The following is a 225,824-nucleotide window of genomic DNA, read 5'->3' on the forward strand; positions in this document are numbered from 1 at the left end:
CGGGCGCGCCCGGATCGCGCCAGCCCAGGAAGTCCAGGTCGTCCCAGGGGCGTTCGGCCAGGTCGCGGGGGACGGCCAGCCGCTTGGCGTCGCCCTTGGAGCAGTTGACGAAGGAGGCGCGGATGTCCTGCTCGGTGAGGGGTCGCATCGGGAATGTCCTTCTGTTGTAGCCATGAGCCTAGGGGGTCTAGGTTTACGAGGGTATAGAGCGCCGCCGTGCCGGGCCAAGCGGTTTTCGGCGCCCCGTTCCTACTCCGCCTCGGCACCCCGTACCCGAGGCGGCCACACACCGGGCGCGAGCACCCCCAGGGCGTAGGCGCGCGCGACCAGTTCGGTGCGGTTGGCCGCGTGCCAGCGGGCGGACAGGCGGCGCAGGTGATACGCGACACCGTCCCGGCTCAGGCCCAGCTCGCGGGCGGCCCGGCCGGTGGTGGCGCCCCGGGCCAGCAGCGCCAGCACAGCGCCCTCGACCGGGGTGACGGACGCGGGCTCGGCGGCGGGCTCCGGCTCGCTCTGTCCGAGCACCCGGAGCATCACCAGCAGCGCCGGGGTCTCGTTGGTGGAGTCGCTCACCGGGTCGGCGGTCAGCTCGCCGTACCGCTCCGTGCCGCCGGGCGCGCTCCAGCTCACCGACACCTGGTAGCGGGAGCGGTGCCGCAGCCGCAGCGCCTGGGCGATCCGCTCGACCTGGCCGGCCTCCTCGGGGCGGAACAGCTCCAGCACGTCACGGCCGCGGAGCTGCCCGGGTGACGTACCGCACTCGGCGGCCATCGCCGGGTTGGCCAGCACCACCTTGCCGTACACGTCGCAGACCGCGACCGGCACCGCGACCCGGTCGAAGAGCATCAGGGCCCGGTTGCGCCACACCACGGCATCCGCCGGCCCCCACTCCACGCCAGCCTCCCAAGGTGCCGAACCGTCCCCACCATCCAAGACGAAAACCCAGGTCAGCGGCAACTTACGGGGAATCCCGGAGCCGGTGCGCAAGGGGCCGCGCCCACTTTCCACTGCACGTTCGTGTAGTGGCCCGGTACGGACTCGCCCCGCCGCTGGAGCACGCTGGAAGACGCCAGCCCCCCACGCGAAACGCCAGTTCCCGCCCCGCGAAACGCCAGTTCCCGCCCCGCGAAAGGCAGTTGCCGCCGCCATGCCCCCCACCGCACCGCACCCCGAGCCCCCCGCACTCACCGGCGTGCCGGTCGTCGACATCTCCGCCACCGGGCCGACCCGCACCCCCATCCAGCAGGTCATGGAGCTGATGCGGACCCACGGGCCGGTCCTGGTGCGCCGACTGCACGGGCGCGACGCCCTCTTCGTCGCCGACGCCGACCTGATCGCCGACCTCGCCGACGAGGACCGGTTCGCCAAGCACATCGGTCCCGCGCTGGAGAACGTGCGCGCCTTCGCCGCCGACGGCCTGTTCACCGCGTACAACGACGAGCCGAACTGGGCCAAGGCGCACGACATCCTGATGCCCGCCTTCGCGCTCGGCTCCATGCGCGCCTACCACCCGGTGATGCTGAAGGTGGCCCGGCGGCTCATCGAGGCATGGGACCGCTCCGCCCGCGCCGGGCAGCCGGTCGACGTACCCGGCGACATGACCCGGATGACGCTCGACACCATCGGCCTCGCCGGGTTCGACTACGACTTCGGCTCCTTCGAGCGGGCCGAGCCCCACCCCTTCGTCGAGTCGATGGTGCGCTGCCTGGAGTGGAGCATGACCCGCCTGGCCCGTGTGCCGGGCGGCGACCACACCGCGGCCGACGCCGCCTTCCGCAAGGACGCCGACTACCTCGCCGGGGTCGTGGACGAGGTCATCGCCGCCCGCACCGGCACCGACCAGAGCGAGGCCGCCGACCTGCTCGGGCTGATGCTCACCGCCCGGCACCCCGCCGACGGCACCACCCTGGACACCGCGAACATCCGCAACCAGGTCATCACCTTCCTCATCGCCGGCCACGAGACCACCTCCGGCGCGATGTCCTTCGCCCTGTACTACCTGGCCAAGCACCCCGCCGTGCTCCGGCTGGTCCAGCGCGAGGCCGACGCCCTGTGGGGCGACACCGCCGATCCCGAGCCGTCGTACGACGACATCGGCAGGCTCACCTACACCCGCCAGGTGCTCAACGAGGCGCTCCGGCTGTGGCCGACCGCCGCCGCCTTCAGCCGGGAGGCCCGCGAGGACACGCTGCTCGGCGGGCGGGTGCCGCTGCGCGCCGGGCAGGCGGTCAGCGTGCTGGTGCCGATGCTGCACCGCCAGCCCGTCTGGGGTGACAACCCCGGGCTGTTCGACCCCGACCGCTTCACCGCCGAGGCCGAGGCGGCCCGTCCGGTACACGCCTTCAAGCCCTTCGGTACCGGTGAACGCGCCTGCATCGGACGGCAGTTCGCGCTGCACGAGGCGACCATGCTGCTTGCCATGCTGGTCCACCGCTACCGGCTGCACGACCACGCCGACTACACGCTGGACATCAAGGAGACCCTCACCCTCAAGCCCGAGGGCTTCACCCTCACCCTGACCCCGCGCACCGACGCCGACCGCGTCCACGCCCCGCTGCCCGGCGCCGCCGCCGTGACTGCCTCCGAGGACACCGACGCCCGGGCGCTCCCCGCCCGTGTCCGCCCCGGCACCGCCGCACTGTTCCTGCACGGCAGCAACTACGGCACCTGCCGCGAGTTCGCCGGACAGCTCGCGGACGAGGCCGCCGCGCTCGGCTGCGCCACCGAGGTGGCCCCCCTGGACGCGTACGCCGACGGCCTGCCCACCGACCGGCCCGTCGTCATCACCGCCGCCTCCTACAACGGCCGCCCCACCGACGACGCGATCGCCTTCGCCGCCTGGCTGGAGGGCGAGCACGACCTCACCGGCGTCACCTTCACCGTGCTCGGCGTCGGCGACCGCAACTGGGCCGCCACCTACCAGCACATGCCGACCCGCGTCGACGCCCGCCTCGCCGAGCTGGGCGCCACCCGGCTCACCCCGCGCGCGGCCGCCGACGCCTCCGGCGACCTCACCGGAGCCGTCCGGGACTACACCGCCGCGCTGCGCACCGCCCTGCTCACCGAGTACGGCGACCCCGACGCCACCGCCCCGGCCGACGAGCCCGACACCGCCTACGAGGTCCGCGCCCTGACCGGCGGCCCGCTGGACGCCCTCGCCGAGCGGCACGAGCTGGTCCCCATGACCGTCACCGAGGCGTACGACCTCACCGCGCCCGGACACCCGCGCGTCAAGCGGTTCCTGCGCGTCGCCCTGCCCGACGGCGTCACCTACCGCACCGCCGACCACCTCACCGTGCTGCCGGTCAACGCCCCCGAGACCGTGCAGCGGGCCCTCACCGCGCTCGGCGCCGACCCCGACACCGTGCTCGACATCCGCGCCACCCGTCCGCGCCGCGACGGCCTGGCCGTGGACCGCCCGCTCACCGTGCACGAACTCCTCACCCGGTACGTCGAGTTGCAGGAGAGGCCCACCGCGCGCCAGCGCGAACTCCTCGCCGCCGCCAACCCCTGCCCGCCCGAGCGAGCCGCCCTCGCCGCCCTCACCGGCGACGACCCGCGCACCCTCCTCGAACTCCTGGAGGACCACCCCGCCCTGCGCGAGGCCCTCGACTGGCCCCGCCTGCTCGACCTGCTCACCCCGCTGCGCCCGCGCCACTACTCCATCTCCTCCTCCCCGGCCGCCGACCCGCGCCACGCCGACCTCATGGTCTCCGTGCTCGACGCCCCCGCCCGCTCGGGCAAGGGCCGCTACCGGGGCACCGGTTCGGGACACCTGGCGGGCGTGCGGCCCGGCGACACGGTGTACGCCCGCGTCCAGCCCTGCCGGGAGGCGTTCCGCACCGACACCTCCGCCCCCGTCGTGCTGATCGCGGCCGGCACCGGCCTCGCCCCGTTCCGCGGCGTGGTCATGGACCGGGCCGCCGCCCGCACCCGGGGCGCCGAACTCCCGCCCGCACTGCTCTACTTCGGCTGCGACGACCCCGACGCCGACTATCTGCACGCGGCCGAACTGGGCGCCGCCGAGAGCGCCGGAGCCGTCTCGCTCCGCCCCGCCTTCAGCGCGGCCCCGGTCGACGGCGCACAGTTCGTCCAGCACCGGATCGCCGCCGAGGCCGACGAGGTCTGGGAGCTGCTCGGTGCCGGGGCGCGGGTGTACGTCTGCGGCGACGGCGCCCGCATGGCACCCGGCGTCCGCGAGGCGTTCCGCACCCTGTACCGCGAGCGCACCCCCGGCGCGGACGAGGCGGCGGCGACGCGCTGGCTGGACGAGCTGGTGGGCGCCGGCCGCTATGTGGAGGATGTGTACGCGGCCGGCTGAGCCGCACTCCGCCCCTCCGGCGCCCCCAGGAAATCTCACAGCATGAAATAAGGGCGCGCGCGAAGTCGTGTCCGGCCTGTCACGAAGGGTATGTTGCAGGTCGGGCACGGGTCGGAAGGGGCCACATGGCGGGGCGGAACGGGCGCACGGTACGCGATCTGAGGCGGGGCAACCGCACGGCCGTGCTGCACAGGCTGTACTTCGACGGCCCCCTCAGCCGCTTCGAACTGGGCCCGGCCACCGGACTCAGCTCCGGTTCGGTCAGCAACGTCGTGGCGGACCTGATCGCGGACGGACTGGTGGAGGAGGCAGGCAGCGTCGACTCCGACGGCGGCCGCCCCCGCACCCTGCTCCGGGTCGCCCCGCACAGCGGCCAGATGATCGGCGTGGACGTCGGCGAGACCCGCGTCCGCGTCGAGCTGTTCGACCTCGCCCTCACCGAACTCGCCCGCGCCGAGCGCCCGTTGACCCGCCCCGGCTACGACGTGGACGACATCACCGGCCACATCCGGGACGGCGTCGCCGAGGTGCTGGCCGCCGAGGGCGCGCGACCCGAGCGGCTGCTCGGTGTCGGGGTGGGCGTGCCCGGCATCGTGGAGCACACCACCGACCGGGGTGCCGTGGTGCACGGCCAGACCATCGGCTGGGACGCCGTCCCGCTGGAGCGGCTGCTCCGGGCGACCTCCGGGCTCCCCGAGAGCGTGCCGTACTTCATCGACAACGGCGCCAAGACGCTCGGCCAGGCCGAGATGTGGTTCGGCGCCGGGCGCGGCGCCCGCAACGCCCTGGTGGTCCTCTTCGGCTCCGGTGTCGGCGCCTGCCTGGTCACTCCCGAGGTTGAGCACGGCCGCGCGGTGGAGTGGGGGCATCTGACGGTACGGGTGCGCGGGCGCCGCTGCCGCTGCGGGGCGCCGGGCTGCCTGGAGGCGTACGCGGGCGCCGAGTCGCTGCTGGCCCGGTGGCGCGAGGAGGGCGGACGCCCTCCCGAGGGCACCGACGAGGAGACCGCGCTCACCGCGATGCTCGCCGCCGCCTACCCGGCCGGGGACGCTGAGCCCGACCCGGTCGCGCTCGCGGTGCTGGAGGAGACCGCCGAGTACCTGGGCGCGGGTCTCTCCGACCTGATCAACCTCTTCCAGCCCGAGCGCATCCTCATCGGCGGCTGGGCCGGACTCCAGCTCGGCACCCGCTTCCTGCCCGCCGTACGCCGGCACGCGGCCACCTACGCGCTCAGGCACCCGGCGGACCGGGTCACCATCGACCTGGGGCGGCTCGGTCCGGACGCGGTCACCGTGGGCGCGGCCATCCTGCCCCTGGCCGACTTCTTCAGCCGGGGCGGCCGCCGCGCCGAACCGGTGCCCGAGGACCGTTCCCCCGCCTGGCGGGCCGCACTGGACGAGCGCGCCCCGCGCTGACCCCGGACACGAAGATGCCCCGGCCGTGACGGGGGAATCACGACCGGGGCGGTCCATCAGCGGACGGGGTCCAGGTCAGGTCGGGCCCGCGTCCACGTGTGGTTCAACGGACAACGAGGCGGTGGCGTTCCCGCCCGGCGGGGTGATCCGGGTCACGCGAAGGAACGGCTGGTCAGGACGCCGGTACCCGCCCCTCGCGGGTCCAGTCCAGCAGCTCGTCCGCCGTCCACGTGTTCACCACCCGCCCGGCGGGCACCCCGCACTCCTCGGCGCGGGCGCAGCCGAGGATCTGCCAGTCCAGCTGGCCCGGCGCGTGCGCGTCGGTGTCGATCGAGAACAGTGTCCCGGCGTCCACCGCCTCCCGCAGCAGGCGTCTGGGCGGGTCCAGCCGCTCCGGACGGCTGTTGATCTCCACCGCGGTGCCCGCCTCGGCGCACGCGGCGAACACCTCGGCCGCGTCGAAGGCCGACTCGGGCCGCCCGCGCCCGGTGAGCAGCCGGCCGGTGCAGTGGCCCAGCACGTCCGCGTGCGGATCGGACACGGCGGCCACCATCCGGCGGGTCATCGCGGCCGCGTCCATCTTCAGCTTGGAGTGCACCGACACCACCACGACGTCCAGCCGGTCCAGCAGCTCCGGCTCCTGGTCCAGCGAGCCGTCGTCCAGGATGTCGCACTCGATGCCGGTGAGCAGCCGGAACGGCGCCCAGCGCTCGTTCAGCGCCTCGACGAGGCCGAGCTGCTCGCGCAGCCGCTCGGGGGAGAGGCCGCGGGCCACGGTGAGGCGGGGGGAGTGGTCGGTGAGCGCGGTCCACTCGTGGCCCAGCCCGGCCGCCGCCCAGCCCATCTCCTCGATGGGGCTGCCGCCGTCCGACCAGTCCGAGTGGGTGTGGCAGTCGCCGCGCAGCAGCGCCCGCAGCTCCTCGCCGCCGTCCGCCGTCAGCGGGCCCCCGGCGTCCTCCTCCAGCGAGCGCAGATAGGCGGGCGTCTCCCCGGCCACCGCCTCCTCGACCACCTTCGCGGTCTTCGGGCCGATCCCCTTCAGCGTCTGGAGCGTCCCCGTGGAGACCCGCCGGGCGATCTCGTCCTCGGGAAGGTCCTTCAGTACGCGCGCGGCCGTACGGAACGCCCGCACCCGGTAGGTGGGCGCGAGCGAGCGCTCCAGCAGAAAGGCGATCCGGTCCAGCGCCGCGACGGGTTCCATGTCCACCTCCCGGCTCCGCACGGACCTCCAGGGTTGCCCACCGGGGCGGTCCGCGCACGGTGGCGGCCCGGACGGCCCGTGCGGACGCGCCTTCCCCGCGCCTCGCGTTCTACGCTCGGATGTATGACCGAACAATCAGCTCCGTACATGTCCAATCCGCGCATCCGGGTGCTCGGGGTGTGTGAGGGCGGGCCGGGTTCGCCGCCCTTCCGGGTCATGGAGATCGACGGTGAGGTGATCGGCGAGGTCACGTCCATCACGGGAGTGCTGGAGGCCGCCGCCGCCCGCGGCATCGTCATCCACGACCTGGACGACCCGGACGTGGTCCGCTGGGTCGGCGGCGACAAGTTCACCTGGCGGGTGCGCGGCGGCACCCGCCGAGGCAAGGGGTAGCTAGCCCACCGTCCACTTCTGGGCGGCGGTGCCGTTGCAGGTCCAGAGCTGGAGCCGGGTGCCGTTGGCCGAGTTGGCACCCGTCACGTCCAGGCACTTGTCGGCCTGCGGGTTGACGATGTCGTTGGCCGAGGACACCACCCACTTCTGGTTGGGGCTGCCCGCGCAGTCCCACAGTTGCAGGGGCGTACCGTCCGCCGTGCCGTTGTCCTTCAGGTCCAGGCACTTGCCGAGCGCGCGGATCGTGCCGTCCGAGCCGACCGTCCACTGCTGGGCCGCAGAGCCGTTGCAGTCGTAGAGCTGTACGGGGGTGCCGTTGGCGGAGTTCGCCGCCGCCACGTCCACGCACTTGCCGGCCAGGCCCCGGATGGCCTTGCCGCCCGTCGAGCCGCCGCTGGTGGTTACCGACACCGAGTCCACGACGAGCTGCGCCGGGAACTGGGTCGAGCCGTCCGGGTCGCCGGGCCAGTAGCCGCCGACCGCGAGGTTCAGGATCAGGAAGAACGGCTTGTTGAACACCCAGGTCTTGCCGCCCAGGTCGGCCGGGGTGCGCCGCTGGTAGACATTGCCGTCCACCGTCCAGGTGATGGAGTCCGGCGCCCAGTCGACGGCGTAGGTGTGGAAGGCATCGGCGAAGGCCTGCCCGTTCGGCAGCGAGTAGCCCGCGCCGATGCCGCCCGAGCCCGAGTAGCCGGGGCCGTGGATGGTGCCGTGCACGGTGGAGGGCTCGAAGCCGACGTTCTCCATCACGTCGATCTCGCCCGAGTCCGGCCAGTTCACCGGCGTGCCCAGCATCCAGAACGCGGGCCACATGCCCTGCCCGCGCGGGATCTTCATCCGGGCCTCGACGTGCCCGTACTGCGCGTTGAACTTGCCCGAGGTGTTCAGCCGGGCCGAGGTGTACTGGCAACTGCCGTACCAGCACTGGTAGTTCGCCGGGTTCTCCCGCTTCGCGGTGATGACCAGATGGCCCTGGCCGTCCAGCGCCGCGTTCTTGGTGCCCGAGGTGTAGTACTGCCGCTCGTGGTTGTTGACGTTGTCTCCAGTCTCCAGCGTCCACTTGGAGCCGTCGACGGCGGAGCCCGCCGGGCCGTCGAAGGAGTCCGAGAACGTCGCAGCCGCGACGGCCGGGGCGGCGGCCGTTTCGGCCCTCGCGGGACCGACGGCCGCCGCGCCGACCAGCGCGGCGGAGAGAGCGGCAAGGAGGCATCTGCGGAGCAGGCGTGGGGATGCCATGACTCTCCGTTTCACATGGGGGGAGTGACGCCTCTTGTTGTAGAGACCGGGACCGGGGCCAGTCAATAGGTTGGTACAGACCAGTGAGCGGCCGGCCGGACAAACCGGTGGAGGACGCTCAGTCCTGCACGACCTTGGGCCGCCGGGCATGCACCGCCCGCCCCAGCCGGCGTCCCAGCAGCAGCCAGCCCAGCAGCGCACCCGCGGTGTTGAGGATGACGTCGTCGATGTCGAAGGCCCGCCCGGTGATCAGCGCGCCCTGGGTCAGCTCCACCATCAGCATCACCAGTGCGGTCAGGAACAGGACTTGCAGGATGCCCCGCGCGCGGGGAGCCAGCACCGGTACCAGCACGCCGAACGGCAGGCCCAGCAGCACGTTGCCGCCGATCTGCTTCAGGGCGTCGTGCACCGTCCCGTAATCGAAGTACGCCTTCAGGGAGTTGCCCGGCCGCAAGTTGCTGTGCGTCAGTGCCTCCGAGGCGGGCGACGGCTCCAGCGTGACCTTGGCCAGCGCGATGGCGAAGGCCACCATGAACACGAACGCGATCAGCATGATCGGCAGCCGGATCGGCAGCGGCAGCGGCTTGCGCTCCGCCACCACCGGCTCCGTCACCACCGGCTCCGGCTCGGCGACCGGCTCGGTCTTCTCCACGCGCCCCCGCCGCAAAGGGGTGCGCAGTACGGTCGGCAGGCGTAGGGCGGTACGGGCCATGCGGTGGTCCTCCAGTCGTGAACATCCCCGTGAGAAGCAGCGAGTGCCCGGTAAGCGGCCGGTGATGCCTGACCGGGCAAGACAAGACGTCAGGGGCCGTACGAGACGCGTACGTCCGTGAAGCCGAGGGAGCGCAGCAGGCCCTGGAGCATGCCGGTGGTGTTGGACTCGGCGCGTGCGGTCAGCTCGCTGTCCCGGGCTGCCTCGCCGATGTGCTTGACGGCCAGCTTCTGCACCGCCTGCTCGCCGTTGGGGTTGTCCGAGAACAGATCGCCCAGCCGGTCCAGCAGGCCGCGCTGCTTGGAGACGGCGTAGGAGCGGTCCGGGTCCAGCGCGGGCTTGCCGAGCTGCGCGTGCGGCAGCCTCAGCACGGCGGAGGTGCGGTCCTCGTTGACCGTCACGTCCTTGTCGCCGACCTTGCCGAGGTCCACGTAGGAGTCCACGGTGCCCGCGCCGACGTACAGGGTGCGGGTGCCGCGCAGCGCGTCGGGCAGGTACTTGGCGTTCTTCTCCAGGTCCACGACGACCTGGAAGTTGCCCGAGGCGGCCTGGTAGCGGCTCATGTCCTGGATGGACTGCAGCAGCGCCGGGCCCGAGCGGTCGCGGGACTCGGTGCCGAACAGGTCCTTGATGCCGGGCAGCACGGCCAGTCGTATCCCGGCGAACAGCAGCACCAGCACCAGGGCGATGGCCGCCAGCACCTTGACCCAGAGCGGCGTCCGCCGGGGCCGCTCCTGGACCGGAGCCGTCCTGCCGGCCGTAGTCGTCTTGTCCACGGTTCTCCCTTCCCCCTCCTCGGATGCCCGCCAACAAAGCGAACAGGCAATCGAGTTGACCATCCCCCACCGCTGACGTACGTACCCCTGCCGCTCCCGTACGAGACCCGCCACGCCCGGCGTCCGGGCCGGGGGAGGGGCGGCCGGTAGCATGGCCGCCCAGCCCGTACCGATCATGCGAGGAGCGGATCGTGCGAGACATCGCCGTCTTCAGCGGCAGCGCCCACCCCCGGCTGGCCGAGGAGGTGTGTGCGCACCTGGGCGTCACGCTCAGCCCGGCACGGGTCAGCAGGTTCGCCAACGACTGCCTGGAGGTCCAGCTGCGGGCCAACTGCCGGGAGCGGGACGTGTTCCTGATCCAGCCTCTGGTACGGCCGGTGCAGGAGCACCTGGTGGAGCTGCTGATGATGTGCGACGCGGCCCGCGGCGCCTCGGCGGCCCGGATCACCGTCGTCATGCCGCACTACTCCTACGCCCGCTCGGACAAGAAGGACACGCCCCGCATCTCGCTCGGCGGCCGTCTGGTGGCGGATCTGCTGGTGGCGGCGGGCGCCAGCCGGGTGCTCACCATGACCCTGCACGCGCCGCAGGTGCACGGCTTCTTCTCGGTGCCGGTCGACCATCTGCACGCACTGCGCGAGCTCGCCGCGCACTTCCGGCAGTACGACCTCTCGCGCACCACGGTCGTCTCCCCGGACCTCGGCAACGCCAAGGAGGCCGCCGCCTTCGCCCGGCGGCTGGGCGCCCGGGTCGCGGCCGGCGCCAAGCAGCGGTTCGCGGACGACCGGGTCAGCATCAGCTCGGTGATCGGCGACATCGCCGGACGGGACGTGATCGTGCTGGACGACGAGATCGCCAAGGGCAGCACGGTGCTCGAACTTCTGGACCGTCTGAGGGAGTTGGGTCCACGCTCGATCCGGGTCGCCTGCACCCACGGTCTGTTCGCGGCGGGAGCGCTGAAGCGGCTGGGGGAGCAGCCGGACGTGCTGGAGATCGTCTGCACCAACACCGTGCCGGTCCCGGAGGACGAGCGCACCGACAAGCTCCGGGTGCTGTCCATCGCCCCGGCGCTGGCGGAGGCGATGCGGCGCATCCACGACGGGGAATCGGTGAGCGCGCTGTTCGAACAGCCGGCGGAAGCCTAGGGGGTGTCTCCTAGGGGTTGTCCGGGACCCGCAGCGCGGACTCCACCGTGGGGTGCGGGGGCAGGACGCGGCTCAGGCCCGTGACCCGGAGGACGCGCAGGGTCAGTGGGTGCACGCAGACCAGATGGAGACGGCCGCCGCGCTCCAGGACGCGGCGCCGGGCCCGGCTGACCAGGCGCAGGCCCGAGCAGTCGAAGAACTCCACGGGGCGCAGATCCAGCACCACTTGGACGCGCTCGCGGCCGGTGAGCCGGTCCAGCAGGGGTGAGATCTCCGCCGCCGAGGCGATGTCGATCTCACCCCGTAACTCCAGCACGGTGTGCCCGTGCTCCTCGCGCACCCGCAGATGCCGGCTGAGCGGGGCGGGTTCCTCCCGCACGACGGCACCACCTCCCACCCGTCCCACCCGCGCCCGCGACGGACCGCGCCGCGTGGCGACCAGCTCCACAGGAGGAATTTGAGCATGTTCGCTTGACATATGTCTTCGGGTTTGACGGAGCCGGTTCGAATTTGTGTGTTTGTGATCGGCTCGTTGCCCTGACTCTCTTGGCGGCCGGGTGGTTCAGCGCTTGCCCGGAGCCGCGTTCGGGTGCGGCCAGGTACCCGTGGAGCGGGCGACCGCCTTGGCGCGCGTACGGTCCACCACGCTGCGCGCCACCGCAAAGATCGCGCCCTGCACCGCGGCCGCCAGCAGGATCTCGCCCCAGCCGCGGTCCGGGTCCAGCGGGTCGGGTGCCTCCTCCTCGTGCCGGATCACCATCCACGCCTTCCGGAAGGCCAGCCCGGCCAGCGCGCCGCCGGCCCAGCTCAGCGCGAAGCCCACCGGTTTGTGCAGGAGGGGCGCCTTGATCTTGCTCATGTTCTTGCTCTTCCTCGCCATGTGACACTCCTTCCTCACCGGGCCCGCGTCCTCCCCGGACAGCCCCCGACCTCCCCCGTCCGGGCCCGTGTGATCCTCCCCGCCGGGGGCAGTCGCCGACAGGTGAGCGCTACTTCGGAAAAGCAGCCGGACACGACGACCGGCCACAGCGACGGCCAGGAGGCCACCAAGTCCGACGGACACACCCGCGTCACCGTCCTCGTGGCACTCGCCGCGAACCTGGTGATCGCGGTGGCCAAGGCCGTCGGGGGGATCTTCGCGGGCTCGCCCGCCCTGCTGTCGGAGGCCGCGCACTCCGTGGCCGACAGCCTGAACGAGGTGTTCCTGCTGGCCGCCCTGAGCCGCAGCCGGCGGCCGCCGGACGCCCGCCATCCCTTCGGCTACGGCAAGGAACGGTTCTTCTGGTCCCTGCTCGCGGCGGTCGGCATCTTCGTGATGGGCGGCTGCTTCTCCTTCTTCCAGGGCTTCGAGGCGATCAGGAGCGGAGCCGAGGAGAAGCTCAGCGGCTACATAGCGGGCCTCGTCGTGCTCGGCGTCGCCTTCGTCGCCGAGGGGGTGTCCCTGATCCGGGCGGTACGCCAGGCGCACCGGCAGGGCGAGGGCGTCGGTGACGTCCAGGACCCCGCGCTGCGCACCGTGCTCGCCGAGGACGGCACCGCGGTGCTCGGGGTGACCTTCGCCGCCATCGGCATGGTGCTGCACATGCTCACCGGTCAGGCCGTCTGGGAGGGCTGCGCGTCGATCCTGATCGGCGGCCTGCTGGTCTACGTCGCCTACCGGCTCGGCCGCGACGCCCGCGACCAGCTCATCGGCGAGGCAGCCGACCCCGAGCTGACCGGGCGGATACGGGAACTGCTGCGCGCCCAGCCGGAGATCGACAGCGTGGAGGCGCTGTTCACCATGAAGACCGGCATCGACTCCGCCCTCGTGGCCGCGCGCATCGACCTGGTGCCGGGAATGGACAGCGAGGAGGTCGAGGAGGTCGCCGTCCGGATCAAGCGGTCCGTCGCCGAGATGTTCCCGGAGGCCGGGCAGATCTTCCTCGACGTCACCGACCGCGACCACACGGGCCACGACCACACCGACCGCGCCGCACATGAAAGCCCCGCCGCGACGGGGGAGCGCGGCGGGGCCTGACCTACGCGTGCCCTCCGGGGGACGGTTCACACCCGCCGTACGCGGAAGGTGCGTGAACCGTCCCCCGGCGGCCGTTCAGCTCGCGTCGGCCGGCTCCAGCACGAAGACCGGGATCTCCCGGTCGGTCTTCTCCTGGTACTCGGCATAGGGCGGGAAGGCCGCGACGGCCCGCTCCCACCACTGCGCCTTCTCGTCGCCCTTCACCTCGCGGGCGCGCATCTCCCGCTTCTGAGGGCCGTCCTGGAGTTCGACCGCCGGGTCGGCCTTGACGTTGAAGTACCAGACCGGGTGCTTCGGGGCGCCGCCCACGGAGGCGACCACCGCGTACTTCCCGTCGTGCTCCACCCGCATCAGCGGCGTCTTGCGGAGCTTGCCGCTGCGGTTGCCGCGCGTGGTCAGGATGATCACCGGCAGCCCGGTGTCGAGCAGCGTGTTCCCCTCCCTCCCGCCGGAGCTCTCGTACAGCTCGACCTGATCGCGTACCCATTGCTCCGGGCTCGGCTCGTACTCGCCCTCGAGAGACATGGCTTCTCCCCTTCGTCGTGTTCCGTTCTGCCGACGGCTTCGCGCCTGCGGTCCACCGCAACACCGGGGGCCGCCGGAATCATCCGTACCGCGCATCCTCTGGGCCACGCGGGTGAATAGCCGGATCTCTCGGCCGGTCTTTGGCCGCGGGTGGCCGAAAAGGGGCGTACGTGACGACACTGGGAGGACCGATGTGCGTCGGACGACCGGATTCCGCTGCCCGGACACCTCCGGCGGCCGCGCTTCTTCGGCCAGATCCGACGGGTCGCTGATCTGGCCGAACTTGCCGTCGCCCCATGGGTGCCCCGGGCATCTAATGAAGATCGGTTCGAGGTACTTCTTCGTCTGCGAGGTCCATCCATGACGGAACTGACGGACACCACCGGCCCGGCGAAGGCGGCCGATCCCGTCGCCTTCCCGCAGGACCGCACCTGTCCCTACCACCCGCCCACCGGGTACGGCCCGCTGCGCGAGGGCCGGCCCGTGTCCCGCGTCACCCTGTACGACGGCCGCGAGGTCTGGGCCGTCAGCGGGCACTCCGCGGCCCGCGCGCTGCTCGCCGACCCCCGGCTCTCCAGCGACCGGCGCCGCCCCGAGTTCCCCATCCCCACCGCCCGGTTCGCGGGCGTACGGGACCGCCGGGTCGCCCTGCTGGGCCTGGACGACCCGGAGCACCAGATCCAGCGGCGGATGATGATCCCGTCGTTCACGGTCAAACGTGCCGCAGCCCTCCGGCCCGCCATCCAGAAAATCGTCGACGACCTCCTGGACGCGATGATCGAGCAAGGGCCCGGCGCCGAGCTGGTGTCGGCCTTCGCCCTGCCCGTGCCGTCCATGGTCATCTGCGACCTGCTCGGGGTGCCGTACGCCGACCACGAGTTCTTCGAGGAGCAGTCCCGCAAGCTGCTGCGCGGACCGACGGCCGACGACAGCCAGAACGCCCGCAAGGAGCTGGAGACCTACCTCGGCGGCCTCATCGACGCCAAGGCCGGCCACCCCGAGCCCGGTGAGGGGGTACTGGACGACCTGGTCCACAAGCAGCTCAGCGAGGGCGCGCTGGACCGGGCCGAGGTCGTCTCGCTCGCCGTCATCCTGCTGGTCGCCGGGCACGAGACCACCGCCAACATGATCTCGCTGGGCACCTACACCCTGCTCCAGCACCCCGACCGGCTGGCCGAGCTGCGCGCCGACCCCGCGCTGCTGCCCACGGCCGTCGAGGAGCTGATGCGGATGCTGTCCATCGCCGACGGCCTGCTCCGGGTGGCCGTGGACGACATCGAGATCGAGGGGGTCACCATCCGGGCCGGGGAGGGCGTGATGTTCTCCACCTCGGTGATCAACCGCGACGACTCCGTGTACCCCGACCCCGACGCCCTCGACTTCGGCCGCTCCGCCCGCCATCACGTCGCCTTCGGGTTCGGCATCCACCAGTGCCTCGGCCAGAACCTGGCGCGCGCGGAACTGGAGATCGCCCTCGGGAGCCTCTTCGCCCGGCTGCCCGGCCTGCGACTCGCGGTCCCGGCCGAAGAGATCCCCTTCAAGCCGGGCGACACGATCCAGGGGATGCTGGAACTCCCCGTGACCTGGTAAGAGGCTTCTCCCATGCACACCGACATCGAGATCGACAAGGACCTCTGCATCGGCGCGGGCCAGTGCACCCTGGCTGCCCCGAGCGTCTTCACCCAGGACGACGACGGCTACAGCATGCTGCTGCCCGGCGCCGAGGACGGGGCGGGCAGCCCCATGCTCCGGGAGGCGGCCCGTGCCTGCCCGGTGGGGGCGATCACCGTCACCGAGAGCTGACCGCCGCTCAGTTGGACTTATAGGGTTTCCCGGTGACCGAACTCGCCGGGAAACCCTTTCTCTACGTCGTCGTCTGCGCGGCCGGGGTCGCCTCCGGCGTCGGCACGCTGATCGCCGAGGCCCAGGAGCGGGGCTGGGAGGTGGGCGTGATCGCCACCCCGGCGGCGATGAACGGCTACTTCGACGCGCCCGGCACCGAGTCCCGCACCGGGCGTCCCGTGCGCTCCGCCTGGCGCTCCCCGGCCGACCCCCGCCCCTTCCCGCCGCCGGACGCGGTCGTGGTGGCCCCGGCGACCTTCAACACCGTCAACAAGTGGGCCGCGGGCATCGCGGACACCCTGGCCGTCGGCACCCTGTGCGAGGCGCTGGGGCTCGGCGTGCCGATCGCGGTCCTGCCCAGCGTGGGCGAGGCGCTGGCCGCCCACCCCGCCTACCAGGAGAGCCTGACCCGGCTGCGCGGGCTCGGCGTCCGCTTCGGCGAGGGACGGGTGCCGGAGGGGTTCGCGTGGACACGCGCGCTGGAGCTGCTGGACCGGCCCTGAGGGCATCAGCCCGTCCGGCGTACGTACCCCGCCTCGCCCGGTGTGGAGACGTCCAGGTCGCGGCGGACGATGCTGAGCCGCGAGCCCCAGCCGGCCAGGGCCTTGCGCAGGCCGCTGTCGGTGTACTCGACGTCCAGCACCCGGTCGTCAAAGGCGCGGGCGTAGGTCTCGCACTCGTCGTACTGGCCGCACTCCTCGGCCACCGCGAAGTCGAGACCGGCGCTTTTGCGGTGGCCGGCCAGCTCCGGAGTGTTCTTCTGGCCGACGGCCAGGTGGCGGGCGTGCGCGTGTCGGGTGAGCAGGCGCATGAAAGCGGTCGCGTCGGCGGCGGTGAGCAGGCGGTGGGAGCGGGTGTAGCTGTCGTAGTTGTCGGGCTCGATCGCGTCGTAGCCCTTCTCGGCGCAGCCGTCGGTCCAGCGGTTCACCCGGTCGGCGATGCGTTTCCGCTTGGCCGGAGTGCCGATGTCGAGCAGGGGCTCGTCCCAGTCCTCGTCGATGACGACCTCGCCCGCGCGGTCACGCAGCAGCAGGTCGGCCGGCCAGTCGGCGCGCTCCTGCGGCTGGGCCTGGAAGGCATTGACGTAGCAGACGTTGTACAGCCCCTTGGCGGGGGAGTCGGCGCGGTCCCGGGTGACGACACGCACGCCTGCGGGCGGGGGGTAGGCACCGCCGATCTGGTAGTCGAACCCGGCGTGCCCGGGCGGTAGTCGGGGGCCCGCGGGTGCGGGGCTCCCGGTGGCGCACCCGGTGAGGAGCAGCACGAGTGCGAGGAGGACGGCTCGGCTCCCGTCGCGCGGGCTCGTCTCGGTCGGCACCCGGATGATCCAACCCGGCGGCCCGGAGCACGTCAACTTGGTACCCGGACCGTGCCCGGAAATGCCCGTCCAAGCCTTCTTTGTGCGTCAACGATTTCGCCTCTGCTGAATACGAGTCAAAGATCTCCCGTGAACCCGTTCTCCGACGGGAGATCCCTTGTTCCGCCCTGTCGCCCTGTGCGAAAGTGTGCGTCTTCGTGACGGAGGCGATCGCCCTTCCCCGAAAGGGAGTTGACATCACCTCGTCCGCCATCCTGCCGACTGGTACAGACCTGATTCCGTGTGGATTCTGGAGGAACAGCGCGTGAAGGGCGAAGGGCCGTCGAATTCCCGGAATTCCGTCGGGCCGTTCGGTATATCCGACGGCGAACTCAGTGCGGAACTCCAGAAGTGGACGGGATCGGCGTCCGCCCTCCACCCCGTCGGCGAACTCCTCGACCGGCACTGGGCCGCCGCCTTCGCCTACGCCCGGCTGTGCGCCGACGGGCCCCGCGCGGCCGGCATGCTGACCACGGCCGCGTTCACCCGGCTGTTCGGCGAGTCGCTGCACCAGGCCGGCCCTTCCGCCGCCTGGCGGCCCCAACTGCTGGTCACCGTACGGCGCATCGCCGCCGAGTGGGACACCGACGGCCGCCAGGAACTCCTGCACCCCGCGCTGCGGCCCGACCCGGCGAGCGGGGAGCGCGTCGCCGGCCGGCTGCTCCCGCCGCCGGGCCGACGGCTGCTGGCCCGCGCCTTCCAGCGGCTGCCCCAGCCCTCCCGCGCGGTGCTCTGGCACACCGAGGTCGAGGGCGAACCCCTTGCCGTGCCCGCCGCGCTGCTCGGGCTGGACGAGGAGAGCACGGCCGTCGAACTCGTCCGCGCACGCGAACGGTTGCGCGAGGAGTGCCTGCAGACCCACCGCGAACTCGCCCCCGACGCCGAGTGCGGACGCTATTTGCGGATGCTGGACGTCACCTTCCGGCGCGGCGGCGGACTCGCCATGGACCCGGACCTGCGCGGTCACCTGGACGGCTGCGGCCACTGCGCCCGCACCGCCGACCAGCTCGCCCGCTTCCACGACGGACTCCCCCTCGCGCTCGCCGAGGCCGTGCTCGGCTGGGGCGCCGCCGCCTACCTCGCCGCCCGTGCCGACGACAGCGCCGCACCGCCCGCACCGGCGCCGCCCCTGCCCGCCGGCGGCGAGGAGTTCGTCCCCCCGCCGGCACCCGCCGAGGCGGACCGGGCTCCCGTGAGCCGTACCGCCCACCGCGCGGCCCGGCGGGTCCGGCGCCGCAATGTCTCGCTGGCCGTCGCCACCGTCGGCGCCCTCGTCGCGCTGCCCCTGGTGCTGTGGTCGGTGCTCGGCTCCGACGACGGCCCCACCACCGCCCACGACGCCACCCCCTCCCCGGCGCCGGACACCTCCGGGCCCGCGCCGCAGCCGTCCTGGGCGGGCGCGGACGGCAACCGGCCGACCGTCCGGGGCCGGCTGCACAACGTCGCCTCCGGGCGCTGCGTCGGCATCGTCGGGAAGAAGGCCGTCGAGGGCGCCGAGACCGAGGTCGTCACCTGCTCCACGGCACCCGGCCAGCGCTGGCGGTACGAGGCGGACGGCCGCCTGCGCAGCGACGCGGCGCCCGCCCTCTGCCTGGACTCCCGCCTCGGCTACTCGGTCCGGCTCGCCCCCTGTTCGGCCACCGGCACCGACGGCCGCTTCATCCGCTACGACTTCACCCTCCAGGGCACCCTCGTGCCCCGCTGGAACCAGAACCTCGCCCTCACCCCGGCCGCCACCGACGGCTCCGGCGCGCTGGTGCTGAAGAACCGCGCCGAGACCGCCGTCCAGCGCTGGGTCGTGGACACCGCCCGCAACGACCCGCAGATGGAGGTCGTCAACTGGGACAAGGGCAGCCCGACGGCCTCCGCTCACCGCACTCCGGCCAAGCCGGCCCCCACCACGAACTCCGCGAGCCCGACGTCGAGCCCGACGCCCACGGCCACGCCCTCCGCCAGTCCCACGCCCGGCGCGTCGGCCGACGACACCTGCCCCCCGTACCGGGACCGCTGCGGCTGGGACGGCGGGGGAGACGGGCGCCGGTACGAGGGCGGCGGCTACGGCGGCGGGGGCTACGGGGGCCGGCACCGCTGAACCGTCACCTCAGCGGTGGTGCGGCGGGGGTGGGATCGTGCCCAGGCCGGGAGCCTGTCCGGGCCAGACCAGCAGGACCGGGCACGGCGCGTGGTCGACGACGAAGCGCGCGGCGGGGCCCAGGCTGTGGGGGCCGAGGCGGGAACGGTCGCCGTCGCGGGCGAGGACGAGGAGGCCCGCGCCCTCGGCCGCCGCGACCACCTCGCGCTCCGGGCGGCCCGCGCGCTCCTCGCGCACACAGGGGCGGCCAAGGCGTTCGGCGGCCGCGTCCAGCAGCTCCGCCGCGGAGCCGTCGCCGAGGGCCTCGACACGGTCGCCCGGATCGGTCTCCCAGGCCCGCCCGCGCCCCATCAGCCCCGCGAACGCGCCGTGCGCCACACCGGGCACCTCTGGCCCCGACACATGCAGCAGCACCACCTCACGGGCGTGCGGGGCGTGCACGCGCACGGCGTCCACACAGGCGGGCCAGGTGCCCTCGACGAGCCAGACGACCGCACGCATCCCATGTCCTCCTCGGTCCACGCCACCCGTCAGATGAGCCGCAGCGCCCCCCACAGTGCCACCACCGACACCGCCAGCGCCGAGGGCACGGCGATCAGGCCCAGCCGGGTGAACTCCCCGAGGTCCACGCCCTCGTCGTGCTGGTGCACGATCCGCCGCCACAGCAGGGTGGCCAGCGAACCGGCGTAGGTGAGGTTCGGGCCGATGTTCACGCCCAGCAGCACCGCCAGCACCGCACCCGCCCCGCCGGGGGCGGCCAGCGGCAGCAGCACCAGCACGGCGGGCAGGTTGTTGATCAGGTTGGCCAGTACGGCGGCCAGCGCGGCGATCCCCAGCAGCGCGAGCAGCCCGCTCCCGGACGGCAGCAGATGCCCGAGCGCGTCCGAGAGGCCGTTGTCCACGACCGCCCGCACCACCACGCCCAGCGCCAGCACGAACGCCAGGAACGGCGGCGCGGCCGCCCGCACCACGGACAGCGGGGTCGCCTGCCGCCGCACCACCGCCCGCCCGGCCATGACCAGCGCGCCCGCCGCCGCCGCCCACGCCGGATCGACGCCGAACGCCGACGTCACCACGAATCCGGCCAGGGTGCAGCCGACGGTCACCAGCGCGAACACCGGCATCGGTGGCTCCTCGCCGGTGTCCCGCGCGGCCGGCGCCGCCGCCGACAGATCGCGGCGGAAGAAGCGCCGGAACACCACGTACTCCACGCCGATCGCGGCCAGCCAGGGCAGTGCCATCAGCGCGGCGAACCGGGTGAAGGACAGCCCGCTCGCCGTAAAGGCCAGCAGGTTCGTCAGATTGGACACCGGCAGCAGCAGTGACGCCGTGTTCGACAGATGCGTGCACGCGTAGACGTGCGGCTTGGGGCGGACGCCGGAGCGGGCGGCCGTGGCGAACACCACCGGGGTGAGCAGCACGATCGTCGCGTCCAGGCTCAGTACGGCCGTGATCACCGAGGCCAGCGCGAACACCGCCGTCAGCAGCCGTACCGGCCGCCCCCGCGACCAGCGGGCCATCCACGCCCCGCAGGCCCGGAACAGGCCCTCCACGTCGCAGAAGTGGGCCAGTACGAGCACCGCGGCCAGGAATCCGACCACCGGGCCCAGCCGGGCCACCTCGTCGCGGGCGTGGTCCAGGGAGATGGCGCCGGTGAGGATGGCGATCCCGGCGGCGGGCACCGCGAGGACGGCCTCGGTCCAGCCGAAGGGCCGTACCACCGCCCAGGCGAGCACGGCGACGAGCAGGACGGCCGACAGAGCCTCGGCGAGCGGGGTGTTCAGGGGGATCCTCCGGATCGGTGGTGATGTGCCCGCTCATGAAAACAGACCCCGGTGCGCCGGGCCGACCGGGACCCGGCGCCGTCCGGCCCGGTCAGGCGCCCGAACCGGGGGCGAAGACGGTCAGGCGCACCGAGGAGGAGTTCCCGGAGACCGGTACCGGACCGCCCGTCCAGGTCACCTTCAGCGGGTCCCGCTCATCGGGCGGGGTGACCACCAGCGAGGTCGGCTTCTGCGACTTCGCGCCGCTGACCTGCGGGTTGGAGAAGGTCAGCCCGGCCCAGGCGCTCTGGCCGGGGCGGAGGGTGACCGTCACCGGGGAGCCCGGGGTGCGCTCGGGGTCGCGGCCGAGCTGGGTGCCGGAGGCGTTCACGAAGGCCGCGCCCGGATAGCCGCGCAGGGTGCAGGTGCGGGGCGACCTGTTGGTGAGGACGACGGGGAAGTTCTCCTGCCCGGCGCCCGGATCGTTCCGGCCCACGGCGGCCCGTAGCTCCGAGGTGTGGCAGCGGGTGCTCCTGGCGCTGTCGGGCCTGACGGTCTTCGTCGCCGTGTCCGGCGCCGAGCTGGGGGTCGTGGTGCCGCCGCTCTGGGTCACCGGCGAGGGGGTGCCGGCCGCGTCGGGCGAGCCGGTGGACTCGGCCGGGGCCGACGTCTCGGTCGCGGGGGCCGCCGAGCCGGACACCGTCTTCGCCGGGGCCGCGCCCACGTCACCGTTGCCGCAGGCGGTCAGGAGGCCCAGTACGGCGGCGGAGCCCACGAGCAGGGTCCCGCACCGCCTGGCCGGGGATGAGTTCGCCATGTCGCACAAGCCTCCCTGTAATCCACGGCGCGCGAGGTCCGCGTGCCGTCGGCGCCGGATGCGCCGTCACAGCTTCCGATGCGCCGTGCGGCGGAAAAGTTCGGGACGAGGCAGAAAAACTTCCGCGCCTGAAGAAGTCTCCGCTCAACGGGGCCTCCCCGCCACGCCGGACGAGGGTTCCCCCCGATCAGGTGACCCGGAGCGAGCGGAGTATGCCGTCGGTGGCGTCCGGGCCGCCGTGCTGGCGCACCTGCACGTACACCTGCGGGCCGTGCGCGCCGTCCGAGGGGCGCAGCGCGGACTCGGTGACCGAGCCCCCGCCCGCGCAGCCGCTCCACACCCGGACCGTGCCCCGCCATCCCGGCCCGGTGAACGCGTGCCGGTCCGCGCCCCGGCAGCCGGAGTGCGCCAGGGCGCCCACCCGGCCGGTGAGATCCCCCTCGCCCACGCCGACGAAGACCCCGTTCACCGGCTCCCCGAGGTCGGACCAGCGGGACAGGTCGTCGGCGACCACCAGCCCCGGCTCCTTGCCGCCGGACAGCCCGAGGACGCGCGGGTCCCACCCGGAGTCGCGCAGCTCCCGGTCCCAGCCCGCGGGCACCTCGACGGCGATACGGCCGGAGGCGTCCCGTACCCGCGCCGCGCCGGCGCCCCCGGCGGGCCGGTGCGGGAACAGCGCCGCCACGCTCCCGGCCGCCACGAGGGCAAGCGCGGCCGCCATGACGAGGACCGCGCGCCTGCCCCGCACCGCGCCGGACCACCTGGGCCGGGCAGGGGCCGCCGCCAGCCGGTCCAGCTCGTCGGCGAACGCCCGCGCGGAGGGCCAGCGCCGCTCGCGGTCCGGCTCCAGCGCCCGCAGCACCGCCCGCTCCACTGCGGGGTCCAGGTCCGGCCGCAGACGGCTCGGCGGCAGCACCCTGCCCGGCGGGCCCGGCACGGTCCCGGTCAGCAGCTCGTAGCCCACCGCGCCCAGGCCGTAGACGTCGGCGCGTTCGTCGATGCCGGCGCCCGGCTCGGCCTGCTCCGGGGGCTGGTAGCCCGCCGAACCCGCCGCGAGGGTCAGCGCCGACGCCTGCGCCAGGCACTTGGCCAGCCCCAGGTCGGCCAGCAACAGCCGGCGCCCGCCGTCCGGGGCGGTGCGCAGCAGCAGGTTGGTCGGCTTGATGTCCCGGTGCACGATCCCCGCCTCGTGCAGCGCGGCGGCGCCCCGCGCGGCCAGCGCCGTCAGCTCCAGCGCCTCGGACACCGGCGGGGGACCGTCGACGCACAGGTCGGCGAGGGTGCCTCCGTCGGCGTACTCCATGACGAAGTACGGCCTGCCGTCGTCCAGTTCGCCGATGTCGTAGACCTGCACCACCCGGCTGGACCCCGCCCGGCGCAGCAGCCGCGCCTCGGCGAGGAAGCGCTCGCGCACATCGAGGCGGTGGGACCAGTTGTCGGCGAGCACCTTGACCGCCACCAGGGCGTCCAGTTCGTCGTCGTGGGCGAGCCACACCGTGGCGAACGCCCCGCTGCCCAGGCGATGTTGAAGGCGGTACCGGCCGATCCGCTCCGGGGGGTGCATACGACTATCATGCCTGGCCCGAGATCGACTCCGAGAGGAGAGCCGACGTGCCGGACGCCGCGACGGCCGAGGAGCTGGCCCGCCTGGCGGCCGCGGGCGACCGGGCTGCCCTGGACCGGCTGCTGGCCGGGCTGCGGCCGGAAGTGGTGCGCCGCTGCGGGCGCTTCCTGCCCTGCCGGGAGGACGCCGAGGAGGCCGCCCAGGACGTACTGCTCCAGGTGGCCCGGCACATCGGTGGCTTCGAGGGTCGCAGCCGTTTCAGCACCTGGCTCTACACGGTCGTCGCCAACTGCTGCCGGCAGAAGTACCGCGAGCTGAAGCGGCGGGCCGCCGAACAGCCGGCCCCCGCCGAGGTGCCGGAGGCCGCCGACCCGCGCACCACCAGCGTCATCGCGGGCTCCCGGGTCGATCTGCTGGAGGCGCTTGACCGGCTGGAGCGCGAGCACCCGCACCTGGTCGCCCCGCTGGTCTACCGCGACCTGTGCCAACTGGAGTACGCCGAGGCCGCCGAACGCGCGGGCATTCCGCTGGGCACGCTGAAGTCCCGGCTGCACGAGGCCCGTAGGCTGGTACGGCCCTGGCTGCGCGCCCAGTGACCCGCCACCGGGGCGGGTCGGGGGAGGCTCACTTCTTGTAGCCGAGCACCGTCATCATGCCGCTCTCCGAGTGGTACTGGTTGTGGCAGTGCAGCATCCACAGACCGGGGTTGTCGGCGTCGAAGTCGATGACCAGCTTGCGGTGGGGGAGCACCACGGCGGTGTCCTTGCGGGCGCCCACCGCGTCGAGGCCGGTCAGTGCGAAGGTGTGGCCGTGCAGATGCAGCGGGTGCCACATGTCGGTGGCGTTGATCAGGGTCATCCGCACCCGCTCCCCGGCCCGCACCGCGTGCCGTTCACGCACGTCGTACTGCTTGTGGTCGAAGCCCCAGTCGTACCTCGCCATGGTGCCGGTGACCTTGATGCGCATCTTGCGGTCCGGCTCGCGGTGGTCAAGGGCGACGGAGTCGGCGGGCACCAGACGGCGCGCCGGAAGCACCTCGCCGTCCAGCTCCGGCACCTTCACACCCGCAGGTGGAACGGTTCTGCCGTTGTCCGTACGGAGCACCGCGAGCGCCTGCCCGCTCTTGCCCTCGGCCAGCGCGACCAGCGGGAACACCCCGTCCTTGGCGGTGATCAGCACGTCGTACCGCTCCGCCATGCCGACCAGCAGCGCGTCCGTCTCCCGGTGCTGGACCGGGTAGCCGTCGGTGTGCGTCACCGTCAGCCTGTGGCCGCCGAGCGCCACCCGGAAGGCGGTGTCCGAGCCCGCGTTGATGATGCGCAGCCGCACCCGCTCGCCGGGACGGCACTTGAACGAGGTCGGCGCGCCCGGCCGGCGCCCGTTGATCAGGTAGATCGGGTACGAGACATTGCCGCCGACCCCGTCCAGGATGCGGCTCCGGGACCCGTGCAGCATCCGGTTGGGGCCGGTGTTCTTCGGCGGGCTGGGCATGGCCGACATCGGGGGCTCGTGCGGGTGGGCGGTCGGGCGCCGCTCGGGGCCCATCATCGCCATGCCGCCCCCCGGCTTGAGCTGCTGCAGCACCTTCTCCGGGGTGGAGCCGTCGACGCCGTCCACCCAGTCGTCGAGGACGACCACCCACTCCTTGTCGTACTTCAGCGGCTCCCTGGGGTCGTCCACCACGAGCGGCGCGTACAGGCCCCGGTCCGGCTGCATGCCGACGTGGCTGTGCAGCAGGTAGGTGCCGGGATGGGCGACGGTGAAGCGGTAGTTGAAGTCCATCCCGGACGGGATGGAGTCCTGGGTGAGGCCCGGTGTGCCGTCCATGTCGCAGCGCAGCCGGACGCCGTGCGAGTGGAGCGTGGTGGTCTCTGGCAGCCGGTTGGCGAGCGTGATGCTCAGCACGTCCCCGGCGGTCGCCCGCACCAGCGGTCCGGGCAGCGCGTCCTGGTAGGCCCAGGTGCGCACCGACCGGCCGCCCAGGTCCAGCGTGGTCGCACCGGCCGTGAGCGTGACCATGCGTACCCGGCCCGACCCGCGCCGCCGCTCGGCCGCACGGACCTCCGGACCCGAGGGTTCGACGTAACCCGCGGGCCCCGGCGGTACGAAGTTCCCCGCCGCCATCATCGTGCCGCGCGGTCCCGGCCGGGGCCGGGGGCCCGAGTCGGAGCAGGCGGCCAGGAGTCCCGCGCCCGCGGCAGCGAGCGGGACGCGGAGGAGAGTACGCCGCGAAGGTGTATGCATGTAGGAAATAAGACACTTTTTGTGCTCATATGTGATGGATCTGAGGGCGGCGCGTCTGCTGGTGTCGGCCCGGCGAAGTGTCCGGGGCGCCGGGTACCGGGGGAGTGCGCGGCTGATCTGGCTCGATTTACGGGTGAGTACCCTCGCGGTACCGTGAGGGCATGCCAGCTCTCAACGTGGAGTTCAGCGAGCGCGAACTAGCGGACTTGCGGGCGATCGCCAAGGAACGCGGTACGTCGATGAAGGCCCTGGTGCGGGAGGCGGCCGCGGCGGACATCGCCCGGCACCGGGCGCTGAAGGAGGGTGCGGAGACCTTCCGGGCCTTCTTCACCGCGCACGCCGAGGAGTTCGCCGCCGCCTTCCCCGACGACGAGGCCGTTCCGGCCAGGGGCGAGGCCGCCTGACCGGCGATGGCCCCCCTCATCCACATCGACGTCCCCTGGCTGCTCCAGCGTCATGAGGACGTCCTGCCCGAACAGCCCTCGGTGGACGACTTCTCCGCCCTGGTCGCCGCCGTCGCCCGGCACCGCGTCGACCCGCCCCGGCTCGGCGTCGACTCCGACCCCGCCTGGCGGGCTGCCGCCCTGCTGCACACCCTCGCCGTGCTCCGCCCGCTCCCCGCGGCCAACGCCCGCTTCGCCTGCGCCACCGCCGTCGCCTACCTGCACATCAGCGGCGCCGGCATCGACCCGCCGTACGGTGCCCTGGTGGACCTCGTCCGCGACCTGACCGACGGCCGCGCCGACGTGTACGGCGCGGCCGAACGGCTGAGGTCCTGGCGGATCTGACACCGCCCCGGCGGACGGGGGAAGCCGTACGGCGATCGGCCGGGGGGGCCTTCGCGAGGGCCGGGCACAGTCCACACCGGGCCGGCGTGGCGGGAGAAGGGTGCGCGCCGGGCCGTCCTGTGCGCGAGTTTCACACGGGGCGCACAGAACCCGACTTCCCTGCAAATCCGGTGATGTGGGACGCGCTCCTTGTTGCGTGTGGAGAAGTTGTGCGAGGGTTGACACTCCCGCGCGGGGGGTGAAGTCCGGAACCGATTCGGCGGTTGGGCCACCGGGCCGGGGGACGCCGGGGCGGAGCCGTGGGTCCCGTTCACTCCGTGCGCACCCCGGAGGACCGCTCCCACGCTCCGCACGCGCCAAAGGAAACCGCTCAGTGACCACCCCTCAGCCTCCCCTTCCCCCCTACCTGCCCGGCACGGCGGCGGGGGAGTCCGACGAGTCCACGGCCGCGCCGCTGCGCGCCGGTTCGGACACGGAGGCGTCCCGGTCCGCCGCCCTGCTGATGGCCCGGCACTGGCAGCCCGCCGCCGACTACGCCGTGATCTGCCTCGCCGGCCCGGGACCGCTGGCCCACATGGTCACCGCCGCCGTCTTCCACCAGGCCCTGGACCGGCTCGCTCTCGGCGAGCCCGCGGAGGCGCTGCGGCCCCGGCTGCTGGTGGCGGTACGGGACACCGTCCTCGACTGGGCGGCCACCGACCGCCTCACCGCCGCCCTGCCCGGCCTCGCCAAGCCCGCCGGGGGACGCGGGATGCGCGCCGCGAACTCCCTCACCCCGGAGAACCGCACCCTCGCCGAGCGCGCCTTCCACCAGCTGCCCCGGCTGGAACAGAGCCTCCTGTGGCACACCGAGGTCGAGGCCGAGCCCGTCACCGTGCCCGCCGCGCTGCTCGGCGTCGACCCGGTGGGCGCGGCCGCCGCGCTCGAACAGAGCCGGGAGAAGCTGCGCGCGGGTGTGCTGCGCGCACACCGCGAGCTGGCGCCCAGTGGGGAGTGCCGCCACTACAACCGGCTGCTCGATGTGCCGGTGCGCCGGGGCGGGGGCGTACTGCCCGATGTCCGCCAGCACTTGGACGCCTGCTCCTACTGCCGGTACGCCGCCGAACAGCTCGGCCAGATCGACAGCGGGGCCGGGCTGCTGCTCGCGGAGGCGGTCCTCGGCTGGGGCGCCCGCCGCTACCTCGACTCCCGGCCGGGGCGGGGCCAGGCCGCCGCCGCTCCGAGCGGCGTGCCGCGTTCCGGCGGACGGCGGCGGGCGGGCAAGCGGGCCGCGGGGCAGCGCGGTACCGGGTGGTCGCTGCGTACCGGGGCGGGTGTCGTCTCGGCCGGGCTGCTGGCGACCGGGCTGGCCTTCGCCGTCTGGCCCGAGGCGGAGGGCGGCCGCACCCCGGTGGCCTCCGCCGGGGCCGCCCCCGCCGCCGACCCCCGGACCGCCGAGCCGTCGGCGACCGCCTCGGCCACCCTGCCCGTGGCCGGCCGGCCGATCCGGCTGCGCAACGCGGGGGCCGCGCTGTGCCTGGGCATCAAGGGCGAGCCGGAGCGTGGCGGGCTGGTGACACTGGCCCTGTGCTCGGACGCCGTCACCCAGCAGTGGACGTACGACGCGGACGGCCTCCTGCACAGCCAGGCGGACCCCGAGCTGTGCCTCGACTCCCACGCCGACGCCGCCGTCGTCATCCTCGGCACCTGCGACGACGCGGGCACCGAGCGGGGGGAGGACGTGCGCTACGACCTCACGGTGCGGGGCGAGCTGCTGCCCCGCTGGGACGAGACCCTCGCGCTGGCCGCGGCGGACGCGCGTCCCGGCGCCGACATCGTGGTCTCGCTCCGCGATCGCTCCCCCGCCCAGCACTGGCTGACCGACACCCCGTCGGCCACCCCCGGCTCGCTGTCGGCGGCGGAGACCTCCGAGAGGCCGGCCTGATCGACGAGTACCGGCAACTCTTCGGCCGGGACCCCGAGTTCATCGACGCGCACAGCATCCGCGAGGACAGCGGATGCGTGCTGCGCCACGAGCGCACCTTCATGCGCCCCGCCGCGTTGTCGCCGGTTGCCTTGGCTTCGTCATGACGCCTTCCGAGCCGGGAGGGTCCGTCGCACAGGCGGCTCAGACGTCCTGGGCCGCCCGGTCCGGCACCGCCGCGGCGGGTACCGCCGCCGGGCCGGCTGCGACATGGCTCAGATCACGGCCACGGGTCTCCTTCAGGACCGCCACGGTGATCGTGGTGACCACGGCCGCCCCGGACACGTAGAGCGCGATCGGCGTGGAGCTGCCGAAATCCTTGAGCAGCTCGACCGCGATGATCGGAGCCAGCGCTCCGGCGACGATGGAGGCGAGCTGGGAACCCATCGAGGCGCCGGAATAGCGGACCTTGGTGTCGAACATCTCCGAGATGAACGCGGCCTGCGGCCCGTACATAGCGCCGTGCAGCAGCAGTCCCACGGTGACCGCCAGCGTGATCACTCCGAATGACTTCGTGTCCACCAGCCCGAAGAAGGCGAACGCCCACACGGCCATGCCCGCCGAGCCGATCAGGGTCACCGGCCTGCGGCCGATGCGGTCCGACAGCGCCCCCCACAGCGGGATGGCGAAGAAGTGCACGGCCGAACCGATCAGGACCGCGTTCAGCGCGACGCTCTTGGACAGGTCCAGGTGCTGCGTCACGTAGACGAGGACGAAGGAGGTGATGACGTAGTAGGAGATGTTCTCCCCGAAGCGGGTGCCGATGGCTCCGAGGACTCCGCGCCAGCTCCTGCGGAACACCTCCACGACGGGGGGCTGTTCCTTGACGCCTCGCGCCGCCTCCGCTTCCGCTTTGGCCTGCGCCTCCAGGAAGACCGGGGACTCGCTGACCGAGACGCGGATCCACAGCCCGATCATCACCAGGACACCGGAGAGCAGGAAGGGAACACGCCAGCCCCAGGACCGGAACGCCTCGTCGGACTGGACGGCTGCCAGCAGCGCCAGGACGCCAGTGGCCAGCAGGTTGCCGCCGGGGGCCCCGGACTGCGGCCAGGAGGCCCAGAAGCCGCGGTGCTTGTCGCCGCCGTGCTCGGAGACCAGCAGCACCGCGCCGCCCCACTCGCCGCCCAGCGCGAAGCCCTGGACCAGACGCAGCAGGGTGAGCAGGACCGGCGCGCCGACGCCGATCGCGTCATAGGTGGGCAGCAGGCCCATGGCGAACGTGGCGCCCCCCATCATCAGCAGGCTGACCACGAGCAGCTTCCTGCGTCCGACCTTGTCGCCGAAGTGCCCGAAGACGACGCCGCCCAGCGGCCGGGCGGCGAAACCGATCGCGTAGGTGATGAAGGCGATCAGCGTCCCCACGAGCGGGTCGCTCGTGGGGAAGAAGAGCGTGTTGAACACCAGCGCGGCCGCCGAGCCGTAGAGGAAGAAGTCGTACCACTCGATGGTGGTGCCGATCAGGCTCGCGCCGACGATCCGGGCTATGCCGCCGGAGCTGCCGCGGTCGGCCCGTCCGGCGGTCTGGGTGTCGTTCATCAGGGTCACCAGTTTCACTTGCGGGGACGTGTCGATCGGTGCCGAGTGCCGTCTTCCGAGGTGGCCTGCGCGGCGGGAGGCGCGCAGGCCACCGGTCGGAGAAGCAGAACGGCACGTCGGCCGACACGCGTGATGGCCGGAAACATAGAGTCCGTGTGCCATGAACATCTATGTGTGAGCCCACTACACCGATGGCCGTATGTGTGGGCTCTCGGACCACGTCGTGTGGTCAGGTGCCGTGCGTGGCCGTGGACGAGTCCACCGGACCAGGCGGGAGGACACAGCGGCGACCGTGCCGTTCAGCTTCGCTTCTCGCGGTCCAGCGGACAGGCGGTGAGCAGGGTCGCGCGATCCGCTCCCGCCGGACGGGTCACGGTGTGGTCCCCCGGGGGAAGGTGACTTCCGGTCAGCCAGCCCTCCAGCGCCGTGAAGGCGGAACGGTGACACGGCACCATAGGACGGAGCTTGTCCGGGAAGGTGTCCACCAGAGCGTCGGTGTGGGTGCCGTCCTCGATGCGGTAGTAGCGCAGCAGGGCGCCCCGTCCGGCCCGGTGGACCATACGGGCGTAGACGTCGGAGTCCTGACTGATCGGCAGCAGCACGTCCAGGGTGCCCTGAAGGGTGATGAGGGGTTTGCCGATGCGGCCGGTCAGGGCGATGCGGTCGACGGCACGGTGCACGGCCTGCGGCCGCGTCGTCCAGTCGTAGTCGGCGTCGCACGCCGGGGTGCCCGGCGCGCAGAACGGCGTTCCCGCCTCGGTCGCGCCGTCGTAGCCGGGGTCGATCTCCTCCCGGTAGACGCGCTGCGTCAGATCCCAGTAGACCGCGTGGTGAGAGGGCCACAGGAACTCCGAGCCGGCCGGATAGCCGGCCTTGTGCATGGCATCGAGGGCTGTCTGCGCGCCGGGTCCTCCGGCGGCGTACCGGGGGTAGTTCCGCAGGGCGGACGGCAGGAAGGTGAGCAGGTGCGGTCCCTCGGCACGCCAGAGGGTGCCTTCCCAGTCGACGCCGCCGTCGTAGAGCTCGGGGTGGTTCTCCAGCTGCCAGCGCACGAGGTAGCCGCCGTTGGACAGTCCGGTGGCGATGGTGCGGACCGGCGGCCGGTGGTAGCGCTCCGCGACGACCCGCCGTGCGGCCCGCGTGAGCTGGGTGAGGCGCGTGTTCCACTCGGCGATGGCGTCGCCGGGCCGGCGGCCGTCGCGGTGGAAGGCGGGGCCGGTGTTGCCCTTGTCGGTGGCGGCGTAGGCGTAGCCGCGCGCGAGCACCCAGTCGGAGACGGCCTTGTCGTTGGCGTACTGCTCCCGGTTGCCGGGGCTGCCGGCGACCACGAGTCCGCCGTTCCAGTGGTCGGGAAGGCGGATGACGAACTGGGAGTCGTGGTTCCAGCCGTGGCTGGCGTTGGTGGTCGAGGTGTCGGGGAAGTAGCCGTCGATCTGGATGCCGGGCACGCCCGTGGGTGTTGGCAGGTCCCTGGGGGTCAGTCCGGCGTAGTCGGCGGGGTCGGTGTAGCCGGAGGCCGCGGTCGTGGCCGTGGTCAGCCCGTCGAGGCAGACGGCCCGCTGGCGGGCGGCACCCGGTACGCGCAGCAGGGCGCTGCCCGCGCAGTGACCCACCGGTGCGCCGTCCCCCGTGGCTGAAGCCGCCGCGGTGGCCGGCACCGGAAGAAGCGAGGCGGAGGCCGCGAGCGACAGCGCAGCCAGGAGCCCTCGGCGTCGTGCGGGCCGGCCGCGGAGGGAGAGGACGGTGGTGCGGGAGGGGGGCATGCGAGACCTCCGGTGTGGAGTCGGATACGGCCGAGCCGGGTGGTGGGGCGCGGTCGTGATGGGCCGGGGTTGATCCGGGGCCGGGCGCGTCCGGAGGGACGGCGCGGGAGGCGCTCGCGTCACACCGGCCTCTCACGGCCGCGTCGCGGTCCGCCGGGCGGGTCCCCCGGGTTGGTGCGTGGTGAGGGACGTGTGCCGGCGGGCCCCGGCGGTGCTTCGCAGGACGGCACCGGCCACGGGGGCGGGACGTCGTCACGGATGCGGGGTGGCGGTTCCGCCCGGGGTCAGGGACAACCGCCGTCGGCGACGGTGAAGTAGCCCGTCGGCGACTCCTTCAGGGTGTGCGTGACGAAGGTGTTGTACAGGCCCATGTTCTGGTTCGACCCCTTGGCGTAGGTGTAGCCGCCGCCGGTCGTGGCCCGTCCCGCCTGGACGTGAGCGTAGTTGCTGCCCGTCCAGCAGGAGGCCGCCGTGCCGGTGGTGGCCGCGGTGACCGTCCCCGAGGGACTTCCGGCCACGCCGTGGGCGTCGCGCGCGGCGACGGTGTAGCTGTGCGAAGTGCCCGGCGCCAGACCGGTGTCCGTGTACGAGGTGCCGCTCGCCGTGCCGACCGGGCCTCCGTCACGCTGGACGACGTAGTCCGTGGCGCCGCTGACCGCGTTCCAGCTCAGGCCGATGCTGGTGGTGGTGGCCCCGGTCACCGCCAGCCCGGTGGGCGCCGGCAGCGATCCGGGCACCGTGCCCGAGCCGGCCAGGCCGAAGAATGCGGCGATCCAGTAGCTGGAGCAGATCGAGTCGAGGAAGTACGGCGCGCCGGTGCTGCCGCACTGCTGGGCGCCGGAGCCAGGGTCGACCGGGGTGCCGTGGTTGATGCCGGGTACACGGTTGACCTCGACCGCGACCGTGCCGTCGGCGGCCACGTACTCGTCGTGCTGGGTGGAGTCGGGACCGATGGCGGAGGTGCGGGTGGGCGTCTGGGACAGGCCGTGCACCGCGGTCCACTGGTCGCGCAGTTCCGTGGCGTTGCGCGGCACGACCGTCGTGTCCTGGTCGCCGTACCAGACGGCCACCCGCGGCCACGGCCCCGCGTACGTCGGGAAGGCGTCCCGCACGCGCTTCGCCCACTCACCCGGACTGAGGTCCACGCCGGGGTTCATGCAGGTGTAGGGGCTGTTGTCCTTCGTGCAGTCGTGGGGCAGACCCGCGACGACCGCACCCGCCGAGAAGACGTCCGGATAGGTGGCCAGCATGACCGCGGTCATGGCCCCGCCTGCGGACAGACCTGTCACGTAGACCCGCGAGGGGTCGGCGCCCAGGGCGGATACGGCATGGCCGGCCATCTGCCGGAGGGACAGGGCCTCACCCTGGCCGCGCTGGTTGTCGGTGCTCTGGAACCAGTTGAAGCACTTGTTCGGGTTGTTCGCCGACGTGGTCTCCGCGAGCACCAGCAGGAACTTGTCGCGGTCGGCGAGCTGGGGCAGTCCGGAGTTGTCCGCGTAGACCTGTGCGCTCTGTGTGCAGCCGTGCAGCGCGAGCACGACGGGTGCCCCGGCCGGCAGTCCCGCGGGACGGTAGGTGTACATGGTCAGCGCGCCGGGATTCGACCCGAAGGCGGTCACCCGGGTGAGCGAGACGGACGCCTGGGCGGTCGGGGCGGGACCGGCCAGGGCGGCGCCCAGGACGAGGAGGACGACGGCGACGAGGCGGAACACGCCACGGCGCCGCGGAGCCCGAGGCGGAGTCTTTCCCGAGGATGGTGTCATGTGCGGCTCCTTCGTGGGGCGTCCGGTGCACCGGCGGCGCCTCACGCAGCGCCAACCCACCGGGCGTGCCGGAACCGTAAGGTCGGGCCGGTGCGGACACCATGGCGCGGGACACCACAGTGGGGCCCGGGCGAGTCGGCACCGGGGGGATTGCGCCGTCCCCGGCCGTTCTGCTAGCCCGGCTGCCACGGTGACCGTCGTCCGCCCGGCCCGGTGGGCGCCGGACGGTGCACGGAGACGCCGGGGCGTCCGACGCCGTCCGCGCGGCGCACGACTGGACGGCGGTGCGCCCTCCACCCGTGACGGCGTCCGGCGGGCGGCACTTCAGCGGGCTGTTCCGCAACGAGGCTTTGCGGGCGGGCCGTTGTTCGGGGGGCGTGCGACGGCGCGAACGTTCCCGCCGAGCGGTCCCGGCCGCCCCGGCGGCCGTTCCGTCGACAGCGGTGCCCGTGCGTCCACCCGGTGTTCCCGGTCAGCGCAACCGCGCCCCTGCGTCGGCCAGCCGGGTGTGCCAGTCACGCATCAGCGCCAGGGCGCCGTCGTTGAGCAGCGTGTCCATCAACCCGCCGGCCGCGGCTGTTCCGGGTCCGGCCTGCTCCAGGACCCGGTGCTGCTCGGCGCTCGGCGAGGGCGACACGGAGGCGCCCCGCCCTACGAGGGCCCAGCGCCGTCCGTCGACGGCCAGCAAGAGGGTGCCGAGCCGGGTGAGACGGCCCGTCACCGTGCGCGGGTCCACCCGCAGGACGCTGCCGAGGGAACGGTCCCGCAGGTGCAGCTCGCCGGGGCGCAGAGTGGCCAGTACGGGCTGGCACCGGGTGCCGTTCCAGATGCTGCGCCGCCAGTGGACGATCCCCGCGTGGCCGGTCTCCGTGCTCATGCCGAAAATCATGGCATGGACACACGGAGCCTGGACGGAAGCGGCCTACGACTCCTCCGTCAGGACGGACGGGTTCAGGGTGGCGGGGGAGGCGTGGCCGGAGAGGGCCAGGGTCAGGTCGAGTTCCGCGAGGATGCCGCGGACGACGTGCTCGACGCCCGCCTGGCCGTCCAGCCCGAGCCCGTACGCGTAGGGGCGGCCGAGCAGGACCGCGCGGGCGCCCAGGGCGAGCGCCTTGGCGATGTCGTCGCCGGTGCGGATGCCGCTGTCGAACAGCACGTCGAGCCGGTCGCCGACGGCACCCACGACACCCGGCAGGGCGTCGGCGGCGGCGACGGAGCCGGCGACCTGGCGGCCGCCGTGGTTGGAGACCACGACCCCGTCCATTCCGGCGTCGGCGGCCGCGCGGGCGTCGTCCGGGTGCAGGATGCCCTTGAGGACGATGGGGCCGTCCCAGTGCTCCCGCAGGAACGCCAGGTCCGGCCAGGTGTGCCCGGCGTCCCCGAAGAGGCCGAGGAAGCGGAGTACGGCCGCGTTCGGGTCCTCCTCCACCGGCTTGGCGAGCCCTGCCCGGAAGGCGGGGTCGGTGAAGTAGTTGGCGGTGCCGACGCCGTGCAGGAACGGCAGGTACGCCCGGTCCAGATCGCGCGGGCGCCAGGACAGCAGCGGGGTGTCCAGGGTGACGACCAGCACCGAGAACCCGGCCGCCCGCGCCCGGCCCAGGAAGCTCCGGGTCACCTCGCGGTCGCTGCCCCAGTAGAGCTGGAACCACCGCTCGGCGTCCCCCATCGCCTCCGCGACGGTCTCCATCGGCGTGCTCGACGCCGACGACAGGATGAACGGCACGCCCTGCGCGGCGGCGGCCCGCGCGGCCCCGCACTCCGCGTCCGGGTGCATGATCGACAGCACGCCGACGGGCGCGAGGGCCAGCGGCGCGGGCAGCGTACGGCCCAATACCCTTACGGAGAGGTCGCGTTCCTCGACGTCCCGCAGCATGCGCGGTACGATCCTGCGGCGCTCCAGCGCGGTGCGATTGGCCCGCTCGGTGCTGCCGTTCCCGGCGCTCCCCGCGACGTACCCGACCGGGCCCGGCCCGAGCCGGTGCTCCGCCAGCTCCTCGAGCCGGGTCAGATCGGTGGGCAGCCGGGGGACTGTCCCGTTCATCCCGTTCAGATAGATCTCGTACTGAAAGTCGGCCCACCGAGCACCCACGCCGCCGCTCCTTTTCGCTGGGGTGTCATGCTCAGTTCAGTGTGCCTCAGGGGGTGGGTGTAGCCGCAGCCCGGTCGGTGGTGTGCACCTGGGCGCGGGGGAGTTCGCGCAGAGTGCGCAGGGGCGAGAGGAGCGCGGGCAGCAGGCTCAGGGTCATCCCGGCCGCGCCCACGCAGAGGGTGAGCCGGGCGCCGAGGAGCGACCCGGCGGCGCCGCCCAGCACACCACCCAGGGCGAGGCCGCCCCACGAGACGAACCTGGCGGTCGCGCTCATCCGGCCCATGAGCCGGTCCGGCGTCAGCGCCTGCTGGAAACTCGCCTGCGCCACCATCCGAACGACCCCGCCCAGCGACAGCGCGGCCAGCCCGAGCGCCGCCACCCAAACGCTCCAGCCGGGCTGCGCCAGAGCCATCAGGGCGGTCAACGGGCAGGTCACGAGCGGTGCGAGCCAGATGACCGGCCCCTGCCCGAGCCACCCCGACACCCTGGCCGCCAGCAGCGCGCCCAGCAGACTCCCGCATCCCATGCCCGACAGGACGAGGCCGATCCCGAAGGACCCGAGGTGGATCTCCCGCGCCAGGAACACCATCAGCATGGTCTGATACATCACCAGGAAGGTGTTGAACACCCCGTCCGTCAGTACGGTCGCGCGGAGCACCGGCCGGTGCAGGACGAATCTCAGCCCCTCCTTGATGTCCCGCCCCAGCCGGAGACGCTCGCCGCGCTCGGGTTGGGGTTCCCGCTTGCGGATGCCCGCGGCGAGCACCCCGGAGGCGGCCATCCCCGCCGAACTCACCAGCACCGCGACAGGTGCCCCGAGCCACCCGACCAACGGCCCCGCCACCGCCGGCCCACTGATACTCGTCACCGAACGGACCGCCGACAGCCGCGAGTTCCCCTCCAGGAGATGCTCGCGCCCCACCAGATGCGGCAGATAACTCACGTACGCCACATCGAAGAACACGGTCAGCACCCCGTGCGCCAACGCCACGGCATACAGCCACCAGACCGTCAGCACCCCCGCCCACCAGGCGAGCGGCAACGACAGCAGCACCGACCCCCGCAGCAGATCGGTACTCACCAACACCGACCGCTTCCGCACCCGATCGACCCAGGCCCCGGCCGGCAACCCCACCAACAGCGACCCCGCCACGGACGTCGTACTGAGCAGCCCCACCTGTAACTCCCCGACGTCCAACGCGACGATCGCGATCAACGGCAAGGTCAGGAAGACGACCCGATCCCCCAACTGTCCGAGCGCGGTAGCCACGAACAGCCGCCGGAAGTCGGGTTGACGGAGCAGACCGGAACGGTGGGACGAGAGCATGCGCACGACCTCGGGTGCGGGGGGAAGGACCGGTCAAGCCAACAGTGGGAGGGGCCAGGAGGGCAACGCTCAGGACGGGTTGTCCCGCAGCCAGGCCAGTCGTTCCGCTGTGGTGCGGGTCAGGGGGTGGTGGGGGCCGAAGGTGCGGGTGTAGTCCGTATGGCAGCGGGTGAGGAGGATGATGGCCTCCTCGTGGTCGCCGTTGTCGATCAGGACGTTGGCGAGGTTGTCGCGGGCGTGGAGGGTGTCGGGGTGGGATTCGCCCTTGTGGTGGGTGGTGAGGGTGAGGACTTCGCGGAGGGTGCGGGCCGCTTCGGCGTAGTGCTCGCGGGCGTGGAGGACGGCGGCGAGGTTGTTGCGGCTGGTGAGGGTGTCGGGGTGGGATTCGCCCTTGGTGCGCTGCTGGGTGGTGAGGACCGAGCGCATCACCGCCTCCGCCTCGTCCAGGCGGTCCAGTCGGCACAGGGCCGCGCCCAGGTTGGCGCGGGCGGCCAGGCCGGTGTCCTCGTCCTGGAGGCCCCGGCGCTCCAGCCTGGCGACGAGGGAGCGTAGTTCGCGTTCCGCCTCCGCCCAGTGGCCGGCCTTGACCAGGGCCGCCGCGTGGCTGCTGGTGGCGGAGAGGACCACCGGGTCGTCCGGACCGAGCAGGCGCTTGCGGCGTTCGAGCACGTCCCGGCGCAGGGCGGCCGCCTCCGGCTCGCGGCGCAGGTCCTCCAGCACCGAGGCCAGGCAGGACGCGCTGTCCAGGGTGTGCGGGTGGTCCGGCCCGAGGAGTTCGGCCCGGCTCGTCCACACGCTGCGCCACACCTCCTCCGACTTGCCCAGCTCGCCCGTCACATGCATCAGTCCGGCCAGGTCGGCGGCGGTCGTCAGGGTGTCCTCGTGGACGTAGCCGAGGGTCCGGGACTGGGTGTACACCAGGGACATCAGCCGCTCGCGCGCCTCCTCCTGGCGACCCTCCATGTGGGTCAGCACACGGGCGTAGTCGCGGAACGCCCGCAGTGTTTCCGGGTGTTCGGGGCCGAGCCGCTGACGGGCCGAGTTGGCGCGCATGCCGTAGAACTCGTGCGGGGGCAGGCCGACGCGGCTGATCTCCTCCTCGGTGCCGTCGTCGTTCAGCAGTGTGAAGACCAGGTCCGCAGCCGGGGGCAGTTCCGGTCCGGGGGTCTCCCGGCGACCGTCGTCCCCGCGTTTCCTGCGCCGTCCGAGGGTCATGTCCTGACCCCCTCCTCTTCTCGTCCGGCTCCTGAGGCCCTACGCCCCGGAGTGCACATGGGCGGCCCACAGGCTGGGGCTGCCGGGGAAGGCCGCCCGGCACTCCCGTACGGCGTGGTGCAGGGCGAGGGCCGCGTCCAGCTCCGCCGAGGCGGAGAGGGCGCCGCGCATCCCGCCGTACAGGGTCCGGGTCACGCGTACCGCGACGGCGTCGTGCACCGGCCAGAGGGTGCCGATCGCGTGCGGGTACCCGGCGGTCTGGAAGGCCGAGGTGATGTGGATCGACTCGTCCGCCAGCCGCTCGGAGCCCCGCGCCGTCTCGCAGGCGGACAGCACGGCGAGCCGGGCGTCCGGCAGCTCCAGCCGCGAGATGTGACGTACCGTCAGGGGGTTTTCCTGGTGGTCGTGCACCAGAAGCCGGGCCCCGGACGGGTCGTCCGGCTCGCTCACCCCGTGGCAGGCGAAGTGGACGTACGGATGGGCGGGCAGCGCCGCCATCACCCCGGCGAACGTGGCACGCGGGCCCGCGATCACCTCCGTCGGCAGCAGTGCGCTCAGCTCCCGCACCTCCCGGCGCACCCCACCGAGCCGGCGGGCGCCGGGCGCGTCGGGCACGACCACCGCGAGCACGCGCCCGGCAGGAGGCGGGCCGGCCGCACGGGCGCGGGCGTACGCCAGGGCACGGACGGTCGGCGTGTAGGAGGAGACCGCCCGGTCCAGCACCGTACGGGACGGGTCGCCGTGGTGACCGGACGCGTGCAGCGGCAGCGCGGCCAGCGGGCCGCCCGGCGACCACCACAGCCTCGGCCAGACACCGTCCGTCGGCGGGGCGGACAGCCTCAGCGCGTCGAGGACCGGCCCGGTGACGTGGTCCCACGTCCAGGCGAGCACCTCCGCGACCGTCTCCTGCGCGGCCCGCTCCCCGTCCGGTACGGCCGCGTCGGCGAGCGCGGTGCCGAGCCGGCGCGCCTGTGCCTCCACGGCGGCAGGTCCGGCGCCGGGCAGCGGGACCGGCAGCACCCGGCCCGGCAGCAGGACCAAGGCGTCGCTGCGATAGGGGCTCGCGTACACCAGGACCACCGGCCCCCGCCCGGCACACGCCCGCACCTCGGCGGTCGTCGGACCGTCCAGGAAGTCGCCGAAGCCCGGCAGGGTGCGGATCTCGGTGACCAGGTCCTGCCAGCGGGCCGCGAGCACGTGCCGCTCGTCGGTGTCCCGCTCGGCGGGGTCCAGCGCGTCGATGAGATCCCGCAGCTCCATGAAACGGTCGGCGGCTTCCGGATACGCCTCACGCAACCGCTCCAGCTCGGCGCGGGCCGAGATGGTCCGCCCGAGCAGCACCCCGCGCCCCTGCTCCAGCAGCAGCACCGCCTGGTCGAGCCGGCCCAGGTGCACCGCGCACGCGGCGGCGTCCGCGGCGAGCCCCTGCACACTGGTCAGCCCGTGCTCCTGGTCGTCGCGGGTGAGGCGTCTGCCGATGCTGAACGGCAGCAGGGCGAGGGCGAGTTCGAACCCGTCGAGCGCCTGCTCCCACCGGCCCGCGTCCGCCGCCGCGATGCCCCAGGAGTACGCGGCCCGCACGCGCTGCGCGGCGGGCAGCGCCGTGATCCCGGCGACCTGCCGGTAGGCGTCCTCCGCCGCGAGCAGCACCGCCGGGTCCTCGGTCATCGCGTGCAGGGCGCGCAGCGCGGAAGCGTACGACTGGAGCCGGTTGGCGGTGGGGGCCGCGCCGGGGGCCGACGCCCACACGGACCGGCCGAGCGTGGTCACCGCCTGGTTCAGCAGCGTCGGGTCCCCGGCCGCGCGGGCGCCCGTGAGCTGGGACAGGCCCAGGTTGTGCAGATAGTCGGCGTGCGCCGAGGTGCCGTACGCCGTCCGCTCCACGGCCTCGGTCAGCATGGCGGCCGACTCGGCGAGGTCGGCCGGGTCGCCGCCGGACCGGTACCGCTGGAAGAGGGCGTTGCCGAGGTGGTTCAGTCGCATGGCCCGCTCCGCGCCGCCCGGTGGAGTGCGGGCCAGCACGCGCCGGGCGGCCTCGACGGCCTCGGCGGCGGCGTCCGCGTCGCCGGTGCGGTCGTACCACGTCTGGAGGACCACGCCGAGGTTGGCGAGCTGGGTGTCGGAGTCCCTGGCCGTTCGGGGGGCGTTCAGCGCCGGCCGGGCCAGGTGGGCCGCCTCGCGCAGGGTCTCCAGGTCGCCGGTCTGGTGGTAGCGCTCGCGCAGGGCCAGGGCGAGGTTCGCCACCCGGCCCAGGTGGCCCTCCTCCTGCGGCGACGGCTCCGCGACGGCGGCGCGCAGAACGCGTACGGACTCGTCCAGCAGAGTCGCGTCGCCGGTGCGCTGGCCCAGCCGGTGCAGGGCGTTGCCGAGGCTGTTGAGCCGGTGCGGGCGGGCCCGGCTGCCCTCCGGTGTCTCCCCCACGGCCTCGCCGAGCAGGGCCACGGCCGCGCGCAGCGGCTCGGTGTCGTCGGTGTGCTCGGCCGCCAGCCGGAGGGCCACGCCCAGCCCGCTGAGGGCGGGCGCCCGTAGGGGATGACCCCTCGGGGCCGCGGCGAGGGCGGCGTCGTGGGCGGCGACCATGGCTTCGACGTCGGCCGGGGCGCCGGTGAGTTCGGCCTTCGTCCGGCAGGCCGTGGCCAGGTGGAGCAGGGCTTGTGGGCGGTGGGGCGCCGGGGTGTCCGCGAGGGCCGCGTTCAGCAGCTCGACGGCCTCGCGGGCCCGGGCGGGGTCCCGGTGCAGCTCGGCGGCGTGGCGGAGGCTCGCCGCCAGGTTGTTGCGTACGGTCGGCAGCTCCGGGGAGTCCTCGGGCAGCAGGGCCAGGGCCACCCGGCGCAGGTGCTCCGCCTCCGCGAGGTCGGCGGGGTCGCCCGTAGCCTCGCCGCGCTCGGCCAGCAGGCCGCCGAGGGTGTCGAGGATGAAGGGCCGGTTGTCCCAGCCGTGCATGGGCAGCTCGGCGGCACGGCGCAGGGCGGTGATGCCCGCCGCCAGGTCGGCCGGATCGCGGGTGAGCTCATGGCGGTCGGCCAGCATGCGGCCCAGGAGGCGGAAGTCCTGCTCGTCGGGAGCGGGGCCTGCCGTGAGCGCCTGTCCCTCGGTGATCGACTCGTCCAGGTCTCGCCGGTCGCGGAACGCCGACCAGCGCAGCACGAGGGTGCTGCGCAGTGCCGCCCGGCACGCGGTGGGGACGGCTCCCTCGGGGGGCGCCGCGCGCAGGGCCGCCCGGCAGATCCCGACCGCGCTGTCCAGCGGACGGCGGTCACCCGACCTGTTGAACTCGTCGACGAGCGCCGCCACTTGGCGGAGCGCGCGCCCAGCCGCTCCGTGCGCGTCCGACATGACCGGCCCCCGTGTGTGACGCCATGGACTCTCGAGTCCCGAGCCCGATTTTACCCAAGTGGTCCCTCCCGTGCCCTCGTTATGCTGAGTCGCCGGTCGGCTGGTCCAGGGAGGTACGACGATGAGCGGGCTCGACGACGACGGGGACGGCGGCCCCGGCCACGAGCGGCTGGCGGCCCTCTGTCACCGGTTGGCCGGGCGGGCGCCCGGACTCGGCCCCGAGGGGCGCCGGTTGATCGACCACATCACCACCGAGGTGCGCGGCGGACGCCCGCCGGAGGAACTGGAGGACTCCTTCGACGAGTTGGAGGACCTCCTGCTGGCCGCCGGCTTCACCGCGGGTCTCGGCTCGTACCGCACCGACACCCCGCCCGTCTATCAGCGGTTCCCCGGCGCCGGGCACCCGCTGCTGCGCGTACTGGCGTGTCCGGGCGGCGGCTGCGCCCGCGTCGAGGCACCCGAGCCCGAAAGCCCGGCCCAGTGCCGGATCTTCGGGCGGCCGCTGCGGGAGATCAGGCTGCGTCCGTGACCGCCTTCCTCAACGCGCTCAGCGGCAAGCTGGCCGAACGGTGGCTCGCCCTGCTGGCCGTTCCCGGCCTGGTGTACCTCGTCGCGCTGGCCACCGCCGTCACCCTCGGCCAGCGGCACTGGCGGGACACCGGGCGGCTGCGCGAGCGCCTCGACGCCCTCGCCGCCGCACCGGGCGCGCACAGCGCGGGTGTGCTCGCGGTGTGCGCCGTCGCCGTGCTGGCCGGGGCCGCGCTGACAGGAACCGGTGCCCAGGCGGTGGGCGCGCTGGTGGAGCGGGTCTGGCTCACGGGTCCGCGCGGGCCGGTGACCCGGTGGCTGACGGAGCGCCGGGTGCGCGCATGGCGGGCCGCCGACGGTGCCTACCGTACGGCCCTGGTGGCGGCCGGCCGGGCGCGGCTGGGCGGTGCGGCCGACGCGGACGCCCTGGTGGAGGAGGCGGAGGCGCGGTACGCCCGGCGCAACGAGGTCGGGCTCGTGGCGCCGCGGCACCCCTTCTGGACCGGAGACCGGGTCACGGCCCCGGACCGGCGCGTGTGGCGGGCGTACCGCCTGGACCTGACCGTCGCCTGGCCCCACCTCTGGCTCCTCGCCCCCGACAGCACCCGCGCCGAACTCGGCGCCGCGCGTACCGCCTTGAGTACCGCCGCCCGGCTCACGGCCTGGGGCCTGGCCTACCTGCTGCCTGCCGTGTGGTGGTGGCCCGCCGCGCTGGTCGGCGCGGCCACCGTGGCGACGGGTGTCGTCCGCGGCCGTACGGCGGCGGCGTCCTTCGCGGAGCTGGCGGAGGCCCTGGCCGATCTCCAGGGCGCGGACCTGGCCCGCACTCTCGGCCTGCAGTGCGAGGGCCGCCTCACCCCGGAAACGGGGGAGGAGGTGACCCGGCTGCTGAGCAAGCCCGACTGAGCCCGTCGGCGGAGTCACACGGCGGCGGGCACCGGTGCCTCCGTGATCGCCGGCACCGGGATGTCGTCCCTGGTCCGCACCCAGTGCGCGCCCTCCGGCCCGTAGGCGGCCCGCGGTTCCGGGAACAGCCAGAGCAGGGCGAGGTACAGCACTGCCGCCACGGCCAGCGACAGCGGCAGGCTGATGTCGACCCCGTCGGCCAGGTCGCCCAGCGGGCCGACGAACTGGCCGGGGATGTCGGTGCAGAGGATGCCCAGGGCCGCCGACACCCACCACGCGGTCGTCCCGCGCCAGTTCCATCCGCGGGTCAACCAGTAACGACCGCCCCGCTGACGGCGGTTGAAGACCTGGAGGGCGTCCGGCAGCTCGGGGAGACCGCCGGTAGCCCGCCCACGAAGTCGGGCGCGGCCGGGTCGACGTACCTCGGGGCCTTGGTGGCGATGATGCTCGCCGTCGCCAGGCCGAACACGAAGGGGAGCAGGGTGGCGAGCTGGAGAGGAACGCGGCGCCGACCACCCGCCGGCGCGAGGCGTCCGCCGGGATCTACGACCCCGGGTTGGACAGCACGATCAGGGCCGCGCCGATGAAGGACGGCCAGAACGTCGCCCGCGTCGCGGCGTCCGCCGAGGCGGGGAACGAGCCCGCGTACGACGGGTCGAAGTCACCGGCGAAGGTGACCGCCCCCAGCAACGGTGCGCTCCGCGTCGGGGATGCGCTCGACTCCGTAGGGCTCGACCTCGGTGAGCGAGGGCGCCGGGGCGGAGGAGTCGGGGTGCTGTGAGGTCAACTGGGGCTCCTGAGACGGGGTTCGCCGACCGTACGGCCGGATCGGCACGGCGGCCCGGGGGACGTTTCATCCATCCTCGGCCGCTCCGGTGGATGGTTCGGCCATCAGGAGGGCCCGGAGAAACCCGCGCGAACGCGAGGAATCGTGAAGGTGTCACGGGCGGATCGTGAAAGAGGCCCCGGCGCGGGCGAGCGGAATGTTTCAGGCCGATTGCACAGGTGGTGAGTTCCGGCCATCGGGCCGGTCCCCGTGCGGGGAAAGCCCGGCGTTGAGGGGCCGACGTGTTCGAATTCCGTGACTTCGCGCCACTGCTTCAATACGCAATGTTACTGAAAGTCATGGGTGGGATGTGTGTTCCGGCTGCGGACTCGGCAGAGTGGCGCTCGCCGTCGCGGCGCCCCACCGGGCAACGGGCGGCGCACCCTCAAAATCGAGCGGAAGGATGCACACCATGCGGAACACCGCGCGCTGGGCCGCGGCCCTCGGCCTCACCGCCGCCGCCGTCTGCGGACCCCTGACCGGTTCCGCCGTAGCCGCGCCTGCCTCCCTGTACGCGCCCTCGGCACTGGTCCTCACCACCGGCCACGGCGACAGCGCGACCACGGTCACCCCGGAGCGCGCCGTCACCCTGAGCTGCGCTCCGACGGCCACCGGCACCCACCCGGCCGCGGCGGAAGCCTGTGCCGAACTGCGCGGCATAGGCGGCGACTTCACCGCCCTCAAGGCCCGCGCCGACGTCCACTGCACCCGGCTGTACGACCCCGTGGTCGTCACCGTCCAGGGTGTCTGGCAGGGCCAACGGGTCGCCTACGAGCGCACGTTCGGCAACGCTTGTGCGAAGGACGCGCTCGGCAGCAGCGTCTTCGCGTTCTAGACCGGGATCGCACGGACTCCGTGCCGCAGGGTCGGTTTCGCAACTGGGGAGTGCGGCCCCTGGGGCGGAGCGACCGGCGGTCCCGTGCCGGGAGGCTGAGGCGGAGTGGGGCCGCCGCCTTCCGGACCCACAGCCGCTTCCCGGCCAGGCCCGTGGGGGGCCTTGCCGGGAAGCGGCACTTCCATCCCTACGCGAGCTGCCTGCGCACCAGTTCGTGCAGCCGGCCGCCGGTGTCGGCGAGGAGCTCGGCGGGAGTGCCCTGCTGGATCACCTTGCCGTCCTCCATCACCACCACCCGGTCCGCGTCCATCACGGTGGACAGCCGGTGGGCGATCACCACCCGGGTGGCGTTCAGCTTGCGGGTGGACTCGATGACCGTGCGCTGGGTGTCGTTGTCCAGGGCGCTGGTCGCCTCGTCGAAGAAGAGGATGCGCGGCCGGCGGATCAAGGCCTGGGCGATCATCAGCCGCTGGCGCTGCCCGCCGGAGACCGCGCCGCTCCCGGCGACGATCGTGTGCAGCCCCATCGGCATCCGCCGCACGTCCTCCGCCAGGCCCGCCAGCTCGATCGCCGCCATGACCTCCTCCGGCGAGTACGGCTCGGTGCCGCAGACCACGTCCATGATGGAACCGTTGAACGGCTGCGCGTGCTGGAGCACCACCCCGCACTGCCGCCGCACCGCGGACTGGTCCAGCGCGCCGAGATCCTGGCCGTCGTACAGCACACTGCCGGAGACCGGCTTGTCGAAGCCGATCAGCAGGCGCAGCAGGGTGGACTTGCCGCAGCCGCTCGGGCCGACCACCGCGACGAACTCGCCCGGCCGCACCGCGAAGGACACGTCGTCCAGGACCAGCGGGCCGTCGTCGGAGTACCGGAAGGACAGTCGCCGGGCCTCCAGCGCGCCGGTCAGCGGGCCCGGCCGGGTGCTGCCCGCCCGCACCTCCGGGGTGGCGTCCAGTACCGGGCGCAGCTCCTCGAACAGCGGGAGGGCCGCCACCGCCGACACGAAGGCGCCGGTCAACTGGGTGACCGAGGTCAGCACCATCGTCACCGCCGTGCTGAAGGTGAGGAACGACGCCGCCGACATCGCGCCCTTCGCCGGGCCCGCCAGCAGCATGAACATCACCAGCGTGCACACCGGCAGATACACCGCGCCCAGCACCGAGCTGAGGTTCTTGATCCGGCCGACCTTCTGCTGGAGCTCCCGGCTGCGCGCGAACTCACCGGCCCAGGCGGCGTAGGCGTAGTTCTCGGCCGACGCCACCCGCAGCTTGGGCAGCCCGCGCAGGGTCTGGAACGCCTGGTTGTTCAGCTTGTTGCCGAGCGTCACAAGACGCCGCTGCCAGCGCACCTGCCACAGCCCGAGCCCCGTGAAGACGGCGCCGATCACCAGGAGCATCGCGATCGCGGCCATCGCCATCGGCACGCTGTAGTAGAGCAGCAGGCCGACGTTCATCGCGCCGATCGTCACCGACTGCGCCACCACCGGGCCGACGCCCGCCAGCAGCCGCCGGATCGAGCTGATGCCCATCGCGGCACTCGCCAGCTCACCGGTGGAGCGCCCGCTGAAGAACCGGGTCGGTAGCCGCAGCAGCCGGTCCCAGACCGCCGGCTGGAGCGAGCCCTCTATCCGCCCCTCCAGCCGCAGGATGGTGAGGTTCTCCAGCAGCGTGAACGCCGCCGACACCACCCCGCTGAGCATCACCGCGAGACACACCTGCGCGATCAGGTTCTCCCGTGCCTGCGGTACGTACTCGCCGAGCACCTTGCCCGTGGCGACGGGCACCAGCGCGCCGATCGCCACCGTGACCAGCCCCGCGAGCAGCAGGTTCAGCAGGTCGTTCCGCGTCCCGCCCAGGCTGAACCGGAGCAGGCCCAGCGGGCCGAGCCGCTTATCGGGCAGCGGCCGGTAGAACATCACCGCACGCGGCTCGAACTCCTCCGCGTTCGCCTTCTCCACCGGCGTCTCCCGGCCGGTCGCAGGCTGTACGGCCACATAGCCGCCCCGGCGCCACAGCAGCGCCACCGGCGCGCCGGACAGCGCCCGGTGACCGACCAGCGGGCCCACGTTCTCCCGCCACCAGCGGCCCTCCAGCCGTACCGCCCTGACCCGGACCCGCGAGGCCAGCGCCACCCGCTCCACCGGGTCCAGCCGCTCGCTCTCGCCGATTCCGCGCGCCGGGTCGGCCAGGGTGATCCCGGCCGCCTGCGCGACCAGCTTGCAGGCCGCGTACCCGGCGTCCGCGTCGGCCGCCGTCGTCCGCCGGTCCGAGCGCTTGCCGATGGAGGCGAGCAAGGTCTGGTCGGCCTGGGCGCGTACCGCCTCCCCGGCCTTGATACCGGCCGCCGCACGCGTCTCGTGGGTGCGCTCGAGCTGCTCGATCCAGCGGTCCAGCGCGGTCAGCAGCCGGTACTGCTGGTCGACCAGGCTCTGCCACAGCCCCGGGTCCATCAGCAGGTCGGCCGCCGCCTCCGCGCCGTACACCGAGCCGTACTGGACGCTGCCCGGCGGCACCTGCATCCAGAACACGTCGTCGTCCGAGGGCGCCACCGACCGGTCCTCGGCGAGCGGCGCCTGGAACAGCACCGACAGACCCCGGCCGACGCCGAGCGCGAGGGCGTACTCGAGTGGGCTGGAGGACGGCGGTACGTACTGCGGGTTGCCGTACTCGTCGTAGGACCAGGTCTCGGTCTGCGCGCCCTGGTACAGCTCCCGCAGGTCGACCCGGTGCACCACACAGTCCCGCACCGGGCGGGCCACCAGGGTGTGCTGGGGACCGGCGACCGGGCCGAGCAGCAGCGTGCCCGCCTCCACCCGGCCCAGGTGGTGCCAGTGGCCCTGCTCGGCGGCGTCCACCGCGAACAGGTCGAGCGCGCCGGCCGCCACCAGCCAGAGCACCTGCGGTCCCTCGAGATCCAGCCGGTTCAGCCCGGCGCAGTCGACCCGCCTGCCCAGCGAGCCGAGGGCGCCCAGCACCAGATCACCGTCGTGCGTGGACGTCATCTCACCGCTCCCTGACCAGCGCCGCGTACGCGCCACCGCGCGCCACCAGCTCCTCGTGCCTGCCCCGCTCCACGACCGTGCCGTGCTGGAGCACCACGATCTCGTCGCTGTCGCGGACCGTGGACAGCCGGTGGGCGATCACCACGCAGGCGCAGCCGCGCCGGCGCAGGTTGTCCATCACGGTCAGCTCCGTCTCCGCGTCCAGCGCGCTGGTCACCTCGTCCAGCACCAGGATGCTGGGGCGGCGCACCAGCGCCCGCGCGATCTCCAGCCGCTGGCGCTGGCCGCCGGAGAAGTTGCGGCCGTCCTGCTCGACCTTGCTGTGCACCCCGCCGGGCCTGCGGGCCACCACGTCGTACAGCGCCGCGTCCCGCAGCGCCTCCTCCACGGCCTCGTCCCGGATCGAGGGGTCCCACAGCGCGACGTTGTCGCGGACGGAGCCCTCGAAGAGGAACACGTCCTGGTCGACGAAGGACACCGAGGCGGCGAGCGCGCCGCGCGGGATGTCCTCCAGCCTGCGGCCGTCGATCCGGATCACGCCCTCCCAGGGCGAGTACAGACCCGAGATCAGCCGGGACACCGTCGACTTGCCGCTGCCCGACCCGCCCACCAGCGCCACCTGCTGCCCCGGCCCCACCGTGAGGCCGAAGTCCGTCAGCAGCGGCTTGTCCAGCGGGCTGTAGCCGAAGGTGACGCCCTCCAGCTCCACGTGCCCGCGCAGCCTGCGGGTGGAATCGGCGCCGCCGGGACGCGCGTACAGCGGGTCGGCCTGGAAGTTCTCCACGTCCTTCAGCCGGGCCACGTCGGCCGCGAAGTCCTGGATGCGGCCCGCCACCCCGTTGAGCCGGGTGAGCGGCGCGGTGAAGCGGGCCACCAGCGCCTGGAACGCCACCAGCAGACCGACCGAGATGTGCCCCTCGACCGCCCTGAGACCGCCGATCCACAGGATCAGCGCGCTGTTGAAGGTGGCCAGTGTGGGCGCGACGACGCCCAGCCAGGCGCTCGGCACCCCGAGCTTCTGCTGCTCCTCCAGCGTCGCCGCGTGCTGCCCCGCCCACTTGCGGAAGTAGCCGTCCTCCCCGCCGGTCGCCTTCATCGTCTCGATGAGCTGGAGCCCGGTGTAGGAGGTGTTCGTCAGCCGCGCGGTGTCCGCCCGCAGCTTCGCGGTACGGGTCGCGCGCAGCCGGATCACCAGCCGCATCGCCACGATGTTCAGCAGCGCCACGCCGATGCCGACGAAGGTGAGCTGCGGGTCGTAGGTGTACAGCAGGACCGCGTACAGCACGACCACGATCGCGTCCACGCCCGCCGCCGCGAGGTCGCGGGCCAGGGTCTCGGCGACCTGGTCGTTCGACTGCAGGCGCTGTACCAGGTCGGCGGGGGAGCGCTGGGAGAAGAAGGTGACCGGCAGCCGCAGCAGATGGCGCAGGAAGCGGGCGCTGGACAGGGTGGAGGAGATGATCCGGCCGTGCAGCAGGTTGGCCTGCTGGAGCCAGGTCAGCACCAGGGTCAGCGCCACACAGGTCGCCATCGACGCGAACAGCACGCCGAGCAGCGAGGTCTGGCCGCCGATCAGGAACATGTCGATGTAGGTGCGGCTCAGCGCCGGCACCGCCGCGCCCACCGCGACCAGCAGCAGGCTCGCCAGCACCGCCGCGGGCAGGGTGCCCGCCGTGCCGCGCAGCCGGGCGGGCATCGCGCCGAGCACACCGGGCTTGCGGCCGCCCCTGCTGAAGCCGTCGCCCGGCTCCAGCACCAGCACCACACCGGTGAAGCTGCCGTCGAACTCCTCCATGGGCACGAACCGGCGGCCCTTGGCGGGGTCGTTGATGTACACCCCGCGCCGTCCGAAACGGCGGCCCATGCCGTCGTAGACGACGTAGTGGTTGAACTCCCAGAACAGGATGGCCGGGGCGCGTACCTCGGCGAGCGCCGCGAGGTCCATCTGCATGCCCTTGGCGGTCAGCCCGTAACTCCGTGCGGCCTTCAGCAGGTTGCTCGCGCGCGAGCCGTCACGGGAGACACCGCAGGCGATGCGGAGCTCCTCCAGCGGGACATGGCGGCCGTAGTGGCCGAGCACCATGGCGAGGGAGGCGGCGCCGCACTCGACGGCCTCCATCTGGAGCACGGTGGGCGTACGGACCGTGCCGCCACGGGGTTTGGGTACCGGGCGGCGGGCCGGGGCGGCCCGTCTGCGGCCGCGGTTCTCCTGCGCGGTGTCGGTCGGGGCGGTCACGGAAGCAGCCAATCGATCGGGCGCTGGTCGCTCAGATGGACCGCACCGGAGGCCAGGGTCATGGAGTCGAGCCCGAACGGCGGCCCTCCCGCCGACGACCAGCGGTAACCGCTCCTCGTGGAGGCCGACTTGTCGAGCGTGACGAGCACGGCGACCGGGCGGCCCTTGCTGGTGAACTGCCGGCCGAGCTGGCTGTCGCCGAGGAACGCGCCGATCGACTGCGCGCTCTGCGCCGTACGGTCCACCGACTTCACCCTGCCGCGCAGCACGCCGTAACGCTCGGCCGGTACGGAGGACACGGTCAGGTCCACGGTGGCGTGCGCGGGGATCGAGGCCGCGTTCTCGGCGGGGACGTACACCGTCGCGTACAGCGGGTCGGAGTCGTGCGCGACCTTCTCCACGGCGGCCACGTCGGCGCCGGTCTGCACGATCTGCCCGATGGTCGCGGCCAGCGCGGTGATCCGGCCCGCGGCGACGGTACGGATAACCGAATCGCCCTGCGCGGTACGGACCTTGAGCACGGGGGCGTCGGCGGGCAGCCGTTGTCCCTGCTTGGCGAGCACACCGGTGACCTGACCGGCCACGGGGCTCTGGAGGACGTAACTGCCCTGCCCGTGCGTGAGGATGGCCGGGGCGCTCACGGTGGAGGCGACCGAACCGGTCACCGCCCACACCGAGGCGGCCGCCATCACGACGACGGTGATGCCCAGTACGAGCCACCCCTGCGGGCGTGCCAGCCGCACCGGGAGGTCGAGATCCTCCGGCGACTGGAGCTTGGCGAGGGCCTGTTGGCGGAACTGCACGGAACTTCCCTCACCCGAGGAGAGACGACGGCACGGAAGAGTTTCGGGACGCCCGAGAGTCCCGGACCCGCGAGGGGGTCCGGGACTCTCGGTGACACCGAGGTGCGGTCAGAGACCGGCGACCAGGCCGGTGACCGGGGCCGTGTTGAGGCCGGTGACACCCTCGACGGTGCCGACGACCGTGTCCACCAGGCCGGAAACCGGGGCGATGCCGTTGACGGCGCCGGTCACGGTGGAGAGGGCGTTCACGGACAGGCCGCCGGAAACGTTGTCCAGCTCGGCGTCCGAGATCTCGACGGTCTCGACACGGGGGGTGGAGTTCATGATGGAACTTCCCTTCGTATGGGTCTTCACAAGGGGGGAGCGGCCCCCTCTGGGGGACAGATGACGGCCGCGACCGCGAGGAGTTCCAGACCTTCCGGCCGCCGTCTCCGGCAGCCCTGGGGCGGTTCCTGCGCTGTGATGGATCAAAGCACGCACGCCGCGTCCGATTCCACTTACTCAGCGCTCTCACCAGCGAGTTCGGCGCAGGGTGGGGTTCATTCGTGCAGGGGAGCGCACGCCGTGAGCGGTTCTCCTTCACATTCCCCGCGCCGTCGTCGCACCGTCTCCACTACCGCCGGTAACGCGAATCCGGCACACCTCTCCAAAGGCGTGTCCGGGACACCCGGACCGGTGCGCAAACCTCGTGGTCCGTGCTCTGACTGGGTGCGGGATGTGCAGATTCCCTGAAGCGGGGATTCCGCCAGCGGTGTTGGACGCAGGGCGACTTCCCCGTGACAAGGGGTGACCGAGGTGTCGGTGTGTCAGATGAGGCACGGGCGTGGCTGATTCCCCACCCGCACAACGAAGTTGGCAATCGGGATTGAACGCGCCGGGCGGACCGCCCGTACCTGTAGCCAGCCGGCACCCCCTACGAACTGCCCGACAGCGGCAGGCCCCCGCACCCAGGAGGTCGAGAAGTTGAGTCACAAGCGCATGCCCAAGAGGAAGGCCGCGATAGCGGTCGGCGGTGTCGCGGCGCTCGGAGCGGCGGCCCTGCTGCTGCCCAACGCCAATGCGTCCCAGGACAAGGACACGGCCGCGACGGGCACCGCGAGGACCCTCAAGGCCACCGACGCGACCACGCTCGCCGCCCAGTTGAAGCAGTCCCTCGGCGGCCAGTTCGCCGGCTCCTACTACGACAGCGCCAAGCAGCAGCTCGTCGTCAACGCCGTCGGTGACGGAGCGGCCGTCGCACGTGCGAAGAGTGCCGGCGCCGTCGTACGGCAGGTGGAGAACAGCACCGCCGACCTCCAGTCCGCCGCGAAGACGCTGCGGACCAAGGCGGCCATCCCCGGTACCGCCTGGGCCGTCGACCCGCGCACCAACAAGGTGATCGTCAGCGCCGACTCCACGGTGACCGGCGCCAAGTGGGACCGGCTGGAGTCCACCGTCGCCGGTCTCGGGTCCGGCACGGCCACGCTGAAGAAGACCGCCGGCACCTTCAAGACCTTCGTCTCCGGCGGCGACGCGATCTTCTCCCAGGTGCAGGGCGGCGGCGTCCGCTGCTCCCTCGGCTTCAACGTCACCGCCTCCGACGGCAGCCCCGCCTTCCTGACCGCCGGTCACTGCGGGGTCGCGGCCAAGCAGTGGTCCGACTCGCAGACCGGGCAGCCCATCGCCACCGTCGACCAGGCCACCTTCCCCGGCGAGGGCGACTTCTCCCTCGTCAAGTACGACGACCCGGCGACCGAGGCGCCCAGCGAGGTCAACGCGGGCAACGGCCAGGTCGTGGCGATCACCCAGGCCGCCGAGGCCACCGTCGGTTCGACCGTGTTCCGGATGGGCTCCACCACCGGGCTCCACGACGGCCAGGTCACCGGCCTCGACGCCACCGTCAACTTCCAGAGCGAGACCGACCCCAACGGGGTCGACACCGTCACCGGTCTCATCCAGACCGACGTGTGCGCCGAGCCCGGCGACAGCGGCGGCTCGCTGTTCACCCAGGAGGGCGCGGCGATCGGCCTGACCTCCGGCGGCAGCGGCGACTGCACCAGCGGCGGCGAGACCTTCTTCCAGCCGGTCACCACCGCCCTCGCGGCCACGGGCGCCACCCTCGGCGACGGGGGCGCGGGTGCGGGTGCCGGTGCCGGTGGCGACCAGGCGGGCGCGGGCGACCAGGCGGGCGCCGGGGATCAGGCCGGTGCCGGGGACCAGGCGGGCGCCGGGGACCAGGCCGGTGCCGGAGACCAGGCCGGTGCCGGGGACCAGGCCGGTGCCGGGGACCAGGCGGGCGGCGACCAGATCGGCGGCGCCGACGACCAGGCCGGCGCGGGTGCGGGAGCCGCCCAGGAGCAGGGCGCCAAGCACCCCCACCGCAACCGTCAGCAGGGCGGAACCTCCTCCAACTGACCCAGCGGGTCCGGCCCTTCGGCGGAAGGGCCGGACCCTCTGCGCGCCGGACGCTCAACCCCTGTCCTGCGCCCGGAGCAACAGCACCGCCACGTCGTCCACCCGGTCCCGCCCCGCCGTGCCGTGCCGGACCAGCGCGTCCGCCAGCTCCTCCAGCGGACCGTCGCCCGCCTCGGAGAACAGCGCGCCCAGGTCGATCAGCGCGTCCTCGATGTCCACACCCGGCGACTCCACCAGTCCGTCCGTATAAAGGGCGAGCACCGAGCCCGGCGCCAGCGGCACCTCCGTCGTCGGGTACGCCGCCTCCGAGTCGATGCCGAGCAGTGGGCCCCCGGCCAGGTCCAGCACCCGTACCCGCCCGTCCGGACGTCTGAGCAGCGGCGGCGGATGACCGGCCCGCGCCATCACGGCCCGGCCGTGCGCGGGGTCGAGGCGGAGATAGAGGCAACTGGCGAACAGCTCGGTACCGAGGTCGATCAGCAGCCGGTTGATGCTGCCCATCACCTCGCCCGGTGCCTGCCCCACCGTGCTGTACGCGCGGACACCGGTGCGGATCTGGCCCATCAGCGCCGCTGCCGTCACGTTGTGCCCCTGGACGTCACCGATCACCGCGGACGCCCGTGGCCGGGTCGGCACCAGGTCGTAGAAGTCGCCGCCGATGTCCATGCCCCGCGTCGCCGGGAGATAGCGCGCGGCCGCCTCGATGCCGGGCGGCGGGGACAGCGAGTGCGGCAGCAGCGCCTCCTGGAGCCCGTGCGCCAGCCGGTGCTTGGCGTCGTACAGCATCGTCCGCTCCAGCGCCTGGGCGATCAGCCCGCCCAGGCTGGTCAGCACCGCCCGCTCCTCGGCGGGGAAGGAGCGCGGCTCCGCGTACGCCAGCACACACGTCCCCACCCGGCGCCCGGACGCGACCAGCGGCAGGAAAGCCCAGGCCGCGAAGCCGTCACGGGACTCCCGTCGCACGGGATACAGCCGCTCCAACTGCTCCAGCGACTCGAAGAACGCGGGCACTCCACTGCTCAACGCCTGGGTGCCCGGCGTGCGTTCGCTCAGCGGCATTCCGTCGAACCACCCGGCCACCCGCTCGTCCGGATAGCCGCGGTGCCCGAGCACCCGCATCCGCCCCTCCTCGGCGGCGAGCAGCATCAGCGCGTGACTGCCGACCGCCGGACCCACCTCGTCCGCGACCAGGTGGACCAGATCGTCCACCGCCACCGCCTCGGTCAGCGCCCCCGTCAGGCTCAGCAGCCGCGAGATCGTCACCAGCCGGTGCGGCCGTGCCCCGGCCGGCACACCCGTGCGCTCGGTCAGCACCCGGACGCGCGTGATGCGCACGCTCACCCCGGTGCTGCCCGGATAGAGCCGAAAGGACAGCCAGTGGCCGGGCGGCCGCAGCGCCACGAAGGAGGCCGGACGGCGACTGATCAGCGCGGCCCGGTAACGGTCCTCGTACAGGGGGTCGTTGAGCCACGGCACCGACACCCAGGGCAGTGTGCCGAGCAGTTCGGCGGCGGGACGGCCGAGGAGTTCGGCGGCGGCCGCGTTGACGTGCCCGATCCGGCCGTGGAGGTCGAGCGACACCAGCCCGTACGGCAGCCGGGCCACCATCCGCGCCGCCTCCACCGGCTCCAGCGTGTCCACGACGGCCGCGTCCGGTGTCGCCACCAGATCCCGCTCGGAGCCCAGCGGCAGATTCTCGGCCGACGCCCGCGCCAGCACCCGGGTCAGCCGCTCACACCCCGCCGCCAGCAGCGTCCGCTCCCGCTCGGTCAGCTCCGGGCCGTGCCCGGCCGGCCAGGTCACGAACACCGAGCCGAGCACGACGTCGTCCGTGGCCAGCGGCAGCGCCGCCAGTGCGAAGGGGTACGGCAGCACCACCGCGATGCGCGGGAAACGGCGCGCCATCTCCTCGCCGCCGCCCACCCACACCAGCCGCCGCTGCCGCACGGCCTGCGCGACCGGGATCGGCGCGCTCACCCCGACCCGCTCCCACGGCGCGGCGAACGCCCTGGGCAGGCCCGCCATCACCGCCATCTCCAGCACCGGCACATCGGGCCGCAGCAGGTAGACCGCGCCCGAGTGCGCGCCCACGTCCTCCATCATCGCGGCCAGGGCGACCGACAGCGGCGGCTGCCCCGCCCCCGGGATCTCCCGCGGGGGGTCCGGCGTGTCCGACACGCCGACCACCTCCTCGTACGGCCCTCGCGCCCCGGACCGCGGACGGGTCCCACTTCTGCGAGTACGCCGAGTACCCCCTCCGGACACCGCTCATGCCGGGCGGCGGAAAAGGCTGGTACGCGTGCCCACGAGGCTTTCGGGCCAATCGCGCGGTAGGGAAAAACCGCGCGTGGTCGGTGCACAGGGGCTGCGCCACGCGCCCGCACGCGCTGTAATGGCCAACGTGGCGAGTGAGGGTGCTGCGGTGCGCAGGACGGGAGCCGGGCGTGCCGAGCACGTCCTCGCCACACTCATGGCCGCGCCCGCCTCCTCCGACCGGCTCCGCCGCGTCCTGGAACAGGCCCTCGTGCTCGCCGGTGCCTCGTTCGCCGGCGTGTACGCCCCCGGTGACGACCCCGCCGTGCTGTGCCTGGCCGAGTCCGTCGGACTGCCCGGCTCGCTGTACGGCCTGCGCGACGGCTACCCCGCCGACGGCGGTGCCCCGGTCGCCGAGGCCCACCGCACCGGCCGCCCCCTCTGGCTCGGCCCCCGCGAAGTGGCCGCCCGCGCCGAGGGCCGCCGCACCCCGGCACCCGACTTCTCCCTCGCAGCCCTGCCCCTCGCCGGGCCGGGCGGCGGCTCGCTGCTGGCGGTCGCGGAACGGCCCGAGGGGTTCGACGCGGGGGAGAGGGCCGCGCTGGAACTCATCGTCCGCGCCGTCGCCGTCCCGGAGCCCGGCCCGGCCGACTCCCACTAACCGGCCCCGGACGCCTTCAGCCTCGCCATGGACACCGGGCGGGTGGAGGTCGGCGACGAGATACTGCGGCTCTTCGGGATAGGGCGCGACGAATTCGACGGCAAGGTGGAGACGCTCCTCGGGCTCACGGTGCCCGAGGACCTGCCCGCGCTGATGTCGGTGGTGGAGCCCGACCACATGTCGCTGGACGAGCGCGAATTGGAGTTCCGCGTCCGGCAGCCGTCCGGGGCGCTCCGCTGGCTCCGGCTGCGCGGACGGCTGCTGCCCGGCGGGGAGGGCAGGCCCGCCCGGCTGGCCGGCACCGTCGCGGACGCCACCAAGCTGCGCTCCGGCGTCACCGACGTGGCGCGCGTCCAGCGCCTCGCCGCCGACCTCGCCACGGCGGGCACCGTCAAGGACGTGGGGCACGCCGTCGTCGACGCCCTGCGCAAGCCCCTGCGCGCCGACCGCATCGCCCTGGCGGAACTGGAGAACGACCGCCTCGTCGTCACGGTCCTCGACCCGCCCGAACCCGAGGCGTGGCCCGAACTCTGGCGGAGCGAGTGGCGCGGGGAGTGGCCCGACGCCCCCGTACGCGCCATGCCCGCCCTCGCCGCCGCCCTGCGCGACGGCCGCGCCCATATCTGGCCCGCCGGCTCCGCCCTGGAGCCGAGCCTCGCCGGAGTCGGCCCCGGCGGCCTCGCGGTGCTGCCGCTGCCCGCGGGCGGCCGGATGGCCGGGGCCTGCCTGATCGGCTGGGACCGCCCGCACGAGTTCGCCCCCGACGAACGCGCCCTGCTCACCGCCTGCGCCGCCCTCGCCGGGCAGGCCCTGCGCCGCGCCCACGCCTTCGACGCCGAGCACGAACTCGTCGGCATGCTCCAGCGCACCCTGCTGCCCCACCGGCTGCCCCGGCTGCCCGGCGCCAAGGCCGTCGCCCGGTACCTGCCCGCCACCGAGGGCCTGGAGGTCGGCGGTGACTGGTACGACGTGATCCCGCTCGCCGACAACCACGTGGCCTTCGTCATCGGCGACGTCCAGGGCCACAACGCGGGCGCGGCCACCCTGATGGGCCAGATGCGCACCGCCCTGCGCGCCTACGCCGCCGAGGGCCACCCTCCTGACGTGGTCGTGGCCCACGCCAACCGGCTGCTCCTGGACATGGAGACCGACCTCTTCGCCACCTGCGTCTACGTCGACATCGACATGGAGCAGGGCACCGCCCTCTGCGCACGCGCCGGGCACCCGCAGCCGGTGCTGCGCCACCCGGACGGCAGCACCGAGATCGTGGAGGCCGAGGGCGGACCGCCGCTGGGGGTCCTCACCCGGGCGGAGTACCCGATGACACCGCTGAAACTCAAGCCCGGCACGGTCCTCGCGCTCACCACCGACGGCCTGGTCGAGTCGTCCGGCACCGACCTCGACACCGGCATGGACCGGCTCGCCCGCGACCTCGCCGCCGCCGACCCCGCCCACCTCGGCCGGACCGCCGACGCCCTGCTCGCGGGCGCCCACCGGGGCGACGACGTGGCACTGCTGCTGGTCCGCTACGACGGCATGGCCGTGCGCCCGCGCCGCGAGAGCTGGAGCGTGTGGCGGGTCCCGGAGGCGGTACGGCACGCCCGGCGCTTCGTCCGCCGCACCCTGCGCGCCTGGGAGCTGCCGAGGGACACCGCCGACACCGCCCTGCTGGTGGTGTCCGAGCTGGTCACCAACGCCCTCGTGCACACCGAGGGGCAGGTACGGCTCGACCTGAGCCTGGTCGGGCACCGGCTGCGCATCGCGGTCACCGACTCCTCGCCGCGCGGACCCCTCAAGCCGACCAGCGTCGGCTGGGAGGCCACCGGCGGCCGGGGCATCCTGCTGGTCGAGGCGGTCTCGCACGCCTGGGGGACCGTCCCGGTCAGCGGCGGCAAGCAGGTGTGGGCGGAGCTGGTGACGAACGAGGCGTGAGGGGCGAGTGGGGGATGAGAGACCTCGACGAGGCGGGCGACGACGCCGGGAGACGGGACCCGGCGGACGGCGCGGACGGCGGCCCCGAGTGGCGGGTTCGCCCGGCGTGCCTAGGGTCGGTTGGTGTGGCACACACCTTCGAAGAACTGGTTCAGAAGCAGCGCGCGGCGGCCGCGGCACACGCCACCGTGAACGGACTGCGGGACACCTACGGCCCCCCGGCCGAGCGGGCGATGACCGGCGCGCAGTCCGGGACGTACGAGACCGCCCTGCGCGCCTGGCGCGACCTGGCCCGCGACGTGCAGACCGCGCTCAGCGAGTACGCCCGTGACACCGGGCGGTCCCGCGCCGAGGTCGAGGCCGAGGTGGAACGCGCCGCGGCCGCCGGGGACTGACCGGACGGCGGCGAGCGAAAGGCCCGGCACCCCCGTGGGTGCCGGGCCCGCCGGGCGTGCTCAGGCGTGGGTCTTGGCGAGCAGTTCGAGGATCTCCGCCGTCGTACCGCTCTCACCGAGACGGGGGAAGATCCGCTCGACGCTGTTGGTGTGCGCGTCCGCGTCGGCGTCGGCCATGGCGTCGGTGGCCAGAGTGACGTTGTAGCCGGCCGCGTACGCGTCACGGGCGGTGGACTCCACGCCGATGCTGGTGGCGATGCCGGTGAGCACGATCTGCGTGATGCCCCGGCGGCGGAGCTGCACCTCCAGGTCGGTGCCGAACAGGGCGCTCCAGTTGTGCTTGGTGACCAGAATGTCCCCGGCGTGCCCGGTCAGCTCGTCCACGATCACGTCCCAGCCGTCGGGGAAGGACAGGCCCCGGGCCTGGCGCTCGGTGCGGCCGGGCACCGCGTCCGCGCCGTCGGCGGCGAAGGAGACCCGGACCAGCACCACGGGCAGATCACGGGCGCGGAAGGCGTCGGCGAGCTCGGCGCTGCGGGCCACCACGTCGGCGGCGCTGTGCGGCTGGACGGGCATCGCGGTGATGCCGGCCTGGAGGTCGATCACGACGAGGGCGGTACGGGGGTCGAGCGTGGTGACGGACATGCGTCGGCCTTTCGAAAAGGGTGGGGGGCCGGGGGAGGAGCCCGGTGTTCAGGGGCGGGACAGCCGCTCCAGCAGCTCCAGCGCGGTCAGCACCGTCTCCCGCTCCTCCTCGGTGAACCGGTCCTGGAAGGCGCGGGCGAGCCACTCCTCGCGCAGTTGCCGGTTGCCCTCCACGCGGGCCCGGCCCGCCTCGGTGAGGGTGACGAGCTGACGGCGGCCGTCGTCCGGGTCGGGGGCGCGGCGGATGAGCCCCTGTTGGTCCAGCGCGGCGAGCGTGGCCGCCATGGACTGCGGACGGACGCCCTCGGCCGCCGCGAGCGCGCTCGCCGTGGCCGCGCCGTGCTTGCCGACCAGGGAGAGCGCGGACTCCTGCGGGGGCGTGAGATCGGCGTCCCGCGCCACCTCACGGATACGGCGCCGCAGCCGGCTGAACACCACCCGCAGCTCGCGTGCCGCGCGGGCGGCCGAACCGGAGATGTGGACCATGCCCGCCACCGTAAGGAGCTTCAGCCCAGCCTGTCCAGTTCGAACTGTTCAGTTTTACCTGTCCATTGCGCTTCCCTACGCTGAGCACGTGCGCCTTCTTCTCATGTCCGACACCCACCTCCCGAAGCGGGCCAAGCGGCTCCCGGACCGTCTCCTCGCCGAACTCCCGCACGCGGACGTGGTGTTCCACGCCGGCGACTGGGTGGACACCGCCACCCTCGACCTGCTGGAGTCCCAGAGCCGCCGCCTGATCGGCGTGTACGGCAACAACGACGGCGACGGCCTGCGCGCCCGGCTGCCCGAGGTGGCGTACGCCGAGCTGGGCGGCCTGCGCTTCGGCGTGGTCCACGAGACCGGGCCCGCCCGAGGCCGCGAGGCCCGCTGCGCCGAGCGCTTCCCCGGCCTGGACGTCCTCGTCTTCGGGCACAGCCACATTCCCTGGGACACCACCGCCCCCGGCGGCCTCCGCCTGCTCAACCCCGGCTCCCCGACCGACCGCCGACGCCAGCCGCACGCCACATACATGACCGCCAGCGTGGCGGACGGCGCCCTGACCGACGTCACCACGCACACCCTCCCCTAGCCCTGGCTCCCCGCGTCGACGCGCGCGATCGGGGTACTGCTGGTCTGCTGGAGCGAGGGCCCGCGCGGGCCTGTGGGACGTTCCCCGGAGAGGCGTATGAGTACCTATCGAGTGGCGCAGGTGACGGAACCCGGCGGCGGCTTCGAGGTGGTCGAACGAGAGGTGCGGCAGCCGGGCCCCGGCCATGTGCGGATCGCCGTGGAGGCGTGCGGGGTCTGCCACAGCGACGCCATGTTCGTCGAGGGCGGGCTGCCGGGCATCTCCTTCCCCGAGGTCGCCGGGCACGAGATCGCCGGGCGGATCGCGGAGCTGGGGGAGGGCACGGCGGAACGGGACTGGAAGGCCGGGGACCGGGTCGCGGTCGGCTGGTTCGGCGGGAGCTGTGGCTGGTGCAAGCCGTGCCGCGAGGGCGACTTCATCACCTGCGTCCGCCTCCAGGTGCCCGGCTGGGCCTACGACGGCGGCTTCGCCGAGCAGGTGATCGTGCCCGTCGACGCGCTCGCCCGCATCCCCGAGGGACTGGACGCCGTCGACGCGGGGCCCATGGCCTGCGCGGGCGTCACCACCTTCAACGCCCTGCGGCGCACCGACGCCCGGCCCGGTGGAGACCTGGTCGCGGTTCTCGGGGTCGGCGGGCTGGGGCACCTCGGGGTGCAGTACGCGGCCGCGATGGGGTTCGAGACCGTCGCCATCGCGCGCGGCGCCGAGAAGGAGGACTTCGCGCGGGAACTGGGCGCGCACCACTACATCGACAGCACCTCGGGGACCGCAGTCGCCGAGGCGCTTCAAGCGCTCGGCGGTGCCAAGGTGGTGCTGGCCACCGCCGGGAACTCCGACGCCATGTCCGCCACCGTGGACGGCCTCGCCCCGCGCGGCCAGCTCGTCGTCATCGGCGCCGCCATGGAACCGATCGGCATCAGCCCGGTCCAGCTCCTACTGGCCGGCCGCGAGGTCAAGGGCCACCCCTCCGGCACCTCCCAGGACGTGCAGGACACCATGGAGTTCAGCGTCCTGCACGGCATCCGTCCGATGAGCGAGACCGTGCCGCTGGACGACGTCGACTCCGCCTTCCAGAAGATGCTCTCGGGCAAGGCCCGCTTCCGGATGGTCCTCACCACCTGACCCGCTCAGCTGTGCCGGCGCCGGTGCCGGCGCGGCAGCCGCGGACGCACCGCCCGCAGCACCGCCGGCGCCGGCCGGGGCAGTACGGAGCGCCGGGAGCCCGGCGGCGGGCCCGTCTCCAGCCGGACCGAGAAGGTCCAGGTCAGCCGGGAGCTGACCTGGACCCGCGCCAGCCTCGCGCCTACTCGTCCCATGCCTGGATGAGGATCTGGTCCGAGATCCGGCCGTCGCGCAGCGTGAGCATCGACTCGGCGTAGACCTTGTTGCCGTCGGGGTACTGGCACGACTCGGTGAACGCCGCGTGGTCGCCGTCGATGACGCACTGATCGAGCCGGTGGATCATCTCGCGGCTGTAGATGTCGGCGAGCATCTCCTCGATCTCGCCCCGGCCGCGCAGCACCTTGGGGTGGCTCGGCTGGTCGGCTTGGTCGATGACTCGGACCTGCGCGTCGTCCTCGTACAGCGCGAGCAGGCCGTCTCCGGAGTCCGCTTCGATGGCCTCGCGCAGTGCCTCCGTGGTGAAGGCGGGATCCTTCTTGCTGCCCATGGTGACCTCCTTCGTACGCCCGCGGCCCGGCGGGCGGCGGACCGCGGGGGCCCACATCCGAGACTCCTCCGCCCCGGCGGCGACGGCAAACGCAAGCGGACCGGGTCCGCCTGTCGGGTGAGCCACGGCCACCACCCGTGTCCGGCACGTGGTTACGGACGTTGCTCAAGGCATGATCTCAACACGACGCATCGTCGCCGCCGTCGGTCTGGCCGTCGGTGTCACGGGCCTTGCCGCACCCCTGGCGAACGCGGCCGACGCGAGCGCCCCGGCCACCGGGCAGCTCAACCCGATGACCGTGCTGGACGACGTCGCCCTCAGCGAACTCCCGCCCCAGGCCCAGAGCCAGGTCCCGCGCGTCGGCGAGCAGTTGCGCGGCCTGAACCAGGTGAGCGAGCTGAACCGGCTGAACGAACTGCACCAGCTCACCGACCTCGCCGCCCCCGTCACCGGAGTGCTCCCCGGCCTCTAGGGTCTTTCGTTTGGATCAGGCCGGATCAGGGAGCGGGGTCTGGTGCCGTGCATCGCAAGGCGGAGGAGGGCGACATGGCGGAGCCATGGCAACCGACGACAACGCCGCGAGGCGCGGTGCCAGACCCCGCGAGCCCGGCAAGATCCAAACGAGAGGCCCTAGGTCCGCGCCGGAGCTGAACAGCCGTACCCGTGAGGGCCGTCCATGACCGGGCGGCCCTCGCTCGTGCCGGGAAACCCGCTGGTCCACGCCCTCACGGAGCCTTCCCGCAGGCCCCCGGTGGCGTAGGGTCGGGACGGATAGGAACACCGACGGAAAGGGGCCTGACCATGGCGCAGGAAGTACGCGGCGTCGTCGCACCGGGGAAGGACGAGCCGGTCCGGATCGAGACGATCGTGATCCCCGATCCGGGCCCCGGCGAGGCCGTCGTGGACATCCAGGCGTGCGGGGTCTGCCACACCGATCTGCACTACAAGCAGGGCGGCATCTCCGACGACTACCCCTTCCTGCTCGGCCACGAGGCCGCCGGTGTCGTGGAGTCGGTGGGGGAGGGCGTCACCGATGTCGCGCCCGGTGACTTCGTGATCCTCAACTGGCGTGCGGTGTGCGGTAAATGCCGGGCCTGTCGGCGCGGGCGTCCCTGGTACTGCTTCGACACCCACAACGCGAAGCAGAAGATGACCATCGCCTCCACCGGCCAGGAGCTCACCCCCGCCCTCGGCATCGGCGCCTTCGCCGAGAAGACGCTCGTCGCGGCCGGCCAGTGCACCAAGGTCGACCCCAAGGTCTCCCCGGCCGTCGCCGGACTGCTCGGCTGCGGTGTCATGGCGGGCATCGGCGCCGCCATCAACACCGGCAACGTCGGCCGGGGCGACTCCGTCGCCGTCATCGGCTGCGGCGGCGTCGGGGACGCGGCCATCGCCGGGGCCGTGCTGGCCGGGGCCGTGAAGATCATCGCCGTCGACATCAACGACCGCAAGCTGCAGAAGGCGCGCACGCTGGGTGCAACCCACACGGTCAACTCCAAGGAGACCGACCCGGTCGAGGCGATCCGCGAAATCACCGGTGGCTTCGGGGCCGACGTGGTGATCGACGCGGTCGGCCGCCCGGAGACCTACCGGCAGGCGTTCTACGCCCGAGACCTGGCCGGCACCGTCGTCCTGGTCGGCGTGCCCACCCCGGAGATGAAGCTCGAACTGCCCCTGCTGGACGTGTTCGGCCGCGGCGGCTCCCTCAAGTCCTCCTGGTACGGCGACTGTCTGCCCTCGCGGGACTTCCCGATGCTGATCGACCTGCACCTCCAGGGGCGCCTGCCGCTCGACGCGTTCGTCACCGAGACCATCCAACTGGACCAGGTGGAGCAGGCGTTCGAGCGGATGCAGCACGGCGACGTGCTGCGATCGGTGGTGGAGTTCTGATGACCGCCCGTATCGAACGCCTCGTCACCTCCGGCCAGTTCACCCTCGACGGGGGGAGCTGGGACGTCGACAACAACGTGTGGATCGTCGGCGACGACCACGAGGCCGTCGTCATCGACCCCGCGCACGACGCCGAGGCCATCCTCGAAGCCGTGGGCGACCGCCGGCTCACCGCGATCGTGTGCACCCACGCGCACAACGACCATGTGAACGCGGCCCCCGCCCTCGCCGACCGGACCGGTGCCACCATCTGGCTCCACCCGGACGACCTGCCGCTCTGGCGGCTCACCCACCCCGAGCGCGAGCCCGACGAGCACCTGGTCGACGGCCAGGTGCTGGAGACCGCCGGAGCCGATCTGACCGTGCTGCACACGCCCGGTCACGCCCCCGGCGCCGTCTGCCTCTACGACCCCGGTCTCGGCGCGGTGTTCAGCGGCGACACCCTCTTCCAGGGCGGCCCCGGCGCCACCGGGCGGTCGTACTCGCACTTCCCGACGATCATCGACTCGATCCGGGACCGGCTGCTCACCCTCCCCCCGGAGACCAAGGTGCTCACCGGCCACGGCGACCCCACGACGATCGGCGAGGAGTCGGGCCACCTCCAGGAGTGGATCGAGCGGGGTCACTGATCCGCACCGTCTGAGCGGGGACCGCCGCGACCGGACAGCCTCTGTCGCGGCGGTCCCCGCTGCCCTACCGTCGGCCCATGACCGATCTCACCCATCGCTTCACGGGCCACGCGGCCCTCGTCACAGGCGCGGGCCGGGGCATCGGCGCGGCCGTCGCCCGGCGCCTCGCCCAGGAGGGCGCCCGCGTCCTGGTCACCGACCAGGACGCGCCGGAGGCCGAGCAGACCGCCGCTTCGCTGCGCCAACAGGGGCTCACCGCCAGGGCGTTGGTGTGTGACGTGGCCGACCGGGCCTCGGTGGAGGCGGCCGTGACCCACGCGGTCGACGCCTTCGGCTCGCTCGACGTGCTGGTGAACTGCGCCGCCCACTGCTCACCGGACGCGGGCGCGAAGTTCGAGGACGACCCGGACGAGTCCTGGGCCCGTGACCTCGACATCACCCTGGGCGGCGTCCGCCGCTGCTGCCAGGCCGCGCTGCCCCACCTCGCCGCCTCCGGACGCGGCGCCATCGTGAGCATCGGCTCGGTCAACGGCCTGATGGACTTCGGCAACCACGCCTACAGCGCCGCCAAGGCCGGCCTCGGCTCCCTCACCCGCACCCTCGCCGGCCGCTCGGCCGCCCGCGGGGTCCGGGTCAACCTGGTCGCGCCAGGCACCGTGCGCACCTCCGCCTGGGAGGGCCGCGACGACGACCTGGACGCGGTACGCGACTGCTATCCGCTCGGCCGGGTCGGCGAGCCCGAGGACATCGCGGCGGCCGTCGCCTTCCTCGCCTCCCGCGACGCCGCCTGGATCACCGGCACCACCCTCGTCGTCGACGGCGGCCTCACCTCGGTGCACACCGGGTTCCGGACCGCGATGGACGGCAGCCGCGGCGGGCCGGGATGAAGTTCACCGTTTCGTCACAGCATGCCGGAAACACAACCATCCGGCCGAGGAGCCGGTCTAGTAGGCCGTAAGCCCCAGGAACCACCGGGGCCGAGAACCCGGGGGTGTCCCCGGGACCCGCAGGGGAGAAGGGATGGGGCCGACCATGGGGGACATACGCAGACGGGGAGCCGTCGCACTCGGGGTCGGCGCGCTGGTCGCGCCGCTCGCCATCGCCGTCACCGCCACTCCGGCCCAGGCCGCGAGCTGCACCACCAAGGCGGGCCCGTACCAGAAGCAGGTCGAGCGGTTCCTCGGCCGCACGGTGGACGGCAAGCAGTCCTCGGGGGACTGCTCGGCCATCCGCAGCTTCCAGAACAAGCACGGCATCACCCCCAACATCGGCTACGCCGGACCCGTCACCTGGGGTGTGATGGACCTCATGAACCGGCAGAAGGCCGTGGGGAAGAACCCCAACAAGGACGGCAAGTGTCCGGTGAACAAGGGCCGCATCGCCTGTGTGAACCTCACCCTCCAGCTCAGCTGGGTCCAGGACGGCAAGAAGCTGGTCTACGGCCCCGTCCCGGTGCGCACCGGACGCGACAAGTACGGGACCCGCACCGGCCTGAAGAAGGTCTACTGGCGTGACATCGACCACGTCTCCAGCCTCTACGACGTGCCGATGCCCTACAGCCAGTTCTTCGACGGCGGCCAGGCGTTCCACTCCGTCGGTCTCAGCATGTGGAACCCGCCGGGTTCCCACGGCTGTGTGAACATGACCACGAAGGACGCGAAGAAGTACTGGTCGCTCCTGAAGAACGGCGACGACGTCTTCGTCTACGGCCGCAAGCCCGGTACCTGAGCACGGCCCGCGTGCGGACGGGCGGGCCGAACCGAACTCGCCCTTCCGCACGGCTTCTTGACGTGATGAGCGACACGGTCCGAAATGCCCGGATCGCTCGTACTTATTCACGGCGCCTTCACGGGGACCGGCATATGCTTCACACCATGTCCACCACTGCTGAAGCCTTCTGCGGGCGCTCGGCCGCGGAGGTCAACGAGGAGATCCGGGCCCTGTGGCGCCGGTCGGGCGGCATCCTGACCAGTGAGCAGCGCGCGGAGTACCAGCGCCTCGTGATGGAGTGGGCCGCCGCGGCCCCGACGCCGCGCCGCCCGGTCTGACCGGACCCCGCAGAGCCACCGTCGAACCGCCCAGAGGGCACCCGTGACCGGGTGCCCTCGTTTGCCGTGCCCGCCTTCCTGGCCGCGCCTGCCTCGGCCAGGGGTCAGCCCCAGGTCGCCGAGTAGTACCGCTGGTACGCCTTGCGGTCCTGCTCGGCGCGGATGTACCGGGTGGCGACCAGCGCGATCACACTGCCCGCGATCACCAGCAGTCCGGGGCCGACGTTACGGGTGTCGGTGAGGCGGGCCAGCAGCGTCTGTCCGTCCACGCCGGTCACCGGGGCCGAGGAGCCGGGGCGGGCCGCGCTCGGCGTCATCCCGCTCTGGCCCGTCTCCGTCGCGGGGGTGGGGGCGGCGCTCTGGGCGCCGGAGGGAGGCGTGGCGGTGATGAGCTTGACGTTCAACGCGGTGAGTGCCTTGGTCACCGGCTGGAAGAAGGTCGTACCGCCGGTGGTGCAGTCGCCGTTGCCGCCCGAGGTGACGCCGAGGGCGACACCCTCGGAGAACATCGGGCCGCCGCTGTCACCGGGTTCGGCGCAGACATCGGTCTCGATCAGGCCGGTGACGGTGCCCTCGGGGTAGTTCACGGTCGCGTTGAGCGCGGTCACCTGGCCGTCGCGCAGCCCGCTGGTGCTGCCGCTGCGGAACACCCGCTGGCCCACGGCCGCGTCGCCCGCGCCGGTGATGCGGACGCCCTTGCCGCCGCCGACCGCCACCACGTCGGCGCCCGGACCGGCCTTGTCGGTGTCGTACTGGACGAGGGAGAAGTCGCCGCCGGGGAAGCTGCTGTTGACCGTCGCGCCCAGTTGCCGGGTGCCCTGGCCGTCCGCGAACCAGATGGAGCCGGTCGGCCCGCAGTGCCCGGCGGTGAGGATGAAGTCCCGCTGTCCGTCGGTCACGTTGAACCCGGCCGAGCAGCGGCCGCCGGTCGAGAGGATCGGCTGGGCGCCGTTGAGCCGGGTGGTGAACCTGCCCCCGGTCCGCTGCATCGTCACGAAGTCCCCGATGCGCGAGGCGACTTGAGTCATCTTCGTCCAGTCGCCGGACGACACCGTGCGGTCCCCGCTCACCACGATCCGGTTGGTGCGGTAGTCCACCGCCCAGGCGGTGCCCGGCACGCGCGGGGCCGAACGCAGCGCGGCGGTGGCCGACTTCAGCTCGTTCATGCTGTGGCCGACGACCTTCGCCCGGGCTCCCGCCGCGCGTACCTCGGCGGCCGCCCGCTCGTCGGTCACGGCGACGACCGGACGGCTCTGCGCGTCCACCCAGTTGCCCGCCGAGCGGGCCGTGCCGAGCCGCTCCGCGAGTGCCGCGCCCTTGCTCCCGGCCGTACCGGCCGCGCTGAACGTGGTGGCCGGCGCTGCCGGGGTCTCGCTCGCCATGGCCGCCTGCGCGACCATCCCTCCTCCCAGGAGGAGTCCGCCGACCGCCGCCAGCCGTGTCACTCGCCGGACGACCCGCCGTCGTGCGTGCCTCATGCCAGACTCCCGAACCCCGAGCGCGCACCGCCCGGACCGGCGGCACGGGGCCCTCCGGTCGCGAGCGCCCCCCGTCAGTACGGGACCGGGGCCGGGAGTGTTCACCGGACGGCACGATCTCCCCGGCCGGCGGGGTCAGTTCTTGCGGGCCACCCCGCCGAACATGGCGACCTCCTCCGGCTCGGTGTCCCCGGCGCCCTCGGGACGCCAGCGCGAGCAGGACACCACGCCCGGCTCCAGCAGCTCCAGACCGTCGAAGAAGCGGGTCACGTCCTCGGGGGTGCGCTGGGTGAGCTTGGGGGTGCCGTGCTCGTTCCAGAACTTCACCGCCTCGTCCACGTCCGGCATCGAGGGGCTGGTGACGGTGTGCGACAGCACCAGGTAGCTCCCGGCCGGCAGCCGGTCCACCAACTGCCGTACCAGGCGGTACGGGTCCTCGTCGTCGCCGATGAAGATGACCACGCCGAGCAGCATCAGGGCCACCGGCCGGCTGAAGTCCAGTGTCTTCGCCGCGTGTTCGAAGATCGAGTCGATGTTGCGCAGATCCTCGTCGAGGTAGTCCGTACGGCCCTCGGGGGTGCTGGTGAGCAGGGCGCGGGCGTGGGTGAGGACCAGCGGGTCGTTGTCGACGTAGACGACCCGCGTCTCCGGGGCCACGCTCTGCGCGACCTCGTGCGTGTTGTCGGCGGTGGGCAGGCCGGTGCCGATGTCCAGGAACTGCCGGATGCCGAGGTCGTTGACCAGATGACGCACGGCACGGCCCAGGAAGAGGCGGTCGTGGCGGGCGTACTCCCCGATGCCGGGGTGCAGCCGGCGGATCTGGTCGCCGGCCGCGCGGTCGACCTCGTAGTTGTCCTTGCCGCCGAGCCAGTAGTTCCAGATGCGGGCGGTGTGCGGCTGGCCGGTGTTGATGCGGGCGCGAAGGGACGCGGCCACGTCGTTGGTGGCGGCCGGGTTGTCGGTCACGAGGGTCAGCTCCTGGGGTGCCTGGGGCGGGAGGTACCGGTCAAGACGCAATCTAGACGCCGGAGTTGCTCCGCGCCGCAGGTCCGCGGCATCGGGAGTGTCCGCGCGGCCCCCGGCGGGCCCCCTCGTAGACTCGGAGCCATGGACGACGCGCTTGTGTCCCGGCTCGGCTCGGGCAAGTACCTGCTGGTCACCAGCTACCGCAAGGACGGCACTCCGGTGGCCACCCCGGTCTGGGTCGTCCCCGACGGCGACGCCCTCGGCGTCTGGACCGCCGCCGACAGCTACAAGGTCAAGCGCATCCGCCGCCGCGCGGACGTCCTGGTGGGCCCCTGCGACATGCGCGGCCGCCCGACCGGCGCCCCGCACCCCGCGCACGCCGAGATCGCCGACCCCGCCACCACGGCCCGCTACCGCACCCTGATCGCCCGCAAGTACGGCATCGCGGGCCGCCTCACCCTGCTGGGCAGCAGGCTGCGGCGGGGGACCGAGGGCACGGTGGGAATCCGGGTGACGTTTCCCGCCTAGCCGGCCGACCGCCTCAGGTCCACGCCCGGCACGACTCGTCCAGCAGCTGGAAGACCGGTTCGCCGCGGACCGGGTCCTCGGCCGTCGACAGGCGGACCCGGTCACCGCTGTGGATGCCGATCAGGGGGCCCATGACGCGACCGCGTACGACGAAGCCCTCGGCGAGTTCGACGAGGGAGACATTGCGGGCGGCGGGGGTGTTGCGGTGGACGGTGGTGGAGTGGCGGACCGTGCCGATGCCCTCGCTGCGCTCGGTGCGGAGGTCGCTGCCCTGGCAGACCGGACACAGGAGCCGGTGGTACATCGCGGTGCCGCACCAGCCGCAGCGCTGGTACTCGATGGAGTCGGCGGGGCGGTCGGTGAGGAGGCCCGCCGAGCCCGCCACCGGCTGGGCCGTTCCTGCTGAGTGGTGGTACACGCTCGTCAACTCCCTGCACTGGGCCGGAATCCGCTCGTGCCCGATGCCGTGCCACCGTGCACGAGCGACAGGGTATGGCACTCAGTGTCACTCGTAAAGGCACTGCGTACCCTTATTTAGCGGCTCTCGCCCTGGGCCGCCTCGAACTGCCGCACCACCTGCCAGAGCGGGGCGTCCCGGCGGGCCACCAGGACCACCACGTCGTCGGGGCGCGGCGACTCGGGCGGGAAGGGAGACGGCGCGGGCCGGGCCGGCGTGTCGGCGAACGCCGTCTGCACGCAGGCGAGCGCGTGATCCACGGCCGCCTCCGCGTCCCCCTTGCCGTCCGAACGCAGCCAGGAGCGAAGGGCGTTGTTGTGCGCGGCGACCACCGCGGCCGCGATCACGTCCGCGCGCAGCGTGCCGTCGGGCAGGTCCGCGAACCTCCCGCGCAGATACGCGGCGAGTGCCCGCTCGTAACGCCAGACGACCGACAGCTCGTACGCCCGCAGCCCCGGCACCCGGCGGGTCAGCCGGTAGCGCTGTACCGAGAACGCCGGGTTCTCCGCGTACATGCGCAGCACCAGCCGGGCCGCGTCGCACACCCGCCGCACCGGCTCCTCGTCGCTCTCGCCCGCCGCGAGGAACGCGGTCATGTCGGCGAGGCAGCTCTCGTGGTCGGGGAAGACCACGTCCTCCTTGGAGGGGAAGTAGCGGAAGAACGACCGCCGTCCGACCTCCGCCAGCGCCACGATGTCGTCCACCGTGGTCTGCTCGTACCCACGCTCCAGGAAGAGCTGGAAGGCGGCCGCCACCAGGGCGTCCCGCATCGGCGGCTTCGCGGGCGGCGCCGCACTGCTGGTGCTCATGGACGGGAACGTAGCACCCGGCGGCCACCTGTGGCACTGAGTGCAGCCGACAGGGCCCGGTGAGGGAACCGAGTGCTCCGTGCGGGCCCGGCGATCATCGTCCACGTGCTGCGACGTAACCTTTCTCCACCCTGTCGGCACCCGGCCCGTACGAGGAGATCCCGTATGCCCTCCGCCCGCCCCCGCCTGCTCTACGTCACCGACCTGGCGTACCCGGCCCGCGGGCGTCGCTACGGCGACGAGGACGTCTTCCTCACCTCCCGGCTGCGCGACCACTTCGACCTCGCCCTGTGCCACCCGATGGACGCGGCCGCGCTGATGGACGGCTTCGACGCCGTCGTGGTCCGCAACAGCGGCCCCGTGCTGGGCTATCACGCCGAGTACGAGGCGTTCCGTGCCCGCGCCCTGGAGACCGGCGCCCGCGTCTACAACCCGCTGACCGGCAAGGCCGACATGGCCGGCAAGGGGTATCTGCTCGACCTCACCGAGGCCGGACTCCCGGTCATCCCCACCGTCGACCGTGCCGAGGACCTGCACCGGCTGCCCGCGGCCGACCGGTACGTGGTCAAGCCGACCCACGGCGCGGACTCCCTCGGCCTGCGCACCGTCCCGGCGAGCCGCGTGGCCGAGGCCCCGGTGGCGGACGGCTCGGTCCTGGTCCAGCCGCACATCGAATTCGTCCACGAGGTGTCCTTCTACTTCGTGGACGACGACTTCCAGTACGCCCTCTACGCCCCCGACCCCCGCGACCGCTGGGACCTGAAGCCGTACCGGGCGACCGCCGCCGACCTGGAGTTCGCGCGCGGCTTCATCGACTGGAACGGCCTCGGCCACGGCATCCAGCGCGTCGACGCCTGCCGCACCCTGGAGGGCGAGCTGCTCCTGGTCGAGCTGGAGGACCTGAACCCGTATCTCTCCCTGGACGTCCTTCCCGAGGAGGAGCAGGACGCGTTCGTGGGCACGTTCACCGCGTCCCTGAACCGCTTCGTGCTGGCGGGCGCCCTGGCCCCGGCGTGACGGGGGCCCGCTGAACGGCGCCGCCCCGCGCTCCGTATCTCCCGGCGAGGGACGGAAGGAGAGCAGCGTGCCGACAGCCCCCGATCCCGGACGCCCGCGCCCCGCAAGGGTCGTGGAACCCGTACGCGTCCTGCGTGCCCGCCCCACCGACGCCCTCGCGGAGCTGATGCGCGAGCTGATGCCGGAACCGGGGGAGGGGCCACGCACCACGCCGCCCGCCGACGCCGAGGAGGACACCGAGGAGCTGCCGCCGGTCCCGGCCGAGGACCCGGCGGCCCCGAGGTCGCGTCGGCGGCTCCGGGCCGTCGCGCCGGCGCTGGCGGCAGCCGCCCTGGCCGGCTTCGGCTGCGCCCTCCTGCTTCCCGACCGTCAGGAGTCCGCCGCGCGCCCCGCACCCGCACCGGTCCCGACCACGGCCCCCGCCACGGCCGCCGATCCCGACGGCCCCGGCACCCTCCGCCGGGGCGACTCCGGCCCCGAGGTCACGGAGCTGCGCCGCCGCCTCCTCCGCATCCCCGACGTCTTCCGCGACGGTTCCGCCACCGGCCCCTACGACGCCCCGCTCACCGAAGCCGTGGCCCGGTTCCAGCTCTGGTACGGCATCCGGGGCGACGAGACCGGCGTCTACGGCGACGACACCCGCCGAGACCTTGAGTCCCGCACCGGCTGAGCCCTCACTCCTCCGGGAACCGGATGTCCACCACGCACACGTCGTCGCGGTGCTCGTCCACCAGCATCGAGGTGAGCAACGAGTCCAGACCGTCGCCACCCTTGGTGAGGACCGTGTCGGCGAGCCGGGCGAAGCCGGTGAGGACGTCCTCGCCGGGGCGTTCCACCAGACCGTCGGTGAACAGCAGCAGCCGGTCGCCGGGCTCCAGCCGGGCCTCGGCGGAGTCGTACACCGGGGTCGCGCTCGCGCCGAGCAGCATGCCGACGGGCCGGGTGAGGAAGCGGGCCGTGCCGTCGCGTACCAGCAGCGGCGGCGGGTGCCCGGCCTGGGCCCAGGCCAGTACGCGGGTCGTGGGGTCGTAGCGGGCGAGGACCATGGTGGCGGTGGACCGGCCGTCCCGTGAGTGCAGCAGCAGGGTGTTCAGCCGGGTCAGCGCCCCGGTCAGCGAGGAGCCCGTACCCACCATGCCCTTGGCGGTGAAGCGGAGCTGAGCCATCGTGGCCACCGCTCCGATGCCGTGCCCGGCCACGTCGCCGACGACGAACAGGGCCGCGTCGTCGGAGAGTTCGATCGCGCTGAACCAGTCACCGCCGACCTGGATGCCCGACTGGGCGGGCAGATAGGCGACTTCGACCCGCAGCCCGGCCAGACTGACCGGGCCGGCCGGCAGTGGCAGCAGCGCGTGCTGCAGCCGGTCGGCCAGCGCCCGCTCGGCCTGGAGCACCCCGCGCTGGAGCAGCATCGCCCGCTCGCTCTCGACCAGCGCGAGTTCGGCGCTGCGCTGGGCGGTGAGGTCCTGCACGAAGCCGTGCACCTCGGCGGGCGTGCCGTCCGGCTCGGTCACCGCCTCCGCGACGATCCGCAGGTGCCGTACCCCGCTCGGCGCGTCGATACGGAAGGGCACGTCGAAAGGGCGGGCATGGTCGACGAGTTCGGTGATCGCGGCGCGCAGCGGAGCCGCGTCCTGCGGCACCACCAGCGCGGGCAGCTCCGTCAGCGGCACCGGCCCGCGCGCCGCGTTGAGACCGAGCACGGCGTACGTCTGCGCGGACCAGGAGGTCTCGCCGGTGACCAGGTTCCAGTTGGCCCAGCCCAGATTGCCCAGCCGCTGCACGTCCCACAGCCGCTGCGCCTGCCGGTCCACCGGGTCCAGCCGCAGCCAGGTCACCAGCAGCCCGTCGCCCAGCGGCGTCGCCCGCACGGAGTAGGTGGCGGTCACCGGTACGCCGTCCACCACGTCCTGGTAGGCGAACGGCGCGCTCTCGAAGGGCACGCCCGTGGTGAGCGCCGTGAGATAGCCGTGCCACAACTGCTCACCCGCGACAGTGGGATAGCTCTCCAGGATCTGCCGGCCGAGCATGTCGCGCCCGGTGTTGCCGAACACGTCGACCGCCTCCGGGCTCACGGCCTCGATCCGGTAGTCCTCGACCGCGCCGGACGCGCCGCGCAGCGGGCGCAGCAGGATCGTGGCACCCGGCAGCGCGTCGAGCACCCTCTGCACGTGCGGGGTGATGCCGCTCGCGTCGCCGGTCCGGTCCGCATCGAAGGCCCGCAGCCGCCCCGCGCACAACCGGGCCGCGCCCAGCAGCAGTTGACGCTCGCGGGGCTCGAACGGACCCTCTTGAGTTCGCAGTACGCCGAGTGCCACGCCCGAGCCGTGCCCCCCCGGCACCGGCAGCCAGGCCCGGGACAGCCACCGCTCCGAGGGGTCCAGGAGCACGTAGTGGCGCCGGTCCTCGGTGAAATTCTCCAGCCAGATCGGCGCGCCGGTGCGCAGACAGTCCAGCGGGGCGAGCCTGTTCACGTCGGGCAGATGGCGCCAGCGCCTGGAGAGGGCGGCGTCGATGCCCGCGTACCCGATGAGGTCGAGGCCGTCCTCGGGCCGGTGCTGGTACAGAACGACGGCGTCGACGCCCGTGTCCGGGCTGAGATGGCGCAGCAGGCACCCGGCCAGCTCCTGCGGCGAGCCGACCCGCACCAGAGCCCGGCCCAGGTCGGCCAGGACGTCCGCGAGGTCGCCGGGCGCGGTCGGCGCGGGCGTGCGGGAGGCGGACACCGGCCCCAGCACGCCGGCCGGGTCCGCGTCCGGGCCGCCCGACTTCGGGTGCTCCAGCGTGCCCAGGGTGAGCCAGCACTCCTCGATCAGGGTGCGGCGCCCGGCCTCGGCGCGGGCGAGCAGTTCCTCGTGAGCGGCGTCGGCGGACCGGCCGGTGAGGGCCATCAGCGCACCCTTGGCGCGTTCCAGCACCGCCGAGGACGCGGTGAGGTCCCGCAGCCGCTCCATCTCGGCGCGCTGTCGGGCCACGACTCTGGCCAGCGCCGCTACATCGGCGCCGAAGCCGCTTTCCATGGAAGGGGTGGGCTCGCTCGTCACGCGACGAGCATGGCACACCCTGGCCGTTCGCTCACTTGTCCGGCCCGGCCGTTCCCGTCCGGGGCGGCGGGTGCGGGACCGGCCGCAGGAGGAGCGGGGTCAGCGGCCGGTACCACGGGTGCCCAGCGCCTCGGAGACGGCGCGGACGCTGCGCGCGATGTGCTGGAGCTGGAGCAGCTCGGCGGCGTACAGCTTGATGGTGTGCTCGATGACCGACTCCGGCAGCCCGAGCATCGGCAGTTCGGCGCGGGCGGTCTGCAGCGCGGTGCGTGCCACCCGGATCTCCTGCTGGACCTGGAGCCCGGCGTGCCGGGCCAGCAGGACGGGGTGCTTGATCAGCGCCGGATAGCTGGCGTAGCGCGCCGGAATCAGTTCGCGCAGCCACTTGGCCGCCGAGCGTTCCCAGTCGTAGCTGCCCGGCTGCTTGACCTGGCAGGGCCAGTCGCCGCTGATGCGCGTGGTGGTGATCGGCATGCTCATCGCTTCCGGTGTGCCTCGTCGCCGGAGAGGGTGATCCGACGGGTGGGGGCGGCCCTGGCCCGGCGGGCCGGGCGGGGACGCCACGGAATCCGTGAGCAGTATTTATATATGCCAACCGCTTTGCAAGACGGATGAAAACATTCATCCGTGCCGGGGCGGGGCCGATCCGCGCGGGATCAGTCCCGCAGGAAGAACTGCTGCTGGTCGGCGACCTGCTCGTACTGCTCCAGGCGGGCCTGGGTACGCTCGGGGTCGGCGTCGGTCATCGCCTGGAGCAGCGCGGCGGCCAGCAGACCGGGGGCCGCGTAGGAGTCGAAGACCAGCCGGGAGCCGGTGCCGGTGGCGAAGGTGACGTCGGCCTCCTCCGCCAGCGGGCCCAGCGCGAGATCGGTGATCAACGCGACCTTCAGCCCCGCCTCCCGCGCCACCCGCAGCGCGGCGAGCGTCTCCTGGGCGTGCCGGGGCATGGCGAACGCCAGCACCCAGGTGCCGCCCGCCTCACGGGACTGGAGCAGCGCGTCGCACGCCACGCTGCCGCCCCGCGTCACCAGCCGCACATCGGGGTGGATGCGCCGGGCCGCGTACCCGAAGTACTCCGCCAGCGACCCCGAGATGCGCAGCCCCAGCACGGTCAGCGGGGTGGAGCGGGACAGCTCGCGGCCCACCCGGATCACCCGTTCGGGGTCGGCCAGGTCGCGGCGCAGATGCTCCAGGTTCTGGATCTCCGCGTCCACGGCGGCCTGCAGCTCGTTCGCCCGGTCCTCCTCGCCCGGACCGCCCGCCAGCGCGCCCAACGCGATCGACTGCAGCCGCTCCCGCAGCGCCGGGTACCCGCTGAAGCCCACGGCGGAGGCGAACCGGGTCACCGAGGGCTGGCTCACCCCGGCCCGGTCGGCCAGCTCGGTGATGGACAGGAACGCGGCCTCGGTGAGGTGCTCGATCAGGTACTGCGCCACCCGGCGCTGTCCGGGGGAGAGCCGGGGCCCGTCGAACAGCGCCCGGAGCTGGGAGGTCGGCGCGGCCTCGGCGCCCGTGGCGGGGCCGCCCGAGGTGATCGCTGATGCCTGGGCGCGTGCCTGTTGCGGCGAGGGCGCCGGACCGTCGACTTTGTCTCCCACGACGAGCCAACATAGCTCACCACTGCTGGTCGCCCCGCGTGTCGGCCGGGAGGGTCAGCGCCGGTACACCGTGATCGAGTGCCCCACGTCGTCGACCGGGCGGCTCGTGCGGATCAGCTCCGCCAGCCGCCCCCGCGCCTTGGCGGCGGCCGAGTCCGACACCACCAGCAGCCCCCGCACCCGCTCCGGCGGCACCGAGAGCGGAGCGCCCGCGTGGATGCCGTAGTACGACGGGACCCCGCTGCCCTTGTAGACCAGCCACACCCGCTCGCCCGGGTACCGCTCCCGCAGCCGGTGCGCGAGGGCGCCGAGGTCCTGGCCCCAGTCCACGTTGGAGTCGTGCAGCAGCCGGTGCGTGCGCGCGGGGCCGCCGAACGCCTCGTTGGCGTAGGGCAGGTAGTACGGGAACGTCCGCAGCGAACTCACCGCAACCCACAGCACCAGCACCCCGGCCAGCGCTTCGGCCCACCGGCGCCGCCAGAGCGTGACACAGCCGCCGGCCAGCGCCAGGAACACCGGCACGAACAGCGCGTACCGGGTGCCGAAGTCCCGCGCGCCCGTCGTCGCCACCGCCAGCAGCAGTGCGGGCGGCAGCAGCAGGTACGGGGCCGCGGCGCGCAGGCGGGGCACCGCCAGGACGGTCACGGCGCCGGCCGCGCCCAGGGCCAGGAGCCCGAGCGGGGTCTTCACCAGGAGGGCCACGGGGAGGTAGTACCAGAGGGCGCCGGTGTACACCCGGCCGAACAGGAAGCCCTCCCACGGGTAGTACTCCATGGCGAACTGCGCCCGCAGCCCGGCGCCGTAGGCGGGAGGCAGCGGCAGCAGACCGCTCACCAGCGCCCGCTTGCCCGCCAGCGGCGGGAGCGGCTCGGCGGGCGCGAACCCCAGCCGGGGGTCGACGACCAGATAGGTGGCCCAGACGACGGCCAGCGTCACCGCCAGCACCACGCCCGCGCCCCCGAGCGCCACCAGCACCCCGCGCCGCCGTCCGGCACCGGCTCGCGCGTGCCGGACCGACCAGGCGGCCAGCAGCATCAGCAGCGGGATCGCGGGCAGCGCGCTCATCTTCGTGGCCACCGCCGCGCCCAGCGCCGCCCCGGCGAGCGGCACGTACAGGCGGGGCCGGTTCCGGGCCCGCCAGGCCAGCCAGACGGAGGTCAGCAGGAAGGCGGTCATCGGGAGGTCCAGCGTGGCCAGCGAGCCGTGCGCGACGACGTCGGGGCAGAAGGCGTACAGCGCGAGGGCCACCGGACCGGCCGCCCTCCCGGCCAGGTCCCGTGCGAAGGCGAACACCACCAGCCCGCCGAGCAGTGTCAGCGCGATCACCGGCAGCCGCGCCCACAGCATCAGCCGCCAGGGGTCGTTCCCCGACCCGTACAGCAGATGGCGGCCCGCCTCGCTCTGGGTGCCGGGGAAATCGGGCTCGTAGTGCGGGTCGGCCACCGCGATCCCGGCCGCGATCAGGAGCTTGCCGAGCGGCGGGTGCTCGGGGTTGTAGCGCAGCCGGTGCTCGTGCAGGTAGTCGGCGGCGGTGACCACGTACACCGGCTCGTCGATGGTGGGCGTCTGCCGGACGGCCGTGGTGACCATCGCGGCCGCCATCTGGGCCAGGAGCAGCGCCACCAGCAGCGGCACCAGCCGGCGGCGGTCACGGGGGCGGGGGAGCGGGGGCGCCGGTGCGGGGATCGTCCCGGTCCCGAGGTGTTCGCTCGCCATCATCCGCCCCACGGTGGCACGGGCCGCACCGGTCCCGGTGCCGATCCGCCCTCGTCGGGGCCGTGTCCGCACACCGTTCCCGCGACCGGCGGTGCCACCGCCCCCGCCGGTCCCCTCGGCGGACCCTCCGCCGCGCTCCGTGGGATACGGGCCCCGGCGGGCGCCGGTTCAGCCCCGGCCGGGTACGGGCAGCGCCGAGGCCGGTATCACCAGGTCCGCCCGCTCCCGCGTGGTGGCGATCAAATCGGCGTTGCGCTGGTCGGTGCCGAGCACCCAGGCCACCGCCGCCGTGTGCTCCTTGCCGAACTCCACATGCCGGGCCACCAGGCGCCGCACCCGCTCCGGCTCGTCGACCTCGCAGTACCAGACCTCGTCCAGCAGCGGCCGTACCCCGGCCCATGAACCCTCGCGCAGCAGAAGGTAGTTGCCCTCGGTCACCACCAGCCGGGACGACGGCGGCACCGGGATCGAGCCCGCCACCGGCTGCTCCAGGTCCCGCTCGAAGGCGGGCGCGTACACCACCTCGTCCGCGTCGGCGGGGGTCTCGCGCAGCCGCCGCAGCAGCGCCGCGTACCCGGCCGCGTCGAAGGTGTCCGGGGCGCCCTTGCGGTCCCGGCGGCCCAGCCGGTCCAGTTCGGCGTCGGCCAGGTGGAAGCCGTCCATCGGGACGTGCGCCACCCAGGGCGGGCCGTCCGCGTTCAGGGCGCGGACGAGGTGTCCGGCGAGGGTCGTCTTGCCCGCGCCGGGACCGCCCGCGATACCGAGGATCGCGCGCTGTCCGTCCTCGACCAGGCTGCGGGCGCGGAGGAGAAGGTCGTCGAAGGTCGGCGGCATGCAGCGAAGTGTGCCACCGGGCGTGCGCGGGGCGGCCGCCGGGCGCCCCCATTTCCGCTCGGAACGGCGTGATCGCCGCGCCCGATCCGGGGAAGGGAGCAGGGTATGACTCAGCTCGGACTGCCCGACACCATCCAGGCGTGCCTGTTCGACCTCGACGGAGTCGTCACCAAGACGGCCGTCGTGCACGCGGCCGCCTGGAAGGAGACCTTCGACGCCTTCCTCCGCGACCACGAGGGCCCGGACGCGCGGCCGTTCGACGAGGTCGCCGACTACGACGAGTACGTGGACGGCCGCCCCCGCGCCGACGGCGTCCGCTCCTTCCTGAAGTCCCGCGGGATCGAACTCCCCGAGGGCGGCCCCGACGACCCGCCGGACGCCGGCACCGTGCAGGGCCTCGGCAACCGCAAGAACGAGCTGCTTCTGGAGAAGATCCGCACCGACGGCGTCGAGCCGTACGAGGGCACACTGCGCTATCTGGCCGCCGTGCGCGCGGCCGGCCTGGCCACCGCCATCGTCTCCTCCAGTGCCAACTGTCAGGACGTGCTCCGCTCGATCGACGCCGAGGACCTCTTCGACGTACGGATCGACGGGGTGGTGGCCGCCGAACGGCACCTGCCGGGCAAGCCGAAACCCGACACCTTCCTGGCCGCCGCGGCGGACCTCGGCGTGCCCCCGGAGCGGGCCGCCGTCTACGAGGACGCGCTCGCCGGGATGGACGCGGGCCGCGCCGGAGGCTTCGGATACGTGGTCGGGCTGGACCGCACGGGGCAGGCCGACGCGCTGTACGCCCACGGCGCGCATATCGTCGTGAAAGACCTCGCCGAGCTGGGAGGGACGCAGTGATCACTGAGCGGGCGTACACGGTCGAGCCCTGGCACGTGCGCGAGACCACCCTCGATCTGGACGTGCTCGCCCAGAGCGAGTCGGTGTTCGCACTGTCCAACGGGCACGTCGGCTGGCGCGGCAACCTCGACGAGGGCGAGCCGCACGGCCTGCCCGGCAGCTATCTCAACGGCGTGCACGAGGTGCACCCGCTGCCGTACGCGGAAGCCGGCTACGGCTACCCGGAGTCCGGGCAGAGCGTCATCGACATCACCAACGGCAAGATCCTGCGTCTGCTGGTGGACGACGAACCCTTCGACCTGCGCTACGGCCGCCTGATCTCCCACGAACGCGTCCTCGACATGCGGCGCGGGGTGCTGGAACGCACCTGCGAGTGGACCTCCCCGGCCGGCTCCACGGTCCGGGTGCGCTCCACCCGGCTGGTCTCCCTCACCCAGCGCGCGGTGGCCGCCATCGCCTACGAGGTGGAGGCCGTGGGCCGTCCCAGCCGTGTCGTGATCCAGTCCGAGCTGGTCGCCAACGAGAGCCTGCCCGAGCCCAACGGCGACCCGCGTGCCGCGATGAGCCTGCGCTCGCCACTGGAGCAGGAGGACGGCTTCGCCTCGGGGGAGCGGCTGCGGCTGGTGCACCGCACCAAGCGCAGCGGCCTCAGGGTCGCGGTCGGCGCCGACCACGTCGTCACCGGGCCCGGCCGCACCACCAGCCGCAGCGAGAGCGGCATCGACGTCGCCCGGCTCACCGTCACCTCCGTACTGGAGCCCGGACACACCCTGCGGGTGGAGAAGCTGGTCGCGCACGGCTGGTCCGGCACCCGCTCGCTGCCCGCCATGGCCGACCAGGTCGACGCGGCCCTCGCCGCCGCCTCCCACGACGGCTGGGAAGGGCTCCTGGCCGCCCAGCGCGAGGCCCTCGCGGACTTCTGGGCGCGCGCCGACGTCGAGGTGCACGGCGACGAGGAGATCCAGCAGGCCGTACGCTTCGCCCTGTTCCACGTCTTCCAGGCCGGCGCCCGCGCCGAGCAGCGCGCCATCCCCGCCAAGGGCCTCACCGGCTCCGGGTACGACGGGCACGCCTTCTGGGACACCGAGATGTTCGTGCTGCCCCTGCTCACCCACACCGCGCCACGGGCCGTCGCCGAGGCGCTGCGCTGGCGCCACAACACCCTGGACGCCGCCCGCGAACGCGCGGCCCAGCTGGGGCTCGGCGGCGCCGCCTTCCCCTGGCGGACCATCGAGGGCTCGGAGGGCTCCGCCTACTGGCCCGCCGGTACCGCCGCCTTCCATGTGAACGCCGACATCGCCGACGCGGTCGTGCGCTACGTCGAGGCCACCGGTGACCTGCGCTTCGAACGCGAGGTGGGCATGGAGCTGCTGGTGGAGACCGCCCGGCTGTGGCGCTCGCTGGGCCACCACGACCACCGCGGCGCCTTCCACATCGACGGGGTCACCGGGCCCGACGAGTACAGCGCGGTCGCCGACGACAACACGTACACCAATCTGATGGCGCGGCAGAACCTGCTCGCGGCCGCCGACGCCGTGGAGCGCTACCCCGAGGAGGCCCAGCGGCTCGGCACCGACGAGGAGGAGAGCGCGGCCTGGCGGGACGCGGCCGAGGCGATGAACATCCCCTACAACGACGAACTCGGCGTCCACGAGCAGAACGCCGGCTTCACCCGCTACCAGCGCTGGGACTTCGCCGGGACCCGCCCCGACCAGTACCCCCTGCTGCTGCACTTCCCGTACTTCGACCTCTACCGCAAACAGGTCGTCAAACAGGCCGACCTGGTCCTGGCCATGTACAGCTGCTCCTCCTACTTCGACGACGAGCAGGTGGCCCGGAACTTCGCCTACTACGAGCCGCTGACCGTCCGCGACTCCTCCCTGTCGGCCTGCTGCCAGGCCGTCATCGCCGCCCAGGCGGGCCATCTGCGGCTCGCCTACGCCTACACGACCGAGGCGGCGCTGATGGACCTGCACGACCTGGAGCACAACACCCGCGACGGACTGCACATCGCCTCGCTGGCCGGGACCTGGATGGCGCTGGTCGCCGGGTTCGGCGGCATGCGGCGGGTGCTGACGGGCCCGGCCGGGATGAGCTTCGCGCCGCGGCTGCCCGAGCGGCTGCGCAAACTCGCCTTCCACCTGCAGTTCCGGGGGCGGCGGCTGCGCGTGGAGATCAGCGGGGACAAGGCGACCTACACGCTGCTGGAAGGACCGCCGCTGATCATCGAGCACCATGGGGAGACCGTCATGCTGGAGGCCGACGAGCCCGCCGTGCGGACCGTGCCCCCGCCCACCCCGCGCCCCACCCCCGAGCAGCCGCCGCACCGGGTGCCGAAGGGGCTCTGAGCCCGCCGGTCACCTGGTGCGTCCCCCCGCCGCGCCGGGCCACCGCCGTATGGCCGTACCTGCGCGGCGGGGGGTGTGGTTCCGCGTTAGTTTGACCTTGGTTTCGCTGTGGCGTCCGGTTTCCCCGGGCGCCGGCGACGGGTGCTTCCGTGGAGGGGGGAGGGGTGCCGATGACGCAGGACGCTCCCGAAGTGCTCCCCGTACCGGCCGGCCGTCCGGCGCCGCGCGTGCGGGGTCTGGTCTGGCAGGTGGGGCTGCTGGTCTGCGTCCTGCTCGTCCTCGCCTACCTCACCCAGCGGTACTGGCCCACCGTGCGCGGCGGGGCGGTGCGGCTCACCGAGGCCGACCAGGGCTGGCTCTCGGTCGGGGCGGTCGCGGCCGTGGGCACCTGGCCGGCGGCCGCGCTCGCCCAGCAGGGGGCCGTCGTGGAGCGGCTGCCCGGCTTACGCCTCGTCGCGGCCCAGTTCGCCGCCTGCGCCGCCAACCATCTGCTGCCCGCCGGGATCGGTGCCGGGGCGGTGAACCTGCGGTTCCTGCTGCGCTGCGGGCTGCCCATGGGCCGCTCCGCCGGTGCCCTCGCCGTCAAGGGCGGGGCCGGGGGCGTGTCGAAGCTGCTGCTGATCGCGCTGCTGGTGCCGTTCTGTCCGGGCCTGCTGCGCGTGCCCGAGGTGCCGCTGGTCTGGCTGACCGGCGTGCTCTGCGCGGCGCTGCTCATCGCGGCGGTCGCCGCCGGGCCGCTGTGGCCGCGCTGCCGCCGGCTGCTGAGCGCGCTGATGGCCGACGTACGGGCCGTGCACGCGCGGCCGCGGCGGGCGGCGGCCCTGTGGGGCGGCTCGCTCGGCTTCGCCGCGCTGCACTGCGCGGTGCTGGTCGCGGTGGGGCGTGCTGTCGCGCTGCCGCTGCCCGCGCCCGAGGTGGCCCTGTTGTACCTCGCCGCCAGCGGCGCCGCCGCCCTGCTGCCCACGCCGGGCGGGCTCGGCTCGCTGGACGCGGCGCTCGTCCTCGCGCTCGCCACGTCCGGCGCCCCCGCCGCCACGGCCGCCTCCGCCGTGCTCGGCTACCGCATGCTGACCGTCTGGCTGCCACTGCCGCCCGGCCTGCTCACCCTCGCCGTCCTCATGCGCCGCAAGGCGCTGTGAAAGGTGTCAAGGGGCGCTCCCGCTAGGGCAGGAGCTTCTCGATCGCCGCCGGGCCCTCCGTCTCCAGCTTGCGGCGGGCCCAGTCCAGGGTCTTCGGGGTGACGTCCCTGCCCGCCGCCATCACCAGGTCCTCCGGGGTGACGTCCCTGGCCGGGGCGGTGTGCAGCAGGGCGTCGGGAGTGCAGTGGTCGTCGATCGACCGCGACTCTTCGGGCGTGGAACTCGACATGATGCCTCCTCCTCCGGATGGGCGCATCCGTGCCGGTGCCGCCGAACGGGGCACACTCTCACCATCGGCCGCCGGGCGCCCACGCGCATCCCGAGCGGCCTACGCTGGACGGGCAGCCGTACACCACCTCGGGAGGCCGCAGCGATGGCCGAGACGCCCTTCCAGCAGGAGACCCGGCAGAGCCGCCGCTATCTGCCGATCGCCGAGCACGGCCTCATCGGGGACCTGCGCAGCGTGGCGCTCGTCGGCAGCAACGGCACCATCGACTGGTACTGCACCCCGTCCTTCGACGCCCCCAGCGTGTTCGCCGCGCTGCTGGACGCCGAGCGCGGGGGCCGGTTCGAGCTGGCGGCCTCCGTCCCGGCGCACACCAAGCAGTTCTACTTCCCCGACACCAACGTGCTGATCACCCGCTTCTTCACCGAGGAGGGCGTCGGCGAGGTGCAGGACTTCATGCCGGTCGGCACGGGTCGCCTGGGCGAGGAGGGCCGGCACCGGCTGATCCGCCGCGTGATCTGCGTACGCGGCACCGTGCCGTTCCGCGCCCTGGTCGCGCCCCGCTTCGGGTACGGCGCCGACCCGCACACCCTGCGCGAGGTGGAGGGCCTGCTGCTGTTCGACGCCGGGGAGCGGGCTCTCGCACTCACCGCCACCGTGGCCATGGAATGCGACGGCCGGGACGCGCGGGCCGAGTTCAAGCTCGGCGAGGGCGAGAGCGCGGTGTTCGCGCTGGACCAGGCGAGCGGCGAGATCGCCCCGCGCGGCTGCGCGCACGCCGAGGCCGAGCACGAGTTCAACGCCACCGTCGCTTACTGGCGCCGCTGGCTCGGGCAGTCCCGCTACCGGGGCCGCTGGCGCGAGATGGTGCACCGCTCCGCCCTCACCCTGAAGCTGCTCACCTACGCCCCCACCGGCGCCATCGTCGCCGCCCCCACCACCAGCCTGCCCGAACAGCTCGGCGGCGAGCGCAACTGGGACTACCGCTACGTCTGGGTCCGCGACGCCGCCTTCGCCGTCTACGCCCTGCTCCGGCTCGGCTTCGCCGGCGAGGCCGAGGCGTTCATGCGCTTCGTCACCACCCACATCAGCCCCGGCGACGGAGCCGTCGAGGGCCCGCTCCAGATCATGTACGGCATCGACGGCCGGGCCGAGCTGCCCGAGAGTGAACTTGCGCACCTGGAGGGCTACTCGGGGTCGGCCCCGGTCCGCGTGGGCAACGCCGCCGCCTCGCAGCTCCAGCTCGACATCTACGGCGCCCTGATCGACTCCATCTACCTCTACGACAAATGGGCCCAGCCCATCTCCAGCGCGCAGTGGGACGACTTGTGCCACCTGGTGAACTGGGTGTGCGACCACTGGGACCAGCCGGACGAGGGGGTGTGGGAGACGCGGGGCGGCCGGAAGAACTTCCTGTACTCCCGGCTGATGTGCTGGGTCGCCATCGAACGCGCCATCCGTCTCGCCAACCGCCGCGGCCTGCCCGCCGACCTGCCCCGCTGGCGCCGTTCCCGCGACGACATCTACCGCCGCATCATGGACCGCGGCTGGTCCGAGCAGCGGGGCGCCTTCACCCAGTGCGAGGACAGCGACGTACTGGACGCGTCCCTGCTGATGATGCCGCTCGCCAAGTTCATCGCGCCGACCGACCCCAAGTGGCTCTCCACCCTCGACGCCCTCACCGAGGACCTGGTCTCCGACTCCCTCGTCTACCGCTACGACCCCGAGGCCAGCCCCGACGGCCTGCGCGGCGACGAGGGCACCTTCTCCATCTGCTCCTTCTGGTACGTCGAGGCCCTGGTCCGGGCCGGCCGCGTCGACGAAGCCCGCCTGGCCTTCGAGAAGATGCTCACCTACGCCAACCATCTCGGCCTCTACGCCGAGGAAATAGGCCGCACCGGCGAACAACAGGGCAACTTCCCCCAGGCGTTCACCCACCTCGCCCTGATCAGCGCCGCCTTCAACCTGGACAAGGCGCTGGGCTGAATCAGCCTTCCGCCGAGGCCAGTTGGCGGTGGACCGCGGCCGTGACGCGCCCGGTGTCGCCCGTCGCGAGCAGGTCCAGCAGCGCGCCCCGCAGCACCGCGAGCACCAGCGTGCGTTCCGCGCGGGCGTCCCCGGTCTCGCGCGACGCGGCGGGCTGCGCGGCCGCGAGCAGCGTCAGCCAGTCCTGCACCGTGGCCCGCGCGAAGCCGCCCCAGGGGCCGTCCGGGTCGGTGAGGGAACGGGCGTAGCTCTCCACCCACAGCGTGAGCAGCCCCCGGTGGGCGTCGTCGGACAGCCAACGCCACAGCTCCAGCGCGACCGGCCGCAGCCCCCGGGGCTCCTCCCGCGCGCCCGTGATCCGCCGCAGCCCGGCCAGCTCGTCGGCCCGCGCCCGGGCGAGCAGGGCGCGGATGAGCCCGTCCTTGCTGCCGAACAGATAGAGCAGCACCCGCGGACTGGATCCGACGGCCTCCGCGAGCGGCCGCAGGGACAGCTCCGCGAGGCCTCCGCGCAGCGCGTAGGCGTACGCGGCCTCCAGCAGTTCCCGGCGGCGGGGAGAGGGGTCTGGCTCGGCGGGACTCACAGCGGCTAGTCTACTGAAACAGTCGTTTCAGTGATGCGGAAGGGTTCCGGGAGGACGCGATGACGGAGCGTACGGCGGTCGTACGGCCCCTGGACCGGCCGGGCGACCTGGGCTGGGTGGTCATGGCCCATGGCGAGTTCTACGACCGCGAGTTCGGCTGGGACACCGACTTCGAGGCGCTGGTCTGCCGGATCGCCGCCGACTACGCCGACGGCAAGGAACCCGGACCGCAGGCGGCCTGGATCGCGGAGGTGGACGGGCGGCGGGCGGGCTGTGTCTTCTGCGTGCGCGCGGACGCCCGGACCGCCAAGCTGCGCCTGCTCCTCGTCGACCCGGCGGCCCGCGGGCTCGGCGTCGGCGCCCGGCTGATCGAGGAGTGCCTGGCCTTCGCCCGCGAGGCCGGATACGAGGCGATCACCCTGTGGACCAACGACGTCCTCGGCTCCGCCCGCCGCCTCTACGAGCGCCACGGCTTCCGGCTCACGGCCGAGGACCGTCACCACAGTTTCGGCCACGACCTGGTCGGCCAGACCTGGCGGCGCTCTCTCCAGCGAGACATCACGGCAGGGGCTGTTCCGCCCAGATGATTTTGCCGGTCGGGGTGTAGCGGGTGCCCCAACGGTCGGAGAGCTGGGCCACGAGGAAGAGGCCGCGGCCGCCCTCGTCCGTGCTGGCGGCGTAGCGGAGGTGCGGGGAGGTGGTGGTGCCGTCCGAGACCTCGCAGATGAGGGACCGGCCGCGCAGCAGACGTACGCCGATGGGGCCACGGCCGTAGCGGATGGCGTTGGTGACCAGCTCGCTGAGGATCAGCTCCGTGGTGAAGGTCAGCTCCTCCAGGTCCCAGTCGGCGAGCTGACGGGTCACCTTGGCGCGGATCTCCGACACGGCCGCCGGATCGGCGGGCACCTCCCACTGGGCGACCTGGTCCTCGCCCAGGACGCGGGTCTCGGCCACGATCAGCGCCACGTCGTCCGTGGGCCGGACCGGCAGCCGGTCCAGGACTGTCCGGCAGGTCTCCTCCGGCGAGGCGCCCCTGGCGTGCCGCAGCGCGTCGCCCAGCAGGTCGAGCCCCTCGTCGATGTCCCGGTCCCGGTCCTCCACCAGCCCGTCGGTGTACAGCACCAGCCGGGTGCCCTCCGGCAGCTCCAGATCGGCCGTCTCGAACGGCAGCCCGCCCAGCCCCAGCGGGGGACCGGCCGGCACGTCCGGGAACTCCACCGTGCCGTCCGGCAGCACCAGGGCGGGCGGCAGGTGCCCGGCCCGCGCGATGGTGCAGCGCCGGGACGCCGGGTCGTACACCGCGTACAGACAGGTCGCGCCGGTGACGGCGGCCGCGCCGTCCTCCGGCGTCTCGTCCTGGTCGAGCCGGGCCACCAGCTCGTCCAGCAGGCCCAGCAGTTCGTCCGGGGGCAGGTCGAGCGAGGAGAAATTGTGCACGGCCGTACGCAGCCGGCCCATCGTCGCCGCCGCGTGCAGCCCGTGCCCGACCACGTCACCGACCACCAGCGCCACCCGCGCGCCCGGCAGCGGCAGCACGTCGAACCAGTCGCCGCCCACCCCGGACTGCGCGGGCAGATACCGGTAGGAGATCTCCAGGGCGTCCTGGGCGGGCAGGGTGCGCGGCAGCAGGCTGCGCTGGAGGGTCACCGCCATGCTGTGCTCGCGGGTGTACCGGCGGGCGTTGTCGATGGACACCGCTGCCCGCGCCACCAGCTCCTCGGCCAGCGCCAGATCCTCGGAGTCGAACGGCTGCGGCTTCTCCGAGCGCCAGAAGTTCGCCACCCCCAGCACCAGATTGCCCGTCCGCAGCGGCACCGTGATCAGCGAGTGGACGCCGTACTCGATGATCTGCTCGGTCCGCTCCAGATCCTGCGCCTGCCAGCCCGGCGCGTCCTTGAGGTCCGGCTCCACCACGGACTGCCCGGTCGCCAGGCTGCGCGCCTGCGGTGAGGTCGGCACGAAACGGATGCGCTCACCCAATGGATACAGCGGCGCGTCCTTGCGGATGCCGCTGAACGCCGCCCGCCGCAGCTCGGTGCCCGGCTTCGGCTCCTCGCCCTTGAGCACCGGCTCGAACAGGTCCACCGTGACGAAGTCCGCGAACCTGGGCACCGCCAGCTCGGCCAGCTCCTCCGCCGTACGGCTCACATCCAGGCTGGTGCCGATCCCCACTCCGGCGTCGTACAGCATGTTCAGCCGCTCGCGGGCCACCTCGGCGCGGCCGGACAGGGCGCGCAGCTCGGTGGAGTCGCGCAGCGTGGTGACGCTGCCGGGCGGGCCGCCGCGCAGATCGGTGGGCCGCTGGTTGATGGCCAGCAGCCGGTCCTTGACCAGATGCACCTCGTCCGTGGCGACCCGTCCCGAGGCGAGCAGCCCGGCCGTCTCGTCGTCCAGGCCGAGGTCCAGCACGCTGCGCATCTCGGCGTCCTCGGGCAGGTCCAGCAGCCGGTGCGCCTCGTCGTTGGCGAGCAGCAGCTTGCCGCCGTCACCCACGATCAGCACACCCTCCCGGACCGCGTGCAGCACCGCGTCGTGGTGCTCGTACATCCGGGTCATCTCATAGGGGCCGAGGCCGTGGGTCTGGCGCAGCAGGCGCCTGCTGACCAGCGCGGTGCCCGCCGTGGCCAGCGCGAGCGCCGCCGCGGCCGCCGCGAGGAGGAGCGGTAGCTGCTGGTCGGCGGCGCCGCCGACGTGCGCGGTGGTGATACCGGCCGAGACCAGGCCCACCACCTTGCCGCCCGAGTCCCGCACCGGGACGACCACCTGGACGAGCGGGCCGATCGTGCCGGTCAGCTCCTCGACCACCGTCCCCCCGCGCAGCGCGGGCCCGATCGTGCCGACGAACTTCTTGCCGATCCGGTCCGGATCGGGATGGGTGTAGCGGATGCCCCGGGTGTTCATCACGACGATGAAGTCGACGTGGGTCGCCTTGCGGGCCGCCTCCGCGCTCGGCTGGAGGATCGCCGTCGGGTCCGGTGTGCGCAGCGCGGCCGCCGTACCGGGGGCGTTGGCGAAGGAACCGGCTGCGGACAGGGAACGGTTGCGGGCCTCCAGGTCGCTGTCGTGCCGTACCTGGAGCACCTGGGCCACCACGGCGGACACGACCAGCAGCAGCACGATCACCACTTGGAGCAGGAACACCTGCCCGGCCACGCTGCGCCCCGTCGCCGCGGCCCGCAGCACGCCGGGCGGACCGCCATCACCGGCACCGCCCGGATGCCGCGCGCCTATGGGTGCGCGCGGGTGCCCGAACGAACGGGGCGCCCGCGAATCGGGTCGGCCGGGCAGTCGCACCATGTGCCCATGTCTACACTGCCGCGCTCCGTCAGGCGAGGCCGTACCCCGAGGTGAAGGGCCCTTCGGCGCCCCGTCCGCGCTCACCTGCGCCGCCTTTCCGCTCACCCGGTCGGTGGAAACCCGTACGGGATCACCCGAACCGCCTCCGGCCACCGAAGCTCAGAAGTCGCCGGGCTTCTCCGGCAGCGGGCGTGTCGCGGCGCGCATGCTGCGCAGGGCGAGCAGGAGGACGCCGATGTCGTCCAGGTACACCGGGTCGGGGAGCAGATCGGTCGGCAGTACCAGATAGAGGACCGCGCCCCAGAACACCCAGCGCGGCCCGGTCGGCAGCCCGGCGTCCCGCAGCGAGCGCCGCGCCCTGACCAGCCGCACCAGCAGGACGATGGCGAACACCAGCACCACCGCCGCCGCGAGGGCCGCGACCACCAGCACGATCGTGGAGTTGTCCATGCGCCCTGTCCCCTCCCGACGCGCGGCCCGCCCGCGCCCTCTTCCTTCTGCCCGCTGTGGCGCCCGACAGCCGTCGGGTCACATCCGGTCGCCGGCCTCGGTCTCGCGCTCCGGGCCGGTCTCAGGGGCGCTGTCAGGGTTTTCGGGCCGCTGCCCCCACGCCGGGAGCCGCAGCCGCTCGAACGTCCGGGTGAGCTGCTGCAACGGCGACTGGTTGCGGGCCGAGGGCCGCTGCTCGGGCAGCACGGGCAGCGGGCTGTCGCGGTACGCGGCCAGCGCCTCGTGGGCCTGCTCGGCGGCCTCGCGGTACAGATCCCGGGACTTCGTCATCGCCTCCAGCGCCTCCCGGTACCGCTCGACCCGGCGCCGCTCCCGCTCCAGCTCCTCCTGCACGGTCATCAGCGTCCAGTTGTCCCGGAGACCGGCCAGCGCCTCACCGAGCCCGCGCGGCCTCGGGCGCGACAGCGCGACGAAGTCCCGCAGGGCCGTGACCAGCTCGGCCGGCTCGGAGCCGTCCAGGAAGACGCTGCGCACGGCGTACGCCTGCCGGTCGTACCCCGCGGGCGCCGGGTCCGGGGGCAGCAGTACCGCACCGCCGCGCGGCACCTCCACCCCGAGGTCCTTCAGCGCCCAGTTGACCGCCCGGAACTGCTGGGGAGTGGCCCGGTGCTCGATCACCCGGTGCCGCAGCCCCGGCGGCAGCAGCCTGGCCAGCGGCAGCCTGCCGCGCTCGTCCGGGGTCATCGCCTCGTGGACGACCAGATTGACGCACCACGCCTCACGGGCCGAGTCCCGCAGTCGCCTGCGCATCTCCTTGTCGTCCAGCGGCAGCGCGTTGACCTGCCGGAACCTCAGCCCCGGCACGGTCGGGTGGTGGTCCCACTCGCCGTCCTCGGACGCGGAGCCGGACTCGGGCCAGAACAGAGTGGCCGGTGAGGGCCACGCCTCCTCCCACAGCCGCTCGGCCTCCGCGACGAGCGTCCACTCGTGCCCCGGCCGCTCCGGCACGGAGACGAGCGTGAGCCGGGCCCGGACGGTGATCGTGCCCCCGGCGCGCCAGCGCGCCTCGAAGACGCGGTCGGTGGAGCCCTCAGGGACGGGCGGCTCCGAGAAGTCGTCGAGATCCCCACTCGCCCGGCGCTCGCTCAGGGTGCGGCGTACGACGTCCTCGGGGGTGGGACCGGTGTGACGGCCGCGGGCCGCCCAGATCGTCTGCGGGACGGGGGCGCGGTCGGTGGCGGAGTTCGACATGGGCCAATCTGCTGGTGGGGGCCGGTGCGCGTTCCAGTATCACCGGTATGCCCCGCCATCGGGGCGCCGGGTCCCGGGGCGGCGCGTCGCGCGCCGTCGCGTGCGCCAGTGGTGCGCCTCGTGCGCGCCGGGTACGAGAGACCCCGACGAGAGCGGGCGTGCCGGTCTCGTCGGGGTCTCGTCGGCGTTCAGCCGCAGGCGGGCACCGCGGGATCAGGCGCCGCTCTCCCGGAGCATGTCCTCGCGCTCCACGAGCTTCACGCGTTCGCGGCCGTGCGGCTCACCGAGGGCGCGCTCCGCGGCGTCCAGCTTGTACCAGCCGTCCCACGTGGTGAAGCGGACTCCCCGCCCGGACAGGAAGGCGTACACGGCCTCCGGGTCCGGCGCGGACGGCGTGTGCAGCCGGCCGTTGGCGTGGTCGTCCAGCAGGTTGGCCACCGTCTCGTTGGCGTCGCCCTTGGTGTGACCGATCAGACCGACCGGGCCGCGCCTGATCCAGCCCGTGACGTACGTCGACGCCAGGTGGGCGCCGCTCTCCTCGATGACCCGGCCGCCCTTGTCCGGGACGGTGCCCGTCTCCAGGTCCCAGGGCAGCTTGGGCAGCTTCTCCGAGAGGTAGCCGACCGCGCGGTAGACCGCCTGGACATCCCAGTCCTTGAACTCGCCGGTGCCCTTGACGTTGCCGGTGCCGTCCAGCGCGGTGCGCTCGGTGCGCAGGCCGACGACCTTGCCGTTCTCGCCGAGGATCTCCGCCGGGGACTCGAAGAAGTGCAGGAACAGTTTGTGCGGGCGGTCGCCGACGTCGCGGATCGCCCAGTTCTCAAGGGTCTTGGCGACCATGTCGGCCTGCTTGTTGCCGCGCCGGGTCTCTATGGAGCCCGCGTCGTAGTCGATGTCCTCGGGGTCGACGATGACCTCGATGTTGGGGGAGTGGTCCAGCTCGCGCAGCTCCATCGGGCTGAACTTCGCCTGCGCCGGGCCGCGGCGGCCGAAGACGTGGACCTCGAGGGCCTTGTTGGCCTTCAGACCGTCGTAGACGTTCTGCGGGATCTCCGTCGGCAGCAGCTCGTCCGCCGTCTTGGCGAGGATGCGGGCCACGTCCAGGGCGACGTTGCCGACGCCGAGGACGGCGACCTTCTCGGCCTCCAGCGGCCAGGTGCGCGGTACGTCGGGGTGGCCGTCGTACCAGGACACGAAGTCGGCGGCGCCGTAGGAGCCGTCCAGGTCGATGCCGGGGACCGACATGTCGCGGTCGGCCATGGCGCCGGTGGAGAAGATCACCGCGTCGTAGAAGGCACGCAGGTCGTCCAGGTTGATGTCGCGCGGGTAGTCGACATTGCCGAAGAGACGGATCTGCGGCTTGTCGAGCACCTGGTGCAGGGCGGTGATGATGCCCTTGATGCGCGGGTGGTCGGGCGCCACGCCGTAACGGATCAGGCCGAACGGGGCGGGCATCCGCTCGAAGAGGTCGATGGACACGCCCGGATCGGCGGCCGTCTCGGACTTCAGCAGGGCATCGGCGGCGTAGATCCCGGCGGGGCCGGCTCCGACGATGGCTACCCGCAGGGGGCGCGGCATGATCAGGTTCCCTTCGAGCGTGGACAGGCGACTCGAACAGGAAGCCTAAGCTGAGGCAGCCCTAAGTTTGTACACGGGTCCGGTCTATGGGCTCATAAACGGGTTTTATGAGTGTTAGGCGGGCCTGATCACCCGGTGGATCGCGGCCTCCCCGGCGCCGTAGACCGACTCCTCGCGGATGGTCGCGCCCGGCCCCGGCGCGTGGATCATCGTGCCGTTGCCGACGTACAGGCCCACGTGCCGGTCGTCCTCGAAGAAGAGCACCAGGTCACCGGGGAGCGCGGTGGTGAGCGCCACCTCGGTCCCGGCCGCCGCCTGCTCGTGCGCCGCCCTCGGCAGCTCGACCCCGGCCGTGCGCCAGGCGCCCTGGGTGAGGCTGGAGCAGTCGAACGAGTCGGGGCCGGTGGCGCCCCAGACGCAGGGCTTGCCGACCTGAGCGGCGGCGAAGGCGATGGCCTTGGCGGCACGGACGGCGTGGGCGGATTCGGTGGTGGGGCGGGGGGTGAGGGGGGTGGTGGTGAAGGTGCCGGCCCGGGCGGTGGGGGTGGGGGCTTGGGCGGGCGTGGGGGCCGCCAGGGGCGCGGGCTGGAGAGCGGGCGCCGGGGCAGGGGCGGGTGCGGGGATCGCAGGCGGTGTGGCCTGGTAGGCGGGAACCGGTGCGGGTTCGGGGGCTGTTGGGGCGGCCGGGGCCGTGGCCGGGAAGGCGGGCGCCGGGGCCGGGCCCGCGGGCGGTGCGGGCTGGAAGGCGGGGGCCGCCGGGAAAGCGCCCGTCCCGTACGCAGGGGCCGGGGTCTCCTCGGCCGCCGGGGCTACGCCCGGGAACGCGCCCGTCCCGTACGTCGGGGCCGGAGTCGCCTCGGCCACCGGAGGTACCGCCGGGAACGCCCCCGTGTCGTACGTCGGTGCCAGCGAGGCCGCCGCCGGGAACGCGCCGGTGCCGTAGCCGGGCGCGAACGCGCTGGTGTCCACGGCCGGCAGGGTGCCCGTGTCCGTCTGCGGGGCCGGGGCCAGGTAGCTCAGGCCGCCGGTGTCGGTCAGCGAGCCGGGGATCGGGTGGCTCAGACCGCCGGTGTCGCTCAGCGGGCCGGGGATCGGATAGGGCAGCGAGCCGGTGTCGCCGAGCGTCCCCGGCATCGGGTACGCCAGCGGGCCGGTGTCCGTGACGGAGGCCGGTGCCGCCCACTGGCCCGTCGGGGCGGCCGGTGTCTGCGCCGCGCCGGAGCTGGCGATCCCCGGCGCGGCAGTCTGTGCGCCGTCCGCCTGCGGGGTGCCCCATGCCTGCGCCGGGTCGGCGTTCCAGGCGTGGCGGGACAGCAGGTCCTTGGCGGAGGCGAGCTTGCGGCGGTTGCCCGCCTTGAGGTCTGCGGGGGAGCGGCGGCCGGGGGCGGCGGGCTGGACCGGCAGCACTCCAGGGGCACCGCCGGGCGGTGTCGGCGCAGCAGCGGCCGAGAGGCCCGGCATGCCGGAGCCCCCGAGGACCGGTCCACCGACCGGCATGGCGGCGGGAGTCGACTGGGGCGCGCTCACCGGCAGTTGCGCCACCGGCGCGGCCGGCAGCGCCGCCACGGGCGCGGCCGGGGGCAGCGCGGCCGTCGTACCCGCCGCCTCCAGTGCCGGGGCGGACGGCGTGCCGCCGGTCAGCTCGGCCACCGGACGCTGTGAGGAACCCGCGGGCAGGGCGGGCGTCTCGGGCTCGGGGCTGGGCAGGCCCAGCTCGGCGGCGGTCCAAGTGCGTTCCACGGCAGGCCCGTTGTCGGGCATCCGGTCGGCGGGGAGCGCGGCGGGCACGGTCGGTCCGGCCTTGGCGCGGGCCGCGTCGAACCACTGGCGGGTCACGGCGTCGAGCGCGGGATCGGGACGGCTGCCGGAGCGCTTGGCCAGCGGGACGCCCCGCCTGCGGGTGGCGGCGGCCATCGCGCGGGTGGCGTTGTAGTTGCCCGTCGCGTTCTCGGCCCGTGCGTAGAGGGAGTCGATCCGCTGCCGAACCTCTTCGTGACTCTCCGGCGCCATGGGAGACGACTCCTTCCTTGCCCCGCGGGGCAGTTGGGCCGGCGCGCCCGGAAGTCGGTCGAATCTCCCGCACCGGACGCCGCTGCGGGCTCCTGGGGACGGGGAGCCGGGCGGCCTGCGGTCAACCTAGCCAACTTGTGTCACTCGTGTGAAGGTCACCGGGTGGAATGTCCGATACGTATTTGTGATGTTCGCCGCCGTGTTCGGGTGGGCACACTAGGCGCCCACCCGGCCAACTCCCCTGTACGGGTGCGCGCGTGACCTCGTAGGCCTCATCTGGCGCGATTTTTCTGAGAGTTCGCCATGAAATCCGGGCCGGGCTGAACACACCGGCGCCATCCCGCGTATGGGTGTGGGGCGCCACATGCCCCCACCGACCACGACTCGCAGGGGACGATCTTGGAACCGAACAGGCGCAGGCGCCCGACCGGCGCACGACGCGTGACCCTCGCGGCGGTCGCGCTGATGCTCGGCGGCGGCGGCCTCGTCGCGGCGAACGTCTACGCGTCGGCCAGCGAAGGCGGCTGGAGCGGACAGGGCTCCGGCGACGCGGCCGCCGCATCTCTCAGGTCGGCCGGCATGGCCACCATCGACTGCCCCGACGTCGGCGCCCGGCTGACCGACGTACCGGAGGCGGCCCGCGGCGACGTCGACCGTGAACTGGCCCAGCTGGACCAGCAGATCGCGGAGGCGTACCAGCGGCTCCAGCAGTCGGCGGACGCGCTCCGGCAGGACCCCGAGGCCGCCGACGACTCGGTGATGAACCCGCTGAAGGACAAGCGGACCGCGACCCTGGGTCGTATCGCCGACGCCATCGGCCGGGCCGGGAACCGCCCCGACCAGCTCGACGCGCTCGCCCCCTGCACCCTGCGCCCCGCCGAGGCGGCGCCCGGTGGCGAGTCCGCCGCACCCTCCCAGGGCGGGGACCAGAACCAGGGCCAGGGCCAGAATGGCGGCACCGGCCAGGGTGGCAACGGTCCCGTGGCCGCCGACTACGCGGACATCAACTCCGTACAGCCCAACGCCCCCGAGGCGCCCCCCGGCGGCACCTTCCGCACCGAGTGCGGGGTCAACGAGAACGGCCTGTTCAACTCGGACAACGTGATCGTGGCCCCCGGTGTCTCCAACGGCGCCCACCACTTCCACGACTACGTCGGCAACCAGTCCAACACCGCCTTCGCCAGCGACCAGGACCTCGCCAACGCCCGGACGAGCTGCGCCGACCAGGGCGACAAGTCCACGTACTACTGGCCGGTGCTGCGTCTGCAGAACGGCAAGCAGGAGCGGGACGCCGGGGCGCCGGGCGGCGGAACCGAGGGCAACGCGGGTCAGATCGTCACGCCCAAGGAGGTCACCCTGACCTTCGTCGGCAGCCCGAGCGGCAAGGTCACCGAGATGCCGCGGCTGCTGCGCATCATCACCGGTGACGCCAAGGCGTTCGTCAACGGACCCGCCAACGCCAACGCCTCCTGGAGCTGCACCGGGTTCGAGGACCGGCAGCTCAAGGACAAGTACCCGCTGTGCCCGTCGGGGAGCGACGTGGTGCGCAGCTTCCACTTCCAGAGCTGCTGGGACGGCCGCAACGCCGACAGCGCCAACCACCGCACCCACGTGGCCTTCGCCGACGCCCAGGGCAACTGCCCCGAGGGGTTCAAGGCCATCCCGCAGCTCGTCCAGCGGATCGTCTACGACGTGGACGCGCCGAGCCTGAACGACGGCGGTAAGAGCACCCCGCTGTTCGCGGTCGACTCCTTCCCGGAGCAGCAGCACAAGCCGGTCACCGACCACGGCGACTTCATCAACGTCTTCGACGAGGGCCTGATGCGCACGATGGTCGACTGCATCAACTCCGGCCGGAACTGCGGCCCCGGCGACGACGGCAAGGGCGACGACGGCAAGGGCGGGACGGACGAGCCGAGCGAGGAGCCCGGCGGCGGTCAGAACACCGCGGAGCCGAGTGCGACCGCCGAGCCCGAGAAGCCCGCGGAGTCCCAGCCGGCGCAGTCGGAGCAGCCCGGCAGGCCCGAGCAGCCGGCCACGCCCGGCCAGCCCGCCGACACCGCCCCGGCCGAGCAGCCCGCGCAGTCCAGCCCTGTCCAGGCCCCCCGCGTCGACGCCACGACCGCCCCGGCCAACACCACCAAGAACCAGGGCGGCACCGCCAAGCGGGACGAGTCCAGCGCCCCGGCGACCGCCGCCGCGCCCCAGGTCTCCGAGTCCGTCCCGGCGCAGGCCGCCGCCGTCACCACCCCGCCGCCCGCGAACCTGGAGCCGCAGGCCGTGGGCAACGGCGGCCTCGCCGAGACCGGAGCCAACCTGTGGCCCGCGGCCCTCGGCGTGCTGCTGGCCGCCTCCGGCCTGGTGATGCTGCTCCGCGCCCGGCGTCTGCGCTACTGAGCCCCGAGCCCCCGGTTCCCTCGCGGGGACCGGGGGTTCAGTGCGCCGTACGCCGGCAGTACAGGAACAGATGCGGCTCCGGACGGGCGTCGGCGTGGGCGGGCATGAAGGTGGCGTGCGCCTCGGACAGCACGGAGAACCCCGCGTCCGTGACCAGTTGGGCGAAGTCGTCGGGGGAGAAGCTGCTCACCCGTACCGGCTGCCCCATGAACTCGGTCTCCGCGTCGGCCACGTCCACCGGCACCGTGGCCAGCACCGCGAGACCGCCCGGCCGCAGCGCCCGCGCCAGCGAGGTGAGGACGTCCCGCTGTTCGTCGCGGGACATCTGGAGCAGCGAGAAGTACACGCAGACCGCTTCGAACGACCCCTCCGCCAGCTCCAGTTCGCGGATGTCAGCCACCTGGAACTCGGCGTCCGGCACCTGGCGCGTGGCCAGCTCGACCATCACCGGTGACACGTCGACGCCCAGCACCCGGTGTCCGGCCCGCGCGAGGGCCTCGGCGGTGGGCCGGCCGGTGCCGCTGCCCACGTCCAGCACCCGGCTGCCCGGCATCAGGTGGTCCACCAGCCAGCTCAGCGAGGCCAGATGCGGCCCGGAGGCGGCGAACGCCTGCTCGTAGGCGATGCCCAGCGTGTCGAACACCACCGCCGCCGGTGCCCGCTGCTCTTCCTCTGCCAAGACGGCTCCTCTCACGTTCCCTACCGCTGCCCGGCATCGTCGCACCCATACCCGCACTCCGGGCAGCCCTGTTTGCGGACCGAAGCGCCGGCAGGGCAGGGTGCGGGCGTGCCCACCTTGCTGATCATCCACCACACGCCGTCGCCGAACTGCCAGGAACTCTTCGAGGCCGTCGTGTCCGGCGCCACCGCGCCCGAGATCGAGGACGTCCGTGTCGTCCGCCGCGCCGCCCTCGCCGCGACCGCCTCCGACGTGCTGGCCGCCGACGGCTATCTCCTCGGCACCCCGGCCAACCTCGGCTACATGTCCGGCGCCCTCAAGCATTTCTTCGACCAGATCTACTACCCGTGCCTGGACGACACGCGCGGCCGCCCCTTCGGTTACTGGGTGCACGGGGGCAACGACGTGACCGGCGCCGTCCGCGCCATCGAGGCCGTCACCACCGGCCTCGGCTGGCGCCGCGCCGCCGAGCCCGTCACCGTCACCGGCGCGCCCGGCAGGGCCGACACCGAGGCGTGCTGGGAACTCGGCGCCGTCCTCGCGGCGGGCCTGGCCGGCTGACGCCGGGGGTCGCCCGTTCGGCGGCGCCCGCCCACATCCCTCGCGGTCCCGCTCCGCCCGGCGCCGGACCGGAAAGTCGCTGGTCCCTACACCCGGCACCGGCCGGACGAAGGTGCGGGCGCGGGACCCCTGGCCGACGATGGGCACGAGGCCGCGTCCCGCCGGACGCGGTCGCATCCCGTCGTACGTCGACTGAATCGAGGGAGCGTCGGATGCGAGCGGACGGCCACGCACCCGGACGGCCCGCGCCCGGCGGGCAGGACGCCGGCCAGCGCACCACCGAGCAACTCCTGCGCGACGGCGCCCGCGAGGTCGCCGAGGTCGCCGACGGCGTACGCGCCGTCGCCGAACGCACCGCGGACGCGCTGCTCGCCCCACCCCACAAACGCGCCGCCCGCCACCCCCGTACAGGACTCACGGCGCGCTGGGCGCTGCTGCGCGCCCTGACGGACCCGCGCGGCCTGGGCGCCCCGGCCGGGGCCGCGCGCAGAAGAATCGCGCGACTGCTCGGCGCCCGCCGGGGTGGAGAGCCCCTGGCCGCGCTGATGGCCGTCACCTCGCTGCGGCTGCGCGTCGCCGCCGTGCTCGCCGGCCACCCCGAACTGGCCCGCGACCCCGGCATGCGCCGCCTCACCGAGGCCCTCGGCACCAGGGGCGACCGCGAGGCCGTACGCGCCCTGCGCACCCTCTTCCGGGACCCCGGCGCCCAGCGCGCCCTTGCCGCGCTCACCCCCGTGCTGGATGAACTCCTCCGCGTACGCGCCCTGTTGGACGCCGAGCCGCCCGCGCCCGCGGAACCGGAGACCGGCGGGGGCCGGCGCGCCGCCGAGGCCGTCGACCTCACCGACCGGGAGAGGCAGAGCCTCGCCACCGAGGGCTCGCTCCTCGGCTTCCTCCGCAACATCGACATCCTCGCCCCCGAGGGCCGCGTCCTCGTGCAGAACGTGCGCGGCCCCGACGGTGTGGTCCGGTACGTCGTCCAGGCCCCCGGCACCAGTTCCGGCCGCCCCCGGCACGGCTCTCCGCGCGATGTCGTCGGCGCCTGGCGGGAGCAGCTCACCGCCGACTCGCCGTACACCCGCGCGCTGCGGTCCGCGATCGAGGAGCACGGCATCCCGCGCGGCGCCCAACTCGCCCTGATCGGGCACGGCGAGGGCGGTACCGCACTGCTCAACCTGGCGCGGGACGCCGGGTTCTGCCGCGCCTACCGGCTCACCCATGTCATCGCGGTCGGCGCTCCGGACCCCGCCGGACGCCCCGCCGACCCCCGCACCTGGGTCGGCCACGTCATCAACGAGCACGACCTCGTCCCGGCCGCCGCCCCCGCCGCCGCCCACCCGGGCCGGTACGACGCCCGCTACACCGGGCCCACCCGCGCCTTCCCGGAGTCCCACCTGCTGCGCGAGTACATCGGCCATCTGCGCACCGTCGCGCCCGAGGCCCGCGCCCACCTCGACGAGGCCCTCACGCCGTACCGGGGCCCTGTCGTGCGCAGCCAGGCGTACCAGCTCAAGGACCCGGCGCATCCGCCCGAGGGCCACCCCTTCCTCACCCTGCCGACCTCCTCGATACCGACGACCACCGGCCCCGTCGGCGTGCCCGTGCGCTACCAGGACTCGGCCGCCGCCCACCTCTGCTTCCCCGTCCGCACCGAGGCCGTGCGGGCCCTGCTGCCCGACGTGCCCTGGATGCGGCCCAGCGGGATCGGCCGGCGCACCCTCGCCGTGCTCTCACTGTACGAACACCGCTGCTCCACCCTCGGCCCGTACACCGAGATCGCGCTGTCCGTGCCGGTGGACGACCTGTGGCGGCCCCGCCCGGCCGACTTCGCCACCGACCTGCTGCGCCGTGCCGACCTGCGGCGTACCGGCCGCTACGTCCTCTCCCTCGCCGTCACCACCGAGGAGGCCCGCGTGGCCGCGCGCGAGCTGTGGGGCCAGCCCGCGGTACGGGCCGCCGCGGAGGTCCACCTCACCGGCCCCCGGCTCCGGCTCAGCGCGCCCGGACTCGGCATCGCCGTCCTCGGCCGCCTCGGACCCGGCGTGCGCTGCCCGGAGCCGGACTGGGCGCTGTACGGGCGGCGCGGCGACAGCACCGTACGCACCGCCATCCGCACCTCCGGCCGCCCCCGGCTGCACCCAGGGGCCGGGGTGCGGCTGCGGCTGGACACCGCCGCCGCCGAACCCATGGCCGGGCAGCTGCGCAGGCTCGGCATCGACACGGCCCGGCCGCTGTTCGTCGTGGCCTGCCCGCAGTTCATGGTCCACCGCGCCGCGGGCGCCGTCCTGCCGCGCTGAACCTCCGCCACCGGGAGCCGTCATGGTGAGCCACTCCACGCCCGCCCACCCGATCGCCGCCGAACTCCTCGACCGCATAGCCCAGTTGCGCACCGACGCCGACCTGATGGACGACTATGCCCGCCGCCTCCTCGCCACCGCCGCCGCCCTGAACAGCCGGGTCGCCGCCCCGGAGTGGGGCAGACCCACCCTCGCCCGCCAGGCCGCCGCGTGCCGCACGACCGCCCGGCAACTGCGTTTCGTGGCCGAGGCGTTGCTCAGCCAGAGCGGTCCCGGCCGGTCCCGGCCCCGCCGTCGGCCGGCCGCTCCCGCCGTGCTCCCGGCCGCCGGCCGGGAATGAGGCGCCGCGTCAAGGACGATCGGGCATCCGGGTGGTAGCCCGTGGCGTCCTGGGCCGAACGGGTCGTGGCGGCCGGGGGAGTACCCCACAGGTCCGGATAATCACCGCTCATGCAGCTCGTGAACGCAGGTCAAGCGACCCGGCGCGCCCCCGTGGCCGTCACCGGACTCGGACTGGTCACCCCGGCCGGCGTCGGACAGGCGGCCGCCTGGGAGGGTCTGTGCGCCGGGACCTCCACGGCCACCGCCGACCCCGGACTCGACGGCCTGCCCGTGGCGTTCTCCTGCCAGGTGCCCGACCTCGACGCGCCCCGGCTGCTCGGGCACCGGCTCAGCCGCCGGCTGGACCGTTTCACCACCTTCGCCCTGCTCGCCGCCCGCGAGGCCGTGGCCGACGCCGGGCTCACCCCCGGCGACTGGGACGGCCCGCGCATCGGCATCGTGATGGGCGTCGGCACCGGCTCCATGCAGGGCTGGCAGGCCGAGTTCGACCGGCTCGCCGCCCGCGTCGCCGACCGGGTCTCCCCGCTCGCCCTGCCGCGCAGCGTGCCCAACATGGCAGCCGCCGAGATCGCCCTCGACCTCGGTGCCACGGGTCCCAACCTGGTCGTCTCGACCGCCTGCGCCTGCGCCTCCGGCACCAGCGCCATCGGTCTCGCCCGCGACCTCCTGCTCTCCGGCGCCTGCGACCTCGTCCTGGCCGGCGGCAGCGAGTCCGCCCGGCTGCCGATGACCGCCGCCTGCTTCGCCCAGATGCGCGCCCTGTCCCGCCGCGCCGACGCCCCGCACGAGGCGTCCCGCCCCTTCGACCGCGACCGGGACGGCTTCGTGCTCGGTGAGGGCGCCGCCGTCCTCGTCCTGGAACGCACCGCCGACGCCCGCGCCCGCGCCGCGCGCCCCACCGCCCTGGTCGCCGGGTACGGCGCCTCCTGCGACGCCCACCACTTCACCTCCCCGCACCCCGGCGGGGACGGCGCCGCCCGCGCCATCCGCAGCGCCCTCCTCGACGCCGGGCTCGCCCCCGAGGACATCGACCACGTCAACGCGCACGGCACCTCCACCCCCCAGGGCGACCTCGCCGAGCACAACGCCCTCCACCAGGTCTTCCACCGCCCGCCCCCGGTGACCGCCGTCAAGGGCACCATCGGGCACGCCATCGGCGGCGCCGGTGCCATCGAGGCCGCCTGCACCGCCCTCACCCTGCGCCACCAGCTCATCCCGCCCACCGCCAACCTGCACACCCAGGACCCGGCCATCGACCTCGACGTCGTCGCCAAGGTCCCGCGTCCCACACCGATGCGCGCCGCCATCAGCAGCTCCTTCGGTTTCGGCGGCCAGAACGCCGTACTGGCCCTCACCGCCGCCGAGTAGTCCCTCCCCACCGGGCCCACCCAGCGCCGGTGCCCAGCCGAAAGGTCCCGCCCGTGCCGGAAGTCCCGGAAGCGCCGCAGATCCCGGACGCCGTACCGCCCCTCGGCCGGACGTGGTCCTGGCCGAACGCCGAGCAGATCCTCATCGGGGTCTTCGTCGCCGTCCCCTTCCTCGCGCTCCTCGCCGCCGTCCCGCTGGCCTGGCGCAACGGGCTCAGCCCGGTCGACGTCGCGCTCGCCGTCGTCTTCTACCTGGTCAGCGGGCTCGGCATCACCGTCGGGTTCCACCGGTACTTCACCCATGGCTCGTTCAAGGCCCGCCGCCCGCTGCGGATCGCGCTCGCCGTCGCGGGGAGCCTCGCCGTGCAGGGGCCGCTGTTCACCTGGGTCGCCGACCACCGCAAGCACCACCGGTACTCCGACCGCGACGGCGACCCGCACTCGCCCTGGCGGTACGGCCGCACGCCGGGCGCGCTCGCCAAGGGCATGTTCCACGCCCACCTCGGCTGGCTCTTCGACACCGGCCACGCCTCCACGGCCCAGTACGCGCCCGACCTGGAACGGGACCCGGCACTGCGGCTGGTCTCGCGGGGCTTCGGGGTCTTCGTGGTGCTCTCGCTGGCGCTGCCCGCCCTGCTCGGGCTGCTGATCACCGGGACCCGGGCGGGCGCGGCGACGGCGTTCTTCTGGGCCGGGCTGGTGCGGATCTGCCTGGTGCACCATGTGACCTGGTCCATCAACTCCATCTGCCACGCGACCGGTGCACACCCGTTCCGCAGCCGGGACCGCTCCGGCAACGTGTGGTGGCTGGCCCCGCTGTCGTTCGGCGAGTCCTGGCACAACCTCCACCACGCGGACCCGACCAGCGCCCGGCATGGTGTCCTCACCGGCCAACTGGACGCCAGCGCCCGCCTGATCCGCTGGTTCGAGGGGCTCGGCTGGGCCTACGACGTGCGCTGGCCCGACGCCGGCCGGGTGCGGGCGCGACGCCGCGAAGCCAAAGCGCCGGAATCGGGAACCGGGGCGCGATGATTGCGGTCTTAGGCACCGTCAACGACCGGGATCGGCCCGGTCGCGTGGAATACGGGGAATCGAGACACATGTCCATCCGCATTCGTACGACTCCGCTGACCGTCGTCGCCCTTGCCGGGGGCCTCGCCCTGGCCGCCGTCACCCCGGCGCTCGCGGGCACCGCCTCCACCCCGTCCCGGCCCGCCGCCGCGACCTCCGTCCAGGGCGACCCGCGCAATGTCACCCAGCGGGTCTCCGACTTCTACGGCGCCTACATCGACGCCGTATGGGACACCGAGGACCCGGCGAGCGGGGCCGGCGCCAAGGCGCTGCGCGACTTCTACCTCTCCGCCTCCGCCCGCAAGAAGGTCACCGCCTGGGAGAAGAAGAACCACGCCGACGGCATCCTCTTCGCGCAGAACGTGCCGGTGAAGTGGAAGGTCGCCTACACCGGCTCCGGCATGGGCCACGCCACCAGCAGGGTCACCCTGACCTGGAGCGACGGCAAGAACCCGGAGGTCACCCGGATCGACGTCCAGTCCGACCTGACGACGCGAAAGATCACGGATCTGAAGCCGGCGGAGTGAGTCCTGTTTCCTCGGATATGGGGTGTTTTCGGGGGTACTCGGGTCGCGTAAAATCCACATAAGGACGTGGAGCCCCTACTCAGGAGGCGCGATCATGACGGAACGAATGCACACCACGATGGAGACGCACCCGGACGTCCTGGAGATGCGGGAGCGCTTCGTGCTCGCGGAGCGGGCGGCCGCGACGCAGCAGGGCCAGGCCGTCGAGGCGATGGCCCTGATCACGGGGCTGTACATGGCGGCCTCCCCGTGGATCGTGGGCTTCAACGGCTTCACCACCCTCGCGGTGAACAACCTGATCGCGGGCGTCGCCTACGCCCTGCTGATGAGCGGCTTCGGCCACGCCTACGAGCGCACCCACGCCCGCGCCTGGGCCGCCGCCCTCATCGGTATCTGGATGATCATCGCTCCCTGGGTGGTCGCGGGCAACGTCAGCACCACCCGCACGATCACCAGCAACATCATCGCCGGAGCGGTCGGCCTGTGCCTCGCCCTCATGGCCACCGCAGCCAACCGAGCGGGCGCACGCCGGGGCAGCCGGGCGGCCGGGATGATGGGCCGCTAGCGAGACACACCGGCCGGGACCCGAAGCCGTAGGCGGGTCCCGGCCGGGAGGCATGGCTCAGAGGTTGACGGCTCGCATCCCCGCCTCGTCGTACCGTTCGCCCGAGACCTCGGGCAACTCGGCTTCGATCTGCGAGAGTTCCTCGGGGGTGAGGACGATGTCGACCGCGGCCGCGTTCTGTTCGAGGTAGGAGCGGCGCTTGGTGCCCGGGATGGGGACGATGTGGTCGCCCTGGGCGAGGACCCAGGCGAGGGCGAGCTGGGCGGGGGTGACGCCCTTCTTCTCGGCGATCTCCTTGACCTTCGCCGCGAGGCGCAGGTTGGCCTGCAGGTGCTGGTCGGTGAAGCGGGGGCTGTTGCGGCGGTAGTCGTTCTCGTCCAGCTCGTCGGGGGAGGAGAAGCGTCCGGCGAGGAAGCCGCGGCCCAGCGGGGAGTAGGCGACGAAGCCGATGCCCAGCTCGCGGCAGGTCGGCAGCACCTCCGCCTCCACGTCCCGCGACCACAACGAGTACTCGCTCTGCACGGCCGTGATCGGGTGGACCGCGTTGCCCCGGCGCAGCGTCTCCGCGCTCGCCTCGCTCAGCCCGATGTGCCCGATCTTGCCCTCGGTGACCAGCTCGGCCAGCGCGCCGACCGTCTCCTCGATCGGCACGTTCGGGTCGACCCGGTGCTGGTAGTACAGATCGATGTGGTCGGTGCCGAGCCGCTGGAGCGAGCCCTCCACCGAGCTCCGGACATGCTCGGCCGAGCCGTCCTGACGGCCCACGCTGGACATGTCGCCGGGTACCGCGTCGTCCATCCGGTAGTTGAACTTGGTGGCCAGCACGTACTCGTCGCGGTGGCCCCGGATCGCCTCGCCGACCAGGGACTCGTTGGTCAGCGGCCCGTACATCTGGGCCGTGTCCAGGAAGTCGATGCCCAGCTCACGGGCGCGCCGGATGGTCTCCACGCCCTCGTCCTGGTCCGCCGTCCCGTAGAAAGCGGACATTCCCATACAGCCCAGACCGATTGCGGAAACTTGCAGGTCACGCAGACTGCGCTGTCGCATGTGGTGTTCCAGCCTTTCGCACGCGCTCGATCGTCACGTCGGACGACTTCGGGCCCCTTCATCCATCTAGCGACGGATCTGGCCACCCGGCATCCCGTGGGGGACGCCGGGCACCGGAGCACCTGCGACGCTACGAGCTGAAGCGCGCTCGAAGTCAAGTCACCCGTTCAGGCGGACCGGGAGCTCGAACAGGTCGTTCTGCGTGACCACCGGCTTGTGGCGCAGCTCGGCCGCCGGGACCGCCAGGTCCAGGTGCGGGAAACGGGCGTACAGCGCGGGCAGCGCCACCCCCGCCTCCAGGCGGGACAGGGCGGCGCCGGGGCAGACGTGCGGGCCGTGGCCGAAGGAGATGTGCCGGTTCCTGGTCTCCCGCGTGATGTCGAACTCCCCGGCGCTCGGCCCGTGCGCCTCCTCGTCCCGGCCGAGCGCGCCGTACGACACGATCAGCGCGTCCCCGGCCGGGATCACACGGTCGCCGACCGGCACGTCCTCGGTGGCGAAGCGGATCAGCACGTGCGAGGTCGGGGTGGACCAGCGCAGCGTCTCCTCGACCACCGCCGACCAGTCCGCCTTCCCGGACAGCACCAGTTCCCGCTGTTCGGGGTGGGTGGAGAGATTGACGACCGCGTTGACGATCAGGGAGATCGTCGTCTCGTGTCCGGCGGCGATCATCAACTGGAGGGTGGCGACGATCTCCTCGTCCGTGAGGTGGTCGCCGTCCGCCGACGCGAGGATCAGCGCGCTGGTGAGGTCGTCCCCCGGCTCGGCCCGCTTCGCCGCGACGGTCGCCGCCATCATCCCGGCCAGCTCGGTCAGGGTGGCGACGACCTCGGCGGGCGGGGTCTGGGTGGAGAAGAACTTCTCGAACAGCACCTTCAGCCGGGGCAGCAGCGCCTCGTCGATGCCCATCAGCTCGGCCACCACGTACATCGGCAGCGGGTAGGTGAAGGCCGCCTTCAGGTCGACCACCCCGCCGTCCGCGGGCAGCGCGTCCAGCAGGTCCCGGGTGAGCTCGCCGATCCGCTCCCGCATCAGCTCCACCCGTCGCGGGGTGAGCGCCTGCGCCACCAGCGTGCGCATCCGCCGGTGGTCCGCGCCGTCCACGGTGAGCATCGAACGGCCCGGATTGGCCAGGCCGATCAGCGGCCAGTCCGCCGGTATCTCGCCGCGCCGCCAGGCGCCCCACACATTGATGTCCTTCACCAGGCGCGGGTCGGTCAGCAGCGCCTTGGCCTCGGCGTGCCGGGTGACGGCCCACACCGGCACCCCGCCGGGCAGTTCCACGGCCGCCAGCGGTCCGGCCGCGCGCAGGGCCGCGCTCTCGCCGTCCAGGTCGGTGACGAAGGGGTCGAGGGCGATACGGGCAATACCGGTACCGGTGGTCATCGTGACGTGCCTCCCAGGGCAGGGGTCGAAGTGAACCGCACGGGCAGCTCGGTCAGCCCGCGCAGCCACGGCGAGGGCCGGCGGGTGAGGGACCCGGCGGGCACCGCCAGGTCGATGTCCGGCAGCCGGTCGAGGACGACCTCGATGCCGGTGCGCGCGATGACCTCGGCGATCTCCTGCGCCGGGAAGGGGCAGCGGTGCTCGCCGTGCCCGAAGGAGAAGTGGGCGTTGTTGCCGCCGGTCAGCGCGGAGGCGTCGGTACGCACCTGGGGGTCGGAGTTGGCGCCCTGGAGACCGAGCAGCAGCAGGTCACCGGCGCGGACCCGGCGCCCGCCGAGGTGGGTGTCGCGCGCGGCCCAGCGGCCCGCCACGTTCTGCGTGGGCGTGTCCTCCCAGAGCACCTCGTTCATCGCCTCCGCGACACTGTTGCGGCCGCCGAACAGGGAGGCCGCGAACCGGTCGTCGGTCAGCATCAGCCGCAGCGAGTTGCCGATCCAGTCGGCGGTCGGCTGGTGCCCGGCCGCCATCATCACCATCAGGTCCTGGACGATCTCCTCGCCCGTGAATCCGCTGTCGTCCGCCAGCATCCGCGAGACCACGTCGTCGGCGGGCTTCTCGGTACGGTCGGCGACCAGCCGGGCCATGGAGGAGGCGAGATGGGACTGCCCGGCCAGGGCCCGCTCCCGGCCGTCGATCATGTCGTTGAGCGCGGTGACCAGCCCCGGCCCCTCGTCGTCCGGGAAGCCGTAGAGGTGCGCGAGGACCCGTACCGGCAGCAGGGAGGAGTACTGGGCGACCAGGTCTGCCTCGCCGGAGAGGCAGAGGGTGTCGATCAGCTCGTCCGCGAACCGCTCGGCCTGGCGGCGGAGTTCGAAGGGGTCGACCGACTCCAGCGCGTTGCTGATCATCGCGGCGCGCTGCCGGTGCCGTTCCCCGACCGTGTAGAGGATGGAGGGCTGGCGGTGCCCGATCATCGGCAGCAGCGGCCAGTCCTCCGGGATGTTCTCCCACTGGTTCCACAGCTCGGAGTCCCGGCTGAACAGCACCGGATCACCGGTCACCTGATGCAGCTCGCGGTAGCCCAGCACCAGCCAGGCCGGGATGCCGCCGTCCAGCTCCACCGGGACGACCGAGCCGTGGTCGCGCCGCATCTCCCGGTACAGGCAGGCGGGTTCGGTCTGGAAGCGGGGTCCGCCGAGCGGAACGGCCTCGGACATCACACCAGTTCCCCTCTGACCCCGGCGGCCGTGGCGTACCGGGCCTGCACATGGCGGACCAGGGTGATCAGGACCTCCTTGGCCGACTCGCGGGACCGCGCGTCGCAGTCGACGAGCGGCACGTCCGGGTCGAGGTCGAGTGCCTCGCGTACGTCCGCGCCCGCGCGCACCGGGCCGCCGAAGTCGTTGCAGGCCACGATGAACGGCGTGCCGTGGTGTTCCAGGCGGTCGATGGCGTACCAGGAGTCGTCGATGCGCCGGGTGTCGACCAGGACGACCGCGCCGAGCGTGCCGGAGAACAGCCGGTCCCACAGGAACCAGAACCGCTCCTGGCCGGGCGCGCCGAACAGATACAGCACGTTGTGCGCGTCCAGCGTGATGCGGCCGAAGTCGAAGGCGACGGTGGTGGCCGTCTTGGTGCCGACGTGCGCGATGTCGTCCACCGACTCGCCCGCCTGCGTCATCGTCTCCTCGGTGTTGAGGGGACGGATCTCGCTGACCGAGCGGACCAGCGTGGTCTTGCCGACGCCGAAGCCGCCCACGACGACGATCTTCAGACCGTTGTCGGCGGAGGCACCCAACGGGGTGCGCGCGTCAGAGATTGCGGAGTCCAACGAGCACCTGCTCCAGGATGTCGGGGTCGGTGATGGCGGGGCGGCGCGGATGACGGGCACTGACGTGGCCGGTGGCCAGCAGGTCGGACAGCAGCACCTTGGTGATGCTGACGGGCAGGCGCAGCTCGGCGGCGATCTCCACCACCGAGGTGGGGAACTCCGCCAGCCGCAGGATGGCCACGTGCTCGGACTGCATGCCGGTGGCCGCCGCCGACTCGGCGACGATCAGCGTGACCAGGTCCAGCGGGCTGCCGGCGCCGGCCCCGATCCGTCCCCGCGTGATGGTGTAGAGACGGTCGGGAGCGTCGTCCCTGCCCGGACGGCTCATGAGGAGCGGGGCGGCGCGGTCAGGTGCTCGCCGAGCTGCTCCACCAGTTCGCTCATCGTGTGGCCGACCACGCCGGGGTCCGCGTCCTCGCTGGTCACCACGGCCAGGTGGGCGCCCTCGCCGGCCTCCACGATGAACAGCACCCCGCCGTAGAACTCGGCCATCGCCGAGCGGACGCCGCCGCTGCCGTCGCCGAACTCCACGGACGCCCCGTGCGACAGCGACTGGATGCCGGCGGCGATGGCGGCCAGCTGGTCCGCCTGGTCGACGGACAACTCCGGGGTACGGCACAGCTTGAGGCCGTCGCGGGAGAGGACGAGCGCGTGCCGGGCGCCCGGAGTCTTCTCCAGCAGGCCCTCGAGGAGCCAGGTGAGCGTGTCGTCCGCGGTGGTCGGGCCGGTCATGAAGTGGTGTCGCCTTCCAGGTGCGTGTTCGGTTGCGTGGAGGGATGGGAGACAGCGGGGGTGCCGGCCGGGCCGCCTTCGCGCGGTTCCCCGGGCCGGGTGTGCGGTGCCTGGCCCTCGGGGGCCGTACCGGGGCGTACCGCGTTGCGGAAGCTGCTGAAGCGGGCCGCGCGTACCTTGGCCTCGTCGGGGCCGGGCGCGGGCCGTCCGGTGTCGTCCCGCGAGCCCGACCGGGACCGCTCGGCCTCGGCCAGCGTCCGGCCGCGCCGGCGCTTGGGCAGACCGCCCACCTCCTCGGCGGGCGGCGCGGGGGCCTCGCGCACCGGGGCGGGCGGTGCGGCGGTACGCTCGGCCTCCGGCGCGGGGGCGGCCGGGGCCGTGGGCGCCGGGCTGGTGAGGATCTCCTGCGGTACGAGCATCAGCACACCGGTGCCGCCGCGCGCCGAGGGCCGGAACGACACCTTCAGCCCGTACTTCCGGGCCAGCCTGCCGACCACCGCGAGCCCCAGCCGGGTACCGGTCAGACCGCCCAGCCCGGACACGTCACCCGTCACCGCCTTCTCGGCGCGCCGGAGTTGGACGTCGCCCATCACCAGTCCGCTGTCCTCCACGGAGACGATGACCCCGGCCGGGACCTCCTCCACATAGACATGGACCTCGGCGGTGGGCGGTGAGAAGTTCGTCGCGTTGTCCAGGAGTTCGGCGAGCGCGTGCATCACGCCCTCGGCCGCGTGCCCGGCGACGGCGACCTCGCTGACGGAGTGCACCCGAACCCGGCGGTAGCCGCCGATCCGGCCCATGGCGCCGCGCAGGATGGACTCCATCGCGATGGGCCGCGCCCATCGCCGTCCCGAACGCGCCCCGGTCAGCACGGCGATGGAGTCCGCCAGCCGGCCCGCCTGCGCGGTGCGGTGGTCCAGGTGCAGCAGGTCGGCGAGCACGTCCTCGTCGCTGTGCCGCTCCTCCATCGCCCGCAGGTCGGCCAGGGTGGCGGTGGCCAGCGCCTGCATCCGGCCCGCGGTGTTGGAGGTGGCCGACACGGCCGCCGCCCGCTCGCGCCGGGCCTTCTCCAGCTCGCCGGAGAGTCGCAGCACCTCGCGGCGCAGCCGGTCCGCCTCGCGTGCGCCCTCCTTCTCGAGGCGGGCCCGCTCGGCGCTGAACTCGGCACGCTGTGCGGCCAGTTCGTCGATGAGTCGCTGCTGCTCCCGGCGCGTCTCCTCGGTCGCCGAGGTCCGCTGCCGCTCCAGCCGTTCCACGTCGGCCAGCGCGCCCGCAAGCCGCAGCCGGGCCCGGCGGGCGGAACTACGGGCATGCGCGGCCACGGTCACCGCGACACAGAGCACGGCCGCCGCCGAACCCCCGGCCCACAGCAGCGCGTTGCGCGCCGGATGGGGGGCCACCGCCACGGCCGCGCCGAGCGCGAGCGCCGACAGGACGGCGGTCGCGGCCAGGGCGAGGGCCGGTGTACGGAGGGCTGGGCGGTCGCCGGGGGGCGTGGGCGCGGTCATCGGTCCGGTCTGGTCCTCGCGGAAGTCGGGGGGCGTCGGGAGACGAGAAACGACAAGAAACAGCGTCTTGGGTGAACCGGCGGTCACTATACGAGAGTTGATGATCAAAATGGAAAGAAAGCAGCGGCCTTCCATGAAGTGGACGTTCAAATCGTGGTGTTGGCCGCGAACCGGGCGCCGGCGGCTTATCCACCGAAGCCGTGGATCTTGACTCCCGGTTCCGGGCCCGCTGGACTTGTGACCGCCCGCCCGGGCGGGCCATCGGCGAAGGGGGAGCGGCACGTGGCGGGGGAACCGGGGGCGTGGAGCCTCCTCGTGCGCGCGGCCCGGTTCACCGGCCGCACCCTGCGCGGCGAATGGCACGCCGTCGTGGTGGACCCGGTACGCCGCCTCGCGCACCGCGGACTGTCCGGGCTGCTCCTCGCCTTCGTGGCCGCGTCCGGCGTCATCCTCTTCCACGACCTGGCCCAGCACCCCGCCGGCGCCACCTGGGTCCGGCGGCTCGGCGGCGTCACGGCCGACCTCCCCCTCTGGCTCTCCCTGCTGCGCACCCCCGTCTCGCTGTACGTCCCCGCGCTCGACCTGCCGGTGTGGGCGGGCATCACCCAGCTGTTCCTGGCCTTCGCCCTGGCCGAACTGGTCCTCGGCCGCGCCCGCACCCTGGCCATCGCCTACGTCACCACCCTGGCCGGCACCCTCACCGCCCGGCTGATGATCGAGCTGGGGCCCGGCCGGTGGGGGATCGGGCTGCCCGCCGAGTACGGAGCCGTCCTCGACACCGGCCCCTCGGCGGCCGTGGTGGGCCTGTTCACCTATCTGGCCGTGGTCCGGCGCGCCCCCGTGGTTTTCACCCTGACAGGCGGATCGATGGTGTGGGAGTCCATCGCCGTACCCAACCTCGCCGGCCGCGAGCACCTCGTCGCGGTGTCCGCCGCGATCGCCCTCGCCCTGCTGCGCGGACGCCGCCTCCGCCTGCCGTACGCCCGAAGGAACCGGGCCGGATCGATGCCCGCGCCCGCAGTCCCGTCCAGGCTTCCCGTCCCGGCCCCCCGCGCCTCGCCCGTACTCCCCACCGACTCGACGCGCGCACGTCAATGTGACGGTTTTCGCACTTCGACCGGGGCGCGCACCCCCTAGTGTTTCGGCGGAGTACGGGGGCAGTACGTGGCTGACACCATGGTGTTCGTCGCCGGCAGGCTGAAGGGAATCCCAGATGTTCCGTAAGGTGCTGGTAGCCAACCGCGGAGAGATCGCCATCCGCGCGTTCCGGGCGGGCTACGAACTCGGCGCGCGCACGGTGGCCGTCTTCCCCCATGAGGACCGCAACTCGCTGCACCGGCTCAAGGCCGACGAGGCGTACGAGATCGGCGCGCCCGGTCACCCCGTACGCGCCTATCTCTCCGTGGACGAGATCGTGAGCGCCGCCCGCCGCGCCGGTGCCGACGCCGTGTACCCCGGCTACGGCTTCCTCTCGGAGAACCCCGACCTGGCCCGCGCCTGCGAGGAGGCCGGGATCACCTTCGTCGGCCCCAGCGCCGACACCCTCGAACTCACCGGCAACAAGGCCAGCGCGGTCGCCGCCGCGCGTGCGGCCGGGGTGCCCGTGCTCGGCTCCTCCGCGCCCTCCAACGACGTGGACGAACTGGTGCGCGCCGCCGACGACATCGGGTTCCCCGTCTTCGTGAAGGCGGTCGCGGGCGGCGGCGGCCGGGGCATGCGCCGGGTCGAGGAGCCCACCCAGCTCCGCGAGTCCATCGAGGCCGCCTCCCGCGAGGCCGCGTCCGCCTTCGGCGACCCGACCGTCTTCCTGGAGAAGGCCGTCGTGGACCCCCGCCACATCGAGGTGCAGATCCTCGCCGACGGCGAGGGCAACGTGATCCACCTCTACGAGCGCGACTGCTCGCTCCAGCGCCGCCACCAGAAGGTCATCGAGCTGGCGCCCGCGCCCAACCTCGATCCCGGACTGCGGGACCGGATCTGCGCCGACGCCGTGCGCTTCGCCCGCGAGATCGGCTACCGCAACGCGGGCACCGTGGAGTTCCTCCTCGACCGGGACGGCAACCACGTCTTCATCGAGATGAACCCCCGCATCCAGGTCGAGCACACGGTCACCGAGGAGGTCACCGACGTCGACCTCGTCCAGGCCCAGATGCGCATCGCCGCCGGGGAGACCCTGGCCGACCTCGGGCTCTCCCAGGACCGGATCACCCTGCGCGGCGCCGCCCTCCAGTGCCGGATCACCACCGAGGACCCCGCCAACGGGTTCCGCCCGGACACCGGCCTGATCAGCGCGTACCGCTCGCCCGGCGGCTCCGGCATCCGGCTCGACGGCGGAACCACCCACGCCGGCACCGAGATCAGCGCCCACTTCGACTCCATGCTGGTCAAACTCACCTGCCGGGGACGGGACTTCCAGGCCGCCGTGGGCCGCGCCCGGCGCGCGGTGGCCGAGTTCCGCATCCGGGGCGTGGCCACCAATATCCCCTTCCTGCAAGCCGTGCTGGACGACCCCGACTTCCGCGCCGGACGCGTCACCACCTCGTTCATCGAGGAGCGCCCCCACCTGCTGACGTCCCGTCACTCGGCCGACCGGGGCACCAAGCTGCTCACCTACCTGGCCGACGTCACCGTCAACAAGCCGCACGGCGAGCGGCCCGAACTCCTGGACCCCGTGGCCAAGTTGCCCGCGCTCCCGGCGGGCGAGCCCCCGGCGGGCTCCCGGCAGCGGCTGGTCCACCTCGGCCCCGAGGGCTTCGCCCGCGAACTGCGCGAGTCCCCGGCGCTCGGCGTCACCGACACCACCTTCCGCGACGCCCACCAGTCGCTGCTGGCCACCCGCGTGCGCACCAAGGACCTGCTCGCGGTCGCCCCCGTCGTCGCCCGCACCCTGCCCGAACTGCTCTCCCTGGAGTGCTGGGGCGGCGCCACCTACGACGTCGCCCTGCGCTTCCTCGCCGAGGACCCGTGGGAGCGGCTGGCCGCGCTGCGCGAGGCGGTGCCCAACATCTGCCTCCAGATGCTGCTGCGCGGCCGCAACACCGTCGGCTACACCCCGTACCCCACCGAGGTCACCGACGCCTTCGTGCGGGAGGCCGCCGCCACCGGCGTCGACATCTTCCGCATCTTCGACGCGCTGAACGACGTCGACCAGATGCGGCCCGCCATCGACGCCGTGCGCGAGACCGGCACCGCCGTCGCCGAGGTCGCGCTCTGCTACACCGCCGACCTCAGTGACCCCGCCGAGCGGCTCTACACGCTCGACTACTACCTGAGGCTGGCCGAGCGGATCGTCGAGGCCGGCGCCCATGTCCTCGCCATCAAGGACATGGCCGGCCTGCTGCGGGCCCCCGCCGCCGCGAAGCTGGTCACCGCGCTGCGCGGCGAGTTCGGGCTGCCGGTGCATCTGCACACCCACGACACCGCGGGCGGCCAGCTCGCCACCTACCTCGCCGCGATCCAGGCGGGCGTCGACGCGGTGGACGGCGCGGTCGCCTCCATGGCCGGGACGACCTCGCAGCCCTCGCTCTCCGCCCTGGTCGCCGCCACCGACCACTCCGAGCGCCCCACCGGCCTCAGCCTCCACGCGGTCGAGGAGCTGGAGCCGTACTGGGAGGGCGTGCGCAAGGTCTACGCCCCCTTCGAGGCGGGCCTCGCCTCCCCGACCGGCCGGGTCTACCACCACGAGATCCCCGGCGGCCAGCTCTCCAACCTGCGCACCCAGGCCGTCGCGCTCGGCCTCGGCGACCGCTTCGAGGAGATCGAGGCGATGTACGCGGCCGCCGACCGCATCCTGGGCCGCCTGGTCAAGGTCACCCCGTCCTCCAAGGTGGTCGGCGACCTCGCCCTGCACCTGGTCGGCGCGGGCGTCTCGCCGGACGACTTCGAGGCCGACCCGGACCGCTTCGACATCCCGGACTCGGTGATCGGCTTCCTCCGCGGCGAGCTGGGCACCCCGCCCGGCGGCTGGCCGGAGCCGTTCCGGACCAAGGCGCTGCGCGGCCGCGCAGCGGCCAAGCCGGTGCGGGAGCTGTCCGCGGAGGACCGCGAGGGGCTGGAGAAGGACCCGAAGCCCACGCTGAACCGCCTGCTGTTCCCCGGCCCGACCGGCGAGTTCGACACCCACCGGCAGGCCTACGGCGACACCAGCGTCCTGGACAGCAAGTCGTTCTTCTACGGCCTGCGCCCGGCCAAGGAGTACGCCGTCGACCTGGAGCCCGGTGTGCGGCTGCTGATCGAGCTGCAGGCGATCGGTGAGGCGGACGAGCGCGGTATGCGCACGGTGATGTCCACCCTCAACGGCCAGCTCCGGCCGATCCAGGTCCGCGACCGCTCGGCAGCGACCGACGTGCCGGTGACGGAGAAGGCCGACCGCTCGAACCCCGGCCATGTGGCGGCGCCGTTCGCCGGGGTGGTGACGCTCGCGGTGGAGGAGGGCGCCGAGGTGGCGGCCGGGGAGACCGTGGCCACCATCGAGGCGATGAAGATGGAGGCGACGATCACCGCGCCGAAGGCGGGCCGGGTGTCCCGGCTGGCGATCAACCGCATCCAGCAGGTGGAGGGCGGAGACCTGCTGGTCGAGCTGGCCTGAGCCGCGCGCGTCCGCTCCGGTCCCTCATCGGGGCCGGAGCGGACGGCGTACGGGCGGGATCAGCTCCAGAGCGGATAGACCATGGTCTGCGTGAAGCCCTTCGGGCGCGCGTCGTCGTACGTCACGCTCATCCGGGTGTAGCGCTTGACGGCCGAGTTCTTCTTCCACTGGGCCGGACGGTCGAGGCGCACGGTCACGTGGTACGAGCGGAAAACGCCCTTGGCGCAGTACGGGACGCAGTTGTTGACCACGTTCACACCCTCGGCCAAGGCCGACTCCGAGTCCCACTTCACCCAGGCGAGTCCGATGAGCCTGCTGTTGCCGTCACCGCAGGCCAGGATGAAGTCGGCCGGCCGCACGTTCTTCTTGAACTCGCAGTCGACGAGGACGGGCGCGGTCCGGTGCGGCACGGAGGCCGTCGGCGGGCTGGCCGACGCCGTGGTCATCGCCGCGGTGAGCAGGGCTCCCGCAGCCAGGGTGACCGTCGTTCCCACCAGTGATCCGCGCATGGTCGCTCCCACCTGTCGTGCTGTGTCCGACCGTGTGCCGACGCTACGACCGTTCGCCCGGATGCACCACTCGCGCAGGTGGGAGCGCGGATCAGCCGTGCTGCACGGTCAGCCCGTAGAACGCGACGCGGGCGCCGTTGGTGGTCGAGTCCGAGGAGGACTGGTTGTAGGACCCGGCCTTGAAGTACTGCTTGTACGGGTTGAAGGACGAGGGGATCGGGTAGCGCGTGGTGCTGCCGTTGACGGTCAGCTCGATGGTGTTCCCGCCGGTCACGGCGATGCTGTAGGTCCAGGTCTTGCCGAGGGACACATGGCCCACCGTGTGCGGGGTCTGGCCGCCGGAGGGGGAGTTCTCGGTGCCCAGGACGATGTCGCCGTCCGCGTGGTAGTAGAGCTCCAGCAGCGGCTTGGTGGAGGAGCCGCCGGAGCCGAGGTGGATCTGTCCGACGCAGACGTTCTTGGTCACCGACACCACCCGGAGGGTCGCGTTCATCCGGTGCGTACCGCCGAGCGCCCAGTCGGCCGCGCCGCCGTCGCGGTTCATCTCGCGCAGTTCGGAGCGGGCGTAGTTCGAGTTCGGCGTGGTGACGCCCTTCTCGGGCGCCCAGAAGGTCATCGCGCCGTCGCGGGTGTCGGTGTAGAAGTACGCGTCCTGGTAGCCGTTCGCGCCGCGCAGCCGGGACGAGGAGATCGTGGTGGGGGAGCCGGGGGAGCCGACCGGCTCCTGGAGCTGCCAGACCGAGAGGTCGAAGTTGCCACCGGGCGCCACGTGCGGGTCGGCCGCGTGCGCGGTGCCGCCGAAGGCGCCGAGGGTGAGGGCGAGGCTCGCGGCCGCAGCCGTGAGAAGCCGGGAACGGATCATGTGGGGGGTCCTCCCGCCGGGCGGATGCGTTCAGCATGCTGAACACCGAACGCATCCTTGGACATCGATGACCCGTGAAGCTAAAGGTCCGGTCCAAGCCCGTCAAGGGGTCGCGCCGTCAGCAGGAGCCCTCGTCCTGCCACGGGCCCCAGTCGGAGCCGTTCGGGGTCTCGTTCTGGGTCCACCACTTGGCCTTCCAGTTGTGGTGGTTGTAGGACACCTCGTCCCCGCTGACGTACACCGCCGACGAACTCCACGCGGACTTGCAGGAGTTGCCGGGGTTCGGGGGCGTCGGGGTCGGGGTGGGCGTGGGCGTGGAGTCCGGCGGGGTGGCACCGGCGAACTTCACCGAGAACTTGGCGAAGTCCCAGGCGTTCTGCGCCACGCTGGAGCACGTGCCCGAGGTGCGGCCGCCGTTGTCGGCCGGGGTGCACTGGCGGTCCCGGTTCAGGCTCCAGAAGGTGAAGCGGTCCATGTGGTGGCCGGTGGCGAAGTCCAGCACCGTCTGGAAGTCGGCCTGGGAGAAGTACTCCCCGGTGTCGCTGCGGCCGTTCATCCCGGAGAAGCCCTCGTGCGCGTACGCCGTGGCCTCGTCCCAGCCGAAGGTGGAGCGCAGGATGCCGTTGAAGTTGGCCAGCGCGCTGGTCTGGCTGGCCGCGCCGTTGAAACCGCCGTCGAAGGGCATGATGGAGAAGTTGTTCGGGGTGAAGCCCTGGGACTTCGCCTCCAGCAGCATCTGCTTGCCGAACCAGCCGGTTCCGTCCGCCGTGCCGGCCGTGGTGACCGAGACGTACAGGCCGGGGTTGTTCTGCTGGAGGATCCTGGCCGCGCCGATCTCGTTGCGGATGGCCGCGGTGTTCTCGTACTCCGGCTCCTCCAGGTCGAAGTCGATGGCGTGCAGGCCGTACTTGGTGATGACCTGCTGGTAGGCCGCCGCGGTGGCGGCCGGGTCGGCGCAGGTCTGGCCCAGCTTGGTGCCGCCGTACCCGCCGATCGAGATGGAGACGTCACCGCCCTTGGACCGGATGGTGTTGATGACGGACTGCACGGCGGTGTCCGAGGAGACCGGCGAGGTGCCGCCCCAAGTGGGCGAGCAGCCCCCGCCGTCGGGCGCCAGCACGAACGCGAGCTGGAACGCCTTGAGGCCGGTCGCGTCCATGATGGCGGCCGCGTTCGGCGGGTCGTTGTCCGTCGGCATCAGATACGGGGCCGCCGCGTACCAGCGGTTGTCCAGTGCGCTCGTGGCACCGGACGCGCTGCCCGCGACCAGTGCCGTCGTGCCGGCCGCGGCCAGCGTGACGGCGGCCGCCGCGCCCAGACATGCCCGAAGTCGTCTCACTACGAGCCTCCAGAGGGTGGGGGATGGGGGAGTGTCAGACTCGTGGACGGTGCGCAGCTTGGTCTAGTCCAATACGCGTCTTTGGACCGGACCAAACCGTCTCTTTACCCGGCGGTAAGTGAACGCCCCTTCTGGGCAAGGCACTTGCCGACCCCGTCGATCTGTGCGGAACCGTGGCGGACCGTCCGCCCTCTGAGGCACCCTTGACGCTGTGCGTACTGTTTCGCCACGTTTGAGCGGCGGTGCGCGAGGGGGAACGATCACATGAAGGGCGGGGCGAACCACGGTGGAGATCACCATTCACAGACCCGGCGAACTGACCTCCGCGCTGCGCGGGGCCTGGCACCGGGCGATGGACGAGTCACCCGAGTACGCCAACCCCTTCCTCGCGCCGGAGTTCGCCATCGGAGTCGGCCGCCATCGCGGCGGCGTACGCATCGCGGTGCTGCGCGAGGGCGGTGAGCCGGTCGGCTTCCTCCCGTACGAGCGGGGGCCGCTCGGCACCGGCCGGGCCATCGGGCTCGGACTCTCCGACTGCCAGGCGCTCGTACACCGGCCCGGTGTCACCTGGGACGCGGCCGAACTGCTGCGGGCCTGCGGGCTCAGCATCTTCGAGTTCGACCATCTGGTGCAGGAGCAGCGGCCGTTCGCCCCGTACCTCACCGGCACCTTCGCCTCGCCGGTCATCGACGTGAAGCCCGGCGACGGCACCTACCCGGAATGGCTGCGCGCCACCTACCCCGGTCTCGCCAAGACGACCCTGAAGAAGGAGCGCCGGCTCGGCCGGGACATCGGCGAGGTGCGGTTCGTCTTCGACGAGCGTGACCCGCAGGTGCTGCGCACCCTCATGCGCTGGAAGTCGGCCCAGTACCGCCGCACCGGCCGCATGGACCGGTTCTCCCGCCCCTGGATCGTCGACCTGGTGAACCACCTCTTCCACGTCCGCGAGGAGCACTTCACCGGCGTGCTCTCCGTGCTGTACGCGGGCGACCGCCCGGTCGCCGCCCACTTCGGGCCCCGCTCCAGCACCGTCCTGGCCGCCTGGTTCACCGCCTACGACCCCGAACTGCACTACTACTCACCGGGGTTGATGATGCACTTGCGCACGGCCGAGGGTGCCGCCCGCAGCGGGGTGACCCTGGTCGACCTCGGGCGGGGCGACAAGGAGTACAAGGACTGGCTCAAGACCCGGGAACTCCGGGTCGGTGAGGGCTTCGCGTCCCGCCCGCACCCCGTCTCCGTGGCCCAGCGGGTGTGGCGCCGGCCGGTGCGCGGACTGCGCAACACCGTGCTCGCCCATCCCCAACTGCTGGCCCCCGCCGATCGGTTGCTGAAGACGGTCGGGCAACTACGCACCCAGGGGCGGCCGGGCCGCTGACCGTACAGGGCGGGGCTGTCGGGACCAAAGCACATGGTCCGGACAGTCCCGCCCTGTTGTGAACGGCCGCTGGGTGTGAACGCCCTTGTGCGTGAAGGATTTGGCTTCCGAAGGCTTGCGCCCCATTGGTTCATCCCTTAAATCAAAACATGAACTAAGTAGGGGCCGGTCTCCCGGTCCCGCAGTCGCAGGGAGCCGCAATGAGACTGAGATCCCTGGGGACAGCGCTCGCCGCCACGGCAGCACTGCTCGCCCTGCCCACCCTCCAACCCCCGGCCGTCGCCGCGACGGACGCCGCCCAGGCCGGCTGCAACACCGCCAACGCCGCGCAGGGGAGGCCCGCCACCGCCTCGTCCACCGAGAGCGCGGGCACCCCGGCCTCCGCCGCCTTCGACGGCGACACGGGCACCCGCTGGTCCAGCGCGTTCGCCGACCCGCAGTGGCTGCGCGTCGACCTCGGCTCGGTGCAGGACCTGTGCGGTATCGACCTGAACTGGGAAGCCGCCTACGGCAAGGACTTCCAGCTCCAGAGCTCGACCGACGGCACCAACTGGACGACGCTCAAGACCGTCACCGGCGGCACGGGCGGAACCGCCTCCTACGCGGTGAGCGGGTCCGGCCGGTACGTCCGCATCAACGGGACCGCGCGAGCCACCACCTACGGCTACTCGCTGTGGGAGATGGCCGTGCACACCGGCACCACCGGTGTCCCGCCGGTGCAGGGCGGCGGCGACCTCGGTCCGAACGTGATCGTCGTGGACCCGAGCACGCCGAACCTCCAGCAGAAGTTCGACAGTGTCTTCGCCAGCCAGGAGTCGAACCAGTTCGGCTCCGGCCGCTACCAGTTCCTGATGAAGCCGGGCACGTACAACAACATCAACGCCCAGCTCGGCTTCTACACCTCGGTCTCCGGCCTCGGGCTCAACCCCGACGACGTGCAGATCAACGGTGACATCACCGTCGACGCGGGCTGGTTCAACGGCAACGCCACGCAGAACTTCTGGCGTTCGGCGGAGAACCTCGCCATCCGCCCGGTCAACGGCACCGACCGCTGGGCCGTCGCCCAGGCCGCGCCGTTCCGCCGCATCCACGTCCAGGGCGGGCTCAACCTCGCGCCCAACGGCTACGGCTGGGCGTCCGGCGGCTACATCGCCGACTCGAAGATCGACGGCACGGTGGGACCGTACTCCCAGCAGCAGTGGTACACCCGTGACAGCTCGGTGGGCGGCTGGACCAACGGCGTGTGGAACATGGTCTTCAGCGGTGTGCAGGGCGCGCCCGCGACCAACTTCGACAGCGGCCCGTACACCACGCTGGACAACACCCCGGTGTCCCGCGAGAAGCCGTTCCTCTACCTCGACGGCTCCACGTACAAGGTGTTCGTGCCGGCCAAGCGCACCAACGCGCGCGGCGTGTCCTGGCCGGCCAACGCGGGGAGTTCGCTGCCGCTCGACCAGTTCTACGTGGTCAAGCCCGGCGCGACCGCGGCCACCATCAACACCGCGCTCGCCCAGGGCCTCAACCTGCTGTTCACGCCCGGTGTCTACCACCTGGACCGGGCCATCGAGGTCACCCGCGCCAACACCGTGGTCCTCGGCCTGGGTCTGGCCACCATCGTCCCGGACGGCGGCGTCGACGCCATGCACGTGGCCGACGTGGACGGCGTCAGGCTCGCCGGCTTCCTCATCGACGCGGGCAGCGCCAACTCCGATACCCTGCTGCGGATCGGCCCGGCCGGCTCCACCGCCGACCACTCGGCCAACCCCACCACCATGCAGGACGTGTTCGTCCGCATCGGCGGTGCCGGACCCGGCCTCGCCACCAACTCGGTCGTGGTCAACAGCAACAACGTGATCATCGACCACACCTGGCTGTGGCGCGCCGACCACGGCAGCGGCGTCGGCTGGGACACCAACCGCGCCGACTACGGCCTGCGGGTGAACGGCAACGACGTCCTGGCCACCGGCCTGTTCGTCGAGCACTACAACAAGTACGACGTGTACTGGGCCGGCCAGCGCGGGCGCACGATCTTCTTCCAGAACGAGAAGGCGTACGACGTGCCCAACTCCGCCGCCATCACCCATGACGGCATCGTCGGCTACGCGGCCTACAAGGTCGCCGACTCGGTCACCTCGCACGAGGCATGGGGGCTGGGCAGTTACTGCAACTTCACCACGGACTCCTCCATCGTCCAGGCGCACGGGTTCCAGGTTCCGGTGAACTCCGGGGTCAAGCTGCACGACATCCTGGTGATCTCACTCGGCGGCAAGGGTCAGTACGCCCACGTCGTCAACAACACCGGGGCTCCCACCTCGGGGTCGGACACCGTCCCGTCCAAGATCACGCAGTTCCCGTAGAACGGGTGCGCGGAGCCCGGCAGGCGGGCTTCGCGGGCCTCGCCTAGGGTGGCGTGCACGGAGGGCCGCGCGGCCCTCCGTCACGGCCCCCGGCCCGGTCAGGCGTCCGAGCGGCCGGCCGTCCACGTAACCCCTGGGCGGCCGGGCCGACTTCACCCACCGGGAGCCTGCCGCTCCCACCTCGGACGGCCCCCGGGCCGGGGGCTCTGCCGCCCGAACGGAGTAGCACGGCGGGCGCACCGCGCGGGCTGCCGCTGTGATGGAGGGGTCCCCACCCTCGATTCAGTGAGGCAACTCATGCGTATGCGCAAGCTTGCTGCGACAGCCGTTCTCGCGGGCGCCCTTGCCCTCTCCGGCGCCACTGCGGCCCAGGCGGCCGACCCGGACCCGACCACCGGTGTCGCCGCCAACAGCCCCGGCGTCGGCTCCGGCAACGTCATCCAGCTCCCGGTGGAGCTCCCGGTCAACCTGTGCGGCAACACGATCGACGTCGTGGGTCTGCTGAACCCCGCGTTCGGCAACATCTGCGCCAACGCCTGACGGCGCATGCGAAGGGTGCCGGCTCCTCCTGGAGGGGCCGGCACCCGCATGCCGCCGGTCAGTCGGCCGTGACCGGCTCCTTCTGGAGGGCGGGGTCTCCCTTCGTCCGGCCGCTCCGCAGCAGCAGGCGCCGGACCGGGCGTTCCACACCCTCGAACAGCGCCCAGGACAGCGCGAGCGAGATCGTGAACGCGGCCGCGGTCACGCCGATGCCGGCCACGGCGCCGAAGCGCGGCTTGTCGCCCAGGACGGAGATGCCCGCGCGCAGCACCAGCAGATGCACCATGTAGAACGCGAACGACAGCTCCCCGAGCCGCACCAGCCGCCGCCCCCGCCACAGCGTGGGCAGTCCGCGCAGGTCGGCCACGGCCGCCGCCGGGATCAGCAGGGTGAACCCGGTCAGGGTGCAGGACGTGGCAGCGTAACCGGGCGCCACCTGGGGGACGAGGAAGTAGCCGAGGAGGGCCAGGGCGAGCGAGCCCTCCACGCCGGGGCCGCGCCAGCCGCCGAGCAGCACCAGCCGCGCGGTGACCGTGCCCAGCACGAACTCCGGCAGCCGGGCCAGGGGCAGCGAGTACATCGGCTGGTTCAGCCAGTGATGGGCGTCCGCCCAGGCCAGGGCCAGCGCGACCACCGCCGCGCAGCCGCCGAGCACTCGCGTGCCGCGCGCGCCGAGGCGGCGCAGCAGCCAGAAGAGGGCCGGGAAGAGCGCGTAGAAGAACGCCTCGCAGGCCAGCGACCAGCTCACCGGGTTGAGCGTCTGCCACCAGGGCTGCCACCAGGAGTGCACCAGCGACACGTTCGCCACGGTCTGCTTCCAGGTCGGGAGGGCCGGCTTGCCCATGGCGAAGGCGATGGCGACCGCGAGGAGGGCGGTGGCCAGGTGGACCGGGTAGACCCGCGCGATCCGCCGCCGCCAGAAGCCGGGCGCCCGGTCGCCGGGCCGGGCCGACCAGGTCAGTACGAACCCCGACAGGATGAAGAAGAACGACACCCCGGTGCCGCCGGGGGTGAAGGCCCAGGAGACCAGGCGCCCGGCCTGGCCGCCGAGGTAGCCGAAGTTGTTGATGTGCAGTCCGAAGACCAGCAGGGCCGCCACCCAGCGCAGTCCGGTGAGCGAGGGCAGCGCGGGTCTGACGCCGTCCGGTGAGGTGGGGGCGCCGGCCGCGTCGGGCTGTGGGGGCGGCGTCCGGGGTGTCCGGGTCGTCGCCGTGGTCATCCGATCACCTGCCGCTGGAGAATCGCGTGGGGCATGAAGGGGACTGCTGCCCTCCGGCGCCCTGACATTCACGTCATGCCGGAAACATCACACTGCTGCCGAACGGGAGAGCGTCCCCCTGCCCACGGATGGCGGCCCGGAGCACCCGGACGAGTGAGCGCCGCCCGAGCGGGGAACCACCACCTCGGCGGGTTCCGTTTTGTTCTGTACGACCCCAATTGCCGATACGCACCGCTGTCGATCGGCGACCCAAAGAATGCAAAAACTTGTACTTCTCGTTTTCTTGAATCGTTCGTGTTTAAGGCGCTAGTGTTCCTCCATGACCGCATCCCAGCCTCCGACCACCGCCGCCGCGGAACTGCGCGGTGCGGGCCTCCGCGTCACGGCGGCCCGCGTCGCGCTGCTGGAGACCGTCCGCGCGGGCGACCACCTCGGTGCCGAGGCGATCGCCGCCCAGGTCCGTGAGCGAGTGGGCCACATCTCCGTGCAGGCCGTCTACGAGGCCCTGCACGCGCTCACCGCCGTGGGTCTCATACGCCGCATCGAGCCGGCCGGCAGCGCCGCCCGGTTCGAGGGACGCGTCGGCGACAACCACCACCACGCCGTGTGCCGGTCGTGCGGTGCCGTCGCCGACGTCGACTGCGCGGTGGGCCACGCGCCCTGCCTGACCGCCTCCGACGACCGGGGCTTCGTCCTCGACGAGGCCGAGGTCGTGTACTGGGGCGTCTGCTCCGACTGCTCGACCGGCCGCAGCTCCTAGCGCCGTTTTATCTCGCCCTTTCCGGAAGGATCGACATGCCTCACAACGAAGACGCGATCGTCACCGACCCGAAGCCCGAGGAGACCGGCGGCTGCCCCGTCGCGCACGGTGCCAGTACCACCTCCCTGCACCCGGCCCTCGGCAGTGGCAACGACCGCTGGTGGCCCAAGCAGCTCAACCTGAAGGTCCTTGCGAAGAACCCGCCCGTCGCCAACCCGCTGGGCGAGGACTTCGACTACGCCGAGGCGTTCCTGAGCCTCGACCTGCCGGCCGTGAAACGCGATCTCGCCGAGGTGCTCACCACGTCCCAGGACTGGTGGCCCGCCGACTTCGGGCACTACGGCCCCTTCATCATCCGTATGGCCTGGCACAGCGCCGGCACCTACCGCACCCGTGACGGCCGCGGCGGTGGCGGCACCGGCCAGCAGCGCTTCGCCCCGCTCAACAGCTGGCCGGACAACGCCAACCTGGACAAGGCCCGCCGGCTGCTCTGGCCGGTGAAGAAGAAGTACGGCAAGAACATTTCCTGGGCCGACCTCATGATCCTCGCGGGCAATGTCGCGCTGGAGACCATGGGCTTCAAGACCTTCGGCTTCGGCGGCGGCCGCGTGGACGCCTGGGAGCCCGACGCCGACGTGTACTGGGGTCCGGAGACCACCTGGCTCGGCGACGAGCGCTACACCGGTGACCGTGAGCTGGAGGAGCCCCTCGCGGCCGTCCAGATGGGCCTGATCTACGTCAACCCGGAGGGTCCCAACGGCAACCCGGACCCGGTCGCCGCGGCCCGCGACATCCGCGAGACCTTCGGCCGCATGGCGATGAACGACGAGGAGACCGTCGCCCTGATCGCGGGCGGTCACACCTTCGGCAAGACCCACGGCGCGGGCCCGTCGAGCGAGGTCGGTCCCGACCCGATGGACGCCCCGATGGAGCAGCAGGGCCTCGGCTGGAAGAGCGGCTACGGCACCGGCAAGGGCCCCGACACCATCACCTCGGGCCTGGAGGTCACCTGGAACTCCACCCCGATCACCTGGGACGTCAACTTCTTCGCCACCCTCTTCGGCTACGAGTGGGAGCTGACCGAGAGCCCCGCCGGCGCCAAGCAGTGGAAGCCGAAGGACGGCGCGGGCGACGGCACCGTACCCAGCGCCTTCGACCCGGACAAGAAGATCGCGCCGAACATGCTCACGACGGACCTGTCGCTGCGCTTCGACCCGATCTACGAGCCGATCTCGCGCCGGTTCTACGAGAACCCCGAGGAATTCGCGGACGCCTTCGCCCGTGCCTGGTACAAGCTGACCCACCGCGACATGGGCCCGAAGTCGCTGCTGCTCGGCCCCGAGGTCCCCGAGGAGACGCTGCTCTGGCAGGACCCGCTGCCCCAGCCGGTGGGCGAGCCGATCGACGCGGCCGACGCCGACGCGCTCAAGGGCAAGATCCTCGACTCCGGTCTCACCGTGGCGCAGCTCGTCAGCACCGCGTGGGCGTCCGCGTCCACCTTCCGCGGCAGTGACAAGCGCGGCGGTGCGGACGGCGCCCGGATCCGCCTGGAGCCGCAGCGCGGCTGGGAGGTCAACGACCCGGACCAGCTCGCCCTGGTGCTCCGCACGCTCGAGGGCATCCAGGAGGAGTTCAACGCCTCCGCCGGTGCCAAGCACGTCTCCCTGGCCGACCTGATCGTCCTCGGCGGCGACGCCGCGGTGGAGAAGGCCGCGAAGGACGGCGGCTTCCCGGTCGACGTGCCCTTCACGCCGGGCCGTGTGGACGCCAGCCAGGAGCAGACCGACGTCGAGTCGTTCGAGGCGCTCAAGCCCGCCGCCGACGGCTTCCGCAACTACTCCGGCAAGGGAAGCAACCCCGGCCGCGCCGAGTACGCGCTCGTCGACCGCGCCAACCTGCTGACCCTCACCTCCCCGGAGCTGACCGTCCTCATCGGCGGGCTGCGGGTCCTGGGCGCCAACTACCAGGACTCCGACCTGGGCGTCTTCACCGAGACGCCGGGCGTGCTGACGAACGACTGGTTCGTCAACCTGCTGGACCTCGGCACCACGTGGAGCTCCACCTCCGAGGACCAGGCCACCTTCGAGGGCCGCGACGCCTCCACCGGCGCGGCCAAGTGGACCGGCACCCGTGCCGACCTGGTCTTCGGCTCCAACGCCGAGCTGCGCGCCGTCGCCGAGGTGTACGCCTCCGACGACGCCAAGGAGAAGTTCGTCAAGGACTTCGCCGCCGCGTGGCACAAGGTGATGAACCTGGGCCGCTTCGACCTCGCCTGAGTCGCAGCACCTGAAGGGCGCCCCCGGACCGGCCGGTTCGGGGGCGCCCCCTTGTCCGCCGTACCCCTCCCGCCTGCGGTTCTTCCGCCCCGGCCGTCCGTCCTGCGGGCGCGCCGGGTCAGGTGCACGATGGTGGTGTGGGCAGGCGAGAGGAGGCGGCTGCCGATGACTCGGACACCTCCGGAAACGATCACCCCGATACGACTCTGGCGCTGGCGGCGCAATCCGCTGCGCAGGCACGGCGACCTCGTCGAGGCGTGGGTCGTGCTGCTCACCTGGGTCTTCGTCGTGATGGGCGGTGCCCTCGCGGGCTGGGCGGCCGCGAGTTCCGTGGACTCCGCGCTCGCCGTGCGCCGCGACCGGGTGCACGAGGTGCGCGCGGTCCTCACCGGCCCGGCGCCGAAGACCGCGCCCTCGCGCGGCGGTTACGACGACGACCGGGTGTGGGCCAAGGCCCGCTGGACCGACGGCCGGGGCGCCGTGCACACCGACAAGGCCAAGGTGAACCCCGGTGCCCCGGCCGGCACCACCGTCGACCTCTGGACGGACGGCACCGGACGCACCGTGCCGCCGCCCGCCTCCCTGGCCGAGTCCATGCTCCAGACCGTGCTCACCGGCGTCCTCGTCGCCCAGATCACCAGCACGGCCGTCTGGGGCTGCGGACGGCTGGCGTGCGGCTCGCTCGTCCGGCGCCGGCTCGCGGATTGGGACGAGGAGTGGAGTCGTGTCGGCCCGGAGTGGCGGCGGCTCAGCGGCGGCAGGGGCTGACGCCCGGCCTCAACTCCGCAGCGCCTCGAACGCGCGCCGGGCCGCGACCCCGATGGCCAGGTCGATGTCCGGCGCCAGGGACGCCCTGCGGTCCGCGCGGGTCAGCGCCGCCAGCGCCACCCGGTCGCCGGAGTCCGCCTCCACCACACCGATCTCGTGCCGCAGATGCAGGAACGAGCCCGTCTTCCCGCTGTACCGCAGCGAGTCCGCGCGCAGCTCGCTCACCATCCGGTGGGCGAAGACCTGGAAGCCCATGAGCCGGCGCAGCTCCGCCGTCGCCGCCGGGTCGGAGATCTCGTCGCGCCACACCCGCTCCAGCAGGGACACCAGCGCCCCGGCCGTCCCCCTGCTCGCGTGCGCCGGGTCCAGCGTCTCGATGGTGTGCCGACCGGTGCGCTCGTCGCGTACGGCCAGCTCCAGCGCGAGGGAGAAGTCGTTGCCGCAGGCTCCGGCGGCACAGGCGTACATATGGTGCAGCCGGTGCCGTACCCGCAGGTCCGGGCAGTCCCAGGAGCGCAGCCGCTCGTCCACTTCCGGTACCGGGACCAGGTCGAGGAGGAGGTCTGCGGCGGCGTTGTCGCTCACCGAGAGCATCATCAGCAGCAGGTCGCCGACGGCCAGCGTCGCCGGATGGCGGAACGCCGCGAGCCCGGCCGGACCAGGGCTCCCGGCGGGAGGTACGTAGGTCACGGGCCGGGCAGGGTCGAATTCCCCGGCCGCGATCCGGTCCAGCACGACCAGAGCCAGCGGGACCTTCACCACCGAGGCGAGCGGTACCGGTACGTCCACGGCGAAGCCCAGATCCTCGCCGGTGTCGATGTTCCGGGCGAGGAACGAACCCCGGACGCCGAGCGCGTCCCAGTCGCGGGCGATGCCGTCCGCCACCTCGGTCTTCATCGCGTCACCTCCGCCAGGGCCTCCGCAAGCCACTGCGGGACCTCGCCCGTCTCCCCGTGGGACTCGCTCGCGCCGACCTCGTAACCCCGGTGCAGGGAGGGGTCGGCCAGCGGGGTCCAGCTCGCGCCGTGCTGCCGGGCGAACGGCTCCGCGCACAGCAGCCGCGCCCGCCCGGCCAGCGTGTCGGCCAGCGCGGCGGCGGCCGGGCCGGCCGGTCGCAGAAGCGTCTCGGGCAGCCCGGCACGGGCGGCGGCCCGCGCCAACCGGTCCTGTGCGTAGGGCAGTTCGTCCTCCTCCAGGGCCAGGATCGGCAGCCCGGCCACGCCTCGCGGCGGGCGGAGGTCCTCCAGGTGGAGGGTGCGCCGGGCGAGTTGCCGCGCCCCGGCCAGGCCGAGCGGGACCCGGAGTGTGGCCCGCTCCGGGGCCACGCGGAGCAGGGCGTAGGCCAGCGAACCCTCGCTGAGGCCCGACTGCCTCTGCTGTGGCGGGAGTTCGCGCACCGCCAGCGTAGTGCCGTGCTCGGTGCCCGCCCGGAGTACGCCCGCCAGGGCCACCGGCGCGCAGTGCGCGGGCACGCCCACGACCCGTGTCCGCGCGGCGCGGGCCGAGCGGGCGGCCTGGTCCAGCCGTTCGGCGCGCTCCAGCACGTCGCGTGCGTACGGGAGCAGCGAGGTGCCGAACTCCGTCACGGCGACCTGGCGCCGGGAACGGTCGAACAACTGGCCGCCGAAATACGCCTCCAGCGACTTGATGCGGCGGCTGAGGAGTGGCTGCGCGATCTCCAGCCGGTCGGCCGCGCGCGAGAAGCTCACCTCCTCGGCCGTTGCGGTGAACGCCGCCAGATGCGCGAGCAGATCCATCCAGGAGTCATATCAATAAGTCATGGAGCGTTCAAAGTTCACTCTTGGACATGGGCGGTGTCCTGCTGTTTCGCTGTCACCCCGTCGGTGATCCAACTGGCCCGACGGCCCGACTCCCATGGAGGAAACCGCACATGAACCGTGCCACCCCCGTCCCGCGCCGCACCCTGCTCCGCGCGGGTACCGCCCTCACCGCCGCTGCCGCCGCGACCTCCGCCGCCCCCGCCTTCGCCGCCCCGGACGGCCCGGCCGCGCTGCGCCCCGGGCTGGCCGCGCTGGAGAAGCGGTACGGCGCACGGCTCGGTGTGTACGCGCACAACACCCGCACCGGCGCCACGGTGGCGTACCGCGCCGACGAGCCGTTCGCCATGTGCTCGACGTTCAAGGCCATCGCCGCCGCGGCGGTCCTGCGCGACCACGGCGGCCGCGCCGCGCTCGGCGAGGTGATCCACTATCCGCCGGCGGACATCCTGTCCAACTCCGAGCAGTCCAAGGCCCACCAAGAGACCGGCATGGCGCTGGGCGACGTGTGCGCGGCCGCCATCCAGTACAGCGACAACACGGCGGGCAACCTCATGCTCCGCAGGATCGGCGGACCGGCCGGCCTCACCCGCTTCTTCCGCTCCCTCGGCGACCGGGTGAGCCGGCTCGACCGGTGGGAGACCGATCTGAACACCGCCGTACCCGGTGATCCGCGTGACACCACCACACCCCGCGCCCTCGGCCGTACCTTCGAACTACTGACCCTGGGGCGGGCCTTGAGTGACGGCGACCGGGAGCAGCTCGTCGGCTGGCTGCGCGGGAACACCACCAGCGGCAGGCGGTTCGGCGCCGGGCTCCCGTCGGACTGGGTCCTCGCGGACAAGACCGGCACCGGTTCCTACGCCACCGCCAACGACCTCGGTGTGGCCTGGACCGGCAAGGGCACGCCGCTGCTGCTGTGCGTGCTGTCCACCAAGCCCGCGCCCGACGCGCCCGTGGACGAGGCGCTGATCGAGGAGACGGCACGCCTGCTCGCGGCCACCCTCGCGCCGGGGGAGTAGCCGCCCTCGGCCCCGCCCGCGACCGGCGGGGCCGACCCGTGCAATTCGGGGATGTCGGGTCCCGTACCGAAATCTGCCGTCCGTGCTGACCTGCGTATTCGGTTCCGGAGCGACTGTGATGATGCTCAACTCGTGGAAAATTGACGGGAGTTGTAAAGGCGACAAGACTCTGACCGTCCTCGCTTCCGCCTCGGGCGGGCGAAGGGACACGGGGCGCCGCGCGCCGGTTCGCGCGCGCCCTGCCACCTCCCACACCTTTGAACGGACAGAGGCTCACCTTGGCACGCTCGCAACCAGCCAGATTTCTCGCCACGGCCGCCGCGGCCTTCCTCGCGGCGACCGCCGCGCCGCTGCTCGGCGCCACCGCCGCCCACGCCCAGGAGGGCGGCGCCTGCTCGTCCGCCACCGTGCAGTACCGACTGGTCGACGCCGACGGCAAGGTCGTCGGCGCCGACTGGTCCTCGCAGGGCGGCTTTCATCAGTGGGACACCGTCCCCGGCACCGTCGAGGTCCGCCTCGCGCCCGGCCAGAGCGTCGGCGAGGGGTGCACCTACCCCGTCTCCCTGGCCGAGTACACGACCGAGGGCCCGAACTGGGCGTCCTCCGGCCACCAGGAAATGGTCGACAAGGCCACCGTCCACCTCACCGCGAAGGACGTCGCGGGCAAGGACGACGACGGCCGCACCTGGCAGAAGCTCAGCGTGAAGACGCCGACCTGCTTCGGGCAGATCGACCTGTACGGCGAGGACACCGCCTACGACGGCAAGGAGGGCGAGGGCCACGGCCCGCTGCCCGACGTGCGTGCCGGCGTCCTCACGCCGTACCACCTGATAGCCGCCTGGAACGGCGGGGACAAGCGGTGCGAGGCCGGTACACCGGAGTCGGCCACGCCGAGCCCGTCCGCGCCGGAGACCTCCGCGAGCCCGGTGCCTTCCGCGCCGCCCGCCGGGAGCGAGCCGAGCGCGCCCGCCGAGGGCACCACGCCTCCGGTGAGCCCGAAGCCCGGCGCGACGCCGTCCACCGACGCGGACGTGCCGCCGGCCCAGTCCAGTCCGCCCGCGCCCAAGTCCTCGCCCAACGGCGGTAATCCGCCGCTGGCGGAGACCGGTGCGGGTGCCCCGGTCGGCATGCTCGCGGGTGGGGCCGCGCTCGTGCTGGCCGTGGGAGCCGGGACGGTGTACGCCTCGCGCGCACGCCGTTCCTGACCCCTCCCGCGTCACCGGCGCGGGAAGGGGAGGCAGGAGGGGGAGCCGTCGGCGGGCGGCTCCCCCTTTTCGGCTTCACGCGGCCTGGTTTCCCAGTACCGGCAGTAACATGATGATCTTTCTCCGGAAGTTACTCACCAGTCAATCAGGCGCCGTCCGCGTGGGCGCGCCTCCTCCGGAGATGACCATGTCCATGGCCGATGAGGCGTTGGAAAACGCCCGTACCACCTATGAGCAGCACGTACGGACCTGCCGCCAGTGCCGTGCCGACGGCGCGGCCTGCGCCGTGGCCAAGGTCCATCTGCGCACGTACAACAACGCCCGCCGCGACCATCTCCGGGCCACGGGCGGCTCGGCTCCCAGAGGCTGAGGCCTCCGGGGCTCAGAACGGGGGAGCGTCCCCGGTCTCCAGCAGCGAGCGGACGCCGTTCACCGGTTCCGTCGCGGACGGGAAGAGCCTGGTCCAGGCGCGGGCGCGGCCCAGCGCGCCCAGCCGCCAGGCGAGTCGGGCAGCGCGGCGGAGTTCCGCCGCCGACAGCCCGAGGTCCGTCCAGGGGTCCAGGTAGGCGTCCCGCAGTCGGGGGAGTACCTCTGGCCCGTAACGCTCGGCCGCCCGCTGGGCCGGGATGCGCAGACTGGCGAAGGGGTGCGAGACGATGGCGTCTCCCCAGTCGAAGTAGGTGAACCGGCCCGGCGCCGGGTGGAAGAGCTGGCCCTCGTGCAGATCGGCGTGGTCGAGGGAGTCGGGAACACCGATCGCGTCCAACTCCGCGCACCAGCCGAGCAATCGGGGCCGCAGGGCGTCGAGCCGCGCCCGCTGCCCGGGCTCCAGGGCGCCGTTCCCGTCCCGCAACCGGTCGAAGGACGCGGGCACTTCGCTCACCCGAAGCCTCGGTACGCCGAGCGCGCCGAGCTCACCGACGCGCGGAACCAGGGCGCGCTGCATCCGGGCGTACCCGCCGAGCAACTCCTCCCAGGCCCGCGGCCCCGCCTCCGCCTCCCGGAACAGCGGCCCGCCGTCCGGCAACAGCGACCACCCCCGCTCGCCGTCCACAGCCAGCGGCCGCAGCACGGACTCCGGCACCCACCGAGCCAACGCAGCGGTCAACGGCCCCTCAAATGCGCTGCCGGGCGGATTGGCCTTGAACCACACGGGGCCCGGCCCGTCCACCGGCACCCGCATCAACACCGACCAGGGCCGCACCCGGACCCGAGCCACCCCCGTCACCCGCAGCCCGCACCGCGCGAGTCGCCCCTCGACCCACGCGAAGACCGCTTCCCGCCACGCCCGCTCTTCCCAGGGCGTCACCGCATCGGGGTACGCACCCCGGTCCACCTCAACCCCGCGCTCCATCGAGCAATCCCAGCACGCCGGACCGCCTCTGGCCAGGGATTTTCACCGCACGGCCCGAGTGTGCGGCTCCACCACCGCTCGCGACCGCGGCCCTCAGCAGGCGGTCGGGGCCCCACCCTGCCCGCACCGCCGGTTCTCACGGCTTCCGTCCGCGCGCTCGCGCGTAGCGGTCAGCTCCGGCAGGACGCGGCGACCGCCCGGAGGAACAGTTCTCAACGCGCGGCCCCCACCACCAGCTCCCTCAGTTCCGCCACCGCCCGCTCGCGCGCCGCCGTCAGCTCCGGGGAGTCGACGGTCGCCGCCACCACCGGGACGGGGCGCGGGCCGGCCGCGAGTTGGTGGTCGATCGCCGCCCGCATCGCCGGAAGGCGTCCCCACTCGCCGCCCAGCACGATCAGGGCGGGGTCCGCCAAGGCCACGGCCGCGCTCAGCACGCCGCCCACCGCCCGCGCCAGCGTCTCCGCCGTACCCGCGTCGGAGGTGATGGCCGTCTCCAGGGCCTGTACGTCGATGGCCGTCGAGTCGGGCCGGCGTAGGCCGAGCGCGGCGAAGACCTCCGTCAGGGGCATGGCCGAGCCGTCCGGGCCGGTGGTGTGCACGTGGGCGACCTCGCCGGCCAGACCCCGGTGGCCGCGGCGGACGGCACCGTCGGTGACCACGGCGCAGCCGAGGCCCTCGCCGAGGTGGACGTAGACGAAGTCGCCGACGCCCACGGCCTGGTGCTCGGCGCGGGCGGCCCAGTTGACGTCGTTGTCGACCAGGACGGGGCCGGTGACATGGGGGGCGAGCACAGCGGCGGGGTCGAGGGCGCCGACCAGGAAGGGGGCGTCGGGCAGGCGGACCAGGCGGCCGGTCGCGCGGTCGACGGGGTCGGCCGCGCTCACGACGGCGAGCCGCGAGGGGCCTTCGAGCCGGGTCGCCGCCTCGGCCAGCGCCCTGGCGGCCTGGTGCTCGCCCGCGTTGCGACTGAGGGCAGCGTGAGCCCGCCCCACGGTGTCGCCGAGCGCGTCCACCGTCTCGGCCGTCACACCGCGCGGCGAGATGCTCGCCACCAGTGCCGTGCCGAGCCCCGGTGCGAGTGCGTAGTACGAGCCCGAGCGGCCGCGTCCCGTCGTGCGCTCGCCCGTGTCCACCACCAGACCGGAGGCCGCGAGGCGTTGTACGGCGTCGGAGATGGTCGGCTTGGAGATGCCGGTGCGGGCCGCGATCTCCGCGCGGGTCAGCCGCCGGTCGGCCATGAGGGCGCGCAGCACGTTCTCGTCCGTGAGGGCGCGCAGCATCTCCAGCGAGGGCTTGGCGGGTGTCATGCGCGCAATCCTAGTAAGGACTCTTGCCCAAAACGGCGGCCACACCTACCTTGGATTTAGTAAGGAGCCCTCACCAAAGGAGCCGGGCCGCCATGACCCTCACCCGCAGCGACCTGCCGCACTGGGAAACCGTCCCCACCGACCTCCCCGCCGCGATCCGCGAGATCAAAGCCGCCCTCCGGACCCGCGTCGAGGCGTCCGGCCGCGGCGTCGAGGAGGTCTTCGCCGCCGTGGAGCGACGAGTGGCCGCCCGCGTCGCGGAGATCGAGGCGGCCGGTGACGACGTCTGGCCGGTCGTCGACTACGCCGACATCGAGAACGGCACTGTCACCCCCGAGCAGTCGGCCCGCATCACCGCCCGCGGCTGCCTCGTCGTACGCGGCCACTTCCCCCGCGAGCAGGCGCTCGCCTGGGACGCCGGGATCGTGGACTACGTCGAGGGCAACCGTTTCTTCGAGAACTACACCGGCCCCGGCGACGACTTCTTCGGCAGCGTCGGCTCCAAGCCCGAGATCTACCCCGTCTACTGGTCCCCGGCGCAGATGGAGGCACGGCAGAGCGAGCGCATGGCCCGCGTGCAGTCCTTCCTCAACTCCTTCTGGCGGCACACCTCCGACGGCGTCCAGTGGTTCGACCCCGACCGTGACGCCCTCTACCCCGACCGCATCCGCCGCCGCCCGCCCGGCACCGACTCCGCCGGCCTGGGCACCCACTGCGACCCCGGCACCCTGGACCTGTGGATGACAGGCGCCTACCAGCGGGCGTTCCGCCACCTCTTCGACGGCACCGTGGAGGAGTACGACCCGTGGGACCCGGCCCACCGCACCGAAGGCCCGCAGTACCCCGGCTCCACCATGTGCTCGGCGTTCCGCACCTTCCAGGGCTGGACCGCGCTGTCCGACATGGACCACGACCAGGGCGTCCTGCACACCGTGCCGATCCCCGAGGCCATGGCCTACCTGATGCTGCGTCCGCTGCTGGCCGACGTCCCTGAGGACGACATGTGCGGGGTCACCGTCAACCAGGTCTTCCCCGCGAGCGAGAAGTGGCACCCGCTGCTCATGAGGGCGCTCACCGGCATCCCCGACGTCCGCGCGGGAGACTCCGTCTGGTGGCACTGCGACATGATCCACAGCGTGGCCCCGGTCCGGGACCAGCGCGGCTGGGGCAACGTCATGTACATCCCCGCCGCCCCCTGGTGCCCGCGCAACGAGGCGTACGCCTCCTCGGTGCGCGAGGCGTTCCTCACCGGCTCCAGCCCGGCCGACTTCCCCGAGGAGCACTACGAGCGCACCTGGCCCGACCGCTTCCCGGCCGCGCGCCTCAACGCCACCGGCCGTCGGGGCCTCGGCCTGGACTGACGCCCGCTCAGCGCCCGTAACGCCGCTCGCGGGCCGCGTACGAGCGCAGGGCGCGCAGCAGGTCGATCTGGCGGAACGCGGGCCACAGCACGTCCACGAAGTGCACCTCCGCGTACGCCGACTGCCACAGCAGGAACCCGGAGAGGCGCTGCTCGCCGGAGGTGCGGATGACGAAGTCGGTGTCGTGCCCGGCGGGGGAGTACAGGTTGTCGGTGATGTGCTCCAGGTCGAAGTCGGCGGCCAGGTCGCGCGGGTCGCCCCCGGCGCGGATGTGCTTGTCGAAGGCGGCCCGGACCGCGTCCACGATCTCCCGGCGCCCGCCGTAGCCGACCGCCACGTCGACCTTCAGGCCGCCCCGGCCGGTCGTCGTGGCGGCGGCCTCCTTCAGCACCCGCGCGGTGTCGCCCGGCAGCAGGTCCAGCGCGCCGATGATCTCGATCTCCCACGGCGCGTCGGTCGCGCACACTCGGCGCACGGTCTCCTCGATGATGTCCAGCAGCGGGCCGAGTTCTGCGGCCGGACGGTGCAGGTTGTCGTCGGAGAGCATCCACAGGGTGACGTGGCTGATCTCGGCGTCGGCGCACCAGTGCAGGAAGTCCGTGACCTTCGCACCGCCGACCCGGTAACCCTCACGGACGTCCGTGTGCCCCGCGCCGCGCGCCCAGCGCCGGTTGCCGTCCAGCATGATCGCCACATGCCGGGGCCGGGGCAGGCCCTCCAGCTTGCGGTTGAGCCGCCGCAGATAAACCGCTTCCAGCGCCGAGCGCAGTGCCTGCCATGCCACGCCGAGATCCTTCCAGGGCCGGGGGGATGAGGTCGCAAACGATAGCGGCAATTGCCGGTGGCCCACCTCCCGGCCGCCCTCCGGGCGCTTTCCACAGGGGCGTTACGCTGCCGCGGTGACCGTCCGACCGATCAGCCGACGCGGGCTGCTGCGCTCCGCCCTGCTGGGCGGACCGGCCCTCGCGCTGCCCGGCTGCGCCCAGGCGGACGGCCCGCACCGGCGGCTCAGCCTCGCCACGGGCGCCCCCGGCGGGCCGTACCACGCCTTCGGGCACGCCCTCGCCGCCGAGGCCGCCCGCACCCCGCCGCACCCGCGCATCACTCCGGTGAGTACGGCCGCCAGCGTGGACAACCTGCGTCGACTGGCGGCCGGTTCGGCGGACCTGGCTCTCGCCATGGCGGACGCCGCCGAGCAGGCGCTGCACGGAGCGGCGCCCTTCACCGCCCCGGCCCGGGTGACGGCGCTCGCCCGCCTCTACGTCAACTACACGCACCTCCTGGCCCGTGCCGACGGTCCGGTGCGCTCCGTGGCCGACCTCGCGGGCCGCCCGGTGGCCACGGGCGCCACCGGCTCGGGGGCCCAGGTGCTCGCCGGGCGGCTGCTGCGGGTGGCGGGGCTGACGGGCGGGCGCGCGGTACGGGAACAGCGGCTCGCGCTCGCCGAGTCGGTGGCCGCGCTGCGCCGGGGCACGGTGGACGCCGTGATCTGGGCGGGCGGGGTCCCCACCCCGGCCCTGTCGGCGCTCACCCGCCGACTACCGCTGCGGGTCCTGCCGTTGGAGGCCGAGGCGGCGGCGCTGCGTGCCGAGTACGGCCCGGTGTACTCGGCGGTCACCCTGCCGGCGGGGGTCTACGGGCTCACCGCGCCGGTCACCACCATCGGCGTCGGCAACTATCTGCTGGCCCGCCCCCAGGTGCCGGACCGGGACGCGCGGGACGTCCTGCGGGTGGTGTTCGACCGCTGGCGGGTCCTGCTGCGCGAGGTCACCGCGGGCGCGCGACTGGAACCCCGCTTCGCCGTCGCCACCGGCGACCTCCCCCTGCATCCGGGAGCGACGGCCTACTACCGGTCCGTGTACGGCTGAGCAGGCAGCCACAGCTCCACCACCAGCCCGCGCGGAGTCCCGGCCCGCGCGGCCAGCCGTCCCCCGCTGAGCCGGGCGATCTCGTCCGCGATGGCCAGACCCAGGCCGGTGCCGGGCACATTCTGATGCTCGGGCGCCCGCACGAAGCGCCGGGTGAGCAGCGGCAGTTGGTCGTCGGGGACACCGGGACCGTCGTCGGCCACCCGCACCATGACCTGGCCGCCCTCGACGGCCGTTGCCGACACGGTCACCCGCCCGCCGGCCGGTACGAATTTCACCGCGTTGTCCAGTACCGCGTCCAGCACCCGCCCCACCGCGTCCGGTACCGCCCGCACCCGCAGGCCGGGCGGTACCCCGGCAGCGGTGAGCGTCAGCTCCGAGGCGTCGAAAACCGGCTCCCAGGCCGCCGCCCGGGCCGCCACCGCGCCGGAGAGATCCTGCTCGGCCCGCTCGGCCGAACCCGACTCCACCCGCGCCAACGCCAGCAGTCCGTCGAGGAGTTCGGCCAGCCGCTCCGCCTCGTCCAGTGCGCGGGCGTGCTCCTCGCGGCCCGGTCCCGGTGCCAGATGCGGTTCGACGTTCTCCAGTTGCAGCACCAGCGTGGCCAGCGGATTGCGCAACTGGTGCGAGGCGTCCGCGACAAAGGCCCGCTGCCGCCCGATCGAGTCCGCGACCGCCTCCGCCATGACATTGAACTGCTCGCGCAGGCTACGGAGTTCGGGCGGTCCGGTGTCCGAAACGGCCCGCGCCTCCAGCCGGCCCGAGGCCAGCCGCGCCACCGCCCGGTCGAGGTCCTGAACCGGACGCATCAGCCAGCGGGTGATCCCGGCCGCGACCAGGCCCGCGGCCGCGAGGACCGCCGGCGCTCCGCAGGCGATCAGCAGCCAGCGCACGGTCACGTCCCGGCGCGCGGCCCCCGTCGGCACGGCCATCAGGACTGCCCCGCTCACCCGCTCGTCCCGGCCCACCGGCTCGGCCAGCACCAGCCGGTGCGGACCCCACGGCCGTACTGTCGGCAGACGCTCGGTGGACCGGCCGGTCAGCGCCCGCCCCAGCGCCTCCCGTGCCGCCGCCGACGGCACCGGAGCCCCGGCCCGCGCGACGGTCCGGCCCGAGGTGTCCGACACCGCCACGGAGGCGCTGTACAGCCCGGCGTACCGGCGGATCTCGGTGGACAGTTCGGTGCGGTCGGCGGGGGAGCGGACCCGGTCCGCGAGGTCGGCGAACCGTACGGCGTCCGCCCGGCGCCGGAGCAGCAGATGCTCGGTGCGCCCGGCCGCGTACGACTCGGCCAGCGGGACGGACAGCAGCAGGGCCGCCGCTCCCATCAGCACCATCAGCACCGCCAGCAGCCTGCGCCTCATCGCGGGCCCAGTTGGTAGCCGAAGCCCCGGACCGTACGCACCAGTTCGGCCCGGCCGGTCTTGGCCCGGATACCGGCCACATGCACGTCCAGCGAACGGGACGCGGCGAGGAAGGCGTCACCCCAGATGCGGTCGAGGATCTCCTCCCGGGAGTGCACCTCCTCCGGGCGGGCCGCCAGCATCGCCAGCACGTCGAACTCCCGCCGGGTCAGCCGCACTTCCGTCCCCGCGACGGTGACCGTGCGGCCCGCGAGATCCACCTCCACGTCTCCGGCGCGCACCGGGCCGGGGCCGGCGTCCGGGCGCGGGGCCAGGGCGCCGGTGCGGCGGCGGACGGTGTCGATGCGGGCCATCAGCTCGTTCATCCGGAACGGCTTGACCACGTAGTCGTCCGCCCCCGCCCGGAGCGCCTGCACGATGTCCCGTTCCTCGCAGCGGGCCGTCACCACGATCAAGGGCGCCGCGCACACCGTGCGCAGCCGCCTGAGCAGTTCCAGCCCGTCCAGGTCGGGCAGGCCGAGGTCCAGCAGCACGAACTCGGCCTCCCGCACGTGCCGGAGCGCGTCCAGGGCGCGGGCGGCCCGGCGCACGGTGTGGCCGCGCTGGGCCAGGGCGGTGGTGAGCGCCTGGGCCATCCGGTCGTCGTCCTCGACGAGCAGGGCGTGCATGGGAAGTCCTCGTGCCGGGTGCTGACCTGGGCCGCAGCCTATGCGGCGGCCCGCTTCCGATACGGCACCGGGTCAGCCGGCCGCCTCCGCGGGGGCGGGCCGGGCACCGGTGCCGGCCTCCGCCTCGGCCCGGCTCAGCGCCGCGTCACGGGTGTCCGGCATCAGCACATAGGTGACCAGCGAGACCAGCGCGCACCCCGAGACGTACCAGAAGAACATCTTCTCGTGGCCGGCGTCCTTGAACCACAGCGCCACATACTCCGCCGTCCCGCCGAACAGGGCGTTGGCCAGCGCGTACGGCAGGGCCACACCGAGCGCGCGCACCCGCGTCGGGAACAGCTCCGCCTTCACGGCCGCGTTGATCGAGGTGTACCCGGTGACGATCACCAGCGCCAGCAGGGACAGCCCCAGCGCCGACCAGTACGAGTGGGCCGACCCCAGCGCCGTCATGATCGGGTACGTGCCGACCGTGCACCCCACCGCGAAGGTGATCAGCAGCGGCCTGCGGCCGATCCGGTCCGAGAGTGTCCCGGCCAGTGGCTGGATCGCGGCGAACACCGCCAGCGCGGTGAAACTCACCAGCGTGGCCGTCGACTTGGCCATGCCCGCGCTGCCGATCAGATACTTGGTGAGATAGGTGGTGTAGGTGTAGTAGGCCACCGTGCCGCCCAGGGTCAGCGCCATCACCAGCCCGGCCTCCCGGCGGTGCTCCCACAGCGCCTTGAGCGAGCCGCGCGCGGTGTCGGAGCCGCCGCCCGTCTCCTCGGTGAACGCCTCCGTCTCCGTGAGCCGCCGCCGCAGCCAGAACACCACCAGCGCGAACACCGCGCCCAGCACGAACGGCACCCGCCAGCCCCAGCTCTGCAACTGCCCGGTGGTGAGGGTGTGCTGCATCGTGATCAGGATCGCCAGACCGAGCAACTGCCCGCAGGTCATGGAGACGTACTGGAAGGACGAGCCGAGCCCGCGCCGGTTCCGGGCGGACGCCTCGGTCAGATAGGTGGCGCTGGCCGCGTACTCACCGCCGATGCTCAACCCCTGGAGCAGCCGCGCCATCAGCAGCACCAGCGCGCCGAAGTAGCCCGCCTGGCCGTAGGTCGGCGCGACGGCGATCAGCAGGGCCGCGACCGACATCAGGGTGACGGTGAGGGTCAGCGCGCTCTTGCGGCCGTGCCGGTCCGCCGCCCGCCCCAGCACCCAGCCACCGACCGGACGCATCAGGAAACCGACCGCGAAGATGCCGGCCGTGTTGAGCAGCTTGGTCGTCGGATTGTCGCCGGGGAAGAACGAGTCCGCGAAGTAGATCGCGAAGCTGGCGTAGACGAACCAGTCGTACCACTCCACGAGATTGCCCAGCGAACCGCCGATCAGGGCGAAACGGCGGGCGGCGGGGGTCACCGTGGGCGGTGCGGCGGACGCGGACATGGCGGCTCCAGACGAGGGGGGACGGGGCCCGCCGCCGTGGGACGCCGGACCCGGATGCCGCCCGAGCATGCGCCGCGCGCCCGCCCCGGACAAGGGACGACGCGCAGATCTAACACGCCGCTAAGGAAGCGGCGCGGCCGGCCTCGGATACAGCCGGATGCCGCCCGGCCGGAAGCCGACCCGCCGACGGGGTGAGCGAGTCCAGCGGCGCACCGCCTGGCGGCCGTTCGACGGTGTAGCGGCTCCGCGTGCCGACTCGCCCGGCAGTGGGCGAGGGCGCCACTCACCCGGGCCGCAAGTCCCATGATTCATGACATATCGGTGGCATGATGACTGGACGTCATACCGACCGACCGGATTCCGGCGACGCTCACTGCCCCGGCTGCGCAGAGTCAGGGAATTCACCCGGATGCTGGGCGCGTACCGGCCAGGGGTGTGCGCCGGAGCGAATGAAGAGTGTCCTTGGGCTTCTGCACGCCCCTGCTCCGGTCGGGTGAGGAGGTCGCTCCCCGTGGGCGGCTGATGGAAGGGCTACTGGTGTCCGATGAGCTGGGACGGGGCTGCGCCGCGCTCTCTCGCCATCTGTGCCGGTGAGGGGACGGATGCCGGCGGCGGCCTGGTGCCGCGCGCAGGGTGCGGGGTCTAGTCCTTTCACATTGAACGAGCACGGTCCAGTTCCCTTGTGCGCTCGGCGCTTCGTGGGCGCGGTCAGGAGCACGGTTATGAGGAAGAGCCCACGTCGTGCCCGCGTGCGATCTTTACCCGGCAGTACGGCGGTGGCGTCCCCAGCGTCCGCGTCCCGGGTGGTCGCGCTGGTCCCGGCACACAACGAGGCGGACCGCATCGGTGCGGCGCTCACGGCCTTACGGGCGCAGAGCCGGCGGCCGGAGCGGATCGTCGTGGTGGCCGACAACTGCACCGACGCCACCGCGGACGTCGCCCGGCGAGCCGGTGCCGAGGTCGTGGAGTCCTTCAAGAACCGTCACAAGAAGGCCGGCGCGCTCAACCAGGCCCTCGACCAGATCCTGCAGGGCCTGGCCGGCCACGACCTGGTCCTGGTCCAGGACGCCGACACCACCCTCGTCCCCTCCTTCCTCGCCGAGGCCGTGGACGCCATGACAGAAGACGTGGGGGCGGTCGGCGCGATCTTCTACGGCGAGCCGGGCGGCGGACTCCTCGGCGCTCTGCAGCGCATCGAATTCCAGCGCTACGCCCGCGAGATCGCCCGCCGGGACTACCGGGCCGATGTCCTCACCGGGACCGCGACCGTCTTCCGGGCCGCGACCCTGCGGCAGATCCGCCGGGCCCGCCTGGACGGGCTCATCGGGGGCGGCTCCTCGTACTACTCGCTGGCCTCCTTGACGGAGGACGACGAGATCACCAAGGCCGTGCGCACGCTGGGCTACCGCACCGTCTCACCGGCCGGCTGCCGGGTGGTCACCGAGGTCATGACCAGCCTGCCGAAGCTGTGGCACCAGCGGATGCGCTGGCAGCGCGGCGCCCTGGAGAACCTCCGCGATTACGGCCTTACCCGCGTCACTGCCCCCTACATCGTGCGCCAAGGGCTGATGGGCCTGTCCGTGCTGGCGCTCGGCCTGTATCTCGCCTTCACCGTGTGGATGCTGGCCCGCGGCCGACCCGAGTTCGCCCCGTTCTGGGTCGCGATCGGCCTGGTCTTCGTCGCGGAGAAGGTGGTGACCGCCCGAGGCGCGGGCTGGAGGTCCCAGCTGCTGGCGGGAACGCTCGCTGTCGAGCTGGCCTACGACATGTTCCAGCACGCCGTCTACCTGCGTTCGCTGTGGGATATGGCCCGGCGCCACGAGGAGCGCTGGTGCGCGACATGAGCAGACCGGCCCGGTCCCAGACGGTGTGGCGAGCCGGTACGCGTACCGCGCCGCCGGCTGCGTGGGTGAACAAACTCAGGAGACGGGAGAGCGGTGTACGCAGGCGTGCCCCTGGCCAGTGCCCTGGGAGCCGGCGGGGCCTCCGCGCTCGCCTGCCGGCGCCGTACCGGCTTCGACACCCTTGCCACCGTTGTTGCGGCCACCACCCTGCTCATGGCCGGCGTCTCGGTGTACAAACTGCTGCCCCGACGTCGTCCCAGCGCTTTCCTGACCGGTCGTCCGATTCTCATCGTCCCAGAGCGGCCGGCACCGCAGCGACCGGATGCGCAGGACTTGGTCGAAGCCGGGGCGAAGGTTCTGTGAGCTCACTGGTCCGGGCTGCCGCACCGGACGCGCAGTCAGTCGGCTGACGCCTGCCCTCTCTCCGGACTCCGCCCAGGTCGCACACCGCGCGGCCGCACTTCTTTCCGTAAGCACGACCGCCCGAACCGGAACACCGGTTGGGGCACCGCATCCCGCCGACAGAAGGAACAGCCATGACACAAGCGACTCCCGGCACGATCATCACGGTCGCCGGCAACGGCCAAAGCGGTTTCCTAGCGGACGACGTCCCGGCTACCAGTACGAGGATCGGGACTCCCTGGGGAGTGACGGTGGACGAGGCGGGAAACGTCTACGTCTGCGAGTACGGCACCGACCGCGTCCGCAAGGTGACCCCCGACGGGAAGATCACCACCATCGCCGGCACCGGCAGCGACGGCTACTCCGGTGACGGTGAGAGGGCCACCGCCGCCAAGCTCAGCGGCCCGCACGCCACGGTGATCGACAAGGCGGGGAACATCTACATCGCCGACCGGAGAAACGACCGGATCCGCATGGTGGCGCCCGATGGCACCATCACCACGGTCGCCGGCGCCGGCCCCAGGGGATACTCCGGCGACGGCGGACCTGCCTCTGCCGCCAAGCTCAACTTGCCCCAGTCCTTGGCGTTGGACGACGCAGGCAACCTCTACATCGCCGACCAGGGCAATCACCGAGTCCGCAAGGTGGCGCCCGAGGGGAAGATCACCACGGTGGCCGGTACCGGCATCGGCGGGTATTCCGGCGACGGGGGCCCTGCCTTCGCCGCCCAGCTCAACGATCCGACCGGGGTGACGGTCGGCAAGGACGGCAATCTCTACATCGCCGACTGCTCCAACCACCGTGTCCGCAGGGTGACGCCCGACGGGACGATCAGCACGATCGCCGGCAACGGCACGAGGGGATACTCCGGGGACGGCGTGCCCGCCACCACCACGACCCTCAACAAGCCCTACTTCGTGGCCATGGACGGGGCGGAGAATCTCTACATCGCCGACTGGGACAACCACCGTGTCCGCAAGGTGGCGCCCGACGGCATCATCACCACCATGGCCGGCGACGGCGTGGCCGGGGCCGCGGTCGACGGCGCCCCGGCCATGAACACTCACCTCTACAGCCCCATCGTGGTGGCGGTGGCTCCGTCCGGTGATCTGTACATCGGCGACGTGGGAAGCTACTACGTCTACAAGGTGGTCGGGGCTTCGGCCGTGGTGCCACCGGCCCCGCCGGTCGCCGACCTGTACGGCAAATATGTCCTGCCGGTCACCGCGCCCCGGGGCGAGGAGTTCGAACTCGGCGCCCGCATCCACAACCGGGGTCCGGCCATTGTCAGCGGCGAGGACGTCACGGTGGTTCTCACTCTGGCCGACGGTCTGGAATGCGCCCAGCACAGCAACGGCCGCCGTCTGACCCGTACCTTCGCCGGCACCGACCTCGCCCCCCACGGTGCGACCCTCGACGGTGTGTTCCGCGTCCGCGCCACCGACGACGCCACACCCGGGGTGTACGAGTCGACGCTGGAGATCCAGTACGGCGGCGACCTCAACCTCAAGGACAACACCGCCGTCCTGCCGGTCACCGTCGTCGTCCCCGAACCCGTCGACGGCGAGCACGCGCTGATTGTCTTCCAGGACAACCTTCCCAGAGCCGCCCCCGGCCAGAGCGCCCGCTTCCACCTGCGCTTCCTCGCCCCCGTCGGCCAGCCGGTCAACCCCGGCGACCTCGACCAGCGCCTGAGTGCACCCACCGGGTTCGTCTTCACCGGCCGGCCCACCTACACCTACCCCAACACCGCGATGGGCGCGGTCACCGGCGAGCTGAAGCACGACATCCGCGACGACGGCCGCACCCTGGTCATCCGCCACAATCCGCACCTGAACACCACCGACACCGACAACGCGCCCCTCCTGTACGGCATCGACCTGCAGGCCGAGGACGATGCCGTTCCCGGTGTGGTCAGCGACGGCTCGGCCAGCATCGGCCGACGGCCCCCCGTGCAGATCCGCGCAGAGGTCACCGGCACCGCAGCCGAGGTCAACATCAGCATCGTCCAGACCCAGCTCCACAAGGCCAACGTCAAGCCCGGCCAGCGCTGGGTCTACCCCGTTTCCTTCAAGATCACCAACACCGGAACGACCTCCACCGGTGCCCAGGACCTCACCCTGACCGCGCCCGAGGGCCTGTGGTTCAGTCAGGACACCACGGGGATGTACCGCGGTGAGCACGGCGACGAGATCGAGCTGACCGCCGAACGCTCCAACGGCAACCGCACCCTGACCGTCCGGGGCGCCGCCGCCCTCAACCTCAGGCCCAGGCAGTGGGCTTCCATTTTCCCGGCGATGGAAGTCGAGTCCGGCGCCCCCACCGGTCCCGTCCGCGTCGAAGCCCAGATCGGCAACCCGCCCGTCGCCACCGGCCACGCCACCGTCACCATCGGCACCTGACCGCACCCCCTCGTCCCGTACCGGGCCTCCCGAAGGAGCGCTAGGGCCGGCGATCGTCCGGCAGCCGGTACGGGCGAGACGTGTGCGGGCGTACCTGTGGCTCCACACCTCCGGCCTTTCGTGAGACCGCTGGGCGGCGCGGAACGTCGGATTGCTCAGCGGCTGCGGTGGGCGGCCCACACCCGGGCCGCCCGGCGCAGACCCTGCGCCCAGTCCTCGCGCTCGGCAATCGCACTCCACTTCGCCGCGTTGGCCGCGGCGAAAACGTCCAGGGACCGGGCGGGGGCCCGGTGCCAGGCCGGCATGCTCGCGGCCCACGCCTCCGCGCTGGCGGGGGTGTGCAGCTCATTGGTGAGAAGCCAGATGACGGCCAGGGCCGCGTCGAGCCAGACCGCACCTCGGCCGGCCCAGGCCCAGTCCACCAGATACGACCGCTCCGGCGTGATGAGGACGTTCGCCGGGTTCAGGTCCGTGTGCACCAACGTGTCACCGGCGAAATGCTCCGAGGCCGCGGGATCGCCCACGTGCTCCGCCCAGCGCCATTCGACAGGCTCGAGTGCGACAGCCGGAAGAGGCCGGTCCGCGAGTTCGGTCAGGGTCTGCGACAGCAGGAGCAGGTCCGGGGAGCCGGGCGCGTAACAGGCCTGCCGTCCGGTGATGTACTCGAAGCCGAGCAGGCTCCACCCGCCGGCTTCCACATGCCACAGCAATCGGGGCCCGATCGGCGCCACCTGGACACCCAGATCGGCCTCCCACTGCTGCGCCCAGACCTGCGGATGGGCACGAGGAAGCCCTTTGACGAAGACCTCACCCCACGCAGTGTGCAGCCGCACGGCCAGCGCACTGTTGTTCCCGCCCGACATGGTCTGCGCGCCGAACACCGGTCCGGTCCGGTCCTGGACCGCTGTCCGGACAGCTATGGGAAGTTCTTCCCAGCGCAGGCGTCGGGTTTCCACGGACGGCAGTCCCTTCGGACATGGCCGGTGCGAGGCTGCGGATCCAGGGCGATAGCGAGACCCGGACAGGTAACTTACCCTTCCCCAGGCCCACCAGGTGGGTGGTGTGCTGCCCTGGGTGTCAATGGGCTGGAACGTGTCAGGTCACACCCGCCCGGCCAGCCGAATCGCGGCCCTGGTGCCGAGCTCGATGTAGATGTATCGTCCAGAACTGGAAAACACGTCCAGCGGCTACGGAGGCGGTGTCGGTGGGTTCCGAGGACGAGCATCTGCTGGGCGAGGCCGAGAAGGTCGCCGTCGCGCTGGGGCGGATGTTTCCGGGGCTGTGCGAGGTCGTACTGCACGATCTGCGGGACCCGGAGCACGCGATCCGGGTCATCGAGAACAACCTCTCCGGCCGTGCCCCCGGCGACCCCGCGACCGAACTGGGGCTGGCCCGCATCGCGGACTCCCGCTACCCGGACGTCGTGCAGAACTACCCCAACCGCTTCCCCGACGGCCGTCCCGCCAAGAGCACCTCCATCGGCATCCGGAACAGCGAGGGCGAGTACATCGCGGCGCTCTGCCTCAACCTCGACGTCTCCGTGCTCTCCCCGGTCGCGCTCGCGCTGGCCAACCTGGTCGCCACCGGCACCGAACACGGCGCCGAGCCGTTGGAAACACTGCGGGACCGGCGCGCACGGGAACTGCGCGGGACCGTGGAGGAGCTGGCCGCGCGGCGCGGGGCCACCCCGAGATCGCTGGGCCGGGACGCCAAGCGCGAGCTGGTACGGCAGCTGCACGGCGAGGGCTGGTTCGACTCGCGGGACGCCGCCCGGACCATCGCCGACCTGCTCGGGGTCTCCCGGGCGACCGTCTACAACTACACGAAGTAAGAGCCCACACCACTCCCTGGGGGACCCGTATGCCCGCCGAACCGCACCTCACCATCGACGACGTCCGTGCGGCCGCCGCCCGCCTGGAGGGCGTCGCGCACCGGACCCCCGTCCTCACCTCGCGCACCCTGAACGCCCGCGTCGGGGCGGAGGTGTTCATCAAGTGCGAGAACTTCCAGCGGGTCGGCGCCTTCAAGTTCCGGGGGGCCTACAACGCCGCCGCGCAGCTGCCGCCGGACCAGCTCGCCAAGGGCATCGCCGCCTTCTCCTCCGGCAACCACGCCCAGGCCGTCGCGCTGGCCGCCCGGGAACTGGGCACCGCCGCCGTCATCCTGATGCCCGAGGACGCCCCCCGCTCCAAGATGGAGGCCACCCTCGGCTACGGCGCGGAAGTGGTCACGTACGACCGCTACACCGAGGAGCGCGCCGCCCTCGGCGAGGGCCTGGCGAAGGACCGGGGGCTGGCGCTGATCCCGCCCTACGACCACCTCGACGTCATCGCGGGGCAGGGCACGGCCGCGCTGGAACTGCTGGAGGAGACCGGGGAGCTGGACGCGCTGGTGGTTCCGGTGGGCGGTGGCGGGCTCATCGCGGGCAGCGCCGTCGCGGCGAAGTCCCTCCACCCGGCGGTGCGGATGATCGGCGTGGAGCCGGAGGCGGGCGACGACACCAAGCGCTCGCTGGAGTCGGGGGAGCGCGTCACCATCCCGGTGCCCCGCTCCATCGCCGACGGGCAGGTCCTGCCGAGTCCCGGCGAGATCACCTTCGCGCTCAACCAGCGGCTGGTCGACGCCATCGCGCTGGTCAGCGACGAGGAGATCGTCGACGCCATGCGGTTCGCCTTCGAACGCCTGAGGATCGTCCTCGAACCGAGCGGTGCCACGCCGCTGGCGGCCCTGCTGTCCGGGCGGGTCGAGAACCTTCCGCCGCGGGTCGGCGTCATCGCCTCGGGCGGGAACATCGACACCCGGCGCTTCGCGGAACTCACCGCGGGCTGAGCCGGGCACCGGCCGCCGTGCCCCCTTCCAGTGCGGGGGCACGGCGAGTGGCGGGGCGGATCAGACGGTGCCGCTCGCGGAGACCGAGACCTTGGCCTTCGGGGCGCCGCTGCCGGTACCGAGGGACTCGATACGGTCCACGACGTCCTGGCCCTCGACGACCTCGCCGAAGACGACGTGCTTGCCGTCCAGCCAGTCGGTGACGACCGTGGTCACGAAGAACTGGGAGCCGTTGGTGTTCGGGCCCGCGTTCGCCATGCTCAGCAGGTACGGCCGGTCGTGCTTGAGGTTGAAGTTCTCGTCGGGGAACTTCTCGCCGTAGATGCTCTTGCCGCCGGTGCCGTTGCCGTTGGTGAAGTCACCGCCCTGGAGCATGAACTGCGGGATGACCCGGTGGAAGGGGGAACCGGCGTAGCCGAAGCCGTGCTGGCCGGTGGCCAGCTCGCGGAAGTTCTTGGCGGTCTTGGGGACGACGTCGTCGAAGAGACGGAACACGATCCGGCCCGCCGGCTCGTCGTTGATGGTGATGTCGAAGTACACGTTGTCGCTCATGTAGATCAACCTACCGTCGCTCGGCACGTGACGTTCGCCGGAGCCCGGCACGGCGGACGCGTCGGGACGGTCCATGTGCGGGTGCTCGGGGTTGGATGTGCACCCGCAAATGACCATCAGCCTCGTCAAGGCAGCGTCTACCAAGCTATGTTGACCCTAACCTGGACCTCCCACGTACGCAGGGGCAAACCCCGACGAGTGCTACCAGGTCACCGGCAGTGTTCTCGGACCGCGAATCAGCCCGTCCCGCTGGAACTCGATCTCCTCGGCCGGGACGGCGAGCCGCAGCTCCGGGAACTCCGTCATCACGGCCTCGATCAGTACCTCGGCCTCCATCCTGGCCATCAGCGCGGCCAGGCAGAAGTGCGGGCCGTGCCCGAAGGCGACGTGCGCCGCGCCGGAGCGGTCGAAGTCCAGCAGCTCCGGGGTGGGGAAGGCGGACGGGTCCCGGTTGGCGGCGACGTAGGCGTTGTAGACCACGTCCCCCTTGTGGATCAGATGGCCGCCGATCCACACGTCCTCGGTGGCGACACGGGGGATGCCGACGCCGTTGCGGTGCGGGACGAACCGGAAGAGTTCCTCCACCGCCTTCGGCAGCAGCTCAGGCTCCCGGCGCAGCCGCTCGAACTGGTCCGGGTGGGTGAGCAGGGCGTACATCATGGAGCCGCTGTTGTTGCGTACCGCGTGCCCGCCGCTGACGTACACCGCCATGGCCAGCGAGATCGCCTCGTCCTCGGTGATCTCACCGCTCGCCGCGGCCGCCGCCAGCACTCCGGCCAGGTCCTCGCGGGGCTCGGTGCGGCGGCGCTCCAGCAGCGCGACCACCCGGCTCCGGGTGTCCTGGCGGGCCGCCTGGTTGCGCTCCTTGGCGTTCGCCTTGGTCAGCAGCGCCTCCGAGTTGCCGGCCCAGTTGCGCCAGTCGTCCTCGTCGGCGCCCAGGAAGGCGCAGACCACCGCGATCGGGAACGGCGTGTACAGGTGCTCCATGAGATCGCCGGGAGCACCCGCGCGCCGCATGCCCTGGAGCATCTCGCGGGCGGTGCGCTCGGCGGGCGGGCGCAGCCGGGCCATGCTCTTCGCGGTGAACGCCCGCGCCACGACCCGGCGCAGCACGGTGTGCCGGGGCGCGTCGAGGTACTGGAGCCCGGCCGTCTGCGAGGCCACCGTCTGCGGTGCCATCGTCGTCACCGAGCGGCCGACCAGCTCCGCGCGGGAGAAGCGCGGGTCGGAGGTGACGAAGCGGACGTCCTCGTAGCGGGTGACCAGCCACGCGTGCCCCTCCCCGTAGGGCAGCCGGATGCGCGTGACCGGCTCGTCCCGCAGCAGCGAGTCCAGGAAGGGGTCGGGGTCCAGCGCGGGCAGGTCCTCGACCAGCCATGGCCGCACGGGCGGCGGAGGCGGGGAGGACGGGGGTACGGGCTCGACGGACGCGGAGTCGAAGGTCATGGCGGGTCCCTTCTCCAGCAGTGTCCGTCAGCCTCCCGCAGCCGCACGGGTCCCGCATGCGGGGCTCCGCCACATCAGCGGTCCCCCTGGCGCACCGGAGTGCATCAGGGGGACCGATGGGGCCGGGAGGTCACCACAGAAGGGTCACCAGTAGTGCCGGCGACCGGCGACCGCGTGACCGGTGGCGCCGAGAATCCACAGGATGGCGCCGATCACCGCGAGGATGATGCCGATCGTCCACAGGATCGAGATCCCGGTGAGGAAGCCGATGATCAGAAGAATGACGCCGATCGCGAGCATGGTGTGCCTCCAGCCGTAGGAGTAGTACCTGCTTTTCTTGTGCCCCGATGCGGGACACATTCTCACTCCGGAGCGGGAAACCTGGACATCCTTGCGAGCCGGTTCGAGCCAGGCGACATTTCCGCAGGTCAGTGGTGGGGACGGGGCTCGTCGGGGGACGCGGGCAGGGCCAGATGCTCGAGGTCGCCGGGCGGCGCCGAGCGTACCGGCCACAGCGGGGCCGCCTGGCCGTCCGCGACCGCCGCGGGGGCGTCGGTGAGGTTCATCCGCTCCCGCAGCCGCCCGTAGAAGTCCATCGGGCCCAGCCGCACCGCCCGCAGCCGCCGGGGGGAGGCGTACACGCCGATCCAGTCGCCCGGGTTCAGCACGCCCCGCACCTGGCCGTCGATACTGACCGCGGCCTGGCCGGAGCGCTCCAGCACCCGGAACGCGATCGGCTCGTCCGGCGCCGCCAGCACCGAGCGGTTGAACGTCATGTGCGGGGCGACCGGCGTGAACAGCAGCCCCTCCATGCGCGGCGAGACCACCGGCCCCCCGGCGGCGAAGCTGTACGCGGTCGAGCCGGTCGGCGTGGCCACCAGCAGCGCGTCGGCGGAGTACGAGGCGAGGAGCTGGCCGGCGATGTACACGCCGACCGACACCTGCCGGTCCCGGGCCAGCTTCTCCAGGACCACGTCGTTCAGCGCGGTGACGTTCAGGGCCACGCCCCAGTCGTCCCCGACGGTGCAGTCCCCGCGTACCCGTGGCGGCGGCAGCATCGGGCCGCGCCCGTAGCGCACCAGGTCCGCCATGTGCGCGGGCACGCCCAGCGGGCAGGAGGCGCGCATGGTGAGCAGCATCCGGCTCTCCACCTCGTACCGTCCCTCGTACACCGCGTCCAGCGCGGCCCGTACGTCCGGGGCGGGTACCTCGGTGAGGAAGCCGACGCGGCCGAGATCGACGCCGAGCACCAGGGCGTCGTTCTCCGCGGCCAGGCGGGCGCCGCGCAGGAAGGTGCCGTCGCCGCCCAGGGTGACGATGAGGTCCGGGTCGCCGGCGCTGTCGACCTCCTCGCGGGCGCTGTGCCGGGCGCCCTCCTGCCAGACGTCGATGTCGGCGCAGCCCACGCCGTGCCCGGCGCACCAGTCGCGCACCGCGTCCGCCGCGGCGAGGGCGGCCGGGCGCCCGGCGTGCACGACCAGACCGATACGGCTCACCGTCATCCCGACACCCGCCTCCCAGCCGACCCGCACGACCGCCCCATCCTCACCGGGAGGCGGACACGCGTGCGGGACGCCACGCCGCCGGGGTGCTACCGGGCGGTGCCGAAGTCCTGGGTCCAGTAGCTGCCGGGCTGGGCGAGGCCCACGCCGATCTCCTTGAAGGAGCAGTTGAGGATGTTCGCCCGGTGACCGGGGCTGTTCATCCAGCCGGCCATGACCTGCTCGGGCGTCGGGTAGCCGTAGGCGACGTTCTCGCCGTACGTGCTCCACTGGTAGCCGGCCGCGGTGATGCGCGAACCGGGGTCGGAGCCGTCGGAGCCGGTGTGCGACATGGTGTTGTGCGCGGCCATGTCGGCGCTGTGGTCCTGCGCGGCCTTGGTCAGCGTGGAGTTGAGGGCGACCGGGGAGCAGCCGGCCTTGGCGCGCTCGGCGTTGACCAGTTCCACGATTCGGGCCACGTCGCCGGAGGCGGTCGCTGCGGGCTGCGGGGTGCCGGGCGAGGCGGCGGTGGCGGTCTGCACGGGGCGGGGCGCGGTGGAGACCTGGCGCACGGTCGGGGCCGGAACGGGCTTCGTGAAGGCCGCCTTGGTGACGGCGGGCTCGGCCGTGGCCGGCTTGGCGGGCTGGGCGGCCGCCGTGGTCTTCGCCGCCTCGGGGGCCTGCCGCGTGGCGCGGTGGTGGGCGGGCGCCGCAGTGGGCCGGTGCTCGGTGCGGAGGCTCGGGGAAGCGGAGGGGGTCGCGGGGGCGGCGGCCTGCTTCCGCACCTGGTGCGGTGTGTGACGGGGGCTCTGCCCGGTGTGCCAGGCGGTGGCCTCGGTCGGCCGGCCGGAGTCGCTCTGCCAGGCGGTGGCCTCGGTCGGCCGGCCGGAGTCGCCCTTCCAGTCGACGCAGGCCACGGCGGCGGTCGGTACGCCCACCGCGCCCACGGCGACGGCGGCTATGAGCACTCGCCGGTACTGCTGGTCCTTACGGTGCTTTGCCATGCGTGAAACCTCATTCGGTAGGCGCCGGGCGCCGCCGCGCGGCTTCCTCTTGCTGGAACCCGCCTCCCGAACAGCAAAAGACGCCCTGCGAGTCGCCATTCTTAGGACGGTCACACAAGGCATGCAAAGGGACTGTCGTACTAACACGCTTCGTAGATCCAGGAGCCCCTTGCCAAGGTCACGTGGGCGTGCCGACCCGGCAGCAGCGGTTCCAGTCCGCTGCTGCCGGGCCGTCAGAACCCCTCATGATTTGCGAAAGCGAGGTTCTCGGGCGGGTGGATCGCCCGCTTCGGGGGACAGCGTGATCCAAATACCCGCCAAGACGGACAAAGCGCACTTGTCGTCCCGGCTCATCACCTACTAAGGGACACCCGTAGGTCATCGCAGCCTGTGAGGGATGTCACGGAACCATCCCCTTGTCCGGCCGCTCGGGGCTACACGTCCATCCGCTGGGTTCCCACGACCGACAGCAGGCGGAGCGCCTCCTCCGAGGGCGAGCCGGGCGTGGCGGTGTAGAGGACGAGGCGCTGGTCCCGGTCCGGGACGTGCAGGACGTCGCAGTTGACGGTCAGGGGGCCGACCACCGGGTGGTGGAAGGTCTTGGCCAGGGTCGGCAGCACGGAGACCTCGTACGCCTCCCAGAGCCGGGCGAACTCATCGCTGCCCGCCAGGAGTTCGGCCACCAGGCCGGTCACCTCGGGGGAGTCGGGGTAGCGGGCGGAGGCGGCGCGCAGCCGCTGCGCCGAGTCGCGGGCGAACGCGGCCGCGTCCGAGACGCCGTACAACCCGCCCTGGTGCGAGTCGAGGAAGACGCGGCGGATCAGATTGCGGTCGCGGCGCGACAGCGCGGAGAAGTCCTCCATCAGCGCCGCCGCCAGGTCGTTCCAGGCGAGCACCTCGCCGATCGCCGACGTGACGATGGCGGCCGTCCCCGGCAGCCGGGACAGCAGGTCCAGGATGCTCTGCCGCACCTCGCGCGGGGGGCCGGGCGGCGGGGCCGGGGGCGCCCCGGCCAGGTGGTGCAGGTGGTCGCGCTCGGCGTCCGTCAGACGCAGCGCCCTGACCAGCCCGGACAGCACCTCACGGGACGGGCGCGGGCCGCGCGCCTGCTCCAGCCGCGTGTAGTACTCGGTGGAGATGAACGCCAGTTGCGCCACCTCCTCGCGCCGCAGCCCCGGCGTACGGCGGCGCGGTCCGGCGGGCAGACCCACCTCGGCCGGGCCGATCCGCTCGCGCCTGTCGCGCAGAAACGCCGCCAGTTCGTCTCGGTCCACGCGTCCAGTCTGCGCCGGACCGGCGGCGCCAGCCAGGTACCGCCTGTGCCTGGATGAGCGGGGCCGGGCGGCGCAGGCTCGAGTACATGAACCCCACAGCGACAGACACTTCCGCCCCCACCGGACTGCTCCCCGGCAAGGTCGCCTTCATCACCGGCGCCGGACGCGGGATCGGCGCCGCCGCGGCCCGGCTCTTCGCCCGCGAGGGGGCGCGGGTCGTGCTCGCCGCCCGCAGTGAGGACCAGCTCAAGGCGGTCACCGAGGAGATCCGGGCCGAGGGCGGTACCGCCGACCACGTGGTCTGCGACCTGGCCGACGGGAACGCGGTGCGCGCCGCCGTCGACCGCGTCGTACAGCTCCACGGACGCCTCGACATCGCCTTCAACAACGGGGCCGCCAACCAGGCGCCCGGCCCGCTGGACGAGCTGTCAGAGGACGAGTTCGACCGGCTCTACACCGTCAACCTCAAGGGGCAGTGGCTGGCCATGAACGCCGAGGTCGCGGCCATCCGGGCCACCTCCGGCAGCGGAGCCGTCGTCAACAACTCCTCCGTCGGCAGCCTGCGCGGCAACCCCGAACTGCCGGGCTACGGCGCGATGAAGCGGGCCCTGAACAGCATCACCGAGTCGGCCGCCGTCACGTACGGCCCCGAGGGCATCCGGGTCAACGCCATCGCGCCCGGCAACACGGCCACCGAGATGATGCGGGCCTGGGAGGAGAAGGCGCCCGGCCTTCAGGAGCGGCTCCAGGCGCACACCCCGCTGCGGCGGGACGCGCGGCCCGAGGAGATCGCGGAGGCCGCGGCCTGGCTGCTGAGCGACCGCGCATCCTTCGTCACCGGCGCGGTCCTGCGGGTGGACGGCGGCGCCCTCACCTGAGGCGGGGCGCCGTTGCCGTGGTCGGCAGGAGGATCACACCTCGCGCCAGCGGGCGTTGCACCAGGAGAAGACGCCGAACGCGGCCAGGCCCAGCGCGATCAGCGCCAGCAGCCAGGGCCCGGCGGGCAGGTCCCGGAACGAACGCAGGGTGTCGTCCATGCCCTTGGCCTTGCCCGGCTCGTGCTGGACGGCCGCGATCAGGGCGAACACCCCGGCCACGGCGAAGACGATGCCGCGGGCCGCGCCGCCGCCCACGCCGAGGACGTCGACGATCTTCCGCACGGTGGGGGACATCTCGCCGGTGCGCAGATGCTTGCGGAACTTCCGCATCACCGCGCGGGCCGCGATGTACACCCCCGCCCCGATCACCACGAGCCCGGCGGCCCCGACGATCCACTGGCCGCCGGGCCACTTCAGCGCCATGGCGGTGACGTCGTCGCTCCGCTGGTCCGAGGAGCCGCCGCCGCTGCCCTTCTGACCGGCCGCGTAGGACAGCACGGAGTAGGAGACGAAGGCGTAGAACACCGCGCGCGCCGCGGACATCGCCCGCTTCGACGCCTTGGTGCCGTCCGGGCCGGCGCTGCCGACCACCGCCTCCGACAGCCGCCACAGTGCCATGCCGGCCAGCGCGACACCGAGGATCCACAGCATGACGGCGCCGAACGGCTTGTCCGCCAGCTCGGAGAGGGCGCCGCCGCGGTCGGCCTGCTTCTTGCCGCCGCCACCGCCCAGGGCTATCTGAAGGGCGATGACGCCCACGAGTAGGTAGATGAGTCCACGGGCGACGAAGCCCGCCTTCGCCGCCGCGGTCATCGCCGGGCTGTCGGCCGCTCGCCGGGCCTGCCCCCGGCCGCGCTGTGTCAGAACGCTTGAGTCCATGACACACCCGATGCCCCGGCGTGTCCGCGTCACGCCCCACCGGCGCCGACGTGCCAAGGTGAGGTGTGATCGACTCCGGCACGGACCCCTCCCGGCGGCGCCTGCGCCCCGGATACCTAGGCGCGGCGGGCGTCTTCGCCGTGGGCATGATGGGCACCACGCTGCCCACGCCGTTGTACGGGCTGTACCGGGAGCGGATCGGGTTCTCCGAGCTGATCGTGACCGTGGTGTTCGCGGTCTACGCGGTCGGCGTCATCGTCGCCCTGCTGCTCGCCGGCGGCGCCTCCGACGTGCTGGGACGCCGGCCGGTGCTGGTCGTCGCCCTGGTGCTGTCGGCCCTCAGCGCGGTGTGTTTCCTGCTGGAGGGCGGGCTGCCGCTGCTCTGCCTCGGGCGGGTGCTGTCCGGGTTCTCGGCGGGGCTGTTCAGCGGCACCGGTACGGCCGCCGTCCTCGACCTCGCGCCGCCCGGGCGCCGGGGACGGGCCGCGCTCGCGGCGACGGCGGCCAACATGGGCGGGCTCGGCCTCGGGCCGCTGGTCTCCGGGGTGCTCGCCGAGTACGCGCCCCGGCCGTTGACCCTGCCCTTCCTCGTCCACCTCGCGCTGCTCGCCGTCGCCCTCGTGGTCACCCTGCTGCTCGCCGAGACCGTCCACCACGAGGGGGCCCGGCCACCGCTCAGGCCGCAGGGCATGCGGGTGCCGCCCGAGGTGCATGGGGTGTTCGGGCCCTGCGCGCTGGCCGCGTTCGCCGGGTTCTCCCTGCTCGGCCTGTTCACGGCCGTCGCGCCCGCCTTCCTCACCGAGACTCTCGGCGAGCACAACCTCGCGGTGACCGGCGCCGTGGTCTTCAGCGTGTTCTGTGCCTCCACCGGCGGCCAGCTCCTCATGGGCCGCATCGGCGCCCGCGCCGCCCTCCCCTGGGGCTGCGCCGTACTCGCCGCCGGCCTCGTCCTGGTCGGCACCTCCCTGTTGGTGGAGTCCCTCCCCCTCCTCCTCATCGGCGCTCTCACCGGCGGCGCGGGCCAGGGCATGGCCTTCCGCGCGGGCCTCACGGCGGTCGGCGCGGCCGCCCCCGAGGAACACCGCGGCGCCACCATCTCCGCCTTCTTCGTCGTCGCCTACCTCGGCATCTCCCTCCCGGTCGTCGGCGTGGGCGCGCTGACGGTCGGTCTGGGTGTGCGGGGGGCGGGCATCGTGTTCACGGCCTGCGTGATCGTGCTGGTGGTCGCGGTGGGGGCGCGGGTACGGGTGCGTCCGCCGAGGACGCTGTAGCTCGCACCCGGCTGCGGGGCCGCGGGCTGTCGGGCGCGCCTCGATCGCGAAGGCGGAGTTCCGGGGAGTTCCACGTTAAGCAGAGCGGTGGGGCCTGGTGCCTCAGGCGCCGTGGGTCCCCGCCGCGCGTGCCTCACTGTCACCGCGTCGGTTTCGGGACGCGCACCGTCGTCGTCACCCTGACCTGGCACGGCATACGCGGAGTCGAGCCGAAGCCGAAGCGTACGGGTGGGTCCACCGGGGCGAGGGGGCCCAGGTCGCGGCCCTCGAAGGTGGCCGTCGCCGCCGTGAGCCGGTGCAGGTCGCGGGCGCCGTACCACTCGTACCGGCCGTTGCCCGCGGAGCCCCGCGTGTGGACGCCCATCAGCAGGCGGGCCACCGGGTCGGTCAGGGCGGCGAAGGCGGGCCGGGAGGTGACCGGGGCCGCCAGCCGGAGCAGGGTGCCCAGGGCGCCCCTGCGGCCGACCGTGAAGCACAGGTCGAGCAGCGCACCGGACGTCACCCTCCAGCGGTCCCGGGCGATCCGCACCCCCACCGGCACCACCCGCACTTCGTCGAACGCGTACGTCCCCGCGATGAACTCCGCCGCCTGCCCGGTCGGCGCCAGCAAGGTGCGGTGGCCGTCCGGGCGTTCCAGCATCACGTCGCTGAAGGGGCCGAAGGGGGTGTGGGGCCAGTGGCCCAGGACCAGGCGGGTGCCGGAGGCCGTGCCGATACCGGTGATCCAGCCGTCGAAGCGGAGGTCGACGGAGACGCGCGCGGGTGGAGGCGGGGCAGAGGAGCCGGGGGGCGTCACGCGCAACGGATGCCCCTGGTGGGAAGCGGTGAAACAGGTCAGACGCCCGATGGGGTGGCCCGGAAAAGGATCTCGGTGGCGACCGCGAGTGCCTCGGCGCGGTCCTCCGGGACGAGGCCGATGCGGGTGCGGCGGTCCAGGAGGTCGGACGGGTCGAGCGCGCCCTCGTGGCGGGCGGCCCAGAGGAGTTCCGCGCGGGTGACCGGGTGGCCGGGGAGCACCGGCTCGGCGAGCGCCGGGTCCCGCTCGGCCAGGGCGAGGACGGCCGGGGCCTCGGTGCCGTAGCGGCGGACCAGCCGGGCGGGGGCGGGCAGGTCGCGCAGGCGGTCCGGGGCGGCGGCGCCGACCAGGGGGAGCGTGGCGGTGGGGGAGGGGGCCGAGGGCAGGCCGCGCACGGCCACGGCCGCGTCCACGGCGTCCTGCGCCATCCGCCGGTACGTCGTGAGCTTGCCGCCGACCACGGTGACCACCCCGTCCGCCGAGGTCAGCACCGCGTGCCGCCGCGAGATGTCCGAGGTGCGCACCGAGTCGGGGGCGCCCGGCACGGAGGTGTCCAGCAGCGGACGCAGTCCGGCGAAGGCCCCGTCCACCTCGTCCCGCCGCACCGGCGCGTCCAGCACCGAGCCCAGCACGTCCAGCAGGAAGCCGATGTCCGTCTCCGGCACCTCGGGCACGTCCGGGATCGCGCCCTCGACCGGCTCGTCCGTGAGACCCACATAGGTACGGCCGTCGCCCTGCGGGAGCACCAGCACGAAGCGGTTGGTCTCGCCGGGCACCGGTATGTGCAGGCCGGCCGGGAGCGCGCCGAGGCGCTCGGAGCGCAGGACGAGATGGGTGCCGCGCGAGGGCCGTACGCGGAAGCCCTCGACCAGGCCCCCGGCCCACACGCCGGTCGCGTTGACCACGGCACGCGCCCGGATCTCCCCTTCCTCGCCGGTGAGTTCGTCCCGGATGCGGGCGCCGGTGGAGCCGAGTTCCAGGGCGCGGACGCGGGTGAGGACGCGCGCGCCGTGCGCGGCGGCGGTGCGGGCCAGGGCGGTGACCAGGCGGGCGTCGTCGGTCACCTTGCCGTCCCAGGACAGCAGGCCGCCGCGCAGCCCGCTCGCGCGCACGGAGGGCGCCAGGTGCCGGGCCTCCGCCGCCGTCAGCCGGCGCGGCACCGGCAGTACCTGGCGCGGGGTGCGGGCGGCCCTGCGCAGCATGTCCCCGGCCCGGAAGCCCGCCCACGCCAGCGACGCCTGGGCCCGCGACACCAGCGGGGTCAGCGGCAGGACGAAGGGCTGCGCGGCCACCAGGTGCGGTGCCGTACGCGTCATCAGCACCCCCCGCTCCACCGCGCTCTCGTGCGCCACGTCGAACTGCCCGGCCGCCAGATAGCGCAGGCCGCCGTGGATCAGCTTGGAACTCCAGCGGGAGGTGCCGAAGGCCAGGTCGTGGGCGTCGACGGCGACCACGTCCAGACCACGCGCCGCCGCGTCCAGGGCGACGCCCGCCCCCGTGGCGCCGAGGCCCACCACCAGCAGGTCGGCCGTGCCGCCCCCGGCCGCCCTGGCCAGCTCGCGGGTGCGGCGAGCGGCGTCGAGCGACGAACCCGGTGCCGCCGTACGGTCGGCGTGGTCGCGGTTGCTCATGGGGTGAGGGTCCTCTCCAGAAGGGTGCGCAGCTCGCCCAGGAAGGCGGCGGCGTCCAGCTCGGCGTCGTCCTCGTCGGTCATGGTGCGCAGCGACAGCGCGAAGGACTGCACCAGCAACAGCACGGCGCGGGCCTGGCGTTCGGGGTGCGTCACACGCACCGAGCCGTCCGCGTGGCCCTCGCGCAGCGCGTCGGTCAGGAGCGCCAGCAGGGCTTCCTGGGTGGCGCCGCGCCGGTCGAGGACGTAGGGGAGCAGCAGCTCGGGGTCGACGTCCAGGATCTTGTGGAACAGGGGGTGGTCCCGGAACTCGGTGACGCCCGCGACCAGTCCGGTCACGAGCCGGGCGCGGGTGTGCGGGCCCTCGGACGCGCCGGGCATCGCGCGGGTGGCCACGGCGAGCCACTCGCGGGTCATCAAGTCGCCCACCAGCGTGCGCAGATCGGGCCAGCGCCGGTACAGCGTCATCCGGGAGACCCCGGCGCGGCGGGCCACGTCGGCGAGTGTGGTGCGGCGGACACCTACGGCCAGGACGCAGTCGCGCACCGCGTCGAGCACGGTGTCGGCGTCCGAACGGTTGTGACGGATAGACGTCATGTGTAACAGTGTAACGGCCCCGGCGGCCGGGGGAGATGGCGCCGCACACACCGAACCGACGTGGTGAGGACGACCGTTCGATGGACATGCTGTGGAACGGCTGGGGCGACCCGGCGAAGGCGGCGCCCCTGCCCGACGCGGTGGCCGGACTCCTGCACGATCTGCTCGGCGTCCGCCCGAGCCCTTCAACTCCCGTCGCGTTCAGCGACCTTGTGCTGCCGGAGCCCATGCTCGCGCCGGCCGCCCTGAAGGATCTCGCCGACGCGGTGGGCTCGACGGACCACGTCCGCACCGACACCGAGAGCCGTGTCCGGCACATCCGGGGCAAGTCCACCCCCGACCTGCTGCGCATTCGCGCGGGCGATGTCACCGACGTACCGCAGGCCGTCGTCCTGCCGGCCTCCCACGAGGAGGTGCTCGCCGCGCTGCGGGCCTGCGCCGCGCACGCGTTGGCGGTCGTGCCGTACGGCGGCGGCACCAGCGTCGTCGGCGGACTCGCCCCCGAGCGCGGGGAGTTCATCGCGCTCGACCTGCGCCGGATGGACGCCCTGCTCGACCTCGACCCGGTCTCCCGCACCGCCGTCCTCCAGCCCGGTCTGCGCGGCCCGCAGGCCGAAGCCCTGCTCGCCGCACACGGCTTCACGCTCGGCCACTTCCCGCAGTCCTTCGAGTGGGCCACCGTCGGGGGCTTCGCCGCCGCCCGCTCCAGCGGCCAGGCGTCCGCCGGGTACGGCCGCTTCGACGAGATGGTCCTCGGCCTGACCCTCGCCACCCCCGAGGGCACCGTCGAAACGGGCCGCGCCCCGCGCTCCGCCGCCGGACCCGACCTCCGCCAGCTAGTCCTCGGCTCCGAGGGCGCCTTCGGCGTCATCACCTCCGTCACCGTCCGGGTACGGCCCCGGCCCGAGCAACGCCTGTACGAGGGCTGGCGGTTCGCCACCTTCGCCGAGGGCGCCGCCGCGCTGCGCAGGCTCGCCCAGGACGGACCCCGGCCCACCGTGCTCCGGCTCTCCGACGAGACCGAGACCCTGGTCGGCCTCGCCCAGCCCGACGCCATCGGTGCCGCCCTCGCCGACGGCGGCACCGGCTGCCTCGCCGTCACCGGTTACGAGGGCACCCCCGCCGACACCGCCCGGCGCCGCGAGGAGGCGGCCGCCGTCCTGCGGGAGTGCGGCGGCACCCTCGTCGGCACCGAACCCGGCGAACGCTGGGCCCACGGCCGCTACGAAGCGCCCTACCTGCGCGACGCCCTCCTCGACGCCGGCGCCTTCGCCGAGACCCTGGAGACCGCCGCGTTCTGGTCCCGGATACCCGAGCTGTACACCGCCGTACGCACCGCCCTCACCGACACCCTCACCGGCGCCGGCACCCCGCCCCTGGTGATGTGCCACATCTCCCACGTGTACGAGAACGGCGCCTCCCTCTACTTCACCGTCGTCAGCGCCCAGGGCGACGACCCCGTCACCCACTGGACCCCCGCCAAGCACGCGGCCAACGAGGCCGTGCTCGCGGCGGGCGGCACCATCTCCCACCACCACGGCGTCGGCACCGACCACCGCGACTGGTACGTACGCGAGGCCGGGCCCCTCGCCGTAGACGCGCTGCGCGCCGTCAAGGCCCGGCTCGACCCCGCCGGGCTGCTCAACCCCGGCGTCCTGCTCCCCACCGACTGACCGCGCCCGGAGGCACACCGATGCGAGAGTTCACCGCCGTGGTCAACCCGACCGCGGGCGCCTCCACCGGGGCCGCCACGCTGCTCCAGGTGGCCCGGCACCTCCGCGAGGCCGGCGCCGCCCTGGAGACCGAGTACAGCCACAGCCTCGCCCACGCCCGCGAGACCGCCCTGGGTGCCGGGGAGAGCGGCCGGGTCGTCCTCGCCGTCGGCGGCGACGGCATGGCCGGCGGCATCGGGGGAGCGCTCAGCGGCACCGGCGCCGTGCTGGGGCTCGTACCCGCCGGACGCGGCAACGACTTCGCCCGCGCCCTCCGCCTGCCCGCCGACCCCGCGGCCCTCGCCGGGATCCTGCTGCACGCCGAGCCCCGGCGCGTCGACACCATCGAGGTCGAGTCCGCCGTCCACCCGCGCACCGTCGTCCTCGGCAGCGTCTACGCCGGGGTCGACGCCCTCGCCAACCGGTACGCCAACCAGTCCCGCCTGCTGCGCGGCGCCGCCTCCTACTACGCGGGCGGCCTGCGCGCCGTGGCCGGCTGGCGCACCGCCGACTACCGGATCACCGTCGACGGCGAGGAACAGCGCCACCGCGGCTACACCGTCGTCGCCGCCAACTCGCCCTACTACGGCTTCGGCCGCGCCATCGCCCCCGCCGCCGAACTCGACGACGGCCTCCTGGACATCGTGCTGATCCGCGAGGCCCCGCGCCGCCTCTTCTTCACCCTGATGAACGAGCTGAAGACCGGCGCCCACCTCCGCCGCCCCGAGGTGCGGGTGCTGCGCGGCCGTGAGCTGCGCATCGAGGCCGACCGGCCCGTGCCGTACGGGGCCGACGGCGAGGTGGAGGCCGCCCTCCCCGTCACCGTCCGGGTCCGCCCCGCCGACCTGGCCGTCCTGGCCCCTGCACCCGGTCTTGAGGACACGAAGCGGTAACGTCTGGCAACCGCGCCCGTGTCGACAAGGTCTGGACCGGCATGAAGATCTCTTTCCTGCTCCACAACGCGTACGCGATCGGAGGGACGATCACCACCACCTTCAACCTGGCCGGGGCGCTCGCCGAACGGCACGACGTGGAGATCGTGTCCGTACTCCGCAGCCGCGAACGCCCCCCGCTCACCCTGGACCCCCGCGTCCGGCTGCGGCCCCTGGTCGACCTGCGCGAGGAGCAGGACCACCCGGCGCACCGCGAACCCGCGCGGGTCTTCCCGGCCGCCGAGGGACGCCACCGCGAGTACAGCAGGCTGACCGACGAGCGGATCGCCGCGCACCTGGCCGGCACCGACGCCGAGGTCGTCATCGGCACCCGCCCCGGCCTCAACGTCCACCTCGCCCGCCAGGCACCGGACCGCGTCCTCCGTGTCGGCCAGGAACACCTCACCTGGGACCACCACTCGCGCCGGCTGCGCACCGTACTGCGCCGCGCCTACCGGGACCTCGACCTGATCACCACCGTCACCGACGCCGACGCCCGCGCCTACCGGCGCGGCACCTGGCTGCCCGGCGTCCGTGTCGAGGCCCTCCCCAACAGCGTGCCCGACCCCGAACTCCCGCCCGCCGGCGGCGACTCCCGGCTGATCGTCGCCGCGGGCCGGCTCGTCCCGATGAAGGACTACGACACCCTGATCCGCGCCTTCGCGCACGTCGCCGCCGCCCACCCCGACTGGCGGCTGCGCATCTACGGCAGAGGCGAGGAGCGCGACCGGCTGCGTGCCCTCATCCAGCGGCTCGGCCTCAGCGACCACGCCTTCCTGATGGGCGCCGCCGTGCCGATGGAGTCCGAGTGGGTCAAGGCGTCCATCGCCACCGCGTCCTCCACCTTCGAGCCCTTCGGCATGACCATCGTCGAGGCGATGCGCTGCGGACTGCCCGTCGTCAGCACCGACTGCGCGCACGGGCCCCGCGAGATCATCCAGGACGGTGTCGACGGACGGCTCGTGCCGGTCGGTGACCCGGACGCCTTCGGCGCGGCCCTGCTGGACCTGGTCCGCGACGACGAACGGCGCCGCACCATGGGCAAGTCCGCCCTGGCGAACGCCCGCCGCTACGCGCCCGAGGCCGTGGTGGCCCGCGCCGAACGCCTGCTGGCCCACGCGCTCGCCGCCAAACGGGCGGGCCGGCGGCCACCCGGCGAACCAGGTTCCGGGCGCCGCCGGCTGACGGCCGCCAAGCAGAGTGCCCACGACCTGGCCTACACGGCCGCCGCCAGTGCGGTGCGCACCGTGCGGGGGTGGCGGCGATGAACTCCGTCATCCGCGTGACCTGCGTGGCGGACGCCGACGGCCGCCTCACCTTCGGCCTCCCCCTCCCCGCGCCGGACTCCGCGCACCTGCTCCTGAAGGCCAGGCCCCGCAAGGGCGTCCCCGACCCCGCCGCACGCCGGCTCCAGCTGGAAGACGCGGGCGACGGGCGGGCCCTCGCCGTGCTGGAGCCGCTTCCCGTGCTGGAGGAGGGCCGCTGGGACGCCTTCCTGGTGCGCGAACCGGACGCCGAGCCACAGCAGTTGACCTCCGGTCCGCTGGATCTGCGGGTCCTCGTCGACGGCGCCCGTGCCGACCGGCCGTCCCCGGTGGCGGTCCGCATCCCGTACCGGGCCCTGGACGGCTTCCTCGCCGTACGGGCCTGGCTGCGCCCCGCGCACGCGGAGGCCGGGCCGATCGAGGTCGGCGACAAGGCCACCGCCGTCACCGCGCGCCTGCACGGCACGGAGCTGGGCGAGGACGCCGTCGTACGGCTGCGCGGGCGCCGCAGCCGCGAGGAGCGCACCGTAAGCCCGAGCGTCGACGCGGACGGCCGGGGTTTCCGGTTCACCGTCGACCACGCGGACCTCACGGGCGGGGGCGTCCGCTACTGGGACGTCCACGTCCTGCCCACCCCCGACGCGGCCCCCGTCCGGGTGGGCCGCGTCCTGGACGACGTGGCGGACCGCAAACACTCCTTCGTGTACGCGGCCGCGCCCCATGGCAGCCGGCTCGTCCGCCCCTACTACACCGTCGACAACGACCTGTCCTTCGAAGTCACCGACCCCGGCTGAGTCCCCGCTACGGCAGGGTCCGGCACAGCAGTGCCGCCGGGCCCTGCCGGGCGCCGAGGCGGGTGGTGAAGGCGATCCCGGCCGCGTACTCGTTCACCGCGCACTGGCCCTTGTACGCCCCTTCGGCGAACTCGCCGCCCGCGCCGTCCGGGGGCCGGTTGTCCGAGCGGTCGAACCACACCGTCCGCCCGCTGCCCCCGAGCGCCGGCCGGCCCGGTGCGCACAGCGCCGCCGACACCCGCTCGCCGCGCAGGCTGTAGCCGATCAGGAACGCGCCGGACGGGCACTGCAGCTTGGTGTACCCGGACGCCCAGTCGCCACCGGAGACGAACCGCTCGTCCCTGACGACGCTCTGCGCACCGTCCGCCGCGCGGAGACCGGCGGCCCCCGCGTCCGTGCACAGCCCGCGCCCGCCCGTGTGGCTCAGCCCGGTCAGCCGCAGCCCGTCCGGGCAGGCCGCCTTGTACGCGCCCGAGTCCCAGTCGCCCGTGTTGCGCACCCGCAGCGACTCGACCGCGTCCCCGTGGTCGGTGTTCAGCATCTTCCACACGGCGGCCGCCGGGACGGGCCCGGTCTTCCCGGGTGTGTCCATCAGGTGGCGCCAGGCCGGGGCCCGCCAGTCGCCGGAATCGAGGAGCCCGGAGCGGCGGCCGCTCTCGTCGTAGCGGAGCAGCGCCCAGTCGTCGTGGCCGTCGAAGCCGACCAGCGGCCAGTACGCGAAGTCGGCGTCGTGGTCGGTGAAGTAGTCGGTGATGTTGCCGAACCAGGCGCGGGTCGCCGGGTTGGTCTCCCCGGCCCCGGCGCCGAACTCGCTGATCCACACCGGCGCGGTGTAATGGCGGCCGGACTCCTCCACGAAGAACGCCTCGTCGGTGAGCGCCGCGTTCAACTCGTCGCGGGACAGGTCCTGGTAGCGGGCGTCGTGCGTCTCGCCGACGCCGGTGGCGCCGCTGTGCCGGGGGCCGGTGTAGCCGTAGAAGTGGGCCGAGTAGACCAGCTTGTGGGAGTCGACCAGGGTGTGGGAGAGGGTGCGGGCCGGGGTCAGCTGCGGGCGTCCGTGCGGGAGTCCGTCGACCGGGACGCCGGTCCAGTTGATGCCCTCGATCACGATGAGCAGTGCGGGGTTGGCCTCGGTGAGGATGCGGTCGCCGGCCGTCTGGGCCGCCGCGTACCAGTCGTGGGCGTCGCCCAGGCCCCAGTTGGGGTCGTCCAGGATGTCCCGGCGGACCTCGTTGTACAGGTCGGCGCCGACGACGCCGGGCACCAAGACGTAGCGGCGGGCCATGAACACCCAGTCGTCCAACCACTGTTGCGTGGACTGGCTGCTGTTCCAGCGTTCGTTGCCGTCGATGCCGCAGCACCAGCGGGAGGTGTTGGTGTGGTTGTTCAGGATGACGGCGAACCCGGCCTGGCTGAGCGCCTCCACGACCGCGTCGTACACCTGGAGCGGGGTCTTGCCGCGCAACTGCGGGTTGGCCGTGACCGCCGCGTCCGGTACGGGTGTCGTGCGGTGGACCAGCTCGTTGGAGAACGGCAGCCGGATGGTGTTGACGCCCAGCTCCCTGAAGTCGGAGAGCAGCCGGGCGATCGGGACCCGGTCGAGGCCGAGCGGGATGTCGTGCGCGTTCTGGCCCGCGTGATGACTGGCCGGGTCGTCCACGCTGCCGCTGCCGTTGTAGGAACCCTGTGCGCCGTCCCAGTTGGCGGCCCTCAGCCGGAACCGGTCGCCCCGGCCGTCCACGATGTACCGGCCCTGCGTCGACAGCGGGGCCGACCAGTCGGCGGCCGCCCGCGTCGCGGCGTGCGCGACCGGGGCCGGTGTCGGTACCGGTGCGGCGTGTGCCGTGATGGTCATGCTGGAGGCGAGCAGCAGCCCGGCGGCGGTGGCGGCCAGGCGCAGGGAACGGGGAGCGGTCGGCATGGAGGCGGCCCTCGGCTGTGATGGGGGGTGGGAGCGCGGGAATGCGTGGAGCGCAGTGTCCACCACACCGCACCCGTCACGGAAGGCGCCCGGCGGCCGATCCCGTCACACCCTTTCACACCTCAACTCTCAGTCGTGGATGGGGAGTTCGGCCCAGATGGTCTTGCCCCGGTGCTCCCGCCGGGTGCCCCAGCGCTCGGTGAGCTGGGCGGTGATGGCCAGTCCGCGCCCGTGCTCGTCGTCGTCCTCGGCCTGCCGCAGCTGCGGGGCGGTGCTGCTGTCGTCGGTGACCTCGATGATCAGGGCCTGGTCGCGGACCAGCCGCAGCCGGATCGGCCCCGTGGAGTAGCGGACCGCGTTGGTCACCAGCTCGCTGACCACCAGGGTCGCGGTGAACGCGAGATCCTCCAGACACCAGTGCCTCAGCCGTTCCTCGGTGCGCTCGCGGGCCAGCGACACCGCCTGCGGCTCGTTCGGCAGCGACCAGGAGGCAACCTTGTCGGCGCCCAGGGCGAGGGTGCGGGCGACCAGCAGTACCCCGTCGTCGGCCGGATGGTCCGGCGCCAGATCGTGCAGCAGGGCGTCGCAGATGTCCGGCAGCGGGCGGTCCCGTGGTTGCAAAGCGCTGTTGAGCCGGGCCAGTTGGTCACCGGAATCGGCGCTCGCGTCCCGCAGCAGCACCGGGTTGCACAGCACCATCAGCGTGCCCGCCGGCACGTCGAAGTGCCCCGCGCGGTAGCGGGGCGCGCCCCGGCCCAGTGCCGGGCCGACCGGGACCTGCGCGAAGGTCACCGGCTCGTCGGGCCGGGCCACGGCGGGCGGCGGATGGCCCGCGCTGGCCACCGTGCACCGCTGCGCCACCGGGTCGTAGACCGCGTACAGACACGAGGTGCCCGCGCGCAGGCTGTCCGGGGACTCGTCCGGGTGCCGCGACTCCTCCGCGTCCAGCCGGCCCACCAGGTCGTGCAGCCGCTCCAGCAGTTCCTCGGGCGTCAGGTCGAGCGAGGCCAGCGCGCCGATGGCGGCCCGCAGACCGCCCATGGTGACGGCCGCCCGGATGCCCCGCGTGGGCGGTTCTCCGACGACGAGTCCCACCCGTGCCCCGGACAGCGGGATGATGTCGAACCAGTCGCCACTGGTGCTGCTCGGCAGATAGCTGTGCGCGGTGGCCACCGCGCTGTGCCCCGGAACGTGCGCCGGCCGCAGACTGAGCTGGAGGATACGGGCCACCGACCGCTCCCGCGTGTACAGCCGGGCGTTGTCCAGGCACAGCGCGGTGTGCCGCGTCAGCTCGGTGGCGAGGCGCAGGTCGTCCTCGGTGAACGGCGCGGTGCCCCGGCCCCGGTAGAACCGCGCCAGGCCCAGCACCCCGCCCCGCGCGGCCAGCGGCACCGCCATCCTGGAGTCCGCGCCGTCCGCCTGCGCGGCCTCCTGCTCGCCGCACCCGGCCGGCACCGTGTCGTGCTCGGTGATCAGCACCGGGCGCCCCCCGGTCAGCACCTCCTTGTACCGCGAGGTGAGCCCCGGCTCCATCACACAGCCGACCTCCCCCGACCGGTGCCCGTTCGCCGCCCGCACCGACCGGAACCCGGCACAGCGCAGCAGCAGATCGTGCCCCAGGGACTCCACCGGCGGCACATCGCCCCGCAGCACCGCGTCCAGCACGTCCACCACGATGGTGTCGGCCAGGTCCGGCACGCCGATGTCGGCGAGTTCCTGCGCGGTGTGCACCGTGTCCAGGCTGGTGCCGATCCTGGCGTTCGCCTCCCGCAGCACGCTCAGCCGCACCCGCGCCCGGTGCCGCTCGGTGGCATCCACCACGCTGAGCGCCACCCCGGGCGGCCCCCCGTCCGCGTCCCGCAGCCGGAACGCGGAGAGCGCCAGCACCCGGTCCGGCGCGTCCGGCGTGGCCCCGCCCGCCACCTCCACGTCCCGGCGGGGCTCCCCGGTGGCCAGCACCTCGTGCAGCATCGCCTCCACCGGCTCCTGGTGCAGACCGGCCGCCCAGCGCCGCAGCGGCTGCCCGAGCGCGCCGCCCAGCGGCAGCACGGCGAAGTCCCCGGCCGCCTCGTTGAAGCCGATCAGCCGCAGCGTGCCGTCGAGCACGTACAGCGGGTGCGGCGAGTCGGCGAAGAGCGCGTCGAGCACGGCCCTGTCCAGGCCACGGCCGCGATCCGGAGCCCTGCTGTGTGATGAGTCCACCCCTCCAGACTGCGCCCGCGAGCCGCGTCGTGTCGTCCCGGCCTGACCCCTTCCGCACCGTTCGTGCGCCACGCTCATCTGTGCCAAGCTCGACACATGACTCCCGCGAACACGACCGGCGACGAAGGCACCACGCTGTACTACGGCGACCTGTCCGCGCCGCACGTGCTCCAGGTCTTCCTGGAGTTGCGCGACCGTGCCTCCGCCCGCCTGGCCCAGACGCTCCTGGACGCCGTCCGGAAGGGCGCCGACGACGGAAAGTACGTGGTGAAGTTCCACTTCGCCGGGACGATGGACGACACCGTGGGCGGCAACGGCGACCAGAAGGCGCTCGGCGCGCTGGCCGCGGCGAGCGACGAGGGGCAGAAGCAGTTCATCGAGTACCTCGGCGCGCTCTTCGACAACCAGCCCTTCCCGCCCGCCGAGGACAAGTTCGCGCAAGGGGCGGTGCTGCTGTCGGTCGCCAGTGACGTGGACGGTCTGCGCTCGGCCGACTTCGACCGCAAGGTCTCCGACGGCACGTATCTGACCTGGGCCGGGGAGTCCATCTCCACCTTCGAGACCTTCGGCCTGCCCGGCACCCCGGCCGTCTGGTACGACAAGCAGAACATCCCGGTCACCACGGTCGAGGGCGAAGTGGACACCGACCCGCAGAAGTTCCTCACCGCGATCAGGACCTCCTGACTGCGCCGGATGCGCGCCCGCGCCGCGGGGTAGGGAACGACCGTCGGGCCGGGCGGTCGACGCGCGTGCGGACGGCCGCGCGGGGGAGGGGACGGGGCGATGACTTCCGAGCGGGAGGCCGGCGGCCGGGTGCTGGCGGTCGCGGTGTACGACGGACGCCTGCTGCTGGTGGCCCAGGGGGACGGCGGCCCCTGGACGCTGCCCGCCGGCACCGCCGAACCGGCCGAGACACCGGGCGCGACGGCCGAGCGGGTCGTCTACGAACTCACCGGCTACCTCGTCGACGGCACCGAACCGCTCGGCCCGGCCGACGGTGAGTCCCCGGACGCCGTCCCGGCCGTGGTCTGCCAGTTGCTCACCGACTCGCCCTCCGGCGGGGCCTCGCTGCCGGCCGAGCAGATCCGCTGGGTCGCCTTCGAGGAGGCCGAGCGGGACGCGCTGCCACCGGCCGTCGGCACCTACCTCCAGGGTCACGGCCCGGTCTGATCGGCCGTCACCTCGTGGCCACCCGCCCCATGCCAGGGGAGTTGCGAAAGCCGTCGGCAGGCGCACGTCCAACTGCCGCCCGGATCAATGGCGTAGAAGCCTCGCCAGCAGGAGATACGCGCGCTGCTCGGCCGCTGCCAGGGCCGCCGGGTCGATGCCCGCCGACAGCAGTTCGCCCGCCGCCGCGTCGTCCGCCTCGCGCAACTCGACGACGCTGACGGCGAGATGGACCGGGATCACCGGAGGCGCCGGCCCGGAAGGGGAGGCCAGCGCCCGCTCGGCCCGCTCGGTCGCCTCGGTGCACTGCGAGAGCGCCCGCTCCACCCGTACCGCCGCCCGGTCGTGCACCACCAGCAGCGCGCACACCAGCGCGACGGCGATGCCCAGCAGCGACCCGAGCGCCCGGTCCACGATCAGCTCCTCCGGCGACTCCGGGTCGGCCAGATCGCTCAGCAGCAGCGCCAGCGGGGTCAGGAAGACCACGCCCAGGCCGTAGTTGCGCACGACGACGTACTCCAACAGGAACTCCAGCGCCACGACCACCAGCGCCAGCAGCACCGGCGCCGGATGCCCGGCCAGCACCCCGAGCGCGATGACCAGGCCGAGCGTCGTACCCAGGGTGCGCTGCACCGCTCGCTGGACCGTGGTACGGACGTTGACCGAGTGCAGTACGGCCGCCGCCGAGATCGCCGCCCAGTAGCCATGGCCGAGACCGAGCGCCAGCGCCGCACCGCCCGCCACCAGCGTGCCCACCACCATCCGCAGCGCCGGTACCAGCAGCACCGACACCGGCTTGTGCCCGCCGGGCCGCCCCCGCACCAGCACCCAGGCCCGCCGCGCCTCCGGATCGTCCGGCACCGGCGCGCGTGGCGAGAAGCGGCGGCCCGGCTCCGGAGGCAGCGAGGAGTACGCGGCCAGGCCGGCCAGCACCTGCGGACAGCGCTGGTGCCGGTCCGCCAGCATGTCCGCCTGGGTCCGCAGCAGCCGGGCCAGCTCCGGCGGGTCCTCGGGCGTGCCGCGCGTGGAGTCGATCAGCAGCGACCAGGCCAGATCGGTCAGCCGGACACAGGTGTTGTCCTCACCGGGCCGCTCGGAGGTGGTCGGCGGGGCGAGCCCGAGCGAGTCGTACGCCTGGAGCACCGCTGCCGTCGCCCGGTACCGGGACCGGCCCAACCCGCCCCGCGCCGAGTCCAGCAGCTCGGCGAGCCGGCGCAGCGCGGCCGCCACCGCGAGGCGCTGCGGGCGGTCGGGATGGACCAGGCGGCCCAGCAGCGCCAGCGCCCACGCCAACAGCGAGCCCACCGCGGCCATACCCGTGCGGGGGAGCACCTGGCCGGGCGTGGTCGTGGCGTTGGCGGCCACCGCGAAGGAGAACAGCAGCAGGATCGCGCCCAGCCCGCCGAGCCCGGTCGCGTCGCACACGTACTTGCACACGCCCGCCACCAGCGCCGTCGCCACGACCACCACCGCCCCGCCGGCCACGCTGGACCAGGGATGCGCCACCGACGCCAGCGCCGAACCGAGGCCCACACAGGCCGTCATGGCGAGCGCGACCCACGCCAGCACCCCCGCCCGGCGGCGGTAGGGCAGATTCCGGCCGAACGTCGTGGTGAACGCCCCGAGCATCCCGTACACCGCGAGGTCGGGACGGCCGGCCAGCACCGCCGGCAGGCCCGCGAGCGCCATGGCCAGGGCCGCGCGCACCGCGAACAGCAGCGCGCCGTCGACCCGCTGGAGGGCCAGCGCTCCGCGCGGGAACAGCACATGCCCGACGCCGGAGGTGTCCCACCGGCGCCCGTCGCCACCGCCGGCGGGGCAGGAACGGCGCGAAGGGGGCATGTTCGGTGTATACCACCTGGCCCCGCCGCAGTCCTGACCGGCTTGCGGCGGGCCGTGTACGGAGGACGGTCATCTGCCGGGCCGGAAGCGGCGGACGGGGCTAGGGTGAGGCCGTATGAGCGTGTGGCTGCCGGTGTCCGCGGTTCCCAGGCTCGGCGGCTCACTCGTCGTCGGAGCGGTCGTCGGCCTTGTCGTCGGGCTGACCGGCCATCCGGTGCCGCTGGCCATCCTGTCCGGCATCGCCGCCGTCGGCACCGTCTTCGTGGTCACCGGCTGGACCGTGCTGTGGCCCATGGACGCCGAGACCACCCGCGCCGACGCCCGCCGTGAGGACTTCCGGCCCGCCGTGGACGAACTCGTGGTGGTCGGCGTCTCGCTGTGCGGGCTCGGGGGCATCGTGCTGATGCTGGTCGCGCACCGCTCCGGCGCCGACACCGGGGCCGCCGCGGCCATCGCGCTGCTCGGCGTCCTCATGGCCTGGGCCGCGCTGCACCTGATGTACACCACCCGCTACGCCTACCTGTACTACGGCCCGGCCCGGGGCGGCATCGACTTCAACTCCGAGCTGAAGCCCGCCTATTCGGACTTCTTCTACTTCAGCTACAACCTCGGCATGACCTACCAGGTCTCCGACACCAGCGTCTCCCATCCGCTGATCCGGTCGGTGGCGCTCCGGCACTGTCTGCTGTCGTACCTGTTCGGCATCAGCGTGCTGGCCACCACCATCAACCTGGTCGCGGGCGTCGTCACCGGCTGATCAGCAGGCGCCGACCCATTCCGTGGCGCCGTCCGTGAAGATCTGCCGCTTCCAGACCGGCACCTCGTGCTTGAGGGTGTCGATGAGCCTGCGGCACGCGGCGAACGCCTCCGCCCGGTGCGGGCAGGAGACCGCGGTGATCACCGCGACATCCCCGATCGCCAGCAGACCCGTCCGGTGGACGGCGGCCAGCGCGCGCACCGGGAACTCGGCCGCGATCTCCTCGGCCACCCGGCGCAGCTCCGCCTCGGCGGAGGGGTGGGCGCTGTACTCCAGGGACGACACGGGCTTGCCGCCGTCGTGGTCGCGGACCGTGCCGACGAACAGGGCGGTGCCGCCCGCCGCGTCGTCACCGACCGCGCCGTACACCTCGTCGAGGGAGAGCGGGGTGTCGCGCAGGCCGAGCAGGCGGACGGGGGAGGGGAACAGGGTGGGGTGCGACATGGGGTGATCCGGTTTCCGGGTGAGGGGGGAAGGAGGTGGGCGGGCGCGGGGCTGCTCAGCCGCCGGCGAAGGGCGGGAGCACCTCGACCACGGCGCCGTGCCGCAGGGTGACCGAGGCGTGGTCGCGGACGCCGACCGGGTCGCCGTCGACCAGGAAGGAGCAGACCCCCAGCACCTGCGCGAAGCGCGGCTCGTCCGCGTGGCGGGACCGCGCCTGCTCCAGTGCCTGGGCGAGGGTCCCCGCCCGGTAGGACTCCTCCGCCGTGCCGGCCGCGCCCTTGGCCGCGGCCCAGTAGCGGATGGTGCCGGTGGATGCCGTCTTCGTCTCCATGTCCTTCGCCTTCTCGGTGGGTCGTGTCTGAGGTGGGAGGGTGGGTCAGCCGGTGGGCAGCGGCAGCAGCTCCACCGTGTCCCCGGCCGCGGCTCCGCCGGGCGGGACCACGGCCAGCGCGTCGGCCAGGGCCAGCCCGCGCAGCATGGCCGGGCCGTCGTACGGCAGCGGCGCCACGCCGGTGCCCGCCGTACGCACCGGCAGCAGCCGGGTGTCGTGAGGGTGGCCGGGGAGCGCCTCGGCGGTCACGGCACTGCGCGGCTCCGGGTCGGCGTGGCCGCCGAGCGCGCGCAGCAGGGGCGCGGCCAGGGTGGCCGTACCGGCCACGGCGGCCAGCGGGTTGCCGGGCAGCCCGACCAGGCGGCGGGTGCGGCCGTCCGCCGTGGCGGGCAGCCCGGCCAGCAGCATCGGGTGGCCCGGCCGTACCGAGACGGAGTCGACGATCAGCGGGGCGTCCAGCAGGCGCAGCGTCTCGTGCAGGAAGTCCACCGGCCCGGCCGCCGTACTGCCGGTGGTGATCACCACGTCGGCGGGGGAGTGGGCCACGGCCTCGCGCAGCTCCGCCAGCCGGTCCGCCACCCGGTGCCGGCCGATCACCTCTGCGCCGAGACCGTCCAGCCAGGACGGCAGCAGCGGGCTGAGCGCGTCGCGGACCCGGCCGCCGCGCGGCACCCCGGTGTCCAGCAGCTCGTCGCCCAGGACGAACAGCTCCACGCTGGGGCGCCGGTGCACCACCAGCCGGTCGTAGCCGCTCGCCGCCGCCAGGCCCAGCACGGCCGGGGTGACGCTGGTCCCCGCCGGGAGCAGCGGCTCACCGCTCGCGCACTCCTGCCCGCGCGGGCGCACGTCGTAGCCCTCGGGCAGGGGGCCGGGGGCGGCGAGGCGGAGCAGGCTCGTGGACCGCTCCACCTCGCCGTGCTCGCGGCGCAGTACGGCGCTCGCCCCCGGCGGAAGCGGCGCGCCGGTGGCGATCGGCACGGCGGTGCCGGCCGCGAGCGGTTCCGGCCGCTCGCCGGCGAGCACGCCCCGATCCCCCAACTGCCAGGGGCCGGGCCCGGACACGGCCCAGCCGTCCATGGCGGAGGTGGCGAACGGCGGCAGGTCCGTCAGCGCCGTCAGCGGCTCGGCCAGGGCATGGCCGAGCGCGTCCGCGAGGGTGCGCGGCACCCCGGGCAGCGCGGGCCCGGCGGCGGCGCGCGCCAGGGAGCGGGCCCGGTGCCAGGACGGGTGGTGCTCGGGGCGGCCGGTCACAGCGCCGCCGCGCCGTTCTCACGCTCGGCGGCCCACTGCTCGGCCAGCCCGGTCACCCGCCGGTTCGCCTCCGCCACCGCACCGGCGCCGCCGGCCCGCAGGGCGGCCGCGTAGCCGACCAGGAAGGAGGTGAGCGGGGCGGCCGGCCGCGCCACCTCGTGCGCGACCACCTTGGTCATGTCCAGCAGCTCGGCGATGTCGACATCGAGGTCGATGCCCAGCTCGGCCTTGGCCGCCGCGATCCATTCGTGCATCCGGTTCACTTCGTCGGTCCTCACTCGTGGGGTCGGTACGGGTCTCAGCCGCCGATGGCCGACATGGGCCGGTCGGGACGGCGGAAGTCCTCGCTGTCGATGGCGTGACCGGGGGCCTTGACGGCGATGCAGGAGCGCCAGGCGGCCTCCAGCGCGTCGTCGTCGGCGCCCGCGCGGAGCAGCGCGCGCAGGTCGGACTCCTTGGTGGCGAACAGGCAGTTGCGCAACTGCCCGTCGGCGGTCAGCCGTACCCGGTCGCAGCTGCCGCAGAACGGGCGGGTGACGCTGGCGATGACACCCACCCGGGAGTCCGTGCCGTCGATCCGCCACTCCTCGGCCGGGGCGTTGTCCTCGCGAGGCACGGGGGTGAGGGTGAAGCGCTCGCCGATCCGGTCCAGGATCTCGGCGGCGGTGACCATCTTCTCCCGCTCCCAGGCACCCTGGGCGTCCAGCGGCATCGACTCGATGAACCGCATCCGGTAGCCGTTCTCCACGGCGAACGCCGTCAGGTCCGCGATCTCGTCGTCGTTCACCCCGCGCACCGGCACCGCGTTGACCTTGACCGGGTCGAGGCCGGCGGCGCGGGCCGCGCGCAGCCCCTCCAGCACGTCGGCCAGCCGGTCGCGCCGGGTGATGGCGGCGAACCGCTCCGGGCGCAGGGTGTCCAGGCTGACGTTGACCCGGCCGAGCCCGGCCTCGCGCAGCGCGACGGCGGTACGGGCGAGCCCGATGCCGTTGGTCGTGATGGACAGCTCGGGCGCCTTCGGAAGCGCGGACAGCCGGGCGATCAGACCGGGCAGGCCCCGGCGCACGAGGGGCTCCCCGCCGGTCAGCCGGACCTCGCTGATGCCCAGCCGGCCGGTGGCGATGCCGACCAGGCGGACGATCTCGTCGTCGCTCAGCAACTCGTCCTTCGGCAGCCAGGCCAGCCCCTCGGCGGGCATGCAGTAGGTGCAGCGCAGATTGCAGCGGTCGGTCAGGGACAGCCGGAGGTCGGTGTGGACGCGGCCGAACCGGTCCACCAGCGGCTTCGGGGCGGCGGTGTCACTGTGCTGGTCGGTGAGCGGTCGGGACACGGGCCTGCCTTCTTTCTGTGCTGCCGGTCGGCGGTCGTACGGTGTGCGGTCCGCCCGCACCGGGCGGCGGTGGCGTGCTCGGGGTGGACGTGCGGTGCGCACCGGCCGCCCGGCGCCGGGGACGCCGCCCGGCTCCACCAGGCGGGTCCGCGGCGCGACGCGTCCGCGACGCCGGCGTGGCCGGGACACACTCCGATGATCATCACGGTCGGCGGCCCGGCCCCGGGACATCGCCACGCCGTCGGCCGCCGCCCCCCGGCCCGCGCGCTCGGCGCGGGTTCGGGTCAGACGGCGCAGGGCGCGGCACGTCATGGCGCGTCGGGTGTTCACGGCGCTACGCGGTGGACCGGTGCGTGGGCGGCGACGGGGATGTGCTGGACGCCGATCCGCTTGCGGAACACCCAGTAGGTCCAGCCCTGGTAGAGCAGCACCAGCGGGGTGGCGAAGCCGGCGACCCAGGTGATGATCCCCAGCGTGTACGAGCCGGCGGCCGCGTTGGTCGCGGTCAGGCTCCAGGCCGCGTTCAGGCTGGACGGCATCACCTGCGGGAACAGGGCGAGGAAGAGCATCGCGGTGGACGCCACCACGCTCAGCCCGGAGGCGACGAACGCCCGCCCCTCGCGGGCGCCGAAGTTGAAGCCCAGCGACACCAGCACCGCGAGCACGGCCACGGCCTCGGCGATCAGGCTGCGCACATTGCCGGTGCCGACCTGGGTCCAGGTCAGGAACGCCAGCAGCAGCAGGACGGTCAGCCCGCCGGCGGTCTGCGCCAGGTGCCGCGCCCGGTGCCGGATGCTGCCCACCGTCTTCAGCGAGGCGAACACCGCGCCGTGGAAGGTGAAGAGCACGGTCGTGGTCACGCCGCCCAGCAGCGCGTACGGCTGGACCAGTTCGGCGAGGCCGCCGTGGTACTCGTGGTCGGCACCGATCGGCAGGCCGTGGACCATGGCGGCGAACAGCACGCCCCACAGGAAGGCCAGCACCAGCGAGGTGACGAAGACGATCGCCTCCCAGTTGCGCTTCCACCGCTCGCCGTCGCGCTTGTGCCGGTACTCGAAGGCGACACCGCGCAGGATCAGGCAGAGCAGGATGACGAACATCGGCAGGTAGAAGCCGCTGAACATCGTGGCGTACCAGTCGGGGAAGGCGGCGAAGGTCGCGCCGGCCGCCGTGACCAGCCAGACCTCGTTGCCGTCCCAGACGGGGCCGATGGTGTTCAGCAGGACGCGGCGCTCGGTCTCCCCGCGGGCGAGCACCCGGGTCAGGATGCCCACGCCGAAGTCGAAGCCCTCCAGGAAGAAGTAGCCGACCCACAGCAGGGCTATGACGACGAACCAGAGGTCATGGAGATGCACGGTTCCGGACTCTCTCTAACGGATCAGTAGGCGAAGGCGAGCGGCTTGTCGGCGTCCCTCGGGGAGCCTTCGAGCGTGGACTCTCCGCCGAGCTTGATGTCCCTGAGCGGTGGCCGCTCGGAGGTGACCGGTCCGCCGCCCGCGTACTTCACCAGCAGCTTGAGTTCGACCACGGCGAGCGCGATGTACAGCAGGCTGAAGCCGATGAGCGTGACGAGCTGTTCGGTGAGCGAGACGTTCGGGGAGACCGCGTCCACGGTGCGCAGCAGGCCGGTGACGGCCCAGGGCTGACGGCCCATCGCGGTGAAGATCCAGCCGAAGGAGTTGGCGATCACCGGGAAGGCCAGGGTGAGGATGCCGGCCCGCCAGGCCAGCCCGCTCGCCATGGCGCCCAGCTCGCGGTTCTTGGTGAGCATCAGCCGGGGGACGTCGAACGAGCCGGTGCGGTGCTCGGGGGCGAGCCAGAACTTCCGCCGCGTCAGCCAGAGTCCGGCCGCGCCGAGGCTGAAGGAGGTCATGCCGAACAGGATCATCGCCCGGAAACCCCAGTACGTCATGGGGACGTTCGGGATGTACTCGGATGGTGAACCGCCGTACGCGGCCGCCTCGGCCCTGGCCGTGTCGTCGATGCCGGGTACCGCCGAGTGGAAGTCCTTGTGCGCCAGGAAGGAGAGCAGGCCGGGGACTTGGATGTCGACGCTGTTGCGCCGCTGGGCGGTGTCCGGCACGGAGAAGGCGGAGAAGGGGGCCGGTGCCTCCTTGTCCCACAGCGCCTCGGCGGCGGCCATCTTCATCGGCTGCTGCTCGAACATCACCTCGCCGAGCTTGTCACCGCTGATCGCGGTGCCCAGACCGAAGATCACGGCCAGCACCAGGCCGAGCCGCAGCGAGGTCCGCATGGCCGCGACCTGCTTGAGGTCGGTGGGCCGGCCCCGGCGCTGCAGCCGGGCCGCGCGCCACAGGTGGATGGCGGAGATGCCCATCACGAAGGCGGCTCCGGTGAGGAACGCGGCCGTCAGGGTGTGGGCGACCACCACCAGGTTGAGCTTCTGGAACAGCACCGCGCCGATGTCCGTCAGATGCGCCTTGCCGGCCGTCTTGTCGAGGCTGAAGCCGACCGGGTTCTGCATGAAGGAGTTGGCGGCGAGGATGAAGTACGTCGACAGGATGGTGCCGATGGACACCATCCAGATGCACGCGCAGTGGACCTTCTTGGGCAGCTTGTCCCAGCCGAAGATCCACAGTCCGATGAAGGTGGACTCGAAGAAGAAGGCCAGGAGGGCCTCCAGGGCGAGCGGTGCGCCGAAGACGTCGCCCACGAAGCGGGAGTAGGCGGACCAGTTCATCCCGAACTGGAACTCCTGCACCAGCCCGGTGACGACACCCATGGCGATGTTGATCAGGAAGAGCTTGCCCCAGAACTTGGTGGCGTGGAAGTACTTCGTCCTGCCCGTGCGGACGTACGCCGTCTCCAGGCCCGCCGTGATCGCCACCAGGCTGATGGTGAGGGGCACGAACAGGTAGTGGTAGACGGTGGTCATCCCGAACTGCCATCGCGCGATGGTGTCCGGGGCCAATGCCAGGTACACGGCAGCTCTCTCCCGAATTTGGATTCTTGCGTGCTGTTCGTCGGCCAGCGTCGGGCAATTTGCCGCCCGAGTCAAAGAGGGGCGGTCGATCGGGTAATAGGCCGTAGTTATCCTGGCCTCGACGGGTGCCTGCCTCGTCGGCGTCACGCCTGGTCAGAGCCGTGCTGGGAAATATGTAATGCTGCGAAAGGTGAGCGGAACCCGAAGATAAGCGGTGCCTATCGCGCGATCGATACGGCCTCTTTGACTTTCCTTCCGGCAGCCAAAGAAAATGCCGTTCGGCGGGATTCGTATTCACGAAAGAGGCAGACACACCATGAGCAGCAGCATCGAGGACCCGATCGACGAACTGACGGTCACGCCTCCCAAGACGTGGGCGACGGGTGTCCCGGCCGTCACGCACGCGCTGGAGTACTCGCTCAGTCAGACTTCCCCGCGGCGCACCATGCTCACGCTGCTGAACATCAACCAGGTCGACGGCATCGACTGCCCCGGCTGCGCCTGGCCCGAGGACAAGAAGCGCCACTTCAACGAGTACTGCGAGAACGGCGCCAAGCACATCAACGACGAGGCCACCTCGCGCCGCGTCACCCGGGAGTTCTTCCAGCAGTACTCGATCGCCGAGCTCGACTCGAAGTCCGACTACTGGCTCAACCAGCAGGGCCGGCTCACCGAGCCCATGGCGAAGTGGCCCGGCGCCACCCACTACGAGCCCATCACCTGGGAGAAGGCGTTCGAGGTGCTGGCGAAGGAGCTGAAGCAGCTCACCTCGCCCGACGAGGCGATGTTCTACGTCTCGGGCCGCCTGAACAACGAGGCCGCCTTCCTCCTCCAGCTGTTCTCCCGCGCGTTCGGCACCAACAACCTGCCGGACTGCTCCAACATGTGCCACGAGTCCACCGGCTGGGGTCTGGGCGCCGCGCTCGGCATCGGCAAGGGCAGCGTCTCGCTGGACGACATCCACCACTCCGACCTGATCTTCCTGGTCGGCCAGAACCCCGGCACCAACCACCCGCGCATGCTCGCCGCGCTGGAGGAGACCAAGCGCAACGGCGGCGAGGTCGTGGCGGTCAACACCCTCCCCGAGGCCGGCCTGATGCGGTTCAAGCACCCGCAGAAGGCGCGCGGTGTGATCGGCAACGGCACCCAGATCGCCGACCAGTTCGTGCACATCCGCGCCGGCGGCGACATGGCCCTCTTCCAGGGCCTCAACAAGCTGCTGCTGGACGCCGAGGACGCCGCGCCGGGCACCGTGCTCGACCACGCGTGGATCAACAAGAACTCCCGCGGTTTCCGGGAGTTCGCCGAGAGCGTCCGCAAGATCTCCTGGGACGACATACTCCTCGCCACGGGCCTGACGCTGGACGAGATCAAGGAGGTCCACGAGCGGGTCATGAGGAGCCGGAGCGCCATCGTCTGCTGGGCGATGGGCGTGACCCAGCAGAAGCACGGTGTCGCCACCATCCGCGAGATCGTCAACTTCCTGATGCTGCGCGGAAACATCGGCAAGCCCGGCGCCGGTGTCTGCCCCGTCCGCGGCCACTCCAACGTGCAGGGCGACCGCACCATGGGCGTCTGGGAGCAGATGTCCGACGCCTTCCTGGACGCGCTCGGCCGCGAGTTCGGCTTCGAGCCGCCCCGCCACCACGGCTACGACGCCGTGCAGGGCATCCGCGCGATGCACGAGGGCAAGGCCAAGTTCTTCCTCGGCGTGGCCGGCAACTTCGTCCGCGCCACCCCGGACAGCGAGTACACCGAGCAGGCCATGCGCAACTGCTCGCTGACCGCGCACATCTCGACCAAGCTCAACCGCTCCCACACCGTCTGCGGCGACACCGCGCTGCTCCTGCCCACCCTGGGCCGCAGCGACCGGGACATGCAGAACGGTGTCGAGCAGTGGATCACCGTCGAGGACTCGATGAGCGACGTCCACCGCTCGCACGGCAAGCTGCCCCCGGCCTCCAAGCACCTGCTCAGCGAGGTCGCCATCATCAGCCGCCTGGCGATCGCCACCCTCGGCGACAAGTACGGCATCCCGTGGAAGAGCTTCGAGGCCGACAACGACCGGATCCGTGACCGGATCTCGCGCGTCGTCCCCGGCTTCGAGAACTTCAACGAGCGCGTCCGGCAGCCCGGAGGCTTCAACCTGCCGAGCCCGGTCAACAGCGACACGTTCCCGACGCCGAGCGGCAAGGCCGAGTTCTGGGCCAGCCGGTTCGAGATGCCGCACGTGCCCGCCGGCCACCTGCTGCTCCAGACGCTGCGCTCGCACGACCAGTGGAACACCATCTGGTACGCGCCCAACGACCGCTACCGGGGCATCCACAACGCCCGCCGTGTCGTCATGGTCAACCCGGCCGACCTGGAGCAGTTCGGCTTCCGCGACGGCGACATGGTCGACCTGGTGAGCGTGTGGACCGACAAGGAGCGCCGCGCCGAGTCCTTCAAGGTCGTCGCCTACCCGACGAGCCCCGGCTCCGCCGCCGCGTACTACCCGGAGACCAACGTGCTCGTGCCGCTGGACAGCGTCGCCGACATCAGCAACTGCCCCACCTCCAAGGGCGTGCTGATCCGGCTGGAGCCGTCCCGTATCCCGGCCCCCGGCCTCGCCGGCTGATCCGCCCTCCGACTCCCCTCCCGACGGTCCGGGAGGGGATGCGTACCGCGGACGGCCCGGTACCCGCTTCCCCGGCGGGACCGGGTCATCCGCGGATGCCACCCGCACCCCGCGCCCGCCCCTCCGGCCGGGCCGCCACGTCAGTACTTCCGCCCTCTCCTCGTGCCACGGCGTCACCTAGAGTGGATTTCCCACGCCACCGCTGCATGCCGTCACCACAGGAGCCGACCCCGGCGGGCCCGGGCCCTGGCCCGGCCGCCGCCCCCGACAAGCCGAACCCACCCACCGGCACACACCGGCTCCAGCGGCGACCACAACCCCCGGCCCGGAGCCCGAGGAGAGGAAGAAGACCATGGGACGAGTGACCGTGCGGCGTCGAGTGCTCCGCATCCGCGACGGCGCGTCCTCGCACCGCCCGGACACCCTGGCGGCCGAGGAGCCGATGGAGATCCGCGTCGGCGGCCGCCCGCTCACGGTGACCATGCGCACCCCCGGCGACGACTTCGACCTCGCCGCCGGCTTCCTGGTCAGCGAGGGCGTCGCGCACGCCGAGACCGATGTGGCCGGCATCCGCTACTGCCTGGGCGCCACCGACGACGGCAGCAACACCTACAACGTCGTCGACGTCGTCCTCGGCCCCGGCGTCGATGCCCCCGACGCCTCCCTGGAGCGCAATTTCTACACCACGTCCTCCTGCGGCCTGTGCGGCAAGGCCAGCCTGGACGCGGTACGCACCGTCGCCGCCTGGTCCGTCGCCGACGACGAGCTGCGCATGAGCCCGGAGATGCTGGCCACCCTGCCCGAGAAGCTGCGCGCCGCGCAGAAGGTGTTCGACAGCACCGGCGGCCTGCACGCGGCCGGGCTCTTCTCCGCCGACGGCGAACTGCTCTGCCTGCGCGAGGACGTGGGCCGCCACAACGCCGTCGACAAGGTCGTCGGACACGCCCTGCGCTCCGGGATGCTCCCGCTGCGCGGCTGCGTGCTGATGGTCAGCGGCCGGGCCTCGTTCGAGCTGGTGCAGAAGGCGGTCATGGCCGGCATCCCGATGCTGGCCGCCGTCTCCGCGCCGTCCTCGCTCGCCGCCGACCTCGCCGCCGAGAGCGGTCTGACCCTGGTCGGCTTCCTGCGCGGCGACTCGATGAACGTCTACACCGGCGCCGAACGCCTCGAACCGCAGCCCGTCGCCTGACCGGCCCCGGTGGCCGCGCCTGAACGGACGCGGCCACGGACGCTACGCCGGCGGCAGCGCGGGACCACCGGGCAGCCGCTCCAGGGCGCCGGCCACGTCCGTCTCCGTGGCGACCTCGGTCAGCGCGCGGGCCATCACCGACCCCGGCTGCTGGGACGTCGTCACCAGGCCCACCGGCACCGTCCAGTCCGGCTCCACGAGCGGCACCGCCCGCATGCCGTGCGGCACACCGAACACGTGCAGCCAGGCGTGCGGGACGACGCTCGCCCACCGGCCGGTCCTGACGTGCGCGAACAGCGCCGCGACGGAGTCGGTCTCCACCCGGGGCGTCGGCTTCGCCCCGGCCTTGGCGAACACGTCGTCCAGCACCCGCCGGCCCTGCATCGACTCGTTCAGCAGGCACAGCGGGAGCCGGGCGGCCTCCGCCCAGGTGGCCGTCGACCGGTGCGCCAGACCGTCGGCCGCGGTGATCAGCAGCACATAACGTTCCTCATAGAGCGGAATGGCGTGAAAAGTCCCCGAGAGTTCTTCCGGCAGATACGTGATTCCGGCGTCGATCTCGAAATTCTGCAGCTGGCGGAGAATGTCCTGGGACTGGAGGTCCGCTATCACTTCCACGGTGACCAGCGGATGCTCCGTGCAGAACGGACCGGTCAGCAGCGAGACGGCCGCGGACGCGGTCGGCACCGAGCCGATCCGCATCCGGCCGCTGAGCCCGCGGCGCAGGGCACCGACCTCGTCCCGCAGCGCGTCGCGGTCCGCGAGAATCCGCTGCGCCCACACGACGATGCGCTCGCCCTCGGGAGTGAGCCCCTCGTACTTGCGGCCGCGTCGGACCAACGGCACGTCAAGCTCGTCCTCCAGCTTCCGGATCGCCTCGGAGAGCGCGGGCTGGGAGACGGAGCACGCCTGGGCGGCGCGGGCGAAATGGTGCTCCCTCGAGAGAGCGACGAGGTATTCGAGTTGGCGAAACAGCACGTCATGGGTGTACCCGACCGCTGACCGAAATGCCAATCGGCTCAGCGGCCCGCCCGGCCGGGGCCCCTGCCCGCCGACGGCCTCCGGGTCGGACCCGGAGGGCCTGAGGGCCACTTCCGCCGGGTGAAGACCGTATGCGAATTCACACCGTGCCGGACTTCCCTTCGGAATTGTCCGTGCAATTCACCGAGTGAAATGTGTGAAGGCGCTTGACCCTCCCCGATTTGCTAGAGTTAGTGATCTATGAAACGCGGCAACACCTCTCAGCTCATCGCTGGACTGGCCCGTGTTCTCTCGCCACGCGGCTCATTCGCCCTGGCCGAGGTCAGCGGGGCGCTGCCCTTCGCGCTGCGGGCCGCGCTCACCATGGCGCTGCCCACCCTGCCGCTGGTGCTGCTCGGCCACCCGAACCTCGCCGTCTTCCCGGCCCTCGGCGCCTTCACCATCACCTTCGAGCGCAGCCTCCCGCTGCGCCGCCGCAGCCGGCTGTGGGTGCTCGCGCTCGTCGCCCTGGCGATGACGGCCGCCGTGGGGCTCGGCTCGCTGCTCGCCGTCTGGGTGGGCCCCTCCGGCCCCTGGAACCAGGGGCTCGCCGCCGTGGTGGGCATGGCCGCGGTCGCCGGACTCGCCAAGTTCGGCTGTGACTACGGCGGGCTGCGGGGCCTCGGGGCCGTACTGATCCTGGTCGCCTTCGCCGTCACCGCCGAGGGGACGCCCGCCCTCACCGACGTGCTGCCGCACACCGCGCTCACCGCGCTCGGCGCGGCCGTCGCCTGGCTGGTCTGCCTGCCCAACTCCCTCCAGCCGCAGCGGCTCCAGCGGCTCGCGCTCGCCGACGCCCTGGAGTGCTTCGCCCGCGCCCTGGAGGCCGCCGGGCCGATCGAGACCTCCAAGGCCCGCCACCAGGCCGTCGTCGCCGCCCTGCGCGCCCACCACGCGCTCGACGACCCCGACGACAGCGACGGCGCCCTCGGCCTCACCCGCCGGGCCCCCGGACGCCCCGCCACCACCGGCTATTCCGCCGACTATGTCTGGGCCCTGCTGACCACCGACACCTGGCGCGACGCCGAGGGCGAGGCCGTGGCCCGGCGCCTGCGCGAACAGGCGCGGATGCTCTCCGACCGCCGCTGGCACACCCTGCTCCCGCTGCCCGGTGAACCGCTGGAGCCCCACACCGGCGACAGCGCCCCCGCCCGGCCCGCCACCGTCGTCCCTGCCCCGCCCGAGACCCGTCCGCCGGCGCCCCCGGCCCCGGCCGCGCACCCCGAGGGCGAACGGCCGAGGCCGCGCGGACGGCGCCGCCGCCGGGCCGCCGCCTTCCTGCCGACCGCCGTACGGACCTTCGTCGGCACCGCCGCCGCGGGCGGGACCGCCCTCTTCCTGGGCGTCGGCCACAGCTACTGGGCCGCGATCTCCGCGGCCGCCGTGCTGCACTCCGTCAACGTGTGGAGCACCATGCAGCGGGCCGTGCAGCGCACCCTGGGCACCGCCATCGGTCTGCTGCTGACCAGCGCCGTCCTCGTCCTGCACCCCGGCCCGGTGGCGATCATCTGCCTGATCATCGTCTTCGAGTTCTTCCTGGAGTACGTCGTCGCCCGCAACTACGGTCTCGGCGTCGTCTTCCTCACCCCGCTCGCCCTGCTGCTGAGCGAACTCTCCTCGCCGGTCTCCGCCTCCCGGCTGCTGCACGACCGCGTGATCGGCAGCGGCATCGGCATCAGCGTCGGCCTGGTCTGCGCCCTGCTCCTGGTGCACGGCCGGGCCGCCGTCCGGATGCGGGAGGCGCTGCACCTGTGCACGGTCGTCTCCGGCCAGGCCGAGCAGGCCCTGCACAGCACGGCCGCCCGGCGCCGGGCGGCCCAGGTGCAGCTGGCCGCGTCCGCCGTCGAGCTGTACGAGGCGAAGGAGGCCGCGAGCGGCGAACTGCGTCCCACCGGCGTCGATCCCGCCGCCGTCGCCGCCGCCGAGCACCGCGCGTACGACCTGCTGGGCCGGCTCAGCCGCGCCGTGCTCGCCGACGACCGGGCCAGACGCGGCCGGGGCCGCAGACGCCCCGGAGCGGCTCGTCCCTCCTGAGCCGCAAAGGCTCGGCTTTACTTCCACAAACCCTTCCGCGCGCGCCGTCCCCGTGCCACGTGACAGCGAATTCGCGGGATTCGGCGCGGCCGATGTGAACGGGCCGCGCCGTCGGCGCGAATCCGCACGACAAGCCGCCCGGAGCGTCTATGTTCGTCTCGCGCGCAAGCTGATCAGAAAGCAGGCTTCCATGACCGAGACGCAGCCTGTCGTCGCTCCTCCGGCCAGGGCGGCGGTATTCCTCGTGGTCACCATCGACGAGGGCGGCGAGGACACCGTACGAGGCCTGCTGGAGGACGTGCAGTCGCTGCGCCGCTCCACCGGATACCGCGACCCCGACGCCCAGTTGAGCTGCGTGGTCGGCATAGGCTCCGCGGCCTGGGAGCGGAACATAGCCCTCGACGCCTCATAAACCCCGAACGCCTGAACGGACGGCACCGGCCCTCTCTCAGGGCCGGTGCCGTCCGTGCGTTCAGCCCCCCACCCCTTCGCCAGCGGACGCTGATCGGACCCAGGAAGCACTCATGTCGCCTCTCTCGCACGGCACTTCCCAGCAGCACCTCGACGAATCCGCCCTCGCCCTCAACCCGTTCTTCGGGCAGGCGAACCCGGTGAGGGAAATGACCGAGGAGCCGCCCAAGCACCGCCTGGCGGAACTGCCGCTGGCCCCGGACACCGCCTATCAGGTGGTCCACGACGAGCTGATGCTCGACGGCAACGCCCGGCTCAACCTCGCCACCTTCGTCACCACCTGGATGGAACCCCAGGCCGGGCGGCTGATGGGGGAGTCCCGCGACAAGAACATCATCGACAAGGACGAGTACCCGCGCACCGCCGAGCTGGAGCGGCGCTGTGTGGCCATGCTCGCCGACCTGTGGAACGCCCCCGACCCCTCGCAGGCCGTGGGCTGTTCGACCACCGGCTCCAGCGAGGCGTGCATGCTCGCCGGGCTCGCCATGAAGCGCCGCTGGACCCAGCGCAACGCCGACCGCTATCCCGGCAGCGCCCGCCCCAACCTGGTCATCGGCATCAACGCCCAGGTCTGCTGGGAGAAGTTCTGCAACTACTGGGAGGTCGAGGTCCGCCAAGTCCCCATGGAGGGAGACCGGTTCCACCTCGACCCGCACGAAGCGGTCGAGCTGTGCGACGAGAACACCATCGGGGTCGTCGGCATCCTCGGCTCCACCTTCGACGGCTCCTATGAGCCCATCGCCCAGCTCTGCGCAGCCCTCGACGCCTACCAGGAGCGCACCGGCCTCGACATCCCGGTCCACGTCGACGGCGCGTCCGGCGCGATGATCGCCCCGTTCCTCGACCCCGACGTGGAGTGGGACTTCCGGCTCCCGCGCGTGGCCTCGATCAACACCTCCGGCCACAAGTACGGGCTGGTCTACCCCGGCGTCGGCTGGGCCCTGTGGCGGGACAAGGAGGCGCTGCCCGAGGACCTGGTCTTCCGGGTCAACTACCTGGGCGGCGACATGCCGACCTTCGCCCTCAACTTCTCCCGCCCCGGCTCCCAGGTCGTCGCGCAGTACTACACCTTCCTGCGCCTGGGCCGCGCAGGCTTCCGCGCGGTCCAGCAGGCCACCCGTGACGTCGCCATGTCGCTGGCCCGGAAGGTCGAGGACATGGGCGACTTCAAGCTGCTCACGCGCGGCGACCAGCTGCCGGTGTTCGCCTTCACCACCGCCGACCACGTCACGTCCTACGACGTCTTCGACATCTCCCGCCGGATGCGGGAGACCGGCTGGCTGGTGCCCGCGTACACCTTCCCGCCCCACCGCCAGGACCTCGCCGTGCTGCGGGTGGTGTGCCGCAACGGCTTCACCCGCGACCTCGCCGACCTGTTCGCCCAGGACCTCGCCCGGCTGCTGCCCGAACTGCGCGACCAGCCGCACCCGATGGTCCGCGACCACCAGGCCGGGACCGGGTTCCACCACTCGGAGAGCCGCGCGGAGCGGTAGCCCGCCCAGAACGTTCCCCGTACAGGCACATGACCGTCGCCCCGCCCCGCCCGCGGCGGGGCGGCCTCCCACCACCCGGCGGCAGGCTGGGGAGCGGCCAGGAGTGTCACGTCAATGTCATGGTGACGCCTGCCGCGTGGACGTCACGCCGAAAGCGGCCGGCCCTTTCCGTGAGGGCCCGCCGATTTCGTATGTACGGCGCTTTCAGGAACCGATTTCGATCGAGCGTCGAGTAGCGGTCTGGGATTTCGGCAGCCGGACCGTCAGTACACCGTCGGAGAGATCGGCCTGAACGCCCTCGACATTGACGTCACCGGGGACCCGTACCCCGTAGGAGAAACTGCCCTCCCTGCGGCGCAGGGCGTTTCCGCCGGTGCTCTCGTCGAGCGAGCCGTGAATGTGCAGTTCCCGGCCGTCGACCTCGATGTTCACGCTCTCGCGGGGAATGCCCGGCAATTCGGCGCGGACCAGATAGGCGTCGCCCGCGTCCTCCTCCTCGACCAGCGGCATCCAGTGCCGGACCGGCTCGGCCGGCTGTGCGGACTGCTCCACCAGGCGGCTGACCTCGCCCCACAACTGCTGGAGTTCCACCACGGGATCGTGTCCGGCCCACCAGGCCGACCTCGCAACGCCCGCACGTTCGCTCATGCCCGGACTCCTCTTCTCCTCGCGTGCATATAAAGGAGTGTGCACAACACATTCGACAGCGGCAGCGAGGCTCAGGCAAATGGGTGGCGAAAGCCCGGAAATCCCTTGGGAGAGCTTGCTTCCTCGGGTTGCGAGGCCCTGGACATCGCGGTTCAGTGAGAACCTGATCCGTCGCGCACCAGGAGCTGCCATGTCGATGTCGTTCGGTTCACCGTTCGGTTCCTCCGACCCTTTCAGCGACCTGCTGAACCGGTTCTTCGGCATGTCACCGGCGTCATCGCCCCCTGCTGTGCAGCGAGTTCCCATCGGCCGGCTGCTGACGGAGTCCTCGCAGGAACTGCTCAACCTGGCCGCGCAGAAGGCCGAGGAGGACGGTACCTCCGACCTCGACACCCAGCACCTGCTGTGGGCCGCGACCAAGGTCGAGCCCAGCCGCCGCATCCTCGCGCAGGCCGGGGTCGACCCCGACAAGCTCGCCGAGACGATCAGTGAGGTGCTGCCCGGCGAGTCCGCCACCCCGTCCGCCGAGCCTGGGCTCACCCCGGCCGCCAAGCGCACCCTCGCCGACGCCTTCGCCCAGTCCCAGGCCGCCGGTAACTCCTACATCGGTCCGGAGCACATCCTGGCCGCGCTGCTGGAGGACGCCGACTCCGGCGCCGGGCGTCTGCTGTCAGCCGAGGGCGTCGACGGAAGGAAGCTGGCCTCGCGCACCGAACAGCCCGCCCGCCAGGACCAGGGCCGCCCGGGGGGCGGCCCCACCAGCACCCTGGACGAGTTCGGCCGCGACCTCACCGAGGAGGCCAAGCAGGGCAAGCTCGACCCGGTGGTCGGACGGGCGGACGAGATCGAGCAGACGGTCGAGATTCTCTCCCGCCGCTCCAAGAACAACCCGGTCCTCATAGGTGAGCCCGGCGTCGGCAAGACCGCCATCGTGGAGGGGCTCGCCCAGCGCATCGTGATCGGGGACGTACCCGACACCCTGAAGGACAAGCGGGTCGTCGCCCTCGACATGTCCGGCCTGGTGGCCGGCGCCCAGTACCGCGGCCAGTTCGAGGAGCGGCTGAAGAAGGTCATCGAGGACGTCCAGGCGTCCGAGGGCGAGATCATCCTGTTCATCGACGAGCTGCACACCGTCGTCGGCGCCGGCGCCACCGGCGAGGGCTCGATGGACGCGGGCAACATCCTCAAGCCCGCCCTCGCCCGCGGCGAGCTGCACGTCGTGGGCGCGACCACGATCGACGAGTACCGCAAGTACATCGAGAAGGACGCCGCCCTCGAACGACGCTTCCAGCCCGTCATGGTGCCGGAGCCCACCGTCGAGGAGACCGTGGTGATCCTCGAAGGGCTGCGCGACGCCTACGAGGCCCACCACCAGGTCCGCTACGAGGACTCCGCGCTCGAAGCCTGTGCCGTGCTGTCCGACCGCTACATCACCGACCGCTTCCTCCCGGACAAGGCCATCGACCTGATGGACCAGGCCGGCGCGCGGGTCCGGCTGCGCAGCGCGGCCCGCTCCACCGAGGTCGTCGCCCGCGAGGACAAGATCGCCAAGCTCCGGCGCGAGCTGGACGAGGCCGTGTCCGGCCAGGACTACGAGAGGGCGAACGACCTCAAGAAGAAGATCGCGGAGGCCGAGGCCGAACTCGCCGGCATCGAGGAGCGCCGCGAGGGCGTCGTCACCGTCACCCCGAACGACATCGCCGACATCGTCTCCCGCCGGACCGGCATCCCCGTCTCGCAGCTCACCGCCAGCGAGAAGGAGCGGCTGCTCAACCTCGAGGAGGAGATGCACGCCCGCATCGTCGGGCAGAACGAGGCCGTCACCGCCGTCTCCCAGGCGGTGCGCCGCAACCGCGCGGGCATGGGCGACCCGAACCGCCCGGTCGGCTCGTTCCTCTTCCTCGGTCCCACCGGTGTCGGCAAGACCGAACTCGCCAAGGCCCTCGCCGAGCTGCTGTTCGGCGACGAGGACCGCATGATCCGCTTCGACATGAGCGAGTTCCAGGAGAAGCACACCGTCTCCCGCCTGGTCGGCGCGCCTCCCGGATACGTCGGCTACGAGGAGGCCGGACAGCTCACCGAGAAGGTCCGCCGCCAGCCGTACAGCGTGTTGCTGTTCGACGAGATCGAGAAGGCGCACCCGGACGTGTTCAGCACGCTGCTGCAGATCCTGGACGACGGCCGGCTGACCGACGGCCAGGGCCGCACCGTCGACTTCCGGCACACCGTCATCATCATGACGTCCAACATCGGCGCCCAACTGATCCTGGCGCACCAGGGCGACGTGTCCGAGATCAAGGACGAACTGCTGGAGGAGCTGCGCGGCCGCTTCCTGCCGGAGTTCCTCAACCGGATCGACGACATCATCATCTTCCACGGCCTCACCGAGGACGACCTCTCCCAGATCGTGGACCACCTGCTGGACCAGAGCCGGCGCCGGGTGAGGGCGCAGGGGTTGCAGCTGGAGGTCACCGAGGCGGCGAAGAAGCTGCTGATCGCCCACGGCCACCAGCCGGAGTTCGGCGCGCGTCCGCTGCGCCGCACGATCCAGACGGAGCTGGACAACCGCATCGCGGAGCTGCTGCTCAGTGGCCAGGCCGATCCGGGGGACACCATCGTCGCGGATGTGCAGAACGACTCCCTGCACGTCACCGTGCGCAAGGCGGACGAGAAGAAGTCCCAGAAGGACGACGAGTCCGCGGGGAAGAAGGCGGCGGCCAAGAAGACCGCGTCCGGCGGCAAGAAGAAGGCCGACTCGAAGGACGCCGGGGTCAAGTAGGACTTACGGCGGCAAGGAGAAGCCCATGGCGCACCACCACAAGTCCAACAAGAAGGTCGAGGGCGACCCGGACCGCGACCACGGGCGTGGGCTGCCCCGCCGCCCGGACGATGCCGAACTCGAGGAACGCGCTCAGGAGGACCGGCGTGAGGTCGGCCTCCCGGTCCGGGAGCAGGAGAGCCCGGAGCGGATCTACGAGCAGGAGACCGCCGAGATCGACCGTCAGGTCGAACGGGGCGAGGTGGAGACGGGTGACCTGACGCGCCGGCAGCGCGAACAGGAGACCCCCTTCCCGCCGTCCCACTACGACGCCTGACACGCGGTAAAGCCTGGGCGGACCGGCCACCCGAGTCCGGTCCGCCCAGGCGTGCGTCCGTTCTCAGCCCTGGTCGCCGGGCGTGCCCAGGGAGACCACGACCGCGGTGGTCTCGCCGTTCGGCGCCTCGTAGCTGACGGTGTCGCCGGGGGTGCGGCCGAGGAGCGCGCGGCCCAGCGGGCTGTCGGAGGTGACCAGCTTCGGATCGCGGGCGTCGGCGATCTCGCCGATGTGCAGGGTGTCCGTGGTGCCGTCCGCGAACCGGACGGTGACCGTCGTGCCCACCCCGACCTTGTCGGTGGGGACCGGGCCCCCGATGTCGGCCTGGCGCAGCCGGTCCTCGGCCCGTTCGATGCGCTCGTCCAGCCGGTGGAGCTGGTCGGCCCGCTGGATCTCGTCGGCCTGGTCGGCACGGTCCCCGACCTCGTCGGAGTCCTTCAGCGTCGCGGCGACCGTCCTGCGCTCCTCGTGCAGATCGGACAGTTCCTGCTCGAGCGCCTTGCGTGCCTCGGCGCTGATCGGCTCGGGGTCACCGGTCATTCCTGCTCCAGTGCTACGGACGGAAGTGCTGGACAGCAGCACCCTGGTTGCGCTCCCGCACCGCATCCAGCACAGCGGTGGCGAGCCGTGGGGCGGGCGGGACTACGGAACCCAGGGCCGCTGCCACGGCGGGCTGCCCGCCACCAGCGCGTCCGCCTGGGGCGGGCCCCAGGAGCCGGGCGGGTACGGGTGGACCGGCGGGGGATAGGTGAGGAGGGGCTGGATGATCCGCCAGCACTCCTCGACCGCGCGCTGCGGTGCGAAGTACTTGTCGTCACCGGTCAGGGCCGCGTACAGGAGGCGCTCGTACGGGGCGAGGGGCTTGCCGAGTTCGCGGGCGAAGATGGTGTCCAGGGGGACCGGGCGCCAGGCCGACTCCTCGTCCAGGGCGGAGAGCTGGAGGCGCATGCCGGCCTCGGGGTCGATGCGCAGCACGATCTGGTTGCCGGCGACCTGGCCGGGGTCGGGGAGGAAGCCGAGCCGGGGAGGCTCGCGCAGGATCAGCCGTACCTCGGTCACCCGTACCGGGAGCCGTTTGCCCGCGCGGATGAAGACCGGCACGCCGTCCCACCGCCAGTTGTTGATCTCCAGCCGGAGCGCCGCGTACGTCTCCACGGTCGAGTCCGGCGCCACGCCCGGCAGTTGCTGGTAGCCGATGTACTGGCCGCGCACGTACGCGTGCACGTCCGCCTCCGGCATCGCGCGCAGCACCTCGATCCGCTTGTCCCACAGATCGGTCGCGCTCGGCCCGACCGGCGGGTCCATCGCCACCAGGGCCAGCACCAGCAGCAGGTGATTCTGGATCACATCGCGCAGCGCCCCCACCTGCTCGTAGAAGCCGGCGCGGCCCTCGACGCCGAACTCCTCGGCCATCGTGATCTGGATGGCCACCACGCTGTCCCGGTGCCACAGCTCGGCCAGCGCGGAGTTGGCGAACCGCAGATACTCCAGCTCGATGACGGGTTCCTTGCCCAGGAAGTGGTCGACCCGGAGGATCTGGCTCTCGTCCAGCACCGCCGTCAGCTTGCGGTCCAGGGCGCGGGCCGATGCCAGGTCGTGCCCGAAGGGCTTCTCCAGCGCCACCCGCGCCTGCCCCAGCAGCCGGGCGGAGGCGAGCTGGTCCACGATCGGCGCGAACAGCGCGGGCGGGGTCTCCAGATAGAACAGCGGACGCCTGCGGCGCCCCAGCTCCTGGGCGAGCCGCCCATAGGTCTCGGACACGGTGAGGTCTCCGGCTACATAGGCCATCCGGCCCGTCAGCCGCTCCAGCACCGCCCGGTCGACCGACTCCTCCGCCCCCTCCACCGCCGTACGGACCAGGTCGGCCAGCTCCTCGTGGCTCATCTCGCGGCGGCCGACACCGACCACGGGGCAGTTGAGCAGCCCCCGGCCCTCCAGCTTGTACAGCGCGGGAAACGTCATCTTCCGCGCGAGATCCCCGGTCACCCCGAAGATCACCAGAGTGTCGGCTTCCCAGGTTCCGGCCATCGGCGGATGCTCCTCGTCCCGGCGGCGGGCGCGCGCGACGGCGCCCCCTTTCTCGGTCTCTCGTATCGTCCGTGCCCCGGACCCGGCGCGCGACTCGGGGCGCGCGCCCGGCGACTGTGCTCGCGGGGCATACCCGCATGTATGGTGTCCGGACCGCGGGGCAGGCGATCATCCGTCCCCGTACCGAACGTGTCCGACCACGCCAGAAGGAGGCCCGCATGTCCTCGAAGCGACGCCGGAAGAAGAAGGCCCGCCGCAAGAACGGCGCCAACCACGGCAAGCGGCCCCAGTCCTGAGCGACGGCCGTACCGGGCCCGGTCACCCCACCACGGGGCGGCCGGGCCCGTCCCGTTCCCGGACTCCTCAGGTCCGGCCGCGGTCCCCGGCCCGGTCCGGGCGGTAACCGATCCCCCGTACGGGCGGCAGCGCTGGCCGGTGCCCGGCGGGCGCCCGAGAGTGGACCGCGCACGGCTTCCCAGCACGAGGACGGACCATGACGCTCACCCCGCCGACCGGCATCGAGGACCGTCCCATCGCGGTGATCGGTGCCGGCCTCGGCAGGGGAGGACCGGCCCCGTCCGTATGCCGACTCCGATCATGGCGCCGCCGGCCGACCTGCCCGTGGTCGAGGTCGTCTGGGCGAGCCATCTGATCACCGGCCTCACCCTCGGCGCCCCCGAGGTCGTCCACGACTGCCTGGACCGGTCACGAGATCACGGAAGAGGGTTACTGTCCGGATATGAGCGAACAGGGTGAACCCGGAGCGGAAGGCGGGACGAACGCGGGCAGGGGCCCCTACCTGGACCACCGCGTGGGCTCGGCGGGTGGTCCCGGCGCGGGCGGGTCGACCTTCACCGTCCTCGTGGCGGCCGCCGCGAACTTCGGCGTCGCGCTCGCCAAGGCCGTCGCCGGTGTGCTCAGCGGCTCCACCGCCATGCTCGCCGAGGCCGGGCACTCGGTCGCCGACACCATGACCGAGGCCCTGCTCTTCGTCGCCCTCAAGCGCAGCAGGAAACCCGCCGACGAGGACCACCCCTTCGGCTACGGCCCCGAGCGGTACATCTGGGCGCTGCTCGCCTCCGTCGCCACCTTCGTCGGCGGCGGCGTCTTCGCCGTGTACGACGGCATCCACGCCCTCACCCACGTCGAGAAGCCCGGCGACCCGCTGATCTCCTACATCGTGCTCGCCATCGCCTTCGTACTGGAGGGGCTCTCCCTGCGCACCGGCTGGCGGCAGGCCACCGGCCGGGCCGAGCACTTCCGGGTGCCGATCCTGCGCTATCTCCAGCACACCCCCGACACCGCCGTGAAGGCCGTCGTCATGGAGGACACCGCCGCGCTCATCGGCCTGGTGCTCGCCGCCCTCGGTCTGCTGGGCGGCCAGCTCACCGGTTCCGGGATCTTCGACGGTATCGCTTCCGTCCTCATCGGTGTGCTGCTCATCGTCGTGGCCTACGTCCTCGGCCGCGCCAACACCGAACTCCTCGTCGGCCGCGCCCTGCCCAAGCCGATGCGGGAGGCGGTACGCCGGGAACTGCTCTCCGTGGACGCCGTCCAGGACGTGATGGAGCTGACCACGCTGGTGCAGGGGCCGGGGGAGATCCTCATCGCCGCCAAGGTCGACTTCCGCGACGTCTCCACCTCCGCCGAGATCGAGTGGGCCTGCGAGGAGGCGGAGACCCGGCTGCGCACCCTCATCCCGGCGGTCAGTCGCGTCTACCTCGACCCCACGCCCCCGCGTACGAGTCCGCCGCCGCTTCCGGAGTAGCGGGCGGTCAGCCCGGCTGGGGCACCATCCGGTGCAGGCCCCGGCGATCGTAGTAGCGGGTGGCCGCGAAGCCGAACGCCAGGGCCACCACGAAGCCGATCGCGATCATCACCCAGCCGCGCGCCAGCCCGGCGTCGGCACGGGCGTCGAAGTAGAGGATCGCCCGTACCCCCGCCGTCAGTTGGCGCATCGGCTCGAAGGCACCGAGAAACCGGTAGAACCCCGGCACCGCCTCCAGCGGCACGGTTGCGCCGGAGGACGGCAGCGCGAACGCGATGAAGACGAACATCGACACGAGCTGGCCCAGGCTGCCGAAGGCCGCGTTGATCGCCTGCACCCCGAGCCCGACCGTCAGCGTCGCGCAGTACGAGAACACCCACAGCAGACCGGCGTGCGGGGCGTCCATGCCCAGCACGCCGATCGTCGCCAGCATGATCAGCGAGGTGGTGAGCAGTGAGAGGCCGGCCGTCATCACCATCTTCAGCACCAGCGTCTGGGTCCGGTCGATGTGCACCGTCGGACGCCGCGAGTGCCAGGGGCCGATCTCCGTGTCGGCGTAGCCGAGCCCGCTGTCGACGCCGTTGTGGATGATGTTGCCGCCGATGAACCCGGCCAGCACCAGCAGCAGCGCGTAGTAGAAGGCGCTCAGCCCCAGCCCGCTGTGGGCGCCGATGGGATGGCCCACCTGGGTCCGCACCTCCACCGGGTCGGCGAGCAGCACGCGGGTCGCCGCGCTCGCCCGCTTCACCTCGGGGGACGCCGACAACTGCTTGCCGATCGAGACCGACACCTGGTGCGCCGCGCTCTGCGTGATCCGCCCCGCCAGCGAGGAGGCCAGGCTGCCGACGCCGGGGTTGGTCAGCACGGTCAGCTCCGGGCGGGACTCGGCGTCCGCGGTGGCCAGCGCGCCCACGGTCGCCGTGAAGTCCGCCGGGATCACCAGGGCGCCGTACACCCGGCCCGACGCCAGCTCGTCCTGCGCCTTGGCCCGTGACATCAGGCGCCAGCGGACCCGGTCGTCGGAGGAGCCGGAGGAGAGGATGGAACGGGCGGCCTGTGTGCCCACGTTGGCCTTCTGGCCCGGCAGCGGCTTGCCCTCGTCCAGGTTCACCAGAGCCACCGGCATCCGGTGCAGGCTGCCCTCCGGGGTGAGGATGCCGCCCATGTACAGCAGGGACAGCACCAGCGCGACCAGCGAGCTGAGCACCGCGGGCATCAGCCACAGCTTCCACCGCCCCAGCAGCTGCGCCGCGCTGACCCACGGTCCGGACGCGTGCGGGGGCATCCCGGAAGCCATACCACTCCAAGAGGTGCAGACGGCGGCAACCGCCGAACGGGCTGCGGCGAGGGGCCCGTACCAGCATGTTCGGCCACCGGACCGCACCGCCTGCGGACGCAAGCCGACGATAGATCGCGGACGCCGAAACGTCCCGCCACGACACCGGCCATCTGCTCCGGGTGACCCGAGGTGCCGGACCTCGCAGATGACCCTCCAGTGCGTGCCCAGGGCGACACCGGCTCCGCGGCCGCGCCCTCTTGGTGACGGAGGTCTGTGGCCCGCGCGCCCCCGGCGTCCTTCGGGGGGCGTACCGCCCCGATGGTCGCTAGCGTGTTGCCCAGTTCGGACCGCTCCGCCGACGGAAGGACTCCCCATGGGCCGACGCAACGATCTCGGACTGCTGGCCGTACGCCTGGGCACCGGCGGCGTACTGGCCGCCCATGGCGCGCAGAAGCTGCTCGGCTGGTTCGGCGGCGGAGGCATCGAGGGCACGGGCAAGTTCATGGAGTCCATGGGCTTCCGCCCCGGCAAGGCGAGCGCCATCGCGTCCGGGTCGGCCGAGCTGGGCGGCGGGGTCCTGCTCGCGCTCGGTCTCGCCACGCCCGCCGCCGGTGCCGCCGTGGCCGGGGGCATGGGCGGCGCCGTCTCCGTGCACCGCCCCAACGGATTCTTCGCCGCGGCGGGCGGCTACGAGTACCCGGCCTACCTCGGCTACATCGCCACCTGCATCGGCCTGACCGGTCCCGGCCGTTACTCCCTGGACCGGCTGATCGGCTACCGGTTCGAGCGGCCCCGGCTGGTTCTGCTCTCCTTCGCGCTGAGCGCCGCCGGCACCGCGCTGGTCGTCGCCCGCCGGGAACGGGTGCTCTCGGCCCAGCGGCGCGAGGAGGCGGCACCGGTCACTCCGGCCCCCTGACGGGGTCGCACCTGTGAGCTTGATTTTCCTTCCCGCCTGGAGAACGCGGCACGGCGTCGTTGCACACCTCCGGTCGGCTCGGCAACGAGGCCACCTTTCTCTACCAGTTGGTGGCGCGCGAGCCGGGCACCGACAACGCGCCGACTGCTCCACCATGTGCCACGAGGCCAAGCGGCGCGCCACGCGGGCCGCGCCCGGCACCGGCAAGGGCACCGTCGACTTCGAGAAGGAGGCCGGCACACCGACGGGCCCCCTCCGGCCGGAGGGGGCCCGCCTTGCCGGTGAGGACTCGGGACATGCGTCGGTAAGGCAGACTCGGTCCCATGACATCCACGACGCGGCCGCGGGCCACGGCCGTAGTCGTCGGCGGCGGGCCCAACGGGCTCGCCGCGGGCGCGCTCCTCGCCAAGGCGGGGCTCGACGTCACGCTGCTGGAGGCCGCCGACGAGGTCGGGGGCGGCACCCGCAGCTACGAGGGTCTGCTGCCCGGCCTGCTGCACGACCACTGCTCGGCCATCCACCCCATGGCCGTCGGCTCACCGGCCCTGCGCGCACTGGAGCTGGAACGGCACGGACTGCGCTGGCTCCTGCCCGAGGTCGACTGCGTCCATCCCCTCGACGACGGCACGGCGGGCGTCCTGATGCGTTCCGTCGCGGAGACCGCCCGCCTCCTCGGCCCCGACGGTGACCGCTACCGGGCGCTGATCGAGCCCTCGGTACGGCACTGGGACACGCTCGCCGGCGAGGTGATGGGCCCGCTGCTGCGCGTCCCCTCCCACCCGCTGCTGCTCGCCCGCTTCGGCCTGCCGACCATCCTGCCCGCCGCCGCCCTGGCCCGCCTCTTCCGTACCCCGCAGACCCGCGCGCTCTGGGCCGGGATCGCCGCCCATGCCTTCCGTCCGCTGAGCCGCCCGCTCACCTCGGCCATCGGCCTCGGCATCCTGGTCTCCGGGCACGCCGCCGGCTGGGCCGTGGCCGAAGGGGGCTCGCAGTCCATCGCCCGGGCGCTGGAGAAGGCGCTGCGGGAGTACGGCGGGCGCGTCGAGACGAACGTCCGCATCACCGACCACCGCCAGATCCCGGCTGCCGACGTGACGCTGCTCGACCTCGACCCCGGCCAGGCCGCGGCCATCTACGGCGACCGGCTGCCCGTCCGGACCCGGTCCGCCTACCGGCGGTTCCGCCGGGGCCCAGGCGCCTTCAAGATCGACCTGGCGGTGGAGGGCGGAATTCCGTGGACCCACGAGAAGGCCCGGCGCGCCGGCACCGTCCACCTGGGTGGCACGCTCGCCGAGATCGCGCGGGCCGAGCGGGACGTCGCGGCCGGACGCATGCCCGAGCGGCCGTTCGTCCTGGTCGGCCAGCAGTACCTCGCCGACCCCGGACGCTCGGTGGGCGACGTGCACCCGGTCTGGGCCTACGCGCATGTCCCGTACGGCTACACCGGGGACGCCACGGAGGCGATTCTGCGGCAGATCGAACGGTTCGCCCCCGGTGCCCGAGACCGGATCGTGGGCCTGAGCGCCACCACCCCGGCCGGTTTCGCCGCCGCCAACGCCAACTTCGCGGGCGGTGACATCCTCACCGGCGCGAAGACGGCCCCTCAACTCGTCCTGGGGCCCCGCCCCACCCTCGACCCCTACTCGACCGGCCTGCCCGGCCGCTACCTCTGCTCGGCGTCCACCCCACCGGGGCCGGGCGCCCACGGCATGTGCGGGGCGGGGGCGGCGGCCTCGGCGCTGCGGTACCTGCGGGACGCCACTCACCGACCAGACTGAGTGTCAGCCGGACCGGGGTGACTCACCCACGGGTCCGCTCGCCGGCAGCACGCGCAGGCGCAGGGCCTGTGCGCACGCCGCCGGCTTGCCGGTGGTCCGGAACACGGGGCACGCCCTGGAGCCGCCCATGTGCCGAACCGTCACACGGAATTTTGCTGATCAGCGTGCGAGGAGCTCCAGCGTGTCGATCACGCGGTTGGAGAAGCCCCACTCGTTGTCGTACCAGGCGACGACCTTGATGTGACGGCCGTCGACTCGGGTGAGGGCCGAGTCGAAGATGGAGGAGGCGGGGTTGCCGACGATGTCGGAAGAGACCAGGGGGTCCTCGGAGTACTCCAGGACACCGGCGAGGGGGCCCTCGGCGGCCGTGCGGTAGGCGGCGAGCACCTCCTCGCGGGTGACGTCGCGGGCGACCGTGGTGTTCAGCTCGACGATCGAGCCGACCGGCACCGGGACCCGGATCGAGTCGCCGGACAGCTTGCCGTCGAGGTTCGGCAGCACCAGACCGATCGCCTTGGCCGCGCCCGTGGTCGTGGGCACGATGTTCACGCCGGCGGCGCGCGCCCGGCGGGGGTCGCGGTGCGGGCCGTCCTGGAGGTTCTGCTCCTGGGTATAGGCGTGCACGGTCGTCATGAACCCGTGCTCGATGCCCGCCAGTTCGTCCAGCACGGCGGCCAGCGGGGCCAGCGCGTTGGTCGTGCAGGAGGCGTTCGACACGATGGTGTGCAGCGCCGGGTCGTAGGTGTCGCTGTTCACCCCGTACGCCAGCGTCACGTCGGCGCCGTCCGAGGGGGCGCTCACCAGCACCCGCTTCGCACCCGCGTCGAGGTGGGCGCGGGCGGCCTTCGCCGAGGTGAAGCGGCCGGTCGCCTCCAGCACGATGTCGACGTCCAGCTCGGCCCAGGGGAGCTGGGCCGGCTCGCGCTCGGCGAGCACCTTGATGCGGCGGCCGTCGACCACGAGGGTGTCGCCGTCCACCTCCACCGGACGGCCGAGCCGCCCGGCCGTCGAGTCGAAGGCCAGCAGCCGGGCCAGCCCCGCGGGTTCGGTGAGGTCGTTCACCGCGACGACCTCGAGGTCACTGTCGCGTTCGAGCAGAGCCCGCAGCACGTTGCGTCCGATGCGGCCGAATCCGTTGATGGCGATGCGCGTCATGAATGGTGTCCCTTCCGTTCGCCCTCAGGTTCGCGGACAAGGGCCGGGCGCGGCAGTGGCAGGAGCGCCATGGTTCACAAGAATCGCGCCAGAGTTACTCGCCCCGCGCGAACGTCCGCCGGTAGTCGCTCGGCGTGGTCCCGAGCACGCGCTGGAAATGCAGCCGGAGGTTGGTGCCGGTACCGAGCCCGACCTCCTCGGCGATCTGCTCCACGCTCCGCTCCGAACGCTCCAGCAGCTCGCGCGCCAGGTCGACCCGCGCCCGCGTCACCCACTGCATCGGCGTGTACCCGGTGTCCTCCGCGAACCGCCGGGAGAACGTACGCGGCGACACCGCGGCGTGCCGGGCCAGCGACTGGAGGCTCAGCGGCTCACCGAGCCGGTGCAGCGCCCACTCCCGCGTCGCGGCGAACCGCTCGCCCAGCGGCTCCGGCACACTGCGCGGCACGTACTGCGCCTGACCTCCGCTGCGGTAGGGTGCCGCGACCAGCCGCCGGGCCGCGTGGTTGGAGGCGGCCACCCCCAACTCGCCGCGCAGCATGTGCAGGCACAGGTCGATGCCGGAGGCCGCCCCGGCCGACGTGAGCACGCTGCCCTCGTCCACGAACAGCACGTTCTCGTCCACCCGGATGAGCGGGTGACGGGCCGCCAGGGCGCGCGCGTAGTGCCAGTGCGTGGTGGCCCGTCTGCCGTCCAGCAGACCGGTGGCCGCCAGGGCGAACGCCCCCGTCGAGATCGCCGCCAGCCGCGCACCCCGTTCGTGCGCCGCGACCAGCGCCGCCACCACCGGCTCCGGCGGGTCCTCCCGGTCCGGGAACCGGTAGCCCGGCACGAACACCACGTCGGCCCACTCCAGCGCCTCCAGGCCGTGCGCCACGTGGTACGACAGGCCGTCGCCGCCCGTCACCAGACCCGGCGCCGCTCCGCACACCCGCACCTCGTACGGCATGCTCGCGCGGGTCGTGAACACCTGCGCCGGGATACCCACGTCGAGCGGCTTGGCGCCCTCCAGGACGAGGACGGCGACACGGCGGAAACGGGAGGACGGCACGGGCAGCAGGGTACGCACAGGTCGGCGTGAACCCATCGCGGGGCGCCGGGCAACCCCGCCGATGTGCTGCTGTTTTCTCCCGCACCGGCCGCCTCGGAAGGAATGCCCCGTGGAGTTCCGGCTGCTCGGCACCGTCTCCGTCGACACGCGCCGGGGACCGCTGCCGCTCGGCCCCGGCGCAGCCTGCTCGCGGCGCTGCTGCTGTCGGCCAACACCCCGGTGCCGATGGGCCGGTTGACCGCCTGCCTGTGGGACGACGAGCCGCCGGGCCAGGCGCGCGGTGTCATCCAGGGCCATGTGTCCCGGCTGCGACTTCTGATCCGTACGCCGCGAGGACGCCCCCCTCGGGAGAGGAAGATCACCCGTTGGGGCGCGGTCTTGGCCAGGCAGGGCGCACGCGGTACCGTCGGGGCGATATCGACGACGGCGAAACGGAAGCCGGTGAGAAACCGGCACGGTCGCGCCACTGTGTGCGCGGTCCCTCACGGGGCCGCGCGAGTCAGACCCGTGGCCGTCGTCCTGTGCACCACCGAGATGGGACGCGAACTCCCAGAGGAGGTACTGCCATGGCGCAGTCCGTCGCTCAGCCGACAGCCGGAAACCCCGCCGTTCCCGCCAAGCTGCCGCTGAAGGAGATAGCGCCCTGGGCGGTCTTCTTCGGCGTCCTCATGCTGGTCCTGCTGTACTTCGTCGGCGCCGAGCAGGGCGCCACCTCCGTGTTCAACGGCACGGACGTCCACGAGTGGGTGCACGACGCCCGCCACCTGCTCGGCTTCCCCTGCCACTGACGCGAGGGACGCCGCGCACCCATGAACTCCGCAACCGTGAGAAACCTCCTCGTGCGGGGCATGCTCGCCGGCCTCGGCGCCGGCGTGCTCGCCCTGATCGCCGCGTACTTCCTCGGCGAGCCCAACGTGGACAGCGCCATCCACTTCGAGGGCCACCACTCCCACGAGCACGAGGTCGAAGTGGTCTCCCGCTCGCTCCAGTCCACCGCCGGACTGGCCACCGGCGTCCTCGTCTACGGGGTCGCCTTCGGCGGCATCGCCGCGCTCGCCTACTGCTTCGCGCTCGGCCGCGTCGGCCGCTTCGGCCCCCGCGCGACCGCGCTGCTGCTCTCCGGCACCGCGCTGCTCGCCGTGTACGTCGTGCCGTTCCTGAAGTACCCGGCCAACCCGCCCTCGGTAGGCGATGCCGACACCATCGGCAAGCGCACCACGCTGTACTTCCTGATGATGCTGCTCAGCCTGCTCCTGGCGGTCGGCGCCACCCTGCTGGGCAAACGCCTCGCCCCACGCCTGGGCAACTGGTACGCGACCCTGATCGCGGTAGCCGCCTTCGCCCTGCTGACCGGGCTGGCGTACGCCTTCCTGCCGGTCGTCAACGAGGTGCCGGAACACTTCCCGGCCACCCTGCTGTGGCGGTTCCGTCTCTCCGCTCTGGCCATCCAGACGGTGCTGTGGGCCGGATTCGGCCTGCTGTTCGGCGAGTTGGCCGAGCGGCTGCTGAACCCCCGCCCGGCGGTGGCACGCAGCACGGGCCAGGCGGTCGCCGCCTCCCACTGAGCCGGACGTGCCGACGAGAGGGGTCCCGGAGATCTTCCGGGGCCCCTTTCACCCGGACCACCCACGTGGCGTGGAATGATCTTCGGCGACCGCTGAAGAAGGGGAAGGCCGAAGACGTGTACGTACCGTCATCCGCACGAGCTCTCGACGACGACGAGCGTGAGCTCGTGGAGCTGGCACGCCGCACCATAGACGCGCACACCGACGCCGGGCCCGACGAGGACGGGGTCCACACGATGGGCGCCGCGGTCATGGCCGCCGACTACCGGATGTTCGCCGGCGTGAACCTCTACCACTTCACCGGCGGACCCTGCGCCGAACTCGTGGCTCTGGGAGCCGCACGAGCCCAGGGCGCCCGCCAGATGCGCTGCATCGTCGCCGTGGGAAACCACGGGCGCGGGGTCGTCGGCCCGTGCGGGCGCGATCGGCAGGTCTTCGTGGACTACTACCCCACCGTGCGCGTCATCGTGCCCACACCCGAGGGGCCCAGGTCCGTTCTCGCCGTCGACCTGATGCCGCTGACTCAGCGATGGACCCCGGAGGGCATGAGCGGTCTCGACCCCTCGCTCTACCAGGACCCCGAGACGGCCGGCCCCCCGGTCATCCGGTTCCACCCCCGCTACCTCGAAGACGTCCGCTCCGGCGCCAAGACCAGGACCACCCGCTTCCGGGACCCGGCCCGGCTCGGGCCGGCACGGCTGGTGTTCGAGAGCGACCCCGAAGTCGTCCTTCCCGCCGAGGTGACCGGCGTCAGGCACTGCCTGGTCAGCGACCTCACCGACCAGGACGCCCGGGCCGAGGGGCTGACCACCGCAACCGAACTCCGGGAAGCCCTCAAGGGCCACTACCCGGACCTGGCGGCGACCGACGAAGTCGACGTGATCACCTTCCGGATCAACGCCGAGCCGGGCACCGCCTGAACCGCGGAGGCACACGACTGGGCCGGGACCAGCTCATTTCGAGTCCCAGCCCCAGCTACTCACCGCCGAGCGCGCGCCCCAGCCGCAGGTTCCAGCGTCCGGCCCGCCCCGACAGCTCCGTCGCGGTGAGCGGCGCCGCGTCCAGCCGCCAGAAGGTGCCGACGGGCAGGCCCAGCGCGTGTACGACGGCCGCGCGCACCACCTCGGGTTCCACGACGGCGACCGTGCGGCCCTCGGGCACCGACTCCAGCCAGTGCCCCACCCGTGCGCACACCTGGCGCACCGACTCGCCGCCCGGCGCCGCGCAGTCCGGGTCGGCCAGCCACCGGGTCACCGCTTCCCCCTCCGCAGCACCGACCTCGGCCAGCGTGCGCCCGCGCCACCGCCCGGCGTCCAGCGGTGCGAGCTCCGCCGCCACGACACCCCGCAGTCCCAGCGCCCGGGCCGTGTCCCGGCAGCGCGCACCGGGGGACAGCACGACCCGCGCCGCCTCCGGCAACGCCCCCGCCACCGCCCGCGCCCGGTTGGCCCCGGTCTCGTCGATGGACGAGGACCCGTCGTAGAACCGGGCCTCCCGCAGCGCGGGCCCGATGGCGGGCGGGACGAGCACCAGCCGACTGGTCACCCGGGAGACCTCCTGACGATGAGAACACGACCGACCCCGCAGCGGGACCGCCCGAACCGGCCGCGCGATCAACGCGGTTCACCCCGAACGGTACGGGTCACCGCCACCGGGTTCTCCGGCGAGGCCGGTGTCGCCGGCCGGGCGCGGTGCAGCCACGGCCGCCGGGTCCAGTTGGGCGAGCGCGGCCGTGACCAGGGCGGCCGTGCCGGTGTCCAGGGTGAGGCGGACGCTGGGGAGGTAGCGGGGGGAGTGGTTGTGGGGGAGGCCGCGGAACTTCTCGGCGGGCCCGGTGCCGGGGCCGCCGCCCACTGGGTGGGGCCGACCGAGCCGGGCATCCAGTAGGCGCCCCGGATGCCTGGCCGCCCGTGCGGATGGCGGCCCGCGCCGGTGAGCAGCGGGAAGTCCTCCGTCGCCGACGACGCGGGCCAGCCGGTGACGCGGGCGCCGCCGAAGGCCGCCTGAGGTCCACCCGGTTGTCGAAGACTAGCCCTGGAGCGCGGCCCCATCATCGCCCGCAGGCCCGGCGAGCGCACCGAGTCCAGGTCGATCGCGGGGAGCGGGAGACCGCCGTACCAGCCGAGCAGGAAGGCGTCCCGCTCGATCAGTTCCGACGACCGTTGAGAGGTACGACGAACTGCGGGCAGAGCCAGCGGCTCGAACCCCCGGCCGCCGGGGTTCAGCGCGGCCGATCCTCGGCGAGGCCCGGTCCGCTCAGCCTCGATGCCCCACGTGCTCGGGGTGCTCCGAGGGCTGGTGCTCGCTCATGTACCAGCCGTCGACCCGCGGCTCGACCAGGTCGTCCGGCCAGCCCGCGGTCTGCACGGCCGCCTCGTACACGGCGTCGCCGAACCTGACGATCGCCCCGTGCGGGTCCGGCAGCCGGCGCAGGTTCTGCCACGGCAGCAGCGCGAGCCCGAGGCCGGGGTGCCAGTCGGCGCCCTCGACACCCCAGGACCGGCCGGTGAGACCGTCCGGCTGCGGCCAGATGTAGGCGTACATCCCGATGTCCAGCGGGCTGCTGCCGTCGCCGTGGGTGTTGTCGAAGGAGAAGCCCACGGAGACGTACTCGTGCAACTGGGCGTTGCGCATGAACGGCGGGCCCTCGGGACCGGGGTCCGTCCGCTTCGGGCGCCAGCGGGTCGCCGACAGGTCGAACCCGCCCCACATCACGCCGACGCGCGGCCGGTGCCCGAGGAACGGGGCCTGCCACGCCTCCAGACCGCCCGCGGCGCGGTCGAACGCCTCCCAGATCAGCCGCGCCGAGTGCGCGTCCCACACCCGCTCCACCCGGTCGTCCTCGAAGTGCGGCGGGGCGGCGGGGATCTCGCAGATCTGCGCGCTGCCGGGGTGCGGAATGCCCAGCTCGGACGCGGCCTCGCAGAACGAGGCGTAGAAGTCGGCGACCGACGTCCGTCCCAGCGACAGCGTCCGCGCGGCGCCTTCGGTCTCGATCACCACGTCACCGTCGAGCAGCCGGTAATGCACCGTGAAGGTCGCCCCGTCCCGCCGGAAGGTCGGTGTGCGCAGCCCGCGCGGGGAGACCTCAAGCACGATGTTGCCCCAGCCGACCTCGAAGGGGTCGTCCAGCGAGTACTTGCCCGCGACCTGAACCACCCGGTTCACATACTCGAGCATGGGGCCCAGTTCCGCGTGGTCCAGCACCGGCCACGCCTCGGGACGTTCGCTCACGGGAGCCTCCCGGCGGATCGATCCACGTGTTCTCGACGGCCGTACGACTGTCATGCCGGCTTCGAACCGCCTGATTCCGGCATGACAGTCGTACGGCCGCAATACCCCCCGATTCTCCCACGGGCCCCACAGCCTCGCCTCCTTCCCGCCCGTGCCGGATCGCACCCGCCGTGACACGATGACGGGACAGGGTGACGGGACACCCCGCCTCAGTACGCCAGTTCCGCGGAAGCGTCCGAAGGAGCCCAGCATGGCGTCGACGGAAGCGACCGGCGCGGCCGGGATGCAGTTCGGCATCTTCACCGTCGGGGACGTCACCCCCGACCCCGCCACCGGCCACACCCCCACCGAGGCCGAGCGCATCCGGGCGACCGTCGCGATCGCGCGCAAGGCGGAGGAGGTCGGACTGGACGTCTTCGCCACCGGCGAGCACCACAACCCGCCCTTCGTGCCGTCCTCGCCGACCACCCTGCTCGCCTACCTCGCCGCGCAGACCGAGCGGATCATCCTCTCCACGTCCACCACGCTGATCACCACCAACGACCCGGTGAAGATCGCCGAGGACTTCAGCGTCCTCCAGCACCTGTCCGGTGGCCGCACCGACGTCATGCTGGGCCGGGGCAACATCGGCCCGGTCTATCCCTGGTTCGGCCAGGACATCCGCCAGGCCATCCCGCTCACGGTCGAGAACTACGGCCTGCTGCGCCGCCTGTGGCGCGAGGAGACCGTCGACTGGGAGGGCAAGTTCCGCAGCGCGCTGCAGGGCTTCACCCTGGCGCCGCGCCCGCTGGACGACATACCGCCCTTCGTCTGGCACGCCTCCATCCGCACCCCCGAGATCGCCGAACTCGCCGCCTACTTCGGGGACGGCTTCTTCGCCAACCACATCTTCTGGCCGGCCTCCCACACCCGAGAGCTCGTCAGTCTCTACCGGCGCCGGTTCGCGCACTACGGTCACGGCACCCCGGAGCAGGCGGTCGTGGGGCTCGGCGGACAGGTGTTCATGCGGCCCAACAGCCAGGACGCGGTCAACGAGTTCCGTCCCTACTTCGACAACGCCCCGGTGTACGGACACGGGCCGTCGCTGGAGGAGTTCACCCGGCAGACCCCGCTCACCGTCGGCTCACCGGCCGAGGTGATCGAGAAGACGCTGGGCTTCCGCGAGTACGTGGGGGACTACCAGCGTCAGCTCTTCCTCATCGACCACGCCGGGCTCCCGGTGAAGACCGTCCTCGAACAGCTCGACCTGCTCGGCGAGGAGGTCGTCCCCGTGCTCCGCCGGGAGTTCGCCAAGGACCGGCCCGCCGGCACCCCGGCGGGCCCCACCCACGCCTCGCTGCTGCGCGCACGCGAGGACGCGACCGACGAAGGCGACGCGGAGGCGCGATGAAGATCACCATCATCTCGGGCGGACTGCGCGAGCCCTCCTCCACCCGGCTCCTCGCGGACCGGCTGGCGGCGGCCGTCACCCGTGAACTCGAGGCGCAGGGCGAGCCGGTGGAGCTGTCCTTCGTCGAACTGCGCCCGCTGGCGCACCCCATCATGGACGCGATGCTCACCGGCTTCACCGGCGAGGCGCTGGACACGGCCTTCGAGACCATCGCCGGGGCCGACGGGGTCATCGCGGTGACCCCCGCCTTCAACGCGTCCTTCAGCGGTCTGTTCAAGTCGTTCTTCGACGTGCTCCCCGAGGAGACCCTCTCCGACATGCCCGTCCTCATCGCGGCCAGCGGCGGCACCGAGCGGCACTCCCTCGTCCTCGAACACGCGCTGCGCCCGATGTTCTCCTACCTCCACGCGATCGTCTCCCCGCGCCCCGTCTACGCCGCCACCAGCGACTTCGGCACCCAGGACGGCGCGGGCCTCGGTGCCCGCATCAACGCCGCCGCCGCCGACTTCAGCCGCCTGCTGCGCGCCTGCGGCCCCCGCACCCGCGAAACCCAGGAGGACGCGGACCTGGCGACGATGCGGGGGCTGCTGGGCGGAAGCTGACGTTCGGCCCGCCCAAAGCAACAAATCGCCACACAGGCAAAAGCCTGGGCAAGTCTGAAGCAACAAATCTTGACGTGTTCGATCGTGCTTCGTACGTTCCCGAGCGGCCGTGAGGAGTCACCGACTCCGCCTCCCCACCACACCGCCGGCCGAAGGAGCAGACGATGCGCGCATTCAGATCAGCCGTGTTACCAGGTCTCCGCGGGCGCCTGGGGGCCGTCCTGTCCGTGCTCGCCCTGCTGCTCGGTGCCCTCGCCGGGCTGAGCGCGCCCGCCCGGGCCGCCGGTTCGGCGCCCTGTGACATCTACGCCGCCGCCGGCACCCCCTGCGTCGCCGCGCACAGCACCGTCCGGGCGCTGTTCGCCGGCTACAACGGCCCGCTGTACCGGGTCACCCGCGCCTCGGACGGGGCCGCCACCGACATCGGCCTCCTGGCGACCGGCGGATACGCGGACGCGGGCCGCCAGGACACCTTCTGCGGCGGCACCACCTGTCGCATGACGAAGATCTACGACCAGACCAGCCGCCACAACGACCTCGACCCCGGCCCGGCCGGCACCGCCGGAATGGGCGCCGACCGCGCCGCCGACGCGAGCGAACTCGCCGTCACCGCGGGCGGCCACAAGGTCTACGGCATCTGGATCTCGCCCGGCGTCGGCTACCGCTCCAACGGCGCCGCCTCCGGTGTCGCGGTCGACGGACAGCCCGAGGGCGTCTACATGGTGGCCAGCGGCACCCACGTCGGCTCCGCCTGCTGCTTCGACTACGGCAACGCCGAGCGCACCCCCGCCGACACCGGCAACGGCCACATGGACGCCGTCTCCATCGCCACCACCTGCTACTTCGCCCCCTGCACCGGCAACGGCCCCTGGGTCGAGGCCGACCTGGAGAACGGCATGTTCCAGGGCGACAACGGCTCCAACCCCGCCAACCGGGGCAACAGCAGCACCTATGTCACCGCCGTGCTGAAGAACGACGGCCAGACCCGGTACGCCCTCAAGGGCGGAAACTCCCAGACCGGCTCCCTGAGCACCTGGTGGGACGGCGCGCTGCCCTCGCGCGGCGGCTACCGGCCCATGCAGCAGGAGGGCGGCATCATCCTCGGCACGGGCGGGGACAACAGCAACTGGAACATGGGCACCTTCTTCGAGGGCGCCATGGTCTCCGGCTATCCCTCCGACGCCGCCGAGAACGCGGTGCAGGCCAACGTCGTCGCGGCCGGCTACTCCGGCCAGACCAACGTGCCCAACGGCCCCCAGGCCACCATCACCGGCCCCGGCGGCAAGTGCGTGGACGTCGCCGCCGACGACACCGGGGTCAACGGCGCCGCCGTCCAGCTCTGGGACTGCCAGAGCTACGCCGAGGACCAGCACTGGACCCACAACCCGGACACCTCCCTCGGCACCATCTCCCGCTGCCTGGACATCAACGGCAACTCCACGGCCAACGGCACCGAGGTCGAACTGTGGGACTGCAACGGGGTGGGCGGCCAGAAGTGGGTCCAGCAGGCCGACGGGTCACTCCGCAACCCCCAGTCCGGGCGCTGCCTGGACGCGCCCAACGGCACGACCGCCAACGGCACCCGGCTGCGGATCTGGGACTGCAACGGCTCCGCCGCCCAGAAGTTCTCCGTCAACGGCGGAGCACCGGTCGCCGCGCCCGGCGGCAAGTGCGTCGACGTGGCCGCCGACGACACCGGGGTCAACGGCGCCGCCGTCCAGCTCTGGGACTGCCAGACCTGGTCCGTCGACCAGCACTGGTTCCACCGCTCCGACTCCTCGCTCTCCACCCTCGGCCGCTGCCTCGACATCAACGGCAACGGCACGGCGGGCGGCACCCAGGTCGAGCTGTGGGACTGCAACGGGGCCGGGGGCCAGAAGTGGGAGCAGCAGGCCGACGGCTCGCTGCGCAACCCCCAGTCCGGCCGCTGCCTGGACGCCCCCGACGGCACGACCGCCAACGGCACCCGGCTGCGGATCTGGGACTGCAACGGGTCCGCCGCCCAGAAGTTCAAGCTGAACTGACGGTCCGGCACCGGGGCTTCCCGGCCGGATACGGGGGAAGCGGCTGCTGGGGAGGGGTGAACACGCGGGCGGACGGCGCTTCTCCGCCCGCCGCGCCCCACCCCCGCACACTGGGCGCAGCCGCCGCACCCGTACCGGAAGGAACCCCCGCACCATGCACCTCGATCTGAGCGGACGTACCGCCCTGGTCACCGGCTCCACGCAGGGCATCGGCGCGGCCATCGCGCTGGGCCTCGCCCGCGCCGGTGCCCGCGTCGCCGTCAACGGCCGCGACAAGGAACGTGTCTCCGCGAGCATCGCCGAGTTCGCCACCCAGGCCCCGGGCGCGGAGTTCGTCGCGGCCGCCGCCGACGTGTCCACGGAGGAAGGGGCCCAGCAGTTGCTGCGCGACCTGCCCGAGGTGGACATCCTGGTCAACAACCTCGGCATCTTCGGCGCCGCCGACCCGCTGGAACTCACCGACGACGAGTGGCGGCGCTACTTCGAGATCAACGTCCTCGCCGCCGTCCGGCTCACCCGGCTCTACCTGCCCGGCATGACCGACCGCGGCTGGGGACGCGTGCTGTACATCGCCAGCGACTCGGCCGTCGTCATCCCGGCCGAGATGATCCAGTACGGCATGTCCAAGACCGCCCTGCTCGCGGTGAGCCGGGGCTTCGCCAAGAAGGCCGCGGGCACCGGCGTCACCGTCAACTCCGTCATCGCGGGCCCCACCCACACCGCGGGCGTGGAGGACTTCGTCTACGAACTCGTGGACAAGAACCTGCCCTGGGACGAGGCCCAGCGGGTCTTCATGCGCGACTACCGCCCGCAGTCCCTGATCCAGCGCCTGATCGAGCCCGAGGAGATCGCCAACATGGTCGTCTACCTCAGCTCCCCCCAGGCATCGGCCACCACCGGCGGAGCCCTCCGCGTGGACGGCGGCTACGTGGACGCCATCCTCCCCTGACCGTCCCGAAGCCGGGCATGCAGGCACCCGTCGAGGGGAAACTCGGGCGGTGCGGCGGGCAGCACCCCGGCCCGCTCGTAGCCGCACTTGAGAGCCACCCGGCAGGACGCCGTGTTGTCCATCTGGTGCAGCAGCTCCAGCCGGGTCAGCCCCCGGTCGAAGGCCCACCCGGTCAACGCCGTCAGCGCGCGCGGGGCCACACCCCGGCCCCGCGCCCGCGCGGCCGTCCAGTAGCCGACCTCGGCCCGGCCGTCCCCCGAGAACACGTCCTTGAGCACGATGTGACCCAGCAACTCGCCTTCCCCGCGAAAGGAATCGGATGTGCCGGGCGAGTCGGCCGCCACGACGGCGAACCCCATACGCTCGCCCGTCTCCCATCCCCGCGCCTGCTCGGCGATCCACGCGAGCGCGGCCGCCTCGTCGTCCACGGCCGCTCCCGTCCAGCGCCGTAGCGCGGCGTCACCCCGCTGCACCAGCACCAGTTCCGCCGCGTCCGCCGCCCGCCAGGGCCGCAGCAGCAGAGCATCCCCGCCTATCACGCTTCCCCCTCCGGCCCCTCGCGTCCCGGCCATGCTTGCACACGAGCCCGGTGGGGCAGATGAACTCGGACGCGGGCTCCCCGCCGGTGAAGCAGAGCGTGCCCGGTGTACGCGGCAGCGGACGCCGGCTGGGGTGGGTCCGTTCGCTGGTACGGGCCCTGACAAGCCAAAATGGCCCTGAGCGTTTCGAGAGAGAACGATGCGGAGGAGCGGACCCATGGCGCACGAGCGAGCCGGCCTTCCGGCCGGTCCGGAGGACCTTGTCGATGTGGCCCGCCTGGTCACGGCGTACTACGCCCTGCACCCGGACCTGGCCGACCCCGCCCAGCGGGTCGCCTTCGGCACCTCGGGACACCGGGGCTCGTCCCTGGCAGCCGCGTTCAACGAGGACCACATCGCCGCCACCAGCCAGGCGATCTGCGAGTACCGCGCCGCCCAGGGCATCGACGGCCCGCTGTTCCTCGGCGCCGACACCCACGCCCTGTCCGAGCCCGCGAAGGTCACCGCGCTGGAGGTGTTCGCGGCCAACGGCGTCACCGTCCTCATCGACAGCGCGGACGGCTACACCCCCACCCCGGCCGTCTCGCACGCCATCCTCGCCCACAACCGGGACCGCACGACCGGCCTCGCGGACGGCGTGGTCGTGACCCCCTCACACAACCCGCCCGCCGACGGCGGCTTCAAGTACAACCCCCCGAGCGGCGGCCCCGCCCCCTCCGACGCCACCTCGTGGATCCAGGACCGCGCCAACCAGATCATCGCGGGCGGCCTGAAGGACGTACGCCGCGTCCCCTACGCCCGCGCGCTCGCCGCCGACACCACCGGCCGGTACGACTTTCTCGGCGCCTACGTCGGCGACCTGCCCAGCGTGCTGGACCTGGCCGCGATCCGGGACGCCGGCCTGCGCATCGGCGCCGACCCGCTCGGCGGCGCGTCCGTCGGCTACTGGGGCCGGATCGCCGAAGAGCACGACATCGACCTGACCGTGGTCAACCCGCACGCCGACCCCACCTGGCGCTTCATGACGCTGGACTGGGACGGCAAGATCCGTATGGACTGCTCCTCGCCGTACGCCATGGCCTCGCTCATCGAGCAGCGCGACCGGTTCGCCCTCTCCACCGGCAACGACGCGGACGCCGACCGGCACGGCATCGTCACCCCGGACGCCGGACTGATGAACCCCAACCACTACCTCGCCGTCGCCATCGACTACCTCTACCGCCACCGCGACCAGTGGCCGGAGGCGACCGGGATCGGCAAGACCCTGGTGTCCTCCACGATGATCGACCGGGTCGCCGGCGACCTGGGCCGCAGGCTCGTCGAGGTGCCGGTCGGCTTCAAGTGGTTCGTGGACGGACTGCTCAGCGGGGACCTCGGCTTCGGCGGCGAGGAATCGGCGGGCGCCTCCTTCCTGCGCCGCGACGGCTCGGTGTGGACCACCGACAAGGACGGCATCCTTCTCGCCCTCCTCGCCTCCGAGATCACCGCCGTCACCGGCCGCACCCCCTCCGAGCACTACGCCGGCCTCACCGAGCGCTTCGGCGAGCCCGCCTACGCCCGCATCGACGCCCCGGCGACCCGCGAGCAGAAGGCGCTGCTCGCCAAGCTGTCCCCGGCCCAGGTCACCGCCGACACGCTGGCCGGCGAGGAGGTCACCGCCGTCCTCACCGAGGCGCCCGGCAACGGCGCACCCATCGGCGGCATCAAGGTCACCACCGCCAACGCCTGGTTCGCCGCCCGCCCGTCGGGCACCGAGGACGTGTACAAGGTGTACGCCGAGTCGTTCCTCGGCCCGGACCACCTCGCGCGGGTGCAGGAGGAGGCCCAGGCCGTCGTCCTCGGGGCGCTCGGCGACTGAGCCCCCGTCCGGGGGCGCGGCCGGTCAGCGCCGGCCGTGTCCCCGGTCCAGCTTGTCCAGCACGGCGCGCGCCATCGCCGCCTCGCCCTGGGCGTTGGGATGGGCGGGCGCGGCGGGGGAGGCCGGCCGGAGCGGTTCGATCCAGCGCTCACCGGGCGCCTTGCACATGTCGTGCCCGACCGTGGGTCCGTAGGTGTCGACGTACTCCACCCCGTTCCAGGCCGCGACCAGGCGCAGCATCAGGTTGACCCGCTTCCCCGTGTCGCGCAGGTACGGGAAGTCGCCGCGCGCGAACGGCACGGTGGGGAAGCAGCCGGAGCCGTCGTCGGGCAGCAGGTCGGGGTAGCCGACCAGCAGCACGCGGGCGTGCGGGGCCCGCGCGTGGACGGCCCGCAGCACCCGGTCCACCTTGGGCGCCGTACGGGCGGCGGCAGCCGTCAACTCGTCGTATCCGGCCGCCCGGTACGAGCGCTCGCACGGGTTGCCCGTCGGGTCGGCCGCGCCGAGGCGGGCGCAGGTGGCGATGATCGAGCCGAAGCCGACGTCGTTGCCGCCGATCTGCACGGTGACCAGGTCGGTGTCCCGGTTCAGCGCGTCCAACTGGGGACCGTTGCTGCCCTGCGCCGCCCACATCTCGGCGGTCGTCGCGCCGGAACAGCTCACGTCCTCGAAGGCGCCCACCCGCCGCGCGGAGGCCACCAGCGAGGGGTAATTCCGGTTCGAGCGGGCGCAGTTGGCGTCCACCTGGCCCGGTATCAGCGGGCCCGAGGTGTACGAGTCGCCCAGCGCCACGTACTCCGTGCCATGGCCATGGGGCTGTGCCGCCGCCGGGACCACCGAACCGGCGACCAGCGCGCAGCCGCCGAGCAGCGCCCCCAGCCCGGCCCGCCGACGCCGTCTCGCCGTCTCTTTGTCACGCGCCATGAGATCGTCCCCCTCGGTTCCGGCCCGGCGCTCCCCGCGCCCTCGACCGGCCTTGTATACCTCCGGGGCGGCCCCCGCCACCAGAAGCCGGAACACGTCAACTGCGGCACCGCAGGTCACAGTTGTCCCAGGTCCGGTGTGGAAGACTCCAGAGGTTCCGTCACCGTACGCAGGAGGGGCACCGCTCGATGGCCGTCATCCACAAGACCACCCTCACTCCGACCAAGGTCGAACTCCTCACCTCCTGGCTTCCCGGCCGCCCCTGGTACCGGGGTTCGGGCACGCCCGAGCTGGAGCGCACCGGCGGCTTCCGGCTGGACGACCCGGCGGGCGAGGTCGGCATCGAGTTCATGGTGGTCACCGACCGCTCCACCCCCGAACCCACCGCCTACCTGGTCCCGCTCACCTACCGTGACGCTCCTCTCGCCGGTGCCGAGGACGGTCTGATCGGCACCACGGAACACGGCGTCCTGGGCAAGCGGTGGGTCTACGACGGCTGCCACGATCCGGTGCTGACCACCGAACTGCTCGCCCTGATCGGCGGCACCGCGCAGGCCATGGCCCAGAGCATCACCGACACCCCCGACCACGAGGTCACCCGCTCCCACACCGGCGAGCCCCTCCCGTCGGCCGCCCACACCCCGGCCCCCGTCGACGACGCGGACGGCACCGACCTGCCCGCACCCCACGGCACCGTGCTGCACGTCCACCGCGTCCTGCGCCCGGTCCCCGGCCCCGAGGTACCCGGCCGTCCCGAGGGCGCGGTCGGCCATGTGGCGACCGGCTGGTCCGGCCCGGACGGCACCCGGCTGCGCGCGGTGTTCATGGAGCTGCGCACGGCCTGATCCGGCCCGGCGCCGGTGCCGCTCGCCCGGCGGTACCGGCGCCCCGGCCGACCGTCTGGCATGCCCTGGTCAAATCTGTCACCCTTTCGGCAGCCACGCCCGCACGGGCGTGGCGCAGTGCTCGCGCAGCCCCGCCCCACGGCCGCCCCGGCGTAACCCGCCCGGCCCGGCCACCGAGCAGGCCGGACCCCGGCCGCCGCCAAAGGAGTAGCGTGTGAGACCCACCCCCCACCGGGCGCTCGCCACCGGCGTGTTCACCGCCGCCGCCCTGATCGCCCTCGCCCTCCCCGCCACCGCCGCCCAGCCCGAGTCCTCGGCCGCCGCCGCGTGCACCCCGGCCCAGTCGGTCGTCAACGGCGGCTTCGAGAACGGCACTTCACCCTGGACCGAGTCCCCCTCCGGGCTCATCACCAGCCGCACCGGCCAGAGCGCCCACGGCGGCACCTCGTTCGCCTGGCTCGACGGCACCGGCCGCACCCGCACCGACACGCTCTCCCAGAGCGTCACCGTGCCGGGCGGCTGCACGACCGCCACGCTCAGCTTCTACCTGCACGTCGACACCGCCGAGACCACCTCGTCCACGGCATACGACAAGCTCACGGCCAAGGTCGGCTCCACCACGCTCGCCACCTACTCCAACCTCGACCGGGCCTCCGGCTACGTCCGCAAGACGATCGACGTCTCCTCCTACGCGGGCCAGACCGTGAACCTCGCCTTCACCGGCACCGAGGACTCCAGCCTGCAGACCAGCTTCGTCCTGGACGACATCGCGCTCGACACCTCGGGCGGCACCACACCGCCCCCGGCCGACGCGGTGCGCACCCCGGCCGCGCCCGCCTACACCGTCAGCCTCAGCAGCGACAGCACGGGCACCGTCTGGAACGGCCACCAGAGCGCCACCTTCACCAACGCCTCCGCCACCGCGCTCGGCGAGGTCTACCTCCGGCTGTGGGACAACTACCACGGCACCTGCTCGGCGCCGCCCATCAAGATCAGCAACGTCACCGGGGGCACGGCGGGCGACCTCTCCGTCGCCTGCACCGCCCTGAAAATCACGCTTCCGGCCCCGCTCGCCCAGGGACAGAGCGCCACGATCGGCTTCGACCTTGGCATCACCGTGCCCGACGGTGCCGACCGGTTCGGCCACGACGGCGCCTTCAGCTTCATCGGCAACGCGCTGCCCGTCCTCGCGGTCCGCGACGGCTCCGGCTGGCACCTGGACCCGTACACCAACAACGGCGAGTCCTTCTACTCGCTGGCCGCCGACTTCAAGGTCACCCTCGATCACCCCAGCACCCTGCTGGTCCCCGCCACCGGCACCTCCGCCGACACCCCAGGCAGCAGCGGCCGTACGGTCACCACCGCCACCGCGTCCAAGGTCCGTGACTTCGCCTGGGCCGCCGGGCCCTTCAGCAAGATCTCCGGTACCTCGCCCGGCGGGGTCCCGGTGAACGTCTACTCCGTCTCCGGCATCAGCTCCACCAGCGCCCAGTCGATGCTCAGCACCGCCAAGAGCGCGGTCGACGCCCACGCCGGCCGCTTCGGGGCGTACCCCTACGGGGAACTGGACGCGGTCATCGACAACAACTTCTGGTTCGGCGGCATGGAGTACCCCGGCTTCGTCCTCGACCTGGTCAGCACCACCGCCCTCACCCACGAGATCGGCCACCAGTGGTGGTACGGCATCGTCGGCGACGACGAGTACAACACCCCCTGGCTGGACGAGTCCTTCACCGACTACGCCACCGACCTCGCCCAGGGCAAGACCGGCTCGGGCTGCTGGAGCAGCGTCTCCTGGGCCTCCAGCGCCGAGAAGATCACCAACTCGATGGCCTACTGGGACGCCCACTCCTCCCGCTACTCCACCGTCGTCTACGGCTACGGCAAGTGCGCCCTGCACGACCTGCGCCGCGTCCTCGGTGACACCGCGATGGCCAAGCTGCTGAAGGACTACGCCGCCGCCCACTGGTACGGCGTGTCCACCACGGCCGAGTTCAAGGCCGCCGCCCAGGCCGCCACCAGCACCGACCTCACCTCCTTCTGGACCCAGCACCGCATCGACGGCTGACGCGCCGCCCCTCGCCGGCCCGGCCGGGGCGCTCCCCGGCCGGGCCACCCGCATGGCCCAAGAGACGCCTTCGCCCGGCGGTACCCCGCGTGCGGTACGGCCCGATGGCGGGTCAGATGGATGACGTGCTAAGCGACATACTCCTCCCCAGCGGCCGCAGCTCACGCCTTGGTCTCACCGGCGTCCTGACCGGCCTCCTCCTGTTCCTGTCGCCCCCCGCCGCCGTGCCCCACTCCGGCGGGCCGACCGCCCCGCGCGGCAGCGCCTACATGGGCGTGGGCGTACGCGCCCACGACGGGGGCGCGCCCCTGGCGGCGGACCGGTCCGCCGGCCTCCGGGTGACCCACACCGAAGGCGTGGACGTCTCCAGCCACCAGGGCAACGTCGCCTGGTCCACCCTGTGGGGCGCGGGCACCAAGTGGGCCTACACCAAGGCGACCGAGGGCACGTACTACCAGAACCCCTACTTCACCCAGCAGTACGACGGCCCCTACAGCGTGGGCATGATCCGGGGCTCGTACCATTTCGCCACCCCCGACACCAGCAGCGGCAAGACCCAGGCCGACTACTTCGTCGACCACGGCGGCGGCTGGTCCAAGGACGGCAAGACGCTGCCCGGTGTCCTGGACATCGAGTGGAACCCCTACGGGGCGTCCTGCTACGGCAAGTCCAAGAGCGCGATGGTGAGCTGGATCAGGGACTTCCTGAACCGCTACCAGGCTCGCACCGGCCGCTCCGCCGTCATCTACACGGCCACCAACTGGTGGAAGGACTGCACCGGCGACTACTCCGGCTTCGCCGCGTCCAACCCGCTGTGGATCGCCCGCTACGCCTCCACCCCCGGCACCCTGCCGGCCGGCTGGTCCACGCACACCATGTGGCAGTACACCTCCTCCGGCAAGACGGTGGGCGACCACGACAAGTTCAACGGCTCGCTCACCAGGCTGCGGGCACTGGCCAACGGCTGACGCCCCCGCAGCCCACCGTGCGCGGGACCCGGCCCACGGGCCGGCCCGCGCACCGTCATGCGACGACCACCTGCCAGGCCAGCACCAGTCCGCCCGCGTACACCAGCGCCCCCAGCGGCAGCCCGCACCACGGCCAGAGCCCGCGCCGCCGGGCCGCGACCGCGAGCGCCGCGCCCGCCGCCCACACCAGGCCCACCCACGGCAGCCCCCACATCAGCAGCAGACCGCCGCCGGTGCAGTGCAGCGGGGCCGGGCGGTGGACGCCGCAGTCGTCGGTGGCGAAAACGGCGGCGTAGCACAGCAGCAGGTTCGCCAGCACCCCGCCCGCGGTCAGCACGCCGACGACCACCACGTAGGCGACCGGCCACGGCCCCCGCCGCCGCGTCCCCCCTGCTTCGTACCCGCTCATGACCCCACCCCTTGCTTCCCGCCGCTCCGGCACCACCGACGCTACGGGCCGCCCTTCACCGGGCACTTGAGCGCGTGTACTCAGCCCGGACGGGGCCGCTACTCAGGACGGCGGCTTCCGAGTACCCGCACTCAGGCGTACTTCCGGCTCTTCGGGCAGGCTGAAGGCATGACGCCATCACCGAAGACTCCGGCACCGCGGCTGTGGGCGGGGCTGGCCGCGCTCGGCGTGACCGTCGCGTGCGGCGGGGCCGCGCTCGCCTGGTCCGGCGACGACGACCGCCCGCGCGTGACCGACACCCGCGCGGGCGTCTCCTACTCCGTGCCCGAGGGCTGGCGTCACGACCCGGCGGCGGACCGGGAGTTGCTCGGCGCGTTCTCCTCCCGGATCAGCCGCGCCTCCGAGGCCGCTCCGGCCGAGGACGCCACCGTGCTGACCGGCGCGGCCGGGCGGCCCGTACCGAGCGCCGAACTGCGCCGGACCGCCGAGGGCGCCGCCCGCTCCAACGCCGCGTTCTTCTTCCCGGACGCGGCCCCCACCCTCACCGAGTCCCGCCGCACCGAACTGGGCGGCCACCCCGCCCACACCGTCGCCCTGGACGTCCCGCACGACGGCCGCACCGCCCGCGTGGAACTGACGGTGGTCGCCGGCGACCACCCGGCCTTTCTCCTCGCCCTCGCCTCGAACGCCGCCGACAGCCGCGTCCTGGCGGACGTGCACGCCGTGGAGGCCAGCGTCGCGCTGGGCGGCAGGGCGAGCTAACGCGGGGGAGGAGCCCGTAGTGCGCTCAGTACCGCCCACGCCACCGAGACGAACGGTACCGCCACCACCGCGCCGATCACTCCGGCCACGATGCTGCCGGCGATCACGGAGACCGCGACGACCAGGGGATGCAGCCGCACCGCCCAGCCCATCACCAGCGGATGCAGGACGTGCCCCTCCAACTGGCCGATGACCACGATGAGCACCAGTACCGCGGCGGCCGTCAGCGGGCCGCGCCCGGCCAGGGCCACGACCGTCGCCACGCCGAGCGCCACCGGAGAGCCCACCAGGGGGACGAACGCGGCGAAGAACTCCAGCAGGGTCAGCGGCAGCGCCAGCGGCACCCGCAGGACGAACAGCACGATGCCGACCAGGATCGCGTTGGTCGCGGCGATGATGATGATGCCTCGCGTGTACCCGGCGAACGTCCGCCAGGCGGCCCGGCCCGCCCGCTCCCACGCCGGCCGGGCCCCGCTCGGGAGCAGCCGGACGCTCACCCAGCTCCAAAGCTTCTCCCCGGAGTGGATGAAGAAGACCGCGGCGAACAGCGCCAGCGCCCCGCCCGTGATCACCTCCACCACCCGGCCGAGCCCGGACACCGCGCTGCTGAACAGGCGGGACCGGTGCCGGGAGAGATAGTCCGTCACCTCCTGCTGGAACCCGGCCAACCGCCCCGGACTCAGCCGGAACGGCGGCTGCCGCAACCACTCCTCGATCCGGTGTACCCCGCCCTGGAACTCCCCGCCCAGCCGGGTCGCCTCGCCCGCCACCGCGTTGCCCACCAGCGCCAGCAGCCCCAGCACCAGCAGGATGCTGCCGATCAGCGCGACGGCCACGCTCAGCGGACGGGGCATGAACCGGTCCAGCACATCGGCGAGCGGCCGCAGCACCGAGGTGACGACCAGCGCCAGGAACAGGGACACGGCGATGAGCTGGAAGCGGCCCAGCACGCTGAAGATGCCCCAGGCGACGATCCCGACCAGGATGAGCCGCCACGCGTACGCCGCCGCGATCCGCAGCCACCCCACGGTCCGCTCGGCCACCGGGGTACGGGGTACGGGCCGGGTCACCGAGGGCAGCCGCACGGAGTACGCCGGACGGCTGCCCGGCACCGCGCCCCGCGCGCCCGGCCCGGAACGCCCGCGCCCCGTCCGCCGCCCGTCACCACCCACCACGCGCCCGCCTCGCCTCCGCACCCGCCGGGCCGACCGCCGGTCACCTCCGACGCTACGGGCAAATCGGACACCGAGTGACGCCCACTGGGCCGCGTGGACTACGGACGTCCCCACCTGCTCCGCGCCCCGTATCCGAACTCCCGACCGTAGAGCGAACGTCTGCTCGCCTCGAACGGACCGGAATGCCCCGGTGCGGGCGGAAGCGGCCGCAAGAGGGTGAGGAAACGTTCCGATGGTCCTACATGACGTCCGGAACATGGACGAATATACGGTCTCATGGACATTTTGCTGGTCGCCAGCGCGTTCAACAGCCTCACCCAGCGCGCCTACGCCGAACTCTCGGACGCAGGACACCAGGTGGACGTCGTACTCGCCACCCACGGTCCCGACCCCGTCCGTACCGCCGTACGCGACAGACGCCCCGAGCTGATCGTCGCGCCCATGTTGAAGACCGCGCTCCCGGAGGACGTGTGGCGGGAGCACACCTGCCTGATCGTGCATCCCGGCCCGCCCGGGGACCGGGGCCCCTCCTCGCTGGACTGGGCCCTCGACGGGGAGGCCGGCCAGTGGGGCGTCACCGTCCTCCAGGCCGAGGCCGGCCTGGACGCGGGCGCCGTCTGGGCCGACGAGCCCTTCGCCGTACCGGAGGCCGGGAAGAGCGACCTGTACCGCAACGAGGCCGCCGACGCCGCCATGACCGCCCTGCACCGGGCCGTGCGCCGGTACGCCGACGGCGACCACAAGCCCCGCCCGCAGACCGGCGACTGGCCCGAGGTCGTCTGGCGCGACTACTTCCGCCAGGACCGGCGCCGCATCGACTGGGAGCGGGACGACACCCGGACCGTCCTGCGCAAGCTGCGCGGCGCCGACTCCCAGCCAGGTGTGCTCGACGAACTCCACGGCCGCGAGGTCTTCCTGCACGGCGGCCACCCCGAGGACCAGCTCCGCGGCCGCCCCGGCGACCTCCTCGCCACCCGCGCCGGAGCCGTCTGCCGCGCCACCCGAGACGGCGCCGTGTGGATTCCCGAGCTGCGCCCCCGCAAGAACTCCGGCGACCCGGCGCCCTTCCGCCGCCCCGCCGCCACCGTCCTCGCCTCCTGGACCGCCCCGCACGCCCCCGCCCTGCCCGAGATCCCGGCCCCGCTCGACCTCCCGGCCGACCGGCGGACCTTCGCCGACGTCCGCTACCGCGAGCGGGGAAGCACCGGCTTCGTGAGCTTCTCCTTCCCCGGCGGCGCGATGAGCACCGACCAGTGCCGCAGACTCCTGGCCGCCTACCGGTACGCCCTCACCCGCCCGACCTCGGTGCTCGTCCTCGGCGGCGCCCGCGACTTCTTCTCCAACGGCATCCACCTCAACGTCATCGAGGGCGCCCCCGACCCCGGCGAGGAGTCCTGGCGCAACCTCAACGCCATGGACGACGTGGTGGAGGCCGTCCTGCGCACCACCGACCGGCTGGTGATCGCCGCGCTCGCGGGCAACGCGGCCGCCGGAGGCGCCATGCTCGCCCTCGCCGCCGACGAGGTGTGGTGCCGCACCGGCGCCGTCCTCAACCCGCACTACCGGCGCATGGGTCTGTACGGCTCCGAGTTCTGGACCTACACCCTGCCCCGCCGCACCGGCCCCGAGACCGCGCGCCGCCTCACCACCGAGGCGCTGCCGGTGAGCGCCGCCCGAGGGGTCCGGCTCGGCCTGGTGGACCGTCTCCTGCCCGCCAAGCCCGGCGAGTTCGCGGGTACCGTCGAGGCACTCGCGGCCGAACTCGCCACCGCTCCGGGCCTGGCCGACCGGATCGCCGCCAAGGCCGCCACCCGCCACGCCGACGAGGCCGTACGCCCCCTCGCCGACCACCGGCGCGACGAACTCGCCCGGATGCACGCCATCTTCTCCGACCCCGCCGCCCCCTACCACGTCCTGCGCTCGGCCTTCGTCCGCAAGGTCCCCGCCGCCACCACCCGCCCCCTGCACCCCGGAGACGTCCGATGACCGCCCCCGAACCCCTGCTGGTGGCCGGGGTCGGCAACATCTTCCTCGGCGACGACGCCTTCGGCCCCGAGGTCATCCGCGCCCTCGAACACCGCCCGCTGCCGGCCGGCGCCCACGTAAGGGACTTCGGCATCCGGGGCATGGACCTCGCCTACGCCCTGCTCGGCGGCTGCGCCACCGCCGTACTCGTCGACGCCGCGCCCCGGGGACAGCGCCCCGGCACGCTCTCCCTGGTCGAGGCCGAGCCCCCGGACGGCACGGTCGTGCCCGAGGCGCACGGCATGGACCCGGAGAAGGTGCTCGCCCTCGCCACCCACCTCGGCGACGAACCCCTGCCCCGCGTCCTCGTCCTCGCCTGCGAGCCCGCCGTGCTGCCCAGCCCGGACGAGGACATCGCCCCCGGCCTCAGCGAACCGGTGCGCGAGGCCGTCGGACAGGCCGTCGACGCGCTGCACACCCTGATCCCGGTCCTGCTGGCCGACCCGGCCGCGCCCACGCCCCCGTTGGGCCGCCCGATGGAATCCGGGCCCCCGCACGCGGCTGCGCTGCCCGGCCCCGGGGCGGGCGGACCCGAAGATCGGTGAGACCCCTGGGCCGTGCCCGGCACGGCCCGGGCCCCCGATCTTCCCGAGGAGCTGTGCCCATGTGCCGGTCCGACGTCAAGCAGGCCGTCCTGGCCAAGAACGACGATCTCGCCGCCCGCCTGCGTGAGGACCTCACCGAACGGGGCGTCACCGTGGTCAACCTGCTGTCCAGCCCCGGCAGCGGCAAGACCGAACTCCTCGGCCGCGTCCTGGCCCGAGCCGTCCAGCGCGGTGTCCCCGTGGCCGCGCTCACCGCCGACCTCGCCACCGAGAACGACGCCCAGCGCCTCGCCCGCTCCGGCGCCCCCGTCCAGCAGCTTCTCACCGACGGGCTGTGCCACCTGGAGGCCGGCCAGGTCCGCGACCGCCTCGACGGCTGGCTCCCCGCCGACACCCAGGTGCTGTTCGTGGAGAACGTCGGCAACCTCGTCTGCCCGGCCTCCTACGACCTCGGGGAGACCCTGCGGATCGCCCTCATGGCCGTCACCGAGGGCGAGGACAAGCCCCTGAAGTACCCCACCGCCTTCGGCTCCGCCCACCTGGTCGCCATCACCAAGACCGACCTCGCCGCCCCCGCCGGTTTCGACGAGGCCGCCTTCCGCGCCAATGTCCAGCGGGTCAACCCCGGCGTGGAGACGGTACGGACCTGCGCGCGCAGCGGCGACGGCGTCGACGCCCTGCTGGAGCGGGCCCTCGCCGTCCGCCACGCACCGCCCGCCCACCGCCCGCCGCTGGCCCCCGGACCGCACGGCCACTCCCACGGCGGCCACGGCCACGACCACGACCCGGCCGCAGCCCCCCTCGCATGACGGCCCCCGCGACGGGCCGGACGCGCCGCCGTCTCACCGTGCGGGGCACGGTGCAGGGCGTCGGCTTCCGGCCCCATGTGCACCGGCTCGCCGCCGAGTACGCCCTCGCCGGGTTCGTCGGCAACACCGCCGACGGCGTCGTCATCGAGGTCGAGGGCCCGCTGCCCGACGTGGAGCGGTTCTGCGAGCTGCTCGCCGAACACCCGCCTCCGCTCGCCTCCGTCACCGCCATCGGCCACGAGGACCTCCCCGCCACCGGCTCGGGCGAGACGTTCACCATCCGGGCCACCCGACACACCACCGGCCGCACCCAGTTGCCGCCCGACACCGCCACCTGCGCCGACTGCCTGCGCGAACTCGCGGACCCCGCCGACCGCCGCCACCGGCACCCCTTCGTCACCTGCACCCACTGCGGCCCCCGCTTCACCATCGCCACCGCGATGCCGTACGACCGCGCGGCCACCACCATGGCCCGCTTCCCGATGTGCCCCGCCTGCGCCCGCGAGTACGGCGACCCGCTCGACCGGCGCTTCCACGCCCAGCCCGTCGCCTGCCCCGACTGCGGACCCGGCCTGAGCCTCATCCCCGCCGAAGGCACCGGAGCACGCCCGGCCCGCGACGCCGAGGCCCTCGCCCGGACACGGGCCCTGCTCGCCCAGGGCCGGATCGTCGCCGTCAAGGGCCTCGGCGGCTACCACCTGGCCTGCGACGCCACCGACCCGCGCGCCGTCGCCACCCTGCGCGCCCGCAAGGAACGCGGCAGCAAGGCGTTCGCGGTGATGTGCGCCGACCTCGCCACCGCGGAGAGCGTCGCCCACCTCACGGACGCCGAGCGGGCCGCGCTCACCGCCCCGGAACGCCCCATCGTCCTGCTGCGCGCCCGTACCCCCGGCGACGGCCCCCGCCTCGCCGACGGCATCGCACCCGGCAGCCCGCACCTCGGCGTCCTGCTGCCCTACACCCCCCTGCACACCCTGCTGTTCGGCCTGCCCGGCGACCCGCCCGGACCCCGCGTCCTCGTGATGACCAGCGGCAACCGCTCCGGCGAGCCCATCGTCACCGACGACGCCCAGGCACTCATCCGGCTCGCCGGACTGGCCGACGCCTGGCTCACCCACGACCGCGCCATCGCCGCCCCCTGCGACGACTCCCTGCTCCGCGTACGCGCCGACGGCACCCGCCAACTGCTGCGCCGCTCACGGGGACACGTCCCCCGGCCCCTGACCCTGCCGGTGCCGGTCGGGGCCGCCCTCGCCGTCGGCGGCGACCTGAAGAACGCGCTCTGCCTCGGCGAGGGCGGCCAGGCGTGGTTCGGCCCGCACATCGGGGACATGGGCGACCTCGCCACCCTGGACGCAGCCCGCCGCGCCGAGGCCCACCTCGCCGCCCTGACCGGTGTCACCCCGCGCCTCATCGCCGCAGACCGGCACCCCGGCTACCAGTCGACGGCCCACGCCCGCCGCCGCGCCGCCGAGGCCGGGCTGCCCGCACCGGTGCTGGTCCAGCACCACCACGCCCACATCGCGTCCGCCCTGGCCGAACACGGCCTCGACGGCTCCACCCCCGTCATCGGCGTCGCCTTCGACGGCACGGGGTACGGCGACGACGGCACCGTCTGGGGCGGCGAGATCCTGCTCGCCGACTACTCCGCGTACCGCCGTTTCGCCCACCTCGTCCCCGCCCCGCTGCCCGGCGGGGACGCGGGTGTCGCCAACCCCTGCCGGCAGGCGCTGGCCCGGCTCTGGGCGGCCGGTATCGACTGGGCGCCCGACCTGCCCAGCGTGGCCGCCTGCACGGACACCGAACGCGCCGTGCTGCACGGTCAGTTGACCCACCGCATCGCCTGCGTGCCGACCAGCAGCATGGGCCGCCTCTTCGACGCCGTGGCCTCCCTCACCGGCGCCTGCCACCGCGCCGGCCACGAGGCCGAGGCCGCGCTCGCCCTGGAAGCCCTCGCGCTCGAAGCCCGGGACGCGGACAGCGGGGAGTACGCCTTCGGCTTCGCACCCGGACCGCGGGCCGACCCGGCCCCGGTGCTGCGCGCCCTCCTCGCCGACCTGCGCCGGGGA

General features: G+C 73.0%; 200 protein-coding genes, 4 pseudogenes and 1 riboswitch (1 of these 205 running past the window's edge). Of the genes and pseudogenes, 98 read left to right on the forward strand and 106 right to left on the reverse strand.

What is annotated here, in order from left to right; all coding sequences use genetic code 11:
- On the reverse strand, nt 1-148 hold a 148-nt coding region (locus tag E5082_RS23405; RefSeq protein WP_208766253.1), incomplete at its 3' end, for an FBP domain-containing protein.
- A gap of 101 nt (nt 149-249) precedes the next feature.
- The gene (locus tag E5082_RS23410) at nt 250-846 is read right to left on the reverse strand and encodes a helix-turn-helix transcriptional regulator (protein WP_373310005.1); all 597 of its coding nucleotides are present in this window, start codon (nt 844-846) and stop codon (nt 250-252) included.
- A 301-nt stretch (nt 847-1,147) separates the two neighbouring features.
- Here E5082_RS23410 and E5082_RS23415 point away from each other — a divergent pair, with 301 nt between their 5' ends.
- Together E5082_RS23415 and E5082_RS23420 are read left to right on the forward strand one after the other, a co-directional pair.
- Nucleotides 1,148-4,321 (forward strand): bifunctional cytochrome P450/NADPH--P450 reductase, encoded by a 3,174-nt coding sequence (locus E5082_RS23415; RefSeq protein ID WP_135793234.1) that lies wholly within the window; start codon nt 1,148-1,150, stop codon nt 4,319-4,321.
- Nucleotides 4,322-4,446: 125 nt separating this feature from the next.
- Nucleotides 4,447-5,736 carry an ROK family transcriptional regulator gene (locus E5082_RS23420; protein ID WP_135793235.1) on the forward strand — a complete coding sequence of 430 codons (1,290 nt, stop codon included), beginning with the start codon at nt 4,447-4,449 and terminating at the stop codon, nt 5,734-5,736.
- A 172-nt stretch (nt 5,737-5,908) separates the two neighbouring features.
- Here the strand turns inward: E5082_RS23420 and E5082_RS23425 are convergent, their stop codons facing one another.
- Nucleotides 5,909-6,937: a PHP domain-containing protein gene (locus E5082_RS23425; RefSeq protein ID WP_135793236.1), complete on the reverse strand. Its 1,029-nt coding sequence runs from the start codon at nt 6,935-6,937 to the stop codon at nt 5,909-5,911.
- Between the two features lie 123 nt (nt 6,938-7,060).
- Between E5082_RS23425 and E5082_RS23430 the strand changes: the two genes are divergently transcribed.
- Nucleotides 7,061-7,330 (forward strand): hypothetical protein, encoded by a 270-nt coding sequence (locus E5082_RS23430; protein ID WP_135793237.1) that lies wholly within the window; start codon nt 7,061-7,063, stop codon nt 7,328-7,330.
- Here the strand turns inward: E5082_RS23430 and E5082_RS23435 are convergent, their stop codons facing one another.
- From E5082_RS23435 to E5082_RS23445, 3 genes are all read right to left on the reverse strand, one after another.
- The gene (locus tag E5082_RS23435; RefSeq protein WP_135793238.1) at nt 7,331-8,566 is read right to left on the reverse strand and encodes a ricin-type beta-trefoil lectin domain protein; all 1,236 of its coding nucleotides are present in this window, start codon (nt 8,564-8,566) and stop codon (nt 7,331-7,333) included.
- A 118-nt stretch (nt 8,567-8,684) separates the two neighbouring features.
- A complete protein-coding gene (locus tag E5082_RS23440) occupies nt 8,685-9,278 on the reverse strand; it encodes a VanZ family protein (RefSeq protein ID WP_135793239.1) in 594 nt (197 codons plus the stop codon).
- Between the two features lie 89 nt (nt 9,279-9,367).
- Nucleotides 9,368-10,054, reverse strand: coding sequence for a DUF4230 domain-containing protein (locus E5082_RS23445; RefSeq protein ID WP_229918720.1), 687 nt, complete (start codon nt 10,052-10,054; stop codon nt 9,368-9,370).
- A gap of 191 nt (nt 10,055-10,245) precedes the next feature.
- Between E5082_RS23445 and E5082_RS23450 the strand changes: the two genes are divergently transcribed.
- Nucleotides 10,246-11,199 (forward strand): ribose-phosphate diphosphokinase, encoded by a 954-nt coding sequence (locus E5082_RS23450; RefSeq protein ID WP_135793240.1) that lies wholly within the window; start codon nt 10,246-10,248, stop codon nt 11,197-11,199.
- 10 nt (nt 11,200-11,209) lie between these two features.
- On the opposite strand, the gene E5082_RS23455 is transcribed toward E5082_RS23450, so the two are convergent.
- Complete coding sequence (locus E5082_RS23455) at nt 11,210-11,578, reverse strand: anti-sigma factor antagonist (protein WP_229918721.1); 369 nt, start codon at nt 11,576-11,578, stop codon at nt 11,210-11,212.
- 183 nt (nt 11,579-11,761) lie between these two features.
- Entirely contained in the window at nt 11,762-12,079 is a 318-nt protein-coding gene (locus E5082_RS23460; protein WP_135793242.1) for a DUF4235 domain-containing protein, read from the reverse strand.
- 102 nt (nt 12,080-12,181) lie between these two features.
- Here E5082_RS23460 and E5082_RS23465 point away from each other — a divergent pair, with 102 nt between their 5' ends.
- The gene (locus E5082_RS23465; protein WP_135793243.1) at nt 12,182-13,216 is read left to right on the forward strand and encodes a cation diffusion facilitator family transporter; all 1,035 of its coding nucleotides are present in this window, start codon (nt 12,182-12,184) and stop codon (nt 13,214-13,216) included.
- A 75-nt stretch (nt 13,217-13,291) separates the two neighbouring features.
- On the opposite strand, the gene E5082_RS23470 is transcribed toward E5082_RS23465, so the two are convergent.
- The gene (locus E5082_RS23470; RefSeq protein WP_135793244.1) at nt 13,292-13,741 is read right to left on the reverse strand and encodes a nitroreductase family deazaflavin-dependent oxidoreductase; all 450 of its coding nucleotides are present in this window, start codon (nt 13,739-13,741) and stop codon (nt 13,292-13,294) included.
- A 360-nt stretch (nt 13,742-14,101) separates the two neighbouring features.
- Here E5082_RS23470 and E5082_RS23475 point away from each other — a divergent pair, with 360 nt between their 5' ends.
- Genes E5082_RS23475 through E5082_RS23485 form a run of 3 tightly spaced genes read left to right on the forward strand, consistent with a single transcriptional unit; the run spans nt 14,102 to nt 16,086 of the window.
- Nucleotides 14,102-15,331: a cytochrome P450 gene (locus E5082_RS23475; protein WP_135793245.1), complete on the forward strand. Its 1,230-nt coding sequence runs from the start codon at nt 14,102-14,104 to the stop codon at nt 15,329-15,331.
- Between the two features lie 12 nt (nt 15,332-15,343).
- Complete coding sequence (locus E5082_RS23480; RefSeq protein WP_030805169.1) at nt 15,344-15,544, forward strand: ferredoxin; 201 nt, start codon at nt 15,344-15,346, stop codon at nt 15,542-15,544.
- A 32-nt stretch (nt 15,545-15,576) separates the two neighbouring features.
- A complete protein-coding gene (locus E5082_RS23485; protein WP_135793246.1) occupies nt 15,577-16,086 on the forward strand; it encodes a flavoprotein in 510 nt (169 codons plus the stop codon).
- A gap of 5 nt (nt 16,087-16,091) precedes the next feature.
- Here E5082_RS23485 and E5082_RS23490 read toward each other — a convergent pair whose 3' ends face one another.
- A complete protein-coding gene (locus E5082_RS23490) occupies nt 16,092-16,901 on the reverse strand; it encodes an endo alpha-1,4 polygalactosaminidase (protein ID WP_373309999.1) in 810 nt (269 codons plus the stop codon).
- A 304-nt stretch (nt 16,902-17,205) separates the two neighbouring features.
- Here E5082_RS23490 and E5082_RS23495 point away from each other — a divergent pair, with 304 nt between their 5' ends.
- A complete protein-coding gene (locus E5082_RS23495; RefSeq protein ID WP_135793247.1) occupies nt 17,206-19,032 on the forward strand; it encodes a ricin-type beta-trefoil lectin domain protein in 1,827 nt (608 codons plus the stop codon).
- Between the two features lie 9 nt (nt 19,033-19,041).
- Here E5082_RS23495 and E5082_RS23500 read toward each other — a convergent pair whose 3' ends face one another.
- The 4 genes from E5082_RS23500 to E5082_RS23515 all read right to left on the reverse strand — a co-directional run bounded on the left by E5082_RS23500 (nt 19,042) and on the right by E5082_RS23515 (nt 23,176).
- Complete coding sequence (locus E5082_RS23500) at nt 19,042-19,533, reverse strand: universal stress protein (RefSeq protein ID WP_135793248.1); 492 nt, start codon at nt 19,531-19,533, stop codon at nt 19,042-19,044.
- A 29-nt stretch (nt 19,534-19,562) separates the two neighbouring features.
- Nucleotides 19,563-20,816: an arsenic transporter gene (locus tag E5082_RS23505; RefSeq protein ID WP_135793249.1), complete on the reverse strand. Its 1,254-nt coding sequence runs from the start codon at nt 20,814-20,816 to the stop codon at nt 19,563-19,565.
- Nucleotides 20,817-20,907: 91 nt separating this feature from the next.
- Nucleotides 20,908-21,612, reverse strand: a complete 705-nt coding sequence (locus E5082_RS23510) for a DUF4232 domain-containing protein (RefSeq protein ID WP_135793250.1) — start codon at nt 21,610-21,612, stop codon at nt 20,908-20,910.
- Between the two features lie 187 nt (nt 21,613-21,799).
- A complete protein-coding gene (locus E5082_RS23515; protein ID WP_135793251.1) occupies nt 21,800-23,176 on the reverse strand; it encodes a serine/threonine-protein kinase in 1,377 nt (458 codons plus the stop codon).
- Nucleotides 23,177-23,223: 47 nt separating this feature from the next.
- Here E5082_RS23515 and E5082_RS23520 point away from each other — a divergent pair, with 47 nt between their 5' ends.
- Complete coding sequence (locus E5082_RS23520) at nt 23,224-23,772, forward strand: RNA polymerase sigma factor (protein ID WP_135793252.1); 549 nt, start codon at nt 23,224-23,226, stop codon at nt 23,770-23,772.
- A gap of 28 nt (nt 23,773-23,800) precedes the next feature.
- On the opposite strand, the gene E5082_RS23525 is transcribed toward E5082_RS23520, so the two are convergent.
- Complete coding sequence (locus tag E5082_RS23525; protein ID WP_135793253.1) at nt 23,801-25,420, reverse strand: multicopper oxidase family protein; 1,620 nt, start codon at nt 25,418-25,420, stop codon at nt 23,801-23,803.
- A gap of 161 nt (nt 25,421-25,581) precedes the next feature.
- Here E5082_RS23525 and E5082_RS23530 point away from each other — a divergent pair, with 161 nt between their 5' ends.
- The 3 genes from E5082_RS23530 to E5082_RS23540 all read left to right on the forward strand — a co-directional run bounded on the left by E5082_RS23530 (nt 25,582) and on the right by E5082_RS23540 (nt 28,132).
- Nucleotides 25,582-25,824: a hypothetical protein gene (locus tag E5082_RS23530; RefSeq protein WP_135793254.1), complete on the forward strand. Its 243-nt coding sequence runs from the start codon at nt 25,582-25,584 to the stop codon at nt 25,822-25,824.
- Nucleotides 25,825-25,830: 6 nt separating this feature from the next.
- Nucleotides 25,831-26,208, forward strand: a complete 378-nt coding sequence (locus E5082_RS23535) for a toxin Doc (RefSeq protein WP_135793255.1) — start codon at nt 25,831-25,833, stop codon at nt 26,206-26,208.
- A 373-nt stretch (nt 26,209-26,581) separates the two neighbouring features.
- A complete protein-coding gene (locus E5082_RS23540; RefSeq protein WP_135793256.1) occupies nt 26,582-28,132 on the forward strand; it encodes an RICIN domain-containing protein in 1,551 nt (516 codons plus the stop codon).
- Between the two features lie 183 nt (nt 28,133-28,315).
- On the opposite strand, the gene E5082_RS23545 is transcribed toward E5082_RS23540, so the two are convergent.
- The 8 genes from E5082_RS23545 to E5082_RS23580 all read right to left on the reverse strand — a co-directional run bounded on the left by E5082_RS23545 (nt 28,316) and on the right by E5082_RS23580 (nt 41,203).
- Nucleotides 28,316-29,710: an MFS transporter gene (locus E5082_RS23545; RefSeq protein WP_135793257.1), complete on the reverse strand. Its 1,395-nt coding sequence runs from the start codon at nt 29,708-29,710 to the stop codon at nt 28,316-28,318.
- Between the two features lie 299 nt (nt 29,711-30,009).
- Nucleotides 30,010-31,473, reverse strand: coding sequence for a 3-hydroxybutyrate oligomer hydrolase family protein (locus E5082_RS23550; RefSeq protein ID WP_135793258.1), 1,464 nt, complete (start codon nt 31,471-31,473; stop codon nt 30,010-30,012).
- Nucleotides 31,474-31,757: 284 nt separating this feature from the next.
- Complete coding sequence (locus E5082_RS23555; protein ID WP_135793259.1) at nt 31,758-33,236, reverse strand: extracellular catalytic domain type 1 short-chain-length polyhydroxyalkanoate depolymerase; 1,479 nt, start codon at nt 33,234-33,236, stop codon at nt 31,758-31,760.
- Nucleotides 33,237-33,708: 472 nt separating this feature from the next.
- Nucleotides 33,709-34,113 (reverse strand): hypothetical protein, encoded by a 405-nt coding sequence (locus E5082_RS23560; RefSeq protein ID WP_135793260.1) that lies wholly within the window; start codon nt 34,111-34,113, stop codon nt 33,709-33,711.
- 45 nt (nt 34,114-34,158) lie between these two features.
- Entirely contained in the window at nt 34,159-35,325 is a 1,167-nt protein-coding gene (locus E5082_RS23565; protein WP_135793261.1) for a lactate 2-monooxygenase, read from the reverse strand.
- Between the two features lie 46 nt (nt 35,326-35,371).
- Nucleotides 35,372-36,652 (reverse strand): MFS transporter, encoded by a 1,281-nt coding sequence (locus E5082_RS23570; protein ID WP_135793262.1) that lies wholly within the window; start codon nt 36,650-36,652, stop codon nt 35,372-35,374.
- Between the two features lie 69 nt (nt 36,653-36,721).
- Entirely contained in the window at nt 36,722-37,867 is a 1,146-nt protein-coding gene (locus E5082_RS23575) for a tetratricopeptide repeat protein (RefSeq protein WP_135793263.1), read from the reverse strand.
- 39 nt (nt 37,868-37,906) lie between these two features.
- On the reverse strand, nt 37,907-41,203 hold the full coding sequence (locus E5082_RS23580; protein WP_135793264.1) for a CHAT domain-containing protein: 3,297 nt from the start codon (nt 41,201-41,203) through the stop codon (nt 37,907-37,909).
- A gap of 121 nt (nt 41,204-41,324) precedes the next feature.
- On the opposite strand from E5082_RS23580, the gene E5082_RS23585 reads away from it, so the two are divergent.
- Nucleotides 41,325-41,732 carry an NADPH-dependent FMN reductase family protein gene (locus E5082_RS23585; protein ID WP_135793265.1) on the forward strand — a complete coding sequence of 136 codons (408 nt, stop codon included), beginning with the start codon at nt 41,325-41,327 and terminating at the stop codon, nt 41,730-41,732.
- Nucleotides 41,729-42,637 (forward strand): hypothetical protein, encoded by a 909-nt coding sequence (locus E5082_RS23590; RefSeq protein WP_135793266.1) that lies wholly within the window; start codon nt 41,729-41,731, stop codon nt 42,635-42,637. The genes E5082_RS23585 and E5082_RS23590 overlap by 4 nt, the downstream gene beginning before the upstream one ends.
- Nucleotides 42,638-42,651: 14 nt before the next feature.
- Here E5082_RS23590 and E5082_RS23595 read toward each other — a convergent pair.
- Both E5082_RS23595 and E5082_RS33475 read right to left on the reverse strand, forming a co-directional pair.
- Nucleotides 42,652-43,327: pseudogene (locus E5082_RS23595) on the reverse strand (cytosine permease); the annotation flags it as partial.
- A complete protein-coding gene (locus E5082_RS33475) occupies nt 43,299-43,424 on the reverse strand; it encodes a hypothetical protein (protein ID WP_268255608.1) in 126 nt (41 codons plus the stop codon). The gene E5082_RS33475 and the pseudogene E5082_RS23595, both read right to left, overlap by 29 nt.
- Nucleotides 43,425-43,875: 451 nt before the next feature.
- On the opposite strand from E5082_RS33475, the gene E5082_RS23600 reads away from it, so the two are divergent.
- Nucleotides 43,876-44,298, forward strand: a complete 423-nt coding sequence (locus E5082_RS23600; protein ID WP_086694042.1) for a subtilase-type protease inhibitor — start codon at nt 43,876-43,878, stop codon at nt 44,296-44,298.
- A gap of 187 nt (nt 44,299-44,485) precedes the next feature.
- Here E5082_RS23600 and E5082_RS23605 read toward each other — a convergent pair whose 3' ends face one another.
- From E5082_RS23605 to E5082_RS23620, 4 genes are all read right to left on the reverse strand, one after another.
- On the reverse strand, nt 44,486-47,302 hold the full coding sequence (locus E5082_RS23605; RefSeq protein WP_135793267.1) for an NHLP bacteriocin export ABC transporter permease/ATPase subunit: 2,817 nt from the start codon (nt 47,300-47,302) through the stop codon (nt 44,486-44,488).
- A 1-nt stretch (nt 47,303) separates the two neighbouring features.
- The gene (locus tag E5082_RS23610; protein ID WP_135793268.1) at nt 47,304-49,538 is read right to left on the reverse strand and encodes an NHLP family bacteriocin export ABC transporter peptidase/permease/ATPase subunit; all 2,235 of its coding nucleotides are present in this window, start codon (nt 49,536-49,538) and stop codon (nt 47,304-47,306) included.
- Nucleotides 49,535-50,341, reverse strand: a complete 807-nt coding sequence (locus tag E5082_RS23615; RefSeq protein WP_135793269.1) for an HlyD family efflux transporter periplasmic adaptor subunit — start codon at nt 50,339-50,341, stop codon at nt 49,535-49,537. Before E5082_RS23615 ends, E5082_RS23610 begins: the two co-directional genes overlap by 4 nt.
- 108 nt (nt 50,342-50,449) lie before the next feature.
- Nucleotides 50,450-50,665 carry a hypothetical protein gene (locus E5082_RS23620; RefSeq protein ID WP_031179346.1) on the reverse strand — a complete coding sequence of 72 codons (216 nt, stop codon included), beginning with the start codon at nt 50,663-50,665 and terminating at the stop codon, nt 50,450-50,452.
- 654 nt (nt 50,666-51,319) lie between these two features.
- On the opposite strand from E5082_RS23620, the gene E5082_RS23625 reads away from it, so the two are divergent.
- Nucleotides 51,320-52,735, forward strand: coding sequence for a S1 family peptidase (locus E5082_RS23625; RefSeq protein WP_135793270.1), 1,416 nt, complete (start codon nt 51,320-51,322; stop codon nt 52,733-52,735).
- 54 nt (nt 52,736-52,789) lie between these two features.
- On the opposite strand, the gene E5082_RS23630 is transcribed toward E5082_RS23625, so the two are convergent.
- Complete coding sequence (locus tag E5082_RS23630; RefSeq protein WP_373310000.1) at nt 52,790-54,922, reverse strand: SpoIIE family protein phosphatase; 2,133 nt, start codon at nt 54,920-54,922, stop codon at nt 52,790-52,792.
- Nucleotides 54,923-55,127: 205 nt separating this feature from the next.
- On the opposite strand from E5082_RS23630, the pseudogene E5082_RS23635 reads away from it, so the two are divergent.
- Nucleotides 55,128-57,581, forward strand: a pseudogene (locus E5082_RS23635) (SpoIIE family protein phosphatase).
- A 125-nt stretch (nt 57,582-57,706) separates the two neighbouring features.
- Nucleotides 57,707-57,976 carry a hypothetical protein gene (locus E5082_RS23640; RefSeq protein ID WP_135793271.1) on the forward strand — a complete coding sequence of 90 codons (270 nt, stop codon included), beginning with the start codon at nt 57,707-57,709 and terminating at the stop codon, nt 57,974-57,976.
- A gap of 60 nt (nt 57,977-58,036) precedes the next feature.
- Here E5082_RS23640 and E5082_RS23645 read toward each other — a convergent pair whose 3' ends face one another.
- A complete protein-coding gene (locus E5082_RS23645) occupies nt 58,037-58,621 on the reverse strand; it encodes a hydrolase (protein ID WP_135793272.1) in 585 nt (194 codons plus the stop codon).
- A 48-nt stretch (nt 58,622-58,669) separates the two neighbouring features.
- Entirely contained in the window at nt 58,670-59,107 is a 438-nt protein-coding gene (locus tag E5082_RS23650; protein WP_135793273.1) for a MarR family winged helix-turn-helix transcriptional regulator, read from the reverse strand.
- A gap of 88 nt (nt 59,108-59,195) precedes the next feature.
- Between E5082_RS23650 and E5082_RS23655 the strand changes: the two genes are divergently transcribed.
- Both E5082_RS23655 and E5082_RS23660 read left to right on the forward strand, forming a co-directional pair.
- Nucleotides 59,196-59,690 (forward strand): metallophosphoesterase family protein, encoded by a 495-nt coding sequence (locus tag E5082_RS23655; RefSeq protein WP_135793274.1) that lies wholly within the window; start codon nt 59,196-59,198, stop codon nt 59,688-59,690.
- Between the two features lie 96 nt (nt 59,691-59,786).
- Nucleotides 59,787-60,812, forward strand: coding sequence for an alcohol dehydrogenase (locus E5082_RS23660; protein ID WP_135793275.1), 1,026 nt, complete (start codon nt 59,787-59,789; stop codon nt 60,810-60,812).
- Nucleotides 60,813-60,817: 5 nt separating this feature from the next.
- Here the strand turns inward: E5082_RS23660 and E5082_RS23665 are convergent, their stop codons facing one another.
- Both E5082_RS23665 and E5082_RS23670 read right to left on the reverse strand, forming a co-directional pair.
- Nucleotides 60,818-61,006 (reverse strand): hypothetical protein, encoded by a 189-nt coding sequence (locus E5082_RS23665; protein WP_135793276.1) that lies wholly within the window; start codon nt 61,004-61,006, stop codon nt 60,818-60,820.
- A complete protein-coding gene (locus E5082_RS23670; RefSeq protein WP_135793277.1) occupies nt 60,994-61,359 on the reverse strand; it encodes a nuclear transport factor 2 family protein in 366 nt (121 codons plus the stop codon). The genes E5082_RS23665 and E5082_RS23670 overlap by 13 nt, the downstream gene beginning before the upstream one ends.
- A 172-nt stretch (nt 61,360-61,531) precedes the next feature.
- On the opposite strand from E5082_RS23670, the gene E5082_RS23675 reads away from it, so the two are divergent.
- The 6 genes from E5082_RS23675 to E5082_RS23700 all read left to right on the forward strand — a co-directional run bounded on the left by E5082_RS23675 (nt 61,532) and on the right by E5082_RS23700 (nt 65,926).
- The gene (locus E5082_RS23675) at nt 61,532-61,831 is read left to right on the forward strand and encodes a hypothetical protein (RefSeq protein ID WP_135793278.1); all 300 of its coding nucleotides are present in this window, start codon (nt 61,532-61,534) and stop codon (nt 61,829-61,831) included.
- A gap of 329 nt (nt 61,832-62,160) precedes the next feature.
- Entirely contained in the window at nt 62,161-63,249 is a 1,089-nt protein-coding gene (locus tag E5082_RS23680) for an S-(hydroxymethyl)mycothiol dehydrogenase (RefSeq protein WP_135793279.1), read from the forward strand.
- Nucleotides 63,249-63,878: an MBL fold metallo-hydrolase gene (locus E5082_RS23685; protein ID WP_135793280.1), complete on the forward strand. Its 630-nt coding sequence runs from the start codon at nt 63,249-63,251 to the stop codon at nt 63,876-63,878. Before E5082_RS23680 ends, E5082_RS23685 begins: the two co-directional genes overlap by 1 nt.
- A 77-nt stretch (nt 63,879-63,955) precedes the next feature.
- Nucleotides 63,956-64,765: an SDR family NAD(P)-dependent oxidoreductase gene (locus E5082_RS23690; RefSeq protein ID WP_135793281.1), complete on the forward strand. Its 810-nt coding sequence runs from the start codon at nt 63,956-63,958 to the stop codon at nt 64,763-64,765.
- Between the two features lie 145 nt (nt 64,766-64,910).
- Complete coding sequence (locus E5082_RS23695; RefSeq protein WP_135793282.1) at nt 64,911-65,606, forward strand: L,D-transpeptidase family protein; 696 nt, start codon at nt 64,911-64,913, stop codon at nt 65,604-65,606.
- Between the two features lie 134 nt (nt 65,607-65,740).
- On the forward strand, nt 65,741-65,926 hold the full coding sequence (locus E5082_RS23700; RefSeq protein ID WP_135793283.1) for a hypothetical protein: 186 nt from the start codon (nt 65,741-65,743) through the stop codon (nt 65,924-65,926).
- Between the two features lie 104 nt (nt 65,927-66,030).
- Here the strand turns inward: E5082_RS23700 and E5082_RS23705 are convergent, their stop codons facing one another.
- Together E5082_RS23705 and E5082_RS23710 are read right to left on the reverse strand one after the other, a co-directional pair.
- Nucleotides 66,031-67,404: a S1 family peptidase gene (locus E5082_RS23705; RefSeq protein WP_135793284.1), complete on the reverse strand. Its 1,374-nt coding sequence runs from the start codon at nt 67,402-67,404 to the stop codon at nt 66,031-66,033.
- A 135-nt stretch (nt 67,405-67,539) separates the two neighbouring features.
- Nucleotides 67,540-68,370, reverse strand: a complete 831-nt coding sequence (locus E5082_RS23710) for an SAM-dependent methyltransferase (protein WP_135793285.1) — start codon at nt 68,368-68,370, stop codon at nt 67,540-67,542.
- Nucleotides 68,371-68,511: 141 nt separating this feature from the next.
- Between E5082_RS23710 and E5082_RS23715 the strand changes: the two genes are divergently transcribed.
- Nucleotides 68,512-68,898, forward strand: a complete 387-nt coding sequence (locus tag E5082_RS23715) for a PPOX class F420-dependent oxidoreductase (RefSeq protein ID WP_135793286.1) — start codon at nt 68,512-68,514, stop codon at nt 68,896-68,898.
- A gap of 13 nt (nt 68,899-68,911) precedes the next feature.
- On the opposite strand, the gene E5082_RS23720 is transcribed toward E5082_RS23715, so the two are convergent.
- The gene (locus tag E5082_RS23720) at nt 68,912-69,316 is read right to left on the reverse strand and encodes a Zn-ribbon domain-containing OB-fold protein (RefSeq protein ID WP_135793287.1); all 405 of its coding nucleotides are present in this window, start codon (nt 69,314-69,316) and stop codon (nt 68,912-68,914) included.
- A 116-nt stretch (nt 69,317-69,432) separates the two neighbouring features.
- Nucleotides 69,433-70,164, reverse strand: coding sequence for a TetR family transcriptional regulator (locus E5082_RS23725; protein ID WP_135793288.1), 732 nt, complete (start codon nt 70,162-70,164; stop codon nt 69,433-69,435).
- 165 nt (nt 70,165-70,329) lie between these two features.
- Here E5082_RS23725 and E5082_RS23730 point away from each other — a divergent pair, with 165 nt between their 5' ends.
- Together E5082_RS23730 and E5082_RS23735 are read left to right on the forward strand one after the other, a co-directional pair.
- On the forward strand, nt 70,330-71,181 hold the full coding sequence (locus tag E5082_RS23730) for an ATP-grasp domain-containing protein (RefSeq protein ID WP_135793289.1): 852 nt from the start codon (nt 70,330-70,332) through the stop codon (nt 71,179-71,181).
- A 67-nt stretch (nt 71,182-71,248) separates the two neighbouring features.
- Nucleotides 71,249-71,851 carry a peptidoglycan-binding protein gene (locus E5082_RS23735; RefSeq protein WP_135793290.1) on the forward strand — a complete coding sequence of 201 codons (603 nt, stop codon included), beginning with the start codon at nt 71,249-71,251 and terminating at the stop codon, nt 71,849-71,851.
- Nucleotides 71,852-71,855: 4 nt separating this feature from the next.
- On the opposite strand, the gene E5082_RS23740 is transcribed toward E5082_RS23735, so the two are convergent.
- From E5082_RS23740 to E5082_RS23760, 5 genes are all read right to left on the reverse strand, one after another.
- The gene (locus tag E5082_RS23740; RefSeq protein ID WP_135793531.1) at nt 71,856-74,201 is read right to left on the reverse strand and encodes a SpoIIE family protein phosphatase; all 2,346 of its coding nucleotides are present in this window, start codon (nt 74,199-74,201) and stop codon (nt 71,856-71,858) included.
- A gap of 123 nt (nt 74,202-74,324) precedes the next feature.
- Nucleotides 74,325-74,705, reverse strand: a complete 381-nt coding sequence (locus E5082_RS23745; protein WP_190045214.1) for a hypothetical protein — start codon at nt 74,703-74,705, stop codon at nt 74,325-74,327.
- Nucleotides 74,706-74,881: 176 nt separating this feature from the next.
- On the reverse strand, nt 74,882-75,823 hold the full coding sequence (locus E5082_RS23750) for a MurR/RpiR family transcriptional regulator (RefSeq protein WP_135793291.1): 942 nt from the start codon (nt 75,821-75,823) through the stop codon (nt 74,882-74,884).
- A 54-nt stretch (nt 75,824-75,877) separates the two neighbouring features.
- The gene (locus tag E5082_RS23755; RefSeq protein WP_135793292.1) at nt 75,878-77,542 is read right to left on the reverse strand and encodes a phospholipid carrier-dependent glycosyltransferase; all 1,665 of its coding nucleotides are present in this window, start codon (nt 77,540-77,542) and stop codon (nt 75,878-75,880) included.
- A gap of 165 nt (nt 77,543-77,707) precedes the next feature.
- Entirely contained in the window at nt 77,708-78,373 is a 666-nt protein-coding gene (locus E5082_RS23760; RefSeq protein WP_135793293.1) for a nucleoside/nucleotide kinase family protein, read from the reverse strand.
- A gap of 105 nt (nt 78,374-78,478) precedes the next feature.
- Between E5082_RS23760 and E5082_RS23765 the strand changes: the two genes are divergently transcribed.
- The 3 genes from E5082_RS23765 (at nt 78,479) to E5082_RS23775 (ending at nt 82,706) form a co-directional block, all read left to right on the forward strand.
- The gene (locus tag E5082_RS23765) at nt 78,479-79,219 is read left to right on the forward strand and encodes an HAD family hydrolase (protein WP_135793294.1); all 741 of its coding nucleotides are present in this window, start codon (nt 78,479-78,481) and stop codon (nt 79,217-79,219) included.
- The gene (locus E5082_RS23770) at nt 79,216-81,567 is read left to right on the forward strand and encodes a glycoside hydrolase family 65 protein (protein ID WP_135793295.1); all 2,352 of its coding nucleotides are present in this window, start codon (nt 79,216-79,218) and stop codon (nt 81,565-81,567) included. The genes E5082_RS23765 and E5082_RS23770 overlap by 4 nt, the downstream gene beginning before the upstream one ends.
- Nucleotides 81,568-81,737: 170 nt before the next feature.
- Nucleotides 81,738-82,706, forward strand: a complete 969-nt coding sequence (locus tag E5082_RS23775; RefSeq protein ID WP_135793296.1) for a lysylphosphatidylglycerol synthase domain-containing protein — start codon at nt 81,738-81,740, stop codon at nt 82,704-82,706.
- Nucleotides 82,707-82,728: 22 nt separating this feature from the next.
- On the opposite strand, the gene E5082_RS23780 is transcribed toward E5082_RS23775, so the two are convergent.
- A complete protein-coding gene (locus E5082_RS23780) occupies nt 82,729-82,935 on the reverse strand; it encodes a hypothetical protein (protein WP_135793297.1) in 207 nt (68 codons plus the stop codon).
- A 144-nt stretch (nt 82,936-83,079) separates the two neighbouring features.
- On the opposite strand from E5082_RS23780, the gene E5082_RS23785 reads away from it, so the two are divergent.
- On the forward strand, nt 83,080-84,918 hold the full coding sequence (locus E5082_RS23785; protein ID WP_135793298.1) for a glycoside hydrolase family 15 protein: 1,839 nt from the start codon (nt 83,080-83,082) through the stop codon (nt 84,916-84,918).
- Between the two features lies 1 nt (nt 84,919).
- On the opposite strand, the gene E5082_RS23790 is transcribed toward E5082_RS23785, so the two are convergent.
- Complete coding sequence (locus tag E5082_RS23790; RefSeq protein WP_135793299.1) at nt 84,920-85,501, reverse strand: TetR family transcriptional regulator; 582 nt, start codon at nt 85,499-85,501, stop codon at nt 84,920-84,922.
- A 59-nt stretch (nt 85,502-85,560) separates the two neighbouring features.
- On the opposite strand from E5082_RS23790, the gene E5082_RS23795 reads away from it, so the two are divergent.
- Entirely contained in the window at nt 85,561-86,088 is a 528-nt protein-coding gene (locus tag E5082_RS23795) for a GNAT family N-acetyltransferase (RefSeq protein WP_135793300.1), read from the forward strand.
- Here the strand turns inward: E5082_RS23795 and E5082_RS23800 are convergent.
- The 5 genes from E5082_RS23800 to E5082_RS33480 form a co-directional block, all read right to left on the reverse strand.
- Nucleotides 86,060-88,798, reverse strand: a complete 2,739-nt coding sequence (locus tag E5082_RS23800; protein ID WP_229918724.1) for a SpoIIE family protein phosphatase — start codon at nt 88,796-88,798, stop codon at nt 86,060-86,062. The two genes, E5082_RS23795 and E5082_RS23800, sit on opposite strands and share 29 nt — an antisense overlap.
- A gap of 159 nt (nt 88,799-88,957) precedes the next feature.
- Nucleotides 88,958-89,248 carry a YkvA family protein gene (locus E5082_RS23805; RefSeq protein WP_135793301.1) on the reverse strand — a complete coding sequence of 97 codons (291 nt, stop codon included), beginning with the start codon at nt 89,246-89,248 and terminating at the stop codon, nt 88,958-88,960.
- 78 nt (nt 89,249-89,326) lie between these two features.
- Nucleotides 89,327-90,499 (reverse strand): hypothetical protein, encoded by a 1,173-nt coding sequence (locus E5082_RS23810; RefSeq protein WP_135793302.1) that lies wholly within the window; start codon nt 90,497-90,499, stop codon nt 89,327-89,329.
- 213 nt (nt 90,500-90,712) lie between these two features.
- Entirely contained in the window at nt 90,713-92,077 is a 1,365-nt protein-coding gene (locus E5082_RS23815; protein WP_135793303.1) for an FAD-dependent oxidoreductase, read from the reverse strand.
- 114 nt (nt 92,078-92,191) lie between these two features.
- Nucleotides 92,192-94,087, reverse strand: coding sequence for a C40 family peptidase (locus E5082_RS33480; RefSeq protein WP_268255609.1), 1,896 nt, complete (start codon nt 94,085-94,087; stop codon nt 92,192-92,194).
- A 465-nt stretch (nt 94,088-94,552) separates the two neighbouring features.
- On the opposite strand from E5082_RS33480, the gene E5082_RS23825 reads away from it, so the two are divergent.
- Nucleotides 94,553-96,484 (forward strand): DUF1996 domain-containing protein, encoded by a 1,932-nt coding sequence (locus E5082_RS23825; protein ID WP_135793535.1) that lies wholly within the window; start codon nt 94,553-94,555, stop codon nt 96,482-96,484.
- 37 nt (nt 96,485-96,521) lie between these two features.
- Here the strand turns inward: E5082_RS23825 and E5082_RS23830 are convergent, their stop codons facing one another.
- A complete protein-coding gene (locus E5082_RS23830; protein ID WP_229918725.1) occupies nt 96,522-97,163 on the reverse strand; it encodes a class I SAM-dependent methyltransferase in 642 nt (213 codons plus the stop codon).
- Between the two features lie 108 nt (nt 97,164-97,271).
- On the opposite strand from E5082_RS23830, the gene E5082_RS33025 reads away from it, so the two are divergent.
- From E5082_RS33025 to E5082_RS23865, 7 genes are all read left to right on the forward strand, one after another.
- Nucleotides 97,272-97,724, forward strand: coding sequence for a flavodoxin family protein (locus E5082_RS33025; protein WP_229918726.1), 453 nt, complete (start codon nt 97,272-97,274; stop codon nt 97,722-97,724).
- 212 nt (nt 97,725-97,936) lie between these two features.
- Complete coding sequence (locus E5082_RS23840; RefSeq protein WP_135793306.1) at nt 97,937-100,021, forward strand: acetoacetate decarboxylase family protein; 2,085 nt, start codon at nt 97,937-97,939, stop codon at nt 100,019-100,021.
- A gap of 22 nt (nt 100,022-100,043) precedes the next feature.
- Entirely contained in the window at nt 100,044-100,361 is a 318-nt protein-coding gene (locus E5082_RS23845) for a hypothetical protein (RefSeq protein WP_135793307.1), read from the forward strand.
- 119 nt (nt 100,362-100,480) lie between these two features.
- Nucleotides 100,481-101,731 carry a beta-ketoacyl-[acyl-carrier-protein] synthase family protein gene (locus E5082_RS23850; RefSeq protein ID WP_229918727.1) on the forward strand — a complete coding sequence of 417 codons (1,251 nt, stop codon included), beginning with the start codon at nt 100,481-100,483 and terminating at the stop codon, nt 101,729-101,731.
- A gap of 29 nt (nt 101,732-101,760) precedes the next feature.
- Nucleotides 101,761-102,762, forward strand: coding sequence for an acyl-CoA desaturase (locus E5082_RS23855; protein ID WP_373310001.1), 1,002 nt, complete (start codon nt 101,761-101,763; stop codon nt 102,760-102,762).
- 68 nt (nt 102,763-102,830) lie between these two features.
- A complete protein-coding gene (locus E5082_RS23860) occupies nt 102,831-103,328 on the forward strand; it encodes a hypothetical protein (protein ID WP_135793310.1) in 498 nt (165 codons plus the stop codon).
- A 94-nt stretch (nt 103,329-103,422) separates the two neighbouring features.
- Nucleotides 103,423-103,893 carry an SPW repeat protein gene (locus tag E5082_RS23865; protein WP_190045215.1) on the forward strand — a complete coding sequence of 157 codons (471 nt, stop codon included), beginning with the start codon at nt 103,423-103,425 and terminating at the stop codon, nt 103,891-103,893.
- A 57-nt stretch (nt 103,894-103,950) separates the two neighbouring features.
- Here the strand turns inward: E5082_RS23865 and E5082_RS23870 are convergent, their stop codons facing one another.
- The 7 genes from E5082_RS23870 to E5082_RS23900 all read right to left on the reverse strand — a co-directional run bounded on the left by E5082_RS23870 (nt 103,951) and on the right by E5082_RS23900 (nt 110,397).
- Nucleotides 103,951-104,940: an aldo/keto reductase gene (locus E5082_RS23870; RefSeq protein WP_135793311.1), complete on the reverse strand. Its 990-nt coding sequence runs from the start codon at nt 104,938-104,940 to the stop codon at nt 103,951-103,953.
- Nucleotides 104,941-105,099: 159 nt separating this feature from the next.
- The gene (locus E5082_RS23875) at nt 105,100-106,326 is read right to left on the reverse strand and encodes a cytochrome P450 family protein (protein ID WP_135793312.1); all 1,227 of its coding nucleotides are present in this window, start codon (nt 106,324-106,326) and stop codon (nt 105,100-105,102) included.
- Nucleotides 106,323-107,543: a cytochrome P450 gene (locus tag E5082_RS23880; RefSeq protein ID WP_135793313.1), complete on the reverse strand. Its 1,221-nt coding sequence runs from the start codon at nt 107,541-107,543 to the stop codon at nt 106,323-106,325. The genes E5082_RS23875 and E5082_RS23880 overlap by 4 nt, the downstream gene beginning before the upstream one ends.
- Nucleotides 107,543-108,157, reverse strand: coding sequence for a GTP-binding protein (locus E5082_RS23885; RefSeq protein WP_373310002.1), 615 nt, complete (start codon nt 108,155-108,157; stop codon nt 107,543-107,545). The genes E5082_RS23880 and E5082_RS23885 overlap by 1 nt, the downstream gene beginning before the upstream one ends.
- Nucleotides 108,138-108,485, reverse strand: coding sequence for a DUF742 domain-containing protein (locus E5082_RS23890; protein ID WP_135793314.1), 348 nt, complete (start codon nt 108,483-108,485; stop codon nt 108,138-108,140). Before E5082_RS23890 ends, E5082_RS23885 begins: the two co-directional genes overlap by 20 nt.
- The gene (locus E5082_RS23895; RefSeq protein WP_030813062.1) at nt 108,482-108,889 is read right to left on the reverse strand and encodes a roadblock/LC7 domain-containing protein; all 408 of its coding nucleotides are present in this window, start codon (nt 108,887-108,889) and stop codon (nt 108,482-108,484) included. The genes E5082_RS23890 and E5082_RS23895 overlap by 4 nt, the downstream gene beginning before the upstream one ends.
- Nucleotides 108,886-110,397: an ATP-binding protein gene (locus E5082_RS23900; protein ID WP_135793315.1), complete on the reverse strand. Its 1,512-nt coding sequence runs from the start codon at nt 110,395-110,397 to the stop codon at nt 108,886-108,888. Before E5082_RS23900 ends, E5082_RS23895 begins: the two co-directional genes overlap by 4 nt.
- 282 nt (nt 110,398-110,679) lie before the next feature.
- Here E5082_RS23900 and E5082_RS23905 point away from each other — a divergent pair, with 282 nt between their 5' ends.
- Both E5082_RS23905 and E5082_RS23910 read left to right on the forward strand, forming a co-directional pair.
- Nucleotides 110,680-111,534, forward strand: coding sequence for a hypothetical protein (locus E5082_RS23905; protein ID WP_135793316.1), 855 nt, complete (start codon nt 110,680-110,682; stop codon nt 111,532-111,534).
- Between the two features lie 76 nt (nt 111,535-111,610).
- A complete protein-coding gene (locus tag E5082_RS23910; RefSeq protein WP_135793317.1) occupies nt 111,611-114,985 on the forward strand; it encodes a pyruvate carboxylase in 3,375 nt (1,124 codons plus the stop codon).
- 59 nt (nt 114,986-115,044) lie between these two features.
- Here E5082_RS23910 and E5082_RS23915 read toward each other — a convergent pair whose 3' ends face one another.
- From E5082_RS23915 to E5082_RS23925, 3 genes are all read right to left on the reverse strand, one after another.
- Complete coding sequence (locus E5082_RS23915) at nt 115,045-115,494, reverse strand: hypothetical protein (RefSeq protein WP_135793318.1); 450 nt, start codon at nt 115,492-115,494, stop codon at nt 115,045-115,047.
- A 91-nt stretch (nt 115,495-115,585) separates the two neighbouring features.
- Entirely contained in the window at nt 115,586-116,356 is a 771-nt protein-coding gene (locus E5082_RS23920) for a polysaccharide lyase family 7 protein (protein ID WP_135793319.1), read from the reverse strand.
- 118 nt (nt 116,357-116,474) lie between these two features.
- The gene (locus E5082_RS23925) at nt 116,475-117,695 is read right to left on the reverse strand and encodes a carbohydrate-binding protein (RefSeq protein ID WP_135793320.1); all 1,221 of its coding nucleotides are present in this window, start codon (nt 117,693-117,695) and stop codon (nt 116,475-116,477) included.
- 286 nt (nt 117,696-117,981) lie between these two features.
- On the opposite strand from E5082_RS23925, the gene E5082_RS23930 reads away from it, so the two are divergent.
- The 3 genes from E5082_RS23930 to E5082_RS23940 all read left to right on the forward strand — a co-directional run bounded on the left by E5082_RS23930 (nt 117,982) and on the right by E5082_RS23940 (nt 121,970).
- Nucleotides 117,982-119,073, forward strand: coding sequence for a GNAT family N-acetyltransferase (locus tag E5082_RS23930; protein ID WP_135793321.1), 1,092 nt, complete (start codon nt 117,982-117,984; stop codon nt 119,071-119,073).
- 200 nt (nt 119,074-119,273) lie between these two features.
- A complete protein-coding gene (locus E5082_RS23935; RefSeq protein WP_135793322.1) occupies nt 119,274-121,430 on the forward strand; it encodes a discoidin domain-containing protein in 2,157 nt (718 codons plus the stop codon).
- 297 nt (nt 121,431-121,727) lie between these two features.
- Nucleotides 121,728-121,970, forward strand: a complete 243-nt coding sequence (locus E5082_RS23940; protein WP_244321620.1) for a chaplin — start codon at nt 121,728-121,730, stop codon at nt 121,968-121,970.
- A 58-nt stretch (nt 121,971-122,028) separates the two neighbouring features.
- Here E5082_RS23940 and E5082_RS23945 read toward each other — a convergent pair whose 3' ends face one another.
- Complete coding sequence (locus tag E5082_RS23945) at nt 122,029-123,189, reverse strand: acyltransferase family protein (RefSeq protein WP_135793324.1); 1,161 nt, start codon at nt 123,187-123,189, stop codon at nt 122,029-122,031.
- A 319-nt stretch (nt 123,190-123,508) separates the two neighbouring features.
- Here E5082_RS23945 and E5082_RS23950 point away from each other — a divergent pair, with 319 nt between their 5' ends.
- The 3 genes from E5082_RS23950 (at nt 123,509) to E5082_RS23960 (ending at nt 126,993) form a co-directional block, all read left to right on the forward strand.
- Complete coding sequence (locus tag E5082_RS23950; RefSeq protein WP_135793325.1) at nt 123,509-123,949, forward strand: Fur family transcriptional regulator; 441 nt, start codon at nt 123,509-123,511, stop codon at nt 123,947-123,949.
- 35 nt (nt 123,950-123,984) lie between these two features.
- On the forward strand, nt 123,985-126,225 hold the full coding sequence (gene katG, locus E5082_RS23955) for a catalase/peroxidase HPI (protein WP_135793326.1): 2,241 nt from the start codon (nt 123,985-123,987) through the stop codon (nt 126,223-126,225).
- 165 nt (nt 126,226-126,390) lie between these two features.
- Complete coding sequence (locus E5082_RS23960; RefSeq protein ID WP_135793327.1) at nt 126,391-126,993, forward strand: Rv1733c family protein; 603 nt, start codon at nt 126,391-126,393, stop codon at nt 126,991-126,993.
- Nucleotides 126,994-127,002: 9 nt separating this feature from the next.
- On the opposite strand, the gene E5082_RS23965 is transcribed toward E5082_RS23960, so the two are convergent.
- Nucleotides 127,003-127,890 (reverse strand): serine hydrolase, encoded by an 888-nt coding sequence (locus E5082_RS23965; protein WP_135793328.1) that lies wholly within the window; start codon nt 127,888-127,890, stop codon nt 127,003-127,005.
- Complete coding sequence (locus E5082_RS23970) at nt 127,887-128,750, reverse strand: LysR family transcriptional regulator (RefSeq protein ID WP_135793329.1); 864 nt, start codon at nt 128,748-128,750, stop codon at nt 127,887-127,889. The genes E5082_RS23965 and E5082_RS23970 overlap by 4 nt, the downstream gene beginning before the upstream one ends.
- Before the next feature lie 134 nt (nt 128,751-128,884).
- Between E5082_RS23970 and bla the strand changes: the two genes are divergently transcribed.
- The 3 genes from bla to E5082_RS23985 all read left to right on the forward strand — a co-directional run bounded on the left by bla (nt 128,885) and on the right by E5082_RS23985 (nt 131,368).
- Entirely contained in the window at nt 128,885-129,793 is a 909-nt protein-coding gene (gene bla / locus E5082_RS23975; protein WP_135793330.1) for a class A beta-lactamase, read from the forward strand.
- Between the two features lie 278 nt (nt 129,794-130,071).
- Nucleotides 130,072-130,998 (forward strand): hypothetical protein, encoded by a 927-nt coding sequence (locus E5082_RS23980; RefSeq protein ID WP_135793331.1) that lies wholly within the window; start codon nt 130,072-130,074, stop codon nt 130,996-130,998.
- Nucleotides 130,999-131,185: 187 nt separating this feature from the next.
- A complete protein-coding gene (locus tag E5082_RS23985) occupies nt 131,186-131,368 on the forward strand; it encodes a hypothetical protein (RefSeq protein ID WP_135793332.1) in 183 nt (60 codons plus the stop codon).
- A 12-nt stretch (nt 131,369-131,380) separates the two neighbouring features.
- Here E5082_RS23985 and E5082_RS23990 read toward each other — a convergent pair whose 3' ends face one another.
- Complete coding sequence (locus E5082_RS23990; RefSeq protein ID WP_135793333.1) at nt 131,381-132,352, reverse strand: aminoglycoside phosphotransferase family protein; 972 nt, start codon at nt 132,350-132,352, stop codon at nt 131,381-131,383.
- Nucleotides 132,353-132,564: 212 nt separating this feature from the next.
- Nucleotides 132,565-133,659, reverse strand: a complete 1,095-nt coding sequence (locus E5082_RS23995) for an ROK family transcriptional regulator (RefSeq protein WP_135793334.1) — start codon at nt 133,657-133,659, stop codon at nt 132,565-132,567.
- A gap of 92 nt (nt 133,660-133,751) precedes the next feature.
- On the opposite strand from E5082_RS23995, the gene E5082_RS24000 reads away from it, so the two are divergent.
- Nucleotides 133,752-135,020, forward strand: coding sequence for a DUF1479 domain-containing protein (locus tag E5082_RS24000; RefSeq protein WP_135793335.1), 1,269 nt, complete (start codon nt 133,752-133,754; stop codon nt 135,018-135,020).
- A gap of 7 nt (nt 135,021-135,027) precedes the next feature.
- Here the strand turns inward: E5082_RS24000 and E5082_RS24005 are convergent, their stop codons facing one another.
- Nucleotides 135,028-135,804 carry an isoprenyl transferase gene (locus E5082_RS24005; protein WP_135793336.1) on the reverse strand — a complete coding sequence of 259 codons (777 nt, stop codon included), beginning with the start codon at nt 135,802-135,804 and terminating at the stop codon, nt 135,028-135,030.
- 115 nt (nt 135,805-135,919) lie between these two features.
- Here E5082_RS24005 and E5082_RS24010 point away from each other — a divergent pair, with 115 nt between their 5' ends.
- The gene (locus E5082_RS24010) at nt 135,920-136,888 is read left to right on the forward strand and encodes a TAXI family TRAP transporter solute-binding subunit (protein WP_229918728.1); all 969 of its coding nucleotides are present in this window, start codon (nt 135,920-135,922) and stop codon (nt 136,886-136,888) included.
- On the opposite strand, the gene E5082_RS24015 is transcribed toward E5082_RS24010, so the two are convergent.
- The 3 genes from E5082_RS24015 to E5082_RS24025 all read right to left on the reverse strand — a co-directional run bounded on the left by E5082_RS24015 (nt 136,867) and on the right by E5082_RS24025 (nt 140,345).
- Nucleotides 136,867-138,252, reverse strand: a complete 1,386-nt coding sequence (locus tag E5082_RS24015; RefSeq protein WP_135793337.1) for a HAMP domain-containing sensor histidine kinase — start codon at nt 138,250-138,252, stop codon at nt 136,867-136,869. The two genes, E5082_RS24010 and E5082_RS24015, sit on opposite strands and share 22 nt — an antisense overlap.
- Nucleotides 138,249-138,920: a response regulator transcription factor gene (locus E5082_RS24020; protein ID WP_135793338.1), complete on the reverse strand. Its 672-nt coding sequence runs from the start codon at nt 138,918-138,920 to the stop codon at nt 138,249-138,251. The genes E5082_RS24015 and E5082_RS24020 overlap by 4 nt, the downstream gene beginning before the upstream one ends.
- Nucleotides 138,921-138,992: 72 nt before the next feature.
- Nucleotides 138,993-140,345, reverse strand: coding sequence for an MFS transporter (locus tag E5082_RS24025; protein ID WP_135793339.1), 1,353 nt, complete (start codon nt 140,343-140,345; stop codon nt 138,993-138,995).
- A 776-nt stretch (nt 140,346-141,121) separates the two neighbouring features.
- On the opposite strand from E5082_RS24025, the gene E5082_RS24030 reads away from it, so the two are divergent.
- The 3 genes from E5082_RS24030 (at nt 141,122) to E5082_RS24045 (ending at nt 144,993) form a co-directional block, all read left to right on the forward strand.
- Nucleotides 141,122-142,189, forward strand: a complete 1,068-nt coding sequence (locus E5082_RS24030) for a glycosyltransferase family 2 protein (RefSeq protein WP_229918729.1) — start codon at nt 141,122-141,124, stop codon at nt 142,187-142,189.
- Between the two features lie 93 nt (nt 142,190-142,282).
- Nucleotides 142,283-142,552, forward strand: coding sequence for a hypothetical protein (locus E5082_RS24035; RefSeq protein WP_135793341.1), 270 nt, complete (start codon nt 142,283-142,285; stop codon nt 142,550-142,552).
- A gap of 173 nt (nt 142,553-142,725) precedes the next feature.
- On the forward strand, nt 142,726-144,993 hold the full coding sequence (locus E5082_RS24045) for an NHL repeat-containing protein (protein ID WP_208766249.1): 2,268 nt from the start codon (nt 142,726-142,728) through the stop codon (nt 144,991-144,993).
- A gap of 155 nt (nt 144,994-145,148) precedes the next feature.
- Here E5082_RS24045 and E5082_RS24050 read toward each other — a convergent pair whose 3' ends face one another.
- Nucleotides 145,149-145,949, reverse strand: coding sequence for a protein kinase family protein (locus E5082_RS24050; protein WP_135793342.1), 801 nt, complete (start codon nt 145,947-145,949; stop codon nt 145,149-145,151).
- A gap of 248 nt (nt 145,950-146,197) precedes the next feature.
- On the opposite strand from E5082_RS24050, the gene E5082_RS24055 reads away from it, so the two are divergent.
- Nucleotides 146,198-146,824, forward strand: coding sequence for a helix-turn-helix transcriptional regulator (locus E5082_RS24055; protein WP_208766250.1), 627 nt, complete (start codon nt 146,198-146,200; stop codon nt 146,822-146,824).
- 29 nt (nt 146,825-146,853) lie between these two features.
- Nucleotides 146,854-147,822, forward strand: coding sequence for a threo-3-hydroxy-L-aspartate ammonia-lyase (locus E5082_RS24060; protein WP_135793343.1), 969 nt, complete (start codon nt 146,854-146,856; stop codon nt 147,820-147,822).
- Nucleotides 147,823-147,882: 60 nt separating this feature from the next.
- On the opposite strand, the gene E5082_RS24065 is transcribed toward E5082_RS24060, so the two are convergent.
- The 6 genes from E5082_RS24065 to E5082_RS24090 all read right to left on the reverse strand — a co-directional run bounded on the left by E5082_RS24065 (nt 147,883) and on the right by E5082_RS24090 (nt 153,579).
- The gene (locus E5082_RS24065; protein ID WP_135793344.1) at nt 147,883-148,374 is read right to left on the reverse strand and encodes a peptidylprolyl isomerase; all 492 of its coding nucleotides are present in this window, start codon (nt 148,372-148,374) and stop codon (nt 147,883-147,885) included.
- A gap of 201 nt (nt 148,375-148,575) precedes the next feature.
- Nucleotides 148,576-149,820 (reverse strand): cytochrome P450, encoded by a 1,245-nt coding sequence (locus E5082_RS24070; RefSeq protein WP_135793345.1) that lies wholly within the window; start codon nt 149,818-149,820, stop codon nt 148,576-148,578.
- Between the two features lie 144 nt (nt 149,821-149,964).
- Nucleotides 149,965-150,120: a DUF6131 family protein gene (locus tag E5082_RS24075; protein ID WP_135793346.1), complete on the reverse strand. Its 156-nt coding sequence runs from the start codon at nt 150,118-150,120 to the stop codon at nt 149,965-149,967.
- 128 nt (nt 150,121-150,248) lie between these two features.
- Nucleotides 150,249-151,322: an NAD(+)/NADH kinase gene (locus tag E5082_RS24080; protein WP_135793540.1), complete on the reverse strand. Its 1,074-nt coding sequence runs from the start codon at nt 151,320-151,322 to the stop codon at nt 150,249-150,251.
- Nucleotides 151,323-151,411: 89 nt separating this feature from the next.
- Nucleotides 151,412-152,305, reverse strand: coding sequence for a CAP domain-containing protein (locus E5082_RS24085; protein ID WP_135793347.1), 894 nt, complete (start codon nt 152,303-152,305; stop codon nt 151,412-151,414).
- Nucleotides 152,306-152,739: 434 nt separating this feature from the next.
- Complete coding sequence (locus tag E5082_RS24090) at nt 152,740-153,579, reverse strand: helix-turn-helix transcriptional regulator (RefSeq protein WP_135793348.1); 840 nt, start codon at nt 153,577-153,579, stop codon at nt 152,740-152,742.
- 53 nt (nt 153,580-153,632) lie between these two features.
- Between E5082_RS24090 and E5082_RS24095 the strand changes: the two genes are divergently transcribed.
- Entirely contained in the window at nt 153,633-154,457 is an 825-nt protein-coding gene (locus E5082_RS24095; RefSeq protein ID WP_373310003.1) for an SDR family NAD(P)-dependent oxidoreductase, read from the forward strand.
- A 33-nt stretch (nt 154,458-154,490) separates the two neighbouring features.
- Here the strand turns inward: E5082_RS24095 and E5082_RS24100 are convergent, their stop codons facing one another.
- Nucleotides 154,491-155,336, reverse strand: a complete 846-nt coding sequence (locus E5082_RS24100) for a DUF1206 domain-containing protein (protein ID WP_190045216.1) — start codon at nt 155,334-155,336, stop codon at nt 154,491-154,493.
- 65 nt (nt 155,337-155,401) lie between these two features.
- On the opposite strand from E5082_RS24100, the gene E5082_RS24105 reads away from it, so the two are divergent.
- Entirely contained in the window at nt 155,402-156,607 is a 1,206-nt protein-coding gene (locus E5082_RS24105) for an MFS transporter (protein WP_135793350.1), read from the forward strand.
- A gap of 139 nt (nt 156,608-156,746) precedes the next feature.
- Here the strand turns inward: E5082_RS24105 and E5082_RS24110 are convergent, their stop codons facing one another.
- Genes E5082_RS24110 through E5082_RS24120 form a run of 3 tightly spaced genes read right to left on the reverse strand, consistent with a single transcriptional unit; the run spans nt 156,747 to nt 159,630 of the window.
- A complete protein-coding gene (locus E5082_RS24110; protein ID WP_135793542.1) occupies nt 156,747-157,403 on the reverse strand; it encodes a hypothetical protein in 657 nt (218 codons plus the stop codon).
- A 38-nt stretch (nt 157,404-157,441) separates the two neighbouring features.
- The gene (locus E5082_RS24115; RefSeq protein ID WP_135793351.1) at nt 157,442-159,034 is read right to left on the reverse strand and encodes a glycerol-3-phosphate dehydrogenase/oxidase; all 1,593 of its coding nucleotides are present in this window, start codon (nt 159,032-159,034) and stop codon (nt 157,442-157,444) included.
- The gene (locus E5082_RS24120) at nt 159,031-159,630 is read right to left on the reverse strand and encodes a TetR/AcrR family transcriptional regulator (RefSeq protein ID WP_135793352.1); all 600 of its coding nucleotides are present in this window, start codon (nt 159,628-159,630) and stop codon (nt 159,031-159,033) included. Before E5082_RS24120 ends, E5082_RS24115 begins: the two co-directional genes overlap by 4 nt.
- Nucleotides 159,631-159,710: 80 nt before the next feature.
- Here E5082_RS24120 and E5082_RS24125 point away from each other — a divergent pair, with 80 nt between their 5' ends.
- From E5082_RS24125 to E5082_RS24140, 4 genes are read left to right on the forward strand one after another with little or no spacing between them, the layout of a single operon-like run.
- Nucleotides 159,711-161,303, forward strand: a complete 1,593-nt coding sequence (locus E5082_RS24125; protein WP_135793353.1) for an FAD-binding oxidoreductase — start codon at nt 159,711-159,713, stop codon at nt 161,301-161,303.
- Between the two features lie 20 nt (nt 161,304-161,323).
- Complete coding sequence (locus E5082_RS24130) at nt 161,324-162,235, forward strand: diacylglycerol kinase family protein (protein ID WP_135793354.1); 912 nt, start codon at nt 161,324-161,326, stop codon at nt 162,233-162,235.
- A gap of 41 nt (nt 162,236-162,276) precedes the next feature.
- Entirely contained in the window at nt 162,277-163,542 is a 1,266-nt protein-coding gene (locus tag E5082_RS24135) for a glycosyltransferase family 4 protein (RefSeq protein WP_135793355.1), read from the forward strand.
- Complete coding sequence (locus E5082_RS24140) at nt 163,539-164,333, forward strand: transferase (protein ID WP_135793356.1); 795 nt, start codon at nt 163,539-163,541, stop codon at nt 164,331-164,333. Before E5082_RS24135 ends, E5082_RS24140 begins: the two co-directional genes overlap by 4 nt.
- A gap of 7 nt (nt 164,334-164,340) precedes the next feature.
- Here E5082_RS24140 and E5082_RS24145 read toward each other — a convergent pair whose 3' ends face one another.
- Nucleotides 164,341-166,254, reverse strand: a complete 1,914-nt coding sequence (locus E5082_RS24145) for a glycoside hydrolase family 5 protein (RefSeq protein ID WP_135793357.1) — start codon at nt 166,252-166,254, stop codon at nt 164,341-164,343.
- 129 nt (nt 166,255-166,383) lie between these two features.
- Entirely contained in the window at nt 166,384-168,402 is a 2,019-nt protein-coding gene (locus tag E5082_RS24150; protein WP_167514127.1) for a SpoIIE family protein phosphatase, read from the reverse strand.
- A gap of 150 nt (nt 168,403-168,552) precedes the next feature.
- On the opposite strand from E5082_RS24150, the gene E5082_RS24155 reads away from it, so the two are divergent.
- Both E5082_RS24155 and E5082_RS24160 read left to right on the forward strand, forming a co-directional pair.
- A complete protein-coding gene (locus E5082_RS24155; RefSeq protein ID WP_135793359.1) occupies nt 168,553-169,140 on the forward strand; it encodes a thioredoxin domain-containing protein in 588 nt (195 codons plus the stop codon).
- A gap of 99 nt (nt 169,141-169,239) precedes the next feature.
- Nucleotides 169,240-169,626: an NUDIX hydrolase gene (locus E5082_RS24160; RefSeq protein WP_135793360.1), complete on the forward strand. Its 387-nt coding sequence runs from the start codon at nt 169,240-169,242 to the stop codon at nt 169,624-169,626.
- A gap of 84 nt (nt 169,627-169,710) precedes the next feature.
- Here E5082_RS24160 and E5082_RS24165 read toward each other — a convergent pair whose 3' ends face one another.
- A complete protein-coding gene (locus E5082_RS24165; RefSeq protein ID WP_135793361.1) occupies nt 169,711-171,465 on the reverse strand; it encodes an FUSC family protein in 1,755 nt (584 codons plus the stop codon).
- A gap of 115 nt (nt 171,466-171,580) precedes the next feature.
- On the opposite strand from E5082_RS24165, the gene E5082_RS24170 reads away from it, so the two are divergent.
- Nucleotides 171,581-172,222: a DUF1345 domain-containing protein gene (locus E5082_RS24170; RefSeq protein ID WP_135793362.1), complete on the forward strand. Its 642-nt coding sequence runs from the start codon at nt 171,581-171,583 to the stop codon at nt 172,220-172,222.
- On the opposite strand, the gene E5082_RS24175 is transcribed toward E5082_RS24170, so the two are convergent.
- The 7 genes from E5082_RS24175 to E5082_RS24205 all read right to left on the reverse strand — a co-directional run bounded on the left by E5082_RS24175 (nt 172,223) and on the right by E5082_RS24205 (nt 178,522).
- Nucleotides 172,223-172,666: a molybdenum cofactor biosynthesis protein MoaE gene (locus E5082_RS24175; protein WP_135793363.1), complete on the reverse strand. Its 444-nt coding sequence runs from the start codon at nt 172,664-172,666 to the stop codon at nt 172,223-172,225. It abuts the gene before it with no gap.
- A gap of 55 nt (nt 172,667-172,721) precedes the next feature.
- Nucleotides 172,722-172,997: a MoaD/ThiS family protein gene (locus tag E5082_RS24180; protein WP_135793364.1), complete on the reverse strand. Its 276-nt coding sequence runs from the start codon at nt 172,995-172,997 to the stop codon at nt 172,722-172,724.
- A 45-nt stretch (nt 172,998-173,042) separates the two neighbouring features.
- Nucleotides 173,043-174,248, reverse strand: coding sequence for a molybdopterin molybdotransferase MoeA (locus E5082_RS24185; RefSeq protein WP_135793365.1), 1,206 nt, complete (start codon nt 174,246-174,248; stop codon nt 173,043-173,045).
- Nucleotides 174,245-174,502 carry a DUF6457 domain-containing protein gene (locus E5082_RS24190; RefSeq protein ID WP_308437500.1) on the reverse strand — a complete coding sequence of 86 codons (258 nt, stop codon included), beginning with the start codon at nt 174,500-174,502 and terminating at the stop codon, nt 174,245-174,247. Before E5082_RS24190 ends, E5082_RS24185 begins: the two co-directional genes overlap by 4 nt.
- 44 nt (nt 174,503-174,546) lie before the next feature.
- The gene (moaA, locus tag E5082_RS24195; RefSeq protein WP_135793366.1) at nt 174,547-175,578 is read right to left on the reverse strand and encodes a GTP 3',8-cyclase MoaA; all 1,032 of its coding nucleotides are present in this window, start codon (nt 175,576-175,578) and stop codon (nt 174,547-174,549) included.
- 326 nt (nt 175,579-175,904) lie between these two features.
- Nucleotides 175,905-176,933 (reverse strand): cytochrome d ubiquinol oxidase subunit II, encoded by a 1,029-nt coding sequence (gene cydB / locus E5082_RS24200; RefSeq protein ID WP_135793367.1) that lies wholly within the window; start codon nt 176,931-176,933, stop codon nt 175,905-175,907.
- Nucleotides 176,934-176,956: 23 nt separating this feature from the next.
- The gene (locus E5082_RS24205) at nt 176,957-178,522 is read right to left on the reverse strand and encodes a cytochrome ubiquinol oxidase subunit I (RefSeq protein WP_135793368.1); all 1,566 of its coding nucleotides are present in this window, start codon (nt 178,520-178,522) and stop codon (nt 176,957-176,959) included.
- Between the two features lie 316 nt (nt 178,523-178,838).
- Between E5082_RS24205 and E5082_RS24210 the strand changes: the two genes are divergently transcribed.
- Nucleotides 178,839-181,139 carry an FdhF/YdeP family oxidoreductase gene (locus tag E5082_RS24210; RefSeq protein WP_135793369.1) on the forward strand — a complete coding sequence of 767 codons (2,301 nt, stop codon included), beginning with the start codon at nt 178,839-178,841 and terminating at the stop codon, nt 181,137-181,139.
- A gap of 352 nt (nt 181,140-181,491) precedes the next feature.
- On the forward strand, nt 181,492-182,328 hold the full coding sequence (gene fdhD / locus E5082_RS24215) for a formate dehydrogenase accessory sulfurtransferase FdhD (RefSeq protein ID WP_135793370.1): 837 nt from the start codon (nt 181,492-181,494) through the stop codon (nt 182,326-182,328).
- Between the two features lie 42 nt (nt 182,329-182,370).
- Here fdhD and E5082_RS24220 read toward each other — a convergent pair whose 3' ends face one another.
- The gene (locus E5082_RS24220; protein WP_135793371.1) at nt 182,371-183,306 is read right to left on the reverse strand and encodes a LysR family transcriptional regulator; all 936 of its coding nucleotides are present in this window, start codon (nt 183,304-183,306) and stop codon (nt 182,371-182,373) included.
- A 243-nt stretch (nt 183,307-183,549) separates the two neighbouring features.
- Here E5082_RS24220 and E5082_RS24225 point away from each other — a divergent pair, with 243 nt between their 5' ends.
- The 3 genes from E5082_RS24225 (at nt 183,550) to gad (ending at nt 187,346) form a co-directional block, all read left to right on the forward strand.
- The gene (locus E5082_RS24225) at nt 183,550-185,382 is read left to right on the forward strand and encodes an FUSC family protein (protein ID WP_135793372.1); all 1,833 of its coding nucleotides are present in this window, start codon (nt 183,550-183,552) and stop codon (nt 185,380-185,382) included.
- A gap of 190 nt (nt 185,383-185,572) precedes the next feature.
- Nucleotides 185,573-185,794, forward strand: coding sequence for a Dyp-type peroxidase domain-containing protein (locus E5082_RS24230; protein ID WP_135793373.1), 222 nt, complete (start codon nt 185,573-185,575; stop codon nt 185,792-185,794).
- 112 nt (nt 185,795-185,906) lie between these two features.
- Nucleotides 185,907-187,346: a glutamate decarboxylase gene (gene gad / locus E5082_RS24235; protein ID WP_135793374.1), complete on the forward strand. Its 1,440-nt coding sequence runs from the start codon at nt 185,907-185,909 to the stop codon at nt 187,344-187,346.
- A 204-nt stretch (nt 187,347-187,550) separates the two neighbouring features.
- Here the strand turns inward: gad and E5082_RS24240 are convergent, their stop codons facing one another.
- The gene (locus E5082_RS24240; RefSeq protein WP_135793375.1) at nt 187,551-187,994 is read right to left on the reverse strand and encodes an Hsp20/alpha crystallin family protein; all 444 of its coding nucleotides are present in this window, start codon (nt 187,992-187,994) and stop codon (nt 187,551-187,553) included.
- 190 nt (nt 187,995-188,184) lie between these two features.
- Here E5082_RS24240 and E5082_RS24245 point away from each other — a divergent pair, with 190 nt between their 5' ends.
- Nucleotides 188,185-190,773: an ATP-dependent Clp protease ATP-binding subunit gene (locus E5082_RS24245; protein ID WP_135793376.1), complete on the forward strand. Its 2,589-nt coding sequence runs from the start codon at nt 188,185-188,187 to the stop codon at nt 190,771-190,773.
- A gap of 25 nt (nt 190,774-190,798) precedes the next feature.
- The gene (locus E5082_RS24250) at nt 190,799-191,089 is read left to right on the forward strand and encodes a hypothetical protein (protein ID WP_135793377.1); all 291 of its coding nucleotides are present in this window, start codon (nt 190,799-190,801) and stop codon (nt 191,087-191,089) included.
- A 63-nt stretch (nt 191,090-191,152) separates the two neighbouring features.
- Here E5082_RS24250 and E5082_RS24255 read toward each other — a convergent pair whose 3' ends face one another.
- A complete protein-coding gene (locus E5082_RS24255) occupies nt 191,153-191,629 on the reverse strand; it encodes a GreA/GreB family elongation factor (protein WP_135793378.1) in 477 nt (158 codons plus the stop codon).
- Nucleotides 191,630-191,731: 102 nt separating this feature from the next.
- Nucleotides 191,732-193,117 (reverse strand): glucose-6-phosphate dehydrogenase, encoded by a 1,386-nt coding sequence (locus tag E5082_RS24260; RefSeq protein WP_135793379.1) that lies wholly within the window; start codon nt 193,115-193,117, stop codon nt 191,732-191,734.
- A gap of 218 nt (nt 193,118-193,335) precedes the next feature.
- On the opposite strand from E5082_RS24260, the gene E5082_RS33770 reads away from it, so the two are divergent.
- Entirely contained in the window at nt 193,336-193,413 is a 78-nt protein-coding gene (locus E5082_RS33770; protein ID WP_370454205.1) for a 50S ribosomal protein bL37, read from the forward strand.
- Nucleotides 193,414-193,856: 443 nt separating this feature from the next.
- Nucleotides 193,857-194,885 (forward strand): cation diffusion facilitator family transporter, encoded by a 1,029-nt coding sequence (locus E5082_RS24265; RefSeq protein ID WP_229918731.1) that lies wholly within the window; start codon nt 193,857-193,859, stop codon nt 194,883-194,885.
- A gap of 7 nt (nt 194,886-194,892) precedes the next feature.
- Here E5082_RS24265 and E5082_RS24270 read toward each other — a convergent pair whose 3' ends face one another.
- A complete protein-coding gene (locus E5082_RS24270; RefSeq protein ID WP_135793380.1) occupies nt 194,893-196,182 on the reverse strand; it encodes a YhgE/Pip domain-containing protein in 1,290 nt (429 codons plus the stop codon).
- A gap of 355 nt (nt 196,183-196,537) precedes the next feature.
- On the opposite strand from E5082_RS24270, the gene E5082_RS24275 reads away from it, so the two are divergent.
- Nucleotides 196,538-197,080 (forward strand): DoxX family protein, encoded by a 543-nt coding sequence (locus E5082_RS24275; protein WP_135793381.1) that lies wholly within the window; start codon nt 196,538-196,540, stop codon nt 197,078-197,080.
- A gap of 323 nt (nt 197,081-197,403) precedes the next feature.
- On the forward strand, nt 197,404-198,858 hold the full coding sequence (locus E5082_RS24280) for a phytoene desaturase family protein (RefSeq protein WP_135793382.1): 1,455 nt from the start codon (nt 197,404-197,406) through the stop codon (nt 198,856-198,858).
- A gap of 159 nt (nt 198,859-199,017) precedes the next feature.
- Here the strand turns inward: E5082_RS24280 and gap are convergent, their stop codons facing one another.
- A complete protein-coding gene (gene gap, locus E5082_RS24285; protein ID WP_135793383.1) occupies nt 199,018-200,013 on the reverse strand; it encodes a type I glyceraldehyde-3-phosphate dehydrogenase in 996 nt (331 codons plus the stop codon).
- 94 nt (nt 200,014-200,107) lie between these two features.
- Entirely contained in the window at nt 200,108-201,064 is a 957-nt protein-coding gene (locus E5082_RS24290; protein ID WP_229918733.1) for a GlxA family transcriptional regulator, read from the reverse strand.
- A gap of 109 nt (nt 201,065-201,173) precedes the next feature.
- Here E5082_RS24290 and E5082_RS33030 point away from each other — a divergent pair.
- The 4 genes and pseudogenes from E5082_RS33030 to E5082_RS24310 form a co-directional block, all read left to right on the forward strand.
- Nucleotides 201,174-201,385 (forward strand): annotated as a pseudogene (locus E5082_RS33030) (hypothetical protein); the annotation flags it as partial.
- Between the two features lie 57 nt (nt 201,386-201,442).
- Nucleotides 201,443-201,594, forward strand: a riboswitch (cobalamin riboswitch).
- A 36-nt stretch (nt 201,595-201,630) separates the two neighbouring features.
- Entirely contained in the window at nt 201,631-201,852 is a 222-nt protein-coding gene (locus E5082_RS24300) for a CbtB domain-containing protein (RefSeq protein WP_030813308.1), read from the forward strand.
- A gap of 21 nt (nt 201,853-201,873) precedes the next feature.
- Nucleotides 201,874-202,629, forward strand: coding sequence for a CbtA family protein (locus E5082_RS24305; RefSeq protein ID WP_135793385.1), 756 nt, complete (start codon nt 201,874-201,876; stop codon nt 202,627-202,629).
- Nucleotides 202,630-202,745: 116 nt separating this feature from the next.
- Nucleotides 202,746-203,549: an ASCH domain-containing protein gene (locus E5082_RS24310; protein WP_208766251.1), complete on the forward strand. Its 804-nt coding sequence runs from the start codon at nt 202,746-202,748 to the stop codon at nt 203,547-203,549.
- Between the two features lie 55 nt (nt 203,550-203,604).
- Here the strand turns inward: E5082_RS24310 and E5082_RS24315 are convergent, their stop codons facing one another.
- The 4 genes and pseudogenes from E5082_RS24315 to E5082_RS24325 form a co-directional block, all read right to left on the reverse strand.
- On the reverse strand, nt 203,605-204,174 hold the full coding sequence (locus E5082_RS24315; RefSeq protein ID WP_135793386.1) for a histidine phosphatase family protein: 570 nt from the start codon (nt 204,172-204,174) through the stop codon (nt 203,605-203,607).
- 78 nt (nt 204,175-204,252) lie between these two features.
- The gene (locus E5082_RS33035) at nt 204,253-204,483 is read right to left on the reverse strand and encodes a hypothetical protein (protein ID WP_229918734.1); all 231 of its coding nucleotides are present in this window, start codon (nt 204,481-204,483) and stop codon (nt 204,253-204,255) included.
- Nucleotides 204,484-204,725: 242 nt separating this feature from the next.
- Nucleotides 204,726-204,896, reverse strand: a pseudogene (locus E5082_RS33590) (hypothetical protein); the annotation flags it as partial.
- A complete protein-coding gene (locus E5082_RS24325) occupies nt 204,886-205,863 on the reverse strand; it encodes a DUF5996 family protein (protein ID WP_135793387.1) in 978 nt (325 codons plus the stop codon). The pseudogene E5082_RS33590 and the gene E5082_RS24325, both read right to left, overlap by 11 nt.
- Nucleotides 205,864-206,146: 283 nt before the next feature.
- On the opposite strand from E5082_RS24325, the gene E5082_RS24330 reads away from it, so the two are divergent.
- The 4 genes from E5082_RS24330 (at nt 206,147) to E5082_RS24345 (ending at nt 210,828) form a co-directional block, all read left to right on the forward strand.
- A complete protein-coding gene (locus E5082_RS24330; protein ID WP_135793547.1) occupies nt 206,147-207,253 on the forward strand; it encodes an LLM class flavin-dependent oxidoreductase in 1,107 nt (368 codons plus the stop codon).
- Nucleotides 207,250-207,855 carry a CE1759 family FMN reductase gene (locus E5082_RS24335; protein WP_135793388.1) on the forward strand — a complete coding sequence of 202 codons (606 nt, stop codon included), beginning with the start codon at nt 207,250-207,252 and terminating at the stop codon, nt 207,853-207,855. The genes E5082_RS24330 and E5082_RS24335 overlap by 4 nt, the downstream gene beginning before the upstream one ends.
- A 164-nt stretch (nt 207,856-208,019) precedes the next feature.
- A complete protein-coding gene (locus E5082_RS24340; RefSeq protein WP_135793389.1) occupies nt 208,020-209,879 on the forward strand; it encodes an arabinofuranosidase catalytic domain-containing protein in 1,860 nt (619 codons plus the stop codon).
- A gap of 154 nt (nt 209,880-210,033) precedes the next feature.
- The gene (locus E5082_RS24345; RefSeq protein ID WP_135793390.1) at nt 210,034-210,828 is read left to right on the forward strand and encodes an SDR family NAD(P)-dependent oxidoreductase; all 795 of its coding nucleotides are present in this window, start codon (nt 210,034-210,036) and stop codon (nt 210,826-210,828) included.
- On the opposite strand, the gene E5082_RS24350 is transcribed toward E5082_RS24345, so the two are convergent.
- The gene (locus E5082_RS24350) at nt 210,804-211,400 is read right to left on the reverse strand and encodes a GNAT family N-acetyltransferase (protein ID WP_135793391.1); all 597 of its coding nucleotides are present in this window, start codon (nt 211,398-211,400) and stop codon (nt 210,804-210,806) included. The two genes, E5082_RS24345 and E5082_RS24350, sit on opposite strands and share 25 nt — an antisense overlap.
- Nucleotides 211,401-211,584: 184 nt before the next feature.
- Here E5082_RS24350 and pgm point away from each other — a divergent pair, with 184 nt between their 5' ends.
- Nucleotides 211,585-213,225, forward strand: a complete 1,641-nt coding sequence (gene pgm, locus E5082_RS24355) for a phosphoglucomutase (alpha-D-glucose-1,6-bisphosphate-dependent) (protein ID WP_135793392.1) — start codon at nt 211,585-211,587, stop codon at nt 213,223-213,225.
- 24 nt (nt 213,226-213,249) lie between these two features.
- On the opposite strand, the gene E5082_RS24360 is transcribed toward pgm, so the two are convergent.
- Nucleotides 213,250-214,149: an SGNH/GDSL hydrolase family protein gene (locus E5082_RS24360; RefSeq protein WP_135793393.1), complete on the reverse strand. Its 900-nt coding sequence runs from the start codon at nt 214,147-214,149 to the stop codon at nt 213,250-213,252.
- Nucleotides 214,150-214,337: 188 nt separating this feature from the next.
- Between E5082_RS24360 and E5082_RS24365 the strand changes: the two genes are divergently transcribed.
- The 3 genes from E5082_RS24365 to E5082_RS24375 all read left to right on the forward strand — a co-directional run bounded on the left by E5082_RS24365 (nt 214,338) and on the right by E5082_RS24375 (nt 218,030).
- A complete protein-coding gene (locus E5082_RS24365) occupies nt 214,338-214,994 on the forward strand; it encodes a maltokinase N-terminal cap-like domain-containing protein (RefSeq protein ID WP_135793394.1) in 657 nt (218 codons plus the stop codon).
- A gap of 214 nt (nt 214,995-215,208) precedes the next feature.
- Entirely contained in the window at nt 215,209-217,062 is a 1,854-nt protein-coding gene (locus tag E5082_RS24370) for a M1 family aminopeptidase (protein ID WP_135793395.1), read from the forward strand.
- A 116-nt stretch (nt 217,063-217,178) separates the two neighbouring features.
- Complete coding sequence (locus E5082_RS24375) at nt 217,179-218,030, forward strand: lysozyme (protein ID WP_135793396.1); 852 nt, start codon at nt 217,179-217,181, stop codon at nt 218,028-218,030.
- Between the two features lie 55 nt (nt 218,031-218,085).
- Here the strand turns inward: E5082_RS24375 and E5082_RS24380 are convergent, their stop codons facing one another.
- Nucleotides 218,086-218,439, reverse strand: a complete 354-nt coding sequence (locus E5082_RS24380) for a hypothetical protein (protein WP_135793397.1) — start codon at nt 218,437-218,439, stop codon at nt 218,086-218,088.
- Nucleotides 218,440-218,607: 168 nt separating this feature from the next.
- Here E5082_RS24380 and E5082_RS24385 point away from each other — a divergent pair, with 168 nt between their 5' ends.
- Complete coding sequence (locus tag E5082_RS24385; protein ID WP_135793398.1) at nt 218,608-219,201, forward strand: hypothetical protein; 594 nt, start codon at nt 218,608-218,610, stop codon at nt 219,199-219,201.
- Here the strand turns inward: E5082_RS24385 and E5082_RS24390 are convergent.
- Nucleotides 219,198-220,376, reverse strand: a complete 1,179-nt coding sequence (locus E5082_RS24390) for an AI-2E family transporter (protein ID WP_373310004.1) — start codon at nt 220,374-220,376, stop codon at nt 219,198-219,200. The two genes, E5082_RS24385 and E5082_RS24390, sit on opposite strands and share 4 nt — an antisense overlap.
- A 276-nt stretch (nt 220,377-220,652) precedes the next feature.
- Here E5082_RS24390 and E5082_RS24395 point away from each other — a divergent pair, with 276 nt between their 5' ends.
- The 4 genes in view from E5082_RS24395 to hypF are tightly spaced (at most 59 nt apart) and all read left to right on the forward strand, a layout consistent with a single transcriptional unit that may run on beyond the window.
- A complete protein-coding gene (locus tag E5082_RS24395; RefSeq protein WP_135793400.1) occupies nt 220,653-222,362 on the forward strand; it encodes a hydrogenase maturation protein in 1,710 nt (569 codons plus the stop codon).
- Nucleotides 222,359-222,946: a hydrogenase maturation protease gene (locus E5082_RS24400; RefSeq protein WP_135793401.1), complete on the forward strand. Its 588-nt coding sequence runs from the start codon at nt 222,359-222,361 to the stop codon at nt 222,944-222,946. Before E5082_RS24395 ends, E5082_RS24400 begins: the two co-directional genes overlap by 4 nt.
- Before the next feature lie 59 nt (nt 222,947-223,005).
- On the forward strand, nt 223,006-223,755 hold the full coding sequence (gene hypB / locus E5082_RS24405) for a hydrogenase nickel incorporation protein HypB (protein ID WP_135793402.1): 750 nt from the start codon (nt 223,006-223,008) through the stop codon (nt 223,753-223,755).
- Nucleotides 223,752-225,824, forward strand: partial view of a carbamoyltransferase HypF gene (gene hypF, locus E5082_RS24410; protein WP_135793403.1) — the 5' portion only. The gene runs 279 nt beyond the window's last position; 2,073 of the gene's 2,352 nt are visible here — the first part of the coding sequence; its start codon is at nt 223,752-223,754; its stop codon lies beyond the right edge, outside the window. Before hypB ends, hypF begins: the two co-directional genes overlap by 4 nt.

Source organism: Streptomyces griseoluteus, assembly GCF_004784465.1.
Classification (GTDB): domain Bacteria; phylum Actinomycetota; class Actinomycetes; order Streptomycetales; family Streptomycetaceae; genus Streptomyces; species Streptomyces griseoluteus.

Excerpts from the sequence above, each read along its gene's own strand:
- E5082_RS23410 (WP_373310005.1), bottom strand. The coding sequence starts at position 846 with ATGCTCTTCGACCGGGTCGCGGTGCCGGTCGCGGTCTGCGACGTGTAC.
- E5082_RS23415 (WP_135793234.1), top strand. The coding sequence starts at position 1,148 with ATGCCCCCCACCGCACCGCACCCCGAGCCCCCCGCACTCACCGGCGTG.
- E5082_RS23420 (WP_135793235.1), top strand. The coding sequence starts at position 4,447 with ATGGCGGGGCGGAACGGGCGCACGGTACGCGATCTGAGGCGGGGCAAC.
- E5082_RS23425 (WP_135793236.1), bottom strand. The coding sequence starts at position 6,937 with ATGGAACCCGTCGCGGCGCTGGACCGGATCGCCTTTCTGCTGGAGCGC.
- E5082_RS23430 (WP_135793237.1), top strand. The coding sequence starts at position 7,061 with ATGACCGAACAATCAGCTCCGTACATGTCCAATCCGCGCATCCGGGTG.
- E5082_RS23435 (WP_135793238.1), bottom strand. The coding sequence starts at position 8,566 with ATGGCATCCCCACGCCTGCTCCGCAGATGCCTCCTTGCCGCTCTCTCC.
- E5082_RS23440 (WP_135793239.1), bottom strand. The coding sequence starts at position 9,278 with ATGGCCCGTACCGCCCTACGCCTGCCGACCGTACTGCGCACCCCTTTG.
- E5082_RS23460 (WP_135793242.1), bottom strand. The coding sequence starts at position 12,079 with ATGGCGAGGAAGAGCAAGAACATGAGCAAGATCAAGGCGCCCCTCCTG.
- E5082_RS23470 (WP_135793244.1), bottom strand. The coding sequence starts at position 13,741 with ATGTCTCTCGAGGGCGAGTACGAGCCGAGCCCGGAGCAATGGGTACGC.
- E5082_RS23475 (WP_135793245.1), top strand. The coding sequence starts at position 14,102 with ATGACGGAACTGACGGACACCACCGGCCCGGCGAAGGCGGCCGATCCC.
- E5082_RS23480 (WP_030805169.1), top strand. The coding sequence starts at position 15,344 with ATGCACACCGACATCGAGATCGACAAGGACCTCTGCATCGGCGCGGGC.
- E5082_RS23500 (WP_135793248.1), bottom strand. The coding sequence starts at position 19,533 with ATGCGTGCGGTCGTCTGGCTCGTCGAGGGCACCTGGCCCGCCTGTGTG.
- E5082_RS23510 (WP_135793250.1), bottom strand. The coding sequence starts at position 21,612 with ATGGCGAACTCATCCCCGGCCAGGCGGTGCGGGACCCTGCTCGTGGGC.
- E5082_RS23515 (WP_135793251.1), bottom strand. The coding sequence starts at position 23,176 with ATGCACCCCCCGGAGCGGATCGGCCGGTACCGCCTTCAACATCGCCTG.
- E5082_RS23525 (WP_135793253.1), bottom strand. The coding sequence starts at position 25,420 with ATGCATACACCTTCGCGGCGTACTCTCCTCCGCGTCCCGCTCGCTGCC.
- E5082_RS23530 (WP_135793254.1), top strand. The coding sequence starts at position 25,582 with ATGCCAGCTCTCAACGTGGAGTTCAGCGAGCGCGAACTAGCGGACTTG.
- E5082_RS23535 (WP_135793255.1), top strand. The coding sequence starts at position 25,831 with ATGGCCCCCCTCATCCACATCGACGTCCCCTGGCTGCTCCAGCGTCAT.
- E5082_RS23545 (WP_135793257.1), bottom strand. The coding sequence starts at position 29,710 with ATGAACGACACCCAGACCGCCGGACGGGCCGACCGCGGCAGCTCCGGC.
- E5082_RS23550 (WP_135793258.1), bottom strand. The coding sequence starts at position 31,473 with ATGCCCCCCTCCCGCACCACCGTCCTCTCCCTCCGCGGCCGGCCCGCA.
- E5082_RS23555 (WP_135793259.1), bottom strand. The coding sequence starts at position 33,236 with ATGACACCATCCTCGGGAAAGACTCCGCCTCGGGCTCCGCGGCGCCGT.
- E5082_RS23560 (WP_135793260.1), bottom strand. The coding sequence starts at position 34,113 with ATGAGCACGGAGACCGGCCACGCGGGGATCGTCCACTGGCGGCGCAGC.
- E5082_RS23570 (WP_135793262.1), bottom strand. The coding sequence starts at position 36,652 with ATGCTCTCGTCCCACCGTTCCGGTCTGCTCCGTCAACCCGACTTCCGG.
- E5082_RS23575 (WP_135793263.1), bottom strand. The coding sequence starts at position 37,867 with ATGACCCTCGGACGGCGCAGGAAACGCGGGGACGACGGTCGCCGGGAG.
- E5082_RS23580 (WP_135793264.1), bottom strand. The coding sequence starts at position 41,203 with ATGTCGGACGCGCACGGAGCGGCTGGGCGCGCGCTCCGCCAAGTGGCG.
- E5082_RS23585 (WP_135793265.1), top strand. The coding sequence starts at position 41,325 with ATGAGCGGGCTCGACGACGACGGGGACGGCGGCCCCGGCCACGAGCGG.
- E5082_RS23600 (WP_086694042.1), top strand. The coding sequence starts at position 43,876 with ATGCGGAACACCGCGCGCTGGGCCGCGGCCCTCGGCCTCACCGCCGCC.
- E5082_RS23605 (WP_135793267.1), bottom strand. The coding sequence starts at position 47,302 with ATGACGTCCACGCACGACGGTGATCTGGTGCTGGGCGCCCTCGGCTCG.
- E5082_RS23620 (WP_031179346.1), bottom strand. The coding sequence starts at position 50,665 with ATGAACTCCACCCCCCGTGTCGAGACCGTCGAGATCTCGGACGCCGAG.
- E5082_RS23625 (WP_135793270.1), top strand. The coding sequence starts at position 51,320 with ATGCCCAAGAGGAAGGCCGCGATAGCGGTCGGCGGTGTCGCGGCGCTC.
- E5082_RS23645 (WP_135793272.1), bottom strand. The coding sequence starts at position 58,621 with ATGTCCGTCACCACGCTCGACCCCCGTACCGCCCTCGTCGTGATCGAC.
- E5082_RS23650 (WP_135793273.1), bottom strand. The coding sequence starts at position 59,107 with ATGGTCCACATCTCCGGTTCGGCCGCCCGCGCGGCACGCGAGCTGCGG.
- E5082_RS23660 (WP_135793275.1), top strand. The coding sequence starts at position 59,787 with ATGAGTACCTATCGAGTGGCGCAGGTGACGGAACCCGGCGGCGGCTTC.
- E5082_RS23665 (WP_135793276.1), bottom strand. The coding sequence starts at position 61,006 with ATGGGACGAGTAGGCGCGAGGCTGGCGCGGGTCCAGGTCAGCTCCCGG.
- E5082_RS23670 (WP_135793277.1), bottom strand. The coding sequence starts at position 61,359 with ATGGGCAGCAAGAAGGATCCCGCCTTCACCACGGAGGCACTGCGCGAG.
- E5082_RS23675 (WP_135793278.1), top strand. The coding sequence starts at position 61,532 with ATGATCTCAACACGACGCATCGTCGCCGCCGTCGGTCTGGCCGTCGGT.
- E5082_RS23680 (WP_135793279.1), top strand. The coding sequence starts at position 62,161 with ATGGCGCAGGAAGTACGCGGCGTCGTCGCACCGGGGAAGGACGAGCCG.
- E5082_RS23685 (WP_135793280.1), top strand. The coding sequence starts at position 63,249 with ATGACCGCCCGTATCGAACGCCTCGTCACCTCCGGCCAGTTCACCCTC.
- E5082_RS23690 (WP_135793281.1), top strand. The coding sequence starts at position 63,956 with ATGACCGATCTCACCCATCGCTTCACGGGCCACGCGGCCCTCGTCACA.
- E5082_RS23695 (WP_135793282.1), top strand. The coding sequence starts at position 64,911 with ATGGGGGACATACGCAGACGGGGAGCCGTCGCACTCGGGGTCGGCGCG.
- E5082_RS23700 (WP_135793283.1), top strand. The coding sequence starts at position 65,741 with ATGCTTCACACCATGTCCACCACTGCTGAAGCCTTCTGCGGGCGCTCG.
- E5082_RS23705 (WP_135793284.1), bottom strand. The coding sequence starts at position 67,404 with ATGAGGCACGCACGACGGCGGGTCGTCCGGCGAGTGACACGGCTGGCG.
- E5082_RS23715 (WP_135793286.1), top strand. The coding sequence starts at position 68,512 with ATGGACGACGCGCTTGTGTCCCGGCTCGGCTCGGGCAAGTACCTGCTG.
- E5082_RS23725 (WP_135793288.1), bottom strand. The coding sequence starts at position 70,164 with ATGAGCACCAGCAGTGCGGCGCCGCCCGCGAAGCCGCCGATGCGGGAC.
- E5082_RS23730 (WP_135793289.1), top strand. The coding sequence starts at position 70,330 with ATGCCCTCCGCCCGCCCCCGCCTGCTCTACGTCACCGACCTGGCGTAC.
- E5082_RS23740 (WP_135793531.1), bottom strand. The coding sequence starts at position 74,201 with ATGGAAAGCGGCTTCGGCGCCGATGTAGCGGCGCTGGCCAGAGTCGTG.
- E5082_RS23745 (WP_190045214.1), bottom strand. The coding sequence starts at position 74,705 with ATGAGCATGCCGATCACCACCACGCGCATCAGCGGCGACTGGCCCTGC.
- E5082_RS23755 (WP_135793292.1), bottom strand. The coding sequence starts at position 77,542 with ATGATGGCGAGCGAACACCTCGGGACCGGGACGATCCCCGCACCGGCG.
- E5082_RS23760 (WP_135793293.1), bottom strand. The coding sequence starts at position 78,373 with ATGCCGCCGACCTTCGACGACCTTCTCCTCCGCGCCCGCAGCCTGGTC.
- E5082_RS23765 (WP_135793294.1), top strand. The coding sequence starts at position 78,479 with ATGACTCAGCTCGGACTGCCCGACACCATCCAGGCGTGCCTGTTCGAC.
- E5082_RS23775 (WP_135793296.1), top strand. The coding sequence starts at position 81,738 with ATGACGCAGGACGCTCCCGAAGTGCTCCCCGTACCGGCCGGCCGTCCG.
- E5082_RS23780 (WP_135793297.1), bottom strand. The coding sequence starts at position 82,935 with ATGTCGAGTTCCACGCCCGAAGAGTCGCGGTCGATCGACGACCACTGC.
- E5082_RS23785 (WP_135793298.1), top strand. The coding sequence starts at position 83,080 with ATGGCCGAGACGCCCTTCCAGCAGGAGACCCGGCAGAGCCGCCGCTAT.
- E5082_RS23795 (WP_135793300.1), top strand. The coding sequence starts at position 85,561 with ATGACGGAGCGTACGGCGGTCGTACGGCCCCTGGACCGGCCGGGCGAC.
- E5082_RS23800 (WP_229918724.1), bottom strand. The coding sequence starts at position 88,798 with ATGGTGCGACTGCCCGGCCGACCCGATTCGCGGGCGCCCCGTTCGTTC.
- E5082_RS23805 (WP_135793301.1), bottom strand. The coding sequence starts at position 89,248 with ATGGACAACTCCACGATCGTGCTGGTGGTCGCGGCCCTCGCGGCGGCG.
- E5082_RS23810 (WP_135793302.1), bottom strand. The coding sequence starts at position 90,499 with ATGTCGAACTCCGCCACCGACCGCGCCCCCGTCCCGCAGACGATCTGG.
- E5082_RS23815 (WP_135793303.1), bottom strand. The coding sequence starts at position 92,077 with ATGCCGCGCCCCCTGCGGGTAGCCATCGTCGGAGCCGGCCCCGCCGGG.
- E5082_RS33480 (WP_268255609.1), bottom strand. The coding sequence starts at position 94,087 with ATGGCGCCGGAGAGTCACGAAGAGGTTCGGCAGCGGATCGACTCCCTC.
- E5082_RS23825 (WP_135793535.1), top strand. The coding sequence starts at position 94,553 with ATGCTCGGCGGCGGCGGCCTCGTCGCGGCGAACGTCTACGCGTCGGCC.
- E5082_RS23840 (WP_135793306.1), top strand. The coding sequence starts at position 97,937 with ATGCGAGCGGACGGCCACGCACCCGGACGGCCCGCGCCCGGCGGGCAG.
- E5082_RS23845 (WP_135793307.1), top strand. The coding sequence starts at position 100,044 with ATGGTGAGCCACTCCACGCCCGCCCACCCGATCGCCGCCGAACTCCTC.
- E5082_RS23860 (WP_135793310.1), top strand. The coding sequence starts at position 102,831 with ATGTCCATCCGCATTCGTACGACTCCGCTGACCGTCGTCGCCCTTGCC.
- E5082_RS23865 (WP_190045215.1), top strand. The coding sequence starts at position 103,423 with ATGACGGAACGAATGCACACCACGATGGAGACGCACCCGGACGTCCTG.
- E5082_RS23870 (WP_135793311.1), bottom strand. The coding sequence starts at position 104,940 with ATGCGACAGCGCAGTCTGCGTGACCTGCAAGTTTCCGCAATCGGTCTG.
- E5082_RS23875 (WP_135793312.1), bottom strand. The coding sequence starts at position 106,326 with ATGACCACCGGTACCGGTATTGCCCGTATCGCCCTCGACCCCTTCGTC.
- E5082_RS23880 (WP_135793313.1), bottom strand. The coding sequence starts at position 107,543 with ATGTCCGAGGCCGTTCCGCTCGGCGGACCCCGCTTCCAGACCGAACCC.
- E5082_RS23890 (WP_135793314.1), bottom strand. The coding sequence starts at position 108,485 with ATGAGCCGTCCGGGCAGGGACGACGCTCCCGACCGTCTCTACACCATC.
- E5082_RS23895 (WP_030813062.1), bottom strand. The coding sequence starts at position 108,889 with ATGACCGGCCCGACCACCGCGGACGACACGCTCACCTGGCTCCTCGAG.
- E5082_RS23900 (WP_135793315.1), bottom strand. The coding sequence starts at position 110,397 with ATGACCGCGCCCACGCCCCCCGGCGACCGCCCAGCCCTCCGTACACCG.
- E5082_RS23910 (WP_135793317.1), top strand. The coding sequence starts at position 111,611 with ATGTTCCGTAAGGTGCTGGTAGCCAACCGCGGAGAGATCGCCATCCGC.
- E5082_RS23915 (WP_135793318.1), bottom strand. The coding sequence starts at position 115,494 with ATGCGCGGATCACTGGTGGGAACGACGGTCACCCTGGCTGCGGGAGCC.
- E5082_RS23920 (WP_135793319.1), bottom strand. The coding sequence starts at position 116,356 with ATGATCCGTTCCCGGCTTCTCACGGCTGCGGCCGCGAGCCTCGCCCTC.
- E5082_RS23935 (WP_135793322.1), top strand. The coding sequence starts at position 119,274 with ATGAGACTGAGATCCCTGGGGACAGCGCTCGCCGCCACGGCAGCACTG.
- E5082_RS23940 (WP_244321620.1), top strand. The coding sequence starts at position 121,728 with ATGCGTATGCGCAAGCTTGCTGCGACAGCCGTTCTCGCGGGCGCCCTT.
- E5082_RS23945 (WP_135793324.1), bottom strand. The coding sequence starts at position 123,189 with ATGACCACGGCGACGACCCGGACACCCCGGACGCCGCCCCCACAGCCC.
- E5082_RS23950 (WP_135793325.1), top strand. The coding sequence starts at position 123,509 with ATGACCGCATCCCAGCCTCCGACCACCGCCGCCGCGGAACTGCGCGGT.
- katG (WP_135793326.1), top strand. The coding sequence starts at position 123,985 with ATGCCTCACAACGAAGACGCGATCGTCACCGACCCGAAGCCCGAGGAG.
- E5082_RS23960 (WP_135793327.1), top strand. The coding sequence starts at position 126,391 with ATGACTCGGACACCTCCGGAAACGATCACCCCGATACGACTCTGGCGC.
- E5082_RS23965 (WP_135793328.1), bottom strand. The coding sequence starts at position 127,890 with ATGAAGACCGAGGTGGCGGACGGCATCGCCCGCGACTGGGACGCGCTC.
- E5082_RS23970 (WP_135793329.1), bottom strand. The coding sequence starts at position 128,750 with ATGGATCTGCTCGCGCATCTGGCGGCGTTCACCGCAACGGCCGAGGAG.
- bla (WP_135793330.1), top strand. The coding sequence starts at position 128,885 with ATGAACCGTGCCACCCCCGTCCCGCGCCGCACCCTGCTCCGCGCGGGT.
- E5082_RS23985 (WP_135793332.1), top strand. The coding sequence starts at position 131,186 with ATGTCCATGGCCGATGAGGCGTTGGAAAACGCCCGTACCACCTATGAG.
- E5082_RS23990 (WP_135793333.1), bottom strand. The coding sequence starts at position 132,352 with ATGGAGCGCGGGGTTGAGGTGGACCGGGGTGCGTACCCCGATGCGGTG.
- E5082_RS23995 (WP_135793334.1), bottom strand. The coding sequence starts at position 133,659 with ATGACACCCGCCAAGCCCTCGCTGGAGATGCTGCGCGCCCTCACGGAC.
- E5082_RS24000 (WP_135793335.1), top strand. The coding sequence starts at position 133,752 with ATGACCCTCACCCGCAGCGACCTGCCGCACTGGGAAACCGTCCCCACC.
- E5082_RS24015 (WP_135793337.1), bottom strand. The coding sequence starts at position 138,252 with ATGAGGCGCAGGCTGCTGGCGGTGCTGATGGTGCTGATGGGAGCGGCG.
- E5082_RS24020 (WP_135793338.1), bottom strand. The coding sequence starts at position 138,920 with ATGCACGCCCTGCTCGTCGAGGACGACGACCGGATGGCCCAGGCGCTC.
- E5082_RS24025 (WP_135793339.1), bottom strand. The coding sequence starts at position 140,345 with ATGTCCGCGTCCGCCGCACCGCCCACGGTGACCCCCGCCGCCCGCCGT.
- E5082_RS24045 (WP_208766249.1), top strand. The coding sequence starts at position 142,726 with ATGACACAAGCGACTCCCGGCACGATCATCACGGTCGCCGGCAACGGC.
- E5082_RS24060 (WP_135793343.1), top strand. The coding sequence starts at position 146,854 with ATGCCCGCCGAACCGCACCTCACCATCGACGACGTCCGTGCGGCCGCC.
- E5082_RS24065 (WP_135793344.1), bottom strand. The coding sequence starts at position 148,374 with ATGAGCGACAACGTGTACTTCGACATCACCATCAACGACGAGCCGGCG.
- E5082_RS24070 (WP_135793345.1), bottom strand. The coding sequence starts at position 149,820 with ATGACCTTCGACTCCGCGTCCGTCGAGCCCGTACCCCCGTCCTCCCCG.
- E5082_RS24075 (WP_135793346.1), bottom strand. The coding sequence starts at position 150,120 with ATGCTCGCGATCGGCGTCATTCTTCTGATCATCGGCTTCCTCACCGGG.
- E5082_RS24080 (WP_135793540.1), bottom strand. The coding sequence starts at position 151,322 with ATGACGGTGAGCCGTATCGGTCTGGTCGTGCACGCCGGGCGCCCGGCC.
- E5082_RS24085 (WP_135793347.1), bottom strand. The coding sequence starts at position 152,305 with ATGGCAAAGCACCGTAAGGACCAGCAGTACCGGCGAGTGCTCATAGCC.
- E5082_RS24095 (WP_373310003.1), top strand. The coding sequence starts at position 153,633 with ATGAGCGGGGCCGGGCGGCGCAGGCTCGAGTACATGAACCCCACAGCG.
- E5082_RS24100 (WP_190045216.1), bottom strand. The coding sequence starts at position 155,336 with ATGGACTCAAGCGTTCTGACACAGCGCGGCCGGGGGCAGGCCCGGCGA.
- E5082_RS24115 (WP_135793351.1), bottom strand. The coding sequence starts at position 159,034 with ATGAGCAACCGCGACCACGCCGACCGTACGGCGGCACCGGGTTCGTCG.
- E5082_RS24120 (WP_135793352.1), bottom strand. The coding sequence starts at position 159,630 with ATGACGTCTATCCGTCACAACCGTTCGGACGCCGACACCGTGCTCGAC.
- E5082_RS24125 (WP_135793353.1), top strand. The coding sequence starts at position 159,711 with ATGGACATGCTGTGGAACGGCTGGGGCGACCCGGCGAAGGCGGCGCCC.
- E5082_RS24130 (WP_135793354.1), top strand. The coding sequence starts at position 161,324 with ATGCGAGAGTTCACCGCCGTGGTCAACCCGACCGCGGGCGCCTCCACC.
- E5082_RS24135 (WP_135793355.1), top strand. The coding sequence starts at position 162,277 with ATGAAGATCTCTTTCCTGCTCCACAACGCGTACGCGATCGGAGGGACG.
- E5082_RS24140 (WP_135793356.1), top strand. The coding sequence starts at position 163,539 with ATGAACTCCGTCATCCGCGTGACCTGCGTGGCGGACGCCGACGGCCGC.
- E5082_RS24145 (WP_135793357.1), bottom strand. The coding sequence starts at position 166,254 with ATGCCGACCGCTCCCCGTTCCCTGCGCCTGGCCGCCACCGCCGCCGGG.
- E5082_RS24155 (WP_135793359.1), top strand. The coding sequence starts at position 168,553 with ATGACTCCCGCGAACACGACCGGCGACGAAGGCACCACGCTGTACTAC.
- E5082_RS24160 (WP_135793360.1), top strand. The coding sequence starts at position 169,240 with ATGACTTCCGAGCGGGAGGCCGGCGGCCGGGTGCTGGCGGTCGCGGTG.
- E5082_RS24165 (WP_135793361.1), bottom strand. The coding sequence starts at position 171,465 with ATGCCCCCTTCGCGCCGTTCCTGCCCCGCCGGCGGTGGCGACGGGCGC.
- E5082_RS24170 (WP_135793362.1), top strand. The coding sequence starts at position 171,581 with ATGAGCGTGTGGCTGCCGGTGTCCGCGGTTCCCAGGCTCGGCGGCTCA.
- E5082_RS24175 (WP_135793363.1), bottom strand. The coding sequence starts at position 172,666 with ATGTCGCACCCCACCCTGTTCCCCTCCCCCGTCCGCCTGCTCGGCCTG.
- E5082_RS24180 (WP_135793364.1), bottom strand. The coding sequence starts at position 172,997 with ATGGAGACGAAGACGGCATCCACCGGCACCATCCGCTACTGGGCCGCG.
- E5082_RS24190 (WP_308437500.1), bottom strand. The coding sequence starts at position 174,502 with ATGCACGAATGGATCGCGGCGGCCAAGGCCGAGCTGGGCATCGACCTC.
- E5082_RS24210 (WP_135793369.1), top strand. The coding sequence starts at position 178,839 with ATGAGCAGCAGCATCGAGGACCCGATCGACGAACTGACGGTCACGCCT.
- fdhD (WP_135793370.1), top strand. The coding sequence starts at position 181,492 with ATGGGACGAGTGACCGTGCGGCGTCGAGTGCTCCGCATCCGCGACGGC.
- E5082_RS24225 (WP_135793372.1), top strand. The coding sequence starts at position 183,550 with ATGAAACGCGGCAACACCTCTCAGCTCATCGCTGGACTGGCCCGTGTT.
- E5082_RS24230 (WP_135793373.1), top strand. The coding sequence starts at position 185,573 with ATGACCGAGACGCAGCCTGTCGTCGCTCCTCCGGCCAGGGCGGCGGTA.
- gad (WP_135793374.1), top strand. The coding sequence starts at position 185,907 with ATGTCGCCTCTCTCGCACGGCACTTCCCAGCAGCACCTCGACGAATCC.
- E5082_RS24240 (WP_135793375.1), bottom strand. The coding sequence starts at position 187,994 with ATGAGCGAACGTGCGGGCGTTGCGAGGTCGGCCTGGTGGGCCGGACAC.
- E5082_RS24245 (WP_135793376.1), top strand. The coding sequence starts at position 188,185 with ATGTCGATGTCGTTCGGTTCACCGTTCGGTTCCTCCGACCCTTTCAGC.
- E5082_RS24250 (WP_135793377.1), top strand. The coding sequence starts at position 190,799 with ATGGCGCACCACCACAAGTCCAACAAGAAGGTCGAGGGCGACCCGGAC.
- E5082_RS24255 (WP_135793378.1), bottom strand. The coding sequence starts at position 191,629 with ATGACCGGTGACCCCGAGCCGATCAGCGCCGAGGCACGCAAGGCGCTC.
- E5082_RS24260 (WP_135793379.1), bottom strand. The coding sequence starts at position 193,117 with ATGGCCGGAACCTGGGAAGCCGACACTCTGGTGATCTTCGGGGTGACC.
- E5082_RS33770 (WP_370454205.1), top strand. The coding sequence starts at position 193,336 with ATGTCCTCGAAGCGACGCCGGAAGAAGAAGGCCCGCCGCAAGAACGGC.
- E5082_RS24265 (WP_229918731.1), top strand. The coding sequence starts at position 193,857 with ATGAGCGAACAGGGTGAACCCGGAGCGGAAGGCGGGACGAACGCGGGC.
- E5082_RS24270 (WP_135793380.1), bottom strand. The coding sequence starts at position 196,182 with ATGGCTTCCGGGATGCCCCCGCACGCGTCCGGACCGTGGGTCAGCGCG.
- E5082_RS24275 (WP_135793381.1), top strand. The coding sequence starts at position 196,538 with ATGGGCCGACGCAACGATCTCGGACTGCTGGCCGTACGCCTGGGCACC.
- E5082_RS24280 (WP_135793382.1), top strand. The coding sequence starts at position 197,404 with ATGACATCCACGACGCGGCCGCGGGCCACGGCCGTAGTCGTCGGCGGC.
- gap (WP_135793383.1), bottom strand. The coding sequence starts at position 200,013 with ATGACGCGCATCGCCATCAACGGATTCGGCCGCATCGGACGCAACGTG.
- E5082_RS24300 (WP_030813308.1), top strand. The coding sequence starts at position 201,631 with ATGGCGCAGTCCGTCGCTCAGCCGACAGCCGGAAACCCCGCCGTTCCC.
- E5082_RS24305 (WP_135793385.1), top strand. The coding sequence starts at position 201,874 with ATGAACTCCGCAACCGTGAGAAACCTCCTCGTGCGGGGCATGCTCGCC.
- E5082_RS24330 (WP_135793547.1), top strand. The coding sequence starts at position 206,147 with ATGCAGTTCGGCATCTTCACCGTCGGGGACGTCACCCCCGACCCCGCC.
- E5082_RS24335 (WP_135793388.1), top strand. The coding sequence starts at position 207,250 with ATGAAGATCACCATCATCTCGGGCGGACTGCGCGAGCCCTCCTCCACC.
- E5082_RS24340 (WP_135793389.1), top strand. The coding sequence starts at position 208,020 with ATGCGCGCATTCAGATCAGCCGTGTTACCAGGTCTCCGCGGGCGCCTG.
- E5082_RS24345 (WP_135793390.1), top strand. The coding sequence starts at position 210,034 with ATGCACCTCGATCTGAGCGGACGTACCGCCCTGGTCACCGGCTCCACG.
- E5082_RS24350 (WP_135793391.1), bottom strand. The coding sequence starts at position 211,400 with ATGGCCGGGACGCGAGGGGCCGGAGGGGGAAGCGTGATAGGCGGGGAT.
- pgm (WP_135793392.1), top strand. The coding sequence starts at position 211,585 with ATGGCGCACGAGCGAGCCGGCCTTCCGGCCGGTCCGGAGGACCTTGTC.
- E5082_RS24360 (WP_135793393.1), bottom strand. The coding sequence starts at position 214,149 with ATGGCGCGTGACAAAGAGACGGCGAGACGGCGTCGGCGGGCCGGGCTG.
- E5082_RS24365 (WP_135793394.1), top strand. The coding sequence starts at position 214,338 with ATGGCCGTCATCCACAAGACCACCCTCACTCCGACCAAGGTCGAACTC.
- E5082_RS24375 (WP_135793396.1), top strand. The coding sequence starts at position 217,179 with ATGGATGACGTGCTAAGCGACATACTCCTCCCCAGCGGCCGCAGCTCA.
- E5082_RS24380 (WP_135793397.1), bottom strand. The coding sequence starts at position 218,439 with ATGAGCGGGTACGAAGCAGGGGGGACGCGGCGGCGGGGGCCGTGGCCG.
- E5082_RS24385 (WP_135793398.1), top strand. The coding sequence starts at position 218,608 with ATGACGCCATCACCGAAGACTCCGGCACCGCGGCTGTGGGCGGGGCTG.
- E5082_RS24395 (WP_135793400.1), top strand. The coding sequence starts at position 220,653 with ATGGACATTTTGCTGGTCGCCAGCGCGTTCAACAGCCTCACCCAGCGC.
- E5082_RS24400 (WP_135793401.1), top strand. The coding sequence starts at position 222,359 with ATGACCGCCCCCGAACCCCTGCTGGTGGCCGGGGTCGGCAACATCTTC.
- hypB (WP_135793402.1), top strand. The coding sequence starts at position 223,006 with ATGTGCCGGTCCGACGTCAAGCAGGCCGTCCTGGCCAAGAACGACGAT.